This window comes from Hamadaea tsunoensis DSM 44101 (assembly GCF_000428945.1).
Taxonomy (GTDB): domain Bacteria; phylum Actinomycetota; class Actinomycetes; order Mycobacteriales; family Micromonosporaceae; genus Hamadaea; species Hamadaea tsunoensis.
The window spans coordinates 1-230686 of the sequence record NZ_AUAX01000014.1 but is presented as its reverse complement, the minus strand read 5'-3'; the positions used below and the strand labels follow the sequence as shown (position 1 = coordinate 230686).

The 230686-nt window shown below is 69.3% G+C and carries 197 protein-coding genes, 1 tRNA gene and 2 pseudogenes (1 of these 200 cut by a window edge); 103 read left to right on the top strand and 97 right to left on the bottom strand.

The genetic code is table 11. The annotated features are described in order from the left end of the window. Positions 1-673, bottom strand: partial view of a hypothetical protein gene (locus G401_RS53005; RefSeq protein WP_051366904.1) — the start only. 995 nt of this gene lie to the left of the window's left edge; the window shows 673 of its 1668 coding nt (coding positions 1-673); its start codon is at positions 671-673; its stop codon lies off the left edge, out of view. Positions 674-929: 256 nt separating this feature from the next. On the opposite strand from G401_RS53005, the gene G401_RS0120380 reads away from it, so the two are divergent. Next, positions 930-2429: a hypothetical protein gene (locus tag G401_RS0120380; RefSeq protein WP_157545971.1), complete on the top strand. Its 1500-nt coding sequence runs from the start codon at positions 930-932 to the stop codon at positions 2427-2429. A gap of 46 nt (positions 2430-2475) precedes the next feature. On the opposite strand, the gene G401_RS0120375 is transcribed toward G401_RS0120380, so the two are convergent. Beyond that, on the bottom strand, positions 2476-3972 hold the full coding sequence (locus tag G401_RS0120375; RefSeq protein ID WP_027343958.1) for an arabinofuranosidase catalytic domain-containing protein: 1497 nt from the start codon (positions 3970-3972) through the stop codon (positions 2476-2478). Positions 3973-4207: 235 nt separating this feature from the next. Here G401_RS0120375 and G401_RS0120370 point away from each other — a divergent pair, with 235 nt between their 5' ends. The 3 genes from G401_RS0120370 (at position 4208) to G401_RS0120360 (ending at position 6566) form a co-directional block, all read left to right on the top strand. After that, positions 4208-5170: an arabinan endo-1,5-alpha-L-arabinosidase gene (locus tag G401_RS0120370; protein WP_027343957.1), complete on the top strand. Its 963-nt coding sequence runs from the start codon at positions 4208-4210 to the stop codon at positions 5168-5170. A gap of 63 nt (positions 5171-5233) precedes the next feature. Further along, the gene (locus tag G401_RS0120365) at positions 5234-5749 is read left to right on the top strand and encodes a SigE family RNA polymerase sigma factor (protein WP_034592361.1); all 516 of its coding nucleotides are present in this window, start codon (positions 5234-5236) and stop codon (positions 5747-5749) included. Next, positions 5736-6566 carry a hypothetical protein gene (locus G401_RS0120360; RefSeq protein WP_027343955.1) on the top strand — a complete coding sequence of 277 codons (831 nt, stop codon included), beginning with the start codon at positions 5736-5738 and terminating at the stop codon, positions 6564-6566. The genes G401_RS0120365 and G401_RS0120360 overlap by 14 nt, the downstream gene beginning before the upstream one ends. A 51-nt stretch (positions 6567-6617) precedes the next feature. Here G401_RS0120360 and G401_RS47085 read toward each other — a convergent pair whose 3' ends face one another. Continuing rightward, positions 6618-6986, bottom strand: a complete 369-nt coding sequence (locus tag G401_RS47085) for an anti-sigma factor antagonist (protein WP_157545968.1) — start codon at positions 6984-6986, stop codon at positions 6618-6620. 416 nt (positions 6987-7402) lie between these two features. On the opposite strand from G401_RS47085, the gene G401_RS0120350 reads away from it, so the two are divergent. Further along, positions 7403-8131 (top strand): GAF and ANTAR domain-containing protein, encoded by a 729-nt coding sequence (locus G401_RS0120350; RefSeq protein WP_051366902.1) that lies wholly within the window; start codon positions 7403-7405, stop codon positions 8129-8131. Between the two features lie 15 nt (positions 8132-8146). Here G401_RS0120350 and G401_RS0120345 read toward each other — a convergent pair whose 3' ends face one another. Next, positions 8147-8380 carry a hypothetical protein gene (locus G401_RS0120345; RefSeq protein WP_157545965.1) on the bottom strand — a complete coding sequence of 78 codons (234 nt, stop codon included), beginning with the start codon at positions 8378-8380 and terminating at the stop codon, positions 8147-8149. Between the two features lie 622 nt (positions 8381-9002). Here G401_RS0120345 and G401_RS0120340 point away from each other — a divergent pair. The 3 genes from G401_RS0120340 (at position 9003) to G401_RS0120330 (ending at position 13079) form a co-directional block, all read left to right on the top strand. Continuing rightward, positions 9003-11039: a choice-of-anchor D domain-containing protein gene (locus G401_RS0120340; protein WP_211240787.1), complete on the top strand. Its 2037-nt coding sequence runs from the start codon at positions 9003-9005 to the stop codon at positions 11037-11039. 129 nt (positions 11040-11168) lie between these two features. Continuing rightward, entirely contained in the window at positions 11169-12596 is a 1428-nt protein-coding gene (locus tag G401_RS57140; RefSeq protein ID WP_064741807.1) for a LysR substrate-binding domain-containing protein, read from the top strand. Positions 12597-12644: 48 nt separating this feature from the next. Then, on the top strand, positions 12645-13079 hold the full coding sequence (locus tag G401_RS0120330; RefSeq protein ID WP_027343951.1) for a YdeI/OmpD-associated family protein: 435 nt from the start codon (positions 12645-12647) through the stop codon (positions 13077-13079). Between the two features lie 42 nt (positions 13080-13121). Here the strand turns inward: G401_RS0120330 and G401_RS0120325 are convergent, their stop codons facing one another. Next, on the bottom strand, positions 13122-14321 hold the full coding sequence (locus tag G401_RS0120325) for an MFS transporter (protein ID WP_027343950.1): 1200 nt from the start codon (positions 14319-14321) through the stop codon (positions 13122-13124). Between the two features lie 79 nt (positions 14322-14400). Between G401_RS0120325 and G401_RS0120320 the strand changes: the two genes are divergently transcribed. Beyond that, positions 14401-15312 (top strand): LysR family transcriptional regulator, encoded by a 912-nt coding sequence (locus tag G401_RS0120320; RefSeq protein ID WP_027343949.1) that lies wholly within the window; start codon positions 14401-14403, stop codon positions 15310-15312. 526 nt (positions 15313-15838) lie between these two features. Here the strand turns inward: G401_RS0120320 and G401_RS55990 are convergent. After that, positions 15839-17185 carry a helix-turn-helix domain-containing protein gene (locus G401_RS55990; RefSeq protein ID WP_157545962.1) on the bottom strand — a complete coding sequence of 449 codons (1347 nt, stop codon included), beginning with the start codon at positions 17183-17185 and terminating at the stop codon, positions 15839-15841. Between the two features lie 237 nt (positions 17186-17422). On the opposite strand from G401_RS55990, the gene G401_RS0120310 reads away from it, so the two are divergent. The 3 genes from G401_RS0120310 (at position 17423) to G401_RS54865 (ending at position 23284) form a co-directional block, all read left to right on the top strand. Further along, entirely contained in the window at positions 17423-18058 is a 636-nt protein-coding gene (locus G401_RS0120310) for an NYN domain-containing protein (protein WP_027343948.1), read from the top strand. 133 nt (positions 18059-18191) lie between these two features. Continuing rightward, a complete protein-coding gene (locus G401_RS0120305) occupies positions 18192-22001 on the top strand; it encodes a hypothetical protein (RefSeq protein WP_157545959.1) in 3810 nt (1269 codons plus the stop codon). 455 nt (positions 22002-22456) lie between these two features. Continuing rightward, a complete protein-coding gene (locus G401_RS54865) occupies positions 22457-23284 on the top strand; it encodes a DUF4238 domain-containing protein (RefSeq protein ID WP_084557410.1) in 828 nt (275 codons plus the stop codon). Positions 23285-23372: 88 nt separating this feature from the next. Here G401_RS54865 and G401_RS55985 read toward each other — a convergent pair whose 3' ends face one another. Both G401_RS55985 and G401_RS55980 read right to left on the bottom strand, forming a co-directional pair. Next, positions 23373-23726, bottom strand: coding sequence for a hypothetical protein (locus G401_RS55985; protein WP_157545956.1), 354 nt, complete (start codon positions 23724-23726; stop codon positions 23373-23375). Then, complete coding sequence (locus tag G401_RS55980; protein WP_157545952.1) at positions 23726-24025, bottom strand: hypothetical protein; 300 nt, start codon at positions 24023-24025, stop codon at positions 23726-23728. The genes G401_RS55985 and G401_RS55980 overlap by 1 nt, the downstream gene beginning before the upstream one ends. A 439-nt stretch (positions 24026-24464) precedes the next feature. On the opposite strand from G401_RS55980, the gene G401_RS0120290 reads away from it, so the two are divergent. The 4 genes from G401_RS0120290 to G401_RS53000 all read left to right on the top strand — a co-directional run bounded on the left by G401_RS0120290 (position 24465) and on the right by G401_RS53000 (position 28988). Next, the gene (locus tag G401_RS0120290) at positions 24465-25184 is read left to right on the top strand and encodes a hypothetical protein (RefSeq protein ID WP_027343945.1); all 720 of its coding nucleotides are present in this window, start codon (positions 24465-24467) and stop codon (positions 25182-25184) included. A 74-nt stretch (positions 25185-25258) separates the two neighbouring features. Then, positions 25259-26377: a tyrosine-type recombinase/integrase gene (locus G401_RS0120285; protein WP_027343944.1), complete on the top strand. Its 1119-nt coding sequence runs from the start codon at positions 25259-25261 to the stop codon at positions 26375-26377. Then, positions 26374-26700 carry a helix-turn-helix domain-containing protein gene (locus tag G401_RS0120280; protein ID WP_027343943.1) on the top strand — a complete coding sequence of 109 codons (327 nt, stop codon included), beginning with the start codon at positions 26374-26376 and terminating at the stop codon, positions 26698-26700. The genes G401_RS0120285 and G401_RS0120280 overlap by 4 nt, the downstream gene beginning before the upstream one ends. A 956-nt stretch (positions 26701-27656) precedes the next feature. Next, the gene (locus tag G401_RS53000; protein ID WP_144127971.1) at positions 27657-28988 is read left to right on the top strand and encodes a site-specific integrase; all 1332 of its coding nucleotides are present in this window, start codon (positions 27657-27659) and stop codon (positions 28986-28988) included. Between the two features lie 152 nt (positions 28989-29140). Here G401_RS53000 and G401_RS58505 read toward each other — a convergent pair whose 3' ends face one another. Continuing rightward, a complete protein-coding gene (locus G401_RS58505) occupies positions 29141-32602 on the bottom strand; it encodes a M28 family peptidase (protein ID WP_051366900.1) in 3462 nt (1153 codons plus the stop codon). A 226-nt stretch (positions 32603-32828) separates the two neighbouring features. Between G401_RS58505 and G401_RS47065 the strand changes: the two genes are divergently transcribed. From G401_RS47065 to G401_RS47060, 3 genes are all read left to right on the top strand, one after another. After that, on the top strand, positions 32829-35561 hold the full coding sequence (locus G401_RS47065; protein WP_051366899.1) for a LuxR family transcriptional regulator: 2733 nt from the start codon (positions 32829-32831) through the stop codon (positions 35559-35561). Between the two features lie 167 nt (positions 35562-35728). After that, complete coding sequence (locus G401_RS55975; protein ID WP_157545949.1) at positions 35729-36214, top strand: hypothetical protein; 486 nt, start codon at positions 35729-35731, stop codon at positions 36212-36214. Positions 36215-37146: 932 nt separating this feature from the next. Continuing rightward, positions 37147-38613, top strand: coding sequence for an ATP-dependent nuclease (locus G401_RS47060; RefSeq protein WP_169734219.1), 1467 nt, complete (start codon positions 37147-37149; stop codon positions 38611-38613). A gap of 127 nt (positions 38614-38740) precedes the next feature. Here G401_RS47060 and G401_RS0120245 read toward each other — a convergent pair whose 3' ends face one another. Then, positions 38741-40771: a hypothetical protein gene (locus G401_RS0120245; RefSeq protein ID WP_027343939.1), complete on the bottom strand. Its 2031-nt coding sequence runs from the start codon at positions 40769-40771 to the stop codon at positions 38741-38743. Positions 40772-42194: 1423 nt separating this feature from the next. On the opposite strand from G401_RS0120245, the gene G401_RS0120235 reads away from it, so the two are divergent. From G401_RS0120235 to G401_RS0120220, 4 genes are all read left to right on the top strand, one after another. After that, on the top strand, positions 42195-42914 hold the full coding sequence (locus tag G401_RS0120235) for an MmyB family transcriptional regulator (RefSeq protein ID WP_211240786.1): 720 nt from the start codon (positions 42195-42197) through the stop codon (positions 42912-42914). 216 nt (positions 42915-43130) lie between these two features. Further along, positions 43131-43400 carry a hypothetical protein gene (locus G401_RS0120230; RefSeq protein ID WP_027343937.1) on the top strand — a complete coding sequence of 90 codons (270 nt, stop codon included), beginning with the start codon at positions 43131-43133 and terminating at the stop codon, positions 43398-43400. A gap of 1058 nt (positions 43401-44458) precedes the next feature. Beyond that, complete coding sequence (mobF, locus tag G401_RS47055) at positions 44459-48643, top strand: MobF family relaxase (protein WP_051366897.1); 4185 nt, start codon at positions 44459-44461, stop codon at positions 48641-48643. 203 nt (positions 48644-48846) lie between these two features. Then, positions 48847-49785: a hypothetical protein gene (locus G401_RS0120220; RefSeq protein WP_027343936.1), complete on the top strand. Its 939-nt coding sequence runs from the start codon at positions 48847-48849 to the stop codon at positions 49783-49785. A gap of 134 nt (positions 49786-49919) precedes the next feature. On the opposite strand, the gene G401_RS0120215 is transcribed toward G401_RS0120220, so the two are convergent. After that, a complete protein-coding gene (locus tag G401_RS0120215; protein ID WP_157545946.1) occupies positions 49920-50264 on the bottom strand; it encodes a hypothetical protein in 345 nt (114 codons plus the stop codon). A gap of 49 nt (positions 50265-50313) precedes the next feature. Next, a complete protein-coding gene (locus G401_RS52995; RefSeq protein WP_157545943.1) occupies positions 50314-58245 on the bottom strand; it encodes a hypothetical protein in 7932 nt (2643 codons plus the stop codon). Here G401_RS52995 and G401_RS55970 point away from each other — a divergent pair. After that, positions 58183-59289 (top strand): hypothetical protein, encoded by a 1107-nt coding sequence (locus G401_RS55970; RefSeq protein WP_157545940.1) that lies wholly within the window; start codon positions 58183-58185, stop codon positions 59287-59289. The genes G401_RS52995 and G401_RS55970 overlap by 63 nt on opposite strands. Positions 59290-59345: 56 nt before the next feature. Here the strand turns inward: G401_RS55970 and G401_RS47045 are convergent, their stop codons facing one another. Next, positions 59346-59717, bottom strand: a complete 372-nt coding sequence (locus G401_RS47045) for a hypothetical protein (RefSeq protein WP_157545937.1) — start codon at positions 59715-59717, stop codon at positions 59346-59348. A gap of 261 nt (positions 59718-59978) precedes the next feature. Here G401_RS47045 and G401_RS0120200 point away from each other — a divergent pair, with 261 nt between their 5' ends. The 5 genes from G401_RS0120200 (at position 59979) to G401_RS0120165 (ending at position 68022) form a co-directional block, all read left to right on the top strand. Continuing rightward, on the top strand, positions 59979-61514 hold the full coding sequence (locus tag G401_RS0120200; protein ID WP_027343934.1) for a hypothetical protein: 1536 nt from the start codon (positions 59979-59981) through the stop codon (positions 61512-61514). 26 nt (positions 61515-61540) lie between these two features. Next, positions 61541-61768, top strand: coding sequence for a hypothetical protein (locus tag G401_RS0120195; protein ID WP_027343933.1), 228 nt, complete (start codon positions 61541-61543; stop codon positions 61766-61768). 6 nt (positions 61769-61774) lie between these two features. After that, a complete protein-coding gene (locus G401_RS0120185) occupies positions 61775-62800 on the top strand; it encodes a zeta toxin family protein (RefSeq protein WP_084557401.1) in 1026 nt (341 codons plus the stop codon). 484 nt (positions 62801-63284) lie between these two features. Further along, a complete protein-coding gene (locus G401_RS54855) occupies positions 63285-66479 on the top strand; it encodes a helix-turn-helix transcriptional regulator (RefSeq protein WP_084557399.1) in 3195 nt (1064 codons plus the stop codon). Between the two features lie 109 nt (positions 66480-66588). Then, complete coding sequence (locus G401_RS0120165; RefSeq protein WP_084557422.1) at positions 66589-68022, top strand: IS1380 family transposase; 1434 nt, start codon at positions 66589-66591, stop codon at positions 68020-68022. A 275-nt stretch (positions 68023-68297) separates the two neighbouring features. On the opposite strand, the gene G401_RS54850 is transcribed toward G401_RS0120165, so the two are convergent. The 8 genes from G401_RS54850 to G401_RS47025 are packed head-to-tail and all read right to left on the bottom strand — an operon-like array spanning position 68298 to position 76191. Further along, complete coding sequence (locus tag G401_RS54850; protein WP_084557397.1) at positions 68298-68747, bottom strand: DUF4913 domain-containing protein; 450 nt, start codon at positions 68745-68747, stop codon at positions 68298-68300. Next, a complete protein-coding gene (locus G401_RS47040; RefSeq protein ID WP_064741805.1) occupies positions 68744-70546 on the bottom strand; it encodes a type IV secretory system conjugative DNA transfer family protein in 1803 nt (600 codons plus the stop codon). Before G401_RS47040 ends, G401_RS54850 begins: the two co-directional genes overlap by 4 nt. Continuing rightward, on the bottom strand, positions 70543-72066 hold the full coding sequence (locus G401_RS0120155; protein WP_245601793.1) for an ATP/GTP-binding protein: 1524 nt from the start codon (positions 72064-72066) through the stop codon (positions 70543-70545). Before G401_RS0120155 ends, G401_RS47040 begins: the two co-directional genes overlap by 4 nt. 19 nt (positions 72067-72085) lie before the next feature. Further along, positions 72086-73543, bottom strand: coding sequence for an SCO6880 family protein (locus G401_RS0120150; RefSeq protein ID WP_027343926.1), 1458 nt, complete (start codon positions 73541-73543; stop codon positions 72086-72088). After that, a complete protein-coding gene (locus G401_RS47035) occupies positions 73540-74793 on the bottom strand; it encodes a hypothetical protein (protein WP_157545934.1) in 1254 nt (417 codons plus the stop codon). The genes G401_RS0120150 and G401_RS47035 overlap by 4 nt, the downstream gene beginning before the upstream one ends. Beyond that, on the bottom strand, positions 74730-75473 hold the full coding sequence (locus G401_RS47030; RefSeq protein WP_157545931.1) for a hypothetical protein: 744 nt from the start codon (positions 75471-75473) through the stop codon (positions 74730-74732). Before G401_RS47030 ends, G401_RS47035 begins: the two co-directional genes overlap by 64 nt. 8 nt (positions 75474-75481) lie before the next feature. Further along, positions 75482-75757, bottom strand: a complete 276-nt coding sequence (locus tag G401_RS0120135) for a hypothetical protein (protein ID WP_034592427.1) — start codon at positions 75755-75757, stop codon at positions 75482-75484. Positions 75758-75792: 35 nt separating this feature from the next. Next, positions 75793-76191: a hypothetical protein gene (locus tag G401_RS47025; protein ID WP_157545928.1), complete on the bottom strand. Its 399-nt coding sequence runs from the start codon at positions 76189-76191 to the stop codon at positions 75793-75795. Between the two features lie 279 nt (positions 76192-76470). Here G401_RS47025 and G401_RS52990 point away from each other — a divergent pair, with 279 nt between their 5' ends. Both G401_RS52990 and G401_RS0120120 read left to right on the top strand, forming a co-directional pair. Beyond that, entirely contained in the window at positions 76471-76962 is a 492-nt protein-coding gene (locus G401_RS52990) for a hypothetical protein (protein ID WP_051366892.1), read from the top strand. Beyond that, positions 76959-78119 carry a M23 family metallopeptidase gene (locus G401_RS0120120; protein WP_157545925.1) on the top strand — a complete coding sequence of 387 codons (1161 nt, stop codon included), beginning with the start codon at positions 76959-76961 and terminating at the stop codon, positions 78117-78119. The genes G401_RS52990 and G401_RS0120120 overlap by 4 nt, the downstream gene beginning before the upstream one ends. Before the next feature lie 201 nt (positions 78120-78320). On the opposite strand, the gene G401_RS58615 is transcribed toward G401_RS0120120, so the two are convergent. From G401_RS58615 to G401_RS0120010, 21 genes are all read right to left on the bottom strand, one after another. Then, positions 78321-78944: an RES family NAD+ phosphorylase gene (locus G401_RS58615; RefSeq protein ID WP_034592352.1), complete on the bottom strand. Its 624-nt coding sequence runs from the start codon at positions 78942-78944 to the stop codon at positions 78321-78323. Continuing rightward, complete coding sequence (locus G401_RS55965; protein WP_169734217.1) at positions 78938-79447, bottom strand: hypothetical protein; 510 nt, start codon at positions 79445-79447, stop codon at positions 78938-78940. The genes G401_RS58615 and G401_RS55965 overlap by 7 nt, the downstream gene beginning before the upstream one ends. Positions 79448-79816: 369 nt before the next feature. Continuing rightward, the gene (locus G401_RS0120105; protein ID WP_157545919.1) at positions 79817-80506 is read right to left on the bottom strand and encodes a hypothetical protein; all 690 of its coding nucleotides are present in this window, start codon (positions 80504-80506) and stop codon (positions 79817-79819) included. Between the two features lie 1333 nt (positions 80507-81839). Beyond that, positions 81840-82145: a hypothetical protein gene (locus G401_RS0120095; RefSeq protein ID WP_027343921.1), complete on the bottom strand. Its 306-nt coding sequence runs from the start codon at positions 82143-82145 to the stop codon at positions 81840-81842. 104 nt (positions 82146-82249) lie between these two features. Continuing rightward, positions 82250-83491 carry a methyltransferase, FxLD system gene (gene fxlM, locus G401_RS0120090; protein WP_027343920.1) on the bottom strand — a complete coding sequence of 414 codons (1242 nt, stop codon included), beginning with the start codon at positions 83489-83491 and terminating at the stop codon, positions 82250-82252. Between the two features lie 97 nt (positions 83492-83588). Further along, a complete protein-coding gene (locus tag G401_RS47010) occupies positions 83589-84488 on the bottom strand; it encodes an alpha/beta fold hydrolase (protein ID WP_034592351.1) in 900 nt (299 codons plus the stop codon). 299 nt (positions 84489-84787) lie between these two features. Then, the gene (locus G401_RS0120080; protein WP_027343919.1) at positions 84788-85741 is read right to left on the bottom strand and encodes a hypothetical protein; all 954 of its coding nucleotides are present in this window, start codon (positions 85739-85741) and stop codon (positions 84788-84790) included. 198 nt (positions 85742-85939) lie between these two features. Beyond that, the gene (locus G401_RS0120075) at positions 85940-87031 is read right to left on the bottom strand and encodes a hypothetical protein (RefSeq protein ID WP_027343918.1); all 1092 of its coding nucleotides are present in this window, start codon (positions 87029-87031) and stop codon (positions 85940-85942) included. Between the two features lie 36 nt (positions 87032-87067). Beyond that, positions 87068-87415: a hypothetical protein gene (locus G401_RS0120070; protein WP_027343917.1), complete on the bottom strand. Its 348-nt coding sequence runs from the start codon at positions 87413-87415 to the stop codon at positions 87068-87070. Continuing rightward, positions 87412-88263 carry a hypothetical protein gene (locus G401_RS0120065; protein WP_157545917.1) on the bottom strand — a complete coding sequence of 284 codons (852 nt, stop codon included), beginning with the start codon at positions 88261-88263 and terminating at the stop codon, positions 87412-87414. Before G401_RS0120065 ends, G401_RS0120070 begins: the two co-directional genes overlap by 4 nt. Beyond that, on the bottom strand, positions 88260-88937 hold the full coding sequence (locus G401_RS0120060; RefSeq protein ID WP_027343915.1) for a hypothetical protein: 678 nt from the start codon (positions 88935-88937) through the stop codon (positions 88260-88262). The genes G401_RS0120065 and G401_RS0120060 overlap by 4 nt, the downstream gene beginning before the upstream one ends. Further along, positions 88934-89098, bottom strand: a complete 165-nt coding sequence (locus G401_RS55960) for a hypothetical protein (RefSeq protein WP_157545914.1) — start codon at positions 89096-89098, stop codon at positions 88934-88936. The genes G401_RS0120060 and G401_RS55960 overlap by 4 nt, the downstream gene beginning before the upstream one ends. After that, on the bottom strand, positions 89098-89769 hold the full coding sequence (locus G401_RS47005; protein ID WP_051366890.1) for an ATP-binding cassette domain-containing protein: 672 nt from the start codon (positions 89767-89769) through the stop codon (positions 89098-89100). The genes G401_RS55960 and G401_RS47005 overlap by 1 nt, the downstream gene beginning before the upstream one ends. Then, entirely contained in the window at positions 89766-90467 is a 702-nt protein-coding gene (locus tag G401_RS47000; protein WP_051366889.1) for an ATP-binding cassette domain-containing protein, read from the bottom strand. The genes G401_RS47005 and G401_RS47000 overlap by 4 nt, the downstream gene beginning before the upstream one ends. Continuing rightward, positions 90464-91399 (bottom strand): branched-chain amino acid ABC transporter permease, encoded by a 936-nt coding sequence (locus tag G401_RS0120040; protein ID WP_084557395.1) that lies wholly within the window; start codon positions 91397-91399, stop codon positions 90464-90466. The genes G401_RS47000 and G401_RS0120040 overlap by 4 nt, the downstream gene beginning before the upstream one ends. Next, complete coding sequence (locus tag G401_RS0120035; protein WP_051366888.1) at positions 91396-92241, bottom strand: branched-chain amino acid ABC transporter permease; 846 nt, start codon at positions 92239-92241, stop codon at positions 91396-91398. The genes G401_RS0120040 and G401_RS0120035 overlap by 4 nt, the downstream gene beginning before the upstream one ends. 5 nt (positions 92242-92246) lie before the next feature. Beyond that, positions 92247-93029 carry a class I SAM-dependent methyltransferase gene (locus G401_RS46995; protein ID WP_051366887.1) on the bottom strand — a complete coding sequence of 261 codons (783 nt, stop codon included), beginning with the start codon at positions 93027-93029 and terminating at the stop codon, positions 92247-92249. Between the two features lie 135 nt (positions 93030-93164). Continuing rightward, positions 93165-94382, bottom strand: coding sequence for an ABC transporter substrate-binding protein (locus G401_RS0120025; RefSeq protein WP_027343912.1), 1218 nt, complete (start codon positions 94380-94382; stop codon positions 93165-93167). 25 nt (positions 94383-94407) lie between these two features. Then, positions 94408-95007: a GTP-binding protein gene (locus G401_RS0120020; protein ID WP_027343911.1), complete on the bottom strand. Its 600-nt coding sequence runs from the start codon at positions 95005-95007 to the stop codon at positions 94408-94410. Continuing rightward, the gene (locus tag G401_RS0120015) at positions 95000-95434 is read right to left on the bottom strand and encodes a roadblock/LC7 domain-containing protein (RefSeq protein ID WP_051366885.1); all 435 of its coding nucleotides are present in this window, start codon (positions 95432-95434) and stop codon (positions 95000-95002) included. Before G401_RS0120015 ends, G401_RS0120020 begins: the two co-directional genes overlap by 8 nt. Then, on the bottom strand, positions 95431-97740 hold the full coding sequence (locus tag G401_RS0120010) for a sensor histidine kinase (protein ID WP_169734216.1): 2310 nt from the start codon (positions 97738-97740) through the stop codon (positions 95431-95433). Before G401_RS0120010 ends, G401_RS0120015 begins: the two co-directional genes overlap by 4 nt. A gap of 411 nt (positions 97741-98151) precedes the next feature. Between G401_RS0120010 and G401_RS0120005 the strand changes: the two genes are divergently transcribed. Then, on the top strand, positions 98152-99480 hold the full coding sequence (locus G401_RS0120005) for a hypothetical protein (protein ID WP_034592346.1): 1329 nt from the start codon (positions 98152-98154) through the stop codon (positions 99478-99480). Between the two features lie 4 nt (positions 99481-99484). After that, on the top strand, positions 99485-100195 hold the full coding sequence (locus G401_RS0120000) for an SDR family NAD(P)-dependent oxidoreductase (protein WP_027343907.1): 711 nt from the start codon (positions 99485-99487) through the stop codon (positions 100193-100195). A gap of 166 nt (positions 100196-100361) precedes the next feature. Here G401_RS0120000 and G401_RS0119995 read toward each other — a convergent pair whose 3' ends face one another. From G401_RS0119995 to G401_RS0119955, 9 genes are all read right to left on the bottom strand, one after another. Further along, entirely contained in the window at positions 100362-101405 is a 1044-nt protein-coding gene (locus tag G401_RS0119995) for a phosphotransferase (RefSeq protein ID WP_051366884.1), read from the bottom strand. 2 nt (positions 101406-101407) lie between these two features. Further along, positions 101408-101905 (bottom strand): NUDIX hydrolase, encoded by a 498-nt coding sequence (locus G401_RS52985; RefSeq protein ID WP_245601798.1) that lies wholly within the window; start codon positions 101903-101905, stop codon positions 101408-101410. After that, complete coding sequence (locus G401_RS56795; protein ID WP_051366882.1) at positions 101898-103004, bottom strand: DegT/DnrJ/EryC1/StrS family aminotransferase; 1107 nt, start codon at positions 103002-103004, stop codon at positions 101898-101900. Before G401_RS56795 ends, G401_RS52985 begins: the two co-directional genes overlap by 8 nt. Further along, complete coding sequence (locus G401_RS0119980) at positions 103001-104059, bottom strand: Gfo/Idh/MocA family protein (RefSeq protein ID WP_027343905.1); 1059 nt, start codon at positions 104057-104059, stop codon at positions 103001-103003. The genes G401_RS56795 and G401_RS0119980 overlap by 4 nt, the downstream gene beginning before the upstream one ends. After that, positions 104050-105003: a phosphotransferase family protein gene (locus G401_RS0119975; RefSeq protein WP_027343904.1), complete on the bottom strand. Its 954-nt coding sequence runs from the start codon at positions 105001-105003 to the stop codon at positions 104050-104052. The genes G401_RS0119980 and G401_RS0119975 overlap by 10 nt, the downstream gene beginning before the upstream one ends. Next, on the bottom strand, positions 105000-105953 hold the full coding sequence (locus G401_RS0119970; protein ID WP_027343903.1) for a Gfo/Idh/MocA family protein: 954 nt from the start codon (positions 105951-105953) through the stop codon (positions 105000-105002). Before G401_RS0119970 ends, G401_RS0119975 begins: the two co-directional genes overlap by 4 nt. Further along, a complete protein-coding gene (locus tag G401_RS0119965; RefSeq protein ID WP_027343902.1) occupies positions 105950-106552 on the bottom strand; it encodes an AAA family ATPase in 603 nt (200 codons plus the stop codon). Before G401_RS0119965 ends, G401_RS0119970 begins: the two co-directional genes overlap by 4 nt. Beyond that, positions 106549-107943: a glycosyltransferase family protein gene (locus G401_RS56790; protein ID WP_027343901.1), complete on the bottom strand. Its 1395-nt coding sequence runs from the start codon at positions 107941-107943 to the stop codon at positions 106549-106551. Before G401_RS56790 ends, G401_RS0119965 begins: the two co-directional genes overlap by 4 nt. A 167-nt stretch (positions 107944-108110) precedes the next feature. After that, positions 108111-109016, bottom strand: a complete 906-nt coding sequence (locus G401_RS0119955) for a glycosyltransferase family 8 protein (protein ID WP_027343900.1) — start codon at positions 109014-109016, stop codon at positions 108111-108113. 179 nt (positions 109017-109195) lie between these two features. Between G401_RS0119955 and G401_RS0119950 the strand changes: the two genes are divergently transcribed. Next, the gene (locus G401_RS0119950; RefSeq protein ID WP_027343899.1) at positions 109196-110530 is read left to right on the top strand and encodes a hypothetical protein; all 1335 of its coding nucleotides are present in this window, start codon (positions 109196-109198) and stop codon (positions 110528-110530) included. Then, positions 110530-111072 carry an NUDIX domain-containing protein gene (locus G401_RS0119945; RefSeq protein WP_027343898.1) on the top strand — a complete coding sequence of 181 codons (543 nt, stop codon included), beginning with the start codon at positions 110530-110532 and terminating at the stop codon, positions 111070-111072. The genes G401_RS0119950 and G401_RS0119945 overlap by 1 nt, the downstream gene beginning before the upstream one ends. 177 nt (positions 111073-111249) lie before the next feature. Here G401_RS0119945 and asnB read toward each other — a convergent pair whose 3' ends face one another. After that, positions 111250-113070 carry an asparagine synthase (glutamine-hydrolyzing) gene (gene asnB / locus G401_RS0119940; RefSeq protein WP_027343897.1) on the bottom strand — a complete coding sequence of 607 codons (1821 nt, stop codon included), beginning with the start codon at positions 113068-113070 and terminating at the stop codon, positions 111250-111252. 375 nt (positions 113071-113445) lie between these two features. Continuing rightward, complete coding sequence (locus G401_RS0119935) at positions 113446-114387, bottom strand: helix-turn-helix domain-containing protein (RefSeq protein ID WP_084557389.1); 942 nt, start codon at positions 114385-114387, stop codon at positions 113446-113448. A gap of 155 nt (positions 114388-114542) precedes the next feature. Between G401_RS0119935 and G401_RS0119930 the strand changes: the two genes are divergently transcribed. The 4 genes from G401_RS0119930 (at position 114543) to G401_RS0119915 (ending at position 117558) form a co-directional block, all read left to right on the top strand. Then, positions 114543-114947: a helix-turn-helix domain-containing protein gene (locus G401_RS0119930; protein WP_027343895.1), complete on the top strand. Its 405-nt coding sequence runs from the start codon at positions 114543-114545 to the stop codon at positions 114945-114947. A gap of 31 nt (positions 114948-114978) precedes the next feature. Next, complete coding sequence (locus tag G401_RS52980) at positions 114979-115485, top strand: ImmA/IrrE family metallo-endopeptidase (RefSeq protein WP_051366881.1); 507 nt, start codon at positions 114979-114981, stop codon at positions 115483-115485. After that, a complete protein-coding gene (locus tag G401_RS0119920; protein ID WP_027343894.1) occupies positions 115473-116666 on the top strand; it encodes an MAB_1171c family putative transporter in 1194 nt (397 codons plus the stop codon). Before G401_RS52980 ends, G401_RS0119920 begins: the two co-directional genes overlap by 13 nt. A gap of 304 nt (positions 116667-116970) precedes the next feature. After that, positions 116971-117558 (top strand): hypothetical protein, encoded by a 588-nt coding sequence (locus G401_RS0119915; protein ID WP_157545901.1) that lies wholly within the window; start codon positions 116971-116973, stop codon positions 117556-117558. Between the two features lie 67 nt (positions 117559-117625). On the opposite strand, the gene G401_RS55955 is transcribed toward G401_RS0119915, so the two are convergent. After that, positions 117626-118189: a hypothetical protein gene (locus tag G401_RS55955; protein ID WP_157545898.1), complete on the bottom strand. Its 564-nt coding sequence runs from the start codon at positions 118187-118189 to the stop codon at positions 117626-117628. A gap of 413 nt (positions 118190-118602) precedes the next feature. Between G401_RS55955 and G401_RS52975 the strand changes: the two genes are divergently transcribed. After that, positions 118603-119607 (top strand): pyridoxal-dependent decarboxylase, encoded by a 1005-nt coding sequence (locus G401_RS52975; RefSeq protein WP_169734215.1) that lies wholly within the window; start codon positions 118603-118605, stop codon positions 119605-119607. A 98-nt stretch (positions 119608-119705) separates the two neighbouring features. Here G401_RS52975 and G401_RS46970 read toward each other — a convergent pair whose 3' ends face one another. Then, the gene (locus tag G401_RS46970; protein ID WP_034592343.1) at positions 119706-120167 is read right to left on the bottom strand and encodes a peptidoglycan-binding domain-containing protein; all 462 of its coding nucleotides are present in this window, start codon (positions 120165-120167) and stop codon (positions 119706-119708) included. A gap of 196 nt (positions 120168-120363) precedes the next feature. Next, entirely contained in the window at positions 120364-120531 is a 168-nt protein-coding gene (locus G401_RS55950) for a hypothetical protein (protein WP_157545895.1), read from the bottom strand. Positions 120532-120652: 121 nt separating this feature from the next. On the opposite strand from G401_RS55950, the gene G401_RS0119890 reads away from it, so the two are divergent. Both G401_RS0119890 and G401_RS0119885 read left to right on the top strand, forming a co-directional pair. Continuing rightward, positions 120653-121927: an ATP-grasp domain-containing protein gene (locus G401_RS0119890; protein ID WP_027343891.1), complete on the top strand. Its 1275-nt coding sequence runs from the start codon at positions 120653-120655 to the stop codon at positions 121925-121927. Then, positions 121861-122886 (top strand): annotated as a pseudogene (locus tag G401_RS0119885) (MFS transporter); the annotation flags it as partial. The gene G401_RS0119890 and the pseudogene G401_RS0119885, both read left to right, overlap by 67 nt. A 256-nt stretch (positions 122887-123142) precedes the next feature. Here the strand turns inward: G401_RS0119885 and G401_RS58610 are convergent. Then, entirely contained in the window at positions 123143-123457 is a 315-nt protein-coding gene (locus G401_RS58610) for a recombinase family protein (RefSeq protein WP_407636893.1), read from the bottom strand. A 157-nt stretch (positions 123458-123614) separates the two neighbouring features. On the opposite strand from G401_RS58610, the gene G401_RS46965 reads away from it, so the two are divergent. Next, positions 123615-124703 (top strand): hypothetical protein, encoded by a 1089-nt coding sequence (locus G401_RS46965; RefSeq protein WP_051366879.1) that lies wholly within the window; start codon positions 123615-123617, stop codon positions 124701-124703. 29 nt (positions 124704-124732) lie between these two features. Here the strand turns inward: G401_RS46965 and G401_RS0119875 are convergent, their stop codons facing one another. From G401_RS0119875 to G401_RS0119865, 3 genes are all read right to left on the bottom strand, one after another. Further along, a complete protein-coding gene (locus G401_RS0119875) occupies positions 124733-124927 on the bottom strand; it encodes a hypothetical protein (RefSeq protein WP_027343889.1) in 195 nt (64 codons plus the stop codon). A 109-nt stretch (positions 124928-125036) separates the two neighbouring features. After that, positions 125037-126299, bottom strand: coding sequence for an AAA family ATPase (locus tag G401_RS46960; RefSeq protein ID WP_051366878.1), 1263 nt, complete (start codon positions 126297-126299; stop codon positions 125037-125039). Then, positions 126296-127012 (bottom strand): helix-turn-helix domain-containing protein, encoded by a 717-nt coding sequence (locus tag G401_RS0119865; protein ID WP_157545892.1) that lies wholly within the window; start codon positions 127010-127012, stop codon positions 126296-126298. The genes G401_RS46960 and G401_RS0119865 overlap by 4 nt, the downstream gene beginning before the upstream one ends. 324 nt (positions 127013-127336) lie before the next feature. Between G401_RS0119865 and G401_RS58605 the strand changes: the two genes are divergently transcribed. From G401_RS58605 to G401_RS0119850, 3 genes are all read left to right on the top strand, one after another. Continuing rightward, a complete protein-coding gene (locus G401_RS58605) occupies positions 127337-127534 on the top strand; it encodes a helix-turn-helix domain-containing protein (RefSeq protein ID WP_027343887.1) in 198 nt (65 codons plus the stop codon). Further along, the gene (locus tag G401_RS58600) at positions 127504-127851 is read left to right on the top strand and encodes a helix-turn-helix domain-containing protein (RefSeq protein ID WP_157545889.1); all 348 of its coding nucleotides are present in this window, start codon (positions 127504-127506) and stop codon (positions 127849-127851) included. Before G401_RS58605 ends, G401_RS58600 begins: the two co-directional genes overlap by 31 nt. Positions 127852-127946: 95 nt before the next feature. Further along, the gene (locus tag G401_RS0119850; protein WP_027343886.1) at positions 127947-129197 is read left to right on the top strand and encodes a tyrosine-type recombinase/integrase; all 1251 of its coding nucleotides are present in this window, start codon (positions 127947-127949) and stop codon (positions 129195-129197) included. Between the two features lie 63 nt (positions 129198-129260). Here G401_RS0119850 and G401_RS0119845 read toward each other — a convergent pair. The 4 genes from G401_RS0119845 to G401_RS0119830 all read right to left on the bottom strand — a co-directional run bounded on the left by G401_RS0119845 (position 129261) and on the right by G401_RS0119830 (position 131634). Beyond that, positions 129261-129333 (bottom strand) — tRNA-Lys (locus G401_RS0119845). Positions 129334-129466: 133 nt separating this feature from the next. Then, positions 129467-130045, bottom strand: coding sequence for a dihydrofolate reductase family protein (locus G401_RS0119840; RefSeq protein WP_027343885.1), 579 nt, complete (start codon positions 130043-130045; stop codon positions 129467-129469). A gap of 70 nt (positions 130046-130115) precedes the next feature. After that, complete coding sequence (locus G401_RS0119835; protein ID WP_027343884.1) at positions 130116-130739, bottom strand: VOC family protein; 624 nt, start codon at positions 130737-130739, stop codon at positions 130116-130118. A gap of 85 nt (positions 130740-130824) precedes the next feature. Next, positions 130825-131634, bottom strand: a complete 810-nt coding sequence (locus tag G401_RS0119830) for a S1 family peptidase (protein ID WP_027343883.1) — start codon at positions 131632-131634, stop codon at positions 130825-130827. Positions 131635-132027: 393 nt separating this feature from the next. Between G401_RS0119830 and G401_RS52970 the strand changes: the two genes are divergently transcribed. After that, positions 132028-135732: a nidogen-like domain-containing protein gene (locus G401_RS52970; RefSeq protein WP_157545887.1), complete on the top strand. Its 3705-nt coding sequence runs from the start codon at positions 132028-132030 to the stop codon at positions 135730-135732. Positions 135733-135805: 73 nt separating this feature from the next. After that, the gene (locus G401_RS58355; RefSeq protein ID WP_051366876.1) at positions 135806-137221 is read left to right on the top strand and encodes a GGDEF domain-containing protein; all 1416 of its coding nucleotides are present in this window, start codon (positions 135806-135808) and stop codon (positions 137219-137221) included. A gap of 3 nt (positions 137222-137224) precedes the next feature. Here G401_RS58355 and G401_RS0119815 read toward each other — a convergent pair whose 3' ends face one another. Beyond that, positions 137225-137776: a TetR/AcrR family transcriptional regulator gene (locus G401_RS0119815; RefSeq protein WP_027343882.1), complete on the bottom strand. Its 552-nt coding sequence runs from the start codon at positions 137774-137776 to the stop codon at positions 137225-137227. Between the two features lie 47 nt (positions 137777-137823). Between G401_RS0119815 and G401_RS46945 the strand changes: the two genes are divergently transcribed. Further along, positions 137824-138375 carry a GNAT family N-acetyltransferase gene (locus G401_RS46945; protein ID WP_034592342.1) on the top strand — a complete coding sequence of 184 codons (552 nt, stop codon included), beginning with the start codon at positions 137824-137826 and terminating at the stop codon, positions 138373-138375. Here G401_RS46945 and G401_RS46940 read toward each other — a convergent pair. The 3 genes from G401_RS46940 to G401_RS46935 all read right to left on the bottom strand — a co-directional run bounded on the left by G401_RS46940 (position 138359) and on the right by G401_RS46935 (position 140320). Then, positions 138359-138775 (bottom strand): DUF6114 domain-containing protein, encoded by a 417-nt coding sequence (locus G401_RS46940; protein WP_084557384.1) that lies wholly within the window; start codon positions 138773-138775, stop codon positions 138359-138361. The genes G401_RS46945 and G401_RS46940 overlap by 17 nt on opposite strands. Further along, positions 138765-139403 (bottom strand): DUF6230 family protein, encoded by a 639-nt coding sequence (locus tag G401_RS0119800; RefSeq protein ID WP_027343881.1) that lies wholly within the window; start codon positions 139401-139403, stop codon positions 138765-138767. Before G401_RS0119800 ends, G401_RS46940 begins: the two co-directional genes overlap by 11 nt. A 173-nt stretch (positions 139404-139576) precedes the next feature. Continuing rightward, complete coding sequence (locus tag G401_RS46935; RefSeq protein WP_034592341.1) at positions 139577-140320, bottom strand: TetR/AcrR family transcriptional regulator; 744 nt, start codon at positions 140318-140320, stop codon at positions 139577-139579. A 247-nt stretch (positions 140321-140567) separates the two neighbouring features. Between G401_RS46935 and G401_RS0119790 the strand changes: the two genes are divergently transcribed. Further along, positions 140568-141479: a hypothetical protein gene (locus tag G401_RS0119790; protein WP_027343880.1), complete on the top strand. Its 912-nt coding sequence runs from the start codon at positions 140568-140570 to the stop codon at positions 141477-141479. Between the two features lie 123 nt (positions 141480-141602). Next, positions 141603-142283 (top strand): hypothetical protein, encoded by a 681-nt coding sequence (locus G401_RS0119785; RefSeq protein ID WP_027343879.1) that lies wholly within the window; start codon positions 141603-141605, stop codon positions 142281-142283. Between the two features lie 36 nt (positions 142284-142319). Here G401_RS0119785 and G401_RS46930 read toward each other — a convergent pair whose 3' ends face one another. Together G401_RS46930 and G401_RS0119775 are read right to left on the bottom strand one after the other, a co-directional pair. Further along, positions 142320-143873, bottom strand: a complete 1554-nt coding sequence (locus G401_RS46930) for a GTPase (RefSeq protein ID WP_034592339.1) — start codon at positions 143871-143873, stop codon at positions 142320-142322. Beyond that, positions 143870-145564, bottom strand: coding sequence for a GTPase (locus tag G401_RS0119775; RefSeq protein ID WP_027343878.1), 1695 nt, complete (start codon positions 145562-145564; stop codon positions 143870-143872). Before G401_RS0119775 ends, G401_RS46930 begins: the two co-directional genes overlap by 4 nt. Positions 145565-145925: 361 nt before the next feature. On the opposite strand from G401_RS0119775, the gene G401_RS0119770 reads away from it, so the two are divergent. Then, the gene (locus G401_RS0119770; protein ID WP_084557417.1) at positions 145926-147992 is read left to right on the top strand and encodes a M4 family metallopeptidase; all 2067 of its coding nucleotides are present in this window, start codon (positions 145926-145928) and stop codon (positions 147990-147992) included. An 866-nt stretch (positions 147993-148858) separates the two neighbouring features. On the opposite strand, the gene G401_RS0119765 is transcribed toward G401_RS0119770, so the two are convergent. The 4 genes from G401_RS0119765 to G401_RS0119750 are packed head-to-tail and all read right to left on the bottom strand — an operon-like array spanning position 148859 to position 151048. Beyond that, positions 148859-149452 carry an NAD(P)-dependent oxidoreductase gene (locus tag G401_RS0119765; RefSeq protein WP_027343876.1) on the bottom strand — a complete coding sequence of 198 codons (594 nt, stop codon included), beginning with the start codon at positions 149450-149452 and terminating at the stop codon, positions 148859-148861. Continuing rightward, positions 149449-150312 (bottom strand): alpha/beta fold hydrolase, encoded by an 864-nt coding sequence (locus G401_RS0119760; RefSeq protein ID WP_027343875.1) that lies wholly within the window; start codon positions 150310-150312, stop codon positions 149449-149451. The genes G401_RS0119765 and G401_RS0119760 overlap by 4 nt, the downstream gene beginning before the upstream one ends. Beyond that, positions 150309-150524, bottom strand: coding sequence for a hypothetical protein (locus G401_RS0119755; protein ID WP_027343874.1), 216 nt, complete (start codon positions 150522-150524; stop codon positions 150309-150311). The genes G401_RS0119760 and G401_RS0119755 overlap by 4 nt, the downstream gene beginning before the upstream one ends. Further along, entirely contained in the window at positions 150521-151048 is a 528-nt protein-coding gene (locus tag G401_RS0119750; protein WP_211240783.1) for a carboxymuconolactone decarboxylase family protein, read from the bottom strand. Before G401_RS0119750 ends, G401_RS0119755 begins: the two co-directional genes overlap by 4 nt. A gap of 125 nt (positions 151049-151173) precedes the next feature. On the opposite strand from G401_RS0119750, the gene G401_RS0119745 reads away from it, so the two are divergent. Further along, positions 151174-151710, top strand: coding sequence for a TetR/AcrR family transcriptional regulator (locus G401_RS0119745; protein ID WP_027343872.1), 537 nt, complete (start codon positions 151174-151176; stop codon positions 151708-151710). Positions 151711-151713: 3 nt separating this feature from the next. Here G401_RS0119745 and G401_RS0119740 read toward each other — a convergent pair whose 3' ends face one another. Beyond that, positions 151714-153744, bottom strand: a complete 2031-nt coding sequence (locus G401_RS0119740) for a phosphocholine-specific phospholipase C (protein ID WP_027343871.1) — start codon at positions 153742-153744, stop codon at positions 151714-151716. Positions 153745-154037: 293 nt separating this feature from the next. On the opposite strand from G401_RS0119740, the gene G401_RS54835 reads away from it, so the two are divergent. After that, positions 154038-155837 carry a galactose-binding domain-containing protein gene (locus G401_RS54835; RefSeq protein WP_084557383.1) on the top strand — a complete coding sequence of 600 codons (1800 nt, stop codon included), beginning with the start codon at positions 154038-154040 and terminating at the stop codon, positions 155835-155837. Positions 155838-156090: 253 nt separating this feature from the next. Then, complete coding sequence (locus G401_RS0119730; protein ID WP_027343870.1) at positions 156091-157407, top strand: C39 family peptidase; 1317 nt, start codon at positions 156091-156093, stop codon at positions 157405-157407. Positions 157408-157428: 21 nt separating this feature from the next. On the opposite strand, the gene G401_RS0119725 is transcribed toward G401_RS0119730, so the two are convergent. Next, the gene (locus G401_RS0119725) at positions 157429-158898 is read right to left on the bottom strand and encodes a carboxylesterase/lipase family protein (RefSeq protein WP_027343869.1); all 1470 of its coding nucleotides are present in this window, start codon (positions 158896-158898) and stop codon (positions 157429-157431) included. Between the two features lie 99 nt (positions 158899-158997). Further along, a complete protein-coding gene (locus tag G401_RS0119720; protein WP_051366874.1) occupies positions 158998-160899 on the bottom strand; it encodes a Calx-beta domain-containing protein in 1902 nt (633 codons plus the stop codon). A 297-nt stretch (positions 160900-161196) separates the two neighbouring features. Here G401_RS0119720 and G401_RS0119715 point away from each other — a divergent pair, with 297 nt between their 5' ends. After that, on the top strand, positions 161197-161592 hold the full coding sequence (locus G401_RS0119715) for an OsmC family protein (protein WP_034592396.1): 396 nt from the start codon (positions 161197-161199) through the stop codon (positions 161590-161592). Between the two features lie 82 nt (positions 161593-161674). Further along, positions 161675-162550: a DUF559 domain-containing protein gene (locus tag G401_RS46915; protein WP_051366873.1), complete on the top strand. Its 876-nt coding sequence runs from the start codon at positions 161675-161677 to the stop codon at positions 162548-162550. Positions 162551-162689: 139 nt separating this feature from the next. Here G401_RS46915 and G401_RS0119705 read toward each other — a convergent pair whose 3' ends face one another. From G401_RS0119705 to G401_RS0119680, 6 genes are all read right to left on the bottom strand, one after another. Beyond that, positions 162690-163547, bottom strand: a complete 858-nt coding sequence (locus G401_RS0119705; protein ID WP_034592335.1) for a siderophore-interacting protein — start codon at positions 163545-163547, stop codon at positions 162690-162692. Then, complete coding sequence (locus G401_RS0119700; RefSeq protein ID WP_157545885.1) at positions 163544-165607, bottom strand: iron ABC transporter permease; 2064 nt, start codon at positions 165605-165607, stop codon at positions 163544-163546. Before G401_RS0119700 ends, G401_RS0119705 begins: the two co-directional genes overlap by 4 nt. Continuing rightward, entirely contained in the window at positions 165604-166581 is a 978-nt protein-coding gene (locus tag G401_RS0119695; RefSeq protein ID WP_027343865.1) for an ABC transporter substrate-binding protein, read from the bottom strand. The genes G401_RS0119700 and G401_RS0119695 overlap by 4 nt, the downstream gene beginning before the upstream one ends. Beyond that, entirely contained in the window at positions 166581-167426 is an 846-nt protein-coding gene (locus G401_RS0119690) for an ABC transporter ATP-binding protein (RefSeq protein ID WP_027343864.1), read from the bottom strand. The genes G401_RS0119695 and G401_RS0119690 overlap by 1 nt, the downstream gene beginning before the upstream one ends. Before the next feature lie 138 nt (positions 167427-167564). Then, on the bottom strand, positions 167565-168059 hold the full coding sequence (locus G401_RS0119685) for a hypothetical protein (protein ID WP_027343863.1): 495 nt from the start codon (positions 168057-168059) through the stop codon (positions 167565-167567). 13 nt (positions 168060-168072) lie between these two features. Next, positions 168073-169773 carry a PHP domain-containing protein gene (locus tag G401_RS0119680; protein WP_027343862.1) on the bottom strand — a complete coding sequence of 567 codons (1701 nt, stop codon included), beginning with the start codon at positions 169771-169773 and terminating at the stop codon, positions 168073-168075. A 160-nt stretch (positions 169774-169933) separates the two neighbouring features. Between G401_RS0119680 and G401_RS0119675 the strand changes: the two genes are divergently transcribed. Both G401_RS0119675 and G401_RS0119670 read left to right on the top strand, forming a co-directional pair. Further along, a complete protein-coding gene (locus G401_RS0119675) occupies positions 169934-170509 on the top strand; it encodes a LemA family protein (RefSeq protein WP_027343861.1) in 576 nt (191 codons plus the stop codon). Then, complete coding sequence (locus tag G401_RS0119670) at positions 170509-172437, top strand: DUF2207 family protein (RefSeq protein ID WP_027343860.1); 1929 nt, start codon at positions 170509-170511, stop codon at positions 172435-172437. Before G401_RS0119675 ends, G401_RS0119670 begins: the two co-directional genes overlap by 1 nt. On the opposite strand, the gene G401_RS52960 is transcribed toward G401_RS0119670, so the two are convergent. Continuing rightward, positions 172340-173398, bottom strand: coding sequence for a methyltransferase domain-containing protein (locus G401_RS52960; RefSeq protein ID WP_051366872.1), 1059 nt, complete (start codon positions 173396-173398; stop codon positions 172340-172342). The two genes, G401_RS0119670 and G401_RS52960, sit on opposite strands and share 98 nt — an antisense overlap. Before the next feature lie 177 nt (positions 173399-173575). Then, positions 173576-173767 carry a 50S ribosomal protein L28 gene (rpmB, locus tag G401_RS0119660; RefSeq protein WP_027343859.1) on the bottom strand — a complete coding sequence of 64 codons (192 nt, stop codon included), beginning with the start codon at positions 173765-173767 and terminating at the stop codon, positions 173576-173578. Between the two features lie 244 nt (positions 173768-174011). Between rpmB and G401_RS0119655 the strand changes: the two genes are divergently transcribed. Together G401_RS0119655 and recG are read left to right on the top strand one after the other, a co-directional pair. After that, positions 174012-175580, top strand: coding sequence for a DAK2 domain-containing protein (locus tag G401_RS0119655; protein ID WP_027343858.1), 1569 nt, complete (start codon positions 174012-174014; stop codon positions 175578-175580). Further along, complete coding sequence (recG, locus tag G401_RS0119650) at positions 175577-177838, top strand: ATP-dependent DNA helicase RecG (RefSeq protein WP_027343857.1); 2262 nt, start codon at positions 175577-175579, stop codon at positions 177836-177838. The genes G401_RS0119655 and recG overlap by 4 nt, the downstream gene beginning before the upstream one ends. Before the next feature lie 869 nt (positions 177839-178707). Here recG and G401_RS46905 read toward each other — a convergent pair. Beyond that, the gene (locus G401_RS46905; RefSeq protein ID WP_157545883.1) at positions 178708-180312 is read right to left on the bottom strand and encodes a hypothetical protein; all 1605 of its coding nucleotides are present in this window, start codon (positions 180310-180312) and stop codon (positions 178708-178710) included. A 130-nt stretch (positions 180313-180442) separates the two neighbouring features. Between G401_RS46905 and rsmD the strand changes: the two are divergent. The 8 genes and pseudogenes from rsmD to mutM all read left to right on the top strand — a co-directional run. Continuing rightward, positions 180443-181003, top strand: a pseudogene (gene rsmD, locus G401_RS46900) (16S rRNA (guanine(966)-N(2))-methyltransferase RsmD); the annotation flags it as partial. Positions 181004-181095: 92 nt separating this feature from the next. After that, positions 181096-181575 carry a pantetheine-phosphate adenylyltransferase gene (coaD, locus tag G401_RS0119635; RefSeq protein ID WP_027343856.1) on the top strand — a complete coding sequence of 160 codons (480 nt, stop codon included), beginning with the start codon at positions 181096-181098 and terminating at the stop codon, positions 181573-181575. A gap of 180 nt (positions 181576-181755) precedes the next feature. Next, positions 181756-182253: an ATP synthase subunit B family protein gene (locus G401_RS0119630; RefSeq protein WP_027343855.1), complete on the top strand. Its 498-nt coding sequence runs from the start codon at positions 181756-181758 to the stop codon at positions 182251-182253. 88 nt (positions 182254-182341) lie between these two features. Next, on the top strand, positions 182342-182923 hold the full coding sequence (locus G401_RS0119625; protein ID WP_027343854.1) for a YceD family protein: 582 nt from the start codon (positions 182342-182344) through the stop codon (positions 182921-182923). A 5-nt stretch (positions 182924-182928) separates the two neighbouring features. Continuing rightward, a complete protein-coding gene (gene rpmF, locus G401_RS0119620; RefSeq protein WP_027343853.1) occupies positions 182929-183102 on the top strand; it encodes a 50S ribosomal protein L32 in 174 nt (57 codons plus the stop codon). Positions 183103-183165: 63 nt separating this feature from the next. After that, positions 183166-184095, top strand: a complete 930-nt coding sequence (locus G401_RS46895) for a hypothetical protein (RefSeq protein ID WP_051366870.1) — start codon at positions 183166-183168, stop codon at positions 184093-184095. Next, complete coding sequence (gene rnc / locus G401_RS0119610; protein WP_027343852.1) at positions 184092-184823, top strand: ribonuclease III; 732 nt, start codon at positions 184092-184094, stop codon at positions 184821-184823. Before G401_RS46895 ends, rnc begins: the two co-directional genes overlap by 4 nt. Before the next feature lie 10 nt (positions 184824-184833). Next, positions 184834-185685 (top strand): bifunctional DNA-formamidopyrimidine glycosylase/DNA-(apurinic or apyrimidinic site) lyase, encoded by an 852-nt coding sequence (gene mutM / locus G401_RS0119605; RefSeq protein WP_027343851.1) that lies wholly within the window; start codon positions 184834-184836, stop codon positions 185683-185685. Here mutM and G401_RS0119600 read toward each other — a convergent pair. The 3 genes from G401_RS0119600 to G401_RS54830 form a co-directional block, all read right to left on the bottom strand. Then, complete coding sequence (locus G401_RS0119600; RefSeq protein ID WP_027343850.1) at positions 185642-185878, bottom strand: hypothetical protein; 237 nt, start codon at positions 185876-185878, stop codon at positions 185642-185644. The two genes, mutM and G401_RS0119600, sit on opposite strands and share 44 nt — an antisense overlap. 5 nt (positions 185879-185883) lie before the next feature. Continuing rightward, positions 185884-186381 (bottom strand): spherulation-specific family 4 protein, encoded by a 498-nt coding sequence (locus G401_RS52955; protein WP_051366869.1) that lies wholly within the window; start codon positions 186379-186381, stop codon positions 185884-185886. Positions 186382-186485: 104 nt separating this feature from the next. Further along, on the bottom strand, positions 186486-187145 hold the full coding sequence (locus G401_RS54830) for a CAP domain-containing protein (RefSeq protein ID WP_084557382.1): 660 nt from the start codon (positions 187143-187145) through the stop codon (positions 186486-186488). A 310-nt stretch (positions 187146-187455) separates the two neighbouring features. Between G401_RS54830 and G401_RS0119585 the strand changes: the two genes are divergently transcribed. The 3 genes from G401_RS0119585 to G401_RS0119575 all read left to right on the top strand — a co-directional run bounded on the left by G401_RS0119585 (position 187456) and on the right by G401_RS0119575 (position 192166). Then, a complete protein-coding gene (locus G401_RS0119585; RefSeq protein WP_027343849.1) occupies positions 187456-187653 on the top strand; it encodes a hypothetical protein in 198 nt (65 codons plus the stop codon). 377 nt (positions 187654-188030) lie between these two features. Continuing rightward, positions 188031-191561 (top strand): chromosome segregation protein SMC, encoded by a 3531-nt coding sequence (gene smc, locus G401_RS0119580; protein WP_027343848.1) that lies wholly within the window; start codon positions 188031-188033, stop codon positions 191559-191561. Between the two features lie 2 nt (positions 191562-191563). Continuing rightward, on the top strand, positions 191564-192166 hold the full coding sequence (locus G401_RS0119575; protein WP_034592332.1) for an HAD-IA family hydrolase: 603 nt from the start codon (positions 191564-191566) through the stop codon (positions 192164-192166). 154 nt (positions 192167-192320) lie between these two features. Here the strand turns inward: G401_RS0119575 and G401_RS46880 are convergent, their stop codons facing one another. Further along, complete coding sequence (locus tag G401_RS46880) at positions 192321-192719, bottom strand: DUF5925 domain-containing protein (protein ID WP_027343846.1); 399 nt, start codon at positions 192717-192719, stop codon at positions 192321-192323. A gap of 148 nt (positions 192720-192867) precedes the next feature. On the opposite strand from G401_RS46880, the gene ftsY reads away from it, so the two are divergent. The 9 genes from ftsY (at position 192868) to G401_RS0119525 (ending at position 204136) form a co-directional block, all read left to right on the top strand. After that, positions 192868-194058, top strand: a complete 1191-nt coding sequence (gene ftsY / locus G401_RS0119565; protein ID WP_027343845.1) for a signal recognition particle-docking protein FtsY — start codon at positions 192868-192870, stop codon at positions 194056-194058. Further along, positions 194055-194846: a phosphotransferase gene (locus tag G401_RS0119560; RefSeq protein WP_027343844.1), complete on the top strand. Its 792-nt coding sequence runs from the start codon at positions 194055-194057 to the stop codon at positions 194844-194846. The genes ftsY and G401_RS0119560 overlap by 4 nt, the downstream gene beginning before the upstream one ends. A gap of 254 nt (positions 194847-195100) precedes the next feature. Continuing rightward, entirely contained in the window at positions 195101-196483 is a 1383-nt protein-coding gene (locus G401_RS0119555; protein ID WP_027343843.1) for an ammonium transporter, read from the top strand. A 24-nt stretch (positions 196484-196507) separates the two neighbouring features. Then, on the top strand, positions 196508-196846 hold the full coding sequence (locus G401_RS0119550) for a P-II family nitrogen regulator (RefSeq protein WP_064741803.1): 339 nt from the start codon (positions 196508-196510) through the stop codon (positions 196844-196846). A 10-nt stretch (positions 196847-196856) separates the two neighbouring features. Next, complete coding sequence (locus G401_RS46875) at positions 196857-199049, top strand: [protein-PII] uridylyltransferase (protein ID WP_051366868.1); 2193 nt, start codon at positions 196857-196859, stop codon at positions 199047-199049. A 240-nt stretch (positions 199050-199289) separates the two neighbouring features. Further along, the gene (ffh, locus tag G401_RS0119540; protein ID WP_027343841.1) at positions 199290-200816 is read left to right on the top strand and encodes a signal recognition particle protein; all 1527 of its coding nucleotides are present in this window, start codon (positions 199290-199292) and stop codon (positions 200814-200816) included. A gap of 52 nt (positions 200817-200868) precedes the next feature. Continuing rightward, entirely contained in the window at positions 200869-201948 is a 1080-nt protein-coding gene (locus tag G401_RS0119535; RefSeq protein ID WP_027343840.1) for an amidohydrolase family protein, read from the top strand. 87 nt (positions 201949-202035) lie between these two features. After that, positions 202036-203445 carry a proline--tRNA ligase gene (gene proS, locus G401_RS0119530; protein WP_027343839.1) on the top strand — a complete coding sequence of 470 codons (1410 nt, stop codon included), beginning with the start codon at positions 202036-202038 and terminating at the stop codon, positions 203443-203445. A gap of 7 nt (positions 203446-203452) precedes the next feature. Continuing rightward, positions 203453-204136 carry a DUF402 domain-containing protein gene (locus tag G401_RS0119525; protein WP_027343838.1) on the top strand — a complete coding sequence of 228 codons (684 nt, stop codon included), beginning with the start codon at positions 203453-203455 and terminating at the stop codon, positions 204134-204136. Here G401_RS0119525 and G401_RS52945 read toward each other — a convergent pair. Continuing rightward, positions 204063-205562 (bottom strand): hypothetical protein, encoded by a 1500-nt coding sequence (locus G401_RS52945; protein WP_051366867.1) that lies wholly within the window; start codon positions 205560-205562, stop codon positions 204063-204065. The two genes, G401_RS0119525 and G401_RS52945, sit on opposite strands and share 74 nt — an antisense overlap. Positions 205563-205873: 311 nt before the next feature. On the opposite strand from G401_RS52945, the gene rpsP reads away from it, so the two are divergent. The 8 genes from rpsP (at position 205874) to G401_RS0119480 (ending at position 211415) form a co-directional block, all read left to right on the top strand. After that, positions 205874-206335: a 30S ribosomal protein S16 gene (rpsP, locus tag G401_RS0119515; RefSeq protein WP_027343837.1), complete on the top strand. Its 462-nt coding sequence runs from the start codon at positions 205874-205876 to the stop codon at positions 206333-206335. A 2-nt stretch (positions 206336-206337) separates the two neighbouring features. Further along, on the top strand, positions 206338-206604 hold the full coding sequence (locus G401_RS0119510; RefSeq protein ID WP_027343836.1) for an RNA-binding protein: 267 nt from the start codon (positions 206338-206340) through the stop codon (positions 206602-206604). Positions 206605-206617: 13 nt separating this feature from the next. Continuing rightward, on the top strand, positions 206618-207145 hold the full coding sequence (rimM, locus tag G401_RS0119505; RefSeq protein WP_027343835.1) for a ribosome maturation factor RimM: 528 nt from the start codon (positions 206618-206620) through the stop codon (positions 207143-207145). Continuing rightward, positions 207142-207906 carry a tRNA (guanosine(37)-N1)-methyltransferase TrmD gene (gene trmD, locus G401_RS0119500; RefSeq protein WP_027343834.1) on the top strand — a complete coding sequence of 255 codons (765 nt, stop codon included), beginning with the start codon at positions 207142-207144 and terminating at the stop codon, positions 207904-207906. The genes rimM and trmD overlap by 4 nt, the downstream gene beginning before the upstream one ends. Positions 207907-208042: 136 nt before the next feature. Then, positions 208043-208399, top strand: a complete 357-nt coding sequence (gene rplS, locus G401_RS0119495) for a 50S ribosomal protein L19 (RefSeq protein ID WP_027343833.1) — start codon at positions 208043-208045, stop codon at positions 208397-208399. Positions 208400-208777: 378 nt separating this feature from the next. Next, complete coding sequence (lepB, locus tag G401_RS46865) at positions 208778-209635, top strand: signal peptidase I (RefSeq protein ID WP_051366919.1); 858 nt, start codon at positions 208778-208780, stop codon at positions 209633-209635. Then, positions 209632-210282 (top strand): signal peptidase I, encoded by a 651-nt coding sequence (gene lepB / locus G401_RS0119485; RefSeq protein ID WP_027343832.1) that lies wholly within the window; start codon positions 209632-209634, stop codon positions 210280-210282. The genes lepB (G401_RS46865) and lepB (G401_RS0119485) overlap by 4 nt, the downstream gene beginning before the upstream one ends. Then, positions 210279-211415, top strand: a complete 1137-nt coding sequence (locus tag G401_RS0119480; RefSeq protein ID WP_027343831.1) for an aminotransferase class V-fold PLP-dependent enzyme — start codon at positions 210279-210281, stop codon at positions 211413-211415. Before lepB (G401_RS0119485) ends, G401_RS0119480 begins: the two co-directional genes overlap by 4 nt. Here the strand turns inward: G401_RS0119480 and G401_RS54825 are convergent. Next, positions 211303-211884, bottom strand: coding sequence for a M23 family metallopeptidase (locus tag G401_RS54825; protein WP_245601790.1), 582 nt, complete (start codon positions 211882-211884; stop codon positions 211303-211305). The two genes, G401_RS0119480 and G401_RS54825, sit on opposite strands and share 113 nt — an antisense overlap. 131 nt (positions 211885-212015) lie before the next feature. Between G401_RS54825 and G401_RS0119475 the strand changes: the two genes are divergently transcribed. From G401_RS0119475 to G401_RS0119465, 3 genes are read left to right on the top strand one after another with little or no spacing between them, the layout of a single operon-like run. Then, entirely contained in the window at positions 212016-212501 is a 486-nt protein-coding gene (locus G401_RS0119475) for an NUDIX hydrolase (protein WP_245601789.1), read from the top strand. Further along, a complete protein-coding gene (locus G401_RS0119470) occupies positions 212495-213379 on the top strand; it encodes a ribonuclease HII (protein ID WP_027343829.1) in 885 nt (294 codons plus the stop codon). Before G401_RS0119475 ends, G401_RS0119470 begins: the two co-directional genes overlap by 7 nt. After that, positions 213376-213687: a DUF2469 domain-containing protein gene (locus tag G401_RS0119465; protein ID WP_027343828.1), complete on the top strand. Its 312-nt coding sequence runs from the start codon at positions 213376-213378 to the stop codon at positions 213685-213687. Before G401_RS0119470 ends, G401_RS0119465 begins: the two co-directional genes overlap by 4 nt. A 92-nt stretch (positions 213688-213779) precedes the next feature. Here the strand turns inward: G401_RS0119465 and G401_RS46860 are convergent, their stop codons facing one another. From G401_RS46860 to G401_RS0119450, 3 genes are all read right to left on the bottom strand, one after another. Then, entirely contained in the window at positions 213780-214913 is a 1134-nt protein-coding gene (locus tag G401_RS46860; RefSeq protein ID WP_034592328.1) for a DNA-processing protein DprA, read from the bottom strand. A gap of 76 nt (positions 214914-214989) precedes the next feature. Then, positions 214990-216495 (bottom strand): YifB family Mg chelatase-like AAA ATPase, encoded by a 1506-nt coding sequence (locus G401_RS0119455; protein ID WP_027343827.1) that lies wholly within the window; start codon positions 216493-216495, stop codon positions 214990-214992. Continuing rightward, the gene (locus G401_RS0119450; RefSeq protein WP_027343826.1) at positions 216496-216858 is read right to left on the bottom strand and encodes a YraN family protein; all 363 of its coding nucleotides are present in this window, start codon (positions 216856-216858) and stop codon (positions 216496-216498) included. A gap of 140 nt (positions 216859-216998) precedes the next feature. On the opposite strand from G401_RS0119450, the gene G401_RS0119445 reads away from it, so the two are divergent. From G401_RS0119445 to G401_RS0119410, 8 genes are all read left to right on the top strand, one after another. Continuing rightward, positions 216999-217679 carry a hypothetical protein gene (locus G401_RS0119445; RefSeq protein WP_027343825.1) on the top strand — a complete coding sequence of 227 codons (681 nt, stop codon included), beginning with the start codon at positions 216999-217001 and terminating at the stop codon, positions 217677-217679. 257 nt (positions 217680-217936) lie between these two features. Further along, positions 217937-218833, top strand: a complete 897-nt coding sequence (gene rpsB, locus G401_RS0119440) for a 30S ribosomal protein S2 (protein WP_027343824.1) — start codon at positions 217937-217939, stop codon at positions 218831-218833. A 78-nt stretch (positions 218834-218911) separates the two neighbouring features. Then, on the top strand, positions 218912-219736 hold the full coding sequence (gene tsf, locus G401_RS0119435; protein WP_027343823.1) for a translation elongation factor Ts: 825 nt from the start codon (positions 218912-218914) through the stop codon (positions 219734-219736). Positions 219737-219825: 89 nt separating this feature from the next. Further along, entirely contained in the window at positions 219826-220548 is a 723-nt protein-coding gene (gene pyrH / locus G401_RS0119430; RefSeq protein WP_027343822.1) for a UMP kinase, read from the top strand. 73 nt (positions 220549-220621) lie between these two features. After that, a complete protein-coding gene (gene frr, locus G401_RS0119425; protein WP_027343821.1) occupies positions 220622-221179 on the top strand; it encodes a ribosome recycling factor in 558 nt (185 codons plus the stop codon). Then, on the top strand, positions 221176-222261 hold the full coding sequence (locus G401_RS46855; RefSeq protein WP_051366866.1) for a phosphatidate cytidylyltransferase: 1086 nt from the start codon (positions 221176-221178) through the stop codon (positions 222259-222261). The genes frr and G401_RS46855 overlap by 4 nt, the downstream gene beginning before the upstream one ends. A 66-nt stretch (positions 222262-222327) precedes the next feature. Next, positions 222328-223488, top strand: coding sequence for a 23S rRNA (adenine(2503)-C(2))-methyltransferase RlmN (rlmN, locus tag G401_RS0119415; RefSeq protein ID WP_034592325.1), 1161 nt, complete (start codon positions 222328-222330; stop codon positions 223486-223488). Further along, a complete protein-coding gene (locus G401_RS0119410; RefSeq protein ID WP_027343819.1) occupies positions 223485-224750 on the top strand; it encodes a DivIVA domain-containing protein in 1266 nt (421 codons plus the stop codon). The genes rlmN and G401_RS0119410 overlap by 4 nt, the downstream gene beginning before the upstream one ends. A gap of 70 nt (positions 224751-224820) precedes the next feature. Here G401_RS0119410 and G401_RS0119405 read toward each other — a convergent pair whose 3' ends face one another. After that, on the bottom strand, positions 224821-225045 hold the full coding sequence (locus G401_RS0119405; protein ID WP_027343818.1) for a DUF2631 domain-containing protein: 225 nt from the start codon (positions 225043-225045) through the stop codon (positions 224821-224823). 116 nt (positions 225046-225161) lie between these two features. Here G401_RS0119405 and G401_RS0119400 point away from each other — a divergent pair, with 116 nt between their 5' ends. After that, positions 225162-226709 carry a Rieske 2Fe-2S domain-containing protein gene (locus tag G401_RS0119400; protein ID WP_027343817.1) on the top strand — a complete coding sequence of 516 codons (1548 nt, stop codon included), beginning with the start codon at positions 225162-225164 and terminating at the stop codon, positions 226707-226709. Positions 226710-226736: 27 nt separating this feature from the next. Here the strand turns inward: G401_RS0119400 and G401_RS0119395 are convergent, their stop codons facing one another. Continuing rightward, positions 226737-227429 (bottom strand): TetR/AcrR family transcriptional regulator, encoded by a 693-nt coding sequence (locus G401_RS0119395; protein ID WP_027343816.1) that lies wholly within the window; start codon positions 227427-227429, stop codon positions 226737-226739. A 182-nt stretch (positions 227430-227611) separates the two neighbouring features. On the opposite strand from G401_RS0119395, the gene G401_RS0119390 reads away from it, so the two are divergent. Beyond that, positions 227612-229732, top strand: coding sequence for an MMPL family transporter (locus G401_RS0119390; protein WP_027343815.1), 2121 nt, complete (start codon positions 227612-227614; stop codon positions 229730-229732). Positions 229733-229819: 87 nt separating this feature from the next. Next, the gene (locus tag G401_RS0119385) at positions 229820-230338 is read left to right on the top strand and encodes a GNAT family N-acetyltransferase (protein ID WP_034592319.1); all 519 of its coding nucleotides are present in this window, start codon (positions 229820-229822) and stop codon (positions 230336-230338) included. Positions 230339-230686 lie beyond the last annotated feature (348 nt).

Here is a 230686-nt window from a genome sequence, read left to right as displayed (position 1 = left end):
CCGTCGTCGCGTGCTCCACGTCGGACCCGTCCGGGCTGACCCCGCCCAGCCGCATACCGTCGCCCAGCACCGTGACGAGCATCGAGTTCAGCAGCACTCCACAGGCCGCCGCGGCAGCCGAGAAGAGGATCGGCGCCGTCAGCCGCTTCCCGCGTACCGCCAGAAGGAGCAGCACCGAGGCGTGGAGTGCGATCACCACCAGGCCGCGGACGTGGATCAGATAGGCCAGGCCCGCCGCGGCGCCCGCGAGGGCCGCGGCGGCCGCCGACCGGGGCCGGCCGAGCAGGGCGTGCAGCGCGAGCAGCCAGGCCAGGAAGACCGGCGCGAGCACCGCGTCGGTCAGCGCGAAGCCCGCGTAGAAGGCCACCGCGGGCATGCTCGCGGCGGCCGCGGCGCCCAGCAGCGCGAGCGGCTGGCGCCAGCCGAACATCCGCCTGCCCATCGAGTACGCGAGGAGAAAAGTGGTCGCGTTCACCACGGCGTTGAGCACCTGCACGGCGCGGTAGGCGATCGCGGGGTCGTTCGTGAACGCGTAGACCGGCGAGATCAACAGCGGGTACCCGACCCGGCGGAAGAGCTCGTTCTCGCTGGTGTCGCCGCCGACGCCGGTGCTGAGGGCCCGCGCCGTGAGCAGGTACGAGTCCTCGTCGGCGCGGATTGTGGGGGATGTCATATGCCGCACGCTCCACACCCGCCAGGCGACGTTCAGTGCATACCCGCCGAGGAGGAGAACCGGCCACCATGCGCGTAACGGGGGGTGCGGATGCCGTATCGCCCTGCGTACGACCACCGGTCGGTCGATCGTGCTGCTGTGTGCCATCGCTCCCCACGTTCCTCGCAGGATCCGGGTGAAAAGCTATCATTCTCCTCACCGACCGACTTTGCGGACAAGCGTCCGCGCTCGATCTTCGCCCGTACACGAATCGGACATGCCCTATGCTGCTGCGACGAGGCACCACGCCGAACCCGACCTCGGCGCTTCCGGCGACATCCACGTGTCGACCGTGCCCCGCCCCCGCAGCATCAGGAGTAGCAGCATGACCACGTCGCAGGCGCCGGCGATCCACGAGCCCCTGCCGCCGGATCCCCGCACCGCGCCCTCCCGCCACTGGCGGGGCCGACTCGCCGCCCTGGTCGACTGGCTGCTCGTCGCGTGCGCGGGCGCGGTCCTGTACTTCGGCCAGACGCACACCGTCTACGGCGACGCGGTGTGGCGGCGGATCTCCCTGGTCGACCTGCTCAAGAACCACACGCTCGACCGCCACCCGTACTCGCTGGTCGGCCCGATCTTCTCGGCCCCGCTGTGGGAGATCGACCCGAAGCTCATCGCGTACTACAACTGCATCGTGGCCGCCGTCGCCTTCACGTGCGCGTGGCTGCTGCTGCGGGGGCGTACCGAGCGGGTGGTCGCGCGGCACTTCATCCTGCTGTGCCTGGCCGCCAGCATGATCGCCCCGGCGCTCGGCAGCTACTACGGCGAGATGTTCACCGTCGCCGGCCAGGGTGTCGGCCTGCTGGCCGTGGTCCGGCGGGGCGACACGCGCCGGGACAAGCTGATCCGGGCCGCCGGCTGGGTCGCGGTGGTCCTCGGCACCGCCAACACGCCTGCCTCGCTGCCTGCCCTCGCGCTCGTCACGCTCGCCTGGGCCTGGCGCAACCGCCGCCTGCGCTACGGCTTCGCCGCGGCCGCCGCCGCCCTCATGATCTGGGGCGAGGCCTGGCTGCGCCGCGGCAGCCCGTTCGACAGCGGCTACGAGGTCTTCCACCTGCCCAACAACACCCCGATGCCGTACGTCGGCGTGGGCGGCTTCTCGTACCCGTTCTTCTTCGGGTTCATCTCGATCATCTTCAGCTTCGGCAAGGGCATCGTCTGGTTCATCCCCGGCCTCGTCCTGCCCGCCCGCCGCCGGCTCGCCCAGTTCGGCGCCGAACTGGGGGAGGCGTACCGGTTGTGGATGTTCCTGGTCGCCGGCCTCGTCGTGCTGTACTCCTCCTGGTGGGCCTGGCACGGCGCCTGGTTCTGGGGTCCCCGCTTCTTCCTCGCCGGCATCCTTCCGGCAGCCGCCGCCCTCGCCGCCTGCCTCGCCGACCGGGCCGCCCGGCCGCTGGTCAACCTGGCCACGCTCGGCGTACTCGCGCTCAGCTGCTGGGTGGGGGCCAACTCGCTGATGTGGGGCCACGACCTGCCCAAGCTCTGCCAGGACAACGAGTACCAGCTTGAGCACATGTGCCACTACACGCCCGAATACAGCTCGCTCTGGTGGCCGCTGGTGCACCACCTGCCGCTGCCGCGCCACGGCGTACTGATCGCCGGGTTCTATCTGGTCGTGTTCCTGCGGCTGGGAGTGCCGGTGGCCGGGCGCCTGCTGCGGCAGGCCCGGGAGTGGGCCGCGTCCGGGGCGATCGAGCTGCGCGCCTGGCGGATCTAGCGGAGAAAGGGCGGGCCCCATGGGACCCGCCCTTCGCGTCGCCGCCTCAGGAGGCGATGGACCAGAGCTGGCAGGTGTTGTTGAGCCACATCCACATCTGCACCTTGGTGCCGTTCGCGGTGCCGCAGTTCTGGTCGTCGAGGACCATGCCGCTGTTCTCGACGACGAGTTCGTAGCGGCCGTTGCCGGCGGGGATGACCGCCCACTGCTGGCAGTTGTTGCCGAGCGACTGCCACAGGTCGGTCGCCGTGCCGAGCGCCAGGCCGCAGTTGACGGCGTCGAGCACCTTGCCGGCGTTGACGTTCGTGAGCGTCCATTTGTTCGCGCCGACGCTGGTGAACTTCCACTGCTGGCACGTGTTGCCCAGCGCCTGCCAGACGTCGAGCGCGGTGCCGTTGGCCGTGCCGCAGTTGACCGCGTCGAGCACCTTGCCGCTGGCGAGGTTGGTCAGCCGGTACGTCGAGCCGCTCACCGGGAACGTCACGCTCTTGGCGTACCCGACCGAGACGACGTTCGACTGCACCGAGTTCTCGGTGGCGTCCGACGGGTACCCGCTGGTCATGACGCCCTCGAAGAACGAGCCGACCGAGCCGTTGCTGTTGTCGCCGCCGATGCCCAGGATGATCGCGCCCTGCTTGGTCATCGGAATGTAGCCCGACTGCGTCGGCAGCGAGCCGTTGTACCGGGTGGACAACCCGCCCGACTGCGCGTTGCCGTCCTTGATCGCGTACGTCGAGGTGCCGTTGTTCTTGGTCATGGCCGTGACGAAGGCGCTGTTGCGACCGGTGTTCGCGGTGTTCGAGCCGTTGCCGCCGGCGAACAGGCCGTTCTCCAGGTCGGCCATGACCTTCGGGTTGGACCCGCTGCACGGCGAGAACCAGCAGAGGGTGCCGAAGTAGATGGCGTCCATGTCACCGTTGCCGGTGTCGTTGTTGCTGGTCTCGGCGTTGCCGTAGTCGAAGCAGCACCGGTTGTTGACGTGCGTGCCCTCGGTCACCATGTACAGGCCCTCGGGGTGGCTGCCGGTGGCGACGCCGTTGGTCGCGTTGTTGCGGTAACCGTTGCCCGCCGAGATGTAGACGCCGTACACCTTGTGGCCGCCGGCCGTCACGGGCAGCGCCGCGGCGTTCGCACCCTGGTCACCGGTCGGGTTGGCGCCCCCGCCCGGCGCGATCGTGAGGTCGTTGTGGTGCGAGGTCTGGTCGTAGATCCGCACGATCGTGCAGTAGGTGCCGGAGCAGAACGAGTCTTGGGCGGCCGCGTTCGCGTACCCGCCGGCGCTCAGCACGCCGATGTTCGTCGTCGCACCGTCCGACCAGCGCCGCACCTGGTAGAGCGATCCGCTGTAGGCGCCGAACAGCGCGCGGGTCGTGCTGTGGGCGGCCACGCAGGGCGTACCGCCGCTCGCGTAGATGTCGCAGGGCAGGGTGCCGGCCGCGTTCGCCGTGCCCGCCCCCGCGATGAGCGTCGTGGCGGCGAGCGCCGCGGTGGCGCCGGCCGCGAGGACCGCGCGCCACGAGGAGCGCCAGCGCTGCAGACCCATGAGAGACCTTTCCCGTACGCAGTGGCAGCGGCCCGGGCGGCCGACGCCGAGAGATCATTTGTGTGAACGTTAACAACGATTCTCGGGAATGTTGCCGCGATGTCAAGAGCGAACGCCCACTTCACCCGATGGATCAGATCAATCATCTTGACGGATCTGTATGTTAGCGCTAACACTGTCCCGACCGGGCCGAGACCGGCGCCGGTGCCTGTTACGCCCAGACAGGGAGGCACTCATGAGGAAAACCGTCGCGCTCGCGGCCGTCCTGGTCGCGATCGCCGGCTCCACGGCTCTTCCGGCCCCGGCCGGTGCGGCGACCTATCCGAATCCGGGAACGGTGACCGGCAGTGTCGGCGTACACGACCCGGGCATCGTCAAGCGGACCGACGGGACGTACCTGATCCCCTACACCGGCAACAACATCGTGCTGAAGACGTCGAGCGATCGCACCGCGTTCCGCGACGCCGGCGCCGCCTTCCCGGGCGGGGCGCCGTGGACGACCGCGTACACCGGCGGCAGCGCGTCACTGTGGGCGCCGGACATCTCCTACCGGGGCGGGAAGTACCTGATGTACTACGCGGCCTCGACGTTCGGCTCCAACCACTCGGCGATCTTCCTCGCGACCAGCACCACCGGAAACCCCGGCACGTGGACCAACAACGGCCTGGTGATCGAGTCGAACACCGCGAACAACTACAACGCCATCGACCCGAACCTGTACGTCGACCCGTCCGGGCGCTGGTGGCTGACCTTCGGCTCGTTCTGGTCCGGCATCCAGCAGATCGAGCTGAGTCCGAGCACGGGCAAACCGCTGAACGGCACCATCCGGAACGTCGCCGGTCGCGGCGGCGGCCCGATCGAGGCCCCCTTCCTGTTCAAGCACGGCTCGTACTACTACCTCTACGTTTCGTTCGACTACTGCTGCCGAGGGGCCGCCAGCACGTACCGGATCATGGTCGGCCGCGCGACGAGCCCCAACGGGCCGTTCGTGGACAAGAACGGGACCCGGATGACCTCGGGCGGCGGATCGGAGATCCTCGCCGGGCACGGTGCCTACCACGGTCCGGGCGGGCAGTCCGTCTTCACCGACAGCGACGCCGACGTGCTGGTCTACCACTACTACAACGACCAGGGCGCGTCGCGGCTGGGCATCAACCTGCTCGGCTACGACTCGGCGGGCTGGCCGTACGTGTACTGAGCCCCTCCTTGGCGCCTCCCGGGCCCTGGCAACCCGGTACGCGCGGCCGGAGTTCTGATAGCCGTGAACGTCGATCCCAGTTTCGTCTCCTTCGTCGAGGAACGATCGACCGCGCTGCTGCGTACGGCCTATCTGCTCACGGGGGACCGGGGCCACGCCGAGGATCTCCTGCAGACGGCGTTGCTGCGGACCCTGCGGCACTGGCGGCGGGCGCGGGACGCACCTGAGTCCTACGTCCGCCAAGTGCTCGTGAACCTCTCCCGCGACCGGATCCGGACGCTGCTGCGCCGCCCGCGGGAGCTGCCGCTGCCGCCCGACCCGGACGCCCTGCGCTCGGCCGACCCGGCAGCCGACCGGTTCGGCGAGCGGCAGGAGATCGCCCAGGTCCTCCGCGTCCTGCCGATCCGCCAGCGCCAGGTCGTCGTGCTGCGGTTCTTCGAGGACCTCACCGTCGAGCAGACCGCGCGCCTGCTCGGCTGCTCGACCGGAACGGTCAAGTCCTACACCTCCCGGGGCCTCGCGCGGCTGCGGGAACTGCTCACCGACCTGAACACGGAGGCACACCATGCTCACCGATGAACAACTGGCCGAACACCTCGGCGCGCGGCTGAAGGCGGAGACGGCGGGCATCACCTCGTCACCCGACCTCGTGCGTACGCTGCACCGGGCCCAGGTACGCCACGTCTGGGCGGTACGCGCCGGCGTCGCGGTCCCGGCCGTCGCGGTGGCGGTGTCGCTGGTCGCCTCCGGGGTCGCCGACCGGCCGGGACAGATCACCGCCGGCCGACCGGCTGCCAGCGCGGCACCGTCCATGGTGGACGTCGCGTACGTCCAGGCGAACACGGTCAAGGCACTGGCGGCCGCGTCCGACAGCCTCGTACGCGCCAAGGGCTCCGCCGCCGCCGTCGGCCTCTTCGAGCTGACCATGGACCGGTCGACGGGCCGCTTCCGGTCCGACGGGTACCGCGACGGCCGCAAGGTGGCCTCCGGCGGGCTCACGGCCGACCTGCACACGATGCTCCTCGTGAACTACGAGAACCGGACCTGGTCGGCCACGCCGGTCACCATCACCCCGTCGGGCGGCATCCCGAAGAGCCCGTTCTCCGATCCGCAGGAGATCCGGGACGCGCTGACGAACGGGAAGGCGGTGCTCGTCGGCAACGAGAAGGTCGACGGGCGCGACACCGTCCACCTCCGCCTGTCCGGCCACCCGTCGGCGACGGGCCCCGGCGTGGACCTCTGGGTCGACGCCACCAGCTACCTGCCCGTACGCACGGCGTACGTCATGGCGAAGCCGGCGACCGGGATGGTGCTCGACTACACCTGGCTGGAGCGCACCGACGAGAACCTCGCCGCGCTGAACCTGACCGTGCCGGCCGGATTCCGCCGGGTCTGAACAGTCCGGGGCTCCGAAGAGAGAACCGAACAGCAGGGGAGGGTGTGCCGGTCACGCCCTCCCCTCGCCGAGCGCTTCGGCCACGGTCGCGCGTACGCCGAGCACCTCCGTCAGCCCCGTCACCGCCATCATGCGGACGATGACAGGCCGGGTGACGACCACGCGCAGGCCGGCACCCTGGTCGATGAGTGCGTCGCGGGTCTGGAGGAGCACCTGCAGACCGCAGGCTCCCATGAACGACAACGGGGTCAGATCGCAGACGAGCAGGCGTACGCCGCTGTCGGGCAGGACCAGGGCGGCCCGCATCGCGGCTTCGGTGCGGATGTCGACGGTGCCGGTCAGTTCGACGACGACGGCTGCGGGCGCCGGGGCGTACCGGCGGACGGTCAGGCCTGACGGCAGGCTGGCGGGTACGGTCATCGTGGCCTCCGCGACGGACAGCCGCACCGCGACGACGCCCGCCACCGCTCCACGGCGGAGCGACGGCGGCCGGCCTCGGCGGCAGGCGACTCAACTCGACAGGGCACACAGCTGACTTCGTAACCGTGAGCGTCCGCCACTGTAGTGAGTGGCCGCGCGGCGGCACAAGTCCGCCATTTCACCAACAGATGCCCGTTCGTCCGTTTGCCCGCGTCCTCCCCGGGTACGCCGTCGCCGCCGGGAGCGGTATCGGTGGCACCGGCCGGTCCGGGGTGTTCGGAAGGAAGCGCCCCGGCGGGTTGCCCGGCCACCGTTCCCGCTCCCGGCGCGTACCCCCGCCGGGTCGGTCGGCGGTGAGATGCAGGTAACGCCAGCCTCCGCGTGCGGGGATCGCGTACCCCTCGGACAATGGGCTGGTGACCGACGACGACATCCTGGGCCTCGCACAAGAGCTGGCGGAGATCACACGGCTGGTGGACGACGACGACTACGGCGCCACCCTCGACCGCTTCGTGGCCAGGGTCGCGCGCATCATCCCGGGCTGCGACGACGCCATCCTCGTCGTGCGGGCCAACGGCGCGATGGAGACGGTCGCGGGCAGCGACAAGGGGTTCGACCTCGTCGCCGCCGGCCCCGTCGTCGAGGCGGCCACCTTCGCCGAACCCCGGCGGCTGGACAACGTCGGCACCGACCAGCGCTGGCCGACCTTCAGCACCTACCTCGCCAACGCCGGGTACCAGAGCTGCCTCGCCCTCCCGCTGGCCACCGAGGGGCAGGAGACGGCGGTGCTCACGCTGCTGTCGCGTACGGCGGACCAGTTCGTCGACACGGCGTACGACGTGGTCCTGCTGCTCACCCTGCACGCGGGAGTCGCGTTCGACAACGCCTCGCTCTACCACGACAGCACTCAGATCATCGCGCAGCTACGCGAGGCTCTGCGTACCCGATCGCTGGTGGGCCAGGCGCAGGGCATGCTGATGCGGCAGTTCGACATCGACGACGAGCAGGCGTTCGCCGCCCTGCGGCGCTCGTCGCAGAACAGCAACACCAAGGTCCGCGAGCTTGCCGCCCTGCTCGTGGCCGCGCACCACGACGGTGAGTTCGAGGCCGCGATCGCCAAGCTCGCGCTCACCGCGGCCGGCTGAACCCGGGAGTACGCGTCAGCAGTTGACGACGACGATCGTGAAGTACGAGGTGTGCGTCCCGTAGTCGAACGGTTCGCCGCAGTACCCGTAGGAGTACCAGCCGACGGCGGTCGTCTTGGCGGCGGTCGAGTAGTAGGTGTAGGTCACGCTCTGGTGCTGCCCCACAGGCGGCCCGGCGTACGCGGCGGCGGGGGTGGCCACCGCGAGGGCGCCGAGGGCGAGGACCGTGTAAAGGGTGCGTCGCAACATGATCGGAGTGTACGCCATCCATAGTCGGTCATCAATCAATGAGGGTGGCTGCGGCCAACGTCTGCGACGGGTTCGTCTCAATGGCACGGTCGCCGTCCGCAGCAGTCTCTTCGGACAGTCTTCGCCGAACTCGCTTGTCGCAGGGCGCCCGCCTGGTTACGTTGCTGATCGCTTGTGAAGATCTTTTTCGCGCTCAGTTTCCATGGGGGTCACCTTGCGCGTGTTTCGTGTCGCTGTCGCAGCGACGCTCGCGGCCACTGCGCTCGCTGCGCCGGCCGTTGCCAACGCCGCCGCGCCGACCGCGCCCTACAATGCAGTCTGGATCGATTCCGGGGACCGGGCACCCGGGTCTTCCCTCACGCTGGGCCTTGTCTATGACCAGAACAACGAAGTCCGGGGCAGTCTCACCGGCGAACTGGTCACCGTCGACAGTTACCAGAACGCTGTCGACTATTCCGGTTGGGTGGGCGTGACAGTCTCCCCACCGACCGGTCAGAAATGGGTCGTAGGCGAAACCTACACGAATCCGCAGCGGCTCAGCGTCGGCTACGACGGCATCGGGTGCGACGCAGCGGGTTCCACCGTCAAAGCCACACAGGTCCTGCGGGATGAGAACGGAGCCTTGACCGGCATCGCGTTGGAAGTTCTCGCGCGGTGCAGTACGGATCCGGCCGAACCGCCGGTGAAGATCGGGGTCCGCTGGCACTCGACGCTGGACTATGCGGCGGTGAGCTGGGCCACCAACGGTGCCGACTTCGGCGACCAGCCCCAGAACAACACCGGCACTCCGACTACGCTCACATACACGGCTCACGGCAGCATCGCATCGGTCATGGGCGCCATGGCGGTCACCGGTGCGAGTCCGTCTTCCTTCCTGCTTTCCGACGACACGTGCTCGCAGGCGACGTTGACGTATGGCCAGTCCTGCTCGGTCAAGGTCACACCACATCCTGTGGGCATCGGCCTGCAGAAGGCGACGCTCACCATTCCGGACAACAGCGTCGCCGGACACCACACCATCTACCTGTCGCTGAACGGCGTCGACGATCGAGCGGTGGTCGTCACCCCCGACCAGCTCCGGTTCAACCTCAGCGAAGTCGGTCTGAACAGCGCCCCACAGCCGGTCACGGTGAAGGTCACCGGTCCCGCATCGGTCACCTTCGGGACGGCGTCCATCGATGGGACCGATGCGAACTCGTTCCTGATCGCCGCCGACACCTGCTCGGGCACCACGGCGAGCACCAACGGCACCTGCTCGCTGCAGGTGGTGGCGAACCCGAAGCGGACCGGACCAGTGGCCGCGACCCTGGTGGTGCCGGACAACAGCGTCGCGGGCTCGCACCTCGTCTACCTGACCGCCGAAGGCGTCATGGAACAGGGCGGCACCTACTTCCCCGTGCAGCCTCAACGGCTTCTGGACACCCGCTCCGGTCTGGGCGCCCCCAAGGCTCCCGTCAAGGCCGGCGGGGTGATCCATCTGCAGGTGAGCAACGGCAGCCCGTCGATCGGCGTATCCGCCGTGGTGCTGAACGTGACTGTCACCGGTCCCACGACCAGCGGGTTCGTCACCGTCTACCCCACGGGCAAACCGCGGCCGACCACGTCGTCGCTCAACTTCCCGAAGGGCTGGACCGGCGCGAACTCCGTCACGGTCGCTGTGGGTACGGGCGGCAAGATCGACCTGTACAACAACAGCGGCTCCACGCACCTCATCGTCGACATCGTCGGATCCTACGCAGCCAACGCCAACGGCAACGAGATCCGCGTGGGCGGCGAATACCAGCCCTTCCAACCCAAACGCCTGATCGACACCCGGCAGGGCGGATCCGGCAAGCTACCCGCCGGCTACGCGGCCCACATCCCGGTCAACTTCGGCGCCGATGTCAATCCCCACGTCAGGGCGTACGCCGTCAACGTGACGGTCGTCAACCCCGCCAAGGCCGGTTTCCTCACCACCTGGGACGGCATCAACGATCTGCCCAAGGCTTCCACGCTGAACTACGCGACCAACGCCACGGTGTCGAATTTCGCGATCGTCCCGACCCACCCCTGCTCGGTATGCACCGGCAGCGGCCACAACCTACCGTCGATCGGGGTCTACACCTCCAGCACCACACATGTCATCGTGGACATCTTCGGCTTCTACGACGACAGCACCCTCGGCGACGGCCTGCGCTTCAAACCGATGACCCCGGTCCGCATCGCCGACAGCCGAATCGGGCAGGGCACCCCGCACGCCCTCACGAGCGGCGCCACCGCCACCATCACCACTCCGGGCAGCATCGCGGACAGCCAGACGTACGCCCTCGCGCTCAACGTCACCGCGATCACCCCGACGAAGAACACCTACCTGGCGGTGTGGCCGGACGGGATCGCCGAGTTCGGCAAACCCGGCGTCAGCAACGTCAACGCCAACGCAGGCACCGTCGTGCCCAACGCCGTCGCAACGCTGATCGGGCCCGGCGCCGCCTTCAACGTCTACAACCAGACCGGCACCACCGACATCTGCGTGGACGTCGTAGGCAGCTTCTACTACTACCCATATGCGAAGCCCTACCCAGACCCCTTCCAGAGGGACCAGAGCACCAACAGCTTCGTACCGGCGAGCCATGTGCCGACCCTCGAACAGCCCGGTCCAGTCATCGGCCCCGCCGCGTAAGCAGGGCCACCCGGATGGCCGTGTTCCCTTGGGGGCGCGGCCATTTCAATGAGCATCCTTTCAAGCCGGCAACTTCCGGGAGTACGCGTCAACCAAGGCTCTTACCAGCGGACAAGGTGTGGGCATCAGATGGAATTGCGAGAGATCGAGATCTTCCTGACGCTCGCCGAAGAACTCCACTTCGGACGGACCGCCGAGCGGCTGCACCTGACCCAGTCACGGGTCAGTCAGTCGATCAAGAAGCAGGAGCGCAGGCTGGGAGCTCCGCTGTTCGATCGCAACAACCGGATGGTGCGGCTGACCGATCTCGGCGTACAGCTCCGGTCGGACCTGGTGCCCGGGTACCGGCAGATCCAGGACGCCGTCGCCAGAGCATCGGCGACGGGGCGAGGGCTCGCCGGGGTGCTGCGCGTGGGTGTGCAGGCAGCCTGGTCCGGGGATCTCGTCCTGGCGGCGGCGACGGCGTTCGCCGCCGCGAACCCGGACTGCGACGTCCAGATCCGCGAAGTGCCGCTCAGCGATCCGTTCGGCGGTCTGCACTCCGGTCAGCTCGACCTCCAGCTCACCGTCCGCCCGGCCGAGGAGGCGGGCCTGACCGCCGGGCCGATCGTCTTCTCGCTGCCCCGGGTGCTCGTCATCGCCGCCGGCCATCCTTTCGCCCAACGATCGGCGATCAGCATGGAAGACCTGGCCGACGTACGCATGCTGACCGTCGCCGGAACGCCGGACTACTGGATCGATCATCACCTTCCGGCGCGTACGCCCGGGGGACGTCCCATTCTGCGCGGCTCCGCGGTGTCGGAGTGGGAGACGGCCTGGTCGCAGGTCGCCTCCGGGAAAGGCGGTTTCATCGCCGGAAACTGGGCGGCCGGCGACCGCTACCACTACAGCCGGTCGGGCCTGGCCTTCGTGCCGATCATCGATGCGGCCCCTGTGGAATGGGGGCTTCTGTGGCGTACCGATGCCGAGACGGTCATGCTGACGTCGTTCGTCCGAGCCGTTCTCGCGCAGCGCGAGGCGCTGCTCTCCGATGATGAGCCGCACTCATCGCATCATTCCGAAGGCGTCGTTGTTCGGCGTCCGGACTCCTTGAAGACTGAGATCGACAGGCGCTCAGCCGGATCTTCCACCAAGGAGAAAAAGATGAAAGCGAACGTGAGCTCGATCCTTCTTGGTGTCGGGGACATGGAGCGGACCAAGCAGTCCTACACCGAGGGTCTGAGCTGGACGATCGAACGCGACTTCGGACTGTCGGTGTTCTTCGCCCTGGACGGCGGTCCGCTGGTCGGCTTCTACGGCCGTGAGGGCCTGGCCGCCGAGATGGGCACCAGTCCCGAGGGCAGCGGCTTCAGCGGACTCGCCCTCACCTACGTCGTGCGTACTGAGGAACGGGTCGACGAGATCCTCGCGGAGGCCGAGAAGGCCGGAGCGACGATCCTGAAGCCCGCCGCGGCAACACCGTGGGGCGGATACGGCGGCACGTTCGCCGATCCGGACGGCTACATCTGGAGCATCGGCTACAGTGCCCAGGCCGAGGGCCAGCCGTACGCGGAATGACCGATCTATCCTGATGACCTGAGCCTCAAAACCGGTTAGGGGTACACCGTGAAGTTTCGCGCCCTCGTCGAGCCGCCCGAGCCCATGCACGGGCTGGAAGTCCCGGTGGCGGTGGTGGAGTCGCTCGGCGGGGGCGCGCGACCGCCGGTGATCATCACGGTCAACGGGCACTCCTGGAAGAGCCGGGTCGCCATCTTGCGAGGCCGGCATCTACTCGGCCTCAGCAACCACAACCGGCAGGCCGCCGGCGTCGCGATCGGCGAGGAAGTCGAGGTCGAGCTGGAACTCGACACGGAGCCGCGGGTCGTCGTCGAGCCCGAGGACTTCGCCCAGGCACTCGACGGCGACCCGGTCGCCCGCGCCGCGTACGACGGTCTCGCCTACAGCCACAAGCGCGAGCATGTGCGCGCCATCGAAAGCGCGAAGCAGCCGGAGACTCGCCGGCGGCGCATCGAGAAGGCCATCGCCACCCTGCGGGGCTGACCCGGGGAAGGCTCCGGCGGCGACCCACCGAGGGAACAGGGATCAGGTCTGCGGGGCGATGGCGCGCCGTGGCCGGGTGGCCAGCGTGACCAGGAGCGAAGCCGAGGTCAGCACCGTGCCGAACCAGAACGCCGCGCGTACGCCGGCCGAGGAGTGATCGGCGACCAGCCCGCCGAGCAGGGCGCCCATGGCGATGGAAGTGTTGTACGCCATGGTGTTCAGCGACATGGCGGCCTCGAACGTGCCGGGCGCGGCGGCGAGCGTCAGGTTGATCTGGCACAGGTTGATGGCGCCGTAGGAGAGTCCCCAGAGGACGACCGCGGCGATCAGGCCGGCGGGCCGGTCGCCGATGACGAGCATCACGAGGAGGGCTGTGACGAGCCCGGCGCAGGCGACGGTGAAGCTGGCCCGCAGGTTCCGGGTCACGGTGTGGCCGGCGATGAAGTTCCCCGCCGCGCCGCCCAGGCCGTAGATGATCAGAAGAGCGGTGACGAAGCCCGGCGTCGCGGAGGTGGTCGTCTCCGCGAACGGCCGGATGAACGTGTACGCGCCGAAGTGGCCCAGCACGAACAGCATGACGATCAGCATCACCTGACGCAGCCGGGCGTTGTGGCGGGGCAGTCCGAAGACCTCGCGTACCGGGACCGCGTTCGCCGAGGGCAGGGACGGGACGAGTGCGACGACCGAGAGCAGGGCCAGCGCGCCGAGGCCGCTCCAGAGCAGGAACGTGGACCGCCAGTCGGTGAGGCTTTCCAGGAGCGTACCCAGCGGGATGCCCACGACCGTGCCGATCGAGATGCCGGACAGGGTGACGGCTGCCGCTCGGCTTGCGCGGTGCTCGGGTACGAGGCGCATCGCCATGCCCACGCCGATGGCCCAGAACACGCCGTTGGCGAAGCCCATGACCAGCCGGGTCGTCAGCAGCAGCGGGAAGGTGGGCGCAATAGAGGTGATCAGGTTGCCCAGCACCAGTACAGCGAGCAGCGCGATCAGCAGCGTTCTCCGGTTGATCCGGCGTGTCCAGGCGACGATGAACGGTACGCCGAGCCCGGCGGACACGCCGTACAGCGTCACCGTCAGGCCGGCGATGCCGACGGAGACGTCCAGGCTGTTGCTCAGCGGTGTGAGGAGACCCACGGGCATGAGTTCGGTGGTGATGAAGACGAACAGGCTGGCCGTGATGGCGGCGACGCCGAGCCAGCCGCGGGCCGGCGACGATGGGCGTACGGGGTGGATCGACATGTTCGTAGTCTTGCCGCGCCATGATCCATGAGTCCAACACATGTTTGTCACCCCATCCATCGTGAAGCAAGATGGATCTATGGAGCTTCAGCAGCTGCGCTACGTCGTCGCGGTCGCCGAGACGAGCAGTTTCACCCGGGCCGCGGAACAGTGCCGGGTGGTGCAGTCCGCGCTCAGCCACCAGATCGCCCGCCTGGAGCGCGAGCTGGGCGGCAAGCTGTTCGAGCGGACGAGCCGCCGGGTCCGCCTCACCCCCGCCGGTGACGCGTTCCTGCCGGCCGCCCGCCAATGCCTGGAAGCAGCCGACCGTGCGGCCGCGGAGGTCGCCGCCGCCGTCGGCGTGGTCCGCGGCAGACTGGTCATCGGCCTGATCCCGACCATCGCCGCGGTCGACGTCCCGGCCGCCCTGCGCGAGTTCCGCCGCCGGCACCCGTCGGTACACGTACGTCTGCGGGTGGACGCCAGCGAGCGACTCGTCGACCAGGTACGCGAAGGCATCCTCGACGTGGCTTTCCTGGGGCTGCCCGCCACGGTCGAACCGGTCGGTGTCCAGGCCCGCAGACTCGCCGGCGACCGCCTCGTGGCCGTCCTCGGCCCCGAACACCCGCTCGCCCGCGCAGCAGTGCTCGACCTGCGCCGGCTGTCCGGCGAGCCCTTCGTCGACTTCACCGCCGGGACCGCCGGGCGAGCCCAGTCCGATCAGGCGTTCGCCGCCGCGGGAGTCACCCGCGACGTCGCCTTCGAGGTGACCACCCCCGACCTCATGGCCCAGCTGGTCGAGCAGGGCCTCGGCGTGGCACTACTGCCCTCGGCGTACGCGCCCCGGCTCGCTGGGGTGGTGACGGTCGAGGTCAGCGACGCTCCCATGCGCGTCGAGTACGTCGTCTCCCGCCTCCTCAGCCGTACGCCGGCCGCGTCGGCCTTCCTCGATCTGCTGGGATCGGACCGGCCCGCTGAAGATCTGGCGCGGCCCGCCACCGCCGCAAGCTGAAACCAGCTGATTCCGGTGAGCCCGCTGAGGTGCATCGCCGACCACAATGCATCAAAGCCGCCCACCCGTCTTTCGACGAATGAGCGGCTCCGATTTGGTGCGCCGCCAGGGACTTGAACCCCTAATCCCTTGTGCCCCTTGGAAATTGGGCAGTTGCGCACCAAATAGGACCCTGACCTGGGCTTTCATTCTTGGTCAACCTTGGTCGTTCTTGACCGGCTGTGAAGCTCATTCTTAACGGCTGCCTTAACGGATGATCTTGTGGCTGTCGCGTTAAGGATGAACTCCGCGACGCGACTTGTCCTACTTCGCCCGGTAGTCGCGACCCCTTACAGGTTGTCCGCTTGGCCGCGTGGCTTGGAAGCGGGCTACGGCGTGGAGGCGGCCTCTCGACGCTCGCTAGATCCGCGAAGCCGATCTTGAAATGATCCCGAATAGGTCCATCGTTGCAAGCACGACATCGACCGATGATCGATTGGGCCGTCGACGTGATAACACGCTGGAAGCGATGCGGTCCACGGTAGAGCTACTCGATGCGTTCCGGCTTATCGAGACCGGCTAGCCGGCGGGCGACTTGGGCGAACGGAGATGGCCGGGGTCCGACGCCTAGGCGGTGTTGCGTCGCTGCGAGGCGTGCTGCCAGTTTCGCGAATCGGAGCGGAACGGGCGGTTGGCCATCGCGCTCTTCGGAGAGGTTAAGTTCGTCGATGTACCGCAGGTCTGGCGGCAGTTGCGGCGGGAGGATGTTGCGGATGAGCATGATCCGCCGGGTCTGGAAGAGCTCGCTCTGCGCTCGGGCGAGGGCGTGGTCCGCTCGGTCGATCTGCTCGTGGGAGTGTTGCCTGACGGCCTCTGTCATATGGACCTCGCGGTCGGCCTCGGCGAGCGCATAGGCAGCCTGTTTGGCGGCTTCCCTGTCACCGCTTTCTGTGGCGGTCGCCAAGTGCGCGCGGATTTCCTCGCGTCGGTGGAGTCGATCGAAGTGCGCATGCTCGTAGGTGGCTTCAGACTCGCGCGCAAGGTAGGACTGCTGCCGGGCGGCGAGTAGGCGTCCGAGTGCTTGCTCATGGACGACAAGGGAGGCGAATACGGCTTTGCCGTACTCCGGTTCGTCGGAGAGGGGCGAGGCCGAGATCGTCCGCTCTATCTGATCTTGAAGGTCGGCTATCAGCCGGGGCAGCAGATTTACCGCTAGTAGCAGTTCGTCGCCGGTCTCGTTGGCTTCGTCCTCGGCGCCAGCCTCTTGAGCCTCGTGCAGACGCGCGATGTTCTCCACGAGCCGGCCGATGTGCTGGCTGATCGCGTCAGCGACCTGGACTGCGGGCTGGCTGCGGCGCCTCGCCTCGGCCGGTGGGAGGGATGCTTGGAAGAAGTCGTGCTCGGCGCCGTGCGTGCCAACGGGGGCGCCGGGAAGTACGGCTTCGAAGGTCTCCTGTGCCAGGGCCCATTTCCAGGCTTGTGCGGCGGTGGTGTGGACCTCGGGTGTCAGGGCGATGTGATCGTTTAGCTGTTCTACGGGCAGGAGCAGGCGGTTGGGCGTCACTCGGAGAGCTAGCGCGAGGGCGACGAGGTCGTCCGCTGACACGGCCCGGTCATCTTTTTCGATCTTGGTGATGCCGCTTGGGAGAATGCGGTGCCCGAGCTTTTCCAGACGCTCGGACAGGCCACGGACTCCGAGGCCCTGCTGCCGGCGCAGGGCGGCGACGTTTGCGGCGACGAGACTCCGAGGTGTTTCCATAACGGAAACGCTAGCATCCGCTTGACGAACACTACAACCCTCGCTCATGATGGAGAACACGCGGTACCGGAAGCCGAACATGGTGATCGGATTTCGGAAACGGCTCAGCACGCTTGGGTGGAAGATCCTGGTCAAGCGGTCAGCGGAGCGGCGGAGGATGGTTCGGAAGGTCGCTCTCCGCAGCGGCGCGGACCGGCAAGCACAAAAAACGGCCCCTTGCGGGGCCGTCCTCGGCGTATCTCTCGCCGTTGTCTACCGGGGACAGTACACGCTCCCGGCCGGGAACACCACTGAAAGCGCTGCATACGCGACCCGAGCCATCCGCCACGCGCGACTCGGAGCACCGATCGAAGGGGTGAGTTCGAGTTGGCCATGGTGACCGCATACATCGACGGCTTCAACCTGTACTACGGCATGAAGTCGGCGTACCGGCGCAAGTACATGTGGCTCGACGTCGTCGAGCTGGTGCGTCAGCTGCGCCCCCACGACCAGGTGCAGGTCGTGCGCTACTTCACGGCCATCGTCAAGGAAGAGCCAGCCGCCGCCGCGAACCAGACGACCTACCTCGACGCCCTCCGGACTCACAACGGCGCGCTGGTCGACGTGCGCGTAGGCCGCTTCAGGAACAAGACCATCGGCCGGTGCAAGGTCTGCCGCAAGGACTTCCTGTGCACCTGCCCCACGACGTACCAGACCTACGAGGAAAAGGAGACCGACGTCGCCCTCGGCGTGGCCATGGTCGAGGACGCCGCTCTCGGCGTCGGCGACGTCTCCCTGCTGATCAGCGCCGACTCCGACATGCTCCCGGCCGTCCGATCCCTCCAACGCATCGCACCCAACCGCCCGGTGTATGTGGCCTTGCCGCCGTCCAACCAGCCCCGGTTTCGATCCATCCAAGGCGCCGGCGTGTTCTACATCCGGGAATCCGCACTGAGTAAGGCGCAGCTGCCACCCGCGATCAATGACGCCACTGGCCGCAAGTACGCCCGCCCCGTCAAGTGGAGCTGAAGGCACAGCTCCGCTTGTAGCGCAGACACGGTCGGGCCACATCGTCCGTACGCTCGTGTCAGGCGCGACATCGGGATCCTCCCCGGAGGAAACCGCTCGGGATAGGCGCACGAGTTAGGTGATGATGGACGCCATGGCTGATGGCGACGCTGACGGTCCCGGCGAGTCTGCTCTTGCTGGGGATGCTGCTGGCTGGGCTGCAATCGATAGGGCGCTGCGAAGGTTCACGGCAGATTCGATTATCCCGCTGCTGGGTGCCGCGATCGACGCGCCATGGACACGGCCGTGGCAGCGGCACCTCACGCTGCTGTGGTTCCGGGCGGTCAGCATGCCGCCCACCGGTAGCCGGCCGGCTACATACCCAGATCTTGCCGAGCTTGTAGATGCAGCCGTCGAGGTCATAGGTCATGCTGTGGAGCCGTCCGGAGCAACGAATGATCCACGGCAGTCAGTCGGGTTCAGTATCGCCGGCGGCCGCTGGCGGCTGCACCCCGGCGACAACCTCTATCCACTTATGACGTTGCGGCGACTCGACACGACGGCCCGAGCCGTCGACAGCACCCTGTTGCGGGCCGTCGGGTTCACTCTGACCGACGTGATCGAAGTAGTTCTGGCCCACGGCGACGACATCGTCTGTAGGCTGGCCGCAGCTTGGGTCGCTACGTCCGACGAAAAGGCGGCCGACTCTCTCAACATACCGGTGGTGTCGACGGCCGAGGTGGAAGCCGTTGCGCAATCCATGGCTGCGCACCGAGACGAACAGCAGCTGACGAACCGGTGCAGCCGACCTGAGCGCGCGGCCTTGGCATTGGCTTGGCTCACCTGCGATGTCGGCATGGCGTCGTTCAACGACACGCCGGGCCTACCGTTGCTGGGAGCGGTCCTCCGGCTGCGCTCGGCCGGAACGGTGTTCCCCGTCCCGGCCAGCTTGACAATCGACGCCTTGAACGCGGCGGCAGACATTCTGCTACGTCACCCTGAGATCGGCGACGCCGATGCTGACCGGCTGCGGGCTCTGACATATGGGCACGCCGTCGCGATTTTCTCCAAGCAGGCTGTGGACCGGTCGGCACCACCAGAGCTTGACCTCAGCGGCACACCGACCGTTTTTGGACTGCGAACGGTGATCGCGGTAGCGAGCGCCTTGAATTCGGCCGACTTCACTGATGCGATCCAGGAGGCTACCGACCAACTCGACCTGCCAACGCAGGACGAGCCACGCACCCGGTACCTGCTCGGCCAAGATCTGAGCCCTTCGGTTGCGGCCGAGGCCGCGGACGCCGGCAACCGGGTCAACGTGGTGCTGTACGGCGGCCCGTTGGTCATCAACCTCCATCACGTGCGTGATGTCATTCGTCTTCATATCGAAGAATTCGTCGAGCTCGTCGACGCCGCCGCTGGTGACTTGGCCGCTGTTGAATGTTTCCTGCAGGACCTCGGCGAACACCCCGGTCATGGTCTTGTCGTCTTCCAGGACATCCTCGACGCGTGGACAGCGTGGCGGGACTGGGGACGCATCGGGCTCCCGGCCGATCCCGACAGCGGACGGCTGGACGAGAAGCAACCCGCCGAGGAAACGGCCCTATATATCGCGGAAGCCGACTACGACCCAACCTGGGTGCAGGCGGCCGAGTGGGAACCGTTCGATGCAGTCCTCGCCGCAGCGGGCCTACCCGAGCACCGCGACTGGCCGGCCGCGCGCCTCGACACCGACAGCGTCGCCAACCTGCTCACCACGCCGAACGGGACCATTGCCCTAGTCAACACCGACCCGGCCCTGGTCATCCTCATCGACGGCTCCGACGCAGCGCCGCTGCGCCTGGACATCGACACCGTCATGGGACTCGCCGACGCCGTCCGCTACTGCATCACTCGCCATGAGACGATCGCCGCGCATTTCCGTCTCGCAGACGCGCCCGTGACGATCGCGCTGGGCCTTACGCCGGATCTGCCACCCGATCCGGACCGCGGACACGGCGTGCGGGTGGGGTGTGCACCAGAGCAAGCTCTACTGCAGATCGTCATCGGTCCCGACGTTCTCGGACTCCTCATCACAGATCCGGTGAGCGCCCACGACGTGCTGGGCATCGCTCTTCACGAACTCGTTCGCAGGATCCGGGCGGGTCGAGAGGACCGACCTGGAACACCAGCCGCGGTGTTCCGTGAGGCATGGCGTGAGGTCGGCCCGCTCATGACGCTGCACACAGTCAGCGACGGCCGGCCGAAGGTGGCCGAGATCGACACCCTGCCGCGGACGCCAGCGATTCGGTGGCGCGCCATGCGCGCTGTCGCCGATCAGCTGCGGCCTCGTGTCATTCCTGGCACCTACTTCGACGCCAAGGCACACGCTATGTGCCGAAACGAAATCCTGCCGACGATCGAGGCCGTCCTGCAGGACCGGATTGCCGGGTGCGGCTCCTCCCTGGTACGCATGGTGGCGGCCCGACTCAACGCTGCGCAAGCCACCTACCAGCGCCGGGCTCATCAGATCGTGCACGCGCTATCCGGGCCGTGGGCGCCGAACTGGCACGACGCCTTCCGCGACGATGACCTTCCTACGAACGTATTGGCCTTGCAGGTCCTGTTGGAGGCGGTGATCGCCGAGCCGCCGACAGGCACCCGCACCCCCGATGCACTCGAGCTTGGGGAACTTGCTGCGCTCGCCGAGCTATTCATCCTCGCCGCCGCGACCGACGACGGTTTCAGACGGGGCCTTCACCGCCTCCGAGTCGACGTCGACAGCCACGGCGCCTACTTCATTCAGCCAGACATCGCGGACAACGAACGCGAACGACCTGGCGATGCCGCGGCCGATGAAGAGGACGCGCCGATCGACATTGACCTCCCGAAATATCATCGCGCTCAGCGTGATCATCTCATCACGCTCGCCGCCCAAGAGCCGTGGTCCGTGCAGAATCTGGGCCAGCAGGCTAGTCCCGAAGGAGCTTTCCTTCCCCGCCGCGACCAGCAGCGCGAACCTAGCTCGTTTCAGCCATTGCACACATTCGCCGAACCATCCCTCCTGCAGGTCGACACGTTGCTGGCCAGCACCGTGGGCACAGGTCTCGACGGCATCGCCGCCGTACTCGGCACCGCCGTCGACTGGCCGACCGACGACGATGGCGTAGCAATGGTGGAGGTAGACGATCTGCTCCGGGAGACCACTGCGTGGTCGGACGTTCCACGCACCCAAATCGAGGCGGCGCTGCGTCTACTTCAGATCGACACCGAAGAGCTGCGAAGCTACGGCGCCCGACGGTTCCTCGACGTTGAACGCCGAACGCACCGGCTGGCCACCCGGCCGCTCGTGGCCGTCGACGGCCAAATTCTGCTCATGCCGTGGCTAATATACGCAGCCCAACAGCTCCACAACAGCTATCTCGTCACAGCCCGGCTGCCCCAACCAGCACTGCCGCCCGTCGTCGTCAACGCCATGGTCGAACACCGCCAAGACCGCAACCGAGAACTCGAGCGCACCGTACGCGACATCGTCGCAGCCGCCCGCCTCCCACACCGCTTCCAATTCTCACAGCATGAACAGCACGCCGAAGGCATCCCGAACCCGGTCGGCGAGATCGACATACTCATCGCCGATCCCAACACCTCACGACTGTGGGTCTGCGAGGTCAAGGACCTCGCAACCCCCTACAGCGTCGCCACCATGCGAGACCACATCCGCAAGTTCACCCACGGACGCAAGCGATTCATCCCCAAACTGCTCGACAAAGTCGAGCAAATCCAGCAGCACCCGGAAGCAGCCGCCCGCGCATGTGGCGTGACCGACGGCCGATCATGGCGCGCACTTCCGCTGATCATCACCCGAGACATCGAGCCAACCGCCTACACCAAGGATCCGAAAGTCCCGTTCACGATCCCCGGCCTGCTCGCCGACGTACTCGACAACCCTCTCGACCCGGACAGCGGCCCAGCGCGAGCACAGTGACACCCTTGCTCTGCCAGCCAGGCCCTTGGGGGATCCCAAGGTCGGAAGATGGGTGACCGTGAGCAGGACGGTCGGCGTGATCGCCGGGTAGATCTCGTACGCATCGGCAGCGGGGTCGGCATGAACGAAGGATCACTTTGATCATCCACGGCGACTACTGAAGAGCCGCCGGCGACCAGCACCGGGTCAGCCGAGGTGGTCAGCAGAAAGCTCACAACTCGCAGCTGAGATTGAGCGTATTCACCGTCCGGGTCATGACCCTCATGATCGACTTTGTATCGGACGGCTTAACCGCCGACGGAGTCACCTCGGTGAATCGGACAAGAATCCTCGGCAGCCTAGACCTGACAACCGTAGACTGACCCCTCGCCGTCCGACCACTCGGTGTCCTGCCCCGCCCCGGGGCCGCAGCCCGAGCGAGAATCGTTGCCCTAGCCCCCGGAGACCCCTGCACCATGACCGGAACCCGGCAACACTTCCAGCCCGCCACTGTCATCGGCGGCTTCGGGACGGCCGCAGGCCCCAGTGGCAGCCGACGTGACGCGCTCGTTATCTGGCGACGACGCGAGTGGGCGGAACCGCGCCCCACAACTGCGAAGAACATCGGGTATCACAACGGCATGTACCGCCTGACAGACCCGCCGACCGGTATGCACCGCGACCACGTCGATCAGGCATGGGCGCCTCTGGAGGAAGTCGTGCCTGCGGCGATTGAGAAAGCGGACACCCGGCTAGATGATGCTCACGCCCACGCCGTACTCGCCGACTACGTGGCCATGATCGGCGTTCGGCACCCTGAATTCGGTGACGCTGTCAACCGTTGGCGCACCGAACTCGACATGCCTCTTGTGACTGGCGACCAGGTACACCTCGAACGCCTCGACGTGCTCGGCCGAGCCCGCCACCAGGTTCGCGGCTTCCGCTGGCGCTTCGTTCACAGCCCACAAGACGCGCACCGCTTCGTCCTCAATGACAGGGGCTGGATCTACTTCGGCGAACAAGACCGGCCGGGACGCGCCTTGCACGTTCCCCTCAACGGCCGGCTCGCCATGATTGGCTGGCTCGACCGCGGACAGACTGGAACCATCGACCACCGAACTCTTCGGCCATCATGGGTACGGTGGATGAACGCCGCCACCTGGCACGACGCGGCTCAATATGTCGTCGCGCATCCTGACGACGCCCGGCTGCTTCGCAAGCTGCCAGCCCTCGACGATGCGTCACGACGGCTGCACACCGCGAGCCCGTTCCGGGGGCACGACCACAGCCTCCTCGGTGGCTGATCTTCGTCTTCCCAGACAGGTCGTTCCAGTTTCGTCGGTGACAGTGTGTAGGGCAGCAGCTAGATGTGATGGCGAGGCTTGCCCTTGATCATTCAGAGACCGATTCTGTCGTGGGGCCGCTCGGGTCATCGGCACGCCCACCGTACCGCCGATGGGCGGCCTGAGCTGACACGCCGAGATCGTCACCTATCTCGCGCCAGGTGAGCTTCGAGATGGGTAATCCCATCACACTGTCAAGTAGTTCCTCAGCCTCGCTCGGGTAGCGACTTCGCCTTTGAACCTCCGCCGCGATGCACGACTCGACGGCTGCGCGCAGGTCCGCCAGCGCCCGCAATGTCGTATCACGGCGCTCTCGGGCCGCCCGCTCGGCGAGCCGCTGAACGGCCACCCGTAACGTCGTTCCCTCGACGATCCGGTATGGGTCTGGAAGATGGCGCGCCATCAACAAATGTTGACACGATGTACATCAATGGACCCAATAGCGCAGGTCAGAAGCCGTTCGACAATGCCCCGACATCCAATAGCGTCCTGTGCCGTGACCGCATCCACAAAGGCAACGCCGTCGCGGCCGGTAAGCCCGCGCGCACTCCTGAGCGTCCGCACCTTGCTCATCCTCACGACAGCGGCGCTGATCGCCGTCGCCGTCGGCACCCTCACGGCCTTGGCCGGACAGCCGTGGGCCACCGCGGTCCTCGCCGGCCTCACTGCCGGAGGCGCAAGTATCGTGACGCTGAACAGCATCGTTGGACGCTAACTTCTATGAGGACCAAGACCTACGCCACCGAGACGTACCTGTGGGCGCCCCTGGCCCGGTGGGGCCGAGCGCCAAGCCCGTCGCAAGCGACTGATCCACGATTACGGTACGCAACCGGGGGCGCGACACAGGTCGCGTGCGTGACGGAGGCGTTCTACCAGTTCAACGCCACATCGGACATGATCATTTCGGTGAGGGTCGATACTCGTACGCAGATTGTCGGCACACGGAGTTATTCTGAGCGGCGTTAGAAACAGAAGGACCCCGGGACGCGCCGCGTACGGGCGACGAACGCCGGGGCCACTCCTTGATGTGGTGTCAGGACCATACCCCGCTGAGCACACCTGGACGGCCGATCGCCGCGAAGCTGTGATCTTCGCCGTCCTGTCGGCCGGGCCTGGGCCTCTCTCGCCCGAGGAGGGCGCATTGAAGCTGCTCAAGGCACATGTCCGTGACTATCGCTCGGTCAACGACTCCACGGAGTGGGAGGTCGAGGCGGACAAGACGATCGCCGTCGGCGCGAACGAGGCGGGTAAGACCGCGTTGCTCAAGGCACTGCAGACGGTCAACCTGCCCGACGGAACCGACTGCGAGCTTGACCCGCTGCGCGACTATCCCCGCGCCCGGTACACCGAGATCACTACGGGCGCTGTCGATCCCAGCGATGTGAAGGTCGCTGTTGCCACCTTCACGCTGGAGCCGGACGATCTGGCCGTATTGCAGGCCATCGACCCAGTGGTGTTCGCCAATGCCAAGACGTGGCAGGTGACGAGGTACCTCGATCAGCAGCGAAAGTGGTGGCTTCCCGGCGTGGCTGGCTGGCGTACTTTCGCCGACATCGAGAAGGGCATCACCCGGCTCAAGGCGCACCTGTCGAAGCAGGAGGGCGGGGAACCGGTCGTCGCCGCCTTGAACCCGCTGATCACGGGAGTGGCCGGAGCCCGGCGCCTGACCGGCACCTTCGCCGCCAAGCTCGACGCTTGGCTGGAGACGGCGCTGCCGGTCATGGACGAGGACGACGAGAAGGCAGAGCAGCAGTTTGACCGCATCCGTCACGCCGTGCGCTGGGAGGGTATACGAGCGGAGTTGCTTCCGATGCAACTGCTTCGCATGGCGGGTGACGACTGGGATCAGCCGCTCGAGTGACCATGGCGCGCCGCTAGCCTGGCTCGAATGGGTCATACCGTCACTAACGACGCAATGTTGTGTTTAATGCAACCATGAAGGAGCTGGCCGCCTCGACCGTCGCCCCCAATCTGTTGCCGTCATCGGGAGTTGTCTTTCTCGATCCGGCGCCGGCGGTGCTGGAGGCCATGCTGGAGGGCTGGTCACGGCAGCAGCGGGTGCGGTTTTTGAAGGCGGAGACCATCCGGCGACGCGTGGACCTGGTGAGGCGGCTGTCGCGTTTTGCCAATCAGTACCCGTGGGAGTGGAGCGCAGCAGAGGTCGAGGCGTTCGTCGATCACCTGCGGGGTGGCCCGAAGCCAATCGTGTACTCGACGGCCAGGGCGTACCTCAACGGCATCCAGTTGTTCTTGGAATACGTCACCGATCCGCGCTACGAGTGGCAGCAGCTGTGCGAGGAGCGGTTCGGGCGTGCTCCGCGGCAGGTTCTGGGCGAGTGGAACACCATCGCGCACGTCTCAGAGTACGAGGGCCGGCCGGGTCGGCGCCCGCTGACCTATGACGAGGTCCAGGCGTTGTTCGATGCCGCAGATGGGCGGGTCGAGGTGATCAGGTCCCGGGGCCGCAAAGGTGGCCTGGCTGCGCAGCGGGACTCGGCGATGCTCAAGACGGTGTATGCGTTCGGTCTTCGGCGCCGCGAGGCGTGGGGTCTGGATCTGGCCGATCTTCGTCGCAATCCGCGGGTGCCGGACTTCGGCCAGTTCGGCGCTGCGCTGGTGCGCTGGGGCAAGTCGTCGCGGGGCAGTCCGCCCAAGCGCCGCACGGTGTTGCTGGTGCCGGAGATGGACTGGATCGTCGCGGTGCTGCAGCAGTGGCTGGACGAGGTGCGGCCCAGGTTCCAGCCTGCCGGCCACGCCGCGTTGTGGGTCAACGAGCGCCATGAGCGGGTGTCGTGGCGCAGCCTCAACGACGCGTTCGTCGCCGCCCGGGAGGCGGCCGGCCTGGACCCGGCACTGGACCTGCACTGCCTGCGGCACTCCTACGTCACGCACTTGATCGAGTTCGGGTATCCCGAGCGGTTCGTGCAGGAGCAGGCCGGCCACGCCTACGCCTCCACCACCGCGTTGTACACCGGGGTGTCCGACGAGTACCGCAACCGGCTGTTGACCCGTGCTCTGCAGACACGCGGACCGAATCTGTGGGAGGCGTTGTGACCAGCGGACTTGCCATCGCATGGCATCTGCGGCTGCGGATGGCGGAGAAGGGCATGTACGCCACGACGGAGCTGGTGCCGCTGCTGGCCGAGCGCGGCGTTGACTTGTCCCGTGAGCAGGTTTTCCGGCTGGTGACCCAGCCTCCGCAGCGGCTCAGCATGGACACCCTGGCGGCGTTGTGCGACATCCTCGGCTGCACGCCCAACGACCTGATCGAAGTGCAGCCGGTGCAGGCTGCGGTGCGTAAGGCGGTGGACGAGGTCGACCGGTCCGGTCCGCCGCCAGTGCGGCGGACCGCCATTCGTCGACCGGCAGCCGAATGACCAAGGAGGCACTCGTTGGCGCGATGCGCCAGCGGGTGCTCGACCGGCTCAGTGCCTGCCTGCCCGGCCTGGCCCAGGTTGACGCCGTCCGGCTGGTCGCGGCGGCCAACGCGGACAAGCGCCGCGGTCTACGAGAGCTCGACGCGTTTCTGCAGCGCGGGCTCGACGTCCTGGTGTCGGCATCGTCGGACACGCCACCGGGCGCGTTTCGGCTTCTGGTGCTGCTGGAGGGCGAGGGCCATCCAGTACGGGTGCCGGTGTGCGCCGAGTGCGGCCTGCGGCGGACGCATCTGCCTGGGCGCGGCGGTCGTGGTCGCGTGTGCCAGAGCTGCGCGGCCAAGGCACGGGCCCGCCCGTGCGCGCGGTGCGGGCAGACCCGACCCGTAGCCGTGATCGAGCCGGAAGGTCCGCTGTGCCATCCATGCCGTGACCGGGATCCGCGTCGGCACGAGCCGTGTTCGCGATGCGGTCGAGCCCGGCGGGTCAACGGTCGACTTCCGGATGGGTCGCCGCTGTGCAGCACGTGCCATGGCAAGCCGGTCCACATCTGTGCTGAGTGTGGGCGGGTCGATAAGGTCGCACGTCGCGGGCCGGACGGGCCGTTGTGCCCGCCCTGCTACGAGCGCGGCGGGCGGCAGCCGCGCCGTTGCGGCCGCTGCGGCCGGACGGGGCGGATTTCCGTGCGCGGTCGCGACGGCGGCCCGGACCTGTGCCGGCGCTGCAACCGGCAACCCGTGGTGGAGTGTGCTGGTTGCAAGCGGCTTCGACCCTGTGCCTTCGTGGCCACGGCGCGGCCGCTATGCGTGTCGTGCCGGCCGAGACGAGCCACGCCATGTGCCCGGTGCGGCACAAGCTGCCAGCCCGCCGCCCGTTGGCCCATAGGTGGGGTCTGCCGCCACTGTTACCGCCACGCCCGCGCCAACCCGTCGCCTTGCCCTTCCTGCGGCAAAGTACGCGTGCTCGTCGCGGCCGACTTCCGAGGCCGCGACGTGTGCGGGCCGTGCGCCGGTACCACGATCGACTACACATGCCGTACCTGCGGGCAAGCCGAGGAACGATACCGGCACGGCGAATGCGTCCGGTGCGTCGCGCGATCAAAGCTGGAAGACCAGTTCCGCAGGCCCGACGGATCTGTTCCGGCGGAGCTCACGCCGCTGCTGGCGGCGCTTGCCGCAGCGCATCGGCCGCGTTCGGTGCTGGCATGGGTCGAGCGTGGTGACGGCAGTGCGGCACTGCTACGTGACCTCGTGCGATCCGGTTGCGCTATCACGCATGAGGCCCTCGATGCCGCAACGCGGCAGCAAGCCGCTGCCGCACTACGTGAGATGCTCGTCCACGCCGGTGTCCTGCCCCGCCGCGACGAGCAACTCGAGCGGCTGGCTCCCTGGCTGAGCCGGACGCTGGCCACCGCACCCGCGCATCACCGGCAGGTGTTGCGCGCCTACGGCAACTGGTCGGTACTGAGGCGTGCCAGGCTGCGCGCGGACAGGACCCGGTTCACCGCCGCCAGCGCCCGCAACGCCCGCCTCAAAGTCTCCACAGCTCTGACGTTCCTGCGTTGGCTCGACACGACCGACCTCACCCTCGAGCGGGCTCGCCAGGCACACGTCGACACATGGATAGAGGACGGCGGCCTCAATCGGCGGCTTCTCGGCGACTTCCTCACATGGGCCAGCCGGAGAGGACTGGCCCAGAAGCTGTCCGTCGCCGCGATCACCCCGTCTGGGCCCGACCTGTCCATGACCGAAGACCAGAGGTGGGCGCTGCTCGACCGCCTCCTGCACGACACGACGATCTCCGTCGACGTCCGGACGGCCGCGTCGCTGCTGCTGATCTACGGCTTGCCGGTCACGTTCATCGCGACCCTGACCACCGACAATGTCACCACCAGCGGCGGCAAGCACTTCCTGCAGGTCAAGGAACATCGTACGCAGCTGCCGCCCGCCGTCGCCGCCCTGATCACGCAAGCCGCGTCCGCAGCGCGCACCTCGTCGCTGGTCGGGCGCGCTGTGCCCGGCACCCCGTGGCTGTTTCCCGGTCGCCTGGCGGGTCGGCCCATCTCGGCAGCCGCCCTGTGCCAAAGACTCCGCCAGCACGGAATCCGAATTCGCCGTGCGCGCAACTCCGCACTGATCAGCTTGGCTGAGGACCTGCCCGCGCCGGTATTGAGCAAGATCCTCGGGATCAGCATCACGGCTGCGATCAGATGGACGCGCTACGCCAGGCGGGACTGGCTCCCCTTCGTCGGCGAACGCGCTGCGTCGGCCGCGAGCCGGTCACAGCGATGACCACCTCCCACACAACCGGCTCGAGCCGTGGTGTGTTGACCGCTGACGACCCGCACCGGGCCGCACGGGCGTCTGCTGCAGGCCGAGGACCAGTGACCAGAGGAACGGGACAGGCGGCAGGGCGGGGCGAGCGCCCCACCCTGCCGTTGAACTTAGCCGACCTGCAGGGTCACGTCGTCCAGCACGAAGCTGGTCTGCAGGTAGGCGTCCTCGGTGCCGGTGAAGGTCAGCGTGACCGTCTGGCCGGCGTACGCGCCGAGGTTGATGGTGCGCTGGGTGTAGCCCGCCGCCGCGTTCACGTTGGACAGCGTCGCCACCGTGGAGCCGTTGGCCTTGATCGTGAACACGTCGTAGGCCAGCGCCTCGTACTCGTCGGTGTCGATGTGCAGCCAGTAGGTCAGCACCGCGCTGGTGCAGCCCGACGGGATGGTGACGGTCTGGCTGATGGCGTCGGTCGCCGCGTAGCCGTAGCCGCTGAGCCACGCGAACCGGGTGCCGCTGCGCGGCACCTGCCCGATAGAGGTGCCGATCGCGCCGGTGGAGCCGGTCCACGGCGAGGTGCCGCTCTCGAACCCACCGTTGAGGATCAGCTGGGCCGCGGTGCAGCCGCCCGGCCCGCCGGGCACGGTCAGCGTGTACGTGGTGCTGTGCGTCGCCGAACCCGAACCGGTGACGGTGATGGTGTAGGTGCCGCCGGCCACCGACGCCCCGACCGTGATGGTGGCGGTCGACGAGCTGCCGGAGGTCACCGACGACGGGCTGAACGAGACCGTCACGCCCGTGGGGGCGCCGCTGGCGGTCAGGTTCACCGTCTGGGCGCTGCCCGAGGTGGTGGCGGTGCCGACGGTGGTCGTGGTGCTGGACCCCGCGTTCACGGTGCCCGAGGCGGGGCTGGCCGAGATCGAGAAGTCGTCGGTCGGGGTGGACGTGCCGACGGCCCGGTTCCACAGCGTGTAGGCGATGCCGTCGGCGGCCCGGTCCAGGCCGGTGGCGTTGATGTTGCTGGTGGTGTCGCAGGACGAGTGGTAGCAGGAGTCGTACGCCTGACCGGCGGTGCCGCCCCACTTCGACGCCTGGGCCGAGGTCTTGGTCGCGCTGGCGCCCATCGCGTAGCCGGAGGTCGGGATGCCCGCGTTCTGGAACGAGTAGTCGTCGGAGCGGCCCTGGCCCTCGACGTTCTCCTCCGGCTGGAGGCTGAGGGTGTCCCAGTACGCCTTCATCGGCTGCGACGCGGCCGACGTGATGTTGTTGATGAAGTAGCCACCGTTCTTCGACGCGATCATGTCGAAGTTGTAGTAGGCCTTGATCGCGGTCCGCTGGGTGCTGGTGAGGGAGTTGACGTAGAACTTCGAGCCGAGCAGGCCCTGCTCCTCGTCGGTCCACCAGCCGAAGCGGACCTTGTTCAGCATGGTCGGGTTCTGCGCGGCCAGCGCGAGAGCGACCTCGAGCAGCGCCGCCGAGCCGGAGCCGTTGTCGTTGATGCCGGGACCGGCCGAGACGCTGTCCAGGTGCGCGCCGAACATGTAGACATTGGCGGCGTTGCCGCCGGGCCACTCGGCGATCAGGTTCGGGCCGGCACCGCTGGTACAGCCGGAGGTGCAGGGCTGCTCGGTGACGGTGAAGCCGGCGGTCTGCAGCTTGCCCTTGACGTAGGCCACCGACTGCAGGTAGCCCTGGCCGGTCGAGCGGCGGTTGCCGCCGTTGTTGGTGGCGATGGTGTTGAGCTGGGTCAGGTGCGCCTGCACGTTGGACACGCTGATGTCCGGGGCGGTGCCGCCGGGGGTGCCGCCGTTGACCGTCAGCGTGTACTGGGCCGTGTGGGTGACCGACCCGGTGCCGGTCACGGTGATGGTGTACGTGCCCGCGGCCGCGCCGGACGTGGTCGCCACCGTCATCGTGGAGCTGCCGCCCGAGGTGACCGACGACGGGCTGAACGATACGGTGACCCCGGACGGGGCGCCGGAGGAGGTCAGCGACACGGTCTGCGCGCTGCCGGAGACGGTGGCGGTGTTGACCGTCGCGGTCACCGAGGAGCCCGCGTTGACGCCGCCCGAGGTGGGGCTGATCGACATCGAGAAGTCGGTGCTGGTCGCGGTGCAGGTCGGGTCGCCGGTCTGGGCCGGGACCGTGACCGCGTTCCACGCGTCCTTGGTCCGGTTGAACAGGACGCACGAGGAGTCCAGGTTCTTCGCGGCGGTCAGGGTCGCGGTGCGGTACTTCTTGTAGGTCATGCCGGAGGTCTTGAGCAGCATGCCGCCGTAGAAGACCTTGCCGGCGGACTGGATGCCGACGCCGGTGACCGACGACGGGCCGCCCGAGCAGATCGGGCTGTTGGGCTTGCCGCCGCCGGGCGAGCTGCCCTCGGCGAGCAGGTAGAACCAGTGGTTGAGCGGGCCCGCGGCCGCGTGCACCTCGGTGTTCGGGATCGACGAGGAGTAGCAGTTCGGGTCGCCGTTGACCAGCGACGGGTTGTACATGTTGCGGATCGGGCCGTTGCCGACGAGGTCGATCTCCTCGCCGACGAGGTAGTCCGGGTCGTCGTAGGCGCTGGACTGGTTGGCGTAGGCCTCGGTCAGCGCGCCGAAGATGTCGCCGGTGCCCTCGCCGAGTCCGGACTCGGAGCTGGTGCCGCCGGGGGTGTTCTGGTCGAGGCCGTGGCCGAACTCGTGGCCGACCACGTCCATCGACGAGATCCAGTTGCCGGCGGTGCTCTTACCGATCGTGATCGTGGAGCCGTCCCAGTAGGCGTTCTGCTCGTTCAGGCCCACCTTGATCGGCCAGCTGCCGCCGTTGCCGTTGTGGCCGTTGCGGCCCAGCCAGCCCGACAGCATGTCCCATTCCTTCTGCGCCGAGTACAGGGCGTCGACGCAGCCGGTTTCGGTGTTGGTGCCCACTCCGTTGCCCCAGCTGTCGTCCGGGCCGGAGAAGACGGTGTTGGTGCTGTAGTCCTGGCAGTTCAGGCCGGAGCGGGTGGTGTCGCGCAGGTAGTAGGTGCTGCCCGACTGCGACGTGGTGATCGACAGCGGACTGGGCCCGTTCCACTTGCCGGTGCCGGAGCCCGCCGCGGCGTCCTCCTGCTTGGCCAGCACCTGGCCGGTGCGCGCGTCCACGAAGACGTGCAGGTGGCTGGGCGCCGAGGCGGTGCGTCCGGCGACGACGACCTCCCATGCGAGGCGGGCGGTGCTGTCCTTGACGTGCACCACCAGGGTGCGCGACTCGACCCGGTCGACCTTCGCGAGCAGGCTCTTGGCGGTCTGCTCGGCACGGTCGACGGCGACGGTCGGCACCACCGACACGTTGATCTTCGTCTTGGTGGCGGCGGAGATCGCCCGGATCGCACCCTTGCCGTCGGCGAGCACGGCGGCGTCGCCGCCGACCACCGGCAGGCCCCGGTAGGTGCGTGTGTAGGCGATGGAGAACAGCCCGTCGACCCACGGGATCACCATGCGCCGGTCGTACTGCTCGAAGGGGCCTTTGGCCAGCGCGTCGTGACCGCCGTCGGCGGCCCGGTCGGCCGCGGAGATCGCCAGCGACAACGGGCTCTGCGCCACCGCGGGCGCAGGCGGCGGGGTGGCCGCGGTCGACGGGGCGGCCACCCCGGTCACGGCGCCCATTGCAAACAGAACCACGGCAGCGGCCGCCGCAGCATTATTTCGATACATCGCAATCCTTCCGCCGGGCTGGGGTTAAGGGGGTGGCCGCAGGACCCGGGTTAGCGGGGTGTCCGGCAGCCGGTGACAGCTCGGCTTTGGCGACGACCTTAGGCAAGGCGGAGGCTGGCCGAAATCAGGGCAACCCCTTGTCCTGGCGCACAATGCACCTCGGGTGCATCATGATCCGATGGCAGACTTCCCGACGGTGACGAGTGCGTTCCAGGAGCCGCCTGGCAACCTGCTGCCAGTGATACCGGCCGAGGTGTACCGCACCCGACGGGTCGTGCTGTTCGGGCCACCCGGGATCGGCAAGACCACCGCAGCCGGTGTCCTCGGGCAGCAACTGAAGCTGCCCGTCGTGCGTCTGGCCCCAGGCCCGCAAGACAGCCGGATCCCCCACGCCGCACTGCTCGAACTCGCGCTCGCCCTGCAGCCCCAGCCTGGCGCCCAGAAGCTGGCGGCAGGGCTCGACGACGCCGCAGAGCCCGGCTCGGTCGATCACACGAAGACCGCCCTGCGGCTGCGCCGGCTGACCGCCGCACTGCTGCGCGACACACCGCCCCTGACGCTGCTGGTGGACAACGCCCAGTGGCTGGACCCGGCCAGCGCGGCCATCTTGCGCTGGGCCCTGCGCATGGCCCCGAACCTTCCCGTCATCGCGGCCGAACGCACGTGGCATCCCGGGGCCGCAGGCCACTGGTGCGGGGAGGACCCATGCACCGTGCGCATCCCCGCGATGACGGCCGAGCAGATCGCGGCCCTGCTGTCGCCGTACCGGCTGTCCGCCAACCAGGTCACCCAGGCCCACACCCGCAGCGGCGGAAACCCGGCCCTGGCCCTGGCACTGGCCGGGGCCCACGACCGTACCGCGAACATGTCGGCCACTCGGGGTCCCGAAGGCGACCCGTTGCTCCCCTCGGCGGCCCGAAGACTGGTGGGCGAATGGCTGGGAACCGTGTCGGCCGACGTCCAGCACCTGTTGACATTCGCCGCGCTCGACGATCAGCCCGACCTCGTACTGCTGAGCCGCCTCGCCGGTCCGGCCGCCGAGAGCCTCCTGGCCGAGGCCGAGGCAGCCGGACTGATCGACATCGGGCAGCCCGACGGGAAGATCCGGTTCACCGCCGCCGCGATCGGCGCAGAACTCGCGGCCCGGCCGCCAGCGGCCGCACGCAGGCTCCTGCACACCCGCCTGGCCGAAGCCAGCCACGACAGCGTCCGCCGGGACCGTCACACCACGCTGGCAGCCGACACCACCGACCCGCAGTCGGCCTACCACGCCGCCCGCGCCGCCGCCCGCGCCAGGCTGCGCGGACAACACGCACTAGCGGCCGAACTGTCGCTGCTCGCCGCCGAACGCACCCCGCACGCCGACACCGATCTGCTCACCGAACGGGCGCTGACCGCCGTCCGCGACGCCGCGCACTGCGGCGACCTGCTCCGCGGCCAGATCGCGGTCCGCCTCGTCCTGCACCACGACAGCAGCCCCGCCCAACGCGTCAACGCCCTCATCACCCTGATCGACTCAGGCGGACAGCACCTGCACAGCGCCGGCGAACTGTTCGCCGACGCACTCCACGAGGCGGCCGACCAGCCGGACCTGACCGCGCAGATCCTCATCCGCCAGGCGATCTGGGCCAACGTCAACGAAGGCAACCCCGGCCGGGCATGCGCCCTGGCCGCCCAGGCCGCCAGCCTGGCCCGGACCGCCGGCGACACCGCCACCACCGCCATGGCCCTCACCATGCAGGCCCGCGTCCAACGCATCCTCGGCCACCCCGAAGCCGAGACAACGCTCCGCCACGCCCTGTCCCTGCCACGCAGCACACACATCCCCGTCAACGCCACACCCGAACAGCTCAGTGCCCGCCACGCCCTCTTCGACGACCACCTGGACGAAGCCCGCAACGCCCTGCTGCCACTGCTTGTCGAAGCGGAGCGGTCGGGAGACGCCGAGGGCACCGTCGACATCCTGCGCAGCCTCGCCGAAGTCGAGATCCGCGCCGGACGATGCGCACGTGCCCTGAACTACGCCGACCGAGCCCAGTCGCTGACAGGCGGGGCTGGCCTGGACCCCGGACCGGCGTGCTACACCTCCGCACTCGTCGAAGGCATCGCCTCGCACACCGACTCCGCCCTCGCGCACGCACGCCGCGGGGCCGACACCGCCCGCCGGGAGGACAACAAGGTCTTCCTCTCCCGGAACCTCTTCGCCCTCGGACACCTTCTGCTGGTCACCGGCCATCCGAAAGAAGCCCTGCAAGCGCTGGAGGAGGTCCGGACACTTGAGACCCGGCAGCAGGTCCGCGACCCATCCGTCCTGCCCTGGCACGCCGACCTCGCCGAAGCCCTCATCTGCCTCGGCCACCTCGACCAAGCCCGAGACCTGCTGACCGAAACCCGGCGCACCGCTACCGACCTGGGGAGAAGCTCCGTCCTGCCCGCGCTCGAACGCTCCCAGGCACTCCTGGACGCCACCCTGGGCGACTATAACGCAGCCGCCCAGCGCCTCACCGACGCAGCCGACCACCTCCACCACCTGCCCATCGAACGCGGCCGGACCCTGCTGGCACTCAGCCACACCGAACGACGCGGGCGCCGCCGCGCCAGCGCCCGCACCGCCGCGCAGAGCGCCGCCGAGCTTTTCAACACCCACCAGGCACACCCCTGGAACGAAGCCGCCATCCGAACCCTCCACCGGCTGGACCCCGCCCGCACGCACCGCGACACGCTCCCGCGCCTCACCACCGCCGAACAGCGCTGCGCGGAGCTCGCCGCCAGCGGAGCGAGCAACCGCGACATCGCCACAGCCCTCACCATCAGCGTCAAAACAGTCGAAGCGAACCTCACCCGCGTCTACCGGAAACTCGGCCTCCACTCGCGCATCCAACTCGCACACGCTGTCATCCCCGGCACATAAATAACGACCTATCGCAACGGCTCCCAGAGGAACCCGCGTCCGATCCGGGACACGCACACCCCGCCACGTTCACCGCGGCGCTGGTCGGCACCGCGGCGGCAGCCCGGCAGGGCAACCGCGCGACGCCGCGTGCAGGCCGACACTGTGCGCAAGGGCGGCCGCCACCGGTGCTGGACAGTGGTCGTCGACGGCCCGGCTGCCGGGATGGACTGGTCGACGCTGCGCGACATGGTGTCGACGCCACGCAAGCGGCGTGGGCCGAGTTCGGCAGCCTCGTCGAGGGCCGGCTCACCCCCGCCCAGCAGCACCCCGACCATGCGATGGTCCTGACGGCGGGCCTGGCCGGGATGCACGACCTGGAACGGCCTACGGCATCGACGCCGACGACCTGGGCGACAGTTCCAGCATCGGCGCCGAGCCGAAAATCCGCGCGCCATCCGGAAACCGTGCAGCTGCTCGGCGAAGACGTGTGGATCGCGGTCGCCTTGCCCGGCCAGGCGCAGGGTTGCCCCACCGAGGGCGTCGACGTCATCGCCCAGTGGATGTCGGCGGCCGACGACACCGCGACCCGGACTGGGTACGCGAAGCCATCGCGTCCAACATCGGCAACGGTTTACCACCACCCGGGCGACGACCTCGAGGCGCTGCACTGATCGGCGGAACCGCCGCCCGCCCGCCCGCCCCGATGGACCGAAACCTAGACCGGCTCGGCCACCGGGTGCGCCACCGGCGCGCCGAGCCGACCGCTCGGGTGCCTCCAATGCAGGTAGCCAGGGCAAAGGCTATCGCGCCACCGCCGGGCGCGCCCGTCCGGCAGGCGTGCCGCGACAGTTACGGCCGCGGCGGCGGCGTGCTTCCGTGGAAGCACCCGATCGGAGTGCCAGCTCCGCCGACAGCCAGGAGCCCGGCAACTGGGTGGGCCCGGACATGACCACCCTGTCCGCTCTCGCACCGGCAGCGACCTTGGCTCCGTGGTGATGATCGTCCCGCTCGCGGCGATGTCAGCGCCTCCAGGCTGCTCAACCATACTGACCCGGCCGCATTCTCGGATGCATACACGTTGGCCGCTGCCCGACAGAGGCGTTCAGGACGGCAGCGTGTTGGCTCTTGAACAAAGCTTCGCCTTCCTCGCCCGAGACCGACACAAGTTCGACACGATATGCAACCGGGTGAAGTCGTCCTCGGACGAGGACCGACCGCTGCTCGTCGGCGGACGCCACGGCCTGCGCTCTGGCGACGGCAAGCCTTACCCGCCGGCCACCGCAACCGCAATTCCCAGCATCCGGAGACGCCCGGTGCTCACGGGTTTTATCGTCGGCAGCGCGGGTCTCGCAGACGCCAGCACGGTCCGCTCATGTGGATGGCGAAAGGGCGCGTTGTGTCCAGTCTTCAGGAGGTCATAGCGGCGCTGATCCCGGGCCGCCGTAGCAGGGCACTCCTCACGATCTCGCGACCGGGCATCAAGCAGGTGAGCCTTACGCCGGAGGTCGGGACGGGACCTGGAATACCAGCGGCAGATATCCCATCTAGTGAACGCCGCGCTGAGCCTCTGCGCCAGCCTGTTCGCGCCGGTGCCGTAGGCGGCGTGAGTGAGCCAGGCGAGGGCGACCTGTGCGCGCAGGCCGAGGGAATACCGCAGATTCCGAATATATACGCTCCGCCAGCTACGCATGCGAAGGCGTGGACGGCGCTGATCGAGCGCACGCCGGTCTTCGTCTACTTCTCGCAGATCTTCTCGGTCCGGCCGCGGATCCATCTGGCTAACCTGGCCCAGCGGCAGGCGACGAACGAGTTGGACCAGGAGTACGACTTCGGCAACCTGTGCCTTCTTGACCTGCTCGGCTTCAGCGCGAAAGAACTGTCCGACCTCGCGGCGCTGCCGGCGCCGGTCTTGCCGCCCAACCAGCATGACCAAAACGCGATGGCGGCGTACCGGACCCAGGTCGATCAGTGGCAGGCCCAGCTCGACGACCGGCACTACCGGCTCAACGCGGCCAGCGTCGCACTGACCAAGATGGTGCGGGAGGTGTGGAACGACGACCAGGTCACCCTCAACTTCGTTGCCGATGGCCAGTACCTCAAGGTCGTCGTGCAGGACGACCTCGGCGTCGAGGTGGAACTCGACCAGCGCAGCGACGGCTTCCGCTGGCTGGTCAGCTTCTTCGTCGTGTTCCGGGCGCAGGCCAAGGGCAAGCTCAATAATGCGATCCTGCTGCTGGACGAGCCGGGCTTGAGCCTGCACGCGCTCAAGCAGCAGCAGTTCCGCAAGACGGTCTCCATGCTCGCGAAGGACAACCAGATCATCTACACCACGCACTCGCCGTTCATGGTTGGCACCGACGAGTTGCACCTGGTGCGGGTGGTGGAGATGAAGGATCGTCAGACCGGTACCAAGGTCCACTCCACTCTGGTCGTCGACGACCCCCGGTCGATATACCCGCTGCAGGCCGCGCTTGGCTACGAACTCGCCCAGAGTCTGTTCGGGCAGAAGCGCAATCTGGTGTGTGAGGGCCTGACCGACATGTGGCTGCTCGAAGGCGTCGCCGGCGCGATGCGCGAGGCAGGCGTCACGACAATGCGCGACGACATCGCGGTCACCCCCGCCCAATCCGCGAGCAAGGTGGTCTATTACTGCGCGCTGCTGCGGGGGCAAAGGCTCAAAGTGGCGGCCCTGCTGGATTCCGACGCCGCCGGCGATCAGGCGGCGACGCAGGATGAGCTGGTCCGCCTGGTCAGGAGCAAGGAGATCCTGCGCACGAAGGACCACTACTCGGGCCCGGTCACCCGGACCGAAATCGAGGACCTACTGAGAGAAACCCTCGTCGGCATCGCAAAGACCGACCTCGGCTGGGACGTCACCGCGACGGCCGCAGCCCAGTCCGGACGGCCGATCGTGGACATCTTCACCGCCGAGATCACTGGCTTCTCCAAGTACAAGCTAGCCAAGGCGTTCCTCCGCTGGCTCGGCACACACGGTTGGTCGGACCTGACGACCACGGAGCAGACCGCCTGGGCATCGCTTACCTCGGCTGTGAACAAAGCCGTCGCGTAGCCCGACCGGGACTTGGTCCCCGGGCCTGGCGCTTCGTCAGGCCCGGGATAGAGCAACACTCCGACATTGGGCTAGGAACCCTTGAACAGCCCGAGGGCACACGCCCATACTGTCGGAGTGCGCAGCATCAGGTCTCGTCAGGCGGGTCGCAGACTCGCCCGTCCGGGGTCAGACCGACGGTGAGGATGAGCTGCCGTTCGGTGTCGTTCAGGCCAGTGATCTGCCAGCCATTGAGCGCCCTTAGAGCGAAGCCTTCGCCGCTAGCTGCCAAGCGCAGGAGTTCGGTGATATCGCCTTCCTCGCATAACAGCTCAACGTAGTGGCGGGCGCCACGGTTGCTAAACGTCGCCAACTCTCGCAGGCTTCGGCGATCGCCGCGTCGCTCGTAAAGTCTCGCTAGGCGGCGGCGTATATACGAATCGTTGGAGCGTACAGCCAATGCCCGCAACTCTTCGAGATCGTCCGCTTCAAGTAGGCGGTCCGCCCGGCCGCGGTCCGTGTTAGTGAGGCTGAGCCTCAGCGGCCGCGGGATAGACGGCTCGGCGTCCGAGGCCACCATGTCAACCGTCGTCGGTTGGGAAAGCGCCGCCTCAGTAGATGTGGCAGTGGTGAGCGGTGTCGGAGCCGCTTCGCGTGGTTCGGGAGCCGTGGAGCGTGGGGGTACCGACGATCGCGCGGGAGCCATCGACGCTGCCCGCTGCTCGATTGCCGCCGCCTCGCGCAGCAACAGTCGGTGCTGGGCCGTTGCTGCGAGCCGGAGGGCATGTTCGCGGCCTAAGTCCGCCGCGGCGAGCGCGGCCCAGGCTGCGGCGGGAAGCAGCTCGTGCCACCGCTCGCGGCGCGCATAGTCAAGCAGCGGATCGAACAGTCGGTAGCCGTCGTCGGGAGTTGTGGGAGGGGTCAAGGCCCGCAAGGCATCCTCTAGAGGCGTCGTCGCCTCGTCGAGCGCTCGCTGGTACCAGTCCCGGTCGTCCGGTGGGCGCGAGAGGTAGGGCGGTGTGCACTGTTCGAGCAGCGCGCCTGTCAGCGGCGGTCCGCCGGGTATACCGACACCCACACCGGCGAGGTCGATCACGGCATTGAGCAAAGCCGTGGTCTCACGGAAGCGGGGTGTGCGCCACAGACCGAGCGCCCACTTAGCGCCGGCGAGGACCTGGGGCGGGCTGTAGCCAGGCTGGGCCAATGCCGACATTAGCAGCGCATCCGGGCCGGCGAGCGTGCGAGCCAAGTCTTCCTCGCGGGCGGTCCAGCGTTCGGCGACGTGTACTGGTACGCCGGCGAGCTTCGCCAAGTCGCGCAGCGGGCGGCCCGGGCCGTCGAGCTCAGGCTGGCGCCACATGGTGGCGACCACGATGCGTTGGCCGGTCGCGGGCGCGTTAAGCGCAGCAATCGCTGCCGCCACGACGCCAGGAACGTCGTCAGACAGGTGGGCATTGTCGAGCCACAGAATGCAGTCGCCGACGGGGCTGTCACCCGCCGCAAGGCGCTCGCGCTGCCGATGATCGCGCACGTCAACCAGGAACCAGCCACTGAACGCCGCCGAGACCGCCTGCCAGGCCGAACGGGACTTGCCAGTGCAGGAGCGGCCGACTACCAAGACCACGCCGGAACCGCGGCGGCGGACCGCGTCCAGCGCCTCCGCGAGTTCCCGATCGTGGTCACGCGGGACGTAGGCCGGCACGGTCCGTGCCTGGGACCTTGCCTCAAGCCAAAGCGCCAGCGGGGACGTCGACGATGGCAGGTACGCGGCCGGATGCACGCCCATCTCTAGCGGTCCCAGCTCTCGCACCAAGGGCCAGGTCGACACGGTTGTGAGCAGGCGGGTGGGAGTCCGCCCCCGGGCCGGCGCGCCGGATCGCTTCGCCGTCCGGCTGGCCTCGGCGAGACTGCGCCAGTCCTGGAAGCGCGGTGGCTGGTACCCGGATTGGCGCTTCGCGATCGCCTGCAGGTACGCGACTAGGAACCTAACCACGTTGTCGTCGTCGGGGATCGCGCGACCGCCCAGCCAATCGCTGACCGACTGCGGCTTCAGACGAAGGGGGCGTGGCTGCTTGGCCGCCTGCCGGATCAACTCCGCCTGCGATGGGTGACCAGCGGCGTCATAAAGCCGCACAAGCTCCGCCTCGAATTGACCGGCGACGTTATCCGCACCGCTCACCGCTTCCTCCTTGCCGTACGGGTCCGGACCGGAGACCGGACCGGACCCGAATTTACCCACTTCTACCTCGGCGAACGTTCACCGTAACCGGCGGAGAACTCGTCGTGAACCTCCCCGCGGAGGACAAAGGAGCCACCAGCCGGCCGGCTCGGTTCCTGTCTCTTCGACCAACCGGAGCACGCAATGTCCAGCAACAGCGCAGACAAAACCCCGAGCACCCGCATGCAGGTCGTACTAGCCATCGTTCGCGGCATCGCCACCGGCATCACGCGGGCCGTCGCCGGCTGGATTCTCGGCGAACGATGATCCACAATGCGGCTAACGCCGCCGGCAAGTCCTACGACCTCCGACGCCTCCTCCGACGCGCACCATCTTGATCAACTACTGACCACCGCACACAGGAGCCAACCGCGTACCACCCCGTAACGACCCACGCAGGGTGGCGGCCGACCTCGAGTCGGTCAGAGGGTTGACCCCTCCGCCATGAATCGGTCCGGCTCCGCATCGAGCGCCGATCGGAAGGGCTAGGGCAGGTAGAGACCCATCGGAGACCGTCGCTGTGCGCTAGTCGCGCTGCCTGGACTCGCCGAGTCCAGGTGGTGAGGCTGGCGATGCCATCGGGGAAACCCAGCCGGACGAGAGCGGCATCAAGCCACCTGGGCTCGTCGGCACACAGCTGCCCGACCATGGCGTACTGGTCGGGCACGACCCGGGATGCGCGAAAGGTGGGGCGTCAGGTTCGCTGCCTGGCGCCCCACATGCGTATCGAGCGGACTTCCGGTCCGTGCGTTCCGGATTCTTCTGCGAATCCTGCGGCGGAGTCGCCGATGAGACGCCTCCAGCCACCACGGTGCTGCTCGCGAGCCTCCATGACACTGCTGTCATAGAGGCGAAGTTGTATGGCCACACCTCTTAGCTGTGACCTGGCTCAGCCAGCACTCGGCTGAGAGCGAGCAGGTTGCGCATGGAAGTCGCCCCCGGGGGGCTGGGCGGGACCGCCGGATCAACTCGATGTTCTTCGCCTGTGCGGGCGTTGTAGGTCCACTTCATAGGATCACCCTTCTGCCGCAGGCCGTCGGCGCCGCATATGCCCTTGATCATGGGAGGGGTAGTGGCATAGCGTGGTCGTCCTTCGCTCGCGGCCCGGGGGCGGCCGTTGTATGCCAGTGATCGGCCTTTGCCGTCGTGGCGCACGTGGGCAATGTGTTGGGGCAGCATCGGTTGGTCGATTGGCGTCCGACCGTGCATTCGGGGGTTGGTAGTGGACAGCAACGGCAGGAAGCAGAGATCACGATTCGACGACTTTCCATCCAGAGCAGTGAGTGCCTTGCTGCTGAGTGCTCGCCGTAAGACGACCGTGGCGGACTTCCCGGGGCTCCCCTCGTCCCACGGCCGGCGGAATGCGTGCCTGAGCCAGGAAGACGTGGCCGCTCTGGTAGGCGTGACACCGACGTGGTATGGCGGCCTTGAACGCGGCAATCTGTCGCGGGTCTACACCGACACGGTCCTCGACCGCGTCTCGACTGTGCTCCGGCTCAGCGACAACGAGCGCATGACGCTATTTCTGCTGGTCAAGCACCGCGCGACAAGCTCACGTTTGCGCCCCGGCGTGCTTGCCGGGGATCTGGAGCGTGCGTATGTCGGCTCTGACGTGTTGGTCGCGACGTTGGCGGCGTTCCCTTGGGCTGCGGTCATTACGGATCCCTACTGGCAGGTGGTGGCATCAAACCCGGCGTTCCAGCGGTGGTTTGCCTCCGCTGCTCGGTTCGACAACCTGATGCTGCTGATGCTGACGGACCCGAAGACCCGTGAACAGCTCGTGGAGTGGGAGGACGTGCACGCTCCGGCGCTCGTGGCCCAGCTGCGAGCCGCCCTCATTGAGCGTCCGGCCGACCGCGTCCTCCAGCAACTCGTCGAACAGGTTGTCGAGTCGAGCAGCTTCCTGCACGAGCTGTGGGACGCAGCGACGCGCTGCGAGTTCGTGGAAGACGGCGACCGGCGGCAGATCTGGATTCCCGGTGCGCCTGCGGCGACGACGGTGCAGGTTGTGGTCATGCGCTCGGCGGGGGCGCCGGCGTTGGTCGTTCGGGAGTATGTTCCGGTCGCGGGCTTCATACCCGATTCCGTCGCGTACGACGTGTGACGGTCGTTCCCGACAGCGTCCCGGTGTCACCTGCCAGCCGATGACGCCGGGGACCGGCTGGCAGGTGCATCCTGGTCTCGCGGATGACGCAGCCCTGGTTGACGATCAGTCGTTGAACTCTGCCTTCGCGGCGGCCCGAAGCCGTTGGGCGGTCCGCGGTGACACGGCAACACCGAGTCGGTTGGCCAGTAGAGCGGCGATCTCAGCGGCGGTGAGGTGGCCGGCGCCGGCGCCGTGGTCGGCGAGAACGGCATCGAGATCGGCGACGGTCGGGCGTACGCCGGGCGGCCGACCGGCGCCGCGCCGGGGGCGGTCGGGGAATTCCCAGGCGACCGCGCAATCGTGATCGGGATGGAGGTGCCAACCCGCGGCATCTATCGAGACAACGACAACTGCCGCTGCTGCCACGAATTCGCCCACGACAACCACGCCGACCTCTGCGCGTTCGCCGACCACCTCGACGACAACAGCGACCTCGATGAGTGACCGACACCGGCGGCCGCACCCACGGCCCCGCAGGACGACCTGAAATCACCGACCGACAGTGGAGCCCGCGACCGATCGGTCGCGGGCTCCACTGCGCCTTAACGCTCACCGGGAAAGCGCCCGGTGCCGCCAGCACCGTGCATCCCCACCCAAGTCTCCGCGACTACTCGATCAGCGGACACCTGCCATTCGCTGCACCACGCGATTTCGCACTCCCGTCGCTCGATCCCAGTTCGCCGACGGACGCGTGCACGCATCGCCGGCCGACGCGCCAACCTTGCGACTCGGCGGTGCACAACCTCGGCGCCAGTCTCCCGGCCGACCGAGGCGATAAGTGTCGGCAGATGCAGCCCGTCGACGCGTGCACGCACTCACCCTTTGCGAGCACGCACGACCTCATACGCCACATCGTCGGCGCCGACCCGTGCGCGCACTCAGCGCCACGCGTGCGCACACACGGTTCGGCACCGCCGGCCGCCGCATACACTCCGCATCTCCCGTGCGTGCACATTCGTCGACGCCGTCGGTCTGCGCACCCACGACCCGTCGCCCCACGCGTGCACGCGCAGTACTTACCCGTGCACGCACGACTACGTGACAACGCCACCGGAATCTTGCGCGCAAGATCGCTCACAGCCTCGCGCGTATCGGCATCCAGCCTCAGCTTCGCGGCAAGGCGGTGCCAGCCAGCGCCGCACCTCGACGACCCCGCCCGCGGCTCCAGTCCCGCCAGGCCCGCCGGTCGGCCGCACTACCTCCACCTATGTACGCCAGGCTCACCCGGCCAACGCTTCGCCGCCGGCCGGGTGAACAGCGCGGTAGACACCCCACATCCCTTCCACCAGCTCCGACCTCACCACGCCATCACTCACCCCCCCCCCCCCCCGCCTGCCGTTCCTCCTCCATCACCCACCCCCTTACATCCATGACCATCACCCTCAACCTGCCTCACGCCTAGGCATTCAAATGATGATGGCGGTTTTACGTGTGTACACTTACCTCGTTAACGTATGTACGTAAACCCCGAAGGCGCTGCTACCTGCGAGGAGGTGGCACAGATGCTCTCGATCGCGACCGGCTACAACCCGCGCTACCTCACCGGCGAGGTCGCCAACGGCGGCGAGAACTACTACACCCGCGAGGTCGGCCGCGGCGAGCCACCCGGCATCTGGCAAGGTCGCGGGACCGCACCCCTGGGCCTGATCGGACCGGTCGACGAGCAGGACATGGAAGGCGTCTACGTCCACTTCGTCGACCCGCGCGACCCCGCCTTCCGCGACGGCCGGCGCGGCTGGCGGCATGCCGCACGGCTGGGCCGACCGCCACGCAAGTACGCGACGGCCGAGGAACTGTTGGCTGAGGCGCTGGCCCGTGAGCCCGACGCAGAACCCGAGCGCGTCGAGGAGCTGAAGCGCGCATCCGAGCGGCGTGCACGCACGCCGGTGGCGTTCCTTGATCTCACGTTCGGCGTACCGAAGTCGTTTTCGATCTTGCACACTGCGCTACGTGCACAAGAGGTTCGTACACAAGAGGACCGTGCACATGCCGACGGCCGTGCACGCACTCCCGGCGACTGGACACGCAAGATCGAACTCTTGGAGCGTGCAATCTGGGCGGGCAACACCGCCGCGCTCGAATACCTGCAAGATCACGCCGGCTTCTCGCGTGCGGGATACCACGGTGCACGCACACCGACCGGCGGCTCGGTCGGGCGGTGGATCGACGCGCACGCGTGGGTCGTCGCGTCGTTCCTGCAACACACGAGCCGTGCAGAAGACATGCACCTGCACATCCACAACGCCGTCCTCAACCGCGTCGAGTGCGCAGACGGACGCTGGCGCACGCTCGACTCACGGGCCATCCATCGCATGCGCGGCGCCGCCGGTGCGATCGCCGAACGGGTGATGACCGAGCAAGCCATCAAAACCCTCGGCGTGCAGGTCCGCTGGTCCGAAGATGGCCACACCCTGGAGCTGGTCGGTGTGTCCGTACCGGCGCGGCGGCTGTTTTCCCGCCGCCGTCGCGACGTCACCACCGCGGTCAAAGATCTCGTTGCCCGGTTCGAGCAACGCCGGAGCCGGCCACCCAACGCTCTCGAACTATCGCAGCTTGCCCGCGAGGCGTCGAAGGCAACCCGAGCACCGAAGAAGCGCCACAAGGAAAGCCTGACCGACCGCCTGGACCGATGGGAGCGCCAACTGCGCTCGACTGTCGACGAGAGCCTGGCCCAGATCGCCGCCGAAGTGCCTGATCGGGTCGACGAGCTGCAACCCGACGCTTTTTCTCCGGCGGAGGTGATCGCCCAAGCGGTCGAGCAGGTGCAGGCCACCAAGGCGAGCTGGACCCGCTTCGACCTCATCCGCGCCCTAAACAGCCACCTACCCGCCTGCCTCGGTGGGCTCGGCGCGGTCCAAGTCGTCCGGCTGCTCGACGAACTCGCCGACAGAGCACTCAACCCCGACATGCCCGCGACCGACGATGTGGTCCTTCGGCTCAATGCCCCGGACCTGATCGAGGTACCCACCGAACTGCGCCTGAACGACGGCCGATCGGTGTTCGAGGCACCCGCCGAGACCGTGTACGCCACCCGCGGCCACATCGCCGCCGAGGAGAGCCTGGTACGGGCCGTCGCCCGACGGGCTGGCGCTCTCACGATCGCCCCGGCCGACGTCGACGCCGCGCTGGCCCGCCTTGCCGAGCAGGGCACCGAACTCGGCGCCGACCAGGCCACCGTCATCCGCGGCCTGCTCACCGCCACCGAACCGGTCGTCACCGTGGTCGGCCCGGCCGGGACCGGCAAGAGCTTCGTCATGGGCATGACCGCCCAGCTGTGGCAACACCACACAAGCCGGTCGGTGATCGGCCTGGCCACCGGGCAGCGCGCCGCCGCTGTGCTCGCCGAGGAAGGCTTCACCCGAACCGACAACGTCGACCGGTGGCTGCAACGCCAAGCCCGCCTCGACGCGGGCTCCACCAACAGCCCCGATCTGGCGGCCCGCCTACAGCCCGGCGACCTCGTCGTGCTCGACGAAGCCAGCATGTCGTCCACGAGCCAAGTCGCCGCCATCGTCGCCCGCTGCGCGCACGCCGGTGCTCGGCTCATCGTGGTCGGTGACGAACGCCAACTCGGCGCCGTCGGCGCCGGCGGCGCGTTCCGCCTCATGACCAACCACGGCCGAACCTTCACCCTCGACGAGGTACGCCGATTCGCCGCGCCGTGGGAACGGGCTGCATCACTACGCCTGCGCGACGCCGACCCGAACGTGCTGTCCGTCTACGAGCGCCACGGCCGCATCGTCGACGGTGGCAGCGCCGAGAACGCTGGCCGTCTCGCCGCCCGCGCGTGGCTCGCTGACACCCTCGGCGGCTACCAGTCGCTGCTCGTCGTCGGCACCGGCGAACAAGCCGCCGAGCTGTCCGCGCGGCTGCGCACCCAACTGGTCGATCTGGGCCGGGTCAGCGCCGACGGAGTCGAACTGCATCACCGTGACGCCGAAGACACCGTCGCTGGCGTCGGTGACATCATCCAGACCCGCCGCAATGACTGGCGCATCACCGATTCCTACGGCCGCGCCGTCATCAACCGCGACATGTGGCAGGTCACCAGCCTCCTCGACGACGGCGGGCTGCGCGTACGCCGGATCACCGGCCACCACAACGGCCAACGCGAACTCGGACCCGAACTCGATCTCCCCGCTGCCTACGTCGCCCACCACGTCACCCTCGGCTACGCGGTCACCGTGCACTCCGCCCAGGGCAGCACCGTGGACACCTGCTACCCCATCATCACCAGCCGCACCGACACCAACGCCTTCTACGTCGCCATGACCCGCGGCCGGGTGCGATCCGTCGCACACGTCGCCACGGACACGCTCACCGAACTCGCGCCGACCGGTCCAGAGCCCACCGACGCCGCACGCCGCAAGGACATGCGGCCGTCCGCCGGACAGATCCTTGCCGCCGTCGTGCAACGCGACCAGCCCGACCTCGCCGCAGTCGACCTGCGGGAACAACTCGCCGAAGCAGCCGGCTCGCTGCCCGTCCTCGGGTCACGTTGGGCCGAAGCCAACGCGCTGGCCGTGGAAGCCCGCTACTGGGCGATCGTCGACGACCTCACCGCCGACTCACACCTCGATCCCCGGCTCGCCACGCAACTGCTGGCCGATGAAGCGGTCACCTCATTGTGGCGGCTGGTACGCGGCGCCGAACTGGCCGGCCACGACCCGCGCCGCCTCCTCGACGACGCCGCCACCGAACGCGAACTGTGGACCGCCGAATCCGTGGCCAAGGTGCTCCACCACCGCATCACGGCCCGGCACGGCGACCGGCTACTCCCGACCGGCGACACCTGGACGGCGCGAACCCCTACCGCCCGCGACCCGATCAGCCAGTACGCCGTCGCAGTCGCCGCCGCGATGGACGCCCGTTGCACCCTGCTCGGCGGCGAAGCCGCAGCCCGACCCCCGACATGGTCCACACGACTCGGCCCCATCCCCGACAACGAACACGGCCGCCGGGAGTGGATCCGCCGCGCCGGTGTCATCGCCGGATTCCGCGAGCAGTACCAGATCACCGATGACACCGACCCGATCGGCGGCTGCCCCAAGCCCGGACTACCCGAAGCACGCGCGGCATGGTTCGCCGCCTGGCGCGCTCTCGGCGAACCGAACGACCTGGCAGCCGAAACGACAATGACCGTGCCGGCGCTGGTCGCCGCTGTCGAGACCTACACCCGCCAGCAAGAGTGGGCGCCCGCGTGGGTCGCCGATGGCCTTCGCGACCAGTCCGGCCTGGCCCGATGGCACGAACAAGAAGCTCACCTCAAACGAGCCGAAGCCGCGATCAACGGTGAGGAGCATCAGCGGCGGCAGTTGTACGCCCAGGCAGACGAGCACCTGCGTACCGCCAACCAACTCTTCGCAACCACTCGCGACCTGACGCTGATCGACGAGGCCCGCGCCGCCTGGCACGCCCATACTGACCACCATCGGCAGGCCGCGAAACGCGCAGTCATCGAACTGCGACGACGGGGACTGGATACAAACGGTCAGCGCGCAGCTTCCTCCAGCGCTTCGACGGCTTCTGCTCGGCCGACTCCCGACGGTCGCGCTGCGATTGCGTACCCCACCGACCTTGGCGCCGCGCTGGCGAAAGCACGGGTAGCCGACCGCCGCGTCGCCCGTGAAACCGCGAATGGCCACGGCGTCGAACACACACAGACGAGCTATGAAGGCACCTCGTGAGAACTCCACCTCACTGCAGCGACAGTCGGCTCGGCGAGCCCAATGGCATGCGAGCACGTCCGATGCCGAACCACCCCAGGAGGGAGAGGGAACCACAAGTTCAGCGATTCCTGGGCGTCGAAGGAGCCGGATGGAGAGCGGCGGGCCAGGGAGGCCGTACCTCCGAGAACCGGAGATCATCCAGGTCAGACACAATGAACATCATGACCGACGAGGTTCTGACTCCGACTGAGCTGGCCATCTTGGAATCCATGCATGACGCCCGAGGCGCGGTTGTGTTCAGCGACTTGCCGCTCGTGCGGGCTCTGGACGACCACGAGCGAGAGCGCATTGGCAATCTGTTCTCGCCGTTGGTGACCGAGATTGGTCAGCGGTCTGGCGACGGCATTCTGGGGCTCGCAAAGATCAATTCTCGTGGGCAAAACTATGTCAACAAGGCTCGCCAGGAACGCGACAGTCCAATCGCGCGGGCGACCGCATGCCGGGCGGCGTTGCTGGCATGGGTACCCAGCGCAGAGCATGATGGCGGCGTCGAGCACGTGAGTGCCTTTCTCGGCCATTCCTCCGCACATTTGCACGGTTTGGCGTTCACCATGGCGGAGATCAATGAGGCGGCCGACTACCTGGCCGAAGAGCGCCTGGTGATCGCGCAGCGAGGACTGGCCGGCATGAGTCTGCGGCTACATCACCTGGGTCGGCGGGTGTTGGAGAACTGGAATGGTGACATCGTCGCCTGGCAGCGCCATGGGCAGCGCGACGGCGGAGGCGGTGACACCTACCGGTTCGACTTCGGCCCGGGAGCAACGATCGGTGCGGTGATCGGGCGGGATAACTCGGGAACGGTCAACGCAACGGTGGGTATCAGCCACGGGCTCAACGGGCAGGAAATCGCTGCTTGGCTGGCGTCCGTTCACGCGATCCTGCCGACCGTTGGTATCGAGTCCGACCGGCTAGCTCGGATCGAGCAGGCTGTATCGGAGTTGCACGGCGAGCTCGACGCGCCCGCGCCACGAGAGGGGATTCTTCGGCGGCTCGGTCAGACTGTGCTTGACGAGCTGGCAAAGGGCGCTGCATCGCTGGCGTTGCCGCATCTCGCGCCGATCGTCGCCGGGTTGATCGAGGCAGGCAAGCAGCTGTTCTAGGGTCGCTGATCGACGATATGCGGCTGATTCATTTCCCGCGTCGGTACGCGATTGCCGGCATTGCGGGGTCGGGCTTCACCTGGGACACGTGGGCTGTGTCGCCGCCCGGACCAACTGCCTAAACTGTAAACCGCCTAGCGATCGATCGAGATCGGTGGTTCATCGTCCAGACCACGTAGCCACATCAAGGCATTCTGCACGCCGGCGGCGAAACGCTGATCGACCGGCGGGTCGCCGACCGGGCCGTAGATCGCGTCGTCTGCCAGGCGGTCCTCTCGACGCAGCGCCTCAACCGTCGCTGGTCCATCGGCCCGACTGACCGGCCCGTATGGAAGCCGGCCCAACACCCAGGCGTACGCGGCGATAGCGCCTTTGACGAACTGAGGGTTGTCCGACCGCGGAAGCCACGCCACAGCGGAGGCAGCTGCCTGCTCGATCACGTCCGGCGAAATCACGACGGCTTTGCGCAGGTCCACCACTTCTCCAGTCTAAGGTGCCGGGGCGACATCTGGCCTTGCGGCATCGGGCTCAGCCGAGCTGTCGCGCATCGTCGTGCTCAAGATCAGGCCGGCCGGGAGAAGGCGACGCGCTTCGCTGGTGCGGCAGGTTCAACGCCGTACCGACCGACTGCGGGTACGCCACCGCGGCTGGCGAACTTGATCCAGCCGGTGCAAGGCCGTGGGCTTCGTTGAGGACCGCCCGCAGCTGCTGACGAATATCGCTCGTGATGCCATTCATCGGGTCGGCAGCTAGGGCTTCGGCGACCTGGGCGAAGTCGATTCCCGCGGCTGCGAGGGCCGCCAGGCCCCGGCGGGCGGCTGCTTCGTCGTCAAGTCCCACCTCCGGCGTGGTGAGACACCACCCGGTAGCGGCCTCTCGCAGTTCCCAGTACGGGATGCTCATCTTCGAGGTTTGCCGAGCGAAGAACCGGCCGTCGTCGCTGATGATGAGGTCCTGCCGGGCGAGGCTTCGCAGCTGCTCAGGTTGCGGCAGGAGAGGTGGGTAGTGTTCGGCCGCGTCTGCTCTGCGCCGCAGCGCGGCCTTCACCTGCAGCGTCGTCTTCAGCCGCGTCTGCGCGTCGTTCGCCGGCGTCGGCGGGGAGGCGGTTACCGTCGCGGCGGCCTCGGCCTGCTCGTCGATTGCGGTAACGGCAGGTTCGATCGCAGGCGGGTCCGGTCGGTGGCTGCGATGGTCTTCCACGTGCGTCGGGCGGCCCGCCTTCTCGATGGCAGCGAGTAGGCGCACCAGGCCGGCTCGTTTTGTTTCTGGCCGTAGGTGACGTTGGAAGCCCCACGCACCCTTCGACGGGAACCACGTCAGGTGGCTGCGTCGCAGGATCGCGCGCAAGGCCAGGTCGTCTTTCTCGGCACTGTGCACCCAGACCTGCGCGTCGTCGATGACGAGGCGAAGTTGTCCCTGCCGGCTCGGAGATGTCGCGGGTGCTGGATCGAGCGTCGCGGCGAGGCGCCGGGCGTTAAGGACGTACGGGGCAGGGCCGGTGGCGCTGCGGTTGAGGTCATCTCCCGCGGCGACGTGTGCCAGGTCGGCGAGGATCGCGACGCGGTGCCGCTCGTGCAGACCAGCGAAGGCGTCCGCGGTCAGGCCCGAGTATCTGCGGATGCGTTCGCCAGGGTCGTTGCCGAACGCCAGACCCGACGCGGTCACAGCCAGGACCTGCGCTTGCTGGACGTACGGCGGATCGGAGAATCCTTCCAGCGCGTGTTGGGCGGCCGACCGCTGTGCTGGGGTTCCGGTGTCACCGATCCGGTCCAGCTCGCGTCGGGCCGCGGCCTTGTCGTCGTCGCTGAGCCGCTGATAGCGCTGGCCGAGTCGGGCGTACGCCCACAGCTTGTCGTCGTCGCTCGCGCCGGGGGCGCGTACCTTGTCCAGCACCTCGGCGACGACGGTGGCGTCGTAGTCGCCGACCGACGCACGCTGCTCCGCTGCGGGCGCGGGCGGCGCCGCATTCGTTGGGCCCGCCGATGGCACAGCCGTTGCCGCCGCCGGGACGGCGGCTACATTTTCAGAGTTAACCGCCCGCAGGACTTCAGCCTGCACCGCGATCACCTGGGAGCGCAGACCATCCTCGATCGCATATGGCGGGGTGGCGAACATTCGTGCGGCGGCCGTGAAGTCCACCGACGATCCGGCGAGCACCTGCAGGGCCCGCTCCGCGGCTTGGGGCGAGCCGATGTGCAGCCTGGGGTTGGACACCGCAACGCCGGTCGTCGCCTCGTACAGTTTCCAGCGGTCCGGTTCGGCCGGCACGGGCGTGGCGAAGAACCGGCCGTCGTCGCTGACGAGCATCCGGCTGGTGTCTCCCACGAGTGCCCGTGCCTGCTCGACATCGAGAAGGCGGGATCCTTCCGGCCGGGGTTGTGCGGCTGCGGCGAGAAGTTCCCGGCGGATGCGCTGTGCGTGGGTCAGCTGGGCGCTCGATGTGGTGGCCCTCGCCGCGGCCCGCGCCGCGGCAAGCCCGTCGTCGAGCGTGGCCAGATCCGTGGGAACTTTCCCCTCGGCGGGCGGTTTGCTCGCGATCGGCGCTGCCGTTGCACCGACCGGCCCGTCCACTGCTGCGGCCGCAGGATTCGTCGGGTCGGGTGGCGGCGTGGCGGCCTGGCGGGCCATCTCTTCCAGAATCCGGTTGAGTTCTTCCCGGGCGGTGCGCAGGTCGTCGGCGTAGCGGAACGGTTGAGCGTGTTGAATCCGTGCGGCAGCCGCCTCCTGTAGCTGCCGGTCGATCAGCGCGAGGGTTCGGCCGTGATCGCGGTCGAGCGCCGCGAGCCGGTTCTCCAGCCGTTGCACGAGTCCGACCGCCCCTGCGGCCGACAGGTCGGACAGCTGGAGGATCACGCTCGCTGCGACGAATCCTCGGGGGCTGCTGGCGATCGCCGTGGCGTCTGGAACGTCGGGGAAATCGAGGACGGCGTTAGGCCCCTTCACGTCGCGGCCCATCACCGCAGTGATCGTGAACCCGCCCAGCCGCGCTACCACACGCGGCTGCCCGGCGTACGGCAGGCTGATCAACAGGTCTGCCAGCGCCCGGCCGGCTTCGGCCCGCTGAGTAATATGGCGCTCGCCCACCGACATCGCGAACGTGTCACCGCCGGTGGGCGTGCGCGCCGCCTGAACCGGCTCCAGTAGGCGCAGAGCTTCGCGGGCACGCTCGACGGTGGTGTCGGCGTCGACGATGCGACGGTCGAGGCTGCGCTGACCGTTGTGGTGCGCCCGCTCCAGCCGTTGCAGCCGATGCACCTCTGCCTCGACGCGAGCCTTGTCCAGCAACAGCGGGTTGCCAGTGGCGATGGCGAGGATTTCGTTGTAGGACAGGCTGGTTTCGCCGATGTCTTCGATCTCGCGGACGTCGAGCCGCCCGCGCATCAGCTGGCTGATGAACCGCTGCTTGCGGGCGACGGTCTGCCACATGTAGGCGTCGTACGAGCCCTCGGTGACGTAGCGGAAGATGCGGACCTCGGGGTTGAGGTTGCCTTGGCGCAGGATGCGTCCGTCGCGCTGTTGCACTTCGGCGGGCTTCCACGGGCAGTCCAGGTGGTGCAACGCGATCGCGCGCGCCTGGACGTTGGTCCCGACGCCCATCTTCTCGGTCGAACCGATCAGGACCGCGACCCGCCCGTCGCGGCACGCTGAGAACAACTCCGCCTTGGCCACGTCGGTCTTCGCCTCGTGGATGAACCGGATCTGTTCGCGCGGCATGCCCCGCTCGACGAGGAGCCGGCGTAGTTCGTCGTATGCGGAAAACGCCCCACCGGGCGTACCGAGATCGCTGAAGACGATCTGGAACGCGCCACGTCGTGGATGGTCGCCGCCACCCGGCGCCGGATACACGTTGTCGCGGTTCTCCAGCCAGATCGCGGCAATGTTGTCGGCCGCCTTGTCGATCTTCTGCGGCTCCATCGGGGTGAAGTCCGGGTAGACCATGCGGATGTCCAGCGCGGCCTTCCGGCCGTCGCTGGAGATCTTGAGCATGTTGTCTTCCTCGGGTTCGACGGCCCGGTCCCGGACGGCCTTGGCCCGATCCGCCAAGCTGTCCATGTGGGCTACCTGCGCCGGGATCGACGGCACCGGGACGATCTCGACCTGGCGCTCGCCGTCACCGGACCGCGGTGCGAGCAGCGGCACTGGCAGATTGAGGTCTTCCGCGGTCTTGACGTCGGCCGCCATCCAGAACATACGCAACAGTTCCGGGGTGTTCTTGAACTTCGCGAACCGCGACGTCTGCCGGAACCCAGTGCCTTCGGGCGAGACCTCGATCGAGGTGATGACCTCGCCGAAAGTTGCCGCCCACGCGTCAAACCCGTCGATGCCCGCATCGGTGAGAAGGTGCGGCAGCAGGTAGCGCTGTAGGACGTAGCTTTCGGTCACACTGTTGGCGATCGGTGTCGCGGTCGCGAACGTGACCACCCGCCTGCCGTGGGTGGCACGAAGCCATTCGACTTTCATGTGCAGGTCGGAGGCGCGCTGACTGCCGTCGATGGCGGCGCCGGGGATGTTGGAGATCGTGCGCAGGTTCTTGTACCCGTGGGCTTCGTCGGCCATCACGTAATCGATGCCGAGCTGCTCGAAAATCAGACCGTCGTCTTTGACCGCGTCGAGCTTCTTGGTCAGCCGTTCCTCGGCTTGCAGACGCATCCGCTCGGCCTTCTTCACGAACGACCGGTTGGCGTCCTTTTCGGCCTTCAGCCGCTCCAGCATCTCGTCGAGGGACTTGAGTTCGGCGCTCATGTACTCGGCCTGATAGTCGCGGCTCATCGGGATCCGCTCGAACGCCGAACGGGACATGACAACCGCGTCCCAGTCGCCGGTCGCCGCCCGGGCCACGAACAGACGGCGCCGCTGTGCGGTGGACAGGTCCTCGCGGCCGACGAGGAGGATCTTGGCCTGCGGGTACGCCTGGAGCCATTCCCGCCCGAATTGGTCGATCATGTGGTTCGGGATGACGACCACCGGCTTGGTGACCAGCCCGAGTCGGCGCAGCTCCATCGCCCCGACGACCATTTCCAGCGTTTTGCCCGCGCCGACCTCATGCGCGAGCAGCACGGCCGGCTCGTGGATGATCCGGGCGACCGCGGCGAGCTGGTGCGGGCGCAGGGTGTAACTCAACGCCAGGCCGGGCAGGGTCAGCTGCGGGTTGTCGTAGTTGCGCAAGACGAGGTTGTTGAACGCGTCGTTGTAGATGCGCTGCAGCACGGCGGCCCGCTCGGGGTCTTCCCAGACCCATTCGCCGAACCGCTCGTTGATCAGCGTTGCTTTCTCCCGCGCGGCGGCGGTCGCTTCGATGTTGACCACGTACTTGGGCGCGTCGTGGGTGCCGATGTTGTCCTTGACGACGACGGGCCGCTGTTCGAGCAGCGCTGTTGCGATCTTGATCGCGGGGATGCGGTCGGTTCCCCAGACCTCGCGGGACTTGACCCCGCCGCGCAGGCCGCCTTCTACCAGCCAGGTGGTGCCGATCGGGTTGCGGACCTGCACGCTGTCGTCGTCGATCAGCTCGCGTAGGAACTGCTGGACGTAGGTGTCGGCGATCCAGACCGCGCCGAGCGCGGCGTGGATGTCGGCCGGCTGGAGTTCGTCGGGGATGACGCCTTCCAGGGCGGCGACGTTGACGTCCAGCTGCGGGTCGTCTTCGGCGGCGGTGCGGGCGGCGGCGAGTTTCACCCGGACGTTGCCCGACAGGTACTCGGCGGCGGGAACCAGCCGGCCTTGTTCGGGATCGTGGTACACCAACTCGCCAAGTTGGGCACGTGCGTCGTCGGTGTCGACGCCGAGCAGGTCGGCGATCGCGTCGAGGTCGACGCGGGCGTGGCGGTCCATGACGATGGCGAGGGCGTCTTCGGGGCTGTCGGCGCCCAGCCGGGGCGTACGCGCGACGATGACCCGCTGCGTGAACAGGTCCACCTTGGTCGCGGTCTGCGACTCGGCGTCGAAGTTTTCGAGGGCGTAGACGGCGGCGCTGTAGGTGTCTTCGCGGAAGCGGCCCTGCGGCGGGCGTACGCGGGCGGTCTTGTCCTCGCCGGTCTGCGGGTCGACGCGGCCGGTGCGCCGGGTGGTGAACCGGTTGATCGGCCCGTACCGGGTGACGTAGGCGTCGTAACGCCGGTTGAGCTGCTGACGCAGCTGGTCGATTTCGTCGGTGTCGTCGAGGGTGGCGGCCTCGGCGTTGAGCAGCGTCATGGTGGTGTCGCGCAGACCGAGGAGCGCACGCAGTTCGGCGGCCTGGCTGTCGGGCACCTCGTGGGCGAGGGTGACGCCGTTGGTGACGACGGTGAAGGCGCCGTCCGCGGTGGCTTCGATGAACCCTTCTGCGCGTCCGGCGGACCGGCCGACCAGCGCCACCGGCGCGGCGGCGGGCTCGACGTCCGAAGGAGCGAACACGAGTCCTTTGGCCTGGGCTTCGATGACGATGTCCGCCAACGCGGTACGCAGGGGCGCCACGAGGTCGTCGCCGACGGGGCCGCGGACGGACAGCTCCCCGGTCCGGTAGAGGGTGGAACCGTCGGTGACCAGCTCGCCGAGGACGCGGTGGGGGTGGGCCAGGAAGTATTCGTTGACCCGCACGGTGTGCTCGCCGATCGTGAGCGCTTCGGTCCGCTCCCAGGCGAGGGGGTCGGGTTCGCGGTCGGCTTCGCGGCGACGAAACAGCAGCACGTCGGTCAGCGCCTCGGTACCGGCGGCTTCGGAGTGGGCCTGCGACGGTAGCCGGACAGCGCCGACGAGGTCGGCCATCTGTGCCAGCTCCCGGCGTACTGCCGGACCGGCGGCGTCCATGGTGTACGCCGAGACGACCATGGCCATCAGCCCGCCTGGCCGGGTCAGATCGAGGGCTTTGAGCATGAAGTGGTTGTGGATGCTGTGTCCGTGCGGGTTGTGCCGCGGGTCGTGCAGGACGATCTTGCCGAACGGGACGTTGCCGATGGTGAGGTCGAAGGTTCCGCGCGGCGCACGGGTGTCGGCGAAGGATTCGTTGAGGATCTGCGCGTTCGGGTAGAGCAGCTGGGAGATCCGGGCGGTCTGCGGTTCCAGCTCGACACCGGTCATCTGTGCGCCGGGCGGGGCGAAGCCGATGTAGTTGCCGGAGCCGGAGCCCGGTTCGAGGACTTGGCCGCCGGTGAACCCGAGTGCGGTGACGGCGGCCCAGACCTCCCCGACGATGCGAGCGTCGGTGTAGTGCGCGTTGAGGGTGTTGCGGGCGGCGGCCGCGCGTTCGTCGTCGGTCAGCAGCTCGGCGAGTTCGTCGCGGGCCCACGCCCACTGTTGGCTGTCGGGGTCGAACACCTGCGGGATGGAGCCCCAGCCGGCCCAGCGGGCCAGCACGCGCTGCTCGTCCGGCGTCGCCGCACGTGCGGTGCTGTCAATCTCGGCCATCAGCCGCAGCGCTGCGATGTTCGCCCGGACCCGTTGCAACGGCGTGGCCGGGGCGAGGTCGCGTTGCGTCGCGGGCTGGAACACCATCGGCAGCGGTGCGGTGCCCGGATCGGTTCGCCGGGCGTCGGCTTCGGCGACGGCGGCCTGGGCTTGTTCGTCCCAGGTCCGCCCGCCGAACCGGAACTGCGGAGCGAGCTGCTTTCCACGCGCCAGGTTCGTCAGGGCGCCGTCGAGGTCGCCGGCCCGCAAGCGCTGAAATGCGCCTACTGCGAGCCCTTCCACGGCCCGAAGGTCAGCGGTCAGCGGATCGTCGGGTTCGACCTCGGGTACGAAGCCGTCACCGTCGGCCGGCCCGTAGACCGCCATCGGCCCATGAATGCTGTCGCGCTGGTATTGGAGCACGTACGCGGCCCCCATGACCTCCGACAAGGCGACCGTGTCCAGCACGCCGCCGTAAATGACCAGCGCGGTCGGGTCGGAGCGGACATGAGGGGGCCCGTCGCCGAGGGGCTGCACCATCGCGGTGATGCGGCGCCGTTCGGCCGGATGGATCTCGCGCGTGAGATGGAACGGGTTGGCCGCCCGGGTCTTGTTGGCGAAGCGCTTGGGCGTGGCGCGTCTGGCCCGCGCGGCGGCGAGCATTTCGGCGTGCACCGCGGCCACCGATGGCAGGAGCACCGTCGGTGAGTCGTCGGCCGACGCGGCTGTGGCCTGCCTCGAATCGACATCCCGATCCGGGCCGGTGGCCCCGATGTGCGAGTTCGGCGAATCCCGGTCGGACGGAGCCCTACCTGATCCGGTGGCGTCCGCGTCGGAGCGCGGGGCGCCGTTCTGGACGTCGACCAGCGCCTGCACCTCTGCCTCAGCAACGCTCATGCCTGTGCTGCGCAGCTCGGCGACCCGCCGGGTGAACGCCTGTACTCCATCCGGGCCGAGCAAAGCCGCCCGGCGTGTGGAGATGCGTTGCTCCACCTGCGTGTCCCAGGCAGTGATGTCGTCGAACGTGACCGCATCGTGGTCGAGCAGCTGGGCGAAGACTTTCTCGCGGGTCGTCCGTCCATACAGCAGGTCGTCCACGGCTGTGTCGATGTCGAGCGTCGGGGGCGGTGCCGGTCGGTAGAACGCGACCTGCGCGCTGAACAGTCGCTGGTCCATGTGCCAGCCCTGCCGGGCGCGCAGTTCCGCGCCTTCGGTGACGGCCGCGTGCAGCTCGGCGACCCGTTCATCGGTGATGCCGGGACCGATCCGGTTCCACAACTGCTGCCAGGTGATCAGCCCCGATCGGGTCACCTCGGGGTGCAAACGGTCGCCGTCGACCTGATGGTGGATGCCCGCCTCGTCGGCCAGCGCCCAGGCGAAGTCGCGGGCGTTGCACGCCTCGATCAGTTGCGCCCGCAGCTGCGGGTCGGTGGCGGGGTTGCGGTTGGCGTCGACGAGGATGAGCAGCGCGTCCAGCTCGAATGCGGTCCGCATCGTCATGTCCGCCTGCGCCGGGTCGACCCGGCGGGCCGGGCGGCGGCGCGCAGCAGACGGCCGGGAAACCGACGCATCCCCAGCAGCCGCCACATCCAGCAGGAGCTGCGTACCGGCATCCGCTGGAGATATCGGCTCGCCCCGTACGGCCGCGCCGTCGGACACCTCCGCCGCGAGAGCGCCCTCCTGGGGCGTCGGCTGCCGTTGGAGGGCTCCCCACGACTCCGACCACAGTGTCCCGGCGTCGGTCAGCCCGGTCAGTTCTGTCCGGCCGAGGTACCCGTGGACGGTGCCTGCGAATGGCTCTTGCCCGTGCCGGGCGTACCCGGGACGCAGCATGATCCGATCGCCGGCCTGATAGGGGCTGCGCTCGGGCACGCGGCTGCCGATACGACCGTCGGTGAACCCGCTCATCGCGTCGTTGAACGCCCGCACGTCCGCGGCCCGGTCGTCCATCCCGGCCTCGCGCAACTGCTCGGCCCGTTCTGTGAAACCCGGCAGCCGGCGGGGTCCCAACAACTGCCGCCGCCGCTGGTCGACCTGCGCGTCGAGATCGCCCTGCCAGGCATCTACCTCATCGGCGTCGCTGCTGGCAACGCTGGTCAGAGCCCGCAATGCCTCCGCCGGGTCGAGGCGCCCGTACGCTAGATCGTCCAGTACCGCCCGCTCGTCGACGACTTCCCCGCCGACCGGTGCGGCAGTGTCTACTCCAGACGGCCGCTGTCGCGTTCGGCTTGCCACCACGGGTCCGAGGGATCCTCGACCAGCGGCGTCCAGCTCTGCTCCTGAGCCGGCTGGGAGCTGTCGCTCTCGTCGGTCTCCTCCGTCAGGTACACCCGCTGCGCCAGCACGATCTCCTCCGCCCGCGACGTCGACGTCCGCTGGTTGCCGAGATTCGCCAGGAACGTCCCACTCGACGGCTCCTGCGCCGCCAGTTCCGCCGCTAGGTCCGCGATTTCGGTCGAGACCTGCGCTCCCAGCTCCGTGAAGAACCTCTGCGGGTCCTCGATCTGGGAGAACCGGTTCGGGAACTCCTCGCGCCAATGCTTCATCGCCAACGCCCCGTAGCGGTTCATCAAGACCCTCCCCGTCTGTCCACGTTGTCTCTGCACCCCAGAGCGACAGCTGTTCAAAATCCCTGTTCCTCGGCGCAGCACGTCGCCTTGCCATCTCCGGCACCCCCGTGACGAGATAGTCAATCTCCCAGTGTGCCAGGCATTCCGCGAAGCCGCGCCCCAATATATACCGGTACATTCAAGATTATCACAGTACATCCTTCTTGCGGCGTGCGTTGTGGCGGGGCACGCTGGATGCAGACCACCACGGGGGGAACGGGGATGGCTGACGGCACGGACGAATTCGTACGCGCGATGACGCGCCTGGTGGCCGAGCTGATCCGCGAGGCCAGCCGAGTCGCGATCGAACTGGCCGAACGGCGGGCCGAACGCCTGCGCCTGGCCGCACAACACAACGAGCGGGTAGCGCGTGCCGAACGTGTCCGGCTGGCCGCACACCGAGCCGCTGATGCCGCGATCTGGCGACGCACCGCCGACCCGGTCTGGTGGCGCAAGGCCACGCCCGAACAGCTCGCCCGAGCGTGGCGGGCCACCACCACGTGGTATCAGGTCGACCCCGAAGCGGCCGGCGCCCGCCGGGCGATGGCCGACCGCCTACGTGCCCGGGACGTGCACGTCGACACCGACGTCGCCGCAAACCCCGGCGATGCCCGCTGGCTGCAAGCGGCACTCGATCTGGCCATGGCCGAGCGTGACGAGCAAGCCGCCCTCGCCGCCGATCAGGACAGCGACATCGCCGTGCTCGTCGACGAGTTGATGTGGGATCTCGACGAGCTACCCCGCCCCGCGACCGCCGCGGACCCAGCAGAAGACCCGCCCGCCGCCGCCCCCGTGGTCGAGGCGCTGACTGCCGACGAAGTCCTGTGGGCCCTCGACGAGCTGACCGCCGACGAACTGGCCCGACGGCGCGCCACCAGTGCACCGGCGACGTCGGAAGCGACGCACCCGTCGGACATCGTCGAGGGGGAAGTCGTTGCGGCCGAAGATCTTGCCGATCCTGTCGCCCTTGGGCCGGCCGACCCGGCGGCACATCCGGCCGACGTCCAGGTCGCCCTAACCGACGACCCCGTCGCCGAAGCGGCATCATCCGAAGCAGAAACAACCCCTCTCGGCGTGGCGAATCCCGCCACGTCAGATCAGGCGACGGCGGGTCCAGTCGCGGTCGATGCGCCCGGCCCGTCGGCCGCCCCGAGCACCGATGAAGGCCCATGGCCGCCGACCGCAGCAACCGACGGTCGACCAGCCCCAGCAGGACCCGCGCCGCTCGACGCCAGTTCCGCCAGCGCAGACGTGGCAAGGATGGAGGAGGTCCTACGCAGCGCCTGGCCGGCTGACCGCGCCAACCGCGTACTCCACGACCCGTCCTGGCCCGCCCTCGCCAGCACCATGCACGGACTGGACCGCACCGGCAAAGACGTGTCCAAACTGCTACAGGATCTGCCGATCGACACCACCGACGCCAAACTACCGGCGATACTCACCGCCTGGGCGCTGCGGGCAGCAGCCCGCGGTCCGGTAAGCCTGGGCCGGGCGGTACACGAACGAGAACACCACCTGCAGCGCACCGAAGCGGCGCGGCAGGCCGCCGAACGCCGCGCCGCAGCCCGCGAACGTGACCCCGGCGACGTCGCCGTACACCCGGCCGCCGCGAGCGACGGTTCCGTGGCAAGACTGCTCGCCGCAGCGTTCCCGACCACCACCAAAGACGCGCTCAACCGGCCGACAGCCGCGTCCGGCCCATCCGAACCCGCCCACGACCACGCCAGCGCGCGAGAACCTGTCGCCGCCGAACGCTGACCGACTGCCTTCCGAGGAGGAGCACCGTGTCCCGACACGATTACGCGACCGTTCAAGACATCGTCCGCACCGCAATCGCCGGATACACCGCCGTGTCCGACGACGACACACAAACCAACGAGGCCCGCCAGCAGGCGCGCACCGACCGCGACACGGCAGCGGCCACCCTGCAACGAATGCGGACCGCCACCGACACGACGGTCGGCGAGATCGGCCACCAGTACGCCGCGATCGTGGCGGCGCAGAACCGGTGATCAGGCATGTCCTACGAACTTGGCGAGGAAGAACTCAACCAGCGCTTCGCCAATGACATCCTGACCGGTCTTCTCTCCGGCGAGCCACAACCACAGCAGCACCCGCGCATGCTCATCGTCGCCGGCCAACCGGGAGCCGGCAAGAGCTACGCGGAACGCGCGCTCGTCCGCGATCTGGACATCGGCGCTGCGATCAACGTCGACGCCGACGACCTTCGGCCCTACCACCCGGCCTACCGCGCCCTCGCAGTCGCCGACGATCGGACCGCCGACCGGATCACCCACCCAGCCGCGGCCGCATGGGCCGAGCGCGCACTGCGATACGCCATCCGCCAACGGTTCAACATCGTCTACTCCACGCCCATGGGCGACCCCGAGCGGGTGCAATGGCTCGCCGACCTGGTCCACGACACCGGCTACCGGATCGACATCGCCTTCGTCGCCGTTGACAGCGCCCGCAGCAAGCTCGCCATCCTGCACCGCTACCAACGCAGCCGCGACAGCGTCGGAGCCGGCCGGATCGTGCCCTTCGAGTACCACGACCGCCAGTACGTCGGCCTCCTCGACACCGCGACCCTCATCGAAGGCGAGCGCAGCATCGACAGCGTCAGCGTTTACAGCCGCGACGGAATCCCGTTGTACCGCAGGAGTCTCGGCGAGAGCACCCCGGCATTCGCGTCGACCGCCTCTGACGCCATCATCACCGAGCGCATGCGGCCCTGGTCCAGAATCGAGACCGCTACCTTTCGCAGCGTCGCCGGATGGCTCGGCCGAACCGGCAGGCCCAGATCGCTCCCGCCACACCTGATGCCCGAGCACCAGTGCAGCCCACTCGCTGCCGACCTGCGACCGTTGCTAGCCGAGGTAGTCGCCGACGGCCTGGCGCACCTGCGGCGCGCTCCGAGCGACGCCAACCCAGTGCGGGTGGCGTACCCGCCGTCGGCCCACCCGGCGCGGGTTCGGCCGGCGGCAGTCTGGCCCGAAACTGAGATCGGCCCTGGCCGTGCCTCGCATGTGCTTGCGGAAACATGACTGCCACCTTGAGCACGCGCGCTCGCCCGCCTTGCGAAATGGGAGGCTTGCCAGGTGATCCACGACGGAGAAGACAATGGGCACCGTGGATGCTGGTCGAAGGCAAGGGCCTTCGACCAGCAGTTTGCTTCGCTACAGCAACTTGCGTCCAAGAAGCGCCCCGACGACGAGCGCTACTGACCAGCCAACCGCTCTAATCCTTTCGGCCGTCCACCAGCTCGATCGCTCCTGATCGTTTTTGTGCGCAGGCGGAGGGCCTTGGGGATCTTCCATGGGCGGTTCGCCTTCATTAGTCTTCATGGTGCAGGTACTCCTCACAGGTCGAATGGGTGGAGATGCTCTGCAGTTGGCCGCCTGGGGGTGCCACCCTGGGCGGCCTTACCTAACACGTGGAAGCTGGCCAGCTCACTAGATGCTCCGTGAGCGAAGTATGCTCTAACTAGTTCGTCCGAACAAGACACTAGATGAACCTCGTAGCCTGCGGATGCTAGACTGCTCCGTTATGGAGCAAGAGCCGCGAGACTCGACCGGCGACGATAGTCCTACCCTCAGCGCGCTGGTCGCGGGCCGCGTCCGGGATTTTCGTCACCGCGCAGGCCTGTCGGCTCGCCAACTCGCGGACCTGTGCGCAGAAGCAGGATCGACCTCCCTGACCCGAAGCACTCTCGCGAAGATCGAGTCGGGCGTGCGCGTGTCTCTGACAATCGACGAAGTTGGCACATTGGCTGAGGTCTTCAACATTTCTGTTGCGGACCTGGTTGCGCAGCAACCTCTAGGGAACACATATCGGCCGCCATCCCCTGACCGATTCCAGGATCGGTTCCATCGAGTTGAGGCAGGCGCGACGCTGGTGGCGCGTGCCGCTCAGCGCCATCGGGTCGCCTCACTGCTCACCGAAGCCCAGGGCGACCAGCCAGCGGTCGTCGTCATCGAGGGAGACCCAGGCGTCGGAAAGACTCATCTCATGGAGTGGCTTGCCAGTAGGGCAAGGCATCAAAGGGCGCTTGTCGTCCAGGGCAGCTGCTTTGAACTCAGCGGCATGCTTGCGTCGCCGTATGGCGCACTGTCCGAGGGCCTCCGGGTGTTCGAGCGGCTGCACGGCGAAGCGAATAGGGATGTCCTGGCCTCCCGCCCCTGGAACACGCTCACATCGTTGACTTCCAGTGGCTCTGATCCCGTGCCGACGTCGCATTCCCAGCAACGGATTTTCGGATCGGTGCTGCAAATGGCCGACGCAATTGGCAGAGGGCATTCGATGCTGCTGCTGATCTTCGAAGATCTACAATGGGCCGATTCATCCACACTCGATCTGGTGCGCTATGTCGCGAAAGCGAAATCCAATGAGCGGCTGCTCCTCGTCTGTACGCACCGGCCGGTCCCGCAGCGCCACCCGCTACGTATCATGCTTAGCGACCTGGACTTCCAGCGGCGAGTTGAGTACATGACGCTGCCGCCGTTCAGTCTGGCCGAACTCGATGAGTTCGTGACATCACGTACGGGCCGACAGCTACCGGAGAAGCGGTTGCGGCGGTACTACGAACTGACCGATGGCAACCCATACTATGCCAGTCAACTAGTTGCCACTGACAGTCTAGGAAGTCACGAAGTCGAGGTACCACCGTCGCTGCGGGAGCTCATGCTGACCAGACTGAACCGGCTCAGTGACGCCGGTCGTATGGTTGTTCGCATCGCCGCCGTGGCCGGGCGTCACACCGACGACAACCTCCTCACAGCGGTTAGCGATCTCAGCGAAAGTCTGCTCGATAGCGCCATCGCAGAGTGCATCGACCAGCAAATCCTCGTCCGCGACCCCAATGACAGGTACGCCTTCAAGCACTCGTTGCTGCGGGAAACCGCATATAACGAGATTCGGCGTACCATACGCACGTCCATCCATGCCCGGGTCGCCGAGGCAATGACAGAGGCGCGTGCCTCTCAGACTCAGCTGACGCCTGCGCTCGCGTACCACTGGTTCGAGGCTGGCCGATTGCCCGAAGCCTTGATAGCAGCGTTCCGCGCGGCCACGATGACAGTCCGATTGAACGCGTTCCGAGAGGCCACTGCTCAGTATCACCGAGTGCTGGGCCTATGGGGGGACGTGCCAGCCGCAGCTGAGCTAACCGGAACGTCGTTGGATCATGTTTTGCGCCTAGCTTCAGATGCCGCCCGATCGTCAGGCGACATAGCGCAAGCCCTGCAATGGGTTCGGCGCGCTATCTCTATTGTGGATTATGATGTCGCTCCCGTACTGGCCGCAGCGCTTCAAGAGCGGCTAGGGAGTTACCTGTGGGAAGCCGGGCAACAGGCCGATGCCGCAGAGGCATACCTGGCAGCAGATGGCCTGCTCGAAGGTCAAGATGCCAGTGCGTTGGCATCACGGGTGCAGTCAGGACTGGCGGCCGTCGCGATTCGCCAGGGACGGTACGCAGAGGGTGCCAACCATGCCCGCCGAGCAGCGGAGTTGGCCCGGAGCGGTAGCGTGATAGCAAGTGCGGAGGAAGGCCGCGCCTTGAGTAGTCTCGGTCTGGCGCTGATCTTCACTGGCAGGATCGACGAAGCGCGTCATGCGTTGCACGCGGCGATCGGCATCGCCAAGGAGTCTGACCAGTTTGAGGATCTTTTTCGTGCCTACGCAGCCCTCGGTGTCTGCCTGGAGCAAGGCGGACGGCTTGAAGAGGCCGTAACAGCGATGACCGAGGGCCTCGAGTACGCGAAGGAGCACAATCTGCTGAACACTCCGCAGACCGATGCCTTGGCGGACAACGCGGCAGCGGCGCTGCTGCTTCTCGGGCGATACGCGGAGGGCGCGTCCTATCTGGATTCAATGCTGCGCCGCCGTTCGGTAGCCGAGAGCATGTACGCCCTGCTGACCCGTGCTGAGATCCACGTTGCGCAAGGTCAGTTTGCCGATGCTGAGCGAATCTTGGCGGAGATCCGCCGGGAGCCAAACGTCGATCCCCGGTTCATCGGACCTCTCTACGGCTGCCTGGCTGACGCGGCGGCATGGTCAGGCGATCTCGATCGAGCAGCTGCCGTGGCGGAGGAGGGCATGCAAGCGCTCCGCGATACCGCGAACCCGCGTGTCGTTGTCCAGCTAGCAGCGGTGGGATTGCGCATCGCGGCCGATCGCCGTGACGTCGGCCTGGCGGCAGCACTACTCGAATGGGCAGCACCGGCCGGAACGGAACCTCAAGGAACCGAGATCGGCTGGCTGATTCGGCAAACTCAAGCCGAACACGATCGAACGACTCACAGCGACTCTCCGGAAGCCTGGGCTGCGATCGCGAATGGCTGGGCAACGCTGGGACAACCGTTCCGGGCAGCGTACGCCCGCCTCCGGGAGGCCGACGTAGCGCTCCGCTCCGGCGATCGCGGCCGAGCCGTGTCCGCCGCACGCCAGGCTGGCGATGAAGCTCAGCGAATCCAAGCAGCGCCGCTTTTTGACGCAGCGCGTGAGTTTCTAGACCGGCTCCCGGCGAATAGCTCGTACGGTCTAACGCGGGCGCAACTGACGATTCTGGCCGAGCTGGCGACGGGAGCGACCTACAGTGCAATCGCTTCGCGTCTGCACGTGTCGCCCAACACAGTGGGCGTCCACGTTCAGAACATCTTGAGAAAGATGGGTGTGTCCAGCCGGCATGAAGCGGTCGCGACTGCCCTCAGGGACGGAGTTCTCTAGGCTCCGTTAGCCTCAGCGATTCGCTAAGGGCTGCCCGTATCGTGGTCCAGGAACGCGAAAGTGCCTTCTGATCTGGAAAGATTTGGCTTGTCTAAGGCCCAAACCATCCATCTCAGAAAGCACTCGCAGGGTGAAGACTACCTCAACGCGTCCGAAGATCGCTGTCACGGCTGACGGGCGGGGCGTGGTCGGCCACGCCGGCGCGCGGCTGCTGGCCGACCTGGCCGACGCCACCGGTCTGTCCGGCGGGTTCGGCGATGCGCTGAAACCGTTGCGGAAGCGCGAGCGCGGCCATGATCCGGGCCGGATCGCGGTCGATCTGGCGGTGATGCTCGCCGACGGCGGCGAAACGATCACCGACCTGGCCGTGCTACGCGATCAGCCGGAGTTGTTCGGCGCGGTCGCCTCCGATCCGACCGCGTGGCGGCTGCTGTCCGCTATGGACAGCGCGGCGCTGGGCCGGTTGCGCCAAGCCCGGGCAGCCGCGCGGGAACTGGCCTGGGCACAGGCGTTCCAGACCCGCGGCGGAATGCCGGCCTCCACCGCGGCCGGGCGGCCGATCCCCGGCATCGTGCTGGACATCGACGCGACGATCGTGATCTGCCACTCCGACAAGCAAGGCGCCAGCCCGACCTGGAAGACGACCTTCGGCTACCACCCGCTGCTGTGCTTCCTGGACGCCACCGGCGAGGCCCTGGCCGGGCTGCTGCGCGAGGGCCGCGCGGGGTCGAACACCACCGCCGACCACATCGCGGTGCTCGACATGGCCCTGGCCCAGCTGCCCGACCCGCTGCGGCACGGCACCGACATCCTCATCCGCAGCGACTCGGCGGGGGCCAGCCACGGCTTCCTCGCGTATATCCGATCCTTGCGCGGACAGGGCGTCAACGCCCGGTTCTCGGTCGGGGTCGCGGTCACCGAACCGGTCCGCGACGCCATCATCGCCTGCGACGAGCGCGGCTGGGTCGACGCGCTGGGCGCCGACGGCGAACTGCGCGACAGCGCGCAGGTCTGCGAGATCACCACCTTGCTGCCGACCGGCTACCGCGATAACTACCCGCGGGGCACACGGTTCATCGTCCGCCGCGAACGACCGCACCCCGGCGCGCAGCTGACCCTGTTCGACCTCGACGCCGGCTGGCGGCATCAAGCGACCGCGACCGACACCCCGATCGGGCACGGCAGCATGCAGTTCCTCGAGGTCTGCCACCGCGCACACGCCAGGGTCGAAGACCGCATCCGCCCCGGCAAGGACTCAGGCTTCGGCCGGTTCCCGTCGCGCGAGTTCGCGATCAACGCCGCGTGGCTGGAACTCGCGTTGTGCGGCATCGACCTGCTCGCCTGGACCCGCCACCTGCTCTGCGACGGCTATCTGACCCGCGCTGAGCCGAAGAAGCTGCGCTACCGGCTGCTGCACGTACCCGCCCGGATCACCCGCACCGCCCGAAAGATCCGGCTACGCCTCCCCGCCACCTGGCCCTGGGCCGCCGACCTCGCCGCCGCCTTCGCCCGCCTGGCCGCCCTCCCACAACCAGCCACCTGACCAGCAGCAATCGTCGCTGACCACCCACGCAGGAACCTTCGGAGACCACGGCCCCGGCCCGACGCCGGCCCTCGCCATGCCCGCAACCACATAACAGCGACACGCCTCGATGCTGACACCTCGCCGAGCCAAGATCACCGGCTAAGCGAACGAGGGAGGTTAGTCGACGCCGTCAGCATGACAAGGCCGCCTTACAGATCACGAGAACCCCGTGTCCGCAGCATTCTGGTTGCTGGATGACGCGCCCCGAGGCCCTGCAATCCCGCATACGGACCTCACCCTTCAGGTAGCTGGCCGAGGATGTCATCTGGCAGTGCGACCGCCGGCAGGTGAGCGGGTGGGTAATGGCGGGCAGGTGAGCACTGTACGAACGGGCCGTGTTCGCCGGTCAGGGATCGCAAGTGCGGGTCGAGGTGGTCGCGCCACCAGCCGCTCATGTTCTCCTCGATCCGGGCTCGTTCCCATTCGCGCCACAGGGCGTAGATGCGTTGCAGCCCTTCAGGATGTGCCCACCATTGTGCGCACCAATAGATCCCGCCCCGTGATCCTTCAGCTACCCGTCGCTCGACGGTGGGTAGTAGCCAGTCGGCGGCCCAGCTGGCGAGGTTGGCATAGGCTGGTTCGATGGTGCCGTCCGCGGGGATCTCCCGCGGATCGGACGGTGCCTGTTGGCCCTGCTGAGACAGCTCGTCGAGCAAGGCATCGAGGGCATCGCGGTCGGTCATGGCCTTGTCTCCAGCAGGGTGTCCTCGGGCAGCAAAGCCGGGTCGTAGCTGTGCTCGCCGGGGTCGGGATCCCAGTGGGCCAGCGACTCGCGCACCTGGTCGGCGTACGGGCCGGCTTGCCATGGCTGCGTGCGGACTAGCACGGCCGGGGCGCCGGACGGGATGAGGATCATGCGTCCGACCGGCAGCGCCATCAGGTCATCGACTTCCAGCAGCGGAAGTCGCTGCGGTTGCCGGTTGACGGTCCGGTCCCAGCTGCGGCTCTGCGTACTGACGCTCTTGACCATCTGCCAATCGTGCCCGATCAGCCGCGACAGGTCTTCCAGGAACTTGATGTCGACCACGCCGCCGCCATAGGTGCGCACGTTGGCCGCGTCCCACATCTTCTTCATGTCACCAGCGCCCCAGACCATCTCGCCTTGCGCGTACGACTGAAGGATCACGATGGCCGGCAGCCCGAGCGATCCGTAGAAGCTGAACAGGTCCGGCAGCCGTTTGATCCGCACGATGTTGGCCGCTTCGTCGGCCACGGTGAGCATCGGCGGGTCGAGGCGGCGGCCCGGTGACCGGCGCGCGGCTGCTTCGCCGGCGCGCTGGACCGCGTCGACGAACGCGGCGATCAACGGGGCCGGGGAGCCGGGCCCGCCGCGGGAGAGCAGGTAGAGCGAGTCGGTGGAGACAACGAACGCGTCGACGAGGAACTCGTCCATGTTGCCGTGACCAGGGGTGATCCAGTCGGTGACCGACGGTTCGGTCAGGACGCTCAGGGATGCTTCGGCGATGGCGTACACCGACCCCCGGGTGCGGTCGGGCATGGCCAGAACCCCGTACATCGACTCGGCGGGCAAAGCGTAGCCGTGGGCTTTGAGGATATCGCCGGGCTCGGTCTCACGCTGGTTCGTGGTCCACAGGTAGACGTCGATCAGCGTCCGGGCGGTGATGGCGGCGGCGAGGATGAGGGCAGCGATGAAGTCCTGGGCCTTGGTGTCAAAGAACGGATCGCGCGGCGACATGGTCCCGTTGGACTGTTCGGAGAACGAGAAGTGTTCGGCCAGCAGCCTCGCTGCGGTGATGGTCGTGATGCCGCGCAGCGGATTCCAGTAGAACGTGGGCGAACCAGGCTCGTTGACCTCGCGCTTCATCAGGTACATGGGGTCGAAGACCCAGCATCGGCCGCGTCGGGCGCGTACGTCATGGGTGGTGTCGACGATGTCGCCCTTGACGCTGGTGATCACCACTGGCCCGGGGGCGGCGACGATCGCCGGGATGGCTCGGGAGGTGGTCTTTCCGGTGCGAGGTCCCCAGATGTCGATGGCCATGTCTTCCCACGTCTGCCGCAGCGCGATCGCGCCGTAGACGGTCGTGCCGATCGGTACGCCGTGCTCGTCCGGGTCGCTGGTGGCGGGCATGCGGGGGCGTAGCCGCTGGGCGGACTTGGCGACATGTGCCGGGGAGAGTTTGGCGAGGTCTCGCGGTTTGGCCATGCGCCGGGCGGCCCAGTCGACGCGGCTGCGTACCTCGCGTCCACGCCGGCGCAGTAGCCACCCGAGGCCGGCGAGTACGCCTAGGACCGCCGCCTCGCCGGCCGCGTACGCCGTGGCGCCGGCGGTCCAGGTGATGCGGCCCCGCACCAGAGCGAGCAAGACGCTGACCGGTCCGCCGCCGGGATAGTCGGGTGGCTGGGCGAGCGCCAGCGGCACCCACACGAGAAACGCTGGGGCGAGGATGGCAGCGGCGAGGATGCCGAGGACGATGCTCGGTTCGTCGCCGCTGGTGCCTCGCGGGCGGCGCCCACTCATCGCGGCATTCCTTTATGGAGGTTCCAGCGGGCGTTGGTGTTTCCCCAGCGGAGTTCGGCGCTGGTTGGTTCGAGGTGGACCGGGATGCCTGGCCGGCTGCCGACCTTGATCAGGAAGTTGCCTTGGCCGGCCGGTGGGGCGTCGTTGGCGGCGAATGACGGCGGGGCGGTCCAGCTGAGGACTTCGCGGCGTTCGGCGTCGGACAGGTTGCGTACGCGGTGTACGGCGTCGAGTTCGGCTTCCGAGCAGGGGCCGATCATCAGCACGGCGGACCGGTCGGCGAAGCCGCGGGCCTTGGCCCGGTCCTCGGGCGTGGGCAGGGCGGCGGCGTCGTCGAGGCTGTGGGTGATCATCGCGACGCCCGTACCGCGCTGGCGGTTAAGGCGGGTCAGACCGTCGGCCCGGTCGACCAGACCATGCCCGACACGCAGAGCCCGCCACATCTCATCCATGACGGCCATGAAGGTGCGCGCTGGCGCGAGCCCGAGGTCGGCGAGCAGGTGTGCGGCGTCGACCTGGGCAAAGCCGTAGGACCAGGTGGACAGCAGGCTGGCCGCCGTGCGCAGCTCATCGTTTTCGTCGATGCCGGAGATGTCGATGCACACCGCCGGGGTGTCCAGGTCGATGGGTGTGGTGGTCTGGCCTTCGAAGGTGTCGCTCATCGGGCCGTGCAGCAGCGCGAGCAGGGTGCGTTGCAACGGTGCGGTGTCGTCGCGGAACCGGTTAGCGTCTGCGTCGGTGTCGGCGGTGAACAGCGTCACGGCTCGCACCGCGGCCGGAGCCTGTTGGATGATTCGCAGGATGTCCGACAGCACTGGCTGAGTCTCGTCTTCGCGTTCGGACAGCAGCCGGATCGCGGCGGTCAGGACGGTGGTCTCGTCGGAGGTGACGGGGCCGCGGCGGACCAAGTGCATGAGCGCGCCGACCAGGTTGGTACGCCGGGCCACGACCCCGGCGCGGACTTGGGCGCCGGTCTTGGCGTCGACGCGCGACAGCACGTTGCGCCACGGGCCAGCGTCGAGGGGGTTGATCCGGTCCAGGCCCGATCCGATCCGCAGCACCTGTCCGCCCAGGGCGCGGACGAGGTCGGCGTAGTCGGGTTTGAGGTCGCCGAGGATCAGCGGGGTGACGCCTTGGGCGGTCAAGCCGAGGACCATCCGACGTACGGCGGAACTCTTGCCCATGGCCGGCTCGCCGAGGATGTACACCGACGGGCTGTTGATCAGGTTCGTTCGGGTGAACCAGGAGATCGGGTCGAAGCAGACTGTATTGCCGGTGTACAGGTGGCGTCCCATCGGTACGCCGACCATCGGCGTCGAGCTGCCGACCCCGAATGGCCACAGCCCGCACACCTGCACCGTCGTCCCACGATACTCGATCGGTTCTTCCACATAGGACATGCGACCGCCGGTCGGGCCGGCGAAGCCTCGCGGGCCTGCCGGTCGTTGCCCGCGCGGCATGGTGTCGGCCTCGTTGGTCTGCTCGGCGGCCGACGGGTACGCCGTCGTCTTTGCGCGCATGGTTCCTCCTCGGCAGGGGTCAGATCCGCAGGCTGGCGTGGTGGGGCAGGACGACGCCGGTGGGCAGGTTGGCGGCAAACGCGGCGGCCTGCGAGCCGTACATAGTCCGCAGCGTGACCCTCGCTTCGCCGGCGCGGGCGAAGGTCATCGACTCGGCGTCGTCGAGGTCGGCCGGGTTGCGGACGGTCGCGGTCACCAGCACGGTGAAGCGGGTGATTCCGGCCCCGGTCGCTTCTTCGCGGGCGGCTTGCTCGGCGGCTTGGACGTCGATGTTGTCGCGGGCGGTCGCTTGGCGCTTCTTCGCGGCGGTGAACATCGCGTCGCGGCGGTCGCGTTCGACGAGTGCGGCGGCGGCGCCGGGCGAGTACGGCCGGTAGATGATCGACACGCGTTTGCGCAGCAGGGTCGGGTCCGGGTCGGCCAGTCGGGCGAACGCGTTGGCGTAGACGGTTCCGCGCGGCGCTTCGGCCATGCCCCAGGTACGCGAGGTGCCCGAGTCGTGCCGGTAGGCGTCCCACGTCTCGTGGGCGGCGACCGGGCCGGCGTTGTCCCAAGTTGGCGCGCCGGGTGCAGCGGCGTGGGAGGCGGTAGCCGGGTCGTAGGCGGCGGCGACCGTGAGCGCGAGGTCGTCGCCGCTCATCGGGTTGACCGCCGACGCCCCGGCGCCGAGGAGGGACTGCACGAGGCTCGGCAGTCGGGTGGCGATCTCGGTGCAGACGGCGTCGTCGGTCCAGGTTCCGCGGGCAGGCGGCTTGAACGTGAGGACGACCCAGGTGTCGACGTGCGCCGCCCCGACCGGATAGGAGGCGACGATGTCGGCGAGAACCTGCCGGGCGGCGGCCGGCGCGTGCTCGACGGTGGTGCGGGCGACTTCGCCGGCCAAGGCAACCCCTGGGTCCGGGGTGGTCTCGACGGTGACCTGCGCCTGGACGAGCATCGGTTCGCGGGCCAGCGCGGACAGGAACTGCGCCATGCGGGCCACGCGCTGGTCGACGACGGGCTGGTCGACGAGGTCCAGGCCGTCGGTCTGGCAGCGCAGGGCCACACTGTAGTGACGGCTCTGCGGGATCACGACCACGCCGAGCGGCGTACGCAGACCTGTCTCGACCTCCCACAGCACCGATCGGGCCAGGATGCCGGGCAGCCGGTGGGCCTGGCTGACCGGCGAGGCGAGCCCGGTGACGTACAGGTGGCTACGTCGGCGCCGGCCTGCGAGCCACAACAGCCGGGCCGCCAACAGCTGCGCCCCAGTGCGGCCATGAAAGCGCACCGCGAGCGGCGTCAGTGTCAATCCACCGACTACGACGATGGCCAGGGCCACCCATTTCGAGAGGATCAGAGACCCGGCCCCGCAGACCATGACCGCGAACGCGATCGCCGTCGCGGCCGGGCCGAAGCCGAACAATCCCGGCCGCAGACCGCGACGCCAGTTGCCGTACGTGCGGGGCTGGGGTTGCGTCGGGCTGGTGGCGCTCACGAGCGTCCCCCGGTGGCTCCCGTCGCTCCGACCGCGGCAGCGCTCTCGACGGCCTCGCGGGGCTTGTCCACCGTCTGCTTCGCCTTCTCGGCACCGACTGCGGCGATACCCGCGACCGGGCCGCCCGCCGCCGCGGCGGTCGCCGCCGTGGCGCCGCTGGCCGGGGTCGGGCCCGGCGCGCCCCCACCGCTCCCTCCACCGTCGGACCCTCCGCGCATGCGGCCCAAGGCTCCGCCGACCGCGACCGCGCCGGTCGCCATCGACGTGCCGACGGCCAAGCCCTGCATCGCACCCGAGCCGGCGCCTTGGGACAGCCGCTCGACGGCCGGGGTCAGCAGGCGCATCAACGCCGGCAGGGCGACCAGGGCGATGATGAAGGTCATCAGGCCGGCGAACATGTCGTTCAAGGTGCGGCCATCGCCGATCAGCCAGAAGCCCGTCGCGTAGATCGTCGCCGCAGCCGGTTTGTACAAGATAAACGCGACGAGCCAAGTGGTGGCCTTGTCGCGGGCCTGCGCGCCGCGTTCGGTCATCCCGCCAGCGGCGGTTGCGGGCAGCGCACCGGTCAGCAGTACCAGGCCCACCGATCGGCCGAACGCGAGCAGGATCTGCATGATCATCGTGACCGCGGTGATGCCGCCGACGACGATCACTCCGACCGAACTCAAGCTCGGAGACGCCACGGCGCCCGGCCCGCCGATCATGGTGAGGGCGCCGATGCGCTCCTCGAAGCCGCCCTGCGTCGACTGGTCGATGATCCAACTGCTGTAGATGTCGCCGATCTGCGTCAGCAGCAGTACGAGTGGTACGCCCATGAACGCCACCACGACGAGGTGGATAAGTCCCCGGCCGACGTCGGCGGCCTCCCGGCCGTTGCGGTTGACCGCAATCCGCCCGGCGGCGACCAGCAGCGACCCGACCGCGAGCGCGGCCGTCAGCCACCACGTCGAGGCACGCAAGTGCGCGACCGCGCCGCTGTAGTCGCCCGACAGGGCCGCGTCTAGGTCGGTGGCTACGGTCGGCGAGGGAATGTGAAGCCATCCGGCCACGACGATCTTCACCAGGCTCGCGACGAACGTACCGATCTGGTCGGCGACCGTCGCGAGGGCTTGATCGGCGGCACTGCCGAGAACCTGGCCGGGCAGGTCTGTGATGCACGATGGGTCGGTCAGCGGGTTGCAGCCCATCAGCCCGCCCCCCACGGGATCACGCCGGCCAGGTTGCTCAGGACGCTGGTCGCCGACGGCCACTGGCCACCGGCGGGGGCCATCAGCCGCCAGTCGCCCGACTGCCACACGGCGGTGAGGGTCGTCTGGGCGTAGCTGCCCTGCGGAGTACGGCGAACCACTGCGATGACCGCCGTGTCAGGCGTGTAGGAAAGGTAGCGGAATCCGGCGACCTGGCTCAGCTCCCCGGCGGCGGCAGGCTGCTGACCGGCTGCCGCTGCGTCGCGCAGAATACCGAGCAGCAAGTCTCGGTCGGCGGAGGCGACGAATTGATCGCGCAGCGCGGCCTCCCACGACGGCCGTCCGGCCGAAAACCCAGCCCGGGTGCTGATCTGCACGGCCGCGACCAGTGCACCCACCGGCGTACGCGCGTACCCGCTCGCCGAGGTTTCGGTGACTCGCTGCGGCCCGTCGGAGGAGGAGACCGGCACTGCGACCTGACCGATCAGGCGCCAGGTCAGGCCGTTGGGAGCGCTCGTCGGCAAAGCCACGACCGGTTCGCTCGACGGCGCCGGCTGCGCTGACTCATCCTGCGCCGATACGACGGTGGACGACGTTGCCGGGGACGGGGCGCTCGCGGACGGCGTATCGCCGGACCGGACGACGAGGAGAATGGCGACGGCGGCGAAGACCGCCACCACCGCGGTGGCTACTACCAACAGCCGCACACGCGAACGCCGGGTCGTGCTGTCCGATGCGGACATCGTGCCTCCTAGATCAGAGCTGTGACGATCGCTGTCGCCGAGCTGATGAGCAGACATGCGAACAGCACCCGGCCCAGCGACGCAAGCTCGATCTCGTCGCCCCGCCGATGCGCGATGGCCATCTTCCCGGCGATGTACAGCACCCCGCCGACGCAGCAGGCCGTCGCACCCGCCGCGACCCACTTCAGGATCAGCAGGACCCGCTCACCGATGACTCCGGGTGGCATCTGTCCGCCACCGGGGTCGGGGACCGTTCCCGGGCCGGGCGTCGGATCACCAACCATTGTGGACAGCATGTGCAGTATGCCCCCGCCGACGGTCATGACGCCGCCCCGTTCAAAAGTCCGCTAAGGCTGTCTCGTAGTGCGATCACGTCGGGGCTCGGCCCGGCGGTACGCACGTCGTCAGCCGCCACGTAGGCGTCCTGCCAACCGATCCACCAGTGATTGGGCACCCAACCCGACATCAGCAGCAGCCGAGCCGTCACTGGGTCGGGAACGGGCTTGGGGCTTGCCGCGACCACGACCAGGCCCACCAGGTCCACGTGCCGCAGCGCCGGTGCCGTCCGCCACTGCTCGATCGCGGTGGCACACGCCGCTGATCCGGTCCCGGTCGCCCGACACACCACGACCACCGGCACATGCTGCGAGCCGTCATCGGCCGGCCACACAGCTCCTGCGTCGTGGCCAATGCCGGTCAGGCTCACCAGCGCGGACACGCCGGCCCCGCCGTGTACGCCAAGCCACCGAAGCGATCGCAGCGGGCCACCGATCGGTGATGCCGCAGGCGACGTCGCGATCCCGAGCGTGCTGGATGTCAGGCGGCGCGTACGCCGCAGAGTAGTTGATCTCTGCATGATCCCCCCGAAGAACCCCACGACACCCGGTTGGCCACCCACGACCCTAGCAACTTTAACGTATGTACGTACACTATCTTTACGTACAGACAATAAGATCGGCGGCCTTCAAGGTCTCCCACAGCCGAACTTGGAGGAGCGATGAAGGCCCTCACCAGTGCGCACATTCTGCTGAGCGTCTTGCTTCTCACCGCCGCGTGCTCCACGCCAGACCAGCCAGCTCCGACTCCGCAGCCCGACTCTTCGGCCAACCGCACTGCCGCTACATCCGCAGCCCCCGACGTCGGCATCGACGACGAAGGCCTGGCCAATGCCCCGCCAGTTGCGGATGCCGACATCGTCGCGGCAGGGTTCGCCGATGCGTGGGTCCGACCGACCACCGATCCGACGACCTGGTGGACCGGAGTTCAGCCGTGGTGCGAAGACGGACTGGCCGCGAGCCTGCGCGGTACCGACCCTGAAGGCGTCCCGGCGTCTCGCGTGATCGGCTCGCCCCAGCAGTCAAGCGGCACACCGGAGACCGGCCTGCACTTCGAGGTCCCCACCGACACCGGCACCCTCAGCCTCACCGTCGCCGCCATCGGCGGACGATGGCTCGTGTCCGACGTCGACTTCGCCCCGAGCGCCGCATGAACCGTCATGTCGGACTCATCATGACCGTCACGGCCGGAGCGATCCTTCTCCTGCTGTGCTCGATCGGCTTTGTACTGCCGATGCTCGGCTCGCCCGCACTGGCCGCCTGCGGCTCAGCTCCACAACCTGCTGCGCCCGGCGCACCGGACAAACGATGGAGTCCTCTCCAGCAGCAGCGAGCCGCCACCATTATCGGCGCCGGGCAGCGCACACACGTTCCGCCGCGCGGCTGGGTCATCGCGATCGCGACCGCCATGCAAGAAAGCAGCTTGCGCAACCTCGCCAACACCGGCGTACCTGCGTCCATGGCGTACCCGCACGATGGCGCGGGGCACGACCATGACTCCCTCGGACTGTTCCAGCAACGCCCTAATCCGCCCGCTGGAAAGGGATCCTGGGGCACTGTCGCGGAGCTCATGAACCCCGACATCGCCACCGAGAAGTTCTACAACGCCCTCGCCAAAATCCAAGGCTGGCAACAGATGCGACTCACCGACGCCGCCCAGGCCGTACAACACTCGGCATACCCGCAGGCGTACCAGAAATGGGAGCAACCGGCGGAAGCGCTCGTCGCTGCCCTCGCTGGCGTCACCAGCGTCGAGCAGATCGCCGGCGGCGCCCCGCCCGCCCCCTGCGGCACCGACACCATACCGGCAGTCGCTGTCGGACCCCAGGGATGGACACAGCCGGTCCACGCCGCGATCGTCAGCCCGTACGGACAACGCGCGGGCCGACTCCATGCCGGAGACGACCTCGGCGCCGCCCGCAACACCCCCATCCACGTCGCCGCCGCCGGAACCGTCATCAAAGTCCGATGCGACTCCGGCATTGGAACCTGCGACCGCGACGGCGGCACCAACGTCAGCGGATGCGGCTGGTACGTCGAAGTCCGCCACACCCTGCACTTGTGGTACCAGGGCCACATGATCACCGACGTCATCACTCGGTACTGCCATATGGGAAGACGGCCTTCCGTAACCGTTGGGCAAACCGTCGCCGCGGGCACAGTCCTCGGTTTCGTCGGCAGCTCGGGCCATTCCAGCGGACCCCACCTCCATTTCGAGGTCCACCTGACCAACGGTGAGCCCGCCGACAATGTCAACTCGACTGACCCAGCGCCATGGATGGCGGCGGTAGGCGCGCCCTTGGGTCGTTAGATCTGTAGGTTCTCATCGGAGATGGCGCCTTCTCGCGGACATGGCGCCCGGGTTGGCGCTTGCGCCATTTCATGAGAAGAATCCTGTCGATTCTGATTGAAGTGGCGGCGATCGATGGTTCGCGCGGCGGATCCCGAACCTCAACTACTTACCGCTTCCCAAACTGATGGCCATCGCTGACGCAGGCCGTGTACCTCTTGGCTATAGGAGTTCGTACCCGATTTGCTGCGCGGCACTGGCCACGAGGTGCAGTATCGCTTGGTGAGTCAATGGCAGCGAGTAGGTGGGCTCGTCTGGGAAGCTATCAGCGGCGTGGGTGAACAGGACCAAGCACGTCTCGTTCGTCATTGCGGACTGCGTGTAGAGACCGTCGAGGTCAGGCCATGCCGTATGTATTGCAGCAGCCCACTTCTGGCAGAAGTCTTTACGACCACTGGTGATCACGGCTGAGCTTCCATTGGCGATAGGCCACTTACCAGTTAGATCGAGGAGTATCAGTCGTCGGGTTGAATGCCACATTGTGAGAAACGGGTGGTCACGCGCCGGGTTGATCTTCCTGGTGTTTTGAAAGACTTCTGCGATCGGCGTCACGATGTCGCCTGCCGCGTAGGCGACACCACGATCCTGTTCTCGTGGAGGGGGAACGTGGGGATCGAACCGGACGCCTCGGACCGGCCCATAGTATCTAAGATCATTCCAACTGACCGGATGCTTACCCTGGGTTCTATGGATGCGCCAGAGCGGCGACGTCTCCACTAGCGTCAGCAGGTGACCAGGATCGCGAGTCAGTTGTCCTGGCGGCGGAGGGAGTCCGAGCTTCACCATTCGTCGACCTCGCGAGCCAAGGCGGCCACGATCGCCGGGTCCTTGCCTAATGCCAGCCACCTACGGGGGGAAATTCGCTTACCTCCCAGCCGCAGAGCATCCTGACGAGTCTTCATGAACCCCTCCACTTCAAGGGGGTGAAGATCCGCCGATAGCGCTCCGACTACGAGTGGCAACCCTGGCAGCGGTCGCTCGTGCTCGAACTGCCACCTCGGCAGAAAGAGCAGTTGGCCGACTTCAAATCCATAAAGCCGGCCACTCTCCACCATGTCAACTATTGCCTGGTCACGTTTCCTAAGCATCCTCGCAACCTGGATGGAGAAATCGGCACTTGACATCATCTTTGCTGCCCTGGCTGCGCGCGTTTCTCGCGAGAGACTGTCAGGATTCGCGACGGCGCTGACCCCAGCAAGTTTCTCAAGGGCATCCGGAACCACGTCCGTCGTCCTGTCGGTGACTTCGGCTGGATAGGTAGGCATCGCATGCCTGAGAGCATCGATCACGAGCTCCACTGGACTACCGGCAGACCGATGTGCAACGGCCATGATCTGATCATCCCCCCGGGGGTCAGCTGGGATGCCCTATTCAGAATCTTTAAGATCAAGACACCGAGGCACGCACCGGTCATCTGGCTCACAATCCTGCACGTGCAGGATTAGGGAAACGTCATTTCCGTGAGAAATCCGGCCGCCATCTCAGTGAGAAGCCGCAATGGACCTCCCAGGTCAACGATTTAAAGCCGCCATCTTCCCCGAGTACCTACATCTCTGTAGATATCGGTCGGTCTTTAGGTTTCTCAAGATCGTGTCGGGATGAAACTTCAATAAAATGCGCTCGGACGCGAGCGACGTTGCGGACCTGGCCGGTCAGGGTCAGCTGAGCGCGGCGGTGACGGTTTTCAGCGCCGGTCGGTCGAACCCGCCCTGGAGGGTTCGGAATCGCAGCGCCTCCAGAAATGTGGTGCCGGTAGGCTGACGCCGAATCTTGCCGTCGAGTCCTCGGTTTGCGGTCTCGAGCCGTTCGATCACACCGTATTGGGCCAACTGCTGGTGGCTTTCGTACACGTCCCGGTTGAGGCTGTACCACGCTTTGCGGGTCGGCTCATTGACGAACACCCCACTCTTCGACCGCTCGGGGTACCTGGTCTCCATCTCGCGGAGCATCAGATATGTCGCGATCTCCGCTGCCGACAGCACGTGTACCCAGCCTTGAAGGAAGAAGCTAGCCGGCACCTGTAACGTTTCGGCGACGCCGGCCTTTGAGGCTGGGGGTCGGAAGTCTTGCCCCATAACCCCGTCGGAGGCGGGGATCTCATAGCGATTGAAACTCCACCCGTGCGCAATCCCCGACTCATCGAGCAGTTGGAATTTCTCGAATCGGCCGGCCACTCCCGCCCGACCACGCAGGTGGACGAGATCATTTTTGGCGAGCAGGGTCAGGGCTCGGGTCAACTGACGCATCATCCCGGACCCGCGATCCACGGTGGTCGTCGTCGCTGGCAGAAAATCGACCCAGCCCATCTGTCGGGCATCGCTTCGAAGTGGTCGCACATTGTTGATCACGGCGCCTCGCCTGCGCCGAGACTGTGCATCAAACAACGCGACCAGGTAGAGCTGCAGAGCCCACCCCTTCTGAGTGAGAAGGCCCGCTATTGGCGATGGCCTCCGCTCGTCGTGCGTACCTATCGCGCCAGGTCGGCTGAGGACTAGGCAGCGTCGTATCGCGTACTGGGTGCGCAACCGCTCGTTCTCGTCGTACACCCGCTGAAGTGCCTCGCTGGCGGTCGCGTACCTGTCGGCGTACCGCCGAAGGGCATCTGCCCGCCGTTGATGACGCTCCGTGTCGCGTGCACCCATGCCGCCGTCCTCCGTGCCGCCGCTCAGAAACTCGTGACCGATCTGCCCGCACAAGAAGTTCTCCGGGGGAGAGGCGAGGTGGGCAACGAACGGAGGTCCGCGAACCACGAGGCCAGATGCCACATGCATGATCTTGCCGTGCGGGCTGATCGGTCAGCAACCATCCTGACCGGGACGTCGGTGAGTTGCAAGAGTTTGGTTCATCGCCGGGCGCCGGGCCGGGCGGCACCATGAAAGGCGGCACGGATGACCACCTCCTCTGCGCTCATCTTCCTCTGGACCGCTGTTGTACTACTCGGAGCGACGTTCCTAGGTTCGGCGGCGGCATTGCTGTCCTGGCTCGACCACAGACTGGTGCCCCGAGCGCTTCTGGTTGGCGGCTCGGCCGCCGGTGGGACGATTGCCATCGCTGTCGCCGCAGCGGCGCTGTACAGGTGACCCAAGGTCTACACCGGGAGAGCCGGATTCGTTTCGCTGCATGACTACGGGCGTGGCGCCGGAACTCGCCGCCTCCTCCACCGGGCTGTCGCCTCCAGGGCGGAGCATGGATGGCGTGGCGCACATCAGATAGAGCCGAGCCCGCAGGACGTAGAATCTCCGCGGGCACCAGGAGGCCAGCCATGTTCCGGAAGATTCTGCAGGCGCTCAACGGCACCGAGCCTGATCGGGTTAGCACCAAGGCTCGGACGTCCTACGGATGGCGCTGCTCGTGTGGCGCCCATTCTCGCAGCGGCTGGGGCATACCCTCGGACGCGGAGTATGCCGCCCAACGGCACCGGTGGCATATGGGCGTTGGGCACCCGACGCCAGAGATCTACTCGATCGAAGAGGAGGTCCCCGCGGACTGGCCCGGCTGATTTGCCCCTGTGGTGTGCTCAGCTATCAGTTCGAGCGGTCTTGGTCCTCGCACCTTTTCGCCTGGTCCAATTTGCGCGAAATTGCCGAGCTGCTCCCGCGCCAACGACGGGACCAAATGCTCCGGCGGTCAGCTTCACCACACACGCTGAGGCGCACGATGTGACGGCTCTGTCCTTGAGCCTCAGCCGATCAAGGAATCGATGTCGGGTTCCCAGCCCACGGGGGATGCTGTGCCAGCGGGCTCGTAGCCAGTGGCACGTTGGATTCTCCATCGGCCAAACTGCCGCCCGTAGGCGTACGCTGTCTCGGCCGCATGGCGGGCGGCTGCCTCATCCTCGTACGTCTTCTCGATGCTGCGGCGCTGTTCCTGGTCCACAACGTCGACTTTCCACGCGCCGACGCCGCTCTGGCGAATCTCCACCCGCAGAATCGCCCGACTTTGGGCGTGACACTCGCCGATCTCGCGCAGCTGGTTACCGAAGGCCATGAAGTCAGACTATAGAACACGCGTTCGACGGCGCCCGCCGCCTCCAGGTCGGCTGAGCCGAGTCAGCGGACCCGAGCACGCCGAGTGCGCGACTGTAACCAGCCTTAGTCCGTGCTGGTGGGCCAGTGGATCAGGAGCGCGCCGTGGTGTTGAGCAAGGGCGGTGGTGTGCGGTTGGAGCTGCGGTCGGTTCGGTTTCGCGATGAAGGTGTAGGTAGGCGGGCGTGTCGGGCCGGCCGTGCGGTTCCATTGTTGAATGTGGCTGATCATTTCCTCGGCGGCCACTACGCCGTGCGTCCCGTACCCGGTGGCGCCCCATTCGCAGCCGCTGCCGTCGTCGAGTCTGCGGATGACGAACACGGCCAGGCTGTCGTCGCGGGCGTTGCCTTTGGGGAAGAAGAACTGGCCGGGCGTACGCAGGGGGCTGTCGTCGGGCACGGTGACGGTGCAGGCGCCGGGCATGTAGCAGGAGAACCACAAGTAGAGGTCGGACCAGTCGGTGCTGTTGCCGATCGTCTCGCCGGACCACAGCTGTACGGGCGGCCCAGATAGCAGGTTGTCGGGCAGGTTGAGCCCGGCGGGTGCCGGGCCGGCGAATCGTAGGGTTGCCGCTGCTGCCTGCGTGCCGGGGACGGAGACGATGGTCGGGGCGTGCTCGCCGTCTCCCTGCATGGGCACGAACCCGCACACCTCCGCGCTCAGGCTCTCCAGGCGGTTGCCGTCGCGGCGGAACGCGATCGAGCGGGTGGTGCCGCCCATATCGAGCGGGACGACGAGGATCCCGTGCGGGGCGAGCTGCTCCATCCACGCGGGCGGCACGCTGTGGGTTCCGACGGTCACCACGATGGCGTCGAACAGCTCGTGCTCGCCGGGGATGCGCCGGTTGCCGTCGGCTTGCACGACTCGGATCCGCCCGTATCCGGTGGCGTCCAGGCGGCGGGAGGTGCAGTCGGTGATGTCGCGGTCGATGTCGACGGTCACGACCCGCCCGGTGGGGCCGACGACTTCGGCGATCAGGGCCGCGTTGTAGCCGCCGCTGCCGATCTCCAGCACGCGCATCCCTGGTCGGATGTCCGCTTGTTCGATCATGCGGCCTTGCAGCCACGGCGCGGACACTGACGAGGTCGCCGCTCCGGCCTCGTTGCGTTTGGTGACGGGCGATTGGTCGGCGTCGTAGGCGGTCGCCAGGTCTACGCCGTCGAGCATGAACAGGTGTCGGGGTACGGTCCGGAACGCGGCGGCCACGGTGTCGCGGGTGACGTGCCCGGCGGCGAGGAGTTGCTCGGCCAGCTGCCGGCGAAGGGTTTTCGGGTCCAGGTCGGTCGGGACGTCGGCGGCCGTGCTCATGAGCGCTCCTCATTCTGGACGGAACAGCTGCGATTGGATCGGTGCCGGAGCGGTCCGGGTCCGGGCATCGAGTGGTGCCATCGTCGGTCGTGACCGTTTACTGCATACCGTTGAACTCGGGTCGGTGTTGTGGGGTGACGGTGGCCAGCCACGCTAAGAGGGCCGCAGCGATGTCGTCGGGCGTTTCCATGTGTGCGATGTGCCCGGCGGCAACCTCGCGGTAGGTGCCGTGTCGCAAGAGGTTCGAGGCGGCTCGCGCGGCCGCGACGGGGACGAGGCGATCAGCGGTTCCGTGCATGAGCAGGACGGGCTGCGGCAGGTCGGCCACGCGTCGGGTGTGGGTGTGACGCTGGGCCAGGGTACGCACGATCGAGCGGGCGGCGCACAAGTAGTCGCGGGCTCGGCGGAAACCTTCCTGGGTGACGAGTTCTTCGTCGGCGATGGTTGCTTGCCGCATGGTTGCGCTGACGCGGGTCGGGTCGGCGCAGCAGCGCCGTAGCGTTTGCTCGACGCGCTGGTGGGCGGGAACGGTCGCCAGACGCCGTGCGAGGATGAGTTCGCCGAGGCCGGGTATGCCGCTGACGAGCGCGGACCGGCCAACGTCGCGATGTACTCGTGGCGGTCCGGTCAGCGGCCATGGTGGTGCGATCAGTGCGAGCGCGGGGACGAGGTCGGGTTCGGTCGCGGCCAGCAGGATCGAGATCAGCGCACCCATCGAGGTGCCGACGAGGATCGCCGGTTCGCCCACGACGGTCTTCAGGAACCGGCCGACCAGGTTCGCGTTCGCGGTGACGGTGGTGCGGCGCCCGGCGGACGGCGACCGGCCGAATCCGGGCAGGTCGAGTGCCGTACCGCGGACATGCGCTCGCATCCGCAGCGCGAGGTCGTTCCAGTTGCTCAGCGAGCCGCCGAGCCCGTGGAGGTAGACCACTCGCGGCGCGTCGGGGGGGCCGCTGTGTTCTACGTAGGAGATCGGGCCGTCGATTTCGACGATCATGCGGGGTCTCCGGTCTGGTCTGGGTGTGGCGGTCGGTAGCGCTGGAGGTGCTGAAGCTCGGCAGCGTGGGGGGTGAGCTTCGCGACGGGGCGAGTGGCCGGCGGCGTCTGCTTCGGTGTCGGTCGCCGGACGGCGGTGGCGTACCGGTGCGGGTACGCCACCGCGCGGCGAGTCCGGCTATTGCGGCGAAGGCGCTCAGCGCGCCGACGTGCGGTCTCGGCATCAGTCACTGCCGGTCGGCGGCGTGTCCTGCGACGCTGGCCCCGTCGTCGAGGTCACGCGACGGACGGGTGTCCGGATCAGGTTCGCGGGGCCGGTGCGGTGGACGGGTGGATGGTGGATGCCGGTGTGGGCTGAGCGGGGCCCGGTCCGCGGATGGCGGTCCACTCCGCGGGAAAGAACAGTGTGTACTCCCAGAGTCGGCCCTTGAACCGTTCCCGGACGGCGTTGATCAGCCCGGTGGCCGGGTCGACGAGGATGGTGACGTCGCTGTCGGTGAACGTCGTGGTGAAGGCGATGCTGTCGCGGTGCAGGGGGTCGGTGTCGCTGTGGTGGGTGGAGGTCGTGTCGGGCAGCTGGGCGAGGGCCAGCAGGATCGCCGCGCGCAACTTCGGCGGAACGAGCTGGTGGTGGTAGATGTCGATCAGGTCCCGGATTTGTCGTTGGGTGTCGGCGGTTTGGCTGTTGCGGGCGGTGTTTAGGTACCAGTTCAGTTGGGCGACGGGGTCGCCGCTGTCGGCCAGGATGATGTCGGGCTGGTCGTGGATGTCGGGGTCTTGGATGGCGTCGAGAACGCGGACGTTGGCGGCCCCGCTGGCGAAGTCGAGGTTGGCGGTCATCGGGTCGAAGCCCTTGGCGGCCAAGTCTTGGTGGCGGTCTACCGCGTACTTGGCGATGCCGTCGGGCTGGCGCCAGGTTCGTTCATCGACGGCGTAGACCATCTTTTCTTTGGGTCCCCAGATGATGTGCCGCAGGTATTCGTAGGTGCCGGTCCGCGGCGCGGCGGGAAGCGCGGCGGTGTCGCGGGCGAGCGTCGTCAGCATCGTTCCGCCGGTGGACGGCTGCGGGTTGCCCATGCTCGCGGAAGCGCTGGGTGAGGTTGCGATGGCGGCCGGGTGCCGCGCGACCGGGAGGATGAAGACGATCGCGGCGACGGCGAGCAGAACAACGGCCGCGACGATGGCCACGATGGCGCGGCGAGACAGCTTGGGCGCGGCGGGGCGCGGCGGCGTAGGGGCTGTACTGGTGGACATGGAGTCCTTCCTCGGTGGTGTGTGGATGGGTGTCCGACGGCGGTGCCGGGATACTGCCTGGCCTTGCGGGCACGGCAGGTCGGACGCTGGCGGCTGCGCAACGCACGATGGCGGCTATACATGGCGGCGGCGAGCGCGCGTCGGCCTCGGTCGGCGGTGCACGACTGCGGGGTGGTGCCGCTCGTTGACGGGTCGCGGTCATTGCGTGGGCTGGCCGGTGGATCGGCGGCGGAGCCGGCGCGCTGGACGATCGGGCACCGCCGACGGCGGGACCGCAGCGGGTGGTGGTTGTTGTTCGATGCGGGCAAGGACATGCAGTTCGAGTTGGCGGAAGGCGCTGCGCGGGGTGAGGCTGCCGCGCGATCGGGTCAGGGTGGCAGAGATGACGTCGTGGCCGTCGTCGTCGAGGGCCGGGATCAGCTGCGGGTTGGTGGTGGGGCCGATCAGGTGCCGGTCGGCGGGTACGCCGACGCGGATGATGACCAGTCCGATCGGCGGGGCCGGTATGGGTTGGTCGCGGCGGCTGGGCCGTGGTGGGCCGGGCGCGAAGTCGGCGATCACGAGTCCAGTTGGCGCGTACAGGGCTCGGGCGAGGTGGGCCGGGTAGGCGATGAGGTCGTTGTGGTTGTCGGCGGCGGTGGGGCCGAGCCAGGCCAGCACGGCGCAGGCGTGGCGGCCGGCGTCGCTGCGACGGCGGATGCGTACACCTTCGGCGGCGGCGTAGATCTTGGCGAACACATCGGCAGCGGAGGACGGCCGGGGTTGAAACGACGACAGCACGACGTGCCCGGCCTCGCGCGCGGCGGCGAGGGGTGCGCAGTGCTCGTGGAGGTGGTGCAGGTAGGCGGGTAGGGCGGGGTGGATGCGGGCGGGGTCGGTGGTCGGTGGCATGACCAGGCGGACGCGATGTTGATGGTGTTGCTGCATTTGGTGCCACCACCAGGTGTCGTGCCGGGTCGGCAGTCCCTGAGCGACGTCGAGACCGGCCCGGCAGATCGCCGCGTAGGGGCAGACGCGGCGGCAGGACGGGCAGCTGTCGTCGCCGGTGTGGCGTTCCAGCAGGCGCACTGCGGCCTGCCACATCGCGGGGTCGATGCACCCGCGGGGCACGACCACGCGGGCCGGCGGGCGGCGCGATCCGACGGTGCCGAGGGCAACGGGTCGCGCATCCACGGCGGCGCGGGCGGTGGTGGGCATGGGTTGCTTCTCCGAAGTTGAGACCTGGTCGGTGCTGGTGCCGATGGCGAGGAACGGGAGCGCACTGGGGTTGGTCGGGCTCTGCTTGTCCATCGGGCACGGTGGCCGGCAAAGCGGGGTTGAGAGGTGTTACGGGTCGGTAGCTGCGGCGATCAGATACGTGGCGACGCCGAGGGCGAACGTGAGGGCCTGCCAGCGCGCGCGTATGCGGGAGACGGCCGGGTCGCGGGTGGCCAGGACACCGAGGGCATATCCGACGCTCACCGTGTGGGCGGCGGCCGGGACGACGCCGACCAGCAGGACGCGCCAGCGTAGGGCGTACAGCGGATCGTCGGCGGTCTGCCAGGCGATGATCGCCATTGGCATCGCACCGGTGAACAGCCACAGCAGGAGGCAGCGCGCGGCGATGGATTGCCGCATCTCGTGCCAGCGCCACGCATTCGCGGTGGCGGTGGCGGTGGCGGTGGGATCTCTCATAGCGACGCCTCGTAGAGCAGATATAGGCGGCGTTGGGCGGCTTCGAGCTGCCCACGAAGTCGTTGCTCCCGTTGTGGGTCAATGCCTCCGCGGCACAACTGCCGGCAGGCGGCAAGGACGAGGCTCGCGGCGTAGGTGACCGACAGGTTGGCGCGTTCGGACCGTTCGATGAGTTCCTTGGCCAGCCACGGATGCGTGTCGGCGAAGCGCAGATGCAGTTCCGCCCAGTCGTAGCCGGCCAGCCGCCAGCCGGCGTCGAACGGTCCGAACAGCGCGCTGAGCGCGGTTGGGTTGAACTGGCATCGGTCGAGCGGGCCGTCGCCGAGTTCGAGCCGTCGCCGAGGTTTGACGCCGACAACCGCGTGGATCGCGGCGGCGGTACTTTGGCGCAGCAGGCCGCACTGGTGGTACCTCGACAGCGTGCTGGCGATCGGCGGTTCGGGCAGCGGTTGGTCGTGCGGTGGCGGCGGGGTCCAGGTGTGCAGCCAGTTCAGCCGGTCGAGCAGATCGACCAACGCCGCCTCGGAGACGCTGTCCGATGGGGTCGGCTGGCTGAACGCGGCGGCGACCGTGACGTACTCGTCGAGGTATATCGCAGTCGGCAGCGGTAGCGGGCAGTCCCCGCCGGCAGCCGCGTGGTACAGCGTTTGCTCGATGTTATGGCTGGCGACGGCGTCCGGTCGAAGGAGCAGCCGGACCGTGACCACGACCCGCTGCTGCTGATACGTGCCGTAGTACGCGCGTCGGCCGGGCAGGTAGCAGGTCACATGGCGCCGTTGTAGCTCTACGCCCAGGTCGCGCAGGGCGTTGGCAGCTGGGGCTGGGAACACCTTCGGGTACGCGCTCATCGCCGGTCTCCGCTCGTCGCCGGTTGCGTGATGTCGGCCAGGGCCGCGGCCCGGCGGGCGGCGTGGTGCTGGGCGCGGCGCTGGTGGCGGGCGTATTGCGCGGGCCAGGTCACCACGGCCGCCCAGCAGTCGCGGACGAGCCGCCAGTGCCGCAGGCGAAGGTGGCTGCCGGTGATCTCCATCGCGACGTACAGGTGGACCCTCCAGGACAGGAACTCGTAGTCGGCGGCGGCGGCTCGCACGCGCAGCTGGGCCATGTCGATCCCCGGCGGCACGTCTGTCCACATCAGATCGTTCGACGCTGTCGCCCGGCTGCCGGTGGGTGGATCCGTGATCGGCTGGACGGTGACCGATCGTGGTGGGTCCGACGAGACGCGGCCGGTCGGGTCCGGCTGCACTGTCGGCCTGGCGTGTCGGGGAAACGGCCAGAACACCGGCCCGAACGCCCACGTGATGCTGCGCAGGTCGCCGCGGCAGTGCAGCAGCTGGTGGACGGCGACGCGCAGGTGCCGGGTCCAGCGGATCGGCCGGAAGTCCCCGGCGGCAGCGCGGGTCCGAAGAGCATCCATGTCGAACGGCGGCAACTCACCGAGGTCCTCGGCCGGATCGGGGTCCCAGTCGGCCGTACAGCACGCGAGGACCCGTCGCTGGCGGGCCCGGCCGGGGCGGTTCATCGGGGCGCCCAGTCGATGCTGGCCGGATGCGGCGGCGTGTCGGGCGGGTGACCGGTCGCCACGTGCATCCAGCCGTGCACGGCGTCCCAGGTAGCCAGCCGGCCGCAGGTGCGGCAGTCGGCGAGCGTGCCGATCGGCGGGGTGACGAGTTCCAGGGGCATCAGCGCATCTCCAGGGTCTGCGGATGGACGGTCGTGTGCTGGCAGGCGGGTGTGAGGTGGCCGCGGTCGAGGTGCCAGGTCGTATTGGCGGGCCAGAAGCGGGCATGGTCGGCGATCAGGACCGCGGCTCCCCGTTCGGCCAGGATGGTGATGATGTCGACGAGCGCTGCGGTGACCGGCGGGGCGAGTCCTTCGGCGGGTTCGTCGAGGAGCAGGACCGCGGGCGGCATCGCGATGGCGCGGGCGATGGCGAGCATCTGTTGCTGGCCGCCGGACAGCTGGCTGGGACGCGAGCGCTGCTTGTCGCGCAGCGCGGGCAGCAGGTCGAGGATCTGCGCTTGGACGGTGGCCGGGGCGCCGGTGAGGGCAAGATGCTCGGCGACGGTCAGTGACCCGAACAGCCGTTTGCCTTGCGGGACAACAGCAATCTGCGCCTGTGCCCGCGCGTAGGCGGACTGGCGGGTGATGTCACGGCCGTGCAGCAGGATGCGGCCGCCGGTGACGGGCAGGTGTCCGGCCACGGTGGAGATCAGGGTGGTCTTGCCGGCTCCGTTGCGGCCGGTCAGCAGGCCGATCTGCCCACGGTGCAGGGTCATGGTGATGTCGTGCAGGACCTGGTGGCGGTCGTGGCCGCCGGTGACCCGCTCCAGCTGGACAACAGGTCGGGTCATCGCAGCACCTGCGTATTGTCGGCGGTCGGTCCGAGGCGGACGGCGGCCGTCGTGGTGCGGTCGGCGACCACCGTGTCGTGTTCGACCAGCACATAGGCGATGCGGGGCGGCAGATCGCGCAGCAGCCCGGTGATGATGACGGTCTCATCCGGTGATAGCCCGGCGGTCGGTTCGTCGAGCAGGAGCAGCACGGGCTCGATCGCCAGGGCCATCGCCAGGTCGAGTTGGCGGCGGTGGCCGTAGGACAGCAGCCCGGCGGGCACGTCCGCCAAGCCGGTCAGGCCGACCCACGCGGCGATCTCGTAGGCGTTCGCATCCAGTTCGCGGGCCATGGCCGCGGTCATGGGCAGGGCCTTGAGGCCCTGGTGGCGGTGCTGGCGCACGCCGAGCAGGATGTTGGCGCGTACGCTGAGCCGGGCGGCGGCCTGCGGTGTTTGGAAGACCCGCGCGATGCCGAACGCCGCGCGCCGGTGCGGCGGCCAGGTGGTGATGTCGTTGCCGGCGAACATGATGCGGCCCGACGCGGGTGTGAGGGTCCCGTCGATGAGGCTGAGCAGTGTCGTCTTGCCGGAGCCGTTCGCGCCGCGCAGCGCGAGCCGCTGGCCGTATTCGAGCGGCAGGCTGAGATTGTCGACGGTCACCAGGTTGTCGTAGCGGTGGGTTACTCGGTCGACGTGCAGGAGGAGGTTGCCGGTCATACCGTGGCCTCCCGTGGGGCGCGCAGGCGACGGGCGAGCGGGGCGTAGGCGAGGGCGAGGAGCAGTACGCCCAGCCACAGCGGCCCGAATCCGGCCGGCGGCAGGTAGCTGGTGGCGACGTCGCGGGCCAGGACGAGTACGCCGGTGGCGGCGATGGTGGCGATCAGGCCGCGCTGGTCGGCGATCGTCGCCGCGGCCAGGGCGACGGCCGCGGTGGACAGGCCGAGATCGGCGGGGGCGATGTAGCCGGTGGCGTGCATCCACAGCACCCCGGCCGTCGCGGCGGTCGCGCCGGAGATCACGTGGGCGGTCCACAGCACCCGCCCGACGGGGTAGCCGATCGACCGCATCCGCTGCTCGGCGTCGCCGATCCCGATCAGCACGATCGCCAGCGGAGAGCGGGCGTGCGCGGCCAGCAGAAGCCCAGCGGCGATCACGATCGCGGCGATCCACAGGTACGTCGGCCCGATTCCTTGCAGGCGGCCGGTTCCCGGCCACAAGACGGGCGGGCCGGCGCTGATGCCGTCGCTGCCACCGGTCACCGTCCGGGAGCTGACGGCGATGGTCGCGGCGAGCAGCCCTACGGTGAGGCTGGCCAGCACGTAACCGAGGCCCCGTAGTCGGGCCAGCCCGACCGCGGCCACGCCGGCGGCGGCCGCCCCCGTGGCGGCGCCGGCGGCCAGGTGCACCGGCCCGAGGTGCATCCCGGCGTGGTCGAGGACGGCGGTGACGTACGCGCCGGCGCCGAAGTAGGCGCCGTGTCCCAGCGACGCCAGATGAGGGCGGGCCGACAGTTGGTGCACGGCGACCGACAACAGCCCGAGGGCCAGGATCCGGGCGGCGACCGTGGTGGCGTACGCGTCGGCCACGAACGGCACCGCTAGCACCGCCACAATGAGCGCGGCCGGACGCGCAAGGTTGCGGCGCCTCATGCCAGGCTCCGTCCGAGCCCGGCCGGGCGCACCACGAGGGCTACCAGTACCAGTACGAGGAGCAGGAATGGGGCGAGGGTGGGCAGGACGACCACGCCGATCGCCGACACCGTTCCCGCCGCCAGCGATGCGGCCAAAGCGCCACGTAGGTCGCCGGGGCCGCCGAGGACCACGATGATCAGGCTCCACACCAGCAGTTGTTCATCCACGCCAGGGCCGGCCGGGAGGATCGGCGCGGCCAGCACTCCGGCCAGTACCGCCAACGTCGTCCCGGCCGCAAACACTCCTGTGTGGACGAATGACGGCCGGATGCCGGTGGAGGCAGCCATTTGCGCGTCGTCGGCGACCGCCCGGACCACGATCCCGGCGCGGGTAAGGGTCATTACCCACCACAGGCCGGCGGCGATCACAGCGGCGACGGCGATGAATCCCAGGCGGTAGGCCGGATATCGGTGGCCGGCCAGGTTGATAACGGCGGCCAGCGGCGGTGGTGGCTTGGCCGGCAACCAGGTTCCGCCGGTGGCCGCCGCGATCAGCTGGCCGCCGATCAGGCTGAGCCCGAGGGTGGCCAGAGCTTGAGCGAGGTGCCCGTACGCACGCAGCGGCCAGGTCACTGCCGCGCACAGCCCGCCAATAGCGATGCCGGTGGGGATCGCCGCACCGCACGCGAGCACGAACCCGCTGGGCGTGTCGGCGTGCAGTAGCCAGGCCAGATAGCCGCCGGCCAGGTAGACGCTGCCGTGGGCGAGGCTGAGTATCCGCAACGAGCCCAGGATGAGAGTCAGCCCGGACGCGATCACGAAGTACAGCAGCCCGATGGCGGCGGCGTCAGCGATCCCCACAATGCTCACGCCGGACGCCGCCCGACCGTGCAGGTCATCAGGTACGACATCGCGCAGAACCGCGGATCGTCCATCATCATCCGGAACGCGTACAGGTCGTTGGCGCTCAACCCGCAGCCGTGCAGCCGGTCGGCGAGCTGGATGGTGTTGATCGCACCGAGCCGCGCCCACGGACTGCCGCCGACGAAGCTCTCGGCGTGCGCGGTCACGGTCACGCCGGTGAAGCCCTGGCGAACCAGGACGCGGGCGGCGGTGCTTCCCCAGTCCAGCCGGGCCCCGGCATCGTCCAGGACGCAGTTGATGCCGTCGACGACCTTGGCGAACAGGTCCACCTGGTCGTTATCCCCACACACCACCGCGCGCGGGACGGTGCAGTCGAACTCGTGCAGCACCAGCACGCCCCCTGGCCGCAGCGCCCCCAGCAGGCGACGCACGACCTCTTCACGCTGGCGCAGATGCATGAGTACCAGACGCGCGTGGACTACGTCGTAGAAGTCGGCGGGAAGCTCCCCGGTGACGATGTCGTGGTGCAATGCGGTGATGGCCCGGTGGCTCGGGATGTAGCGGGTGTCGATGTCGGTGGCCGACACGATGCCTGTGGTGCCGAGCTGGTCGGCGATCCACCTCGCGATCGTGCCCGTCCCGGCACCGACCTCCAGGACCTGCCAACCGGGCACGATCCCGATGGTGGACAGGGATCGGCGGGTGAACGGGTCGAAGCCTTCGGTGAGGGCGGCGAGTTGGTCGGGGACGGCCTTCGTACCTGTGAACGCGTAGCCGGCGGTCATTGGTGATCGGTGCCTTTCGTGGTCTGTGCGGAAGGTGGGGTGGGCGGGGCGGCGCCGGTCGGGTACGCCGGCTCAACGGCGCTCGCGGCGCCGGACCCGCCCACCCCAGGGGAGGTGCCGTAAGGTCCTTTGTGGTCAGCCGCCCAGGGTGCCGAGTTCCTGGACGAGCATGTTGTTGAGGACCGGTCCGTCCATCCGCACTTCGCGCAGGTACCAGGTCTGTACCGGGGTGTGGGTCTTGAGCGAGAACTGCCACACGCCGCGCGGGGAGTCGATCTGGCCGACGGCGCCGATCGCGTCGTTGATCGACGCCGCGGTGACCTCCCCGCGGGCCGCGGCCGCGATGGCCTTGTCCAGCACCGCGGCCGCGTCGAACGACGCCATCGAGAACGTCGTCGGCAGGCTGCCGTATTTGGACTGGTAGTCGGCGACGAACTTGCTGTTGGCTGGGTTGGACAGGTCCGGGGAGTAGTTGAGGCTGTTGCGGATGCCCTTCGCGGCGTCGCCCTGGGCGGCGAGGACTGATCCCTCGGTGAGGAAGCCGGCTGCGTACAAGGGAATCTTCGGCCCGATGAACTGCGCGTACTGCTTGACGAAGTCGATCGCGGATCCGCCGGCGTAGAAGGTGTAGACCGCTGCGGCGTCCGAGTCCCGGATCGCGGTCAGGTACGGCTGGAAGTTCGTCGTGCTGGGGAACGGCGTCCAGGCGATCTTCCCGTCGGGGTTGGCCACCTTTCCGCCGGCGGCGAGGAACGCCTTCTGAAAACCGCCGCATTCGTCGTAGCCGCCTTGGTAGTCCGGGCAGACGATCCACACCGGACCCCCGGCGTGGGCGGCGACGTAGGCACCCATCGCCTCGCCGGGCTCGGTGGAGATGTAGCTGGTGTGCCACACCCAGTTCAGGTCCGGGATCTGTCCCTTCTCGGTACCGACGGCCGGGCGGGCGTTCGAGCCGAGCAGCGGCACCTTGTACTGGTCGAGCAGCGGTTTGACCGCCGAGATGGAGTTTCCGGCGACGATGCCGGTCAACGCGACCACGTGATCGGCGGTGATCAGCTTCTGCGCGGCGGTGCGGGCCGGTTCGCCGCCGGCCTGCTCGTCTTCCACGATGAGGTTGACCGGTCGGCCGCCGAGCTTGCCGCCGTGCTGATCCAGGTAGAGCTGGAAGCCGTGCATCATATCGTCGCCGACCGCTTTGTAGACGCCGGTCCGGGCGGCCACCATGCCGATCGGCAACGCGGCCGCGGCAGAGTCGGGATGGTCATCGAGTGCGGAGCCGCTACACCCGGCAGTTGCCACGAGCGTTGCGGCCGCGACGGTGGTCAGCATGCGCCGCAGGGAAGGGGAGGTCATGAAGGGGTTCCTTTGATCGCAGGGGTTACACGGCGACGGGCAGAGCCCGCCGATCAGGGGCGGCGACACCGCGTCGGCGGAGCAGGTGCTGCACCAGTTCGATCAGGGTGGTCTTGACTCCGTCGCGGCTGCGCGCGTCGCAGAACAGCACCGGCACGTGCGCGTCGACCGTCAGCGCGTCGCGGATATCAGCGGCCGGATACTCCCTCGCGCCGTCGAAGCGGTTGACCACGACGACGTACGGCACGCGGGTGTGGTCGAAGTAGTCGATCGCCGCGAAGCAGTCGCCCAGGCGCCGGACGTCGGCGAGGACGACCGCGCCGATGGCACCGCGGGCGAGGTTGTCCCACATGAACCAGAACCGCTCCTGGCCCGGCGTCGCGAACAGGTACAGGTGAATGTCATCGGCCAGGTCGACGCGGCCGAAGTCCATCGCGACCGTTGTGGATCGCTTGTCGGGCACGAACGACAGGTCGTCGACACCGGCGCTCGCCTCGGTCATGGGGGCTTCGGTGGTCACCGCCGGAATATCGGATACCGCATTGACGAAGGTGGTTTTCCCGGCGCCGAACCCGCCGGCGACGAGGACCTTCAACGACGTCGCGGCCGGTGGTGCGCTACGCATTCCGGCGACCGACCCTCAACGCGGTCGCGCCGAACCTTTCGGCCAGGGACATCAGCTCGAAGCTGATCTGGCCTAGGTCCGGATTGTCGCTCGTGGTCGCGGCCAGATGGGTTCCGTCGGGGACCGGCATGACGATCAGGTAGCCGGCGTGGAACTCCAGGACCATCGACGCCAGGCCACCGCCGTTGAGCATCGGGTCGGCGCTGGTGCCCAGCGAGATCAGCCCGGACACGACCGCGGCGAGCGTGTCGGCCATGTCGCGAGGCACGTCGCTGCTGGCCGCTTGGAGCAGCCCGTCGCCGGTCACCGACAACATGTGTTCGATCCCCGGCACTGCTGCGACCACGTCGTCGAGCAGCTTGAGTACCAGGCCGGTGTCGACGGCCGATCCCGGCTCGTCCGTGAGCTGTTCGCTGAGCGCGGTCATGGTCGTTCTCCTCGCGAAGGTTCGGTGAATGGACGGGCGACCCGGCGTGCACGGCCGGTTCGGAAGACTCGCTGCATAGCCGCCAGGGACGCGGCCCGGACCTGGTGATCGCGCGGCGCGGCAACGACAACCCGCCGCGCTGGTTCGAGTGCGGCGGGCGACCTGGGGCGTACCGGCAGCCCGGACACGGTCGTCGCCGGGTCGGCCGCCTCGACCGGCGGCACGCGCGGCGGCCACTGGCGGCCGAGGTCAGTGCGATCCAGCGGACGGGGAACTACCCCGCGCCGGGCGCCGACCAGGTCAGTGCGGACGACCGGATCCGCAGAAGCCGGCGGTGCGGGCAGTAGCAGTGCGGCAGGCAGGTGCATCGATGCCGCCGTGCCGCCCATGTCCTCGGCTTGCAGCCGCACGTCCAGCTGGTGCTGTGCGGCTATGAGTGCGACGACCTGAAGTCCCATCCGGCGCAAGCCGGGGACCTGCCGGTCGGTGTCGGGTACGCCAGCCAGCTGCTGATTGGCCTTCGGTAGTTCGTCTGGCTTCATGCCCACGCCGCGGTCTGTGACCCGCACGATCGCCGTACCGTCGATAACGGCCGCTTCCACGTGCACCGGCGCATTCGAGAACTTCAAGCCGTTGTCGATCAGCTCCGAGAGGGCCTGGACGACGGCATCGACTGCCTCATCACGGACCAGGATGTCGGTGCGGCAGGTGACGGTGACGCGTTGGAAGTCCTCGACGTGCGAGACAGCGGCCTGGATGACGTCGTTGAGAGATTCGGGTCGGCCGTGCGTGCCGGTGGGAACTCCCCCTAGAAGCAGGAGGTTGGAGTTCAGCCGGGAGATCAGCGCCGCCCGCATGTCGATGTGGAACAGGCGGCCGAGTCGTTCCGGGTCGGTCTCCTTCGCCTCGGCCGCGTCCAGACCCTTGGTCACCTGGTGCAACAACCGCTGCACCCGCCGTCCAATGTCGACAACAGCGCCGCTGACCGCCCGACGGGCAACGACCTGGCTCACCGCAAGTCCCAGCGCGGTCAGCTGCACCTCGTTGAACGCCCGAGTGACATCGGTGACCTCGTCAGCGCCTGTCTCCTCCAGTAGCGGTGCGACCAACTTGGCAGCGCTGACAGAGTCGTACTGTTCGAGGTCCGAGCGGCCCGACAGGTCCTGGACCGCCTTCTGCAGGCCGGATCCAGCCATCAGCACGGCCTGCCGGTGCAAGGTCGTGAACCGGTGGATCGTACGGCGGGCTACGAAGGACGCAAGCCAAATCGTCAGCGTCAGCGCCAGCAACGTCACCAGACCTGTCGTCACTGCGCTGGCCGTACGCTCACGACCCCACGCCGCGAGGTCGACAACCACCGCAGCGTCGGCCGCAGCCATCACCCGCCGTAGCCGCTCCTGCCGACCGTTCTGGGCCGACATCCAATCAGCGAGGGGAACCACCAGCCGATCCCCGACGGCAGTGCGGCTCACCGCACCATCCAGGCGCTGCGCGGTCAACACGTCATCGCCGGTCAGCGACTGGTCCAGCAGCACCCGCCAGGCCGGCGGCGCTCCCGTGGTCCAGCCCTGCAACGACTCCGACCAGCCCGCCCGTTCCGACGCGATCTGCGCTGCCGCAGCCGGGGTCACCGCACTGAGCCTGCTCGCCCGAAGGACGCTGACCTGCAACTGCCCCGCAGACTCCGCCGCTTGCGACAGAGCCACCGCCGCACGAACCCGAACCGCAAGCTCGGCCGGCGCCCCGGCCACGATCAGCGTCTGCCGCACATCAAGCAACGCCGCAATCAACAGCTGATACCGCAAGACCACCACCGACAAGGCGGTACGCCTGCCATTCCTCGCCTCTTCACGAAGATGGACCAGACCGTCCAGCTGAACCTCAACCCGCCGCAGCGCCGCCTCGCCATCCCCGCCGCCATCGCTAACGGCGTGACGCGCCGACCGCCACGACGCCGAAGCGGCATCCACAGCGTTCGCCACACCAGCGAAATCACCGAATCCGCCCATCACCGTCACCGCCGCCTGGGCCCGCTCATCGGACAGCCGAGACGCCAACTCACCAGACGCCGCAGACAAGCGAGCGAGAGCTACCAGCCGGCGTGCCGCCACCGCCTCACCCGCGTTCCCTGCGATAAGCAAGCCGGAGATGACGAGCAGCATGACCACCGGAAGGACCAAGATCGCCAACATCTTCCGACGCAGTCGATGATCCTCCGGGCGCCACCAACGGCGCCGATCCAGTGCGTGAGCCCGCCGTCGATGCGAGGCTGCGGCCTCCGCCGACTTCATCAGACCAGCGGACATGAACTGCCTCCCCCGAAATCGCTCATATCTGACTGGCAGTGATCCAGCCAGAACCGAATCAGGATGCAGACGTGCGCACGTCCATTGCGGACACACTGCATCGAACCGGCACGCAAACTGGACAGTGACCATCGGGTCCCACTGACGCAGTCGTCCAAGCGGCCCATTCAAGCGCCCTTTGCTTCACCAGCTCAGTTGGCGCATTGAAGCGCCTTCGCGCCTGGAAAACAACGATCGCCTGCTCCGAAACCAGGAAAGCGCACACCTATCGGAGGGATCCAGATCAGCTCCGTAGTCTCACTGTTGTCTCATCGAAATTGATGTTGAAACAGTGGACCTTGAGGGACGCCAGCGGGTCTAGAATGCGGTATCTGCATTGGAGGGCCTGTCATGGCGCAACGGAGATCACCTGTGCCGAGCGACCGGCTTGTGCATCCCCTGAGCTACGTTCGATACGAACGGAACTGGACGCTGCAAGATCTCGTCGACGTGATCGCGCAGCGGGTCGGCAACATGGCCGCGCACCGTGAGAAGGCGTGGCGCTGGGAAAACTGGGGTGTCACGCCTGATGCAGATGCACAACTCGCACTCGCGGCGGAGCTGGGGGTTGACCCCAAGCTCGTGGCAAGTCTTGGATGGCCGGGCTGGTTGCCCATCGGGGAGGGCGCTAACGTCCAGGCTCCCTGGTCGTTGGACGGCGCCGTCGGCCTACTCGACTCGACGGCCGGGACCGCGCTAGTGGACCGTCGCGCGTTCATGGTCCTCGGCACCGGTGTCGCCTCGATACTGGCCGACCAATGGAAGACCATCGAGGCACCTCAGCTCACCTCCGTCCTACGGGGCGGCCGCATCGATGAGACATTGGTTGCCTGCTTCGAGCAGCGGCTACCTGCCTTGCGCCAAATGGACTTCAGTCTCGGTGGCGGCAGCGTTCGCGGACTCGTCGATGCCGAACTACGCCTGGTAACCGATCTTCTAGCCAGCGGCTCCTACACCGAGAGTCTCGGAAGGCGGCTACTTCAAGTCGCCGCCGAACTTGGTCGCATCGCTGGCTGGGCCAGCTTCGATGTCGGCTTCCACAGCGCCGCCGAACGCTACTGGGTGGCGGCTCTGCACGCCGCCCACACGGCGAACGACCGCGGACTGGGCGCGAACATTCTTAAATGCATGAGCTTGCAACGCGTCGACGCCAATCTCACGGGAGAAGCACTCGCGTTGGCCCGCGCCGCCCGGGACGGCGCCAGGGACGCTCCCGCCCGAGTTCGAGCGATGCTGACCGTTCGGCAGGCCCGCACCCACGCCGTCCGTGGCGAAGCTGTGGAATGCGAACGACTTCTTGCCGAAGCCGAGACCGCCATGGTCAAAGCGGATCGGCAGCCAGCCCCGGCCTGGGCCAACTATTTTGATCAGGCCGAGTACTGTGCACAGGTCGCCGCATGCTATCTGCTGCTACGCCGTTGGCGCCTGGCCAATCGATGGCTCGGCGAGACGCTCATGCTCCAGCCCGCGGATCGCAGCCGAGACCGCGCGACTTACTACATCTGGCAAGCCGATGCCGTACTCAACCTCGGCGACGTCGAGCATGCGTGCGCGTTGGTTCAAAACGCTGTGCCGGACGTCGCCAGCGCACGGTCGATTCGCAACCGGCAGCGCCTGGACGACACGCACCGCCGGTTGAAGAAGACTCGGCATTCCTCGACCGCCGCACTGGACGACCAAGTCCGCGCTCTGATCAGATAGCTACATGACCAAAACGCCACGGCGGGTAGCTGTCGTCACCGGGGCCAACCGCGGACTCGGCAAGGCGATCGCACACGACCTGGCCGCGGCAGGTCTGCACGTCGTGGTCACCAGCCGGACCGAACAGGCTGCGCAGAGCGCCGCTGAGGAGTTTCAGCGCGAGGGCCTGGCTGCCTCCGCGCATCAGCTGGACATCACTGACCCGGCCAGCGTCGCGCGTACGATGGCCGATGTCGGCTTCACGTACGGCAGACTCGATGTGCTAGTGAACAATGCCGCAGTCGCCATCGATCGTGGCCAGCTCGCTGCGGCTGCCGATATGGAGAAGGTCTGCGCCACGCTAAATACCAATCTGATGGGCGCCTGGCGTTGCTGCACCGCTGCCATTCCGGAGATGAAACGCAACGACTATGGCCGGATTGTCAATGTCACGACTCATATGAGCACATCAGCCAACCTCGGTGTCGGAAGCGTCGCTTACCGGACATCGAAGGCAGCGCTCAACGCATTGACCCGCATTCTGGCGACGGAACTGCAAGCTGACAACATCTTGGTCAATGCAGCGTCGCCAGGCAAAGTCGACACGCGCTTGGCGTATGGCAAAGCCGACCGCCAGCCATCAGAAGCCACGGACACGTTTGTGTGGCTTGCAACGCTGCCCGACAACGGCCCCAGCGGTCAATTGTTCTTCGACGGCAAGCTGCTCGAATGGTAACCAGTCGTTAGGCGACAATCCGGTCGGCGGCGAGCGGATTAGTGGAGCGCCGAGATGGTTTGACCGCGAGCCAGATCTTGTCCTTATGACCGACGGCAGGCTGACTATCAGGAGGTAGTCCGGAGGGATGCCCAATGTAGGATCGGCGCCCTACCAATAATTCACGCTATGCGCTTCCGTTGCTAGTAAACAGTGTCTCTAGTTGTCGTTGGTGTTCCGTCCACCAGGTCAGTGTGTGTTCGCCGGTGAAGAAGAGGTCGTCGCAGCTGGTGTCGTTGCGGTTGTAGTGCAGGTCGAGGTGCCAGAAGTCGGTCAGGCGTTTCCACCAGAGACGGTGGAGGCTGTCGGCGAGTTCGTGGTCGGCGATTTCGATGACGGTCCTGTATCCGGTGGCGAAGGCGGCGACGCGTTCGAGGTCGATGTCGTCGTGTGTGGCGAATTGGATGGTGGCGGTGCGGGCGGCTTCCTCGGCGAAGGAGCGGACGCGGATGCGGTCCCAGTCGATGATGCCGGCGATCTGCCCGTCGCTCCAGAGAATGTTGCGGTGTTGCAGGTCGCCGTGGGTCCAGCCGTAGGGACCGAGGTTCGCCTGGCCTGCGGGTTGATCGGCCGTGTGGCGTTTGATGAGGGCTATGCGTCGGGTGAGGCTGTCGATGATGGCCTGGTCGAACGCGGTGCCGCTGTTCGTGGCGGCAGTGATGTAGTGGTGGGCGCGGGCGACTGCTTGTTCGGGGCTGGCGTTCTTGGTCGTGGGGGCGTGGGTTGGCGGATGCAGCCCGAGGCCGGGATCGAGTTGGTTGAGCGCGATCTGGGTTTGTCCGACCACTCGGCCGAGCTGGTGAGCTTGGTCGACGGTGAGTTGGGTGCCTTCGGGGTGAGTGCCGTCGATCCAGGTCATGAGGCAGTAGCCGTGGCCGCCGGTCTCCACGACGTGGTCGCCGGTGGCGTCCGTGAGTGGTTGGCTGGTGGGTAGGCCGGACTTGTGGAGGGCGGCGAGGACGTTCAGGTTGCGGCGGGCTTCGGGTAGCGGGACGTCGAGAAGCTGTTTGAGGGCGTACCGGGTGCCGTCGGGCGTTGTGAGGCGCCAGTTGTGGTTCATCAGCCCGGCGTCGAGATAGGACACGTGAAGTCCGCTGCCGACGTCGACGCGGTAGGCGTTGGTGAGGTGTTCGAGCGTGGCGGCGTCGAGGGCGTACGGGATGGAGGGCACCTTCAGGCTCCTGCGGCCGTCATAGCGCCGGCCGCGAGGCCGATAGCGTCGATGTCGGTGAGAATGCGCTGTGCCGCGGTCCGGGTTTCGGGGAACATGTCGAGGTTGTCGAGGTCGTTGACGGCGTACCACGCGAACGGCAGTTCGGGTTCGGCTGTCTGGGTGGGGTCGGCGACCGCGAGGTAGAGGTGGTCGACGTGGATGTGGGGTTCGGGGAGCCGGGTCTCGGGTGGTACGTGTTGTTCGGCGATTCCGGCGGGTAGCGGCACGGTTCCGAGGACGTCGTCCCATCGGCGTGGTTCGGTCGTGACGAGGCGGGCGTTCAGGCCAGTTTCTTCTTGGACTTCGCGGAGGGCGGCTTCGGCGGGGTTCTCGTCGGGTTCGACGTGGCCGCCAGGGAGCATCCATCGGTGCAGGCGTGGGTGGTGGATGAGGCCGATGTGCCAGTCGCCGTGGTGGTTGCTGAGGAGGAAGACGCTGGCGGTGGCGTGTTTACGCATCCGGGTCACCGGTCAATGCTGCCGTGATGTGGTCGAGTTCGTGGGGACCGACACCCTCGTGACACGGAATGGTGATGAGCGACCGGGTCAGCGTTTCGGCGTTCGCGCAGGGCGCTGCGGGTGCGTACTGGGCGAAGGCTGGCAGGTGGTAGAGGGCCTGGTATTGGTATCGGGTGGGGTCGCTGGTGATCCCGGCAGCGGCGAGCCGGTGCGCGTACGGGGCGGCCGGGCCGTGGGTGGTGAACACGGCGGCGTACCCGTTGGGCTTGCCACCGACGGCAGGAAGCGGGTGCAAGCCGTTGAGACCGTACAGGCGGTCGACGACGGTCTGCAGGGTGTGGCGGCGGTGGTCGAGGCGTTGGGTCAGCCGGCCGAGCTGGGTGCGGCCGAGCGCGGCGGCGATGGCCGGGAGTTTGTAGTTGAGGCCGAACGCGGTGCCGAAGCCGTGGCCGGGTTGTTTGCCGAGGTTGCGTAGCTGACGCAGGCGCTGGTCGAGGTCCGGGTTCTCGGTGAGGCAAAAGCCGCCTTCGCCGGTGGCGATGAGTTTGCGGTGGTGGGTGGAGAACGTGCCGATGGTGGCCCGGGTGCCGGCGTACTGTCCGTCGATGAGGGTGCCGTGGGCTTGGGAGGCGTCTTCGATGAGCGGGATACCCCGCGTGTGGCAGGCGGCGGCAAGGTCTGGTCGGTCGGCGGGGTAGCCCCACATCGGCACACAGATCACGGCTCGCGTGCGCGGGGTGAGTTTGCGTTCGACATCGGTCAGGGACAGGGCGAACGTGTCGGGGCCGGCGGTGTCGGCGAAGACCGGGGTGGCGCCGACGGCGAGGATCGGCAGGGCGGTCATGGCCGGGCCGGTGGCCGCGACGATGACCTCGTCGCCGCGGCCGACATCGAGGGCGAGCAGGGCCAGGTGCAGCGCCGCGGTGCCCGACGAGCAGGCGATGGCGTGCGATCCGCCGAACCAGGTCGCCAGCTCGGTTTCGTAGTCCGCGACGATGTCGGCGGTGCCGGACAGGTCGCCGGCGTCGAGGACTTCGAGGACGGCCTGTCGGTCGGTGGCATCCAGGTACAGGTGCGCGGTGTCGATCGGGGCGCTCACGGCTGGACTCCGGTGGGGGTGATCTGGTCGAGGACCCGGTAAGTGGGCAGCAGGTCGGCGAGGTCGGGGGTGAATCGGGTAGCGGTCCGCACGGCGGTGCAGAACGCGGCGAGTTCGGCGGCGAACCCGGTGCGCTGGTAGCCGGTGTCCAGGGGGCTGGGCCGCCAGTGGGAGGCGGTGCCTCTCAGCGCGGGTACGCCAGCCTCGGCGTGCTCGGAGTTGGGGCGGGTGATGGTGAGGTCGGCGAGGTTGTGCAGGCTCGCCGAGGTGGCGCTGGTGGTGGTCAGGTCGATGCGGTGCTCGAACCGGGGGGCGAGGTTGGAGCAGTGCAGCGTGCTGACGGAGCCATTGGTGTGGTGCAGCTGGACGGTCAGCCAGATCTTGTCGCCATCGCGGTGTCCAGTCGCGTGGACGTCGCGCAGCGGCGTGCCGACGAGGGTGAGCATGAGGTCGATCGGGTGAATGGCCTGGGCGAGCAGGAAACTCGTCCACAGCGGCAGTCCCCACAAGCCGGTGGTGGGCTTGGCGGCCACGTGCCGGACGGCGAGAGCGAGCGCGTCGGGTCGTTCGGCATCGAGGACCGTCTGAAGGTGACGGATCGGCGTGGCCCAGCGGAAGTTCATCCCGACGCCGGTCGTGATGCAGGCTTGGTCAGCGGCGGCGGCCAGAGCGGCGAGCGCGGCAGTGGTGACGGCAGGGGGTTTCTCCACGAACACCGGGATGCCGGCGTTGATCGCGGTGGCGGCGATCTGTTCGTGCGCTTGGGGTGGGCAGGCGGCCACGATGCAGTCGACCAGTCCGTTGTCCAGCACACCGGCGAGGGTGGCCGGGCCCGCGGGGACGCCGAGCCGCGCGGCGAGGGCGTCACGGCGGCGGGTGTCGGGGTCGACGATCGCGGTGATCCGGGCGCCGGGGATGTGCAGGAGGGCGGGTGCGAGGTGGCTGGCGGTCTGTTCGCCGGCGCCGACGATACCGACGCGGATGGGATCGGCGCCGGACGCGAGGAGGTGAGGTATGACGGCGGTCCGGGACCGGCCGTCGGTGGTCACGAGCATGGGTGGCCTTCCTTGAGGGGTGCGGTGATGCGGGGCACGAGGTGCAGGTTGCCGGAGTGGAGGTCGTCGAGGTCGGCGCGCAGTTGCGCGGTCCGCAGATCGGCAGCTGGCTGCTCGTGTTCGGCGAGGTGGCGGGCGAGGGTGGCCATGCTGATCCGGATGCGGTACAGCACCAGACGTAGGAGGTGGGCCGCGGTGGGTGGCTCGGCGAAGTAGCCGTCCAGCAGTGGTCGGATGTGGGCGGCGGGTTCGTTGAGCGACCAGCCGGCGAGGTCGGCGAGGGGGTCGCCGCCGCGGGCGCTTTCCAGGTCGACGAACCCGGTCACACGGAGCTCGCCGGGACGATGTGGTGTGTCGACGATGATGTGGCTGGCGGTGAGGTCGCCGTGCAGCAGCCGGGCCGGTTCGCCAGCCAGCAGCGGGAGATGTTCTCGGATCGCGCGTAGGGCGGCGGCGTGTAGCTGGTGCTGCTCGCGGTTGGCGGTGGTGCCGAGGTCGGGCAGGCGCATCAGCCACTGCTCGGCGGTCGCATGGCGGCCTGTCCCGGTGGCGTCGAGCTGACCGAAGCCGGTGACGGTAACGGTGTGCAGGCGGCGTAGCAGCGCGCCGACCTGCTCGACGGTGGCGGGGTTGAGCAGGTGGTTGGCCAGGGCGGTGCCGGGGCAGCGGGTTTCGATGAGCAGCTGGTCGCTGTAGCCGATCACACGCGGGCCCGGTACGCCGGCGACGGCGAGTCGGGTGGCCGCCCATGCGGCGGTGCTGTAGCGGACCTGGCTGGTGCGTGGCGTCTTGACCAGAAGGTCGATGCCGTCGCAGCGGGTGGCGTAGACGTGGTTGTCGTGACCGCGGTCGAACAGCGCCAGCGGTGCATGCGGGCCGTGAAACCCGGCGGCGGCCAGAATCGCCGTCACCGTGGTGCGCCGGTCGCTGGATGGATCGCTCATGAGGCGACCTGCGGGATGCAGTGGATGGTCGTGGTGCGGCCGTGCCGGGCGGCTGAGACCAGTGCCGCGTCAAGGATCGCGCTCGACCGCAGGGCAATCGTCGGTCGGACGGGCGGTCGACCGGCGCGCACGGCTCCGACGGCGTCGATCATGGTCGTGATGCACGTCTGATACGCAGGCACTGCGCCCACAGCAGCCGGTTCGACCTCCCACTGCCCGGACGCTGCGTCTGCGGTGACGTGCCAGCGGCCCAAGGCACCAGCACGAGTGCTGACTGTGGTGTAGCTGCCGCGGTAGGCCAGGACGGAACCGTCAGCGAAGGCGACGGTCACGGTGGCCAGGCTGCAATGATCGGCGAGGAACGGCAGCCCGATCTCGGTCGCCGTGACCGTCAAAGGTGCGGCTGTGATGAGGCTCTGGACCTGGTCGAAGGCGTGCACGGCCAGGTCGGTCAGGACAGGCCGGTCGGTATCGGCCCGGAATCCTGGCGTGGTCAGCGTGACCGAGACGTCGGCGCTGACGGTGTACGGTCCCCGGTCGCGCAGCGGCTGGGCGAAGGCGGCGAATCGCGGGTCGAGGGCCCGGTTGTGCATGACCGCGAGGACCAGGTTGCGTTCCTGCGCCAGGCGGGCCAGGTCGAGCGCGTCGGCCAGGTGCAGCGTGAGTGGCTTCTCGGTCAGCACATGCAGGCCCGCTTCGAGTGCCTGGCTGATGATCTGCGGATGCCGGTCGGGCGGCGTCAAGTTCACCACCACGTCGGCCGACGTCACACCCAGCGCTTGCCGCAGATCAGCCACAGCGGCGGCCGCGGGGAACCGCTGACGCACCAAATGCTCGGCGCGCTGCTGGTCGGGATCGGCGACCGCGACCACATTGGCACGGCCGTCGGCCTGGAGCGCTCGTGCCCACCGATCGGCGATCGCCCCGCAACCGACGATGACGGTATTCATCGAACGCTCGCCGTCAAATGGTCGGCGACGATCTGAAGAGCGTGGTCGGCGACGGTCGTGGTCGTGTCGTCGCCGCTGGTGTCTAGGACGACAACGCGGCTGGCCAGAGGATGCGTGAAGTAGGCGTTGAAGTCACGGGTGAAGTCCGGGGCGTAGAACAAGGTGGGCATCCCGACGCGCCGAGCTGCCCGGCGTTCGCGGTCCTCGTCGCCGGCCGTCAGCAGCAGCGTCAACTCGGGCACCACGATCTGCTGGGACAGGGCGAGCTGGCGGGCGTGGTCGTCGCAGTCGTAGCCGTGCCGGCGGCCCACGGCGTGGGCGTGCGCGAGAAGCGTGTCGACGGTCCGATCCAGAATCACCACCGGCGATGCGGTGTTCTGGACGAGGCGGTAGCGGTGCTGCTCCAGCTGCAGCAGCACCGTCAACGCGGCCATTTGGGCTGCTGCGGTGGTGGAGTCCGGTGGCGGCAGCAGGGTTTTGTCCGGGGCGATGTGGTAATAGCAGGCCACGACAGCGGCGTCCAGGCGTTGGGCAATTTCGCGGGCGAGGGTGGTCTTGCCGACGCAGCTGACGCCTTCCAGCCCGATGGTGACGGTCATGATTCCTCCCGAGGAGAGCTGCGGTGATAGGTCTTGGGCGACAGGTCCAGCCCGGCTGTGATGCGCCCACGCAAATGGCGGGTCACGGCGGACCCGACGGCGGTCGCTGGGCCGAGACCGCGGACCAGGTACGCGGCGAAGACCTCGACCGCCTGTTGCGCCTGGCTCGCCGGTCCTGGCGTCAAGGGCTCGGCCGCGGCCGACATGCGGACCGGCGTTACGCAGCCCAGCCATAGCGCTGCCGCGCCCAGCAGCCGTACCAACGGTCGACTCGATGGGCGTAGGACCGCGACGGCGCAGATGGCCGTCGCGGGTCCGGCCGCCAGCCACGCGGCAGCCCGGTAACCGGCGGTCGCCAGAGCAGCCGCGTGCTCGGCGCGATCTCCGACACCGTTGCGGTAGGCAGCCTTCGCGCAGGCCGGATAGTCCAGATAGGACGACCACCAGCGACGTAGAGTCGTCACCAGCTCGGCGGCGTGTTCGGGTGCCGGGGCGTCGAGCAAGACGGGCAGCACATCGACGGGAATGCCGCGGAGCGTGAGGGCGTAGCCGAACGGCAGGTCGTCCAACGTCGTGTACTCCGGCATCCCCTCCAGGTCCCGGAACAGATCCAGGCGGACGAGCAGGCCGTGACCCACCGTCTGCACCAGCCCGCGACGCGCGGCGTCCACCGCGCTAAGGCCCGTCGCGTGCGCGCCGGCGTACGCAAACCGTCGAAACGACGGGATCTCACGCCGAAGCGTCCACAGTGTCTGAACGGTGGCCGAGCCGCGACAGATCGACCGCTCCCAACCACGTCGCGCGCTACCGGCCGTGTGAAACCGGGCTGACTGCTGCACGACCAGCGGCAACCGACCGGTCGTTTGCTTCCGGTGCAGCAGGTGTTCGATGGTGCACCGCAGCATCGCCACGTCGGGGCGGGAGTCCACGTCGTAGACCACGACGTACGCCAGTCCGGGATCCTTCTCGGAGAGGCCGGCGACGGCGTGGTTGATCTGGGCGGCCTTGCGACCGGATCCTGGGTAGCGCACGTGCCGGACGACGCCGGCCGGGGGGCGGGCGGCCAGCACAGTGTCGAGCACGTCCCCGGTGAGCCGACGGCCGCCGAGCACGGTTCTGGCGTCGGCCTCCGTAAGTGGCTGTAGCCTGGCGAGGTTGCTCAGCTGGTCGACGTCGTCCGGGGTGAGCTGCGGGAAACGACGGGCGGTCACCGCCGCGGCAGTGAGCCCGGTGAGTCGGCCGATCAGCAGCTGTCGCTCGTGTTCCTCGCGGGCGGTGCTGACGAAGGTCACGGTACAGCCGGGGATCTGCTGGGCAAGGTCGGCAAACCAGCGCACGGCACCGGCGACGTGCTGCTGTTCCCAGAGCACGGGAATCACCAGATGCAGCACCGGCGCTGAAGCGCTCGACGGGCCATCGGCTGGGAGGCTGCGACGAGAGGCGTCCAGAAAGGCGAGGCTCTGGCGTAGACGCCACGCTCCGACCGCGTGCCGAGCAGCGGCGCCGGCCACCGTCCACAGCCACGGGTCGGCCCATCCAGGCCGTCGGCGAGCCGCGGTCATAGCGCAGCCCCGGTGCACGCGTCGCTCAAGACGTCCGGTGGCAGGAACTGTTCGTAGAGGGTACGCAGCGCACCGGCAGGGAAGGCCGGATGCCAGGGTTTGACCGGGCCGGTGAAATGCAGAATGGCGGCGGTCTCTTCGTCGGCCAGGAGCCCGGCGAGAGGCATGTGCGGCTCGGCGGTGGTGTGGAAGAAGCCCGGCATCCGCGCGAGGGCTGACATGGCGACGGTGTTCCACCGCCGGTCCAGCCGCAGCCACCGATCGTCCGCGGCGACGTTGAGGGCATCCTGATCCCACAGCAGCACCTGGTCGGGGAAGTCGGCCAGAAACCGGCCGGCCCGCTCGAACACCTGCTCCCCCGCGCAGGTTTCCAGATCTGCGAGCAAGACGCCGGAGTTGAAATACGCCCGACCGCGGGGCACCCCGATGCGGTCACAGCCCGGCAGGGCCAGGCCGGTCCCGACGATCGGATTCTGGGCATCCTGCACGGCGGCGAGCGGCATCCCGGTCAACGGCATCCGCAGCAATGGCGTCAGGTCACGCAACACCAGGACATCGGCGTCCAGATACAGCACCCGCCGCTCCGAGACGGCGAGCTCGGGCAGCGCGAACCGCAGGTAGGCCGCGGCCGACACCCAGCCCGACACCGGCCCAGTCACGACCGCCGGCTCGACCTCGTGCCACCGCAACGCGAGGTTCGCGTCCGCAGCGCAGGCGTCGATCAGTGAGCGGCTCTGCGGTGTCAGCCTGCGATGCAGGATGATCATCCTCGGCTGCTCGGCGGTCTCGGCGTGCGCCGCGCCGATCGAGGTGATCAAGGCGCACAGCGGTCGGGCGTATGCGTCGTCGATGCCGCAGACGATCGGTGCCAGCGGAAGGTTCTGCGAACACGTGTCCACCATGAGTCCACCCCGGCATACTCGGCATGCCCCGACCGGTTTGATCGGGGTTGCTCTATGGCATCGCATCGGGGTCGGAGTAGGCAGGGTGTGAACCGGGCGGGCCGTGGCGCCGGATTCACACAGGGTGTGAATGGGCCGCGACACTTCGCCATCGGCCTGGGGTTTCGTACGCTTCAGAGATGGCTGACGCCAACCTTCTGCTGGAGGCGATGCTGGACCGCGCCGGCATCTCCCACGCCGGGCTGGCCCGCCACCTCAACACCAGCTCCAGCGACCTGCGGCTGCACTACGATCACGCGTCCGTCGCCCGGTGGATCCGCGACGGCGCCATCCCTCGCCCACCGGTACCCGACCTGATCTGCCAGATCCTCGGTGCCCGGCTCGGCCAGTACGTCACCCTCGCCGACATCGGCATGACCCGCACAGGCGCTGATCCGCCCGCCACCATGAGCGGCACCATCGACCGCGCCACCGCCGTCTGGCGCGGCGACCAGCACGCCCGACCGGCCGGCAAGCTCCTAGTCGGAACACAGGCCGCGGCCCCGGTGTGGGAGTGGGCCAATCCCCCCGACGACCACGATGTCGCTCGGCTCGGCGAACGCCGCGTCGACCCCGCCGACATCACCGTTCTGCGCCAGGCCCGCCACCACTACCAGCAGATGTACCGGCGGGTCGGCGGCGCTCCCGTCCGTCCTCGGATCGTCGCGTTGCTGAACCGGCGGGCCGCTCCGCTCCTGCGGGCGGCCTACGACGACAGTCTCGGCCGTCAGCTGTTTCGAGCCGTCGGCGGCCTGGCCGCCCTGGCCGGCGTCTGCGCCTACGACGCCGACGAACAGCCGTACGCGCAAGCCCACCTGCACACCGCCCTGCGGCTGGCCAAAGCGTCCGGCGACCGGCAGTTCGGCGCCTACATCGTCGCCCTGCTCGCCAATCAGGCCCTCTACCTGGACGACCGCCGCCTCGTCGTCCAGTACACCGACAGCGCTCTGCGTACCGCCGGACCCGGCCTACGGCCGGCTCTCACTCTCGACCTGCATGCCCTCGCCGGGAAGGCATACGCGCGCATGGGCGACGCCAGCTTGAGCCTGCCGCACCTGCGCACCACCGAATCAACCGCGGCGCGCCTCGACCGGCCTCACGAACACGACGAAGCCTCCTACGTCCTGCCCGGCCTGGCCGAAACCCAGCTCGCCGAAGCCCTGCGCCGCCTCGGTGACCTCCCGGCAGCCCTCACCTACGCGGAGGAATCGGTCCACACGGCGAACGCCACTCACCTGCGCGGCCAGGTCCATCGCTTCGCCGGCCTTGCCCTCATCCTGGCCGCCAAGGGCGACCTCGACCGCAGCATCCACATCGGCCACGGCATGCTCGACCGGGCCGAGGGTATGGACTCCGGACGCATCCACGACCGCGTCACCACCGTCGCCACCCAACTACGCCCGCACGCCACCGATCCCACCGTCGCCGCATTCCTCGAACGCGCTGACCTCTACCTCGGAATGAAAGGCATCTGATGCGCTGGACCGTCCACAGCGTCCGTGACCTCTACCAAGACCAGTGGGTCCACGTGCAAAGCGCCGACGTCGAACTGCCCGACGGCCGCCACCTCGACCACCGCCTCATCAAAACCGCGGCGCCCGGCGCCGGTCTGGTCATCGTCCACGACCAACGGGTCCTGCTGCTGTGGCGCCACCGGTTCATCACCGACACCTGGGGCTGGGAGATCCCCCAAGGCAGCATCCGCCCCGACGAGGACCCCGCTGACGCCGCCGCCCGAGAAGCCGAGGAGGAAACCGGCTGGCGCGCCCACCGCCCAATACGGCCGCTGCTGTACAGCCAACCCTCCCCGGGGCTCATGACCTCCCAGCACCACATTTTTCGCGCCGACGGAGCCACACAGGTCGGACCGCCCAAAGACGCATTCGAGAGCGACAAAATCGAATGGATACCGCTCGCCGACATTCGCGGTTTGATCGACAAACGCGACATCGTCGCCGGTACGACTCTGGCCGCCCTGCTGTACATCCTTGCTGCATCTTCGCAACCCGCTGACTAGTCTCGAAGCCGAGGACCGCGCGCGCACCTTCGGCCTCCAACGCGATCATGGCGCTGGAGGCGTTCCGCCGACGGCGCGCGAAGACTCTCCATGACGCTTGCCGACCTGGCGCACTCACCACACTCCGCGCCACATCGACCCCTTGGTTCAGCCGCAGCGTCTGCGCCGCGACCCATTTCATCGGATGGTGATCTTGGCTTGCCGCAGCCAAGTCTCGACCTCCAACATGTATGCGATGTGCTGGGTTGGCGTCCAGTCGCTGAGGTCTTCGGCGTGCTTATCCAGCACGCCCATGACGCTAATGCGATCAAACAGCCTGAAGACTGGAGCGTCTGGTTCGGCGAGAAGGTCACGAGCCCGCTCCCACAGCGCGCGCTGGTAGCTGAGCGTGAGGCTGGCCGGGTAGCCGGACTTCCGCCGCTGAGCTATCTCTCGGGGGAGAAATGTCGCGGCCGCGCGACGCAGCAGACCCTTCTCGACTCCGTCGACGCCCTTCATGACGGGCGGAACGTTCCACGCGTACTCAAACAGCTGCGTAGACAGGAACGGGACGCGCACTTCAACACCATGAGCCATCGCCATCCGATCGGCTCGCCGCAGCAGGAACGGCAGGTAATAGGTGTTGGTCAGCCAGGCGACCTCGCGTATCCGGCGGGCCGACCCCGTCTCGCCGACCAGGCGGGGCACCTCGGCGAGAGCGGCGTGGTAGCGGTCGTTGGAATAGCCGAGCGGGTCCGCTTGGTCTATTACGTCCTGCCGTAGCAGGGGTGTGACGGGCCGGTAGGTCTGGTGCCAGGGCCAGTCGTCCGTGGCGTAGTCAGCCCGGTCGTTGTACCAGCGGTAGCCGTGCCATGCCTCGTCTGCGCCCTCGCCGGACAGGACCACGGGTGCATAGACGCTGACGTCCCGGAACAGCAGGTCCAAGCTGATGTTGATTGTCGACAGCGACGGCAGGTCCATCGCGGTCAGCGCGGCGTCTTGTGCGGCGAGCAGTGCGTCGGTGGTGATGCTGGTGGTGTGGTGCACGCTCTTGATGTGGTCGGCTACGAGGAGCGCGTGCGGGTGGTCGCGGTCGACGTGAAATGCGGAGCCGGAGTAGGAGGTGCCGTCGGCCGCGTGGTCGACATCGAAAGTGTGTAGGTCCCGGCCGTCGTCGCGCAGGTACGCCGTGGCGATGGCGGCGGTGGTAGCGGAGTCGAGGCCGCCGGAGTTCAGGGCGGCGACGGGGCGGTCGGCGACCAGCTGGGCCCGGACGGCGTCGACGAGCAGAGCGCGGATCATGCGTACGGTGGTCTCCAGGTCGTCGCGGTGGGGGCGGCTGGTCAGGGTCCAGTACGTGTGCTCGGTGAGCCGACCGTCGCGGAACTGCGCTACGGTCGCGGGCCGGACTTCGGCGATCCCGCGAAGAATGGCGCCGCCGGGGCTGATCATGGGTACCTGGGCGAGTTCGGCGACGCCTTGCTCGTCGAGTTCGGCAGGTACGCCGGCAGCCAGAATGGCCTTGATTTCGGAGCCGAAGATGAGGCCGGTGCCCGTTCGGGCGTAGTAGAGCGGTTTGACACCCAGGTGGTCGCGAGCCAGGACGAGTGACCGATCTCGTTCGTCCCACACGGCGACGGCGAAGATGCCGTCCATGTGCGCGAAGCAGTCTGTGCCCCATTGCACGTAGGAGTGCAGGACCACCTCGGTGTCGCTGCGGCTGGTGAACAGATGGCCGAGGCTTTGCAGCTGCTGGCGCAGTCGCTCGAAGTTGTAGATCTCGCCGTTGAAACAGACGACGATGTGACCTTGTCCGGGCAGGTGCAGGCGCATCGGTTGTGCGCCGCCGGGCGCGTCGATGATTTGCAGGCGGCTGTGCCCCAGGGCGGCAGTTGCGCCCGACCAGGTCGCTGCGGCGTCCGGTCCTCGGTGGGCAAGGGTTGCCGTCATCGTCTCGGCAAGACGCTGAAGCTCCTCCTGCGTGTGTCCGATGTCGACGATGCCCGCGATTCCGCACATGGTCAGCCCCCGCTGTGATGTGGTGCGCTCGGCACAAGCGGTTCGCGATTGCGCCCGCGCACCCCCGGAAGCGTAGGCAGGTAGATCACTTTTATGTATGTACGTTAAGACAATCGGCCGGCAGAACTGCCTGAATGGACGAGGTGGCCAACGTACTCCGCTTCGCGGTGAGCAGCGGGCAACCAGGGAAGCGTCGCCCATTGCTCACCGTATGCCTCAAGCGCTCCGACGTGGTCGGAGCGCTTGAGATATACGGGCAGCCCGCGGGCTTTCGCCCTACCGGGGCGGGCTGCCCGTTCCCCCGTGTGGTCGGAGCGTGCGCTACGGGGCACGCTCCGACCATGCCGCCATCATGCCCCGCCGACCGCTTTAACGTCAATACGTAAAGCGCGTTAACGTATTGACGATGACATGGAGGTCGTCGCCTGGGCGGGCTGACCCCTTGCGGCCACGTGGTCGCAGCTGGGTGGCGCGCAGGTCCGGGTTGCGATTTGGGGTCCAGGACAGCACCTCGATCGCGATCGGCGCGTCGGAGCCTGGTCGCAGGATTTCTCGCACATCGCCGTCTTCGTGCAGCCAGACGCGGGGATCGTTCTTCCAGATGCGCCGGGCCGCCGAACTGTTGTTCAGGATCTCAGCGAGCAGGTCAGCGATGGCCTGGTTGCCGGGCATGACGGCGTACTGGGCTCGTAGTTGGGCGAGCATCACGGGCGTGTGCACGGTTTCCCAGTTGATCAGCTGTTGGTTGCTCGTCGGGTCGAGGAAGACCCAGCGCATCCAGTTGGGTTCGGTGCGCAGGTGCGGGAACCACAGCAGCGCGATTTCGTTGTATGCCAGCGTGTTCCAGGCCGCGTCGCACAGGTAGGTCGGCCACATCTGCTCGTGCAGCATTTCCAGCACCGCGTGGCTGATCTTCGGCTCGGCGTACGGGCGGGGCGCTGGCTCCTGGTCGATCGCGAGGTGGTAGAGCACGCGTCGTTCCCCGGTGCTCAGCCCGAGGCAGTCGGCCACGGCGTCGAGGATGTCTGGCGAGTAGCGGCCGCGCTCGCCGCGCTCCAGGGCTCCGTAGTAGCCGGCCGACACTCCGACGCGCGCGGCGACCCATTCCTGGCTCGGGTGTGCGAGATGGCCGCGACCGTGGCGGCGCCGGTCGAACCGGATACGCCTTCGCCAGGCGACCATGAGGCGATTCAGTTCGGCTCCGCGATCGAGGTTCGCCGCGAGAGTTTCTCCCGTGGGTGTGGTGTCGACCTGCGGATTCGGACTGTCGGGTGTGGATGATGGACGCGGCGCGCCTCGTGAGCGGCGGTAGATCATGCGGCATCCCCTGTCACAGGGTGGGTGCTGACCGGCAGGAAGGGCTTGATCTCTTCAAGTCAGCAAGCATAGAGTGACGGCCCAAACATCTGTCAACCCACAACGACAAACTGTCCGTCCTGTGTCCAGCTGTAGACAGGATTGGGGTCCTTACCTTGAAAGCCCGCGAAGCGGACGACCGCGCGTGTTCGGCCACCATCGGCGAGCGGTTGCGGCACTTGATCGATACCCAGCGGCAACCGAACGGCAAGCGATACACGACGCGGCAGATCGGCCAGGCGGCCGGCTGTTCACACGGGCACATCGCCGATCTGCTTGCGGGCACCGTGGCCGGCCCGCGGGTGGATACGCTAGTGAAAATTGCCACGTTCTTCGGACGAGACCCGGCGTATCTGATTCCCGGTTCGTTAGCGGGATTCGTCCCGGCGTCTGAAGAGGTCGCCCAGATCGGCTTCCGGGCGTCGCGACTCGACCGCGAAAGCCTGCTGGGCGTGAGGAGCCTGATAGACGGGATCCTGTCCGGACAGATCGAGCCTGACGGGCCCGGACCGAGCACCTGAAACGCGTACGCACTCACGGGGGAGAACGGCAATGGCGGAGCGAACGGTACTGCAGAGACGCTGTGACTCGCTGGCGGCCTCGCTGTGTCCTCCGGTGCCGTGGTCGCTGGACGGATTCGTCAACCACGTCCGCGACCTTCGCGACCGCCGCATCCTGCTCTACGCTCAGCCGCTTCCCGCCGGTGTCAGCTCGTTCTGGTTCCGTGCTGGCCCGGCCGACCATATCGTGTACGCCAGGGACGCGCAGTCTCCCCACCACCGCGATCACCTTGTGATGCACGAGATCGCCCACATGCTCCTTGGGCACGCGGGCATCCCGCTGGGGTTGCTGAACTCGCCAGAAGCCGTACGCAGCCTTCACCGTGGCACGGTCGAGAACGAGGCGGAAGTTCTCGCCAGGGCGATCGCCGCCCGCTGGCGCCCGCCTCGTCCGCAGCCGCACGTGGACGCGGACGTCGGTCGGGTGATGCGGACGTACGACTACAGCTGGGAGGTCCCGCCCTACGCATGGAGAGGGCAGACCATATGCCAGCGGTGATCGGAGCGGTCGCGCTGGGCTGGACGCTGCTGGTCTTCGTCGTCGACCTCGTACGCAGTCCGGCCGGGCGTGATCCCGCCCGGCTCGGCAAACTCGGCATCGCAGGGTTCTCGACGGGCGCCTGCGTCGTGCTAACCCCTGGCTTCGGCTATCCGGCAGTCGACGCGCTGCTGGGTGTTGAGCGTGCCGCCGGCCTCGTGGGCGATAGCTTCGGTCTGGCCGCTGCCGGATGCGCGCAGATCATGGTTGTTCATTGGGTAATGGCGCCTGACCGCGCGGCCCACAGCGCTCGCCTTCGAGCCGCCGCCTGCGTCGCGTGTGTTGCGGTCATGGTGGCCGCCTTCATCTGTTTCCCGGCCAACGAGAGTTTGCCACCCAGGTCCGGCGTGGCCAGTCCGCCCTACATGGCGATCTTCTTCGCGTACGTCTGCTGGACCGGGCTCGACGTCATGCGCTACGCGACCCGCTACGCGCGCAAGATCCCGCGCAGGCACATCCGCTGGACTCTGTGGTCGTTCGCCGCCGCCGGGCTCGGCGGCATGGCGTACGCCCTCACCGGGCTGATCATCACCGCCGCCGACCAGATGGGTCAGCAGCAGGCCCACGACAACCTCGTACCCATCTACCTGATCGGCCTGGCGATCGGGCTGACCGGGCTCTGCACGAGTCTGTCCATCCCGATCGTCGGAGCCAGCGCCCACCGCGGCTATCGGGCCTACCAGTGCCTGCGCCTGCATCCGTACTGGCAAATCCTCACTGGCCCATACCGAGCCGTCGACCTCGGGCGGCATATATCGGCGCCCGAGTTCCTCGCATGTGTCCTTGCCCGCCACCATCAGGTCCTCGCTCGGCGCACCTTGGAGATACGCGACGTCTACTACGAGTTGCGTGACTGGATGGACGCCGACGTCGCAGCGAAGGCCGCCGAGTTCGCCGAACATCAGCATCTGACTGGCATCGAGCGCGACGCTGCTATCGAGGCCGCTGTGGTAGCCGGTGCCTTGATGGCACGAACACGCGACCTGCCGCACAGCGGATCAGCGACACTCCAGCCCGGCAGCGAATCCATGGCCCAGGAGGTCGCGTGGCTGCTACGCGTGGCCGCGGCATTCGACGGCCCCGTCGTCCAGCGCACCCTGCTGTGGTTAGAAAAGAGCACCGCTGGACCCGCACCACGATGACCCCTCACACCCTGCCGATCGAGGGTGCGCCTTAGCTTCCCGAGCTGGCCGGGCATTCGCTTCGCAGCACTGCCGTGGAATCCGCCGTCGATCTCGGCAAGCCCTCATCGTCGACGCCGCCACGGCACGAGGACACAACAGACAGTCACAGCCGTTCAAATGGTGTCGAATCCGGCAATCCGCCACTCGTGCAAGTTGCAATCTATACTGCCAGTTCCTGGTGAAGCGCTCGCGGCGCTGGCATGCTGAACGATGCCGGTCTTCATTGACCATCACGAGGGGGCGTTGCCCGGTGGTATACCGGATGAAGCGGATGCCGAACGACAGTTGGGCGATCCCGCATATCACATTGGAGCGGCGGGGACCGGGTCTAGACCACTTTCCGCCGCCGACCGACGACCAGAACTGCCCGAGCCACGACCTGAACCGCGGTGCGCCTTTGTGGACGGTCGCGGCCTCGGCCGCGCCGATGGCCTCGACCGCGATCGCTCCGCCACTCCTGACAGTGTCCACCTGGCCCGACAGCGACGAACCGCTCGTTGTGGCCTGCGTACGTCCCGAGCAGTTGGCCGCCCTGTCGCCTGGATTCACCCGGTGGACCGGTGACTACTTGGAAGCCCGCTGGCATCGCCGTGGGCTTATCGAACGCACTGCCGGCGGAGCGTCGCTGTTCGTGGCGGGCATTCTCATCGCGAGCGGAGCGATTCGTCGGCCACCACGGAGCTGGACTCGCGCCGACAGTTGCACCGTCGGGCTCTACAGCCTGGCCGATCACCATGGCGGGCTGCTTTCCGACGAGTTCGTCGACCTGTTGGCGGAGGGGCGCGCCCTCGTGGCCGAAATGGCCGTGGTCGACCTGGGCTGCCGGCAAGGCAGCAACCAGCATCCGTAGGTTGCGGGGCCGACGACCACGGGGGGCTGCCGTCGCAGAGCGATGGCAGCCCGCCGTGGTGCATTGCTTAGGCTTCGCCGCCGAACAGTTTGTCGAGCATGTATTGCGCCCGCTCCGGCCCGACCGTCTCGCGTAGATAGGCCAGGTACTCCGCTCGCCGGACCGACGGATCGCGTGGAGGCTCCTTGAGGACCTTCCAGATCGCCAGTTCGATCTCGGAGGTCAGGTACATGTCCTCAAGCTCGGCGAGAGCGTTGAGCAGTTCCACCATCGGACGCGGCAGGCGCACCGTGACCGGCAATTTCTTGACGTCATATCGCGACAGCTCGGTCGGCATGAGTTCAGGATCTTTCAGCGCCTTGGCCAGGGTCGGCGGTAGCCCAGCCGCTCGCAATGCCTCGGCGTCGGCGTCGGCGTACTGCTCGGTGAGTTCTGCGCGCCGCTTTCGGCGCAGGACGCGCAACGCCTCTTCTTCGGTTACCGGAGTAGTGCGCCCCGGCTCATAGACCAGCGGCGCATTCTCGGCGGAGGTTCGCCTTCCCTTCGCGGGAGGCGCCGGCGTTTCCTCGGCCGTCCGATACCTCGGCGAGCGGCGGTTGACCCGCCCATCCGCTTTCTGACCACTGGCCATGATGTAGCTCCCCGTAGCTGCGTATTGACGTAAACCGGCTTAACGTCTGTACGGCCATCGTAGGACACACCCCCGAAGCGTTCAAGACGGAGCGACCATCGCTTGATATCGATCTTGCCTGGTGGCGACGGCCGTGATCGATTCGATACATCCCTCGGCGCAAGGGTTGCCCGAAGGGTTCCCGAAACTCCAGCGTACCCACCCGCAGGTGTTAACGTATGTACGTTAACCTCAACGGGGAGTGATGCTCGGTGGCACTAAGATCTCAACAACTTGGCGTCGGCGTCGCCAACCTGGCCGACGCCCTTGACCGGCGCCAGATCTTCGACGAACTCGACGGAATGATGCGAGCGGCTGACGCCGCGGTCGCCAACGACCTCGGATCGGGGTTCAGCTCGGATGTGCACCACGGGTTGATCGCCGACCTGCTGACGCGCTACCGGATCGCCAGCCATGCAGCCGAGGACCTGAGCAGGCTCGAAGGCGGTCTCCTGGACCTGTTCGCTGGCCTGTTCCACGCCCCCGAAGGCGCGTGGTCGGGCCAGCTCGCCGTCGGCGCCGGCGCGGCGACGATGCAGGCCATGCGCTTGGCCCGCGACGCCATGCCCGGCTGCATCGTGTTGGCGTCGCAAGCCGCATTCGAGGCGGTCGTCGACGCGGCGGACGCTCTCGGGATGCCCTTGGACACCGTCGCCGCCGATCGCGGAGGCGAGATGGACTACGCCAGCCTTACGGCGAAGCTCGCCCAGCATCGCCACCGTCAACCGCTCATCATCGCGACCGCCGGTACGCCGGCGACGGAGGCGATCGACGATGTCGGCCGCATCGTGGCGGCATGCGAGCAACTCGGGATCCAGGATCGCCGCATTCACGTCGACTCGCCCACGGCCGGCGTCGCCCTCGCGATCGCCCCGCCCTACGCCCGTCCCAGCATGGACTTCTCAGACGGCGCCGACAGCATCACCATCGGGACCGACGCCTTCCTGTCGACGCTGCTGCCCAGCGCCGTCCTGCTCGTGAACAGACGCGACGGTGTCCCGATGCGTCGCGCGGATGCCGCCGGGAACGGGCATGTGGCGCTGCTGCTGTGGTCCGCGATCGCCCGTCACGGAGTCGCCGGGCTGCGCCTGCGCGCGCAGCGAGCCCGGCGAGTCGCCGAGTACGCCCATCAGCAGCTGGCCTTGGCTGGCTGGGACGCGTGGCGCCACGACCACGCGCTCACAGTGTCGCTGCGGACGCCGCCTGCCGCCGTGGCCGAGCGGTGGCTGCTCCCGGCTGGCCGGGACGGGTGGACGCGATTGATCGCCACGCCCTCGGTGACGGTCGCCCGTGTCGACGCGTTCGTCGCCGACTTGGTCAGAGCGACCGAAGGTACGCACCCCGTGCCTCGGCGCGCCGCAGTAGCGGTCGGCTTCTGAGGTCACGGGCGGCCGGCCGCACGGCGCCGCAGTGTGGTGAGGTGAGACGACAATGCGGGCCCGGGTTGGACAACCCGGGCCCGCCGATGTGACGCGAGTCAGCGCCAGCCAAGGGTGCTGGCCAGGGTGCACGTCCAGTACCAGCCGTACGGGGTGAGCATGTGCCCCCGGTGCCACGTGGCGGCTGCCGTCTGCGGAGCGTAGACGCCGTCGGCGAGCAGCTTGTGGTACCTCTGTGCCTTGATGAGGGCGCTCTTGGTCGCCGGCCCGAACTGACCGTCAACGGTCAGCTTCACGCCGAGGTTCACGCCGCTGCTCGACCCGTAACACAAGTTGAGCCCGCGCTGCAGCTCCTTCACGTCGTCGCCGCTGTCGCCGGACGACATGAGGCACTTGAAGGTGGCGTCGTTCCAGTTGCTGGCCGGCCAGTATCCGGCCATGTAGAGGTCGACCTGCGGCGGATCGCGCAGATCTGACCACTGACCGAAGTTGTTGCACCGCGGCGTGGCCGCGTACGCCGGAGAGCCGAAGACCAGCGCCCCCGCAGCGACCAGAAGCATCAGTGCCGCTACTGCTGCGGCGATCGAACGGGCTCGCCTGGCGGTCGCTGGCGGCCGGTGCCCGCCACGGTAGTGAGCCGGGCGCACCAGCGTGGTCCGATCTGCCGTCCCGACGGTGGTCGAAATCCCATCCGGCCCGCGAGTCGCTTCCTGATCAATGACATTCACTGCATCCCCCGTGTTCATTTGGGCTGGTTCAGTCACATCCGGGCGCGGACGCCAGCAGCCCGGCCGCCGTCGCGGCCCGAGTCGCCGACATGCGCCGCCGGTACGTCCGTTGCCGGACCGCGACGGTCCGATCCGGTGCGGTGTCCGCGAACGCCGGCTCCGTGCTGGACATCTGGGCCGGCCGACGGTGCTGCATCGGCATTCCGCCTCCTTGGCACGCAACCAGCTTTATGTATGTACGCTAACACGGTTAACGTACATACGTGAAGAAGCGTTGGCAAGGCCCGCGGGCCGGCCACCAATCAACGGGGGAAAACGTGACCACGCTGGTGCTGTCCAACCACACCGCGGTCGTCGAAGACGCACTGCTCAAGACCGGAACGCCGGTCATCGCCTGCCTGACCAAGCCAGCCGCCCGAGCGCGGCTGACCGTCCCCGCCGGATACGAAGTCCTCACCGTGTCGCACTGGGGTGCCTACGACGAGCTGGCGGCCCTCGCGCAGCAACTGCGGGGTCAGGTCGACGTCGTCGCCACCCTGTGGGAGGGGTCGCTGCTCGCGGCGGGATTCCTGCGCGAGCTGATGGACGTGCCCGGCCAGAGCATGCAGGAGGCCATCGGGTTCACCGACAAGGCGATCATGAAGCGCCGGGTGTCGGCGGCCGGGATACCCACCGCGCAGCACCGGGTGATCCGTACGGTCGAAGAGATCCACACCGCCGCCTCCGAACTCGGCGGCTACCCGGTGGTCGTGAAACCGCTGTTGGGCTTCGGTTCCACCAACACTCACGTCGTGCGGTCGTTCGGCGAGCTGCAGGCGATGGGCGAGCGAGTGTTCCGCCACCGGGTCGAAGCGACCGAAATGTTCCGCGCAGAGCCGGCGTTCAAGCCCGTCGCCGAACAGGGACTCATCCTGGTCGAGGAGTACGTCGACATCGCGGTCGAGTACCACTGCGAGGGTTTCTGGGCCGACGGTCGCCCGATCTACCAGATCCCGGGCCAGTACAACGTCCCGGCGCTACGGGGCATGGGCGGCACCCTCGGCTCGGTCCTGCTTGACCCGGACACCGGCGCGGGCGCGACGGTCGCCCGGATCGCCGAGGCCGCCGCGCAGGCGTTGGGCATTGTGGACGGCTGGACGCACGCCGAGGTCTACCGCGATACCGCCGGTCGGTGGTGGTTCGGCGAGATCGCTGCGCGCCCCGGCGGCGGCGGAATCCAGCCCACTCTGCTGCACGCGTACGGCATCGACGTGCCCGCCATGATCGGCCGATACGCCGCCGGGCAGCCCACCGTCGTCAGCATCGACCGTCGGCCAGGCGTGTTCGGCTGGGGCGGCCCGTTCGTCCCGCCGGGCCGGGTCACGCAAATCGCCCGCCGCGAGTCGCTGCTGCGTTACCCCGGAGTCCTCGATGCCACGGTCGTTTCGTCGGTAGGCAGCGAAGGCGGGCTGACCGGCAGCAGCCTGTGGGGCGGGCTGGGCGGCTACACATTCCTGCACGGCGACACCCCCGCCCAGCTGTTCGCGTGGATGGACGAACTGCCCGAGCGGTACGCCATCCAGGTCGCGGCGCCGCAGGGGGTCGCAGCGTGACCGGCACGTCGAACCCCGCCGCAGCGGATCCGGTTGCCGGCGACGTACGCGACACGTGGTGGGGCCGCCGGTTCGGCGGCCTCCCATCGCGGTTCTGGCTGCTGTTCGCCGGGATCGGCACGGCCCGTCTTGGGTTCGTCGCGGTGCCGTTCCTGTCCTACTGGCTGGTCGTCGACCGGGGGCTTACCCCCGGCGACGCCGGCCTGGTGATGACCGCGTTCGGCGCCGGATGGGCGTTGTCGATGCCGCTCGGCGGCTGGCTGGCCGATCAGCTCGGCCGACGCGCCGTCATCGTAGCCAGCGCTCTCGGATCTGCCGGGGCGTACCTTGGCATCGCCGCCATCCACCCGCTGACCTGGCTGCTGGCCGTAGCGCTCCTCGTCGGCGCGACCTTTGATCTGTACCGACCGGCGCTGCAGGCAGCCATGACCGACGCCGTCCCCGTCCAGTCGCGAACCCGCGCGCTGGGCCTGCTCTACCTCAGCATGAACGCCAGCCGCATGGTTGCCTGCGCCGCCGGTGGATTGGTCGCCAACGCCGGAGACTTCGCGATCCTTTTCGCCGCCAACGCCGCCGTCAACGTGGTCTTCGCGGCCGTCCTATGGCGAGCCGTCCCGGTCAACGTGCCGCCTCAGCCCACCGGCGGCCGCGGCGCGCTGCGCACCGCGATCGCAGACCGCAGGCTGCTGGCCTTCACCGCTGCCACGCTGGCCTTCTACACAATCCACACCCAGTCGATGGTGGCCCTGCCAGTGGCGCTGGCGCACGCCGGCGCGACCCCGCTCGGCTACGGTCTTTTGCTGGCGCTGGATCCGCTGATCGTCGTCGTCTGCCAGATCAGCGCTCAGGCCATTCTCAACCGGGCTCCCGCGCTCGTCACCTGCGCCGTCGGCGTGGCCGCGGTCGGCGCGGGCCTCGCCCTGGCCGGCCTGGTCTCCGGCCTGGCCTGGATCGCCAGCACGTGGCCGATCTGGGTGATCGGCGAGATGGCCTTCCTGACCGCCGCACCCGGGGTGGTCGCCGCCCTGGCCCCCGACCACGCCCGCGGCGCCTACTTCGGGCTCTGGGGAGCAAGCCAGGGCGTCGCCGCCGTACTCGCGCCGCTCATCGCCGCAGCCGCGGCGACGGTGGGACGTACCGATCTGGTCTGGCTCGGCGGTGCCGTGACGGGGCTGTGCACTGCCGCCGCCCTGCTGAGAATGCGGAGGCGGCTACCTACCGAGCACCCGGTGCCTGGCCTGGAGCTGGACACTGCGGCGAATCCGGCTCGCTTTGCAGGCGGCGAAGCACATATTGGACGGTCGACTTCGTCCACGGCCGCCCCGACGCAGAAGGCACATTCTCGTCGTTGAGCTGCTCGGCGATCTGGCTCAACGACTTGCCCTCGGACCGCAACACCGCCACACGGTCCGCCGCCACCGGGACCGGTGTGGCGGGCCGACCGAGCCGGGCACCACGCTCACGCGCGGCCTCGATCCCCGCGGCGATCGCCGCTCGGGCCTCCGCTGAACGCCGACCGCCTCGTGCCATGCACACACCGTAACCGACGCGGCCACCTCGCGAGCAATCGTGACACATTTTAGGATACCTTTTAGGATACCTTTTAGAATACGATCGCTGATGTTCCCCCGGACGCGACTCGCTACGGCGATTGACGGTCCGACACTCCGCAGAGAGGTAGCCCGCCATGCTTGACACACCGGCCGAGGTCCCTCGCCCCGCCGGGGCATCCACGGTCGAGCGGGCGGCGTACATCTTCTACGTCGTCGCCGCTCTCGGATCGTCGATCGGCCAGGTGTGGGTCGGGGTCGAAGTGCCGCCGTGGCCGCCAACGCTGCCGCTGTGGGTCCGCGCCCTCCTGGTGCTGCCGTTCGCCCTCGTGATCGAACTCGGCGGAGCGGTCGCCAGCGGTTTCGCCGACACACGGCGGCGCCTCGGCGAGACCGCCTACGGCTGGCGAGTGCTGTCGGCCGCCTCAGTCGCGCTGGCCGTCGGCATCAATGTGGTCGGACACGCGGGCTCGCCCTACCTCGCGGTCGTCTTCGGTGGCCTCGGCGTCTTCGCGTACACCGTGTGGCTCCTGCATTCGGCCGCCCGGCGACGCGACGCACTGCGCGCCACCGGAAAGCTGCGCACCACTGCTCCGGCCTACGGACTCGTGCAATGGGTGACGCAGCCGGGCCTGACCCGCCGCGCCCGCCTCCTGGCCATCGAACACGGATACGGGCTCGTCCAGTCTCTGACCGCCGCCCGAACGCAGATCGCGACCGCCCAACGCAGGGCGGCCCTCGCCGCCAGCATCAAGGCCGAGATCAAGTCACAGCACCAGGACCCCGTCCTTGCAGCGCTGGCCGTGACCACCGCACCCGTCGACGAAGTCGCCGACGCACTGATGCAGATGATCGACGCCGAAGGTTGGGCCAACGCTCTCTATCGCAAGATCGACCCGCCCACGCCGCCCTTGCCGATCGTTCATTCCGAAGAAGCAACCGATCCCGATCCAGACGACTACGACGTGGCCGATGACGAAGACGAGGAAACGACCGGGTCGGCGAAGGAACGCATGTCGGGTCCGAACGCCGTGCTCAATACCACCGCCGAAGACATGTGGATCGAGGCCGCCGAGTCCGGCATCGAGCTGACCAACAGCAAATTGCTCGCGCTGTTCAACGAACGCTATCCGGCAACTCGTCGGAGCCTGCGCTGGGCGGCCCTTCGCTGTCGTGACGCCCGCGAACGCCTACGCCAGAAGCAGATGGCCGACACCAGCGCCTGAGCGGTCAGGTCTGCCACGGGCCCGCACCTTCACCGCCATAACCTCGCCTCGCCCTTGTATTCCAGGTCCGCTGTCTCGGTCACCCGGTTGGTGACCAGCGACTGGAGCGCCGCGTACGGCATGTCGGGGTTGATCGGTGCGCCGAAGACGTTTTCGAGGCGGCGGGAGCGAAACGAAGTCACGCCACCTATGGTGATCCGGCTGCGAGCGGCGGTCACGCTCATTTGCAGCTTATGGCCAGGATCCGGACGTTAGGACTGCTCCCCCGGCACCATCGGCGCGAGTCGGCATGGTTGGGGACAAACCGGCCGAACGCGCCGGCACCGGGGAGGCTCACCGCAGGCTTCCAATCGCCTGCTCGATCTCCAACTGATCATCGCTCATACCGACCCACGGCATATCCAGACCGGCGCGGACCGCAGCCGGCCACTGCCGAACATCGCGAGCTTTCCACTGCACGACTTCCGCCACCCGCCGCTTCGGATCCGTCTTGGGCACTGGACGTAGCCCCAGTCCGAAGTCGGGCCATCGTCGCCACAGACTCGCGCCGAAAGGACGAACGGGACGCGGTCCCCGTCCATCGCCGTGCGGACTGTGTGCCTCCATCATCACCGCACAGCCGAACCGCCGCCGGATGTAGTCGATCACCTTCGTGATCCGCCGAGCCACCTGTTCGTCGTTCGGATCGTCGTTGTGCAGCTTGTAGATCGGGCCCACCACGAGCAAGTCGGGTTGCACCCGGCGCACCTGTCGCGTCAGCCACGCGGCGTCCGTCGGCGCCGTCAGATCCAGGCCATCGGGCCGGCACTCGATCCAAAGATTGTCCTGTGCCCAGCCACGCTCGCGGGCGGCGGCGACCAGGGGCCGGAATCGCCGCTGGTTCAACGGCACCGGGTTCTCGCAGTCGATCACCAACACCGCCCGTGCCGCAATCGCCGACCAATCGAACGGATGCACACCCGACGCCACGCTTACAGCGATCTGGCGGACCAGTGTGCTCTTGCCGAAGCTCTCCGGCGCGGTCAACAGCATCCGCTCGCCCCGTTCGAGCAGACCCGGGACCAGCCAGTCGTACTCCACCTCCGCCTGCAGGAAGTCGACAATTGGCGTCGGCCCCTGATCGTCAGCGTCGGAGGTCACCTCTAACCGGTCGAGTTCAAACCGGGCCGCCTCGACAGCCGACTCGGCCGAGCGGTCCCGCGCCTCCGCCGCCAGCTGGCCCACCCGCGTCGCGAACGAGAGCAATCGGCGACGCAGCGCCATCTGCCGTACGCGCTCCGCGTAATACCCCGCGGTGGCGGCGGTCGGTACAGCGTTGATCAGCCTGTGTAGCAGCGCTCCATCGGCCACATGCAGCAGCCCCAGATCGGCCAACCGCCCCAACACCGCCGGCAGCGAGGTCGGCCGCCCAGCGTGGTACTCATCGAGCAACAGCCGAAACAGCCGCGCATGCCGGCCGTCATAAAGATCCTCCGTGGCAAGCCGCCCCGTCACCAGCTCGATAGCCTCGGGCTGCAACAGCATCGAGCCGAGGACGACCCGCTCCGCGGCCAGATCGCAGGGCTGCTCCCAACCATCATCGGACGCAGAGGTCATTGCACCTCCCACGGATTGTCACGGGCCGTGGGACGTTTCATGCGGGCGATCTGTACGCGCAGTGTTTCGCCGCTGATCGGCCTGCCGCCGTCGACGATCTCCAGTAGGGCCAGCTCGACCCGTGTAGGTGGCTCGCCGGCCTTCAACGCCTTCTCCGCGAGCTTCATCACCGCCGGAAAGTTGATCAACTTGTCGCGCTCGTATACCGCTGCAGCGATGCGCTTCGCATCGCCGGGCTCGCCAGAGCCCGCCCTGTTGGTTCCTTTGGTTGTGGTCCCTCTGGTTCTGGTTACTGCGGTGCCATTCGTGACACCTACGGGGGTGCCAGAACTGTCACCAGCCTCGGTGACATCCATGTCACCGCCAGTGGTGCCAGAACTGTCACCGGGTGGTGCCATCACCAAGAGCGTGTAGAGATTGCTCGTCCGGCGACCGCCGACCACGCGTGGCGTGACTGAGATTGCACCGACTTCCACCAGCTCGCCGCAGGCCCGGATCAGCGACCGCTTGGACTTGCCCAGGCGTTCACCGATCGCGCGATAGCCAACGAATGTGGTCTTGCTCCGGCGGTCTGCATACAGGGCCAGCATCGCGTAGAAGCGGATCGCTGCGTCGGAAACCTTAGAGTCCAGCAGAGCCTCCGGCACCAGTGCAAACACCCCGTAGGCGCTCCGCACTTCGACCGGCAAGTCCTCTGGGTCTTGCTCGATCACGTTGCCCCCGTCCGTAACGTGCGCCTTGTAAGGACGCAGGTCACAAGCCGAACCCATGCGGCACAGTGCGTTCAACGCTGGACCCCGCAACGACAGGTGATGCAGCATATTGACGCACAGTCATTCCGCTTTTTATGTCTGTACGTTAACATGCTTCATGTAGGTACGTTAAGACGGCGAGATGCGACGAGCGCCGCCCTTGGGCGTCGGGACATCTCGCAGCACGGGGGATGAGATGAAGGCAGCGAACCAAGGCGAGGCATCAGGCCGCTCGGTCGCCTACCGAAGTGGTCAACACCGTCAGGACCGCGCGAGGCGACAGCCATGAGCCGAAGGTCGCTACCTCTCGCCAAGATGCTGACTATCGACCAACTGGCCGAACTCCTCCAGGTACCGGCGGACACCATCTATTACTGGCGAACACAGGGTGAGGGACCCCGTGGGCACCGGATCGGCCGGCACGTGCGATTCCACGAGGATGACGTGCGTGAATGGATCGCCAGGCAGGCGGACAAGTCATGATCCACCGTCCGAGCGGGCGCGGCGGGACCAACCCTGACCAGCCTCATTCTGACCCCCGACCCGAGACTGCCGATCTGGCATGGCAGCTGGTTGGACGGCGAGTACAGGTAAGGCGCGCGCGCCTGGGTCGACAGCAGAGCCAGGTGGCTGGCATCTCGCGCGCGACTCTGTCGCGCCTCGAAATGGGCAGGCCTGTATCCATCAGCACGCTAGCGCGAGTGGAGGGAGAGCTTGGGTTCCAGGAGCACGAACTCGTCAGTGAGGTCTTCGGAGACCTGGCGTATGCCACGGGCGCCCCCTCGGCGCAGTCCGCTTAGGCCCCGGGGCCCGGAGTTGAGCTAGTCAGCAGAGCACCACCGGCGCATCCTGGCCCCACATCGCTTGTCTCACAAGGAAAGGAGTCACATCAAGGATGGCAGTAATCGACCTCTGGTACCTCAAAGCCCGCGGGCCCGACAAGAAGCGGACGAGGTCCAAGACCTACGGTCGCGGTCGCCGGTACCGCGTGGACTACGAGGACGCAGCGGGGAATGGTCGCAGCAGGACCTTCGACCACATCAACGAGGCCAAGGACTTCGATGCCAGCTGTCGCACTGGCGCAGCGCCTGAGGTGAAGACCGACCGCGCAACGGAGGAGACGACCTTCCCGGCGTACGCCGAGACGTGGCGCTCGGCACACAGCTTTCACTGGGAGCTGGAGACCCAGAAGCGGATACCCAGCAACATCCGGTACCACCTCGCGCCGGCGTTTCCAGGGCACGCAAAGCGGATCAGGCAGACCGACGTCGTGCGGTGGTTGTCGGATCGTCTGACGGACGCGGCGGCGCCGACACCGCCGTCGTCGATGAAGCTGTACTACGAGCTGTTCAACACCATCATGAAGGCAGCCCTCCGCGATGGCGTGATCGACGCCAATCCTTGCGATGGCATCCGGCTGGCCACGATCTTCAAGGCGGTCAGCAGCCGCCCGCGCTGGGTTCCTGACGAGGGCCAGATCGTGGACCTGTACGACGCCATCCCTCCGTGGTATCGCGTTGCCCACACCCTCGGTGCTAAGCACGCGCTGCGCATCGGCGAGGCCCTGGCGATCGAAGACTCGCCCCGATGCCTCGACTTCGCCAACGGCAAGCTGCACGTCGTGCAGCAGCTGGGCTACAGCAACGCCAGGTTCGGGGGCTTCTTCTTGAAGGAGCCAAAAGCCGGATCGTCCGGCACGATCGACTTCGACTCCGACGGCATGATCGAAGTTCAAGACCACATCAACACGTACGGGTCAACACCGGTAGAAGTGGTCGACGCCATCGATCCGAGCAACATCCACCGCCGAGTCGCGAAGCTGATCATCGTGGATCGGCAGGGCCGCCCATTTCACGACACACGATGGTCGGAATATTGGATCCCCTGGCGCAAGGCGGCCGGCTGGCCGGCCGACGGCGGAACGTTTCATGCGCTGCGGCACTTCTGTGCCACGATCCTTCTCGGCTTGGGCGTCGACCCCCAGCATGTGCAGGCAATGTTGCGCCACGCCAGCCTGCAAACCACGTTGGCGATCTACTCGCACTGGCTTCCCAGTAACGACCGGCCCAAGGACGCCATCAGCCAGGTACTGAAAAGGGCTCGCGAGCGGAAGGCATTCTCCGCTGCGAGCCCCGTTCGAGGCTGATCCTTAACCAGGGCTTAACGGATGATCTTCATCCGAGGAATGCCCAGGTCAGAGACCTAAAAGTGCGCCGCCAGGGACTTGAACCCCGAACCCGCGGATTAAGAGTCCGCTGCTCTGCCAATTGAGCTAGCGGCGCTCGTTGGCAACGGGAGAAACCTTAGCATGACCCCCGGCCTGACCTCCAAATCGATAAACGCCGCGCTCCGGGGATGTGGCGCAGGGGGCGGGCGAACCCGCCCCCTGCACGGCTGAACCCGGACACCCCGGCCTCAGGCGGACGGGATCGTCTCGTAGGTGACCAGGACGAGCCCTTCGCCGAGCCGGCGCGTGTCGGTCAGGCGCAGGCCCTTCTTGTCGGCGGTCGGGCCGAACATCCGGTTTCCCTCGCCGAGGACGACTGGGAACACGACCAGCCGGATCTCGTCGACCAGGTCGTTGTCGAGGAGCGTGTACGCCAGCCGGTAGCTCGCGTACACGAGGATGTCGCCGTCGATCTGTTCCTTGAGTTTGGCGACGGCGGTGACGGCGTCGCCGGTCAGGACCGTGGCGCCGGTCCAGGCGGCGTCGTCGAGGCTGGTGGAGACGACGTACTTGGGCATGGTGTTGAGGCGGTCGGCCCAGACGTCGGAGCGGTCGTTCCAGCGTTGCGCGAACCAGGCGTCGCTGCGGCGGCCGACGAGCAGGGCGGCCGCCTGCAGCGCCTCGTCCGTCTCGTGGCGGGCCCATTCGGCGAGGTCGGCCCCGCCGGACTGATGGAACCAGCCGCCGTGCCGGAAATCTTCCTTGCCGTCCGGATCCTGCACCACACCGTCGAGCGACATGTTGGTGCTGATGACGATTCTGCCCATGGTGGCCCCCATCTCGGTGTTGTCTGCGTCGGCGGTACAGACACCGGTGCGGGGCGGAACTGGGCGGTGCTCAGCGGGCGGCGACGGGGGCGGGCGCCCAGGCGAAGCCGGCGGGGTCGGTGAGCGTACCGAGGTCGCCGTTGATGCGCAGGCGGTGCGAGCCTGAGCCGTCGACCGGTACGCCGGCGTCCTTGGCCAGACCTTTACGGCCGTAGAGGACGAACTTCACCGGACCGTCGCCCGCGAACTCGACGTACTTGCCGAAGCTCTTGCCCACGGTGAAGCCCCGGTCGACGTAGAAGCGCTTGGTCGCGCCCACGTCCGCGACGCCGATCAGCAGGACGAACTGGTCGACCTCGCGGGTCGCCGGGCCGGTGTCCTTCTTCGCCGACGTCGCGACCTTCCAGATCGCGCCGTCCGGCGCCTGGACGACGCCGCCCCAGCCCCACAGAGACTTTGTCACCGGCTTCAGCTGCGTCGCCCCGGCGGCCAGGGCCGATTCGATGAAGCCGCGTACGGTGGCGGGCTGCGAGACGACCAGGGACAGGGTGTACGCGCGGAAGCCGGCCGTCGGTTCGGCGGACTCGCGTACGCGCAGCCGGTCGCCGAGGGCCCCGTCGAAGGCGTCGGCGTAGAAACGTTCGGCGGCCGCCGCGTCGGCCGCTTCCAGGGTCACGGAGGCAATCGATGTCATGCCGATGACGGTACTGACGGGGCCGTGAGCAGCGCTTCTCGATTCCTGACCGGTTCGGCGGGCCGGCGGGCGGAGGGTCCGGTCGTCAGGGCAGGGTCACGCCGTAGGCGCTCAGGATCTCCCCGATCGGCTGGTAGTACGTCGTCCCGCCGGTGGTGCAGTCGCCGGTGCCGCCCGACAGTACGCCCAGGATCCGACCCGTGGCCGGATCGTAGAGCGGGCCGCCGCTGTCGCCCGGTTCGGCGCAGATGTTGGTCCGGATGAGACCTGTCACGACCCCCTCCGCGTACGCGACGGTGGCGTTCAGGGCGGTCACGATGCCGCAGCGGACGCCGGTGGTGACCCCGCTGCGGCAGACGGTCATCCCGACGTACGCGAGGGCGACACCCTTGATCGGCAGCAGGCCCGGATAGGTGTCGACCGCGCTCGGGTGGGCCACCGTGCCGGTGTAGCGCACGATGCCGTAGTCGTTGACCGGAAAGCTCGTGCCGGTACGCGTACCGAGGACGGTGCGGTGGGCCGCGTCGGCGTAGAAGGTGGTCCCGGTGCCGGTGCAGTGGCCGGAGGTCACGAAGTAGTAGGTCGTTCCGGCGTGGACGTTCGCGCCGAGCGAGCAGCGGCCGGTCGCGTACACGCCGTCTCCTCCCGCGATGAGGATGCGCAGGCGGCCGGGGTCGTGCCGGACGGCGTACGCCGATCGCAGGACGGCCTGCGCCGACGCGGGCACGGTGCTGTCGACGGTCACCTCGGTACGCCCGGTGGCCGGGTCGAGGATCCAGGCGACACCGGGTGTCGCGAGGACGGCGCGGGGGTCCGCGGCGTGGGCGGGCGGTCCGGTCAGGACGGTGACCGCGAGGGCCGCCGCGGCGGCGACGGCGGACAGGGTGCGGCGCATCTCGAATCCTCCCTCGGCATCGATACATAGATTCTTATGAGAATAATTCCGGTGCGGCCGGTCCGGGTCGGGAATCCGACGACGCCCACTCGGGGTGCTGCGACCGCATGATCTCCGCTGCCGCCGGAGCCGGGACCGTCGCGACCTCCGGTCAGGTGTGCCTGGCCGACCGGTCGTCACCGTTGCGGGGCGCCGACGGCCGGTGAGCGGCGCAACCAGCCCCGGGAGTCCACACCGGACGCGTACGCCGGCCGCCAGGCTGACCGAACATCCAGGCCGGTACGCGTACCAGCGGCGGGGGCCGGGCTCTTCGGACCGTTGAGGCCGGACCGCCGCCGATCCAAGAATCGGGCACGCGCGATTCGCCCCGGCCCCTGGGAGAGGTGTGCCTTGATGAGGTTCCGCCCGCGTCGCACCGTCATGACGTCGTTCGTGACGGTCGCCGCCGTTCTGGTATCGCTCGCCTCCGCCTCGATGGTGCAGGCCAACGGCCCCGTCCGCCCGCCGCGCCCGCCCCGGCCGTCGCCCTCGCCGGGTACCGCTCCGCCGTGCGCGCCCTCGTCGCACGGGGCGATCTCGATCAAGATCTCCAGTCCAGGCGCCGGTGCGAGCGTCGATCTGACGCGTACGCCGGTGTTCCCGGTGACCGGCGTGGTGCACGGGGACCGGCAGGGCATCGTCGGATCGGTCCAGCTGTACGCGGACGGAGCGTTCGTCGGCACGGCCCCGGTCTCGCATCCGGCCGGTTATCTCGACCGGGCCTGGCGGCTGTCGACGTCCGCACCGCCCGGCCGGCACACGATCATCGCGTGCGCGCGTACCGCCCGGGGGACGGTGGCCTCCGCCAGCGTCACGATCCAGGTCGCGCAGCCGTCCCCGACGGCCACGATCGTCGCCCCCGACGTGAAGCAGCTGTCCACCGCGGACCTGAGCGGCGTGACCGGCGTACAGGACGGCTCGCTGACCTTCACGAACAAGCCGGCGGTGACCGTCGGACAGGTGATCACCGCGGGGGTGACGCCGACGACGCCGGTGGGCTTCATGCGGCGGGTGACCGGCGTGCAGGCGGTCGGCGGCGGCTGGCGGGTGACGACGACGCAGGCGCGGCTGGACGAGGTCTACTGGCAGGTGGACGTGGTCAAGGACGCGGAGCCGCTGGAGCCCCGGACCACCACGACCACCGGCGTACGCAAGACGGCGAGGACGCCCGCGCCGGCCGGATCCGGCCGGCGGACCGACACCGCGCCGGGCTCGGCGGCGGCGCGGTCCGGACCGGCGAGGCTGACCGCGGGCGGCTCGGTCACCGATTCGCTGAAGTTCACGCACACGTTCTACGAGGGCACCGGGGTCTGGTCGGCGAAGCTCGACGTCAGCACGACCATCAAGGCGACCCTCACGGTACGCATCAAGATCACACCGCACTGGGAGTGGGGCAGCCTGCCGACGATCACGGTCGACCAGTTCCTGTTCCGGATCGACGGCTCGCTGGTGGTGGCCCTCAACGGCACGCTCACCGGTAAGGCCGAGTTCACCAAGAACTACCCGAACGCGTTCGGGCCGGTCTACATGCGACCCGTGGTGCTGGACCTGGCGCCGCCGATCATCATCGTCCCGGTGGGGCACGTCGACGTGAAGGCGAAGGCCTCGCTCAAGGACGAGTTCAAGGCCGGCGTCTCGGTCACGGGCACGTTCAGCGCGGGCTTCATCTACCGGACCGGCGCCGGCTACGAGAACATCAGCAGCAGCTCGCTGGCGCCGGCGGTGACGACGCCGCTCAACGGTGGCAGCAAGTCGACCGGGACCCTGTCGGTCGCCGCCGAGCCGGTCTTCGGCACGCTCGTCGACTTCCTGTTCGGGCCGGTCGTGTCGGCCGAGGGCGAGCTGGAGGCCAGCGCGGAGATCCCGTGCCCGGGCAAGACGTCCCTGTCGGCCTCGGCGGGGCTCAAGTCGGGCGGTGAGATCAACCTCTTCAAGACCAATCTGAAGTACGAGGTCGACCTGGCCAAGTTCACCTTCCCGCTCTACGAGGGGCCGTTCTTCGTCTGCGACCTCGCCGTCGACTCGACCAGCCTGCCCGACGGCCAGGTCGGCACGGCGTACGAGGGGGAGGTCAAGGCCAGCGGCGGGCACAACGATCCGGACGACGTCGACGAGGAGATCCACTACACCTGGATCGCGACCGGTCTGCCGCCCGGCCTGAGCATCTCGGCCGAGGGCAAGATCACCGGTAAGCCGACCGCCAACGGCGACTACCAGCCCGAGTTCTCGGTGGCCGACGAGGTCGGCGAGACCAAGAGCAAGGTGATCCCGATGAAGATCACCGACGGGCTGCGGATCACCACGGCGTCGTTGCCGGACGGCACGGCCGAGGTCGGCTACGGCACGACCCTCGCCGCGGTCAACGGCGACGGCCCGCTCGCCTGGCTCGTCACCGACGGCTCGCTGCCGGCCGGTCTGACCCTGGGCGCCGACGGCACCATCTCGGGTACGCCGTCCGCCGAAGGGGACGCGACCATCACGGTGCAGGTGGCGGACACCCATGACCACCACGCCACGGCGACGCTGCACCTGCACGTGGGCCCAAAGCTGCCCGACCCGCCGACCGGCAACCCGGCTGATCCGCCCGCGGCACCGGCCTGCCCGAGCACCTGCGGCACCTCGTGGGGCGACCCGCACCTGATCACGTTCGACGGCCTGCACTACGACTTCCAGCAGGTCGGCGAGTTCGTCGCGGTCAAGTCCACCGTGGACGACCTCCAGATCCAGGTACGCCAGGCGCCGCTGGCCGGTTCCCGGGCGGTGGCGGCCAACGTGGCGGTCGCGTACAAGGTCAACGGGCATCGGGTGGGCGTCTACCTCGGCGACACCGGCCCGCGGATCCTGATCGACGGCTCGCCCGTGACCGTCACCGGTACGCCGCTCGCCCTCCCCGGCGGCGGCAGCATCGTCCTGTCGGCGCCCGGCGTACCGACGCTGACGTGGCCGGACGGCACGTTCGTCACGATGGACACGGCCGGCGGGCAGCTGATCGGGCTGCAGCTGAGCCTCGCCGAGAGCCGCCGCGGCCACGTCGTCGGCCTCTTCGGGGACGCCAACGGCGCGAACGCGAACGACCTGGCCACGCGGGACGGGACGATTCTCGCGCCGGGCTCGGGAACGACCGTGCTGTACGGGCCCTTCTCGCAGAGCTGGCGGCTGAGCCAGGCGGAGTCCCTGTTCGACTACGGGGCCGGCCAGGACACCACGACCTTCACGGACCTGGCGTTCCCATACGGCTACATCAACGTCGCCGACGTGCCGGCCGCGAACCGGCAGGCGGCCATCGCGGCCTGCCAGGCGGCCGGCATCCAGCCCGGGCCGCTGTTCGACTCGTGCGTGCTGGACGTGATCATCACCGGCGACGTGAACCTGGCGACGGCCGCCGCCCTCGCCCAGAAGACGGTCACCGGGGGCACCGCGCCCGGCCTGACGTGCGACGCGACCGAGGTCGCGCCGACCGACGACGGGTCGAGCCCGGAGGTGTCGCTCCCGTTCGCGATCGACTTCCACGGGCGGAACTTCACCTCGGTCTGGGTCAACAACAACGGCAACCTGAGCTTCACGGGGCCGCTGAGCGAGTACACGCCGGGTGATCTGTCGACCTATCCGGTCGCGATGGTGGCGGGCTGGTGGGCCGACGTCGACACCCAGGGGACGGGCTCGCAGCCGGCCCGGTACGGCACCGGCACGGTCGGCGGGCGTACGGCGTTCTGCGCGGTCTACCACGACGTCGGCTACTACAACGCGCACGCGGACAAGCTCAACTCGTTCGAGATCTACCTCGTGGACCGCGGCGACGTCGCGCCGGGCGCCTTCGACATCCTGCTGAAGTACACGAAGCTCCAATGGGAGTCCGGGGACTTCAGCGGCGGCGTCGGCGGCCTCGGCGGGACGTCGGCCACGGTCGGCTACACCAACGGCACGGGTGCGGCCGGCGGCTACCTGGAACTGGCGGGGTCACGCGTACCGGGGTCATTCCTGGACGGCGCCCCGGGCAGCCTGGCCGCCGGCTCGCACGGCAGCACCGAGCCGGGCGTGTACATCTACCAGATTCGATAACACCAAGACCTGGGGTCTGTTCCGGTACGCCGTGCCTCAGCCGGAATCCCGGAACAGACCCTAGGGTTGATGCATGCCTCCTGCGGAGGTCGGACGCCGTCCGGCGCGCGTACGCACAGCCGCCGCCGTGGCGCTCGCGGCTGCCCTCGCGGTCATCGTCGCGTACCCGTTCCTGCCGCCGCGGTCGCAGGAGATCGTGTATGTCGCATTCTCCTGGGTGGTGATCCTGCCGGTGGTGTTCGGCCTCCGGCGATGCCCGTCCGGACTGCGGATGCAGTGGCGGGCGATCCTGCTCGTCGTCGTCTTCTCGGCGGTGTCGAACACCGTACGCTTCACCGGCCGGGCCGACCAGGGCTGGCTGCGCGTGACGCTGTCGGTCATGGACGTCGTCGCGAGCGTCGCCCTGCTGGCCGGTTCCCTCGGCCTCGTCCTGCGGCGCGGCCGCAACGACTACGGCGGTCTGATCGACGCCGGCCTCGTCGCGTTCGCCTTCGGCGGCGTGCTGTGGAGCGTACTGCTGCTGCCCCGCCTGCGGAGCCGGGGCGCCGACCTGCTCACCGAGGCGACCGTCGGCACCGTCGTGCTCCTGCTGAGCGGTACTCTCGGCGGGCTCGTGCGGCTCATCGAGACCGACAGGGAGGGCATCCGCGCCCTGCGCTGGCTGCTCCTGGCGCTGGGTCTGAACCTCGCCGGTTTCGTCGTCCTCGGTGCCTGGGCCGGCGACGGCGGGCGTACCGCCGGGTCGATGATCTTCCTGGGCGCGCTCACCTCGCTCTGCGTGGTCGCCTTCGACCCCACGATGACCATGCTCGCCCGGCCCGGCCCCGCGCCGCAGGAGCGCCTCGGCCCGACCCGGCTGGCCTTCCTCGGGATCGCCGTGGCGATCGTCCCGCTCGTCGCCGGCGGCCGCGCGCTCTTCGCGATGCCGATCGACGGCATCCTGCTCATCCTGGTCGGCGCCATCATGGTCCCGCTGGTCATGATCCGCGTCGGCCTGCTCGCCGCCGGCCGCGACCGCTCCGAGGCCGCGCTGCGCCATCTGGCCAGCCACGACCCGCTCACCTCCGCGCTCAACCGGCGGGCCTTCACCGATCAGCTCGAACAGGAGCTCGCGTACGCGCGGGACTTCGTGCTCTTCTTCTGCGACCTGGACGGGTTCAAGCAGGTCAACGACCGCTACGGGCACGCGGCGGGGGACCATCTGCTGGTCGAGGTCGCCGGGCGCCTGCGCGAGGCGGTACGCGACGAGGACCTGGTCTGCCGGTTCGGCGGCGACGAGTTCCTCGTCCTGATCCGGGGGACCACCGACGCCGGCGGGATCCGGGAGCGCATCCGGACCGCGCTCGCGGCGCCCTTCGACGGCGGTCTGCGCCTCGGTGTCAGCATCGGCTCGGTGGTCAGCGAGGGTGCCCGGGAACGCCGCGGCGTCGACGAGATCATCAAGGCCGCCGACGAGGCGATGTACGACCGCAAGGCCCGCCCGGCGTGAGGGTCAGAGCCGCAGCAGCGCCAGCAGGTGCTCGCTGACGTCGTCGATCGGCTGGGCGCTGCGCTCGGTACGCGACAACAGCAGCGCCCCCTCGATGGCGGCGATCACGAACGTGGCGAGCGACCGGGCCTGGTCCGGCGTACGGCCCTCCCGCTCCAGCGCCCGGGTGAGGACGCGCAGCCATCCGCTCAGCGATTCGGCGACCACCCGGTGCAGGGGGCTGCCGGCGTCGGCCAGGTCGAGGGCCACTCCGGCGACCGGGCAGCCGGCCACGAATCCGGTCTTCTCCATCGCCCGCCGGCTCGCGGCGAGGAACGCGGCGACCGCCTCCGCCACGTTCTCGGAGCGGCCGAGTTCCTCGCGGGTGCGCTGCGCGTACCACCGGAGGGCCTCGGCGGCGAGTTCCTCCTTGCCGCCGGGGAAGTGGTGGTAGATCGAGCCGCGGGGCGCGCCGCTGCGGGCGAGGACGTCCTGGAACGAGGTGCCCTCGTAGCCGCGCTCTTGGAAGAGCCGGGCGGCCGACTTGATCATGCTGGTACGCGTGTCTTCTGGCATGGCTGACCCCTTGACTATGACGGTCATCATAGCGCACGATCGGCATTATGACGCTCGGCATAGGAACGGGGGACGCCGCGATCAGGGCGGCGGTTCCGGGCGACCTCGACGAGATCGCGGCGATGCATGAGCGGTGCTCTCCGCAGAGCCTGCGCCTGCGTTATCTCGCCGGAACCCGGGCACCGGCGAGGTATCTGCTCGCCCGGCTGCTCGACCCCGCGCTCGCGGTCACGTTCGTCGCCGTCCAACGAGGCCCCGATCGGGGCGCCGATCGAGGAGCGGGCCCGGGAGACGTGATCGCCGCGGGGAATCTCGCCCGGGACGGCGACGCGCTGGAGGCGGCCCTGCTCGTCGAGGACGCGTACCAGCGGCGGGGGATCGGGACCGCGTTGTTCGCGCGGCTGCTCGGTTCGGCCCGGGAACAGGGCCACGACACCGTCGTGCTGCACACGTCGGCGGAGAACCTCGCGATCCAGCGGATGATCCGGCGGCTGGCCGCCGCCGGGGCGGGCCCGGCGGCGTACCCGGTGCACAGCGACGGTTCCGTGCTGACCTATCTGCTGCCGGTGGCGGTGGCCGCCGTCATGCCGGCGGGCTGACCGGTCGCGGCCGCCACGCGAACGCCACCACGGCGCCGATCAGGGTCAGCAGCATGCCCAGGAAGAAGCCGCCCAGGTTGGACGTCAGCCAGCTGGCCAGGCCGAGGATGGCGGCCACGACGGACAGGAACACCCGCTGGGACGGCGTGAAGATGAGCAGGAACCCGCAGGCCACGACGATGATCGGCACGAGGTAGCCGACCGCGCCCTGCAGTCCGACGTGCAGCACGACCGGCAGGGGGGCCCACACCGTCAGCAGGATCTCGACCCCGCCGATGATCATCACCAGGGCGCCCCAGAACGGCCGCGTACGCCGCCAGTGGCGGAACTTCTTCGGGGAACGGTGCGACCCCACCGGGAGGATCCCGGTGGGGTCGGCCGCGGGAGCGTCAGCAGCCATCGGGATCGAAGCTCATCTTCAGGTGCGCGAGCTTGAACGTGGCGGCCGTCGTGGCGTAGTTGTTCTGCCGCAGGTGGGTGATGGTCACGGTGCGGGCCTGCTGGCCGAAGACGCCGATGTTCCCCGTCACCCCCGGTACGCGGGTCAGCGTGCTCGCGTCCTGGCCGATGTCGATGTCGTTGAAGGACGCGTCGCCGGAGAGCAGGTCCGAGTCGACCACGAGGTTCGTGGCGGTGACCGGGGTGCCGTTGTCGCCGGCGGTCAGCTTCAGGTTGGTCCCGCCGAGGTTGATGCTCTGGCACAGGTTGGTCAGCGAGGCGCTCTTGATCGCCGAGACGATCAGCACCAGCTGCCCGCCGGTGTCACCCGCGTTGGGGCTGTCGGGCGCCATCGTGTCGAGCGTCGCGAACTGCTCGAAGCCGTTGCCGTCCAGCCGGTCGGCGGTGACCGTGAAGGCCATGCCGGAGACGGAGAAGTTGGCGGCCAGCACGCCCTGGGCGGTCAGCACGACCAGCACCGCGGCGGCTGAACCGGTGACGGCGAACCCGGCGAGCAGGCGGCGCCAGGAGACGCGGCCCTCGCCCGCGGTCTGCGCGGATCCCGCGGTTTCGGCGGATTCCGATGTCATCGAGACTCCTTGGCTGCCCGGATGGGTTCCGGGCGGGTCAGGCGTTGTCTTCGGCGAGGAGGATCACTGCGGATGACGAACCGGGCCGGGGGCAACTATGAATGATCATGTCTGTCGATGTCCGAGCGCGTGGGCCGAAGTTACCGCCGGGTACGCATCGGGTCAAGACCCTGTTACGCATCGGTAACAGCGCAGGGTGCCGCGGTCGCGGGGCTGGCCGGGGCGGATGCGAGCTCGGTGGCGGCGGCGGCGCGGCCCAAGAATGGCACAAGGGTGAAGTACGCCAGCGTCGGCAGCTGGTCGCGCAGCTTGCCGACCTCGCCGGCGGCGACCGCACGGTAGATGGTCGAGTAGATCCCGCCGACGATCGACGTGATCAGGACGTCGGGCAGCTCGTCGCGGTGCGGCGCCTCCACGAAGAACCGGGCGAACCGGCTGAGCATCAGGTCGCGTTCCAGCCGGGCGGCCGGGCCGACGGCCTCCACCTCGACGATGGCCATCGTGGCGAAGGACGGGACGCTGGCCAGCACCGACAGCAGCACGTCGAGTCCACCGCGGACACCCGTACGCCAGTCCGGCGCGGCGGCGTACGCGGCCGACATGACCTCCCACACGACACCGACCCCGTGCCGGTAGGTGGCCAGGAACGCGTCCTCCTTGCCCTCGAAGAGCGCGTAGAACGCCGGCCGGGTGACCCCGGCGGCCGAGCAGATGTCGCCGACGCGGGCGTTCGCGTACCCCTTCTCGGCGACGGTGTGCACGAGCGCGTCGAACAGCCGGTCGCGCTGGGTCGCGGCCACCACCTCGGGCGGTACGCGACTGGGTCCCCGTTTGATGGCCCGGGCCGGATCACGCCCGGTACGGGCGCCCGGTAACGGCGGCAGAGCTGCGGCAGTCGGCAGAGCTGTGGCAGTCATTGTGACATCGAGCTCCCTTATATCGACGTTCATATTGACGTTACGACACTCGCGGTTTTATAACATCAACAGGTTTTTAATTCGGGGTCGCCGTGATGCCCCTATCGATCATCGGCGATCCGGGCCGGGTGGCGGAAGTACCCCGGCCGACCGATACGAGAGCGCGTACGCCCGGCTCAGCTGCGGACTGGCCGGGCGCTCCCCGACCACGGACGGGCGCATGCCCGCCTGGATCCCAGGAGTCCCCATGCTCTCAAACACGATGCGCAGGCTCGCCCTCGTCTGCGCGGTCGCCTTGTCCGCTCTGGCCGGGGCGGTGGTGCCCACGGCGGCCGCCGCCGCGCCCGGCGGTCCCTACACCGGTATGGGCAACTGCCCGCTGACCAGCAGTGCCATGAAGAACGCGAGCAACCTCCAGGTCGGCTGCGTGTACGCGAAGACCGGCGGCGGCGCGTTCACCATCGGCACGACCACGGTGCCGCTGACCGCCCCGATCGTCCTGCAGTTCGGCGTCTACTGGCCGGCGAGCGCGCCGACCGTGGACTTCCCGGACGGCAGCAGCGCCAACGTCTACTCGGTCGTACCCGCCCCGTTCGGGCGTACGCTGACGACGACGCCGTTGCAGGTGCCGATCCCGGGGATCGGGAACATCATCCCGGGTGTCACGAGCGTCTTCGCGCAGGTGGAGCTGGCCGGGTCGATCACGCGGTTCGTACCGCTGGCGACCGGCGAGGACTACCCGGTCTTCGTGCTGCCGATCAAGCTCCGGCTGATCAACGCCCTCCTCGGGCTGACCTGCTACCTCGGCTCGGACAGCAACCCGCTGATCCTCCGGCCGACCACCGGCACCACGCACCCGCCGGCGCCCAACACCCCGATCACCGGCGACCCCGGCGTCATCGACGTCGCCGCCGACCCGCACGGGTACCAGGCGGTCATCGCCTCGTTCAGCAATGCGTCCCTTGTGGACAACGCGTTCGGCGCGCCCGGCGCCACCGGCTGCGGCCTGCTCGGCTCGCTCAACGGCCTGGTCAATCTCGCCTTCGGACTCTCGCAGGCGGGCGCCGGCCACAACACCGCGATCCTCTCCGGCACCAGCACGTCGCTCGCGATCGACCCGAGCATCTCCGACCTGACCGCCGCCCTCGCGGCCAGCTGATCACTTCTCCGGGCACGGCCACGACCTCGTCGCGTACGCGACCGGGTGGCCGGGCCGTGCCCGGAAACAGACCTGGCCGCCGCCCACGCGGTCAGTGGATTGCCCAGTAGTAGGAGGAAAACCATGCACCGGTACGCGAAAGTCGTGCTCGCTGCGGCGGTCGCCGGCCTGACCGTCCTGGCCGGTACGCCCGCGCACGCCAGCGGCGGCAGCGTCAACGCCGTCGACGTCCTGACGGTCAACGCCCTCGCCGGCCCGAACGTCGCGGTGAACGACGTGCTGCAGGCGAGCCTGAAGGCGGGTACCAAGGTCACCTTCATGTCGACGCCGGGTGGCACGACCGGCGTCACCTGCACGGTCTCGACGTTCAGCGCCAAGGTCCTGACCAACCCCGGCGCGGGCGGCACGGCCACCGAGAGCCTGACCGTCCAGACCTTCTCCACCTGCACGGCCAACGTTCCGGGCGTGACCTGCGTGTCGTCCGTGACGGTGGACAACCTGCCCTACGGCGCCACGGTGAACGGAACCACCAAGGCGGTCACGATCACGGGCACCACGGCCAAGCCGATCCAGACCACCGTGAAGCTGTGCACCCTCCTCGGCACGATCACGTGTGTGTACCAGGCCGACTTGAACACGGTGACCGGGACGGCGTCCAACACGGACAATTCCATCACCTTCACCAACCAGAAGTTCAACAAGACCATGGGCCCGTCGACCTGCTTCCCGAACGGGTACTTCTCGGCGGTCTACGCGCCGGTCCTGGACACCACCCAGGCGAACGGCAAGGTGTTCACCCAGTAGCCGTGCCGGCCGGGCGCCCGTACTCCGGGCGCCCGGTCATCGGGCCCGGCGCGCCGCGTCCCGCGCCGCCGTCGCATCGGACAGCACCGCGCGTACGGGGGAGAGGACGTGGGAATCCGCGACCTGAGCGACCGACGCGCGCAGCCGTGACCCGGCCCTGCGGGCCGCGCGGCGGGCGGCGAACCGGGTGACCGGCCGGGCGATCAGGGCGATGAGCAGCGCGGCGAGCGCGCCGCCCACGAGCAGGGCGGTGGGTAGCGGCACGCGCCCGACCGCGGGCATCGGAGGTTCCGGCAGCGCCAGTGCGAAAAGCACATAGCGTACGCCGAGCCACAGCAGACCGGCCGCCACGCAGCTGGTCGTGATCCATTGCAGCAGCCCGAACAGCCCCCACCACCACGGCCGCCGCCGCAGCCCGAGGTCGGTACGCGCGACCGCCTGGTCCAGCGCGTCGGGCAGGTCCGCCGACCGGGAGCGGGCGGCGGTGAGAACGGCCGCCGACCAGTGCGCGGGCAGGCCGGCGGCGGAGTCGGTGAGGGCGCGCAGGGCGAGCGCCGTGCCGGCCTGGGCGGCGGGCGAGGCCGGCGAGATCGACGTCGCCTCGGCCGAACCGTCCACATGCAACCGTCCCAGCGGGTCGGGCCGCAGCCGCCGGACCCAGCGCAGCGGCGGCCAGCCGGCGACCTTCCTGGCCCGGTGCACGTACGCGTCATCGACCGCCTTCGTCACCATCGGCACCCCGGCCGACGTGGCCAGCGCGTCGACCAGCCGTCCCGTGTCGACGGTCGCCGGAACCGACTGCGGCGTCACGGTTTCCAGCGTGGCGAGCACGCCGTCGAGATCCGCGCCCAGCCGGGCGAGCACGGCCTCCCGTCGCCGCACGGCCGCTTCGAGGGCGGTGGTCAGCGCCGAGGTCCCCGGCGGCCCCACGGCCGACGTCGTCACCACCGGTACGCCGCCCAGCCCCTCGCCGGCCAGCAGCGTACGCAGGTCGGTCAGGCACTCGGCCAGGTCGTCGGCGGACAGGAGGTCGACCTGGTTCAACGCGACCACGGTCACCTCGCCGTGCCGGTGGAACTGCCCGATGTACTGGCGGTGCACCACCTTGTCGGCGTACTTCTGGGGATGCAGGACCCAGACGATCAGGTCCACCACGGCGAGCAGCCGGTCGACCTCCACGCGGTGGGCGGCCTCGACCGAGTCGAAGTCGGGCAGGTCCAGCAGGACGAGACCGTCGAGGCCCGGATCGCTTCTGGTGAACCGTTTCCCGACCCCGAGCCAGTCGAGCAGGGCATCCGCGTCCTCCTGACCGAAGACGCACGCGTACGCGGACCCGGTCGTCGGACGGCGTACGCCGGTGGGGGACAGGTCGACCCCGGCGAGCCGGTTGAACAGCGTCGACTTGCCGCTCCCGGTCGCCCCCGCGAGCGCGACGACGGTGTGCGTACGCGACAGCGCCAGGCGGGTGCCCGACCGGTCGAGAAGCGCCCGAGCCTCCACAAGGGACCCCGGTGGCAGGTGCGGCCCGGCCGCGGACACGAAGTCCCGCAGCGCCGACATCCGTTCGGGCAGCGTGTCCGCGCGACTCATGCGAGCCCTCCGGCCGACCTTGCCGCGCGTACGCCCCCGGCCGCGGCGCGCAGGCGTTCCCCGGCCGCGGCGTCGACCCCGGCGGCGTCGAGCACCGCGCGGAACCGGCCGGCCTCGTCGTCCAGCACGGCCGCCGTGCGCTCCAGCAGATCGCGGCGCGCGGTGTCGGCGAGCCGGCGTACGGCCTGGTCGCCGAAGATGGCTTCGAGCACCTTCTGCGCCGCGACGGTCGTCCCCGCGCCGACCGCGATCTCCGCGCCGGTCGGGATGAACGCCGTCGCCGCGAACACCGTGATCATCACGACCAGGCCGAGGCCGTTCACCGCGTACGCGCTGGCCTTCGCGAGGGCCAGGCGGTTGCCCGACTCCTCCCGGACCAGGTCGAGGACGCCGCGCTGCCAGTCGCGTACCAGCCGCTCCAGGCGCTCGCCGAGATCGGTCGACGCCCGCGCCAGCTCCGGGTGCGCGGCGAGCAACGGCACCGCCGCGGGATGCGCCTTCCAGGATCCGGCCGTACGCTCCGCGGCGTCCTCGGCGACGCCCAGCAGGAAGGTGGCCAATCCGTTCTGCAGCGCCGTCCGCAGTTGGTCCGCCGGCTTCGGCTTGCCCGTGAACGCGCCGACGACCCGGTCGCGCAGGCGGCCGACGCCGCGTTGCAGGCCGCGCATCAGCTCGCCGGTGCCGACCAGTTCCTGCCACCGGGCCAGGACCTCGCCGTGGAAGAGCGCCCCGTCGCGTACGCCGTGCTGGACCTCGTTCTGGGCCTCGGCGTAGCCGGAGTCGACCGCGGCCCGCAGCGCGTCGCGGGCCTGGACCTGCTCGTCGGCGTCGACGGCGAGCCGGTGGACGGTCGGGTCGAGCGCGGCGAGCGCGCCGTCCACGGTCTGGCGGACGACGGCGGCCCGCGCGGCCGCGTCCCGGGCCAGCTCCGACAGCCACGTACGCAGTTCGCCGACGGCGGCGGCGGGCAGCAGCTTCTCGGTGTCGAGCCCGGTCTCGGGGACCACGAACAGCCGCGTGCCGCCGAGGCCCTGGGCGTCCAGCATCTCGGTGAGATGGGAGAGCACCTCGTCGTCGGCGCCCGGCGGCATCCGGTCGACGACGACGGCCAGCGCGGTGCCGCGGCTGCGCGCGTCGTGCAGCAGCTCCCACGGGACGGCGTCGGCGTAGCGCGTGGCGGTGGTGACGAACAGCCAGAGGTCGGCCGCGGCGAGCAGGCGTTCGGCGAGGACCCGGTTGGCCTCCACGACCGAGTCGATGTCCGGCGCGTCCAGCAGGGCCAGCCCCGGCACGACCGCCGTCGACTCCACGACCTTCAGCCCCGACCCGCCGTCGTCGTGCGTACGCCCGAGCTCCGGCAGCAGGTGCGCCTGCGTGAACCAGGCCGCGTCGTCGGGGTGGCAGACGAGGACCGGTGCGCGGGTCGTCGGCCGGCGCGCGCCGGCGGCGCTGACCGGACTCCCCACGAGGCTGTTGACGAGGGTGGACTTGCCGGCGCCGGTCGAGCCGCCGACCACGACGAGCAGCGGCGCGTCCAGCCGGGCGAGCCGCGGCAGCAGGTAGTCGTCGAGTTGGGCCCGGGTGGCGTCGGCGAGCCGGCCGGCCGCCTGTGCCCCGGGCAGGCGCAGCGGGAACCGCGCCCCGCCGAGCGTGTCGCGCAGGACGGTCAGCGCCTCGCCGAGCCCGGTCATGGGGACAGCATGCCCCATCCGCGCACGGCTTACACCGGAACCGGCGTACGTGTCGGAAGGTGTAACAAGGTCGACATGTGTGGATGGGACGATCCCCTGGTGGACTTTATCGACACCACTATGGGTGTCGATGAATGTGCCAAGGTGGCGGGGGCGCCCGTGGTGCCACGCAGGACATCGACATCGTTGAAGAATTCACTCCTTGACGGCCTCCTGATTGGTTGATATGAATTCGCCAATTGTTGGTGATCGGTGGAACCGGCGTTGAACTTCTGGTGATGACAGGGTCGGCCGAACGGCCGGTCCCGTCGGAGTTCTGCGCTCCCACCCCCGACCCTCCAGGAAGAGGGACAAGGTGAAGATGTCGCAACGCCTCGCCATAAGCGCGGCGGTCACAGTGGGAGGACTGGTGGTGGCGGGCACAACCGCACTCGCCGTCCAGCCTTCCGCACCGGCCTCGGTCAACCCCGGGGTAGCAGCTCCGCAGCTCGCCGCGCAGTCGGCGTCCTCGCTCGTCGCGGGCCGTCCGTCCTACCTGCACGCCGGCTCGAACGACGCCTTCGTGCAGAAGCAGGTCCTGTCCTCGGCCGGCCTGCAGTACGTGCCGTTCGAGCGGACCTTCAAGGGCCTGCCCGTCAAGGGCGGTGACTTCGTCATCGTGACGAACTCGTCCGGCCAGGTCATCGCGAACTCGGTCGCCCAGGACAAGGCCATCCCCGACGGTCTGGCCACCACGCCCACGAAGACGCAGGCGAGCGCGGAGAAGACCGCGAAGAGCCTGCTGTCGAAGCCGACCGTGGAGAGCACCCAGCTCGTCGTGTACGCGCTGGGCGACACCCCGCGGCTCGCGTGGGAGACCTACGTGCACGGCACCGGAGCGGAGGGCTACAGCCGGCTCAGCGTCGTCACCGACGCGGCGACCGGTTCCCTGCTCGACAAGCGTGAGCACGTCACCCACGGCACCGGCACCGGCTGGATCAACGGCTCGGTGACGATCAACACCACGCTGTCGGGCAGCACGTACTCCATGAAGGACCCGAGCATCACGAGCCTCGCCTGCCAGGACGCGGCCACCAACACGACGTTCAGCGGCTCGGACGACGTCTGGGGCAACGGCGTCGGCACCAGCCGGGAGACCGGCTGCGTCGACGCTCTCTACGTCGCGCAGAAAGAGGTCGCGATGCTGAGCACCTGGCTCGGCCGTAGCGGCATGAACGGCTCCGGTGGTTCGTGGCCGATGCGCGTGGGTCTGAACGACCAGAACGCGTACTACGACGGCACCCAGGTCCAGATCGGCAAGAACACCGCCGGCCAGTGGATCGCCTCGGCCGACGTCGTCGGTCACGAGATGGGTCACGGCGTCGACGACACCACGCCCGGTGCGATCTCCAACGGCAACACCCAGGAGTTCGTCGCCGACACCTTCGGCGCGATGACCGAGTGGTTCGCCAACAACCCGAACGACCCGCCGGACTACCAGGTCGGCGAGGAGATCAACCTCGTGGGCAGCGGCCCGATCCGCTACATGTACAACCCGTCGCTCGCCGGTGACGACAACTGCTACTCCAGCAGCATCCCGAGCGAGGAGGTGCACGCGGCGGCCGGTCCCGGCAACCACTGGTTCTACCTGCTCGCCGAGGGCACCAACCCGACCGACGGCCAGCCCACCAGCTCGACCTGCAACGGCAGCAGCGGTCTCGTCGGCGTCGGCATCCAGAACGCCGCGAAGATCATGTACAACGCCATGCTGATGAAGACGTCCTCGAGCTCGTACCTCAAGTACCGCACCTGGACGCTGACGTCGGCCAAGAACCTGGACGCGACCTGCGGTCTGTTCAACAAGACCAAGGCCGCCTGGGACGCGGTCAGCGTACCGGCGCAGTCGGGCGACCCGACCTGCACCGGCGGCGGCAGCCCGTCGCCGTCCGCCAGCACGCCGACCAGCCCGTCGCCGACGCCCTCCAGCGGCGGCACCTGCTCCGGCCAGAAGATCCTCAACGGCGGCTTCGAGTCCGGCACCGCCAGCTGGACCCAGACCGCGGGTGTCATCGGCCAGAACGGCACCAGCGAGCCGGCCCACGGCGGCACCTACGACGCGTGGATGAACGGGTACGGGACGACCCACACGGACTCGGTACAGCAGTCGGTGACAGTGCCGGCGAACTGCACCGCGACCGTGACGTACTACCTGCACATCGACACGGCGGAGACGACCACCACCACCCAGTACGACAAGCTCACCGTCACGCTGGGCGGCACCACGCTGGCCACGTACTCGAACCTGAACAAGGGCACCGGGTACACGCTCCAGACGAAGGTCGCCAGCACCGGTGCGGGCGGCGCGCTCGTCCTGAAGTTCAACGGCACGGAAGACTCCTCGCTGCAGACCTCGTTCGTCGTCGACGACGTGGCCGTCACGCTCAGCTGAGTTCTTCAACCCCCAGGGGCCGCCGCGATCCTCGTCGCGGCGGCCCCGCCCTATTACAGATCAAATTCAAGATCTCTTAAATTCTTTGTCCCGGGTTCGTCGATCTCGCTTCCGCTCCTCGCGCGGGAGACCGTTCCGCCCCTATCGCTGCGCTCCGGGGACTCCACTGCCAGCCTTCTGGGGCGAAGCATCATCCACCGTCGCCCGGTCACCGTTTCACCCTTCACCCCGGCCTTTGCCGCGACTGTCCGATATGGGCGCCAGGCGGGGTTCGGTGGGATGATCGTTTACGGCTTTGATGTGAAAATGGCGACCCGACGCATGATCGTTTACGGTTCTGGAGCGCGTTGACCGGGTTCTGCTGCACCTGGCACGTAATTGATCATGCAGATCGGGCCGGATTTACACCTCAGCCGTAAACGATCGAGAAATCAGCACGCCGCGTCCGCCAGGCGGAAGATCGTTCCCGCATCACGCGCAATGGCTGGTGGCGGGACGGCATGAGCGTGATCCACAGCGACTGAGATGTCAAAACCCGCCCTATCCCCTCGATCCACAGCGGTCCGGATGTAGGAAACGGCCTCTGCCTACATCTCAGCCGCATTGGATCGAGGGGATGGGTCCGGAAACTACATCCCAGCCGCGAACGATCATCGACCAGCCGACCCGCTCGGCCGCCATATCGGACAGTCGCGACAAAGTCCGGACGGGGGTTGGGGGTAAACGGTGACCGGGCGACGGTGGACGATGCATCGCCCCACCAGCCTGGCAGTGGAGGCCCCCAGGGCCGGAACGGTCTCCCGCGCGAGGAGCGGAGGCGAGATCGACGAAACCGGGACAAAATGATCCTAAAAGGATCTTGAGGGTCAGTACGCGACGGTGACCCGCTCGCGGGCGAAATTCCCGGATTCGAGGGCGTCCACGATGGCGGACGCGTAGTCGCCGACCGACACCCGGCTCTCTCCATCCGCACCGAGCAGTGGGGTGTCACGGGCCTCGACGCGGTAGGTCCCCGTCTTCTCGCCCGGCACCAGGTACATCGGCGGCGGGCTGACGTAGGTCCACCGGACCGGGGTCTCGGCCGCGCGCAGCAGGTCCAGCGCGGCGGTCTGATCCCGCGCCGTCTCCAGGTACGCGGCCGGGAAGTTCGGCCCGTCGACGAACCGCTGCCCGTCCGGGCCGGTGAGGCTGCCGCCCCCGCCGACGAAGAGCAGGCGGTCGACGCCGGCCTCCGGCAGTGCGGACAGCAGAGCCTCGGCCGCGCGGGGGACGAGGTGATCCGCTCCCTTGAGCGCGGCCACCACCGCGTCGTGCCCGGCGACCGCGTCGCGTAGGGAGGCGGGATCGGCGGCGTTCACGTCCTTGCTGCCGAGCGCGGTGACGTCGTGTCCGCGGGCGGACGCCTCGGCCGCGACGGCCCCGCCCAGGTTGCCGGTGGCACCGATGACTGCGATCTTCATGACTGGTCCTTCTTCTCGCCGGCGACCCGCGCCAGGAACTTGTCGATCAGGGGAGCGATCTCGGGGAGGTACTCCTCCAGCGCGAAATGCCCGGTGGGGAACAGGTGCAGCTCGGCGTCCGGCACGTCGCGCAGGTACGCCCGCGCGCCCGGCTCCAGGAAGAAGCCGTCACCGGTGCCCCACAGGATCAGCGTCGGCGGCCGGTTCTCGCGCAGCCACGCCTGCCACGCCGGATAGAGGTCCACATTGGAGCCATAGTCGAGCGCGAGGTCGATCTGCGCGTCCACGCGGCCCGGCTGGTCCAGGTAGTGCTGGTCGAGCGTCCAGCCGTCGGGGGCGATCAGGTCCGGATCGGAGACGCCGCCCTCGTACTGGCCACGGGTGACGGGCAGGGTCATGATCCCGGTCACGCCCGCCCGCTCCGTGGTGGCCACGAGTCCCTGGGCCAGCTCCGACAACCCCTCCGCGTACGCGTTGGCGTTCTGCACGATCAGCCCGTCGATCCACTCGGGGTGGCGCTGCGCCAGCCGCATCCCGACGGGGCCGCCGAAGTCGAAGGCGTAGAGCGTGAAGTTCGTGAGCCCGAGGTGCTGGACGAACCTCTCGACGACGTCGGTCAGCGACTCGAAGCTGTACGCGAACCCGTCCGGCGCCTCGGTCAGCCCGAAGCCGGGGTAGTCCGGCGCGACGACGTGGTACCGGTCGCCCAGCGCGTCGATCAGCCGCCGGTACTGCGCCGAGGAGCTCGGGAAGCCGTGCAGCAGCAGGAGTGTCGGCGCGTCCCGGGGGCCGGCCTCGCGGTAGAAGACGCGTACACCGTCCACATCGGAGTAACGGTGGTACACCTTGGGGATGTTCACTCTTGCTCTCCCAGCGTGTGGCAGGTGATCAGGCTCAGCGCCGGCGCCGACACCACCTGCGTGTCGTCCCGCCCGGCCACCCGGATGTTGACGAAACCGCCCTCCAGTGCGAACTGCACGTCGGCCAGGTTCTGCACCAGCTCGCCGTCCGCGTTGAAGATCGCGTACCCGGCCGTCAGCGCGATCGAGCCGCGCCGCCACTCGCGCTTCATGCCGCCACCTCCGTCAGTGCCGGCGCCGCCGGGAAGTCCAGCTCCGGCCGGGCCACATGGTTGAAGTAGTTCGACAGCGTGTTCAGCGCCACGTGCGCCACGACCTCCGCGGTCTCCGCGTCGGTCACCCCCGCGGCGCGCGTCCCGGCGAGGAAGTCGTCGCTCACCTTTCCCTTGGTACGCATGACTTCGCGGGCCAGGTTCAGCACGGCGGCCGTGTGCGGGTCGGTGTCGGCGGCGTGCCGGGTACGCATCAGGTCCTCGTCGGTGAGGTGGAGCTTCTGCCCCCGGAACGTGTGCGCCGCGACACAGTAGTCACAGCCGTTCTCCTGTGCGACCAGCAGTGCGAGCTGCTCCCGGACCTTCAGCCGCAGTACGCCGTGCGCCAGCTTGTCGCGCATCGCGAGATATCCGTCGAGCGCGGCCGGGCCGTTGGCCATGGTGGCGTAGAGATTGGGCACACGGCCGAGTTGCTTGCGGACCTCGGCCAGACGGCCGTCGGTGTCCTCGGTCAGTGCTGTCATGCGTGGCATGAGATCCCCCCTCGGAGGGCGGCCGTACCGCCCTTCCAAACGGTACCGATCGGTGCCGTCTTGCAAAACGGTACTGACTGGTTCCGTTTCTGTCAAGATCGCGTTATGCTGCGGATATGGCTACCCGAGCCCGTGAACGCCTCCTCGACGCCGCGGAGGATCTCTTCTACGCCGAAGGGATCCGGGCGGTCGGCCTCGAACGCATCCTGACCGTGTCCGGAGTCGGGCGCGCGTCCTTCTACCGCCACTTTGCCAGCAAGGAAGACCTGGTCGTCGCGGTTCTCGAACGCCGTGACCGGACCTGGCGGGCCAGCCTCGCGGCCGGTGTCGCGGCGGCCGGCGGCGACCCGCTCGACGTCTTCGACGTGCTCGCCGAACGCTTCGACAAGGCGGACTTCCGCGGCTGCGCGTTCATCAACTCGATGATCGAATCGGCCGACCCGGCCAGCGCGATCCACGCGGTGGCGGCGGCGCACAAGACGGCGCTGACGGCGTACATCGGGGAACTGCTCTCGGCGCGGGGGCTGTCGCCCGATCTGGCGCCGCAGTTCGTGATGCTGATGGACGGGGCGACGGTGACCGCGCTGCGGGACCGCACCACCGCTCCCGCCCACCAGGCGAAGCAGATGGCGGAACTGCTGCTGACGAGATGAGGATCAGCCGGAGACGCTCGGGGAGCCGGTTTCGATGTGGCCGGTGAACCGGCGCGACCAGGACGCGTCCGCCGAGCAGGTGACCGTGAAGTCGTACCAGCCGTTCGTGTACGCGACCGCGTTGAAGTAGTCCGCGACCGTGCCGCCGGCCGGGACGGCGTACGTCCAGGGGCCGTCGGAGCGGTAGTTGTTCGACGTCACCGTGAACGTCGCGGCCGCTGATCCGGTGTTCGCCATCGTCAGCCAGAGCGCCGTCTTGCCGGTGTTGGGCGCGGTCGCGGACGAGCTGCGGACCTCGGTGTTCTTGCCGCCGGTCGAGGCGTCCCCGGTGAACCGGCGCAGGAACCGGTTCGGGCCGATGATCGTCAGGTCGTACTTGCCGCTGCCGTAGCCGCTGCCGACGTTGAAGAAGTCGCTCGTGCTGCCACCCGGGCTCACCGTGTACTGCCACGGGCCGCCGGTCCGGTACGCGTTGGCGTACGCGGCGAAGTGCGTTCCGGCCGTGCCGAGGTTGTCCATGCGGAGCCAGACGAGGATCTTGCCGGCCGACCCGAACTCGAGATGGTCGACGTACGCGTTCGGCTGGTACGGCAGGGCGCGGGCGGGACGCGTACCGGATTCCTGGGCGGGCAGGGCGTTGGTGGCCGGCTTGGGGTTCGGCAGCGGGTCGCAGTGGGACTTGCCGATGATCGACGGCGCGGCCGGCAGGGCGGGCAGGCCGTAGACCGGGCTCGTGAAGTCGAACGCGGTGGTCAGGTCGCCGCAGACCGCGCGCCGCCAGGCGCTGATGTTCGGGCAGGTCGCCGGGGTGCCGAGGGCGGCCGTCCAGCGTTCCAGGAAGCGGATCACCGAGGTGTGGTCGAACACCTGCGAGTTGACCCAGCCGCCCCGCGACCAGGGCGACACGACCAGCATCGGTACGCGGAACCCCAGCCCGATCGGCTTGCCCGAGACGAACTCGTCGGCCGTGCCGGACGCGGGTACGGGCGGCGGGACGTGGTCGAAGAAGCCGTCGTTCTCGTCGTAGGTGAGCAGGAAGACGGTCGAGTCGAGCACGGCCGGATTCGCGGCCAGCGCGGCCAGTACGCGGCTGACGAAGTTCGCGCCGTCGCCGGGCGGGGCGTCGGGGTGCTCGGAGAACGCCTGGTTGGTGACGATCCAGGAGACCCGCGGGAGCGTACCGGCGACGACGTCGGAGCGCAGGGCGGCGATGATGTCGCCGTCGGTGCTGCCGGTGACGGCGGGCACCGAGGCCATCCCGCGGTCGTGCAGCGGCGTACCGGCGGGGGCGTCGACGAACTGCGTGAAATAGGCCAGCCCGTTGTCGCCGTAGTTGTCGTTCGCGTTCTGGTAGACCTTCCAGCTGACTCCCGCGTTCTGCAGCGACTCGGCGTAGGTCTGGTAGGTCAGGCCGGACTCGTCGCCGCCGTCGTTCGCGGGGCCGCCGTGCGTACCGGCCGGGTCGATCGAACCCGACCAGAGATACGTCCTGTTAGGACCCGTCGCGCTCAGGATCGAGCAGTGGTACGCGTCGCAGACCGTGTACGCGTCGGCCAGCCCGTAGTAGAACGGGTTGTCGGTGCGGTTCATGAAGCCGAGCGTGCGTACGTTGAGCTTGGCGAGGACCCAGTTGTCCATCTTGCCGTTGTTCCACGCGGAGTGCTGGCTCGACCAGCCGTGGTCGAGGGAGCCGTCGCACTGCGCGAGGACCTCCGGCGTCTGACCGGCCGCGCTCGGCGTGAGCGACATCTGCCACGGGTACTGGCGGGCGCCCACGTTCGGCTGGTTGAACACCGGATAGCCGCCGGACAGCTGGATGGCGGAGCGGTCGGCGAACCCGCGGACGCCGCGCAGCGTACCGAAGTAGTGGTCGAAGGAACGGTTCTCCTGCATGAGGATGACGACGTGCTGGACGTCGGCGATCGTGCCGGTGAGGGCGGCCTGCGCCGCGCCGGGCAACCCGGCCGGGACGGCGACGGCGGCGGCGCTCGCGGCGGCCGCGCCGAGGACCTGGCGGCGGGAGATGGGGGACATCGGACCTCCGTGGGTACAGAGTGGACACCCAGCGTGCGGGTTCGGTGACAGCCGATCGGCTCCTCCCTACGGCTACTCTGCGACCGGCCGAACGGATGATGAACCTCAGACCAGCAACCGGTGCCGGACCGGTCCCGGAAAATTCCGGCAAGCCATTGACCGATGTCGTCGCGGCGCATAGCCTCCCGAGAGAGCGCTCTCTCGCCCCACAGATGTGCACCGCCCTGTCGGCCACCGTCCCGCCCGGACCGCCCTGTCCGCCCGGCCGACTTGCCATCTACCGAGGGAGGACCATGTCCATCTCCACCGTGTACGAGAGCGCCGGCCGCCGAAGGCTGCGCCGCCTGCGCTCCGGATTCTTCGCGATCGCCCTGACGGCCGCGTCGGCCGGAGCGGCCACGCTCGCCGTGGTCGCCGCCCAGCCGTCGGCCAATGCCGCGATCCCCGCCCCGCCGCCCGGTTTCACGCTGACCTGGAGCGACGACTTCTCCGGCGCGGCCAACACCGGTCTGGACACCGGCACCTGGAAGTACGACACCGGGCCGGGCAGCAGCTTCGGCACCGGCGAGATCGAGACCATGACCAACAGCACCGCCAACGTGTTCACCGACGGCAACGGCCACCTCGTCCTGCGGGCGCTGCACTCGGGAACCGACCCGAACTCCGGTTGGACGTCGGGCCGCGTCGAGACCCAGGCGGCCACCTTCGGCGCCCCGGCCGGCGGGGTCGTGCGGATGGAGTCGTCGATCCAGCAGCCCAACGTCACCACCGCCAACGGCGCCGGGTACTGGCCGGCCTTCTGGATGCTCGGCTCGACACTGCGTACGGGAACGACGTGGCCGACCTCCGGGGAGATCGACATCCTGGAGGACATCAACGGCCGCAGCTCGGTCTTCGGCACGCTGCACTGCGGCGTCAACCCCGGCGGCCCCTGCAACGAGTCGACCGGCCGGGGCAGCGGCGAGCGCGCCTGCGCCGGCTGCCAGACCGGCTACCACACCTACGCGGTCGAGATCGACCGGTCGGTGTCGCCGGAACAGATCCGCTGGTATCTCGACGGGAACAACTACTTCACCCTCAACTCCACCGTCGTGGACGCCACCACCTGGGCCAACGCGGTCGACCACCCGTTCTTCATCATCTACGACCTCGCGATGGGCGGCGGCTTCCCGGCCGCCTTCGGCGGCGGGCCGTTCGCCGGCACCGTCTCGGGTGGACAGATGAACATCGACTACGTGGCGGTCTACAACAAGGGCCCGGGCAGCTCCTCGCCCTCGCCGACACCCACCGGCGGCACCGGCGGGACGAACATCGCCCAGGGCAAGCCCACCACCGCGTCCTCGGCCGAGAACGCCACCCTCGCCGCCGCCAACGCCACCGACGGCAACACGGGTACGCGCTGGTCGTCCGCGTTCAGCGACCCGCAGTGGATCCAGGTGGACCTCGGCCAGTCGTACGACATCAGTCACGTGACGCTGAACTGGGAGGCGGCGTACGCGAAGGCGTACCAGATCCAGACGTCGGCCGACGGAACCACCTGGACCAACATCTACTCGACCACCACGGGCGACGGCGGGACCGACGATCTGGCCCTGACCGGAACCGGCCGCTACATCCGCGTGAACGGTACGCAGAGAGCCACGGCGTACGGCTATTCGCTGTGGGAGTTCGGCGTGCAGGGTGTGCCGGGCGGCGGTACCGGCGGCGGAACCCTGCTCTCGCAAGGGCATCCGACCACCGCGTCGTCCACCGAGAACGCCACGTTCCCGGCGTCGGCGGCCACCGACGGCAACACCGGTACGCGCTGGTCCTCCGCCTTCAGTGATCCGCAATGGGTTCAGGTGGATCTTGGCGCGTCCCACTCGGTCAGCAAGGTCGTCCTGAACTGGGAGCCCGCGTACGCCAAGGCCTTCCAGATCCAGACGTCGGCTGACGGGACGAACTGGACGAACGTCTACTCGATCACGACGGGTGCGGGCGGGGTGCAGACCCTGAACGTCACCGGCACCGGCCGCTACGTGCGCATGTACGGCACGCAGCGGGCCACGGCCTACGGCTACTCCCTCTGGGAGTTCCAGGTCTACGGCTCATAACGCGTTCCCTCACAGGTGAGGCCGATGATCCCGTTTGGATCAGGGAGATCACCCGAATCATGGCCCAAGATTCGGGTGATCTCCCTGATCCAAACGGGATCTTGGGGCAACGGGGCGGGCGGCCAAATGGGTGCAAGGGGCGCGGAGGCCGTCAATGGGAAGGATTTTCGTTCGTGCTACCTCTAGCGAAAAGGCTTTGCGGGGCTGATAGTGACGCATGGAGGTTTTCCGCCCTTCGCGTGGGAGGACACGAATGGCCATACGTCACATCCTCGCGCTGGTCAGCGCGGGCACGCTGGCCCTGGGGGTCGCCGCGACCCCCGCGGCGGCCCATCCCGCGGTCCAGCACGACGAACAGATCGAATACAACCGCACCAGCACGTACGCCGACTGGGCCAAGGGCTCGTCGCAGGGCGTGTTCAACATCCCGGGGCTGCGTACCGGGGTGACGATGGGGTTGCCGGCCGGGCAGACGCAGTACACCGACCCGCACAACGGAACCACTGCCAGCTGGGACTACTCGACCTGGACCTCGCCGGTGCACCACATCGGCTTCGGGGCCAGCGAGGTGGTCTCGTCGTGGAACGCCGACACCCCCGCCGGCACCTGGCTCAAGGTCGAGCTGTACGGCACGTACAGCAACGGCGCCCACACCCCCTGGTACACCATGGGCATCTGGGCCAAGGGCGACGGCGACATCATCCGGACCAGCGTGGACGACCAGGGTGATCCCTACTCGACCATCTGGACCGACACGTTCGCGATCGACGACCCGTCGGCCGGTGTCCTGCTGACCGACTACCAGCTGCGCCTCACGCTCTACAAGAAGCCGGGGCAGCTCGCCCGGCCGCGCGTATGGGAGCTGGGCGCCTTCGCCTCGAACGTGCCCGACCGGTTCACGGTGACCCCGAGCGCCGGGCACATCGCCTGGGGCACCGAGCTGGCCGTGCCGGCGTACTCGCAGAACATCCACTCCGGCGAGTACCCCGAGTACGACGGCGGCGGCGAGGCCTGGTGCTCGCCGACGTCCACGCAGATGGTCGTCAGCTACTACGGGTACCACCCCGACACGTCGTGGGTGGATCCGTCCTACGCCGACCCGCAGGTCGACGCGGCCGCCCGCGGCACGTACGACTCCCAGTACCCGGGCACGGGCAACTGGCCGTTCAACACCGCGTACGCGGCCTCGTACCTGGGGCTCGACGCGATCGTGACGCAGATGCACTCGCTCGACGAGGTCGAGGTGTTCATCAAGCACGGCATCCCGGTCGTCGTCTCGCTGTCGTTCCTGGCCAGCGAGCTCGACGGGTCGAACTACTCGACCTCCGGGCACCTGTTCGTCATCGTGGGCTTCACCAGCACCGGTGACGTGATCGTCAACGACCCGGCGTCCTCTTCGGACAGTGTGGTCCGCAACATCTACAAGCGCAGCCAGCTGGAGACCGTCTGGCTGCGTACCAAGCGGGTGCGGGCGAGCGGCACCATCGGCAGCGGTTCCGGCGGCGTCGCGTACCTGATCAAGCCGTGGTACAAGCCGTGGCCCACGGTCCCCGGCTCGAACAACTGGTGAGCTGACCCCTGGGCCCGCGGATCAGCGGGCCCAGGCCAGTCTCTCCTCGCCGCGCACGTCCCACTCCACGCGCGGCTCCGGCAGTCCGAAAACCATGATCGGGTACGCGTCGTCGTGCGCGGGCCAGCCCGGATCGCCGGTACGCGCGAAGCGTACCCATGAGCTGTGCATGGCATCGGCGATCAGCTGGGGCGCATCGGATCCCGAGAGTTCGGCGGCGGCCGCGAGGTTGTCGAAGACGTAGCCGATCTCGGCGGCGTGGCACGCGCCGAGCCCGCGGGCCGACGAGGGCACCGCGAACTCGTAGAAGTAGGTGGTCGCGCCGGTGACGAGCCGGGCCGTGGCCACGGCGAGCGCCGGGAAGCGGAAGAAGACGTCGGTCAGCACGGCGCTGAGCAGGTCGCCCGGGGTGGCGCCGGGCCGGTTGGCGCGGTAGAGGCGCAGGATCTCCTCGCCGGCCCCGAGCCGCCCGGCGAGATGGTTCAGCGCCTCGTCGTTGACGAAGGACGCGATGCCGGTCGGCACCAGGAACAGCCGGTACTCCTCGGCGGTCGTCCCCGTCAGCAGCGGTACGCCCGCCCCGACCCCGTCCGCGATGGCGAGCATCGGATGCAGGGGCAGGCTGTCGCCGTCCACGACGGGGATGAAGGCCATGTTGGCGGCCGCGATGCTGGCGCCGTAGCGGGCTGGATCGGCGCCCGCCGACACCTCCGCGCTGATCTGCCGCTGCGCGTCGATCAGGGTCTCGCTGTCCACAGCGGCGAGTTCCGCCGCGGTGACCGGGCCGCCGAGCAGCTCGCCGAGCACTCCGAGCACGAGCCGGGCGTCGGCCGGCGTGGCGGCCGCCTGCACCGAGCCGCTCTGCGTGATCGCCCGATGGAACAGGCCCGCGGCGGCCGGCATCGTCAGCAGCGTCGTCACGCTCATCGCCCCGGCCGACTCGCCGAAGACCGTGACCTGGTCGGGGTCGCCGCCGAAGGCCGCGACGTTGTCGCGTACCCAGGCGAGGGCGGCGATCTGGTCGAGCAGGCCGCGGTTGGCGGGCGCGTCCGGCAGCAGCGCGAATCCCTCGACTCCGAGCCGGTAGTTCATCGAGACGAGCACCACGCCGTCCCGCGCGAAGGCCGACCCGTCGTACGCGGGGACGGCAGCGCTGCCGTTGACGAAGGCTCCGCCGTGGATCCACACCATGACGGGCCGGCTCTCGCCGGGTTCGGCCGCGGTCCACACGTTGACCGTCAGCCAGTCGTCGCCGGGGATCACCGGATCCGGCAGGATCTCGTCGAGCGGGGCCCGATAGGGCGGTTTCGGCGCCGTCGGGCCGAACGCCGTCGCATCGCGTACGCCGTCCCAGGCGGTGGGCGGCTGCGGAGCGGCGAACCTGAGCGGGCCGACGGGGGCGGCCGCGTACGGGATGCCGAGGAAGGCGGCGACACCGTCCTCGACCCGGCCGCGGAGCCGGCCCTGGGCAACGGTCACGATCTCCTGCATCGGCGCAGTGTGCTACCGGTCGGTAGGAGACGTCAATGGGCGGGGGCGGCCCCCTCCGGCCGCCCCCGCCTCTTTCTCCTCCCCAGCGGGTCAGTTCAACTAGGCGACGCAGGGGTTGCCGGTCGGGTGCACCGTGGTGCCGTGCACGTCGGCCTTGGCCTCACCGAGGACCACGTCGGTCAGCAGGGTGTCGAGCGCGACCGCCTGCTGGACGACGCTCGTGCCGGTCGTCGTGGTGCCGTTGATCTTCAGTGTGCCGACGACCAGCGGGATGGTCAGCGGAGCGGTCCCGACGGTCACCGCCACTCCATTGATCTTCAGGTACGCGATCGACGAGGCCCCCGCGTACGCCGGAGCCAGGCCGCCGGGACCGGCGACGCAGCTGGCGGTGGCCGACGAGTTGATCTCGCCGATCTCGATGGTGACCAGGCTGCCCACGGTGATCTTGGTGCTCTGGATGTGGGCGGTGGAGACCGCCTTGTCACCCGCGGCCGGCAGGACGTTCTGGTTGTCCGGCGTGAGGTCGGTCGAGGCGGTCAGGACGCCGGTCTGCACGTTGACCAGACCCGAGGTCAGGTTGGCCGAGAGGACCGTGTCGCTGTCGTCCGCGCAGGGCGAGTCGGCCGGGTTGGCCGTGCCCAGCTTGATGCCGGCCAGGTTCAGCGCGGTGGCCGAGCAGGAGAAGGTGCCGTTGCGGTCCTGGTCGACGATCGTCCCGACGCCCAGCGGGTCGGTGAGAGCGGCGTTGACCGCACCGGACAGCGTGACGTTGAACGTCTCGTTGTTCTCGTCGATCGTGTCGTCGACGATCGGCACCGTGATCTGCTTGCTCGTCTGCCCGGCGGCGAACGCGATCGAACCGCTGGTGGCGGTGTAGTCGGCCGGAGCGGTCGCGGAGCCGTTGGAGGTGGCGTAGTTCGCCGTCACCACGAACGGGGCCGGGTTCGACAGCTGCACCGTGAACGACGCGGTGCCGGCGTTCTCGTTCACCGTCACGTCGTTGATGGTCAGGCCGGGCACGATCACCGTCAGCTGCTGGATGTAGCCGCGGCTCGTGCCGTCGATCAGGAAGTCCGCCGTGCAGTGGTAGGTGCCGGCCGGCGTACCGGGGGCGACCTTGGCGGTCTCGGCGAACACCGCGTCGTCACCGCTGGTCACGACCTGCTTCGGCGGGTTGTAGGACAGGGTCAGCGGGGCGTCGCACGACACGACGGTCGGCGTCACCGTGACCTTGATCGCCTGGATGCCGGCCAGGATGGCGTCCGACACCTCGTCCGGCGGCACGTTGTTCAGCAGCACGCCGCCGGTCGCGTTGGTGAGCGCGGTCGCCTGGCCGTCCGCGTCGAGCGCGCCGACGTTGACCGCGACGACGCGTACCGAGGCCGCCTGGAGAGCGGCGATCGTGTCCGCGAGCGAGTGGCCGTTGCTCGGGTCGTGCGAGGTCGCGTCACCGAAGATCACGACGATCCGCGTACCGTCGGCCCGGAACGTCACCGCGCCGGTGGCCAGCTGGTACAGCGCGTTGAGGCCCGCCTCGGGCAGGTCGCAACCGCCCCCGGCGGACCAGAGGTTGATCCCGGCCTGCACCGCCGACTGATCGGCGGTGATGCCCTGGTCGACCTTGAACGGCACGGCGTCGCAGTTGAAATCCTTGTACTCGGCGACGCCGAACTGGGCCTGCGGCTGTGCCGCGCTGATCGACGACAGCACCGAGGCCGCGTTGGTCCGGACGTTCCCGATGGCCGCGCCCATGCTGCCCGTGGTGTCGGCGAGGAACACCACGTCCGGCTTGGGCGGCACGGTGGGCGTGTGGACGGTCTTGGTGATCACCGTCGTGCCGCCCGGGGGCAGCGTGACCGTCACCGAGGAAGGGTCGACTCCGGGGTCCGTGGCGGAGGCCGCCGTGGCCGGGAGCAACCCGAGTCCGGAGGCGAACGTGGCCAGCGCGACGAGGGCGAACCCGCCGCGCCGACCGGCTGTACGCCGTCGGTCGAGGAACATGTTGGGCTCCTTTCGGGCAGCCGCCATCGGCATCACCACTGGGTGGGAATGCTTCCGGTGGAGACGCGGCCGCCGACGAGGTTGGGTGTCCCCTGAGTCAAATCAATGAATGCATGGCCATCAACTCTTGACTATCCGATGTGGCCATGCATCGCGATCTTCGTACGCTCGGCCCGTCCACACGCGTCGGCCGAACGGCGGATCCCATCCGGGCGCCGGAAACCGGACGACAAGACATGAACTGAGGGATCCGCGGCATTCACGGGCCGGTGTCGCCTGTCTGACACAATGGCGATCATGGCCAAGGTTCTCGTGGAACGCACCGACGACGGATACGTTGCGACCAACGACCGGGGCGCGTCGGTCGCCCTCGGCAACGCCGGGGATCCGGGCAGCTTCACCCCGGTCGAACTACTGCTGGCGGCGCTCGGCGGCTGCGAGATCGTCACGATCGAGCCGCTGACCGCCCAACGCCACCACCGCCTGGTACGCCTCGCGGCCACGGTCGAGGCGGAGAAGGTGGCGCCGACCAAGCTCGGCACGATCACCGTGACGTACGACATCGAGCTGCCGCCCGGTGACGACGAGGCGCTGGAGGTCTTCCGGGCCGTGGCGGGGCGGGTCCACGAACGGCACTGCACGGTGGGCCGGGCGCTCCGCGAGGAGACGGAGTCGGTACAGGTCCTCCCGTAGCCCTTCCACAACCGGCCGCCGTCCACATCTTGATCTGCGCGCGGGTCGCTTACCGCGGGTCGCCGAGGGCAGGCTGCCGACCATGCATCCCGCCCTCGCAGCCGTCCTTCGGGACGGCCCGTTCTCGGTCGCGGAGTTGCCGCCGGACGTGCCGCGGTGGCTGATCTCCAACGCGCGGCGAGCCGGCTGGATCCTCCAGGTCTTGCCGGGCGTCTACGTGCCCGCGCATGCGCCGGTCGATCTTCATCGCGCGGCGATCGTCTATACGCGAGACCAGGGTGCGTTGAGTCACACGACCGCACTCGGCGTGTGGGGGCTCAGGGAAGCGGCACCGGGCGAGCCGATCCACGTCGTGGTCCACCGAGGCGTCCGGCTGCGTTCGACGAACCGGCTCGTGCTCCATACCCGGCATGTGTGGCCGCCGACGCAGGTCCGTGCGGGTCTCCCCGTGACCGCCGTCGCCGAATCGCTTGTGGACAGTTGGCCGGCCATGGCGCCCGTGGAGCGGCCCGGGCCGTTCTTCGCGGCGATCACCGGGCGCCTGACCACAGCGGATCGGCTGGCGGAGGCCGTGAGCCGCTCGCCGCATCTCGCCGGCCGGGCTGCGCTCGTAGATCTCGTCGGCAGGCTCGCGGCGGGTTGCCACAGTCCGTTGGAGATCTTCGGCGCGGACGTGGTCTTTGCCGGCCTGTCCGGTGCCCGCCGCCAGGTCCCCGTCATCGCGGGTGGGCGCCGCTACTACCTGGACCTCTATCTGAGCGGTGAGCGGATCGACATCGAACTCGACGGTGCGTCCTGGCACTCCTCAGCGGCGCAGCGGGAGAACGACATGCGCCGCGATGCCGCCCTGGCGGCGCAGGGCATCCTCGTCGTCCGGTTCAGTTACCGCCGTCTCGTCAACGAACCGCGTCGAGTTCGAGCGGAGGTCGAGGAGATCATCACCGCTCGCCGATCGTGATCAAGTACCCGAGAGCTGCAAAATCCGGCCGTTTTTAGCAGCTCTCGGGTACTTGATCACGCGTTGGAGATCGACTTTGACGTCTGGAGGGAACTTGATCAAGCACAACTTGATCAAGTGCAAATGCAAAGGTGGGTGGTCAGTTTTCGGCGAGGCCTTGGCGCCAGTAGCCCATGAAGGCGACCGCCGACTTCGGCAACCCCACCTCGCCGACCAGGCGCCGGCGCAGATCGCGGACGACGCTGGATTCGCCGGCGATCCAGGCGTAGACCGGGGCGGTGGCGGCGGCGGAGGGGACCTCCCAGAGCGGCTCGTCGTCGTCCGGTTCGACCGTGTCGGGCGTGGCGTGGGGGAGCAGGCGCAGCGCGGCCGCCACGACCGCGTCTACAAAGGAGGACGGGCGGGGGAGCCAGGTCACGGTGAAGCCGGCCGGGGCGTCCAGGCGAAGGGCGTCGTCTGCCGACGGGACTTCCAGGAAGGCTTCGCCGATCGAGGAGGGCGGGAGGCGCTCCAGGATCGAGGCGATGGCCGGCACGGCCGTTTCGTCCCCGGCCAGCAGGATCGGCGTACGCGGGGCGGGCAGGCGGAACTCGACGCCACCCGGGTCGCCGTCGAAGTCCGCATTGGGGGCCAGGAGCAGCAGTTCGTCACCGGCGCAGGCCGACAGTGCCCAGGCGGAGGCCGGCCCGGTGTCCCCGTGGACGGCGAAGTCGATGTCGACCTCGGCGGCCGATGGGCGTACCGAGCGGAGGGTGTAGGTCCGGATCACGTTGCGCTGGGCGGGATCCAGCGCGCGCCAGTCCGCGTACCAGGAAGGGGTCTGGTTGATCGTGAAGCCGCCGCCGGGCAGCGGGAGGATCACCTTGACCCGCTGGTCGTAGCCGTTGTCGGCGCAGCGGTGCAGGTCGGGGCCGGTCAGCGTGACCCGGGTGAAGCCTGGGCTGAGCCGGCGCACCTCGCGCACGGTGGTGGTGAAGAAGCGGAACGGCGCGTTCATGCGCGGGACCTCCACAGGAGCCAGACGAAGTACGGGGTGCCGACGAGGGCGGTGACCAGGCCGGCGGGGATCTGGGCGGGGGCGATCACGGTCCGCCCGAGGGTGTCGGCGAGGCTGACGAGCAGGGCGCCGAGGACGACGGCGACCGGCAGGACGCGGGTGTGCTTCGCGCCGACGAGCGCGCGGGCGGCGTGCGGGGCGACCAGGCCGACGAAGCCGATGACGCCGACGGCGCCGACCGCGGTCGAGATGAGCAGCGCCGAGCCGGCGAGGGCCAGCAGCCGTACGCGTTCCAGCCGCACCCCCAGGACGCGGGGTGTGTCGTCGTCGAGGCGGAGCAGGTCGAGATCCCGGCGGACCAGCCAGACGAGCGGGGTGAGGAGCGCCAGCGCGACGGCGACCGGGATGATCTGCGCTGCGGTACGCCCGTACGTCGAGCCGGACAGCCAGGTCAGCGCCTTGCCGGTGTTCCACGGATCGGTCGCCACGATGATCATGTCGATGACGGCCGTGGCGCCCGCCGAGACGCCGACGCCGACCAGCACGAGGCGTTCCGAGCCGATCCCGCGCTTCCACGCGAGGAAGTAGACGAGGGCGAAGGTGACCAGGGCGGCGCCGCCGGCCACTGTGGACATCAGCCAGACGCCCGCCAGCGGGGCCAGCGTGAGCAGGCCGACCGCGCCGACGCCCGCGCCCGCGGTGACGCCGAGGATGCCGGGTTCGGCGAGGGGGTTGCGGCAGACGGCCTGGATGACCGTGCCGGCCACGGCGAGCGCGGCTCCCGACAGGACGGCCGCGAGGACGCGGGGATACCGCTGGTCGAGGACGAACGTCAGTGCCGGGCCGGTACGCCCGCCGAGCCAGTTCGCCAGATCGCCGGTCAGTACCCAGGTGTCCCCGGCGAGCATGCCCAGCAGGATCGCGCCGACGAGGAGGGCGGACACGACGGTCAGGACGATCGCGGCTTCGCGACGCGTACGCGGGCGGCCGGACGGCGTACCGCGGGAGGGGCGTCCTTCACGGTGGCGGCGGGCCAGCCCCACGAGGACGGCCGCGCCGACGATCGTCGTGACGACGCCGGTCGGCACCTCGACACCCGCCTGGCCGCCGAGCAACGCCCGCAGCAGCACGTCGGCGCCGAGGACCATGAGCACCCCGGCCAGCCCCGACAACGGCAGCAGTACGCGATGGCGCAGCGCCCGGGGCAGCGCGAGGCGTACGATCAGCGGCCCGCAGAGGCCGACGAAGCCGATCGGCCCGGCCAGCGTCACGGAGGCCGCCGCGAGCAGGACGGCCAGGCCGGTCACGAGCAGGCGGGTACGGCGTACGGGGACGCCGAGAGTCAGGGCGGTGTCGTCGCCCAGGGTCAGGATGTCCAGCCGCCGTCCGAAGAGGACGATCGCGGCGGCCGCGACCGCGACGACCGGGCCGAGCTGCGTGACGCCGGACAGGTCGGCCTGGACGAGAGTGCCGTTGCCCCAGGCGAACAGGCCCATGGTCGCCTGTTCGCGCAGGATCAGCAGCAGCGTCGTGAGCGAGTTGAGAGCCAGCGCCGTCGCCGAGCCGGCCAGGATGAGCCGGGTGGGCCCGCTCGCCCCGCCCGCCAGCAGGGTGACGAGGCCGGCCGCGGCGAGCCCGCCGAGGAAGGCGAGACCGCCCGCGGGCAGGACCGGCAGCGATACGCCGAACGCGGCCGCCGCCACCACGGCGAAGTACGCCCCGGCGTTGACCGCCAGCGTGTCGGGCGATGCCAAAGGGTTGCGCGCCAACGATTGCAGAGCGGCCCCGGCGACTCCGAGGGCGACGCCGACCACCAGGCCGGCCAGCAGCCGGGGCAGCCGGGAAGCCACGAGGACGGCCTGGACACCGTCCGCTTCGTGCCCGGTGATCATCTTGACCAGGTCGAGCGCGCCGACACTGGAGGTGCCCTGGGTCAGGTGGACCGCCGCGAGCACGACCAGCAGGACGAGCCCGACCGCGTACGCGGCGCCGACCCGGGCGCGGTACGGGGGCGCCGTCACCGGCGCCCCCGCCCGTTCCGCCGTCCGTTCGATGATCACTTGCCGAAGACCGCGACGAGGGCGTCGGCGTACTGGAGGCAGGAGGCCGGGCCGCCGAAGGTCCAGATGCCGTCGGGCTGCTTGTGGAGCTGGTTGCGCGTCACGAACGGCAGCGAGTTCCAGACGGCGTTCTTGTTCAGGCCGTCGGCGAACACGTCGTCGCCGTCGGAGGCGTTGTAGAAGAACCGCACGTCCGCGTCCGACTTGAGCGGCGTCAGCCCCTCGACGTCCGTGACGCCCAGGCCCCAGGCCGCGTCGACCTCGCCGTGCCACACGTTCTTCAGGCCGAGCGCGATGCCGACCTGCGACACCAGCGAGCCCTGGCCGAACATCCGGATGCCGATCGAGCTGCCCTCGCGCCAGCCGTCCGCGATCGCGAAACTCCTGCCCGCGTTGCCCTTGGCCGCGATGGCCGCCTTCGCATCGGCGATCTTCTTGTCGAAGTCCGCCAGCACCTCGGCCGCCTTGTCCGTCCTGCCGACCGCGGTCGCGATCAGCTGGAAGTCCGACCGCATCCGGGCCAGGTTGTCGGTCGCGTCGCTGCCCTTGGCCACGATGACCGGCACGTACTTCTCCAGCTGCCCGACGAGCGCCGAGTCGCGCTCGGCCTCCATGACGACCAGGTCCGGTTGCAGCGCCACGATCGAGTCCACGCTGGGCTCGGTGCGCGTACCGACGTCCTTGACGTCCGCGCCGAGCTTCGCCGCCGTGTCCCAGGTGGAGTAGCCCTTCACGTCCGCCACGCCCACCGGCTGCACGCCGAGCGTCACCAGCATCTCGACCTCGCCCCACTCCAGCCCGACGACCCGCAGCGCGGGCGCCTTCAGCTGCACGGCCTTGCCGCGCGAGTCGGTCACCGTCACCGGGCCGCCCGTCGGGCTCGCGGTGCTCGCCGCGGGCTTCTCCGTGGTCCCGCAAGCGCCGAGCGCGAGCAGGCCCGCGATCGCGAGGATCGCCGTGGTACGCCGTGCCATCAGTTGCCTTCCCATCGGGGGGTACGCCGGACGCGCTCCGCGTGCCGGCCGACCGGCCAGGTGTGCACCTGGCCGGTGAAGGGGTCGATAGTGGTGGTGATACGCAGCCCGTAGACCTCGGTCAGCAGTTCCTCGGTCAGCACCTCGGCGGGCGTGCCGTGCGCGCGTACGCGGCCGGAATCCAGCAGCACCACGGTGTCGGCGATGTGGGCGGCCTGGTCGAGGTCGTGCAGGACGACCCCGACCGCGACACCGTGGTCGTCGGCCAGTTCCCGGGTGAGGTCCAGGATCTCGACCTGGTAGCGCAGATCGAGATAGGTGGTGGGCTCGTCCAGCAGCAGGACGCCGGTGTCCTGGGCCAGGCACGTGGCGAGCCAGACCCGTTGCAGCTCACCGCCGGACAGCTCGTCGACGCACCGCTCGGCCAGCCCGGCCGTGCCGGTCACCGCCATGGCGTGTGCGACGGCCCGCGTACCGTCCACATCGGAATCACGCCAGCGGCCCCGGTACGGATGCCGCCCGTACGCGACCACATCGCGAACGCGTACGCCGGTGGGGACGGGTCGGCTCTGGGCCAGCAGGGTCACCCGCCGGGCGAACTCCGTCGAGCTGAGCGTCAAGGCCGGGGATCCGTCGGCGAACCGGACGTCACCCGCCGACGGCTTGTGCAGCCGGGCGAGCGTACGCAGCAGCGTGGACTTGCCACTGCCGTTGGGGCCGACGAGTGCGGTCACCTGGGCCGGCGCCAGCTCGATCGAGGCGTCCACGACCACGGGGGTGCCGTGATAGCCGAGGTGCAGACCCGAACCGAGCAGTCCGGCCGCCGCAGGGGTACTGGGCGACATGCCTGCGAGATTAGGTTAGGCTACCCTGGCTATGTCAAGCGGGTGCGGCGCATCTGACCTGGGAAATTCCCGGTTGCCGCCCCGCTCTTCGCCGTCCCCGGGAAACGGCGAAGCCGGCGGGATGAAGAAGTCGAGAGATCAGTGGAAGGCGCAGCAGGGGGTCGGGTTGGGCACCTCGAACGGCATCAGCCGTCCCCCGGGGGCGGGCATCGCCACCAGGACCAGCCGCCCGTCCTCCCACTGTGGACGGACGAAGTCCCGCGTCTCCAGCAACGTCTCGGGAGAAGGCGTGGGCGAACTGCCGCCGATCACCCGGACCGCCTCGATGGCGCTGAGGGACAGCAGCTCACCCACCGGGAGGGTGCCGATGAGCGAGGACATCCCGGGATAGAGCACCGCCCGCCCGCCACGGCCGGACGCGTGCAGCTCCGCCACCCGGGCGGCGACGGCATCGTCGAGAGACGGGAGGGCGACGGGGAAGGAGACGCTGAGCGCCACCCGGGCGCCCTCGCCGTGGATGAGATGAGTGCAGGCGAAGACGTCCCCGGAGGGGCCGAGCCCGGCCGCGGTCTCCCGCAGCCAGTGCTCGGCCTCCGTGACGTTCGCGTGTCCCAGATCGAGACCCGTGATCATCGAATGGTCCCGGTCAGCGGCCCAGCGGGAGAACCCAGATCGGGTTCGAGTAGAACCAGAGGTCCTTCCACGGGTCGGCGTCGCCGAGGACGTCCATCGCCGGTCCGGCCGGGTCGACCGCCGCGCCGTTGATGCCGACCGCCGAGCGGTTCCCGTCGGTTCCGCGCACGCGGATGTAGAACGGGTTGATCACGTCCGGGAACGTGTACGTGAGGGTGACGACGCCGGTCGACCCGGAGACGTCGAACTGCTTCACGACCTTCGTACGCGGCGTGGCGAACACGTCCTTGTCGGCCACCGGGCCGGTGACGTCGCCGGCGATCAGGTCGACGCGGGCCAGCTTGGGCAGGAACTGCGCCCAGTTGGGGCCGGCGGCCGGCTTGACCTTGACGGTGACCGTGACGTCGCGGCCCTTGCGGACGGCGTACGTGCCGCCGAGGGTCGCGGAGCCGACGCGGACGTCCAGGCCGTCGAGCAGGCCGCCGTGGTCGACCCAGACCCTGCCCGCGCGCAGCCCGTCCATGACGGCGGCGTACGAGCGGCTGGTCGCGCCGACGTGCGTCTTCGAGTAGTAGCCCGGCCAGAAGTCGCCGTTGGTCAGGATCGTGGGGCCGGCGTACACCGGGTCGTTGTAGCGACCCTGGGCGTTGAAGTCGCCGCCGCCGTTGATCGAGGTGTCGCCGTAGATCGTGTGCGAGTCCGAGTTGGCGGTGATCCACCACGGCTTGCCCTCGGCCAGGAGGCTGTCCCACAGGCCGCCGACGGTGGCGGTCATCCAGTCGAAGCCGCCCCAGGTCCGGTAGCTCTCCAGCGGGTAGGCGGCGAACGACGAGGACGACGGCGAGTTGTCGTAGAAGCCGCGGCCGGAGCCCGCCCCCTTGCCCGCCGGGATGCCCGCGGCCTGGTGGCCGGGGGCGCCCTCGAAGCCGAGCGCGATCTCCGGCTGGGCGTCGCGCCAGTTGCGGATCTCGTGCGGCGAGTCCAGACCCTTGCGGGCCGGGTGGTTGGCGAAGAACACGGCGTCCTGTACGCGCCGGGCCTTCACCGCGTCGGCCAGGAAGTTCAGGCCGGCGATGGCGACCGCCTCGTTGGCGGCGGTCTGGCCGGTGGTGCTGGTGACCACGCCGTCGAAGGCGTTCTCGAACTCCTTGAGGACCGCGACCTCGTTCTTGCCGGGGTGGACGAAGACCGTGCCGTGCTCGGCGGCCGGGATGTTCCACTCCAGGCCCTGGAAGACCAGGGTGTCCTTGACCGCCTTGCGGGCGGCCACGATGTCGGGGTTGACGATGTCGACACCGATCTTGGCGTGCGCGACGCTGCCGTGGTCGGTGATGACCATCCAGTCCAGGCCGTAGATGTTCGCGTGCCGCACGTGGTCGATCACGCGGTACTGGCCGTCGCTGCTGTGCTGGGTGTGGATGTGGTGGTCGCCGGCGAGCCAGGCGAGGTCGCCGTTGTGGCCCTCGTGGGCGTTGAACTCGGCCGCGCTCTCGTCGGAGTCGCGCCCGTCGTGCGCGAACGCCGGGGTGCCGAGCAGGCCGCCGACGGCCGCACCCGCCCCGAGCAGGCCCGCGCCCCGCAGGAAGGTACGCCGGCTGGTGTCCGAGGAGGACAGTTCGCCGTCCGGGATGCTGAGGTCGAGCGCGGCCGGCAGGTCCCCGCCCGAGATCAAGTGGTCGTGATCGTGATGGTGGTGAGGGTGTCCATGTCCCATGAACAGGCAATCTCTCCAACCGGGCGCAACGGGAAGTGACTACTACGCAAAGCGGTGACGAACACTTCACCGGAAACACCTGTCGTTCATCGGCAGTTTGCTTGCGTGCCGGACCCACCATGGTGCGCAATATGAACCCCCACCCCGGAAGGCCACCCTCGTGTCGATCTCGCCCGGCCTCATCGCCCTCGTCGTCGTGGGCGTCCTCGTCGTTCTCCTGCTCGTCTGGTTCACGGCGACGTTCAACAAGCTCGTCCGCCAGCGCAACCAGGTCCGTGCCGCCTGGGCGCAGACCGACGTGCAGCTGAAGCGGCGCTACGACCTCATCCCCAACCTCGTCGAGACCGTCAAGGGGTACGCGCGGCACGAAGCGTCCACTCTGGAGGCCGTGACCGCGGCGCGTACGAACGCGATCGCGGCTCAGTCCCGGGACGTGGCCGGGCGCGCGGAAGCGGAGAACACGCTGACCGCGTCGCTCGGCCGGCTGATCGCGCTGGGGGAGGCGTACCCGGATCTGAAGGCGAACCAGAACTTCGCGCAGTTGCAGCGGGAGCTGGCCGCCACCGAGGACAAGGTGGCCTACGCGCGGCAGTTCTACAACAGCGCCGTGCAGACGATCAACAACACCGTCCAGACGCTGCCGAGCAACTTCGTCGCCGGGGTGACCGGGTTCAAGGCCGAGCAGTACTTCGAGGCGGCCGGCGGCGAGCGGGGCCCCGTCCAGGTCCGGTTCTAGTGATCAACCGGCATCTGCTCGACGCGGGGATCGCGGCCTCGGCGTTCTTCGCCTGGTACCTCATGTACGGGGTGGCCCGCGCGGTCACCCGGCCCACCGCGCCCCGGGCCGCTCCGGCGACCCAGGATCTGGGCGAGGAGCCGCCCGCGGTGGTGAGCCTGCTCGTCAACCGCTGGGAGCTGACCGAGGACGCCGCCGAGTCGACCCTCGTCGACCTGGCCGCCCGCGGCTACCTGGAGTTCCGCCAGCCCGCCGACGACCCGATGCACACCACGATCCACCTGCGTGCGGACGCCCCGTCCGAGTCCTTGCTGCCGTTCGAGCAGCAGGTGCTGGACCGCGTACGCGCGCTGGCGGTCGGCGGGGTGGTCCCGGTGACCGCTCTGACGTTCCGGGACGCGGGCGAGGCCGCCACGTGGAACCGCCGGCTGCGGGTCGCGGTCGTCGCCGAGGCCCGCAAGCGGGGCCTGTCCCGCAAGCGGTTCGGCCCGGCCGTGGTGTCGCTGCTGTCGTTCGCGGGATTCGGCGTGGCCGCCAGCGTCTTCTGGGCGATCGTCCACTACCTCGTGCTGCATCCGGACAACAGCGGTGAACACAGCACCGCCGGATCGATCATGGGTGCGGCCCTGCCGTGCCTGGGTGTGTGGGCCACGCTGTCCACCGTCGCCGGTCGCTATCCCGGTGAGAAGGGCACCCCGCTCGGGCGGGAGGTCGCGGCGCGCTGGCTCGGCGTACGGGCCTGGTTGAAGGGGGACGACGGGTTCGCCGCGCTGCCGCCGGCCGCGGTCGCCGTCTGGGACCGCTACCTCTCCTACGGCACCGCCCTCGGCACCACCCGGATCACCAGCGCCGTCCTGGATCTGGGCCTCGGCAATCGCAGGCTGGTCTGGTCCTCCTTCGGCGGCGACTGGCACCGGGTCAAGATCCGCTACCCGCGCTTCTGGCCGCGCTACGGCCAGCGCGGCTGGCGGATCACCAAGCGCGGCGTCGTCCTGCTCGCGCTCGGCGTCGTCTTCATCCGGTACGCGACGAAGCCCCGTTCCGTCCTCACCGAACCCCTGCACCTGAAGCCGGCCGCGCTGAAGTGGTTCGACCTCGGCGAGCACGTTCTCGTGGCGTTCGGCTGGTTCCTGGTCGTGCTCTGCGCGTACAAGTTGATCAGGAACTTCATTGACCTGCTCACGCCGCGGGAGCTGACCGGTCAGCTCCTGTGGGTCGAGGACTGGCCCAAGACGACCTTGGGCAGCGCCGTGACCGACCGGTCCTACCTGGCGCTGGACCACGGCCAGGACCGGACGACGGCGTTCGCGCGACCGAACGGTCTGGCCGGCCGCCCCGGCGACACGGTCCGGATCAAGGTACGCCGCTGGACCCGCCGCGTGATCGAGCTGACCGTGGTGGAACGGGGCGTCTCGGGCGACACGGGCAGCGGGCCGTCCACCTTCGAGGAACTCGACAAGCCGGCGGTCGTGCCCGCCCAGCGGACGCCGATCCTCGAACCGCTGACCACCGCGGACGTGGCGGCCTTCCTCGGCACCGACGTACGCGCGACCGCCCTGCCCCAGTTCGGCTCGTTCGGCTCGGTGACCTACGACGGTCCGGACGGCAAGACGCTGATGCTGTTGCAGCACGCGGGCGGGGGAGCGTTCATGCGGACGGCCTGGCGCGCGAACCAGCGCGGCAACCCCGTCCCGGGCCTGGACGCCTTCATGAAGGGTCCCCGGGCCGCGCTGAAGGTCGGCGACATGATCGTGATCGTGACGCTGATGGGCCGGGCGACCGGCCAGGCGCACGCGCTGCCGCAACTGCTCGCGACGGCGGCGACCAGGCTCAGCGGCGCGTCCCCGGGTTCGGCCCCGGGCTCGTCCGGTCCGTTCCCTGCTTCGCCCGGTTCGCTGCCGAGCTCGGGCGGTTCGTCCGGTTCGTGAGGACGAAGGCGCTGGGGTGCGCGCCGCCGGAGGCCAGCACGACCTCCTTGACCGGCCGCAACCCCGGCACCCGGTGCGCCCATGTACGCAGCAGCCGCTTGTCCTCCGTGAGCAGGACCGCCCGCGCCTTCGGGGCGAGGATCCGGTCCAGCTCGCGGAGGAACGCGGGGTAGAGCTGCTCGTTGCCCCGGTGCGAGCCGACCCGCTTGCCGAAGGGCAGATTGGCCACCACGCGGTCGATCGAGCCGTCCGCGAACGGCAGGCGCGCCGCGTCCGCCTGGAACAGCGCGTACCGGCCGTTCTTGCGGGCCGCGGCCAACGCCCGCCGGTCCCGGTCGCCACCCAGGACGGCACCGGCCTCGGTCATCGCGCGTACGTAGACGAGATTGGTTCCCGCGCCGCAGAAGGGATCCAGCACGGTCTGGCCGGGCTCGACCTTGAGCAGCCGGGTCAGCACCGCAGCGAGCACCGGCGTGGTCGAGGCGGGCAGCCGTTCCAGCCGGCCGAACCGGCGGGTCGTGTGCAGCGCGCCGATCTCGGCGACCAGCTCGTCGCCGCGCCGCTCGACGTTGACCTCCCAGTCCCGGGGGTCGTTGCGCCAGCCGCGCCCGTCTTCGAGCTCCTTGATCAGCTCGAAGCGCTCCGGCCCGATGTCGCCGACGCGGAAGGTGGTCTCGCCCAGGACGGCCAGGATCTCGCTGTCCGGCCGCAGGGGGACCGCCGCGCTGGAGAAGTACCGGTCCTCGGCCAGCTCGGCCAAGGGGCCGGCCCACGAGATCCGGACGGCGTCCGGGTGGCGCTTGACGATCGTCACACCCCGTCGCCGGCTGAGCGAGTCGGCGAGGTAGTCGACCGCCCCGGGCAGCGTACGCAGAACGAGCTCGTCCGCCACGGGTACGCCGAACCACGCCGGCTGTTGCGCGTCCGGCTGTTGCGCGTCCGGCAGTGTCGTGCCCGTCATGATCCCGCTTGGATCACGGTTACCACCCGAATCATGGGCCAAGATTACGTGGATATGCCTGATCTCACCGGGATCACAGCCGCGTACGCGGAGACCACGGCCGGCGTACGCGGACACGCCGAAAGGCCGCCCGCGATGGCGGACGGCCTTTCGGGAAGCCTTCGCAGCGCGGCTGAACTAGCCGCGCACGACCTTGCCGGCCTTGATGCACGAGGTGCACGCGTTGACCTTACGGGTGTTGCCGCCACCGGCCGGGGTGCGCACCGTCTGGATGTTGGGGTTCCAACGACGGTTGGTCCGCCGGTGCGAGTGGGACACGTTGTGGCCGAAGCCCGGCCCCTTGCCACAGACGTCGCACACGCTTGCCACGGGATACTCCTGGATAAGTCTGGTCGTCCGGGCCAGCCGGAAGATGTCTCGATCGCCCTGGCCCAGGTCGTGGCCTCGGCCGGATGATGTCACGACCCGCCTCTCAGCGGGCAACCTGGCCAGGGTACCTGACCACACGGGGCGGAGGCCAATCGGACTCCGTATCACGCGTAGGAGCAGCTTAGCCGGACGCGCGTACCGGCACGTCGTGCTGGTGTCGGACGTCACGACTACCCTGGACGGCGTGCTGGAGGTACTGGACGCGGCGGCGGTGCGGCGCTTCGCGGAGCGCGCGGTGGCGGCCCTGGGCCGACACCGGGAGGAGATCGACCAGCTCAACGTCTATCCGGTGCCGGATGGAGACACGGGCACCAACATGCATCTGACGCTGGTCGCGGCCCGCGACGAGCTGGCGGCGCACCCGCCGGGCGCACTGGGCGACGCCGTCGGGCAGCTGGCCCGGGGCGCGCTGATGGGCGCCCGCGGCAACTCGGGCGTGATCCTCGCCCAGATCCTGCGCGGCCTCGCCGACCTGATCGGGGACGGCTCGCCGGGCGGAGTGGCGGCCGGCCTCGCCGAGGGGGCGAAGGCCGCCCGGGCGGCGGTCGCCCACCCGGTCGAGGGCACGATCCTGAGCGTCGCCGACGCCGCCGCCCTGGCGGCCCGGGACGCCGCGCTGGCGGCCCGCCCGCTGGCCGAGGTCGTGGTGGCCGCCCTGGACCAGGCCGTCGCCGCCCTCGCGCTCACCCCCGAGCAGCTGCCCGTGCTCGCGACCGCCGGCGTGGTCGACGCGGGCGGCCGCGGCCTGGTCGTGGTCCTCGGCGCGCTGTGCGGCGAGGTCACGGGCGAGGAGTTCGACCTGCCCGAGGTGACTCCCGGGGAGGAGCTGGCCGCCACGCCGGCCCCGGTGACCAGCGCGTACGGCTATGAGGTCCAGTACCTGCTCGACGCCGAGGAGGCCGCCGTCGAGCGGCTGCGCACCACCCTCGACGGGCTCGGCGAGTCGCTGGTCGTCGTCGGCGGCCCCGCCACCTGGCGGGTGCACGTCCACGTCGCCGACGTCGGCGCCGCCATCGAGGCGGGCGTCCACGCCGGCCGGCCCTACCAGATCGGCGTCACCGACCTGACGCAGCAGGTGGCGGGGCGTACGTGCCTCGATCCCGACGCGCGCGGCGTGGTCGTGGTCTGCGCCGGCGACGGGCTCGACGAGATCTTCCAGGCCGAGGGCGCCGTCACCGTCGGCGCCAACCCGTCCACCGCCGAGCTCCTGGCCGCCGTCCGCCGGGCCGCGGCCGGCCGCGTCGTGATCCTGCCCAACGACTCCAACACCCACGCGGTCGCCACGGCCGCCGCGGGGGAGGCGTACCACGAGGGGATCAAGGTCCGGGTCGTGCCGACGCGCTCCTCGGTCCAGGCCATGGCCGCCCTCGCCGTACGCGACGCGGCCCGCCGCTTCGAGGACGACGTGATCGCGATGGCGGAGGCCGCCGGCAAATGCCGGTACGCGGAGGTCACCATCGCCGGCCGCCACGCGCTCACGGTCGCCGGGGAGTGCCGTCCGGGCGACGCGATCGCGCTCGTCGAGGGCGAGGTGCACCTGATCGGCCAGGATCTGCGCGCCCTGTGCCGGGACCTCGTCGACCGCCTTCTCGGCGGGGGCGGCGAGCTGGTGACCCTGGTCCTCGGGGCGGACGCGCCGGACGGCCTGGCCGGCGAGCTGACCGCGCATCTGGCCGCCGCCTGGCCCTTCGCCGACGTGCAGTGCTTCGACGGCGGCCAGCCGCACTACCCGCTGATCGTGGGGGTCGAATGACGACGACGGCACCGGGCCTGGACACGCCCCTGGAGAAGCTGGTCGGGGCGAAGACGGCCAAGGCCCTGTCCCTACACCTGGATCTGGAGACCGCCGGGGACCTGCTGCACCACTTCCCCCGGCGCTACGACCAGCGCGGCGAGCACACCGCCATCCGGTCGTTGTCGATCGGCGAGGAGGTGACGATCCTCGGCCAGATCCTGTCCACCTCCGTACGCCGCATGCGCGACCGCCGGGGCAACATCCTCGAGGTCATGGTCGGCGACGACGACGGCGGCCGGATCAAGCTGACGTTCTTCAACCAGGGCTGGCGCGAGCGCGATCTCAAGCCCGGGCAGTGGGGCCTGTTCGCGGGCAAGGTCGGCGAGTTCCGCCATGAACGCCAGCTGGCCCACCCGGAGTACGTGCTGCTCGGCGCGGGCGGCCCGGAGCGCGCGGGCGGCTTCGACGACGCGGGCGGCTCCGAAGGCGTGTCCGAGATCGGGCTGATCCCCGCACCTGACGCCGCCGCCGAGGTCGAGGAGTTCGCCGGTGCCCTGATCCCGATCTACCCGGCCGCCAAGGCCCTGCCGACCTGGGTCATCGCCCGGTGCGTCCGCGTCGTGCTCGACACCGTCGCGATCACCGAGGATCCGATGCCGTCCCCGATCCGGGCCGAGCGCCACCTGATGGATCTGGCGACCGCCCTGCGGGAGATCCACCGGCCCTCTTCGCTTGAGGCCCGCAACTCCGCCCGCAAGCGGCTGGCCTGGGACGAGGCGTTCGCCGTGCAGCTGACCCTGGCCCAGCGCCGGATGCGGGCCGCGCAGTCGCCCGCCAAGCCGCGTCCCCAGCGTCCCGGCGGCGTACGCGAGAAGTTCGACGCGCAGCTGCCGTTCACGCTGACGGCCGGGCAGATCGAGGTCGGCGAGGAGCTGGCGGCCGACCTGGCCGGCGCCCATCCGATGCACCGGCTGCTGCAGGGCGAGGTCGGCGCGGGCAAGACGATGGTGGCCCTGCGGGCGATGCTGCAGGTGGTCGACGCGGGCGGCCAGGCCGTCCTGCTGGCGCCGACCGAGGTCCTGGCCGCACAGCACCACCGCTCGATGCTGAAGATGCTCGGACCGCTAGGCCGGGCCGGCGAGCTGGACGGCGACCCCGACGGCACGGCGGTGGCCCTGCTCACGGGCTCCCTGCCGGCGGCGGAGAAACGCCGGGCGCTGGCCGAGATCGCGGCCGGCCGCGCCGGTCTCGTCATCGGTACGCACGCCCTGCTCTACGACGGCATCGACTTCGCCGATCTCGGTCTCGTCGTCGTCGACGAGCAGCACCGGTTCGGCGTCGAGCAGCGCGACGCCCTGCGGGCCAAGGCCGACCAGCCGCCGCACCTGCTCGTCATGACCGCGACGCCGATTCCGCGTACGGTCGCGATGACGGTCTTCGGCGATCTCGAAGTGTCCACACTGGCGCAGTTGCCGGGCGGCCGGTCGCCGATCGCCTCGCACGTCGTCCCGGCCGCCGAGAAGCCCGCCTTCCTCGACCGGGCCTGGCGGCGGATGGTCGAGGAGATCGGCAAGGGGCACCAGGCGTACATCGTGTGCCCGCGGATCGGCGACACCGCCGCCGAGGAGGACGCCCCGCCCGCCGAGGACGACGGGGACCGCCGCCCGCCGCTGGCCGTCACCGAGGTCGCCCCGCTGCTCGCCGAGGGGCCGCTCAAGGGGTTGCGGATCGGCGTACTGCACGGCCGGCTGCCGGCCGACGAGAAGGACGCCGTCATGCGCCGCTTCGCCGCCGCCGACCTGGACGTCCTCATCGCCACCACGGTCATCGAGGTCGGCGTCGACGTACCCAACGCGACCATGATGGTCATCCTCGACGCCGACCGGTTCGGCGTCTCGCAGCTCCACCAGCTGCGCGGCCGCGTCGGCCGGGGCTCGGCGCCGGGGCTGTGCCTGCTCGTCACCGAGGCGATCGAGGCCAGCCCGGCCCGCGAACGCCTCGACGCGGTGGCGTCCACAACGGACGGTTTCCGGCTGGCCGAGATCGACCTGGAGCAGCGCCGCGAGGGCGACGTCCTGGGCTCGGCCCAGTCCGGCCGCCGGTCGCACCTCAAGCTGCTGTCCCTCCTGCGCGACGGCGACATGATCAACGAGGCGCGGGCAGCCGCCGAACGGCTGCTGGTGGACGATCCCGAACTGTCGGGAGAGCCGCTGCTCGCGGCGGCCATCGCGAACCTGGTCACCGACGCCCGCGCCGAATACCTCGACAAAGGGTAAGTTCAAGATCATTTTATGAGTATTTTGTCCCGGTTTCGTCGATCTCACCTCCGCTCCTCCCGCGGGAGACCGTTCCGCCCCTATCGCTGCGCTCCGGGGACTGCACTGCCAGGTGGGTGGGGCGACGCATCATCCACCGTCGCCCGGTCACCGTTTACCCCTTCACCCCGGCCTTTGTCGCGACTGTCCGATATGGCGGCTGAGTGGGTCGGCTGGTCGGTGATCGTTTGCGGCTGGGATGTAGTTTCCGTGCCCATCCTCTCGATCCATTGCGGCTGAGATGTAGGCAGAGGCCGTTTTCCTACATCCGGACCGCTGTGGATCGAGGGGATGGGGTGCGTTTTGACGTCTCGGCCGCTGTGGATCACGTCCACACTGTCCCGCGGTCGACCGTTGCCCGTGATGCGGGAACGATCTTCCGCCAGATGGACGCGGCGGGCTGATTTCTTGATCGTTTACGGCTGGGGTGTAAATCCGGCCCGATTTGCATGATCGATTACGTGTCAGGTGTAGCAGAACCTGGTCAGCGCGTTCCAGAACCGTAAATGATCATGCGCCGAGTGGCCGTTTCGACACCGCAGCCGTAAACGATCATCCCACCGACCCCGGCCTGGTGCCCATATCGGACAGTCGGGACAAAGTCCGGTGGGGGCTGGGGTGAGACGGGGACCGGGCGACGGTGGATGATGCTTCGCCTCAGAAAGCTGGCAGTGGAGGCCCCGGAGCGCAGCGATAGGGGCGGAACGGTCTCCCGCGGGAGGAGCGGAGGTGAGATCGACGAACCCGGGACATGATCTTGAAATTGAACGGCGATCCCGCGAGCGAGCCGGGATCGCCGTTCAAGTTCAAGAGGTTCGATGGAGGATGGATCAGGATTCGGTGAGGCGGCGACGGCGGGTGAAGACGAACAGTGCCGCACCCGCTGCGAGCAGGAGCGCGCCCGCGCCGGCGAAGGCACCTACCTGCACGCCGGTCACCGGCAGGCCGGGGCTGCCGCTGTGGCTGGGCGACGGGACGTGGCTGGCCGGGGTGGACGGCTGCGGGGAAGGTGACTCGCAGTCGGCCGGGCGGTTGTAGACCACGGTGACCGTCTTGCGGAAGTCGGTGAACGTGACCGTCGCCTCGGTCTCGGTGCTGGCGGCGAAGGTGACGGTCTCGGACTTGCCGGGTGCGACCGAGAAGTTCTTGGTCTGTGCCCCGTACGCGATCGCGACGTCCGTCGTGAGGTTGCCCTCCGGGTTGGACACCGTGATCTTCAGGGAGTCGCAGGTGGACTCGGCCTGAACGGTGGGGGCGCTGCAGTGGCCGGGCTGCCACATGCCCTGCGCCACGACCTTGTTGTCCATGGTGACCGTGATGGTGCCCGCCTTGTCGGCCGGGACGAGGACGTCCGCCGACTTGCCGGGGGAGACCGTCACGGTCTGCTTGAACGAGGAGTCGGCGCCGGCGGTCACCACGAACGGTGCGTCGTAGTGGGCCTCAAGCGCGTTGGACAGGTGGACGGTGACCTCGCCGCTACAGGCCGAGACCATCGTCGCGGCGGGCGCGGCGCAGGTCGTCGTGCCGCCGTTGTACCAGGCGGCCGGGCCCTTCGAGCGGCTGCCGGGGGCGCCGCCCGAGCCGAGCTTCCGGTTGTCGTAGCGCGGGCCGTTGGCGACCATCGGGTTGATGAGGTCCTTGCCCCACACCAGGTCGACCTGCGTGTAGCAGCCGGTCAGGTTCACCTTCAGGGCCACCGAGGAGTGCGTGTGGTCGATGGTCCCGACCTGGTGGTCGAAGGCGTACTGGGGCCAGGTGGCCTTGGCGGAGGGCGCGTAGTACGAGACCAGCAGGAAGTCCTGCGAGTCGCCGTCGCACAGCGGCAGGTCGCCCGCCACCGCGACGGTCGCCGTGCCGGCGGGGCCGTCGAAGGTGTGCGTGTAGTGGGCGTTAGCCGCCGAGACGCAGGCGCCCGGGTTCGTGCAGGTGCCCTGGATGTGGCGGACGTATCCGGTGAACTCGTGCGAGTTCTGGCCGCCGAAGTGCTCCGCGTGGTGGTTGCCCTGGGCGTCGGCCCAGCTGACCGTGATCTTCAGCGCTGCCGAGGTGGCGTCGCCGGGCAGCGTGGCGGTGGCCGTGAGCGTACCGCTGTGGCCGCCGCTCTTCTTCGGGATGACCGCGCCCGCGAGCGGGACGGCCGGGTCGCCGGTCACGACGGCGGTGGCGGAACCGGCGTCCACCGACTCGATCGTCGCGTCGGTGTCGCCGGAGTTGGCCAGCGTCCAGGTGACCGTCCGCTTGCTCGCGTCGGCCGCGCACGAGGTGGCGCCCGAGATGGAGATGGACTTGTCGCCGCCGCCACCGCCCTGCAGCGGTCCGGCGGCCTGGGCCGGCGCGCCGGCGAGTGTGGTGGTGGCGATCAGGGCGACGGCCGCGCCCGCCGCCAGGGTCAGAGCGCGCAATGAAGCGCGGCGAATGGGGATGAGGGTGGTCATGCGCTCTCCGGGGGGTAAGGCACTGCATATACACAGGTGCCGGAGAAACCGGACAATGAACGCGGCTCACCTTACCCATATCGGCTTGCGCCGTCACGCCCTACTTTGTGACATCGCGTAGGTTCAGAGCGTGACCAGAATCGTCGCCGGAGTCTTCGGGGGCAGGCGTCTCGCCGCCCCTGCCGGACAGCTCACCCGGCCCACCTCCGATCGCGTACGCGAGGCCCTGTTCTCGTCGCTCGCCAGCGCGTACGGGGGGCACCTGCGGAAGCTCCGCGTCCTCGACCTGTACGCCGGATCAGGTGCCCTGGGCCTCGAAGCGCTCTCCCGCGGCGCCGAGTACGCGGTGTTCGTCGAGTCGGATCCCAAGGCGGCCCGCGTCATCAAGGAGAACATCGCGACGCTGGGGGTCGCGGGGCAGGCCGAGATCCTGCGGGCCCGGGCGGCGACCGTGGTGAGCCAGCCGCCCGCGGGGGGTCCGTTCGACATCGTCCTCGCCGACCCGCCCTACTCCGTGCCGGAGGACGAGCTGGCCGCGGTCCTCGGCGGACTCGCGGCCCAGGGCTGGTACGCGCCCGACGCCACGGTGATCGTCGAGCGGTCCCGCCGGGCCCCCGAACCGCCCTGGGTGCGACCGGTCACCGGCGAACGGGAGCGCCGCTACGGCGAGACGACCCTTTGGTACGGTCGCGCTGCTTCGGGCGGCGCCGACGGGGTGTCGGAGCAGCCTGGTGAGCCGGCCGGCGACCAGCAGGCCGAACAGCGGACAGAGGGAATGGCGCAATGAGGCGTGCGGTCTGTCCCGGATCCTTCGATCCGGTCACCAACGGTCACCTGGACATCATCGTGCGCTCGGCGCGGCTGTTCGACGAGGTGATCGTCGGCGTGCTGATCAATTCCGCGAAGGAAGGCCTGTTCACCGTCGAGGAGCGGATCAGCATGCTCCGCGAGGCGACCACCGGTGTGGACAATGTACGCATCGAGTCGTTCCACGGCCTGCTGGTCGACTTCTGCCGGGCGCAGGGCGCGCAGGTGCTGGTGAAGGGCCTGCGGGCGGTCAGCGACTTCGACTACGAGCTGCAGATGGCGCAGATGAACGTCGGACTGTCCGGCGTGGAGACACTTTTCATGCCGACCAATCCGCTCTACTCGTTCATCGCCTCCAGCCTCGTGAAGCAGGTGGCCCGCCTCGGCGGCGACGTGTCGCAGTACGTGCCGAAGGTCGTCGAAGAGCGGCTCGAAGCCAAGCTCCGCAGCCGATAGCGGCGTACGCCCTGCTCATGGCCCCGGCCCGGGATCCCTATCACAGGGACCTGGCAAAGGTGGCCCGTCCGATCGTGCGACACGCGGCGGGACGTCCGGTCGGCCCATCGGTGGCGCGAACGACGCATGATGGATCAGCTACGACCGCAACACAGCGACAGCAACAAGCGAGGAGTTCCGGTGGATCCGCTCGACCGCATCGACGAGATCATCGCCATGGTGGAGGGCGCACGCAACGTGCCCATGTCGCGGAACTGCATGCTGGACCGGGGCGAGATGATCGGCGTACTCGACGAGCTGCGGGCCGAGCTGCCCGGGGAACTGCGCCGGGCCGGCGCGCTGCTGGACGAGCGCGACAAGATCCTGGAGTCCGGCCAGCGTGAGGCGGATCGCATCATCGCCGACGGTGAGCGGGAACACGCCCGGCTCGTCTCGATGAACGAGATCACGGTCTCGGCCGAGCACGAGGCCAACCGGATCGTCGGGGAGGCCCGCTCGGAGGCCCAGCGCCTGCGCGAGGAAGTCGACGACTACGTAGACACCGCGCTGGCGAACTTCGAGCAGTTCCTCACCCGGGCGCTGGCGTCGATCGAGCGCGGTCGCGACAAGATGCACGCGCTGCGCGAGATCGGATCCTTCGTCCCCGGCGAGGACGAACGTCCGCTTCCGACCTTCTGACCGGGGGCGCGGGCAGGGGACCGGTTGGACGCGGGTGCCCGTGTCCAGGTAACCTTCTACGTCGGCCGCACTGGGTCGGAGTCTAACTATGCGTGATCATCAGCCGAAGCACCTGGATGTCCGGGCGCCGCTCGTCCTCGATACGAGGGACCTGCCGCGCCGCCCGGGGGTTCAGCGCGCCCTCAGCCGGGTGGTCCCCGCACCGAAGGACCTCGGCGTGGAGATGATCGGCGTGCCCGAGGGCTCCGATCTCCACCTCGATCTGAGGATGGAGTCGGTCTCCGAAGGCGTACTCGTCTCCGGCACCGTCAGCGGTGACCTGGAAGGCGAGTGCGGCCGGTGCCTGCGCCCGATCGAGGACGAGCTGACCGTGCGGATCCAGGAGCTCTACGCGTACCCGGATTCGGCCACGGAGGAGACGACCGACGAGGACGAAGTCGGCCGGCTCCAGGACGACCTGCTCGACCTGGAACCCGCGCTACGGGACGCGGTGGTGCTCGCACTGCCGGTCAACCCGCTCTGCCGGGAGGACTGCCCGGGACTGTGTCCCGACTGCGGGACGCCCTGGGACGAACTGCCCGAGGGTCACTCCCACGAGCAGACCGACCCGCGCTGGGCCGCCCTGCAGGGCTTGATCAACAAAACTGAGACCGTCAGCACTGAGGAGTAAGTACCGTGGCCGTCCCGAAGCGGAAGATGTCGCGCAGCAACACCCGTTCGCGCCGGGCGCAGTGGAAGGTGTCCGCTGTCGCGACCGTCGCGTGCCCGCAGTGCAAGTCGCCGAAGCTCCCGCACGGCGCGTGCACCGTCTGCGGCACCTACAACGGCCGTCAGGTCATCGCGGTCTAACGGCTCGCGGTGACGCCTGAGGTCACCCGGGAAGACTTGGACGGCGCCGGCCGGTCTGCCTCCGTGCAGCCGACCGGCGCCGTGTCGTCGAGGCTTCGGAAGATCGCCGTTGACCTCCTCGGCGGGGACCATGCTCCCGCCGTCGTGGTGGACGGCGCTCTTTCCGCCCTCACCGTCGATCCCGAGGTTCGACTGCTCCTGGTCGGCCCGCCCGAGGCGGCCGGCGATGCTCTGCGCCACCTGCCCGGCGACCTGCGCGACCGGGTCGAGGTCCGCGCGGCGCGTACCGGGGTGGCGATGGGGGATCCGCCGAACAGGGCGGCCTCCGCGGCCACGAGCATCCGCATCGCCGCCCGCGCGCACGCGTCCGGTGAGGTCGACGCGGTCGTATCGGCCGGCTCCTCCGGGGCCACCGTCACGGCGGCCGCCCTCGAACTCGGTCGGCACGCCGGCGTACGCGCACCGGCGCTGGCCGCGTGGCTGCCGACCATCCGGCACGACCGGCGCTGCCTCCTGCTCGACGTCGGCGGATCGATCGAGTCCAGTGTGGCGACACTGCTGTCGCACGCCGCGCTCGGCGTCGCGTACCGCGATTCCTGGCGGACCCGGAGCCATCCACAGTCGACGGTCGGGCTGCTGTCCATCGGGCGGGAACCCGGCAAGGGCGACCGCGTACGCCGGGCCGCCGAGAAGGCTCTCGCCGAGTCGGACCTTGCGTTCACCGGTCTGGTCGAAGGACACGATGTGCTGCTCGGCGACCGGGCCGAGATCGTGGTGACCGACGGCTTCACCGGTAATGTGCTGCTCAAAGGCATCGAGGGTGCCCTGCGCATGACGGGCGCCGCGGTCGCCGCCCCGGCCCGGGCGGCCGCACTACTGGGCGTACGCGGAAATGTGGTCGTGTGCCATGGCGCCGCGACCGCCGATGACCTGGCCTCGGGCGTGGCTCTCGCGGCACGCCTCGCGAGGCGGGAGACGGAGGAACATCCGTGAAGAAGCAGCGACCACCGCTGGCGGACCTGGAGCGTGCGTGCGGGATCGACCTGGACCCGCAGCTGCTGGAGCTCGCCCTGACCCATCGTTCGTACGCGTACGAGAACGGCGGCCTGCCCACCAACGAGCGCCTGGAGTTCCTGGGCGACGCCGTGCTGGGCCTGGTCGTCACCGACGCGCTGTACCGCGACCACCCCGACCTGGCCGAAGGGCGCCTGGCGAAGCTGCGGGCGAGTGTGGTCAACTCGCGGGCCCTGGCCAGCGTCGCGCGGACGCTCGGCCCGCACGGGCTCGGCGCCCACCTGCTGCTCGGCAAGGGCGAGGAGGGCACGGGCGGCCGGGACAAGGACTCGATCCTGGCCGACGCCCTCGAAGCGGTGCTCGGCGCGATCTACATCCAGTACGGGATCGAGGCCGTCACCGGGGTCATCCTCAAGCTCTTCGACACCCTCATGAGCGAGTCGGCCCGGCGCGGCGTCGGCCTCGACTGGAAGACGAGCCTGCAGGAGCTGACGGCGCTGCACGGCTGGGGTGTCCCCGACTACGAGATCGCCGAGGAGGGTCCGGACCACGCCAAGTCGTTCACGGCCTGGGCCCTCGTGAGCGGTGAGCGGTTCGGCGGGTCGCGGGGGCGTACCAAGAAGGAAGCGGAACAAAGATCCGCCGAGGAGGCGTTCCTCATCCTGTCCAACCGGGCGGCCGACGAGGTCCATCCGGAAGCCAGCTGAGAGGTGGGCCATGCCTGAACTGCCCGAGGTCGAGACGGTACGCGCGGGCGTGGAACGGCACGTCGCCGGGCGTACGGTGGCGGCGGTCGAGGTGCTGCACCCGCGGGCGGTCCGGCGGCACGTGGCCGGGGCCGCCGACTTCTCGGCCGGGCTGGCGGGCGCCAAGATCCTCGGTGCCCGCCGCCGGGGCAAGTACCTCTGGCTGCCGCTGGACACCGGGGACGCGGTCGTCGGCCACCTCGGCATGTCCGGCCAGCTGCTCATCCAGCCCATCGGTACGCCCGACGGCCCCCACCTGCGTATCCGCTTCGGTTTCGAGGACGGCGGGTCGGAGCTGCGGTTCGTGGACCAGCGTACGTTCGGCGGGCTCGCGATCTCGCGGGGCGGCGCGGAGCTGCCCGAGGAGATCGCCCACATCGCCCTCGACCCGTTCGACGAGTCCTACCGGCAGAGCCTCGTCGCGGCGGCCATGATCAGGAAGCGTACCGAGGTCAAGCGGGCGCTGCTGGACCAGACGCTGATCAGCGGTGTCGGCAACATCTACGCCGACGAGGCGCTCTGGCGGGCCCGGCTGCACTGGGCGCGTCCCACCGAGAAGCTCACCCCGGCCAAGGCTGCCGAGCTGCTCGGCCATTGCCAGGACGTCATGCGCGAGGCTCTCGTTCAGGGCGGCACCAGCTTCGACGCCCTCTACGTCGACGTCAACGGCGACGCCGGGTACTTCGACCGGTCGCTCAACGCGTACGGACGGGAAGGCGAGCCCTGCCCGCGCTGCGGCACCGCCATCCGGCGCGAGGCGTTCATGAACCGCAGCTCGTTCACCTGCCCGCGCTGCCAGCCCCGACCACGACGAGCCGCTTGACCCGGCACTCGTCGCCCGCACCCCAGCACATCGGCGTACGCCCGGCCTGCCGCTCGTGTTCGACCAGGCCGGGATCGGCGCCGTGCGGTTCGAAGTAGACGCGGTCGTGCGCGCCGGGCGGCGTACCCTCGTGCGCGACGATGATCAGCACCGCCGCGGCGGTGATCCAGGGCAGCTTGTGCCGGAGGCTCACCGGCGCTAGACCGACACGAGCGTGGGCACGAGGCAGCCGGCCGTCGTGGCGACCCCCCAGGCGGCGCCCCGCCCGCGCATGAGATCGAGGCAGGCGTCGGTCCGGTCGGCCGGGACCCCGTGGATCACATGACCGTCACCAGGGCGTACGCCGTCGGGCGTACCTTCCTGGTAGTCGATCCAGTCACCCTCGAATGTGCACACCGTGGCGCCGAGTCCCCGGTAGAGACTGTCGGTCGGGCGGCCCGGGTTGATCAGTACCGTGTCGAAACCGAGGCGGCGGGCGGCGCGTACGGCCATGGCCACCGGTCCGATCGAGAACGGGCTGGTCGGCACCTGGTCGAAGAACACCCCGCCGACGGCCTGGGCGGACCAGTCCGCCAGTTCGGCGCGGACGACCTCGACGGGCCGGGACCCGAATCCGAGATCGATATAACCCAGCGGTACGCCCGCGGCGACCGGCCCGGCAACAGGGTGCGCATAGATCGTCAGCAGTCTGGCCACATCGGGCTCAACGAGCCGTCACGGGTTGGCGCGACTGTCGCCCACCCGACACCAACCTTGACGAACCCGGCTGTTACCGACCTTACCCGTGAAACCGGTACGGATCAGATGAAGCCGAAATCCTGCGTCCAGTACGGCGTGTTCTTGGAGTTGTACGCCAGTCCCACCCCGACCGCCTTGTAGGAGCAGTTGAGGATGTTCTTGCGGTGCCCTTCGCTGTTCATCCAGCCGTCGACCACCGCCTGCGCGTCCGCGTACCCGTAGGCGATGTTCTCCGCCGAGGCGCCGCCGTGCGGGTAGCCGGCCGCCTCGATGCGCTGGACGAAGGTGCCGCCGTCCGGCGAGGTGTGGCTGAAGAAGTTCTCCTTGGCCATGCGGGTGCTGTACGCGCGCGCCGCCTTCTGCAGCCGGGCGTCGTTGCGCAGCTTGCCGCAGCCGGCCTTGCCCCGCTCGACGTTGATCAGGTCGATGACCTTGTTCTCGGCGAGGGTGGTCTTGTCCGGGGCGGCCGGGGCCTTGCTGGCGGCGGTGGAGGGCGCCTTGCTGGGGGCCTTGCTCGCGGCGGCGCTCCCCGAGACGGCCGGGACCGCGGAGCCGGCGGGCGCGGGGGTGGCGCCGGACGCGAGCGGAGCGGCGCTCCCGGCGCTCGCCGACGCCTCCGGTACGCCGGCCGCGGCCTCGTCCAGCGGGCCGGTCTTCGGTGCGAAGGTCGCGAAGAGTGCGTAGATCGTCACGACCAGACAGGCCGCCAGGGCCAGCGCCATCGGAAGGCGCAACCCGGATCGGGCACGGTGGTGTCGCCTGGTCGAGGAGGGCACCCGGAGAAGTTATCCGGACATCGAGGATGGGGCAACCCAGAGGCCGTGCCGGATATCACCTGGTCGACAGTGGTACACACCACGGACGTGCGGTTGGTCCGCGTGGCTTGACTCCGACTGCCTATCAGCGGACTATGGAATGCGACGCCAATCGCGCCCAAACCCGTGTCCACCCACATGCGCCGTGGGCCGGAAGCCGCGAGACAAACGGGCGCGTGTCTACCGGCATACCGGTGGCGCAGAACAAGGAGATGAAATGGCGAAGGCCCTCTTTGGCCACGTCACGATGGCGCCGGACCGGCGTCTTCTCGACGAGGTCACGAAGTTGCGTGCCCGGGTGAGCTCGTTGGAGCTGGAGAACGCCAGCCTACGGGTGGAGAACGATCGGCTCGCGGCCGCCGCGGCCGAGGGGAGCGACGAGTTCTTCCGGCTGGCCGAACCGGTTATGGCCTGACTGTAGAGCCTCGGGACCGACGAAAAGTACCCTGATAGCGCGCCTGCCACCCGCGTGGCGGCGCGCTGTTGCATGTCCACCCCTCTTGTCACCCGCCGCCCCCGCCACCCCCTCACTTCCAAGATCCGGTTTGGATCACGGTTTCGCACGTAATCTTGGGCCAAGATTCGGGTGATTTCCCTGATCCAAACGTGATCTATCGGGCGGCCCAGCGTGATCTATCGGGCGTATGCCAAAGAGCCTGGCCAGGGCGTGTGTAGAACCGGACACGCGGGGGTAGACGCGTCGCCGACGACTACCGAACCGAGGCGGTACGCTGCCAGACGGCACCTACCCAGCAAGGACCTACGGACACCCCTGAGCACCCCCGGAGAAGCGTGCACCTCAAGAGCCTGACCGCGAAGGGATTCAAATCCTTCGCGTCGACGACGACCCTGAAGCTGGAGCCCGGGATCACCTGCGTGGTCGGCCCGAACGGCTCCGGCAAGTCCAACGTGGTCGACGCCATCTCGTGGGTGCTCGGTGAGCAGGGCGCCAAGGCGCTGCGCGGCGGGAAGATGGAAGACGTCATCTTCGCCGGTACGGCCGGCCGGGCCCCGCTGGGACGGGCCGAGGTCACCCTGACGATCGACAACACCGACGGCGCGCTGCCGATCGAGTACACGGAAGTGTCGATCACCCGGCGGATGTTCCGGTCGGGCGAGAGCGAGTACGAGATCAACGGCGACCGCTGCCGGTTGATCGACATCCAGGAACTGCTCTCCGACTCCGGTATCGGCCGCGAGATGCACGTGATCGTCGGGCAGGGCCAGCTCGACGCGGTCCTGCACGCCAAGCCCGAGGACCGCCGCCACTTCATCGAGGAGGCGGCCGGCGTACTGAAGCACCGCAAGCGCAAAGAGAAGGCGCTGCGCAAGCTCGACGCGATGGCGGCCAACCTCAACCGGATCAACGACCTGACCACCGAGCTGCGCCGCCAGCTGAAGCCGCTGGGCCGGCAGGCCGAGGTCGCGCGCCGGGCGGCCGGGATCCAGTCCGATCTGCGCGACGCCCGCCTGCGGCTGCTCGCCGACGACCTGCACACGCTGCGTACGACGCTGGAACGGGAGATCGCCGACGAGGCCGCCCTGCGCGACCGCCGCAAGACGATCGAGTTCGAGTACGGCGGCATCGGCCGGCAGCTGCAGACCCTCGAAGCGGCGCACGCCGCCGACGCGCCCGCCCTGCAGGAGGCCCAGGACACCTGGTACCAGTTCTCCACATTGCAGGAACGGTTCCGTTCGACGGCCCAGCTGGCCGCCGAGCGCCTGCGGCACCTGAGCGCGCCCGCCGAGGAGGAACGCCCCGGCCGGGACCCGGAGATGCTGGCCGAGGAGGCCGAACGCGTACGCGACGAGGAGATCGCCCTCCGCGAGGCGCTGGAGATCGACAAGGACCGCCTGTCCGAGGCCGTCTCCGCCCGGCAGGCGCTCGAGCACGAACTGGCCGCCGCCGAGCGGGCCCTCGTCGCGGCCGTGAAGGCGATCGCCGACCGCCGTGAAGGGCTGGCCAAACTGGCCGGGCAGGTCGCGAGCGCGCGTACGCGGGCCACGACCTCGGCCGAGGAGATCGCCCGCCTCGCCGGCGCGTACGCCGATGCCGCCGACCGGGCGAGCCGCGCCCAGGCCGAACTGGACGAGGGCAACGCCGAATCCACCGAGGCCGACCGGGACAACGCGGCGCTGGACGAGGCGCTCGACGCCGCCACGCGTACGCTGAATGAAGCGAACGACCTGCTCAAGTCGCATTCGGACGCCGAGCGGGCCACGGAGAAGGACGTCACGAGCTGGCGGGCGCGGGCCGAGGCGCTGTCGCTCGGGTTGAAGCGCAAGGACGGCGCGGGCGCGCTGCTGGCCAAGGCGTCGGAGGTGCCGGGCCTCCTGGGCAGCGTGGCCTCGCTGCTGACGGTGGAGCCGGGCGCGCAGGTCGCGCTGGCCGCGGCGCTGGGCGGGCTGGCCGACGCGGTCGTGGTCGCCGGGGTCGACGAGGCCGCCGAGGCCATGCGGATGCTCAAGATCGCCGACGCCGGCCGGGCGTCGATGTTGGTGGCCGGCCGGGGCGCGAACCACCGCCCCGCGATCGACCTGCCGTCCGGCGCGCGCTGGGCGAGCGACCTCGTACGCTGCGGCGACGAACTCCGCGCGGCCGTCGACCGGGCGCTCGCGGACACGGTCGTCGTGGAGAGCCTGAAGACGGCGACCGAGCTGGTGGCGGCCCATCCGCAGCTGCGCGTGGTGACCTACGAGGGCGATCTGCTCGGCGCGTACGCGGCCGCGGGCGGGTCGGCCAAGGCGCCCAGCTACATCGAGACCCAGGCGGCGGTCGACGAGGCCAACGCCCACCGGGCCGCCGGCGAGACCGAGCTGGCCCGGCTGAAGACCGAGATCACCACCGCCCGCGAGTTGGTCGCCGAGCGCAAGCGCGCGGTCGACGCGGCCGCCGCCGCGAAGCGTGCCGCCGAGGGCGAGCGCAACGCCGTCGCCCGCCATCTCGCCGAGCTCGGCGCCGCCGCCCGATCGGCCAAGGCCGAGGCCGAGCGGCTCGCCGTCTCCCGCGACAAGGCCGCCGCCAGCCGTGAGGAGGACCTCGGCCGGCTCGCCGAGCTGGAGGAGCGGCTCGAACTCGCCGAGGACACCCCGCTCGACGAGGACCCCAGCACCGCCGAACGCGACCGGCTCGCCGCGCTCGTGCCCCAGTCCCGCCAGAACGAGATGGAGGTGCGGCTCGCCGTGCGTACCTCCGAGGAGCGGGTGTCGTCCATCTCGGGCCGCGCGGATTCCCTGCTGCGCCAGGCCCAGGCCGAGCGCGCGGCCCGCGAGCGCGCCGCCGCGCGCCGGGCCGCGAGGGAGCGAGGCGCGGGCATCGCGAAGGCCGTCGAGGCTGGCGCCCGGATCGCTCTGGAGCAATTGGGTGTACGCCTGACGGCCTCCGCCGAGCACCGTGACCGGCTCGCCGCCGCCCGGACCGCCCGCGAGGCCGAACTCGCCGAGGTACGCGCGTCCGCGAAGCGCCTCGGCGCCGACCTGGAGCGGCTGACCAGCGAGGTGCACCGGGACGAGGTCGCCCGGGCGGAGCAGCGGCTGCGCATCGAGCAGCTGGAGCTGAAGGCGGCCGAGGAGTACTCGATCGACGTCGACACGCTGCTCGGCGAGTACGGCCCGCACGTGCTGATCCCGCTGGCGGACGACCCCGAGGGCGATCCGATCCCGTTCGACCGGGCGATCCAGGAGAAGCGCGCCGCCAAGGCCGAGCGCGACCTCCAGCTGCTCGGCAAGGTCAACCCGCTGGCGCTGGAGGAGTTCGCGGCGCTGGAGGAGCGCTACAAGTTCCTGTCCGACCAGCTCGAAGACCTCAAGGCGACCCGCAAGGACCTGCTGACCGTCGTCAAGGACGTCGACGACCGGATCCTGCAGGTCTTCTCCGACGCGTTCCACGACACCGCCCGCGAGTTCGAAGAGGTCTTCAAGGTCCTCTTCCCCGGCGGCGAGGGCCGGCTCATCCTGACCGACCCCGACGACATGCTGACCACGGGCGTCGAGGTCGAGGCGCGCCCGCCGGGCAAGAAGATCAAGCGGCTGTCGCTGCTGTCGGGCGGCGAGCGCTCGCTGACCGCGGTCGCGATGCTGTGCGCGATCTTCCGCGCCCGCCCCAGCCCGTTCTACATCATGGACGAGGTGGAGGCGGCGCTCGACGACGTCAACCTCGGCCGCCTCATCACCCTCTTCGAGCAGCTCCGCGAGAAGAGCCAGCTGATCATCATCACGCACCAGAAGCGCACGATGGAGGTCGCCGACGCCCTGTACGGCGTGACCATGCGCCAGGGCGTGACCGAGGTGATCAGCCAGCGGCTGTCCCGCGAGGACGATTGACGGTGGCGACCCGCGAGAACGCGCGCGCCCTGCTGATCGATTTCGACGGCGTGCTGCGGCACTACGACCCGGCCGCCCGCGTGGCCGTCGAGGCGCGCTACGACCTCGAACACGACAGCCTGCTCGACGCCGGGCTGTCCGGGCCGATCCTCACGCCCGCGATCACCGGCGCCTGGACGCGGCAGCAGTGGCTGGACGCGATCGGCGCGGCGACCGGCGCGCCGCCCGAGGCGATGAAGGAATGGGACGCCTACCGCGGCTACATCGACCCGGCGGCGCTCGCCTTCGTCCGCGAGGTACGCGCGGCCGGCGTACCGGTGGCGTTGTGCACGAACGCGACCGACGATCTGGAGGCCGACCTCGCCGTCCACGGGATCGCCGAGGACTTCGACGCGGTCGTCAACTCCTCGGCCGTCGGCGCGGCCAAGCCGTCGCCCGAGTTCTACCAGGCCGCCTGTGTCGCCGTGCGTACGGTGCCGCGGTTCTGCCTGCTGGTCGACGACTCGAACCGCAACATCGAGGGGGCGCGCCGGGTGGGGATCGCCGCGTTCCGCTGGTCCGGGGCGTCGGACATCCCCTACCTCAAGGCCGCGCTCGGTCTATAGCCCATTCCTTATATATAGGAGTGGCTATAGGTAGTTGTCGACGGGGACGTCCGCCGGTGCCGGGCGGCCCGTGCAGGAGCAGCAGGCGTCCGCGTTGATCTTCCGGGCCGACCGGCGCGCCGGGGAGCGCTTGCGCGAGCCGCCAGAAGTGCTGTCAGTCCTGCGGGCCCGCGTACGCGAAGCCGATGTGCACGATCTCCGGCTCGACCGGCTCCGGCTCCTGCACGTCCTTGGTGGCCTCGTCGAGCACCGTCCGGGCCAGCTCGGCGGTGACGGCCGTCACGGTGACCGCGACCGAGCCGCCCTGCCAGCGTACGGCGCGCAGGGTCCAGCCCTCGCCGACGGCCAGATGGGAACTGCCCCCACCGTCCTTGGCGGCGTGGGTCACCGTGGCTCCCTCGGGGAGCAGCAGCGCGTCCTTCCGCACCCGCTCCAGGCGGGCGGTACGCGCGAAGGGCTGGGCGCCCCGCGTGAACTCGCCGAGCGCCAGGGCATCGATGACGTCGGACGGGGTGTCCGAGTCGTCGATGAGGAAGCTGTAAGGGAACGACACCCGGACAATGATCCGGGTCCGGGTATTGATAGATCAACGGAATTACCTGGTGGACGGCCTCGGGGCGGGATCGTACCGGGGTTGACCGGGATACCTGGTCGATGGGACCGACCAGCGCATGGGGCGCGCTGTCTGAGAGGATGGCCGGATGGACAGCCTCGTCATCGCCCTGGTGGTGCTGATCGTTCTGATCGGCGCCGCGCTCGTCACCGTCGCCGTACGCCGGCGCCGGCCGGAGTTGCCCCCGCCACGCCCCTCGGCGCCGGAGGTGACGCGACCGACCGCGCCCGAGCAGGAAACGCCGGTCGACGTGGTGACGACGGAGCCGGTGGCGCAGGCCCCGCCCGCGGCACCCGAGGCACCACCGGCACCCGCGGCGCCACCGGTCGAGGTCCCCGAGCCCACCGCCGGCCGCCTCGTACGCCTGCGCTCCCGCCTCGCCCGCAGCCAGAACGCGTTCGGCCGGGGCCTGCTCGCGGTGCTGTCCCGGGACCGGCTGGACGACGAGGCCTGGGAGGAGATCGAGGAGAGCCTCATCACCGCCGACGTCGGCGTGGAGGCCACCGGCCAGCTCGTCACCAAGCTGCGCGACCGGACCCGCGTGCTGGGTACGCGTAGCGTCGCCGACGTGCGCAAGCTGCTCGCCGAGGAGCTGGTGGCGGCGCTCGATCCGCAGCTCGACCGGTCGATCGCGGCCACGCCCAAGGACGGGCGCCCGGCGGTGATCCTGGTCGTCGGGGTCAACGGCGCCGGCAAGACCACGACCTGCGGCAAGATCGGCCGGGTGCTGGTCGCCGACGGCCACAGCGTCGTCTTCGGTGCGGCCGACACGTTCCGGGCGGCCGCGGCCGACCAGCTGACCACGTGGGCGAACCGCGTCGGTGCCACCGTCGTGCGCGGTCCCGAGGGCGGTGACCCCGCCGCGGTCGCGTTCGACGCCGTCAAGCAGGGCACCGATCAGGGCGTCGACACGGTCGTCATCGACACCGCCGGCCGCCTGCAGAACAAGATCGGCCTGATGGACGAGCTGGGCAAGGTCAAGCGGGTCGCGGAGCGTCAGGGCCCGATCGGCGAGACCCTGCTCATCCTCGACGCGACCACCGGTCAGAACGGCCTGGAGCAGGCCCGTGTCTTCACCGAAGCGGTGGACGTGTCGGGTGTCGTGCTCACGAAGCTGGACGGAACGGCGAAGGGCGGTATCGTCATCGCTGTGCAGCGGAAGCTCGGTATCCCGGTGAAACTCGTCGGGCTCGGTGAGGGCCCGGACGATCTGGCCCCGTTCGAGCCGGCCGCCTTCGTGAACGCCCTGCTGGGGTCCGACCACGCGGACACCGTGTGACCGTGGACTATGAGATCCCGCTGCGCGGAGGCAATGTCTCGACCGTCGTGCGGGTGGGTGACACGGTACGCCGCAACGTGGGCCCGTGGACTCCGGCCGTGCACGCCCTCCTGCGCCACCTCGAACACGCCGGGTTCACCGGTTCGCCGCGCGCGCTCGGCATGGACACGCAGGGCCGCGAGGTCCTGTCCTATCTGGCCGGCGAGTGCGGCGAATATCCGCTGAAGCCGTACTGGGTCACGGACGAGGCGCTCGTCACCGTCGCCACGATGCTGCGCATGTTCCACGACGCGCAGGCCGGCTTCCGGCCGCCGCCCGGCTCGGTGTGGCGCTCCTTCGGACCGCCGCCGCCCGACGCGGACGTGATCTGCCACCACGACGCCGCCCCGCACAACGTCATCTGGCGTCCGGACGGCACGCTTGCGATGATCGACTTCGACCTGGCCTCGCCGGGCGCCCGCATCTACGACGTCGCGTACGCGGCCTGGACATGGGTGCCGCTGTTCAGCGACCGGGACTCGGTCACCCTCGGCTGGCACCGGCCCGACCGGCCCCGGCGGCTGCGCCTGTTCGCGGACGCGTACGGGCTGATCCCGCGGGACCGCCACCGGCTGGTGCGGACCATCCGGAAGCGGATCGTCGACCACGTCGAGGGCATCCGCCGGATGGCGGCCGCCGGCGACCCGGCGTTCGTCCGCATCGTCAACAAGGGTCATCTGCGCCGCCCGATGCGCGATCTGCGGCTGCTGGATTACGAGCGTTACACGCTCGAACACGCGCTGCGTTGAGCGTCCCCCCGTCCGGGTGCCGAGTGGGCCCGGATGGGGGCTCCTGTCGCATTTCCGCCGTTTTCCCGGGGCGTTCGCCTCGCCCTGTGCGGACTTCTTCACATGTTGGAAACACTCTGTCACGCGCCGGAAACCGCGCAACGTGAATGCGCGAAACACGGGACCGGAATGCTGCCGCAACAACCGGCGCAGCGGCGATGCGGCCTTGAGCCGGTCAGGGAGGAACCTCGTCTGACTTTTGGGAGGGCAGCGTGCTGCACCTGCTCGGGGACGCGCCGACGATCGACACCGGCAACACCGCCTGGCTGCTCGCCTCGTCCGCGCTCGTTTTGCTCATGACGCCGGGTCTCGCCTTCTTCTACGGCGGGCTCAACCGGTCGAAGAGCGTGCTCAACATGATGATGATGTCGTTCTCGTGCATCGGCATCATCTCGGTGCTGTGGCTGCTCTACGGCTTCAGCCTCGCCTTCGGGAGCAACAGCCACGAGGGCATCCAGAACTTCCTCGGCAGCATCTCGACGTACATGGGCAACAAGGTCTTCGTGAACGAGACCTGGCTGACCACGGGCATCCCGACGTACGTCGTGCTCGCCTTCCAGATGATGTTCGCGATCATCACCGTCGCCCTGATCAGCGGTTCGATCTCGGACCGCGCGAAGTTCGGCGGCTGGGTCGTGTTCGCCATCGGCTGGTTCACCGTCGTCTACGTGCCGGTCGCGCACATGGTCTGGGGCGGCGGCCTCATCGGCGCCAAGATCGGCGCGCTCGACTTCGCCGGTGGTACCGCGGTGCACATCAACGCCGGTGCGGCGGCGCTCGCCCTCGCCCTGGTGCTGGGCAAGCGGGTCGGCTGGCCGAAGGACAACTTCAAGCCGCACAACGTGCCGTTCGTGGCGCTGGGTGCCGGCCTGCTGTGGTTCGGCTGGTTCGGGTTCAACGCCGGTTCGGAGCTCACCGCCGACGGCGTGACCGCGGTCGCCTTCGTCAACACCCAGGTCGCCACGGCCGCCGCGCTGCTCGGCTGGCTCCTCGTCGAGTGGATCAAGGGCAAGCCCACGCTGGTCGGCGCGTCCTCCGGCGCGGTCGCCGGCCTGGTCGCGATCACCCCGGCGTGTGCGTACATCGCGCCGTGGGCGGCGACGCTGCTCGGCCTGGTCGCCGGTGCGGTCTGCGCCCTGGCGGTCAGCCTCAAGTTCAAGATCGGCTTCGACGACTCGCTCGACGTCGTCGGCGTCCACTTCGTCGGTGGATGGATCGGCTCCCTGTGGATCGGTCTGTTCGCGACGGCGTCGGTCGGCGGCGCGTACGTGGCCCACGGTGACGGCCTGTTCGTCGGAGGCGGTGCCGACCAGCTGTGGCGTCAGGCCCTCGGCAGCGGCATCGTGACCGTATGGTCGTTCGTGGTGGCCTTCGCCCTCGGCTGGATCATCGACAAGACGATCGGTTTCCGGGCCTCGGTCGAGACCGAGGTCGAGGGCATCGACATCGCGGAGCACGCGGAGACGGCGTACGACTTCGCCCCCACGGGCGGGTCGGGCGGCGCGTTCGCCCTGGCGGGTCTCGGCGCGGCGACCCCGAAGGCGGCGCCCGCGGACGAGGACGAGTCGGCCCCGGAGACCTCGAAGGTCGCCGGTTAAAGTCCAACGATGGAGGGATTGAGCATGAAGCTGGTCACCGCCGTCATCAAGCCTTACCAACTCGATGCCGTGAAGGCTGCGCTGCAGACTCTCGGCGTGGCGGGCATGACGGTCAGCGAGGTCCAGGGTTACGGCCGCCAGAAGGGACACACCGAGGTGTACCGGGGAGCCGAGTACACGGTGGAGTTCCTGCCGAAGATCCGGGTCGAGGTGCTCACCGACGAGCTCGACGTCGAGAAGGTCGTGGACAACATCGTCGCCGCCGCGCGTACCGGCAAGATCGGTGACGGCAAGGTGTGGGTGACCGAGGTATCGGACGTCGTGCGGGTCCGCACCGGCGAGCACGGCCTCGACGCCCTGTGACGATCCGCGCATGAACATCGCGGACATCGGCGCCGCCGCACGCGAGCAGCGTGCGGCGGCGTTCGACGTATGGCTGGCCCGGCTCGCCGCCGACGCGCACCTGCCGGCGGGGGCGGCGCTGGTGGCCGTCGGCGGGCTCGGCCGGCGGGAGTGCGCCCCGGGCGGCGACCTCGATCTCGTCCTCGTCCACTCCGGACTGGCCGGGATCGACGACGTGGCGGCCGCCATCTGGTACCCGATCTGGGACAGCCGCACCGGCCTCGACCACTCGGTACGCACCGTCGCCGAATCCCTCGACGCGGCGGTCGACGATGCCAAGGTGGCGCTCGGCCTGCTCGACGCGCGGCACGTCGCCGGCGACGCGCAGGTGTCGGCCAAACTGATCCGCTCGGCGGCCGACGTGTGGCGGCGTACGGCGGCCCAGCAGCTGAGCCGGTTGCGGGAGCTGACCCAGACCCGGCACGCCCTGCACGGTGCCCTGACCCAACTGCTCGAAGGCGACCTCAAGGAGTCCGCCGGCGGCCTGCGGGACGTCGCGGTCCTGCGGGGCATCGGCCGGGCCGGGATCGCCGACGCCACGCCGCCGCGCGTACGTGCCGCGCAACTGCGCCTGCTCGACGTCCGGGACGCGCTGCACCTGGCCGCCGGGCGGAAACTCGACCGGCTCGTCGCCCACGAACGGCAGGCGGTCGCGGAGGCGCTCGGCCTGGCCGACGGGGACGCGTTGCTGCGCCGGGTCGCCAACGACGCGGCGACGATCGAGTGGACGCTCGACGACGCGTGGCGCTCGGTGCACCGCTGGCGCGCCCATCTGCGCCGGGGCGGCGTACCCCTCCGGCCGAAGCGCATGCCGCTCGCGGCCGACGTGGTCGAGGACGACGGCGAGGTGGTGCTCGCCCGCTCGGCGGTCACCCCGCGGCCCGACCCCAGCCTCTCTGTACGCGTCGCCGCCGCGGCCGCCGCCGCCAAGCTGCCCATCGCCCGGTCCACTCTGGAGTGGCTGAGCCGGCACGTCCCGCCGTTGCCCGACCCGTGGCCGGCCGCGGCGCGTACGGCCTTCGTGAGCCTGCTCGGCACCGGGCCCGCGCTCGTTCCCACGTGGACGGCGTGCGACCGGTTCGGGCTGATCACGCAGTGGCTGCCCGAGTGGGCGCGGCTGCGGGGAGCACCGCAGCACAACGCCGTCCACCAGTTCACGCTGGACCGGCACCTGGTGTCGGCGGCCGCCGAGGCGGGCGGCTACACGCGTGAGGTGGCCCGGCCGGACCTGCTGCTGATCAGCGCGCTCGTGCACGACATCGGCAAGGGGCTGCCGGGCGATCACAGCGAGGTGGGCGCCCCGCTGGCCGCCGCGGTGGCACGCCGGATCGGCCTGCCGCCCGCCGACGTCGACGTGATCGAGCGGGCCGTACGCCGCCACCTCCTGATCCCTGACGTGGCGACCCGCCGCGACCTGGGCGACCCGGAGACGGTGGCGGCGGTGGCCGAGGCGGTGGGCGACTCCACCACGCTGGAGGTCCTGCACATGCTGGCCCGGGCGGACGCGTCGGCCACCGGCCCGGCGGCCTGGTCGAGCTGGAAGTCCCGGCTCATCGACCAGCTCGCCACCGCGGTGAGCGCGGTCCTGCAGGGCGCGCCGCCGCCCCCGCCGCTGCCGCCGGATCCGGCTCTCGTCACGGCCGAACTGCCGGTCGTGCAGGTCGCGCCGGACTGGGTGGCGGTCGCGGCGGCCGACCGGGCGGGCCTGCTGGCCACGGTCGCCGGCTGCCTGACCGGTCACCAGCTCGAGGTCGTGGCGGTCAACTCGATCACGGTCGAGGACCGGGCGATCCTGCAGTGCGCCGTCCAGCCCCGGTTCGGCGCCGAGGTGTCCCGGGACTCGCTCGCGGCCGACCTGCGGCGAGCGGCCCTCGGGCAGCTCGTGCTGTCGCCGCGGCTCGGGCGGACGGGACTGCGTACCAAGCCGGGGGCGGTCCGGCCGTCGCCGCGACTGCTGTGGCCCGCCGAGGACCTTCTCGAGGTACGCGCGACCGACGCGCCGGCGCTGCTCTACCGGATCACGTCGGCGCTCGCCGAGACAGGTGTGAACATACGGGCTGCGCGGGTATCGACCCTCGGTGCGGACGTCGTGGACGCGTTCTACCTCATCGGCCCGGTCGACCGGCCGGCCGTCGAGAAGGCCGTCCTCGCCGCCCTGGGCTGACCCGATGATTCCTCGGGCTACTGGGGCACCCCGGCCCCAAGATCCCGTTTGGATCAGGGAAACCACCCGAATCATGGACCAAGATTCGGGTGAAAAACCTGATCCAAGCCGGATCTTGGGGGCGGGGTGCCCGCGGGCGGACGCTCATGATCATCGGCGGCGGGCCGGGAGCGGCTACGCTGTCCAGGGGCGGCCGATGCCGTCCTCCTCCGATTGAAACCGACAAAACGGGATGAAGCTGTGTTTGACACCCTGAGCGACCGCCTCTCCGGGATCTTCACGAAGCTGCGCGGGAAGGGCCGGCTCAGCGACGCCGACATCGACGCGACCGCCCGGGAGATCCGGCTGGCGCTGCTCGAAGCGGACGTGGCGCTGCCGGTCGTCCGCAGCTTCGTCGCCGCCCTCAAGGAGCGGGCGCGCGGCTCCGAGGTGTCGCAGGCGCTGAACCCCGCCCAGCAGATCATCAAGATCGTCCACGAGGAGCTGATCGCCGTCCTCGGTGGCGAGGCGCGCCGGCTGCGGTTCGCCAAGACCTCGCCGACGGTGATCATGCTCGCCGGCCTCCAGGGCGCCGGCAAGACCACGCTGGCCGGCAAGCTGGCCAAGTGGCTCAAGGGCCAGGGGCACCAGCCGCTGCTCGTCGCGGCCGACCTGCAGCGCCCGAACGCGGTCACCCAGCTGCAGGTGCTCGGCCAGCGCGCCGGGGTCGAGGTGTTCGCGCCGCAGCCCGGCAGTGGCGTCGGCAACCCGGTCCAGGTGTCCCGTGACTCGATCGAGTACGCGCGCCGCCACCTGAACGACATTGTCATCGTCGACACGGCCGGCCGGCTGGGTGTCGACGCGGAGATGATGCAGCAGGCGTCCGACATCCGCGACGCGGTGCAGCCGGACGAGGTCCTCTTCGTCATCGACGCCATGGTCGGCCAGGACGCGGTCGCGACCGCCGAGGCGTTCCGGGACGGTGTCGGCATCACCGGTGTCGTTCTGTCCAAGCTGGACGGTGACGCCCGCGGTGGTGCGGCGCTGAGCGTACGCCACGTGACCGGCGAGGCGATCCTGTTCGCGTCCACCGGCGAGAAGCTGGAGGACTTCGACGTCTTCCACCCCGACCGGATGGCCAGCCGGATCCTCGGCATGGGCGACGTGCTGACCCTGATCGAGCAGGCCGAGGCGGCCTTCGACGCCGATCAGAAGGAGAAGATGACCTCGAAGCTGCTCGGTGGCGAGCAGTTCACCCTCGAGGACTTCCTGGAGCAGCTCACCGCGATCCGGCGGATGGGCCCGATCGCCAACATGCTCAAGATGATGCCCGGCATGAACCAGATGAAGGGCCAGCTCGACGAGCTCGACGACAAGCACTTCGACCGGGTCACCGCGATCATCCGGTCGATGACGCCGGGGGAGCGGACCAACCCGAAGATCATCAACGGCTCGCGCCGGGCGCGTATCGCCAACGGTTCCGGTGTCACCGTCATGGACGTCAACCAGCTGCTCAACCGCTTCACCGAAGCGCAGAAGATGATGAAGCAGATGGGCGGCATGATGGGCCTGCCCGGCGGCCGTCGCAAGGCGACCAAGAGCCCGAAGAACAAGCGCAAGGGCACCAAGAGCGGCGGTGGCGGCCCGCGCGGCGCGTTCCCGGGCATGGGCGGCATGCCGCAGCTGCCGCCGGGCTTCGACCCGGCCCAGCTCGCCGGCGGCGGCGACGACGGCTTCAAGGCGCCCAAGCTCGACTTCAACAAGCTCATGAAGCGCGACGACAAGTAGCTTCCCCCACGGGGTCGGCGAGGAGTCCCCGCCGACGGGATAGCCTGCACGCATGGCGCTGCACGTACGCGGAGTCGTCCTGCCCGACGACGAGGTCCGGGACCTGTGGCTGGACGGCGACCGCGTGTCGCTGGAGCCGATTGCGGGCGCGGAGACGGTCAGCGACGGCGGTTTCGTCCTGCCCGGCCTGATCGACGCGCACTGCCATCTCGGCATCGCCCCCGGCGGTCGGCCCGTCACCAGTCTCGATCAGGCCCGCGAGCTGGCCCTGATCGACCGGGCGGCAGGCGTGCTGGCGATCCGGGACGCGGGGTCGCCGTTCGCGTACCCGGAGCTGGACGACGACGTCGACCTGCCGCGGCTGCGGCGCGCGGGCCGGCACGTCGCGCCGCCCCGCCGGTACCTGCCGGAGATCGGCGTCGAAGTCCCCGCGGACCAGGTCGCGGCCGAGGTCACCCGGCAGGCCGCGGCCGGCACCGGGTGGGTCAAGCTCGTCGGCGACTGGATCGACCGGGACCAGGGCGATCTCGCGCCGGCCTGGGACGACGGCACCCTCACGGCGGCGGTCGCGGCAGCGCACGCCGCCGGGGCACGGATCACCGCGCACTGCTTCGAGGAGCACAGCGTCGCCACGCTGGTGCGGGCCGGCATCGACTGCGTTGAGCACGGCACGGGCCTCACCCCGGATGTCATCGAGGAGATGGCCCGGCGCGGCACGGCCCTCGTCCCCACGATGATCAACATCGAGACCTTCGGCACCATCGCCGCCCGGGCCCAGGAGAAATTCCCCCGGTACGCCAAGCACATGCTCGCTCTGCGGGACGGCTTCGGGTCGGTGGTGGCCGCCGCGTACGAGGCCGGGGTTCCCGTCTACGTCGGGTCGGACGCGGGCGGCGGCATCGCGCACGGGCTGGCGGCCGCCGAGATGGAGCTCCTGCATGCCGCCGGTATCCCCGCCGATCAGGTCCTGGCGGCGGGATCGTGGGCCGGGCGGGCCTGGCTCGGCCTGCCGGGTCTCGTCGAAGGCGGTCTCGCCGACCTCACCGTGTACGCGGCCGACCCCCGCCGTGACCTCCGCGTCCTTCGTGATCCGCAGCTGATCGTCCTGCGCGGCCGCGTCATCGCACCCTGAAGCCCGTCCGGGATCTTGGGCGGCCTGCGGGAGAGGGCCGGGTTGCGGTGCACAGCATGATCATCGCTGTCGGTAGGATGGTTGCCCATGGCGCGTGTGCTGACTCCCCGGGCGGAAGACTTCCCCCGCTGGTACCAAGACGTGATCGCAAAGGCCGAGCTCGCCGACAACGGCCCGGTGCGGGGCACGATGGTGATCCGGCCGACCGCGTACTCGATCTGGGAGCGGATGCAGGCCGACATGGACGCCCGGATCAAGGCGACCGGCGCCGAGAACGCGTACTTCCCGCTCTTCATCCCCGAGAGCTACCTCAAGCGCGAGGCGCAGCACGTCGAGGGCTTCTCGCCGGAGCTGGCCGTCGTCACCCACGGCGGCGGCAAGCAGCTGGCCGAGCCCGTCGTCGTCCGGCCCACCAGCGAGACGGTCATCGGCGAGTTCATGGCCAAGTGGATCGACTCCTACCGGGACCTGCCGCTGCTGCTCAACCAGTGGGCCAACGTCGTGCGCTGGGAGATGCGCCCGCGCGTGTTCCTGCGTACCACCGAGTTCCTGTGGCAGGAGGGGCACACCGCGCACGCGACCGAGGCGGACGCCCGCGCGTACACCCTGCGGATCCACCACGAGGTCTACGAGCGGCACATGCGTGATCTGCTCGCCATCCCGGTCGTGCCGGGCCGCAAGACCGACCGCGAGCGGTTCGCCGGCGCCACGAGCACCTACACGCTCGAGGGCATGATGGGCGACGGCAAGGCGCTGCAGATGGGCACCTCGCACGAGCTCGGCCAGAACTTCGCCAAGGCGTTCGACATCCAGTTCTCCGGGGCCTCCGGGCAGCGCGAGTACGCGTGGACGACCTCCTGGGGCTCGTCGACCCGGATGCTCGGCGGCCTCATCATGGCCCACGGCGACGACAACGGGCTGCGGCTGCCGCCGGCGCTCGCCCCGACGCAGGCGCTCGTGATGGTGGTCAAGGAGTCCGACGGTTCGGTCACCACGGCCGCCCGGGCGCTGGCCGACGATCTCGCCGCCGCGGGCGTACGCGTGCGCCTCGACGACCGGGTGGACACGCCGTTCGGGCGCCGGGCGGTGGACGCGGAGCTGAAGGGCATCCCGCTGCGGATCGAGGTCGGCCCGCGGGATCTCGCCGAGGGCTCGGTGACGCTGGCCCGCCGGATCGACGGCAGCAAGTCGCCGCTGAAGCTGGCCGCGGTCGTGGGCGAGGTGACCTCGGCGCTGGAGGCGGACCAGAAGGCGCTGTACGAGGAGGCGCTGGCCCGCCGCGAGGCCAACACCCACGACGTGTCCACTCTGGACGAGGCGATGCAGGTCGCGCAGACCGGCTGGGCACGCCTGCCCTGGGACAAGGTCGGCGTGGACGGCGAGGCCAAGGCGAACGAGAGCGCGATCACGGTCCGCTGCCTCGTCCGGCCGGACGGTTCCGCGCCGGGCGCGCAGGACGAGCCCGGCCTGACCGCCATCCTCGGCCGCTCCTACTGAGCGCGGTATGACGACGTCTCCGGCGCGCGGTGCGACCACGCGGTTCGAGCCCGGCCGGGTGATCCTGCACCGGCACTTCCACGGCACCACGCACCTCGGCCTGCTCAAGACCGCGACCGTGGTCGCCGACGACGAGCGCGGCCTGCTGCTGTGGGTGCCGCGGGGCGCGCCGATGCTCGACCGCAAGGCGGTCGACGGGCGGGGCCTGCGGGCCATGCCGTTCACGGAGTGGCTCGGCATCGAGACCAAGCTGTGGGAGGTCGTCTGGAACGGCCCGGCCGTGCTCATGCTGCTGCCGCCGGACGCCGACCACTCGGTGTGGTTCTTCCGCACCGAGGAGGGCGTCTTCCGCGGCTGGTACGTGAACCTCGAAGAGGCCGGGGTCCGCTGGGACGACGGTGACGTGGCCGGGGTCGACATCGTGGACCAGGACCTCGACATCTGGGTCGAGCCCGACCGCACCTGGGTGTGGAAGGACGAGGAGGAGTTCGTCGAGCGGCTCGCCTACGGGCCCGACTACTGGGTCGCCGACGGGGACGCCGTACGCGCCGAGGGCGAACGCGTCGTCAAGCAGATCGAGGCGGGCGCGTTCCCCTTCGACGGCCAGCTGCTCGACGTCAGCCTGGATCCTCTGTGGACCGGCCCGGCCGGCGTACCGGCGGGGTGGGATCGGCCCCGCGCACGGGCCTGATCCAGCGCGGGCGCAGCCAGCCGGCCGGGGCCGACGCCGGCAGGCCGTAGGCGCCCGCGACGACCCCGCCGACGAGTCCCGTCAGTCCTGACAGGACGGCCGCCAGGTACGCCGATCCCAGCGTGTCGGGGAACCCCGCGCTCCAGCCGACGAACGGCGCGGCGACGAGCAGGCCGCCGGCCAGCGCCGCGCCCAGCACCGACAGGGCCCGGGAGCGGGGGAGCGCGCCGTCGGCCAGCGACGTGAGCAGCAGCATCGGCAGGCCGAGGACGACGATCGTGGCGCCGAACAGCAGCGCCGCCGGTGCGAGCAGCGGGCTGCCCGCGAAGCCGCACCACACCGCGAGCAGACCGGTGCCGGCGAGCATCTGCCAGCCGCGCGTGTGCCCGGGTACGTCGCCCTCGGTCGCGTACTGCACGCCGGCCAGGAGCACCAGCCAGGCCGCGAGCGCCGCCAGCGCCAGCTCTGCGGCGATGCCGTGGCCGGGGGCGCTCAGCGGCGCCGGGTCACGCCCGCCGAACCGCGCCGTCGGCGGGAAGCCCACCCGGTGGAACGGGCCGTCGCCGATCGCCACCGCGAAGCCGTCCCGGCCGTCGGCCGCCACGACGACCCGGCCCGCGCCGACCCCCATCACCGCCACGTCGGCCGTGACGACCTGATCGGGCGAGGTCGCGTACGCGCGGGCGAGGAAGTCCCGCCGGCCGTCGGTGACGTGCCAGATCGTGCGCCACTCCCCGCCGCCGAGCGACTCCTGCACGCCGAGTCCGGCGTCCGGGCGGTAGCGGCGGCCCGGCTCGGCGGCCGACTCCACCGCCCGGTGGACCGACCAGTCCTGGCTCAGCCACACCCGGCTCAGCTCCTCCTCCGGCACCTCCCGCCAGTGCACGCCGTCCGCGGTCGCCACCGTGGTCACCGGACCGATCTGCCCGACGATCTCGCCGCCGACCACGCCCACCTGCGTCGCCTCCGGCACGTCGGCCCGCGCGCTCGCGAGCAGGCCCAGCACGGCCACCGGCAGCACCAGCGCCACCCGCAGGTCCGGGCCGCGGTTCGCCCGCCTCCCCAGCGAGTACGCGTAGACCAGTGCCGGCAGTGCGAGGAGATCCGTGGGATCGGCCACGATCACGGCCGGGCCGGCGAACGCGGACCACACGGCGGCCACCGTGCCCGCGGCGTACCCGCTGATCTTGACGATCGTGAAGAGAGTGCCCACGACGAGCACGGACGGGCCGGCGGCGAGCCGGAACACGGCGGCGAGCAGGGCGGGCGCGACGATCAGGCCGGCCACGTCGCTGAGCTTGCCGGTGACCGGGCCCGGGAAGCGGGCCTTGAGCACGTGGTCGTTGAGGATCAGCAGGCCGAGGGCGAGCAGGGTCGCCGGATGGGCCGCCCAGGCCCGCCCGGGTCTGCGCCACCCCAGGGCCATGGCGGGGACTTTGCCACCCTTGCGTCACGAAAAGGGTGCGGAGACCATAACTCATGCATTTCACCGGGGGAGAGATCGTTCCTGCCCGTCCCCGCCGATGACGTGATCGCTTGCTGAACGTGACTCCGGTCATGACGGGCGGGCCGTTCGGCCGTCGGCGTCCGCGTCTGGCAGAATGGACGACTGGTATTCGATGCGCGCACGGCGGCCCTCTAACTTCCGACGCCCATCGTGTCCGCGAACGCTCGCTAGCTCGCAACCCCACGTGGGCACGGCGGGCGCTCAACCTATCGCAACAGGAGCGAACACACGTGGCCGTCAAGATCCGGCTTCTGCGGATGGGCAAGATCCGCAACCCGCAGTACCGCATCGTCGTCGCCGACTCGCGTACCAAGCGCGACGGCAAGGCGATCGAGTTCATCGGTCTGTACCACCCGAAGGAGGAGCCCTCGCGTATCGAGGTCAAGTCCGAGCGGGTGCAGTACTGGCTCTCCGTCGGCGCGCAGCCGAGCGAGCCGGTCATCGCCATTCTCAGCAAGACCGGCGACTGGCAGAAGTTCAAGGGTCTGCCGGCCCCGACCGAGCCGCTGAAGGTGGCCCCGCCGAAGGTCGACCGCAAGGCCCTATACGAGGCCGAGGCGCAGGCCGCCGTCGGTGTCGAGGCGCCGAAGAAGGCCGAGCCGAAGAAGGCCGACAAGAAGGCCGAGCCTAAGGCGGAGCCCAAGGCCGAGGCGCCCGCCGAGCCGGTCGAGACGCCGGCCGAGGGGTCCTGACCTTGCGCAGCGCCCCGTCGGGCGGCCGGACGGACAGTGCGCTCCGGCCCGCCCTCGAGCACCTCGTCAAGGGGATCGTGGAGCACTCGGACGACGTCCGGGTGCGTCTCGTCGACGCGCGCCGCGGCGCCCGTCTCGAGGTCCGCGTGCACCCCGACGACCTGGGCACCGTCATCGGCCGCGGCGGGCGTACCGCCCGTGCGCTGCGTCAGGTGATCGGCTCCATCGGTGGCAAGGGCCTGCGGGTCGACATCGTCGACGCGTACTGAGGTCTGAACGATGCTGCTGGTCGTGGGCAAGATTCTGCGTCCGCACGGCATCCGCGGCGAACTCGTCGTGGAGGTGCGGACGGATGAGCCGCAGGACCGTCTTCGGGTGGGGTCGGCGATCGCCGTCGGCCCCACCGAGGACAAGCTCGGCAGCCCGGTCGGCGACCGGCTCACCATCGAGTCGATCCGCTGGCACCAGGGCCGTCCCCTGATCTTCTTCGCCGAGGTCCCGGACCGCGACGCCGCCGAGCTGGTACGCGGGCTCTACCTGTGGGTGGACGCGTCGACCATCGCGGCGCCCGAGGACCCCGACGAGTTCAACGACCACCAGCTGGTCGGCCTGACGGTCGTCACGGTGGCGGGTGAGCAGGTCGGCTCGGTGACGAAGATCGACCACGGTCCGGGCAACGAGTTCCTCGTGGTACGCAAGGACTCCGGCGGTTCCGCGCTGATCCCGTTCGTCTCGGCGATCGTGCCCGAGGTCGACGTCGCCGGGGGCCGGATCGTCATCGATCCGCCCGAAGGACTGCTGGACCTGTGAGAGCGGACGTCGTCTCGATCTTTCCGGAGTACCTGACGCCGCTGCGGCTGTCGCTGCTCGGCAAGGCGGAGACCGACGGCCGGCTCGACCTGGCCGTGCACGATCTGCGTACGTGGACGCACGACGTGCACCGGACGGTCGACGACAGCCCCTACGGCGGCGGCGCCGGCATGGTGATGCGCCCGGAGCCCTGGGGCGAGGCGCTCGACGCGCTGCTGACCCCGGCCACCCGGATGATCGTCCCGGCGCCGACGGGACAGCCGTTCACCCAGGCACTCGCCCATGAACTGGCCGCGGAGGAGCACCTGCTGTTCGCCTGCGGCCGCTACGAGGGCATCGATCAGCGCGTGCTGGACCACGCCGCGGCCCGCGTACGCGTGACCGAGGTCTCCCTGGGCGACTACGTGCTGTTCGGCGGCGAGGTCGCCGTCCTCGTGATCATGGAAGCCGTCGTGCGGCTGCTGCCCGGCGTACTCGGGAATGCCTCTTCGCTGGACGACGAGTCGCACGCGCACGGATTGCTGGAAGCGCCCATGTACACGAAGCCGGCGGACTGGCGCGGGCTCGGGGTGCCGGAGGTCCTGCGCTCGGGCGACCACGGGAAGATCGCCCGCTGGCGGCGGGACCAGGCGCTGCTGCGGACCGCGGAGCGGCGGCCCGACCTGCTGGCCGCGCTCGACCCGGCGGATCTGGACAAGAAAGACGTCACGACCCTCACAGGGGCCGGATTTCCGGTGCCCAGACCCGTTGTGGAATCATAGGGGGGTTGCCGTCCGCCCGCTCCGCGTTCCCGCGGGGCGCGAGCGACGAGGACCCTGCCCCGGACGTCGAGGCCGGAGGGTCAGAAATATCCGCACGCGCGTCGGTGACCGGCGCGCGCGACACTGAGGAACAGCGATGAACACGCTGGACGTGCTGGACGCCGCATCCGTCCGTACCGACGTACCGATCTTCCGCGCCGGCGACACCCTGAAGGTGTTCGCCCGGGTCGTCGAAGGCAACCGCTCCCGTGTCCAGGTCTTCCAGGGCGTCGTCATCCGCCGCCAGGGCAGCGGGCTGCGCGAGACCTTCACGGTCCGCAAGGAGAGCTACGGCGTCGGTGTGGAGCGTACGTACCCGATCAACAGCCCCGCGATCGACCGCGTCGAGGTCGTGACCCGTGGTGATGTGCGCCGGGCCAAGCTCTACTACCTCCGTGACCTCCGCGGCAAGAAGGCGAAGATCAAGGAGCTGCGCGAGCAGAAGGCCGCCTGAGGCCTCCGCTCCCGCGACGAACCGAACATCCGACAAGACCTCACCCGTTCGGGTGGGGTCTTGTCGCGTACCGGGGAGGGCGCCTGGGTCGCGGATCGTGACCTCGGCCGAAGTTGACAGCCGGGAAACAATCGCCTCTCCCCAAACGGTCGGACAACCTCTAGAGTGCCTCCGGTGACCGACCGCACGTACGACCAATGGTCCGAGCCGGGCCGTGACAACCAGCTCGGATCGCGCTGGGACGACACTGGGAACAACGCCCGGTGGGGCGAGCCGGACGACGTGCGCAGCGATGATCCACGCTGGGGCGACGACCGGGCCACGCGCTGGGACACCCCCCGCGTTCCGGAGCCCGTGCGGTCCTCGTCGCAATCGGTCGTGCCGACGCGTACGCCGCCCCCGCCGTTCAATCCCAAGGGCCGCAAGAAGCGCCGCAAACTGCCGCTGTGGCAGGAGATCCCGCTGCTGGTCGTGATCGCGTTCGGGATCGCGTTCCTCGTGCGCAGCTTCCTGTTCCAGGCGTTCTACATCCCGTCGGGTTCGATGGAGGAGACGCTGACCCTCGGCGACCGCGTGCTCGTCAACCGGGTCGTGTACGACTTCGGCGAGCCCCACCGCGGCGACGTCGTGGTCTTCAAGGGCCCGCCGAACTGGGCGCCCGAGTTCCAGCCGGACCCCGACGCCAGCTTCTTCAGCAAGGTCGGCGGCGGCCTGAGCGACCTCGTGGGCTTCGGCAAGCCGGGCGAGAAGGACTTCATCAAGCGGGTCATCGGCCTGCCCGGGGACCGCGTCTCGTGCTGCGACGTCAAGGGCCGGATCTTCGTCAACGGCGTGCCCATCGACGAGCCCTACGTCACCAAGAACGCCAACAAGGACAGCCCCAAGACGCCCGGCCAGTGCGGCCCGCGCCAGTTCGACGAGGTCGTCGTCGAACCCGGCACGCTGTTCGTCATGGGGGACAACCGGTTCATCTCCCAGGACTCCCGCTGCCGTGGCACGGTGCCGATCGACAACGTGATCGGCCGGGCCGGAACCATCGTGTGGCCGGTCAGCCGGTGGGGGAGCCTGTCGCAGCCGGACCCGTTCAAGGACGTCCCGCTGCCCTCGGCGGCGTCGATGGGCGTACTGCCCCCGCGCCGGGGCACGGAACCGTTGTCGGCGGTCGTTTTGCCGATCGCGGTACCGGTGTGGCTCGCCCGCAGGAACACAGCTTGGTCGCGTAGGCTTCGCGCGTGATTGACGAGCAGACCAAGTCGAAGAAGAGCGGTAGCAGCGGATCGTTCTGGCGTGAACTGCCCATTCTCCTGATCGTGGCTCTCGTGGTCGCGTTCCTGGTACGGGCGTTCGTCGTGCAGACGTTCTTCATCCCGTCGCAGTCGATGGAGCACACGCTCAACATCGACGACCGGGTGCTCGTCAACAAGCTCGTCTACGACTTCCGCGACCCGCACCGCGGCGAGGTGATCGTGTTCGTGTCGCCGGAGTCCTGGCGCTCGGACCCGACCGAGAAGGACTTCATCAAGCGCGTCATCGGCCAGCCGGGTGACCACATCACCTGCTGCGACGCCCAAGGACGCATCCAGGTGAACGGACACCCGCTCGACGAGCCCTACATCCTGCCCAACAGCGACCACACCGGGCAGCCCGCCGCGCCCCAGCCGTTCGACATCGTCGTCCCGGCCGGCCGCCTGTGGGTGATGGGGGACAACCGCTACTCGTCGGGCGACTCGCTGCAGAACTGGCGCGCCCACAACGACATCCAGCAGGCCACGATCGACGAGAAGGACGTGGTCGGCCGGGCCTTCGTGCTCTTCTGGCCGTTCAGCCGGATGACCTGGCTGTCCGTGCCCGACACGTACGAAGGCGTACCCTCACCGTCATGATCTTCCCCGGCGGCCGCGAGCTCTTCGGATTCGACCCGGCCGTCAGCTACCTGAACCACGGCTCGTTCGGCGCGGTGCCCCTCCCGGTGCGGGAGGCGCACCGCGCTCTGCTGGACGAGGTCGACGCCAACCCGATGGCCTGGGCCCGCCGGCTGCCGGACCGCGTCGCCGCCGCCCGCGAGCGGCTCGCCCGGTTCCTGGGCGCCGATCCGGCCGCCTGCGCCCTGATCGCCAACGCCACCACCGCCACCGCGCTGGTCCTGCACTCCCTGCGCGTACGCCCCGGCGACGAGATCGTCACGACCGACCACGCGTACAACGCGGTGATGACGGCGCTGGAACGGTTCGCGGGGCGTACCGGTGCGGTGGTGCGGGTGGTACCGATCGGGTTGACGGCCGGCGATGACGAGATCGTCGAGGCTCTCGCCGCGGCCGTCCGCCCCCGCACCCGGCTCGCGATCGTCGACCACGTCGCGTCGGCCAGCGCGAAGCTGTTCCCGATCGAGCGGATCTCGGCCGTGCTGCGGGCGGCCGGCATACCGCTGCTGGTCGACGCCGCCCACACGCCGGGAATGTTCGACGCCGAGGTGGACCGGGTCGGCGCGGACTTCTGGGTCGGCAACTTTCACAAGTGGGGGCTCGCACCCCGGGCGACCGCCCTGATGGCCGTCGCGCCCCAGTGGCGGGAGTCGATCGAGCCGCTCGTCGTCTCGCACTCCGACCCGCTCGGCTGGCCCCAGTCGATCGAGCACCAGGGCACCCGTGATCTCACCGCCTGGCTGGCCGCACCGGCGGCCCTGGATCTCCTGGAGTCCCTCGGCCTCGACCGGGTACGCGCGTACAGCGTCCAGATCGCGGCGTACACGCAACGGGTCGTCGCCGAGGCGATCGGGGCGCCCGTGATCGAAACGGGCGCGGGAGTGCCGATGCGGGTGATCCCGCTGCCCGCCGGGGTCGCGCCTGACCAGACCGCCGTGGATCGGCTCCGGGCCCGGATCGGCGAGGAACTCGGCGTCGAGATCAACCTGAACCTGTGGCGTGACACGGCTCTGCTGCGGGTGTCGGGGCAGATCTACGTCCGCTCCGAGGACGGGGATCGGCTCGCGGCAGGGCTGCCCCGGCTGCTGGGCTGAGGGCTGCTGGGCTGAGGACTGCCGGGCTGAGCGGCTTCAGGCGAATCTTCTGTCGGATCAACGACAGTGGGTCGAGGTAGATCCCGCCCCGCCGCGCGCCCCAGTGCAGCCCCGCGGCGTGCCCGCCGGCCGTGAGGAATCCGATCACCTGACCGGCGTCGACCCGGTCGCCTCGGCGTACCAGCGGGGTCACGGGTTCGTAGGTGGTGCGGATCCCGTCGGGGTGATCGATGCTGACGACGCCGAGGCCGGCCACCGTCCCGGCGAACGCCACCGTTCCGGCCGCCGCGGCGCGTACGCCGTCGCCGGGCCGGCCCGCGAGGTCGACGCCGCGATGCCCGGGCAGCCACGGCTCCGGGGGCGGCTCGAAGAACCGCACCACGGGACCGGGAAGCGGCAGCGTGTAGGCGATGGCCGGTACGGGTGCCCCGGCGAGCACCGAGGCGATGAAGGCGAGAAGGAAAGCCACCCGGCGATCGTCGGCCCGGCAGCCGGACCGGCGGAAGGTCGCGATCATCGAAACTGTGGACGGCCCCCGTTTGTGGACGACGCGGACGGCGGGAGATGTCACTGTCGGGTACGCCGTCTAGGCTGGCCGGTGTGCAGGAGTTGACCGAGGCGGTGGCGGCGCGTCAGCCGACGCCCCGCCGCGCCGGCCGGGTGCTCCTGGTCGACGCGCAGGAGCGCGTGCTGCTGTTCCAGGGCTTCGACCCGGCGGTGCCGGAGGTCCGCTTCTGGTTCACCCCCGGCGGCGGCCTGGAACCGGGTGAGTCGCCCGCCGAAGGGGCCGCCCGGGAACTCGCCGAGGAGACCGGCCTGCGGATCGATCCGGCCGACCTCGGGGCGCCCGTGCACTCGGACGTGACCGAGTTCTCCTTCAGCGGCACCGTCTTCCGCCAGGAACAGGATTTCTACCTCCTCCGGGTCGCCTCGTGGACGGTCGACACGGCCGGATTCGACGAGGTGGAGCGGCGTACGGTCCAGGAACACCGGTGGTGGAGCGGCGCGGACCTGGCCTCGGCCGAGGACGCGTACTACCCGCCCGCGCTGATCGACATCCTGCGGAAGGCGCTGGCGCCATGCTGATGCCGCCGAAGACGGTGACCCGGCGCGAAGGCGGGATCTACGCGCTGGAGCGCTCGCTGCGCCGGCGCGGCTTCACCCGGGTGGCGGGCGCCGACGAGGCGGGGCGCGGCGCGTGCGCGGGACCGCTCGTGGCGGCGGCTGCGATGCTGCCCGACGGCAAGTCCGGCGAGATTCCCGGGCTCGCCGACTCCAAGCTGCTGACGCCGCTCGCCCGGGACCGGATCTACGACGAGGTCGTCAAGCGCGCCTCGGCCTGGTCCGTGATCATCATTCCCGCGGCCGACGTGGACCGCCTCGGCCTGCAGTTCTGCAACCTCTCGGCGCTGCGCCGGTCCCTGGCCACCCTGACCCTGCGCCCGGATTACGTCCTCACCGACGGCTTTCCGGTGGACGGGGCCGGCGTACCCGGGCTGGCGGTCTGGAAGGGCGACCGGGTGGCGGCGTGTGTCGCCGCGGCGAGCGTCCTGGCGAAGGTGACGCGGGACCGGATCATGGTCGAAATGGCGGAGAAGTTCCCGGAGTACGGCTTCGAGGTGCACAAGGGGTACACGACGCCGGAGCACGCGGCGGCGCTGCGCGAGCACGGACCCTGCCCGGAGCACCGCTTCTCGTACGCCAACGTCTCCTCGGCGGAGGCGGCCGGACGGGCGCTCGATGGGCGGGTCGAGCCCGCTCGCGGTACGGTGGCAAGCGCCGGCGCTCCGCGTGCTCGCGCGGGCGGACCGGTGGATGCGGACGCGGCCTCCCCCGAGGTCGTGACCGTGGCCGCGGCCTCCCCGCGTGTCCGCGCGGACGGGAACGTCGGCGTGGCGTCCGGGGACCCGGCCGCCCGGCGGCGCCGTGTGGGGGAAGATGTGGGCATGGAGGGCGTGCGATGAGCGCTGAGGATCTCGAAAAGTACGAGACCGAGATGGAGCTTCAGCTCTACAAGGAGTACCGCGACATCGTCCGCCAGTTCTCGTATGTGGTCGAGACCGAGCGGCGGTTCTACCTGGCCAACCAGGTCGATCTTCACGTGCGCAACTCGGACGGCGAGGTCTACTTCGAGGTCGAGATGCACGACGCGTGGGTCTGGGACATGTACCGCCCGGCCCGGTTCGTGAAGAACGTGCGGGTGATGACCTTCAAGGACGTGAACGTCGAAGAGCTGGAGAAGCCGGACCTGTCGCTGCCGAGCGACATCTGATCGGCGGGCGAGGCCGGGCGGAGCCGCCCGGCCTCATCCCATCCGGAGACGCCGTCCCTGAGCCGCGGGCCGCGCATCGGCTGCGGGAGGCTTCAGGCCGGCAGCCGGTAGCCCTCGTCCGCTTCTTCGAGCAGGCCGCGCGTGACCAGCGACGGCAGCTTCGCCAGGGCCTCCCGGAGCGGGACGCCCGCCGTCGCGGCGATGTCCGCGGCCCGTGCCGCCCGCCGCCGGGGCACCGCGTCCATCAGCCGCGCGTCGGTGTCGTCGAGGAAATCCGACGGCCGCTGCGGTCCGAGCACCGGCGGCGCGAGATCCACGCCGATCCGGCCGACCTCCTCCACCACGTGCTCCACCGTCGCGACCGCCTGGACCAGGGGATTGCGCAACTCGTCGTGGCAGCCGACCGAGGTCGCCGACGTGACCGGCCCAGGCACGGCCATCGCCGCCCGGCCCAGCCGCAGCGCCCGGTGCAGCGTCTGCCGTGAGCCGCTGCGGGCGGCCGCCTCCACCATCACCGTCCCGAGCGTCAGCGCGGCGATGACCCGGTTGCGGATCAGGAACCGGTAGCGCAGCGGCTCGCTGCCCGGCGGCCACTCGCTCACCACCAGGCCCTCCTCGGCGATCGACTCGACCAGGCCCGCGTGGGCGAGCGGGTACACCCGGTCGAGGCCGCAGGCCAGCACCGCCACGGTCGGGCCGCCCGCCTGCAGAGCGCCCCGGTGCGCGGCGGCGTCGATGCCGAACGCGGCCCCCGAGACCACCGCGTACCCCCGCTTCGCCAGCCCGTACGCGAGTTCGCCCGCGACATGCGTCCCGTACGCGCTCGCCGCCCGGGCGCCGACGACCGCCACGGATCGGGCGGTGAGACCGGCGAGCGGGCGCCAGCCGCGTACCCAGAGGCACAACGGCGGGAACACGTCCCGGTCCACCGCCGGCGGGCCGGGCCGGGAGATCCGGGCGAGGTCGCCGAGCCGGTCGGGCCACTCGTCGTCACCCGGGACGATCATGCGGCAGCCGAGCCGGTCGGCCTCGGACTCCCGGCGTTCCGCGAGGGCCGCCGGCGCCTCCTCGTCGAGCCGCTCCCGGATCACACCGGTACGCCGCCGCAGCCGGTCGAGCGCCTCGACAGGCCCGTACGCGGCCACGGCCCGGTGGACGTCCGCTCGGCCTGGTTCGGTCACGCAGGCGAGCACGATCCGGGCCCGCCGCTCGTCGTCGGTGGTCATGTTCGCTCCTCGGCTTCGGTGGTGTCCGGACGGTCGCGGGTGCTGTCCGGACGGTGGCGGTGATGGACGGTGCTGTTCAGTGGGCGGCCAGGCGCAGGCCGAGGGCGGTGGTGACGTCCTCGCGGCCGGGCACGGGCGCGCCCCGCAGGTCGGCGATCGTCCAGGCGACCCGCAGCACGCGGACGACACCGCGGGCGGAGAGCTGCCCCGTGTCGATGCGGTGCCGCACGTCGGCCGTCGCCGCGTCCGGCAGCGCCAGGGCGGACCGGTCGGCCTCCGCGTTGAGCCGCCATCCCCGCGTACGCCACCGTTCGGCGGCCGCGGCGCGAGCCTGGGCGACCCGGGCGGCCATGGTCGCGGAGTCCTCCGGCGCCGCCGCCGATTCCGCCCCGAGCAGGCTCGCCGCGGTCACCGCCTCCAGCCGCAGATGCAGGTCGATCCGGTCGAGCAGCGGCCCGGACAGGCGGCCGAGATATCGCCGGCGCTCCAGCGGCGTGCACTCGCACCGGGTATCGCCGCCCGGCTTCGCGCAGCGGCACGGATTCGCCGCCGTCACCAGCTGTACGCGCGCCGGCAGCGTGACGATCTCGCGGGTCCGGCCGAGGCGTACGACGCCTTCTTCGAGGGGCTGCCGCAGGGTCTCCAGGACGGCCTTGGGGAACTCGGCGACCTCGTCGAGGAACAGCACTCCGCGATGGGCGAACGACAGCGCGCCCGGCCGGACGAGTCCGCTGCCCCCGCCGATCAGCGCCGCCGGGCTGCTCGTGTGGTGGGGCGCCATGAACGGCGGGCGGCGTACGAGGCCGTCGCCGGGCAGCTTGCCGGCGATCGAGAGGATGGACGTGACCTCGATCGCGTCGGTGTCGTCGAGCGCCGGCAGGATCGTCGGCAGCCGCGCGGCCAGCATGGTCTTGCCGGCCCCGGGCGGCCCGATCATCGACAGGTGATGGCCGCCCGCCGCCGCGATCTCCAGGACGAACTTGGCGTACTCCTGGCCGGCGACGTCGGCCATGTCCACTGTGGCCGGATCCGGCCCCGGCCGCCGTGCCGCGGGTACGCCGAGCGCCGCCCCGTCGCGGACGAACCGGATGACGTCGTTGAGCGAGTCCGCCGTGCGTACGCCCGCCCCCGGGACGAGGGCCGCCTCGCCGCCGTTGACGGTGGGCACGATCGCCCGCAGGTGTCCGGCGCGGACCCCGGCGGCCACCATCGGCAGCACGCCCCGGACCGGCCGGAGCCGGCCGTCGAGGCCCAGCTCTCCGATGAGGACGGTGCCGTCCAGCGGGGCGAGCGGCAGCCGGCCGGTGCCACCGAGCAGCGCGATCGCGATGGCCAGGTCGTAGCTGGACCCCTGCTTGCGTACCGGTGCGGGCAGCAGGTTGATCGTGACCCGCCGGGCCGGCCACTCCTCGCCCGCGTTGACGACCGCCGCGCGTACGCGGTCGCGGGACTCGTGCAGGGCGGCGTCGGGCAGGCCGGAGACGACGAACTGGGGCAGGCCGAACGCGATGTCGGCCTCGACCTCGACCACCTGGCCGGCCGTGCCGGTCAGGCCGGCGCTCAGCACCCGGGCGTAGCTCACCTAGAACACGCCCCGAGCATGGTCGATCCCGGGCCCGTTGCCGGGGCGCGGGGTGACGCTGATCACGTCGAACCGGATCTCGGCCGCCTCGTCGCGGGCGTGCGCGGCCAGCCAGAGCATCGCCAGCCGGCGCAGGCGGGCCGCCTTGCGACCGGCGACGGCATCGAGCCCGGTCCCGAACGTGCTCCCACGCCGGGTCTTGACCTCGCAGAACACCACGGTGCCGCCGTCGGCCGCGACCAGGTCGATCTCGCCCTCGCGGCAGCGCCAGTTCCGGTCGATGATCGACAACCCCCGACCGGCCAGGTACGCCTCGGCGACGTGCTCGCCCCAGGCGCCCAGTGCGCGCCGAACTCTCGTCATGGCAGGCAGCCTGGCCCGCGCCGGCGATCGCGGCCAGCGGTCCGATGATCGGGATGTGGATGCCGAGAGTTTGTGGAAAACCGGCGTGCGGTCACCCCCGGGGTGGCGGATCGGGGCGAAACGGCTTACGGTTCCCGTCCGTGGATACAGAGCGCGGATACCCCGACGGACGCTGGTACCCCGACGACCGTGGCGCGGCCGAGCCCGACCGGCGTGATCGCCGCGGCGGCTTCGACGACCGGTCCTCCCGATCCCAGCGCGGCGGCTACGCCGACAACGGCACGGTCTACGGCGCGGAGCCGGGCGGCTACGGCGGCCCCGAGCAGCGCTACGGCGGCTACGGCGAGGCCGGCTACGGCGAGACCGGCTACGCCGACAACACCTACGGGCGTACCGAGCCGGCGCCGGCTTTCGAGCCGCCGCGCAGCGCGGTCCCGATCGATCCGCGTACGCCGCCGCCGCCGAGCGGGTTCACCTCGCACTCCGCCGATCCGGGCCCGGCCGAGCAGCCGTCCCGGTCGCAGCGCGGCGGTGAGGTCTACCGCAGCCGCAAGCCGTTGCACGCGGCCGCGCTCGGCATCGGGCTCGGCATCCTCGAACTCGTGATGCTGCTGGTGCTCCTGCGCGGCATCGTCGGGCTGGACGCGCACCGGGTGCTGGCCGGCGGCCTCACCGTGATCGCCCTGCCCCTCCTGGGCATCGGCATGTACGCGTTGATCACCGGCGCCGGCCACGGCGGGCCAAAGGCCTTCCTGCGGCCGCCGCTGGCGTACCTGCCGGTGGCCCTGGTCCTCCTGATCGCGGCGGGGGCCGCGGCCTGACCCCGCGTTCCGGACCGCCGGGCGGACGCCTGATGCCGCTGCAAGAGCGGGTCGGGCAGGGGCGTACACTGGTCAACCGGTGACCGCCACGCGCGGTCAACTTCGCGCGCCCATCTCCTGATCACGCGACTTTGTGCGATCGGACACGCGCGGCCCTCCCCTGGTCCCGTTCGCGGGCCACCCGAGGCCGTGGTGGGGCGCCAGGGCGCGGGCCAGCCGGTCCGTGCGACAACCAGGGACAGGCAAGGAGCCATCACATGGCCGTCGTCACCATGCGCCAGCTGCTGGAGAGCGGTGTTCACTTCGGGCACCAGACCCGGCGCTGGAACCCGAAGATGAAGCGATTCATCTTCACCGAGCGCAACGGCATCTACATCATCGACCTCCGGCAGACGCTCGACTACATCGAGAAGGCGTACGAGTTCGTGCGCACGACGGTCGCCGAGGGCGGTTCGGTGCTGTTCGTCGGCACCAAGAAGCAGGCTCAGGAGGCCGTCTCCGAGCAGGCGAGCCGGGTGGGCATGCCTTACGTCAACCACCGCTGGCTGGGCGGCATGCTGACCAACTTCCAGACGGTCTACAAGCGGCTGCAGCGGATGAAGGAACTCGAGGCGATCGACCAGATCGGCCAGGAGAAGGGTTACACCAAGAAGGAGACCCTTCAGCTGCAGCGCGAGAAGGAGAAGTTGACCAAGACCCTCGGCGGTCTGCGCGACATGCAGAAGCTCCCGGCGGCGATCTGGGTGATCGACACCAAGAAGGAGCACATCGCGGTCGACGAGGCGCGCAAGCTGGGCATCCCGGTCATCGCCGTGCTCGACACGAACTGCGACCCGGACGAGGTCGACTTCCCGATCCCGGGCAACGACGACGCGATCCGCTCGGCCGAGCTGCTGACGCGGGTCGTCGCGGCGGCCGTGGCCGACGGGCTCATCGCCCGGTCGGGCAAGGCGACCCGCGGTGGCGCCGACACCAAGCCCCAGCCGGGCACGGTCGCCGGCGACGAGCCGCTGGCCGAGTGGGAGCGCGAGCTGCTGCAGGGTGGTGCCGCCAAGGCGGCCGAGGCCGCTGAGCCCGCCGCCGAGGCTGCGGCCGAGGCCCCGCTCACCGAGGCGGTCGCCACCGACGCGGAGATCACCCCCGCTGCCGAGTGACCTCGGCGTCTTGCGAGCCCCGCGGGCGGGCGACCGCCTGCGGGGGATCTCTCTCACAGAACTAGGGAAGAGTCAGACATGTCTTACACCGCTGCAGATGTCAAGCGCCTGCGTGAGCTCACCGGCGCCGGCATGATGGACTGCAAGAAGGCCCTGGAAGAGGCCGAGGGTGACTTCGACAAGGCCGTCGAGATCCTGCGCGTCAAGGGCGCCAAGGATGTCGGCAAGCGGGCCGGCCGGACCACGGCCAACGGCCTGGTCGCCCACAGCGGCAACGCCCTGCTGGAGCTGAACTGCGAGACCGACTTCGTGGCGAAGAACGCGGACTTCATCGCGCTCGCCCAGAAGCTGGTCGAGCACATCGCCGCGATCAAGCCGGCCGACGTCGACGCCCTGCTCGCCTCGCAGCTCGACGGCAAGAACGTCGCCGACGTCCTCCAGGACGCCTCGGCGACGATCGGCGAGAAGCTGGTCGTGAACCGCTTCGCGATCCTCGACGGCGACATCGCGGTCTACATGCACCGCAAGAGCTCGGACCTGCCGCCCCAGGTCGGCGTGGCCGTGCAGTACGCGGGCAAGGGCGACGAGGCCGGCCTCGACGACGCCCGCTCGGTGGCGATGCAGATCGCCGCGATGCGGCCGAAGTACGTGACCCGCGAGGAGGTCCCGGCCGAGGTCGTCGAGTCCGAGCGGCGTATCGCCGAGCAGACCGCGATCGAGGAGGGCAAGCCCCAGGCGGCTCTCCCGAAGATCATCGAGGGCCGGGTGAACTCCTTCTTCAAGGACTTCGTCCTGCTCGAGCAGGCGTCGGTCACCGACCAGAAGAAGAGCGTCGCCCAGGTGCTGAAGGAAGCCGGCATCGAGGTCACCGCGTTCACGCGCTTCGAGGTCGGCCAGGCCTGAACGGCGTGAGAAGCGGGGAGGTCGTTGGTGAGAGCCACGGCCTCCCCGTGGCATATGGTCTTCTGGCGAACACGAAGGGGTGGGAGTAAGTGACCGAGCAGACCACACGGGCCCGGCGGGTCGTTCTCAAGCTGTCCGGCGAGGTGTTCGGCGGCGGCGCGATCGGCGTCGACCCCGATGTCGTGTCCGGCATCGCGCACCAGATCGCCACCGTCGTACGCCGTGGCGTCCAGGTCGCGGTCGTCGTCGGCGGCGGCAACTTCTTCCGTGGCGCCGAACTCCAGAAGCGCGGGATGGACCGGGCCCGGGCCGACTACATGGGCATGCTCGGCACCGTCATGAACTGCCTCGCCCTGCAGGACTTCCTGGAGAAGGAGGGCATCGAGACACGCGTACAGACCGCGATCTCGATGGCACAGGTCGCCGAGCAGTACATCCCGCTGCGGGCCATCCGCCACCTGGAGAAGGGCCGCGTCGTGATCTTCGGCGCCGGGGCCGGCATGCCGTACTTCTCCACCGACACCGTCTCGGCCCAGCGGGCGCTGGAGATCCACGCCGACATCGTGCTGATGAGCAAGAACGGCGTCGACGGCGTGTACACGGCGGATCCGCGTACCGACCCGGACGCGGTCAAGCTCGACTCGCTCACCTTCGACGAGGCCCTGCGCCAGGGGCTGCGCGTGGCCGACCAGGCCGCCTTCTCGCTCTGCGCCGACAACGGCCTGCCGATGCTGGTCTTCGCGGCCGAGGGCGACGACAACATCGTCCGCGCGGTCGGCGGGGAGAAGATCGGCACGCTCATCACGGCGTAACGGCCACCCCGGCAGACCCCGGGCGCACGTGACAGACTTTTGAGTACCACTGCATAAGGAGGCGACGAAGCCCGTGATCGACGATGCGCTCCTCGAGGCCGAGGAGAAGATGGACCGGGCGGTCGAGCACGCCAAGGAGGAACTCGCGGCGATCCGTACGGGTCGCGCCAACGCGTCCATGTTCTCCAAGATCGTGATCGACTACTACGGCACACCCACGCCGTTGCCCCAGATGGCGTCGGTCGCCGTGCCCGAGCCCCGGATGGTCATCATCAAGCCCTACGACGCGTCGCAGCTCGGCGCGATGGAGCGGGCCATCCGCGACTCCGACCTCGGGGTCAACCCCAGCAGCGAAGGAACCCAGCTGCGCATCCTCGTCCCCCCGATGACCGAGGAGCGCCGCCGCGACATGATCAAGGTCGCCCGCACCAAGGGCGAGGAGGCCAAGGTCGCCGTCCGCAACGTACGCCGGCGGGGCAAGGAGGAGCTCGACCGCATCGTCAAGGACGGCGAGGCGGGCGAGGACGAGGGCCGCCGCGCGGAGAAGGAGCTCGACGAGCTCACCCACCGCTACACGGCCGCCGTCGACGAGCTGCTCAAGCACAAGGAAGCCGAGCTGCTCGAGGTATGAGGCGGTCGGAATCGGACGAGCCGTCCCCCGGCTGGGGCGCGGGCTCCAGCGCGTACTCGCGCCTCCGGGGACTCAGTGACGACTCGGAGGCCGGCGGCTTCTTCGACCGCACCGACGATCGCGACGAACGCCCGGAGCCGCCCGCCGAACCGGCGGCGGCCCGGGGGGTGCCGAGCATGCCCCCGGCCCGGGACGACGTGCCGACGGGGGAGTACGCGCAACCGCCGATCGAACCTGAGCGCGCCGAAACGCGTACAGGCAGAAGGAGAAAGCGGGAAGCGGGCCGCAACGTGCCCGTGTCGATCGCGGTGGGCGTGCTGCTCGCCGCGACGGTGCTGGGCGTGCTGTTCTTCGCCAAGCCCTTCTTCGTGCTGGTCCTGCTCGCGGCGGCCGGCGTGGGGATCTGGGAGCTGGTGCGGGCGATCCGCAACAGCGGCGCGAACCCCCCGCTGATCCCGCTGCTGGCGGGCGGCGCGGTGATGCTGGGGCTGTCCTGGTTCCGCGGCGTCGAGGCGCTGAGCCTCGGCCTGCTGATCTCGGTGCTCGCCGTGTTCGTCTGGCGGCTGGCCGACGGGCCGGCGGGCTACCAGAAGGACATGGGCGCCTCGGCGCTGATCCTGCTGTACGTGCCGTTCCTGCTCTCGTTCGCGTCGCCGCTGGCCACGCCGGACGACGGGCAGTGGCGGATCCTGTGCGCGCTGGCCGCCGTGGTGCTCTCCGACACCGGCGGATTCGTGGCGGGCGTGCTGTTCGGCAAGCATCCGATGGCCCCGACGATCAGCCCGAAGAAGAGCTGGGAGGGGTTCGCGGGCTCGCTCGTGGGCGCCGGGCTCATCAGCGCGATCCTGCTGGCCACACAGCTGCACGTGAAGCCGTGGTGGGGCGCGCTGTTCGGCATCGCCGTCGCGGTCGCGTGCGTGCTCGGCGACCTGGCCGAGTCGCTCCTCAAGCGCGACCTCGGGATCAAGGACATGAGCAACCTGCTGCCCGGTCACGGCGGCCTCATGGATCGCCTCGACTCGATCCTGTTCGCGCTGCCCACGGCGTACCTGCTGCTGAGCCTCCTGGCTCCCGTCAAGTAGACGGCAGCGTGACGGGCGCCACCGTCGCTCCGGGGTCGGCCGGGCGCGTGGGAGACTGGTACCGCCATGACTGAACTGCCGCTGCTCTCCGTCGACCGCGCACCGATCGTTCTCGGCCGGGGCTCGGGCGAGCCGGCCGCCGCCGCGCGTCACCGCGCCAAGCTGCCGCCCCGCCACCTCGCCGACCTCGACCTCGCCGCGCGGCGTACCGCCGTCGCCGGGCTGGGGGAGAAGGAGTTCCGCGCCACGCAGCTGTCCACGCACTATTTCGCGCGCTTCGAGCGCGATCCGGCCGGCATGACCGACATTCCGGTCGCGGCCCGTGACAAGCTCGCCGCCGATCTGCTTCCCCACCTCCTCACCGCCGTACGCGAGCTCGCCTGCGACGACGGCGCGACCCGCAAGGCGTTGTGGCGGCTACACGACGGTTCGTTGGTCGAGAGCGTGCTGATGGGGTACCCAGACCGCGTGACCGTCTGCGTCTCCAGTCAGGCCGGCTGCGGCATGGCCTGCCCGTTCTGCGCCACCGGCCAGGCCGGGCTGACCCGTAATCTCTCGACCGCCGAAATCGTGGACCAGGTCGTCTACCTGGCCGGGCTGGCCGCGGCCGGCGGCGTACCGGGCAGCCCGAACCGGCTCAGCCACGTCGTCTTCATGGGGATGGGCGAGCCGCTGGCCAACTATCCCCGTGTCATCGAGGCGGTCCGCCGCCTCACCGCCCCGGCGCCCGAAGGGCTCGGCCTGTCGCAGCGGCACATCACCGTGTCGACTGTCGGACTCGTTCCGGCCATGCGGAAGTTGGCGGAGGAGGATCTGTCCGTCACTCTTGCGCTCTCGCTGCACGCACCCGATGATGAGCTGCGCGACGAACTGGTACCCGTGAACCAGCGCTGGAAGGTAGCCGAGGTGCTCGATGCCGCATGGGCGTACGCGCACCGCACGGGACGGCGCGTCTCCATCGAGTACGCGATGATCAGGGACGTCAACGACCACCCGTGGCGGGCCGACCTTCTGGGGCGCCTGCTGGCGGGCAAGCTCGCCCACGTCAACCTGATCCCTCTCAATCCCACACCCGGCAGCAAATGGGACGCCAGTCCCAAGCCTGTGGAACGAGAGTTCGTGCGAAGGCTGCGAGCGGCGGGCGTCCCGACTACTGTGCGTGATACACGGGGGCGGGAAATAGACGGAGCGTGTGGACAGTTGGCGGCTAGCGAGGAGCAGGCATGAGCGGATCGGGCGGCCAGCGTTTCCGGCGGCGAGCCGTACGCCGTGGCTACAAGGTCGATGAGGTGGACATCTTCCTCGACCGCGTCGAGGGGACGCTGAACGGCGTGCCGGGGGCGCACGTCACCTCGCAGGAGGTTCACGACGTCGTCTTCCGCGTCCGTTTCGGCGGTTACGACGAGTGGCAGGTGGACCTGCACCTCGACCGGGTCGAGCGGCAGCTCGCCGAGCTGGAGGAGCGGGCCAAGCAGCCCGGCCGCGGCGAGGCGCTGCGCGCGACGGAGCGTCCGGCGGGCCCGCCGGCACCGCCGTCGACGCCCCTGCCGACGCGGCCCGTGCCCCAGCCGCAGCGGTTCGAGCCCGAGCCCGCGTTCGGCGGCGCCGGCGGCTTCGAGGGCATCCGGCGCGATCCCGGTGCGACCCTGGGCACCCCCGGCGGCCTCGGCGCCCCCGTGGGCATGTCCGGCGGCCCCGGTGGGCTCGGCAACCCGCCCAACGGCTCGATCGGCGGCCCCGGCGACCGTCCCGGCTTCGGCGACCGTCCCGGCCTGGACCGCCAGGGTGGGCCGGACCGGCCCGGCCTGGACCGGCCCGACGGCATGCCCCAGCGGCCCCTGAACGGCTCGCCCGTCGGCGGCCCCGGCTCCGGTGGTCCTGGCGGCCCCGGCGGATTCGACGGCCCGCCCGGGTTCGACCCCAGCCGGCACGGCAAGACCGACATGACCACCGAGATCCGCATGCCGACGGACGACACGGGCCGGTTCAGCACCATGCCGCCGCCCGCCCCGCCGACCTTCGACCGGCCCCCGGCGTACGGGCAGCCGTCGTTCCCGCCGCGCAGTGACAGCTACGGCCCCGGCCCGGAGTTCGACCGGCCGTCCGCCGGCACCTACGGCTCGCCGTCGGCGGGTTCCCCGGCGCAGTCGCCGTTCGGCGGTCCGGCGCCCTCGACCCTCGGCGGTTCGCCGCTGGCTCCGCCCGGTGGTGGAATGAACCCGCCGGCCGGTGGCGGCGGTGCCGAGGCGCAGCGGGTCGACCAGATGCGGCGTACGTTCCAGCTGCGCCGGTTCGGCAGCGGCTACGACCCCTCGCAGGTCGACCGGCTGTTCGACGGGGTGCTCTCGTCGCTGGCCGGGCACAATTCGGCCCCGCTCGGCGAGACGGAGCTCGACCCGGCCCAGTTCAGCCTGGTGCCCGGCGGCTACTACGAGGCCGAGGTCGACGCCGCCCTCCGTGAGGTACGCGACATCGTCCGCCGCCGCTGATCCGCCCGACGTGAAAGGCGCCGCCGACCCCGGCCGGGGATGGCGGCGCCTTCGTCGTGCAGCGCTGGTGTCAGGTGCTGCGCAGGCCGTTGCGGCGCAGCACCGCGTCGCTGATGAGGATGATCGCGATCGTCGCCGCGATGCCGATCAGCCAGAGGTCCTCGACGTGTCCCTCGTGGTTGCCGATCGTCATGAGCAGCAGCGCGAAGATCGTCAGGGTCCCGGCGATCCGGGCCGCCTTGATCGGCGTCGGCTTGTGCTGATCGGGGGAGGTCACGGGTTCGTTTCCGGCCACGATGGCGTCCTTCCTGGCGTTACTGTCCCGCTCAGTCTGGCATGCGTACGCCGTCCGGTAGCCTCGGGGCGAGGGTTTCGGGCCGAGGGGCTTCTAGTAAGGGGCAAGACGTGCGCATCACGGGTACGGGCCATGCGAGCATGCGGATCGACACCGAGGCGGGCAGCATCCTCTGTGATCCGTGGGTGAATCCGGCGTACTTCGCTTCTTGGTTCCCTTTCCCGGACAATTCCCAGCTCGACTGGGAGACGCTCGGCGACTGCGACTACCTCTACGTCTCGCATCTGCACCGCGACCACTTCGACGCCGCGCACCTGAAGCGGTACGTGTCGAAGCGGGCGACCGTGCTGCTGCCGGAGTACCCGACCAGCCAGCTCGAGGACGAACTGCGCGACCTCGGCTTCACGAAGTTCTACAAGACCGTCTCGGACGAGGTGCACGAGCTCGACGGCGGCCTGAAGATCATGATCCAGGCGCTGACCTCGCCCACCGACGGTCCCATCGGCGACTCCTCGCTCTGGGTCGAGCACGACGGCGTACGCGTGCTGAACCAGAACGACGCTCGGCCCACGGATCTGCAGCGCTTCGCGGAGCTGGGCCACGTGCACGCGCACATGCTCCAGTTCTCGGGCGCCATCTGGTACCCGATGGTCTACGAGCTGCCGCAGTCGGCCAAGACCGCGTTCGGCAAGCAGAAGCGCGACCGGCAGTTCGACCGCACGTGGCGCTACATCGACGACCTGAACGCGTCGTGGGTCTTCCCGATCGCCGGGCCGCCGTGCTTCCTCGACGACGAGCTGTGGCAGTTCAACGACATCTTCGGCGACGAGGGAAACATCTTCCCCGACCAGTCCGTGTTCCTCTCCGAGTACGCGAAGGTCGGCGGCACGAACGGCATCGTCCTGCTGCCCGGCTCGGTGACCGAGCTGACCACGGAGTCGGCGAAGACCGAGCACCCGACCGACGTGGACGAGTACTTCGCGAACAAGGAGACGCACCTCAAGGCGTACAAGGAGCGGCAGGAGGCGACCATCGCCCGGGAGAAGGCGTCGTGGTCGCACCCGGAGATCGATGTGCTCGCCGGCATGAAGGCGCGCATCGAGCCGCTGCTCGACGAGTCCGTACGCCTCGCGCAGGGGGTCGGCGGCCCGGTCCGGTTCGACCTGACCAGCCCCGAGGGCGACGTGGTCGAGTCGATCGTCGTGGACTTCCCCGGCAAGGAGGTACGCGTCGCCGCCGACGAGAAGGTGCGCTACCGCTTCCGGACCGAACGGCGGCTGATCGAGCACCTGCTGCACATCGACGAAGGCGACTGGGTGAACTCCCTGTTCCTGTCCTGCCGGTTCTCGGCGGCGCGGATCGGGCAGTACAACGAGTTCGTCTACGCCTTCTTCAAGTGCCTCTCCGAGGAGCGCCTGCAGTACGCCGAGGGCTGGTACGAGTCGCGCCGCCCCGACGCCGAGGACATCGTCCTGGGCGGCTGGAAGTTCCAGCGGCGCTGCCCGCACCTGAACGCGGACCTGACCCGGTTCGGCATCGTCGACGGCAACACGCTGACCTGCCAGCTGCACGGCTGGCGGTTCGACCTCGCCAGCGGCCGGTGCCTGACCAGCGTCGGGCACGAGATCCGCTCCGAGAAGGCGCCCGAGCGACCGGCCGAATAGCGCTCCAACGGCCGGCCGAACAGCAGGTCAGGCGGTCAGCTGGCGGAGCATGTCCTCGAGGTTCTCGCGGAACAGCGGCTCGGCGTCCGACGCCGCCCACCGCAGGTGCCCGAAGATCTCCGTGGTGATCGCGCCGGACAGCCGCGCCCAGCCGTTGACGAAGTAGACGATCCCCTCGGGCGGCAGCTTGTCCGTCAGCAGCTCGACGACGACCCCGTCCAGCGACTCCAGCACGCCCGGCAGCAGGGCCGGCGGTGGCGTACGCCGACCGGCCCACGCCTCCGCGAATGGACCCAGGAAGGCGAGCGTGAAGTCGACCGCCGCCTCCATCTTCTCCACGGCGGGACCCTCCTGCGGGGTGTCCCCGGTCAGCAGCACCGGTGCACCGCAGATCAACGCGTACTCCTGCGGGTGGCTCAGAGCCCACTCCCGGTACGCGAGGCACATCGCCCGCAGCCGCGAGACGCAGTCGGTCTGGGCGTCGCGTGCGGCGACCACCGAACGGGTCATGCTCCGGTAGCGGTCGGCGCAGAGGTCCTCGGTGAGCGATTCGAGACTGTCGTAGTAGCGATAGAGCGCGGCGGCCGTGAGACCCATGTCACGGGCGATCGCGCGGAGCGAGATCGCGCTCGGGCCGCCCGTGCTGAGCTGCGCGAGGGCGGCGGCACGGATCTCGTTCATCGTCGCCTCGCGAAGCCGTTCCCGGCGGTTCGTCGCCACGTTTCTCCATCCCTCTTGACACCGGGCAAACGCCGTAGGCAAAGTAAACGGCGTTGGCAAAGTGAACGGCGTCATCACAATAAACAGCGTTGGCACAATAAACAGCGTTGGCAAAACAAACAGTGTTAGCTCAGCTTACAGGCGTGCACAGCTTATCGCGAGATCTCCGAGGGGGAGGAATCATGTGGGGGAAGGCCGTGTACCGGCTGCGCTGGCCGGTGCTCATCGCGGCGGTCGGCGTGCTGCTGGTGAGTGGTCTGTGGGGGACCGGGGTGTTCGGCAAGCTCACCGGCACCGGTTTCGAGAACCGCAGCAGCGACTCGTACGTCGCCACGCAGAAGATCCGTGACATCTTCGGCGACCAGGCGATCGACCTGGTCGTCCTGTACACCGCGCCGGACGGGATCACGGCGCACCAGGCCGACATCCAGGCCACGGTGCAGAACGTGAAGGGCCGCGCCGACGTGACCGACGTCCTCTGGGACCCGGCCAGGATGACCTCCACCGACGGCAAGTCGACCTACGTCGGCGTACGCCTGCGCGGCGACACCCAGGACGCCAAGCGCGAGCTCTACGACGGCGTACGCCCGGCGCTGGACGCACCCGGCGTGACGACCGAGGTCGGCGGTGCGATCGCGTTCCTCAAGGCGGTCAACACGCAGACGACCAAGGACATCACGTTCGCCGAGACCGTCTCGATGCCGATCCTGCTGCTCCTGCTCATCCTGATCTTCCGCGGCCTGGTCGCCGCGGTCACTCCGCTGGTCGTCGGCGTCATCGCCACGCTCGGCGCGTTCACGGCGGTTCGCCTGATCACGTTGGCCACCGACGTCTCGGTCTTCGCCATCAACATCATCACGATTCTCGGCCTGGGCATGGCGATCGACTACGCCCTGTTCATCGTCAGCCGCTTCCGGGAAGAACTCGCCGCGGGGCACGACACTCCGGAAGCGTTGCGGCGCACGCTGAGCACGGCTGGGCGTACGGTGCTCGTCTCCGGGCTCACGATCGTGCTCGCGCTCTCTTCGCTGCTGGTCTTCCCACAGATCTTCCTCAAGTCGATGGGCTTCGGGGGCATGGCCGCCGTCGCCGTCGCCATGATCGCGTCGCTCACCGTCCTGCCCGCCTTCCTCGCCGTCCTCGGCCCGCGCATCAACGCCGGCCGCCTCGGTTTCCTCGGCCGCGGCCGGGAGAGCGGCGCGTGGGCGCGTCTCGCCACGAGCGTCATGAAGAAGCCCGTCTGGTACGCCCTCGGCGTCATCGTGGTGCTCGTGGTCATCGCGCTGCCGGTGCTGAAGATCAGCTTCGGCGGGTTCGACGAGCGGCTCCTGCCGCCGGACTCCACGGTGCGGACGGTCAACGACCGCCTCGACTCCGGGTTCACCGGCGCGGGTACCACCTATCCGATCCAGGTTCTCGTGACCGGTTCCGGCGACCTTCAGTCCTACGTGGACTCGGTCGGGCATGTGCCGGGCGCGACCGGTGCGGCCGTCTCGGCGCAGCAGGGCACGGACACGCTGATCAGCGTGACGTACAAGGGTGAGCCGTCCTCGCCGGAGGCGCGCGACGTCGTCCGGGAGATCCGCGCCCTGCCCGACCCGGCGGGCGCCACCGTCCAGGTCACCGGCCGCTCCGCCACGGACCTGGATCTCCTCGACAGCCTCGGCGACCGCCTGCCGTACGCCGCCCTGATCATGGGGCTCGCGACGTTCCTGCTGCTGTTCCTCGCCTTCGGCTCGATCATCCTGCCGATCAAGGCGGTCCTGATGAACCTGATCTCGCTGGGCGCCAGCTTCGGCGTGGTCGTCTGGGGCTTCCAGCAGGGCCACCTCGCCGGGCTGATGAACTTCACCGCGACCGGCTTCCTCGACCCGACCAACCTCATCCTCGTCCTCGTCATCCTGTTCGGCCTGGCGACGGACTACGAGGTCTTCCTGCTGTCCCGCGTACGCGAGGAATGGGACGCGACGGGTGACAACACGACGGCGGTGGCCCGGGGCGTCCAGCACACGGGCCGGATCATCACGGCGGCCGCGCTGCTGCTGGTCATCGTGGTGGCCGGGTTCGCGACCGGCGAGATGATGTTCATCAAGATGATGGGCGTCGGCATGATCGTCGCCATCGTGGTCGACGCGACCCTGGTCCGGATGGTCCTCGTCCCGGCGACGATGCGGCTGCTCGGCCGCTGGAACTGGTGGGCGCCCGGACCGCTCGGCGCGATCTACCGCCGCTTCGGCATCAAACACGACTCCACCGCCGCCGACCCGGCTCCCGCCGACGCCCGGGACCCGGTCCACGCCTGAGTACCCGCGCCCGACCCTGCCGGTGCCCCTTGACGGGCGCCGGCAGGGTTTTCCGTACGGGCGACGGCCGCGCACCCTGAACGCGTGATGTTCGAGACCGAACGACTGATCGTCCGTCCGTGGGAGTCCGCCGACGCCGCCCGCGCCTTCGACATCTACTCGAAGGAGGCGGTGACGAAATGGATCGGCATGGACAAGCCCCTGGACGACCCCGCGCAGGGCGAGAAGATGATCGCCCGCTGGGCCGACCTCGCCGCGAAGCACGACCACCGCTACGGCTGCTGGGCCGCACAGATCAAGGAGACCGGCGTCATCGCCGGCACGATCCTGCTGGTCCCGCTGCCTGATCCGGCCGACGGTCGGTTCCCGGGCGCCATCGAGGTCGGCTGGCATTTCCACCCCGACTCCTGGCACCGCGGCTACGCCACCGAAGCCGCCCGCGGCGCCCTCCAACTCGCCGACTCCTACGGCCTCACCGAGATCTTCGCGATCGCCTGGCCCGGCAACGATCCGTCGCTCGCCGTCATGCGCCGGCTGGGCATGTCCTACCTGGGCCGCACCGACCGCTGGTACGACCGCGAAGCAGAGTGCTACGTCTTGCGATAACTTCAAGATCACATTCATGTCCCGGGTTCGTCGATCTCACCTCCGCTCCTCCCGCGGGAGACCGTTCCGCCCCTATCGCTGCGCTCCGGGGACTCCACTGCCAGGTTTCCGGGGCGAAGCATCCTTCACCGCGGTCCGGTCGCCGCTTCACCCTTCACCCCCGAGCCTTTGTCGCGACTGTCCGACTTGTGCCCCGAGATGGTCGGCGATTGCCCGGCGTGCACCCGAGATGCTCGACGATCTTGCGCGAATGCCCCGAATTTCGTCCGGTGTACCCGGAATGCCCGAACATTCGCGCAAGATCGTCGACCGCAGGGAAGATCGGGGCCCTGGCCGGTCTGGGCTTTG

Excerpts from the sequence above, each read along its gene's own strand:
- G401_RS0120380 (WP_157545971.1), top strand. The coding sequence starts at position 930 with ATGCCCTATGCTGCTGCGACGAGGCACCACGCCGAACCCGACCTCGGC.
- G401_RS0120375 (WP_027343958.1), bottom strand. The coding sequence starts at position 3,972 with ATGGGTCTGCAGCGCTGGCGCTCCTCGTGGCGCGCGGTCCTCGCGGCC.
- G401_RS0120370 (WP_027343957.1), top strand. The coding sequence starts at position 4,208 with ATGAGGAAAACCGTCGCGCTCGCGGCCGTCCTGGTCGCGATCGCCGGC.
- G401_RS0120360 (WP_027343955.1), top strand. The coding sequence starts at position 5,736 with ATGCTCACCGATGAACAACTGGCCGAACACCTCGGCGCGCGGCTGAAG.
- G401_RS47085 (WP_157545968.1), bottom strand. The coding sequence starts at position 6,986 with ATGACCGTACCCGCCAGCCTGCCGTCAGGCCTGACCGTCCGCCGGTAC.
- G401_RS0120345 (WP_157545965.1), bottom strand. The coding sequence starts at position 8,380 with ATGTTGCGACGCACCCTTTACACGGTCCTCGCCCTCGGCGCCCTCGCG.
- G401_RS57140 (WP_064741807.1), top strand. The coding sequence starts at position 11,169 with ATGGAATTGCGAGAGATCGAGATCTTCCTGACGCTCGCCGAAGAACTC.
- G401_RS0120325 (WP_027343950.1), bottom strand. The coding sequence starts at position 14,321 with ATGTCGATCCACCCCGTACGCCCATCGTCGCCGGCCCGCGGCTGGCTC.
- G401_RS0120320 (WP_027343949.1), top strand. The coding sequence starts at position 14,401 with ATGGAGCTTCAGCAGCTGCGCTACGTCGTCGCGGTCGCCGAGACGAGC.
- G401_RS0120310 (WP_027343948.1), top strand. The coding sequence starts at position 17,423 with ATGGTGACCGCATACATCGACGGCTTCAACCTGTACTACGGCATGAAG.
- G401_RS0120305 (WP_157545959.1), top strand. The coding sequence starts at position 18,192 with ATGGCTGATGGCGACGCTGACGGTCCCGGCGAGTCTGCTCTTGCTGGG.
- G401_RS54865 (WP_084557410.1), top strand. The coding sequence starts at position 22,457 with ATGACCGGAACCCGGCAACACTTCCAGCCCGCCACTGTCATCGGCGGC.
- G401_RS55985 (WP_157545956.1), bottom strand. The coding sequence starts at position 23,726 with ATGGCGCGCCATCTTCCAGACCCATACCGGATCGTCGAGGGAACGACG.
- G401_RS55980 (WP_157545952.1), bottom strand. The coding sequence starts at position 24,025 with ATGCTGTTCAGCGTCACGATACTTGCGCCTCCGGCAGTGAGGCCGGCG.
- G401_RS0120285 (WP_027343944.1), top strand. The coding sequence starts at position 25,259 with ATGAAGGAGCTGGCCGCCTCGACCGTCGCCCCCAATCTGTTGCCGTCA.
- G401_RS58505 (WP_051366900.1), bottom strand. The coding sequence starts at position 32,602 with ATGGGCGCCGTGACCGGGGTGGCCGCCCCGTCGACCGCGGCCACCCCG.
- G401_RS47065 (WP_051366899.1), top strand. The coding sequence starts at position 32,829 with ATGGCAGACTTCCCGACGGTGACGAGTGCGTTCCAGGAGCCGCCTGGC.
- mobF (WP_051366897.1), top strand. The coding sequence starts at position 44,459 with ATGCTCTCGATCGCGACCGGCTACAACCCGCGCTACCTCACCGGCGAG.
- G401_RS0120220 (WP_027343936.1), top strand. The coding sequence starts at position 48,847 with ATGACCGACGAGGTTCTGACTCCGACTGAGCTGGCCATCTTGGAATCC.
- G401_RS47045 (WP_157545937.1), bottom strand. The coding sequence starts at position 59,717 with ATGAACCGCTACGGGGCGTTGGCGATGAAGCATTGGCGCGAGGAGTTC.
- G401_RS0120200 (WP_027343934.1), top strand. The coding sequence starts at position 59,979 with ATGGCTGACGGCACGGACGAATTCGTACGCGCGATGACGCGCCTGGTG.
- G401_RS0120185 (WP_084557401.1), top strand. The coding sequence starts at position 61,775 with ATGTCCTACGAACTTGGCGAGGAAGAACTCAACCAGCGCTTCGCCAAT.
- G401_RS54855 (WP_084557399.1), top strand. The coding sequence starts at position 63,285 with ATGCTAGACTGCTCCGTTATGGAGCAAGAGCCGCGAGACTCGACCGGC.
- G401_RS54850 (WP_084557397.1), bottom strand. The coding sequence starts at position 68,747 with ATGACCGACCGCGATGCCCTCGATGCCTTGCTCGACGAGCTGTCTCAG.
- G401_RS47040 (WP_064741805.1), bottom strand. The coding sequence starts at position 70,546 with ATGAGTGGGCGCCGCCCGCGAGGCACCAGCGGCGACGAACCGAGCATC.
- G401_RS0120155 (WP_245601793.1), bottom strand. The coding sequence starts at position 72,066 with ATGCGCGCAAAGACGACGGCGTACCCGTCGGCCGCCGAGCAGACCAAC.
- G401_RS47030 (WP_157545931.1), bottom strand. The coding sequence starts at position 75,473 with ATGTCCGCATCGGACAGCACGACCCGGCGTTCGCGTGTGCGGCTGTTG.
- G401_RS0120135 (WP_034592427.1), bottom strand. The coding sequence starts at position 75,757 with ATGGTTGGTGATCCGACGCCCGGCCCGGGAACGGTCCCCGACCCCGGT.
- G401_RS52990 (WP_051366892.1), top strand. The coding sequence starts at position 76,471 with ATGAAGGCCCTCACCAGTGCGCACATTCTGCTGAGCGTCTTGCTTCTC.
- G401_RS0120120 (WP_157545925.1), top strand. The coding sequence starts at position 76,959 with ATGAACCGTCATGTCGGACTCATCATGACCGTCACGGCCGGAGCGATC.
- G401_RS58615 (WP_034592352.1), bottom strand. The coding sequence starts at position 78,944 with ATGGTGAAGCTCGGACTCCCTCCGCCGCCAGGACAACTGACTCGCGAT.
- G401_RS0120095 (WP_027343921.1), bottom strand. The coding sequence starts at position 82,145 with ATGGCCTTCGGTAACCAGCTGCGCGAGATCGGCGAGTGTCACGCCCAA.
- fxlM (WP_027343920.1), bottom strand. The coding sequence starts at position 83,491 with ATGAGCACGGCCGCCGACGTCCCGACCGACCTGGACCCGAAAACCCTT.
- G401_RS47010 (WP_034592351.1), bottom strand. The coding sequence starts at position 84,488 with ATGATCGTCGAAATCGACGGCCCGATCTCCTACGTAGAACACAGCGGC.
- G401_RS0120080 (WP_027343919.1), bottom strand. The coding sequence starts at position 85,741 with ATGTCCACCAGTACAGCCCCTACGCCGCCGCGCCCCGCCGCGCCCAAG.
- G401_RS0120075 (WP_027343918.1), bottom strand. The coding sequence starts at position 87,031 with ATGGACAAGCAGAGCCCGACCAACCCCAGTGCGCTCCCGTTCCTCGCC.
- G401_RS0120070 (WP_027343917.1), bottom strand. The coding sequence starts at position 87,415 with ATGAGAGATCCCACCGCCACCGCCACCGCCACCGCGAATGCGTGGCGC.
- G401_RS0120065 (WP_157545917.1), bottom strand. The coding sequence starts at position 88,263 with ATGAGCGCGTACCCGAAGGTGTTCCCAGCCCCAGCTGCCAACGCCCTG.
- G401_RS0120060 (WP_027343915.1), bottom strand. The coding sequence starts at position 88,937 with ATGAACCGCCCCGGCCGGGCCCGCCAGCGACGGGTCCTCGCGTGCTGT.
- G401_RS55960 (WP_157545914.1), bottom strand. The coding sequence starts at position 89,098 with ATGCCCCTGGAACTCGTCACCCCGCCGATCGGCACGCTCGCCGACTGC.
- G401_RS47005 (WP_051366890.1), bottom strand. The coding sequence starts at position 89,769 with ATGACCCGACCTGTTGTCCAGCTGGAGCGGGTCACCGGCGGCCACGAC.
- G401_RS47000 (WP_051366889.1), bottom strand. The coding sequence starts at position 90,467 with ATGACCGGCAACCTCCTCCTGCACGTCGACCGAGTAACCCACCGCTAC.
- G401_RS0120040 (WP_084557395.1), bottom strand. The coding sequence starts at position 91,399 with ATGAGGCGCCGCAACCTTGCGCGTCCGGCCGCGCTCATTGTGGCGGTG.
- G401_RS46995 (WP_051366887.1), bottom strand. The coding sequence starts at position 93,029 with ATGACCGCCGGCTACGCGTTCACAGGTACGAAGGCCGTCCCCGACCAA.
- G401_RS0120025 (WP_027343912.1), bottom strand. The coding sequence starts at position 94,382 with ATGACCTCCCCTTCCCTGCGGCGCATGCTGACCACCGTCGCGGCCGCA.
- G401_RS0120020 (WP_027343911.1), bottom strand. The coding sequence starts at position 95,007 with ATGCGTAGCGCACCACCGGCCGCGACGTCGTTGAAGGTCCTCGTCGCC.
- G401_RS0120015 (WP_051366885.1), bottom strand. The coding sequence starts at position 95,434 with ATGACCGCGCTCAGCGAACAGCTCACGGACGAGCCGGGATCGGCCGTC.
- G401_RS0120010 (WP_169734216.1), bottom strand. The coding sequence starts at position 97,740 with ATGTCCGCTGGTCTGATGAAGTCGGCGGAGGCCGCAGCCTCGCATCGA.
- G401_RS0120000 (WP_027343907.1), top strand. The coding sequence starts at position 99,485 with ATGACCAAAACGCCACGGCGGGTAGCTGTCGTCACCGGGGCCAACCGC.
- G401_RS52985 (WP_245601798.1), bottom strand. The coding sequence starts at position 101,905 with ATGCGTAAACACGCCACCGCCAGCGTCTTCCTCCTCAGCAACCACCAC.
- G401_RS0119980 (WP_027343905.1), bottom strand. The coding sequence starts at position 104,059 with ATGCTCGTGACCACCGACGGCCGGTCCCGGACCGCCGTCATACCTCAC.
- G401_RS0119975 (WP_027343904.1), bottom strand. The coding sequence starts at position 105,003 with ATGAGCGATCCATCCAGCGACCGGCGCACCACGGTGACGGCGATTCTG.
- G401_RS0119970 (WP_027343903.1), bottom strand. The coding sequence starts at position 105,953 with ATGAATACCGTCATCGTCGGTTGCGGGGCGATCGCCGATCGGTGGGCA.
- G401_RS0119965 (WP_027343902.1), bottom strand. The coding sequence starts at position 106,552 with ATGACCGTCACCATCGGGCTGGAAGGCGTCAGCTGCGTCGGCAAGACC.
- G401_RS0119955 (WP_027343900.1), bottom strand. The coding sequence starts at position 109,016 with ATGGTGGACACGTGTTCGCAGAACCTTCCGCTGGCACCGATCGTCTGC.
- G401_RS0119950 (WP_027343899.1), top strand. The coding sequence starts at position 109,196 with ATGGCTGACGCCAACCTTCTGCTGGAGGCGATGCTGGACCGCGCCGGC.
- G401_RS0119945 (WP_027343898.1), top strand. The coding sequence starts at position 110,530 with ATGCGCTGGACCGTCCACAGCGTCCGTGACCTCTACCAAGACCAGTGG.
- asnB (WP_027343897.1), bottom strand. The coding sequence starts at position 113,070 with ATGTGCGGAATCGCGGGCATCGTCGACATCGGACACACGCAGGAGGAG.
- G401_RS0119935 (WP_084557389.1), bottom strand. The coding sequence starts at position 114,387 with ATGATCTACCGCCGCTCACGAGGCGCGCCGCGTCCATCATCCACACCC.
- G401_RS52980 (WP_051366881.1), top strand. The coding sequence starts at position 114,979 with ATGGCGGAGCGAACGGTACTGCAGAGACGCTGTGACTCGCTGGCGGCC.
- G401_RS0119920 (WP_027343894.1), top strand. The coding sequence starts at position 115,473 with ATGCCAGCGGTGATCGGAGCGGTCGCGCTGGGCTGGACGCTGCTGGTC.
- G401_RS0119915 (WP_157545901.1), top strand. The coding sequence starts at position 116,971 with ATGAAGCGGATGCCGAACGACAGTTGGGCGATCCCGCATATCACATTG.
- G401_RS55955 (WP_157545898.1), bottom strand. The coding sequence starts at position 118,189 with ATGGCCAGTGGTCAGAAAGCGGATGGGCGGGTCAACCGCCGCTCGCCG.
- G401_RS46970 (WP_034592343.1), bottom strand. The coding sequence starts at position 120,167 with ATGCTTCTGGTCGCTGCGGGGGCGCTGGTCTTCGGCTCTCCGGCGTAC.
- G401_RS55950 (WP_157545895.1), bottom strand. The coding sequence starts at position 120,531 with ATGCAGCACCGTCGGCCGGCCCAGATGTCCAGCACGGAGCCGGCGTTC.
- G401_RS58610 (WP_407636893.1), bottom strand. The coding sequence starts at position 123,457 with ATGGCACGAGGCGGTCGGCGTTCAGCGGAGGCCCGAGCGGCGATCGCC.
- G401_RS46965 (WP_051366879.1), top strand. The coding sequence starts at position 123,615 with ATGCTTGACACACCGGCCGAGGTCCCTCGCCCCGCCGGGGCATCCACG.
- G401_RS0119875 (WP_027343889.1), bottom strand. The coding sequence starts at position 124,927 with ATGAGCGTGACCGCCGCTCGCAGCCGGATCACCATAGGTGGCGTGACT.
- G401_RS46960 (WP_051366878.1), bottom strand. The coding sequence starts at position 126,299 with ATGACCTCTGCGTCCGATGATGGTTGGGAGCAGCCCTGCGATCTGGCC.
- G401_RS58605 (WP_027343887.1), top strand. The coding sequence starts at position 127,337 with ATGAGCCGAAGGTCGCTACCTCTCGCCAAGATGCTGACTATCGACCAA.
- G401_RS58600 (WP_157545889.1), top strand. The coding sequence starts at position 127,504 with ATGGATCGCCAGGCAGGCGGACAAGTCATGATCCACCGTCCGAGCGGG.
- G401_RS0119850 (WP_027343886.1), top strand. The coding sequence starts at position 127,947 with ATGGCAGTAATCGACCTCTGGTACCTCAAAGCCCGCGGGCCCGACAAG.
- G401_RS0119840 (WP_027343885.1), bottom strand. The coding sequence starts at position 130,045 with ATGGGCAGAATCGTCATCAGCACCAACATGTCGCTCGACGGTGTGGTG.
- G401_RS0119835 (WP_027343884.1), bottom strand. The coding sequence starts at position 130,739 with ATGACATCGATTGCCTCCGTGACCCTGGAAGCGGCCGACGCGGCGGCC.
- G401_RS0119830 (WP_027343883.1), bottom strand. The coding sequence starts at position 131,634 with ATGCGCCGCACCCTGTCCGCCGTCGCCGCCGCGGCGGCCCTCGCGGTC.
- G401_RS52970 (WP_157545887.1), top strand. The coding sequence starts at position 132,028 with ATGAGGTTCCGCCCGCGTCGCACCGTCATGACGTCGTTCGTGACGGTC.
- G401_RS58355 (WP_051366876.1), top strand. The coding sequence starts at position 135,806 with ATGCCTCCTGCGGAGGTCGGACGCCGTCCGGCGCGCGTACGCACAGCC.
- G401_RS0119815 (WP_027343882.1), bottom strand. The coding sequence starts at position 137,776 with ATGCCAGAAGACACGCGTACCAGCATGATCAAGTCGGCCGCCCGGCTC.
- G401_RS46945 (WP_034592342.1), top strand. The coding sequence starts at position 137,824 with ATGACGCTCGGCATAGGAACGGGGGACGCCGCGATCAGGGCGGCGGTT.
- G401_RS46940 (WP_084557384.1), bottom strand. The coding sequence starts at position 138,775 with ATGGCTGCTGACGCTCCCGCGGCCGACCCCACCGGGATCCTCCCGGTG.
- G401_RS0119800 (WP_027343881.1), bottom strand. The coding sequence starts at position 139,403 with ATGACATCGGAATCCGCCGAAACCGCGGGATCCGCGCAGACCGCGGGC.
- G401_RS46935 (WP_034592341.1), bottom strand. The coding sequence starts at position 140,320 with ATGACTGCCACAGCTCTGCCGACTGCCGCAGCTCTGCCGCCGTTACCG.
- G401_RS0119790 (WP_027343880.1), top strand. The coding sequence starts at position 140,568 with ATGCTCTCAAACACGATGCGCAGGCTCGCCCTCGTCTGCGCGGTCGCC.
- G401_RS0119785 (WP_027343879.1), top strand. The coding sequence starts at position 141,603 with ATGCACCGGTACGCGAAAGTCGTGCTCGCTGCGGCGGTCGCCGGCCTG.
- G401_RS46930 (WP_034592339.1), bottom strand. The coding sequence starts at position 143,873 with ATGAGTCGCGCGGACACGCTGCCCGAACGGATGTCGGCGCTGCGGGAC.
- G401_RS0119775 (WP_027343878.1), bottom strand. The coding sequence starts at position 145,564 with ATGACCGGGCTCGGCGAGGCGCTGACCGTCCTGCGCGACACGCTCGGC.
- G401_RS0119770 (WP_084557417.1), top strand. The coding sequence starts at position 145,926 with ATGTCGCAACGCCTCGCCATAAGCGCGGCGGTCACAGTGGGAGGACTG.
- G401_RS0119765 (WP_027343876.1), bottom strand. The coding sequence starts at position 149,452 with ATGAAGATCGCAGTCATCGGTGCCACCGGCAACCTGGGCGGGGCCGTC.
- G401_RS0119755 (WP_027343874.1), bottom strand. The coding sequence starts at position 150,524 with ATGAAGCGCGAGTGGCGGCGCGGCTCGATCGCGCTGACGGCCGGGTAC.
- G401_RS0119750 (WP_211240783.1), bottom strand. The coding sequence starts at position 151,048 with ATGACAGCACTGACCGAGGACACCGACGGCCGTCTGGCCGAGGTCCGC.
- G401_RS0119745 (WP_027343872.1), top strand. The coding sequence starts at position 151,174 with ATGGCTACCCGAGCCCGTGAACGCCTCCTCGACGCCGCGGAGGATCTC.
- G401_RS0119740 (WP_027343871.1), bottom strand. The coding sequence starts at position 153,744 with ATGTCCCCCATCTCCCGCCGCCAGGTCCTCGGCGCGGCCGCCGCGAGC.
- G401_RS54835 (WP_084557383.1), top strand. The coding sequence starts at position 154,038 with ATGTCCATCTCCACCGTGTACGAGAGCGCCGGCCGCCGAAGGCTGCGC.
- G401_RS0119730 (WP_027343870.1), top strand. The coding sequence starts at position 156,091 with ATGGCCATACGTCACATCCTCGCGCTGGTCAGCGCGGGCACGCTGGCC.
- G401_RS0119725 (WP_027343869.1), bottom strand. The coding sequence starts at position 158,898 with ATGCAGGAGATCGTGACCGTTGCCCAGGGCCGGCTCCGCGGCCGGGTC.
- G401_RS0119720 (WP_051366874.1), bottom strand. The coding sequence starts at position 160,899 with ATGTTCCTCGACCGACGGCGTACAGCCGGTCGGCGCGGCGGGTTCGCC.
- G401_RS0119715 (WP_034592396.1), top strand. The coding sequence starts at position 161,197 with ATGGCCAAGGTTCTCGTGGAACGCACCGACGACGGATACGTTGCGACC.
- G401_RS46915 (WP_051366873.1), top strand. The coding sequence starts at position 161,675 with ATGCATCCCGCCCTCGCAGCCGTCCTTCGGGACGGCCCGTTCTCGGTC.
- G401_RS0119705 (WP_034592335.1), bottom strand. The coding sequence starts at position 163,547 with ATGAACGCGCCGTTCCGCTTCTTCACCACCACCGTGCGCGAGGTGCGC.
- G401_RS0119695 (WP_027343865.1), bottom strand. The coding sequence starts at position 166,581 with ATGGCACGGCGTACCACGGCGATCCTCGCGATCGCGGGCCTGCTCGCG.
- G401_RS0119690 (WP_027343864.1), bottom strand. The coding sequence starts at position 167,426 with ATGTCGCCCAGTACCCCTGCGGCGGCCGGACTGCTCGGTTCGGGTCTG.
- G401_RS0119685 (WP_027343863.1), bottom strand. The coding sequence starts at position 168,059 with ATGATCACGGGTCTCGATCTGGGACACGCGAACGTCACGGAGGCCGAG.
- G401_RS0119680 (WP_027343862.1), bottom strand. The coding sequence starts at position 169,773 with ATGGGACATGGACACCCTCACCACCATCACGATCACGACCACTTGATC.
- G401_RS52960 (WP_051366872.1), bottom strand. The coding sequence starts at position 173,398 with ATGACGGGCACGACACTGCCGGACGCGCAACAGCCGGACGCGCAACAG.
- recG (WP_027343857.1), top strand. The coding sequence starts at position 175,577 with ATGACGACGACGGCACCGGGCCTGGACACGCCCCTGGAGAAGCTGGTC.
- G401_RS46905 (WP_157545883.1), bottom strand. The coding sequence starts at position 180,312 with ATGACCACCCTCATCCCCATTCGCCGCGCTTCATTGCGCGCTCTGACC.
- coaD (WP_027343856.1), top strand. The coding sequence starts at position 181,096 with ATGAGGCGTGCGGTCTGTCCCGGATCCTTCGATCCGGTCACCAACGGT.
- G401_RS0119625 (WP_027343854.1), top strand. The coding sequence starts at position 182,342 with ATGCGTGATCATCAGCCGAAGCACCTGGATGTCCGGGCGCCGCTCGTC.
- mutM (WP_027343851.1), top strand. The coding sequence starts at position 184,834 with ATGCCTGAACTGCCCGAGGTCGAGACGGTACGCGCGGGCGTGGAACGG.
- G401_RS54830 (WP_084557382.1), bottom strand. The coding sequence starts at position 187,145 with ATGGCGCTGGCCCTGGCGGCCTGTCTGGTCGTGACGATCTACGCACTC.
- G401_RS0119585 (WP_027343849.1), top strand. The coding sequence starts at position 187,456 with ATGGCGAAGGCCCTCTTTGGCCACGTCACGATGGCGCCGGACCGGCGT.
- ftsY (WP_027343845.1), top strand. The coding sequence starts at position 192,868 with ATGGACAGCCTCGTCATCGCCCTGGTGGTGCTGATCGTTCTGATCGGC.
- G401_RS0119550 (WP_064741803.1), top strand. The coding sequence starts at position 196,508 with ATGAAGCTGGTCACCGCCGTCATCAAGCCTTACCAACTCGATGCCGTG.
- G401_RS46875 (WP_051366868.1), top strand. The coding sequence starts at position 196,857 with ATGAACATCGCGGACATCGGCGCCGCCGCACGCGAGCAGCGTGCGGCG.
- G401_RS0119535 (WP_027343840.1), top strand. The coding sequence starts at position 200,869 with ATGGCGCTGCACGTACGCGGAGTCGTCCTGCCCGACGACGAGGTCCGG.
- proS (WP_027343839.1), top strand. The coding sequence starts at position 202,036 with ATGGCGCGTGTGCTGACTCCCCGGGCGGAAGACTTCCCCCGCTGGTAC.
- G401_RS0119525 (WP_027343838.1), top strand. The coding sequence starts at position 203,453 with ATGACGACGTCTCCGGCGCGCGGTGCGACCACGCGGTTCGAGCCCGGC.
- G401_RS52945 (WP_051366867.1), bottom strand. The coding sequence starts at position 205,562 with ATGGCCCTGGGGTGGCGCAGACCCGGGCGGGCCTGGGCGGCCCATCCG.
- rplS (WP_027343833.1), top strand. The coding sequence starts at position 208,043 with ATGAACACGCTGGACGTGCTGGACGCCGCATCCGTCCGTACCGACGTA.
- G401_RS0119480 (WP_027343831.1), top strand. The coding sequence starts at position 210,279 with ATGATCTTCCCCGGCGGCCGCGAGCTCTTCGGATTCGACCCGGCCGTC.
- G401_RS0119470 (WP_027343829.1), top strand. The coding sequence starts at position 212,495 with ATGCTGATGCCGCCGAAGACGGTGACCCGGCGCGAAGGCGGGATCTAC.
- G401_RS0119465 (WP_027343828.1), top strand. The coding sequence starts at position 213,376 with ATGAGCGCTGAGGATCTCGAAAAGTACGAGACCGAGATGGAGCTTCAG.
- G401_RS46860 (WP_034592328.1), bottom strand. The coding sequence starts at position 214,913 with ATGACCACCGACGACGAGCGGCGGGCCCGGATCGTGCTCGCCTGCGTG.
- G401_RS0119450 (WP_027343826.1), bottom strand. The coding sequence starts at position 216,858 with ATGACGAGAGTTCGGCGCGCACTGGGCGCCTGGGGCGAGCACGTCGCC.
- rpsB (WP_027343824.1), top strand. The coding sequence starts at position 217,937 with ATGGCCGTCGTCACCATGCGCCAGCTGCTGGAGAGCGGTGTTCACTTC.
- tsf (WP_027343823.1), top strand. The coding sequence starts at position 218,912 with ATGTCTTACACCGCTGCAGATGTCAAGCGCCTGCGTGAGCTCACCGGC.
- G401_RS46855 (WP_051366866.1), top strand. The coding sequence starts at position 221,176 with ATGAGGCGGTCGGAATCGGACGAGCCGTCCCCCGGCTGGGGCGCGGGC.
- rlmN (WP_034592325.1), top strand. The coding sequence starts at position 222,328 with ATGACTGAACTGCCGCTGCTCTCCGTCGACCGCGCACCGATCGTTCTC.
- G401_RS0119410 (WP_027343819.1), top strand. The coding sequence starts at position 223,485 with ATGAGCGGATCGGGCGGCCAGCGTTTCCGGCGGCGAGCCGTACGCCGT.
- G401_RS0119390 (WP_027343815.1), top strand. The coding sequence starts at position 227,612 with ATGTGGGGGAAGGCCGTGTACCGGCTGCGCTGGCCGGTGCTCATCGCG.
- G401_RS0119385 (WP_034592319.1), top strand. The coding sequence starts at position 229,820 with ATGTTCGAGACCGAACGACTGATCGTCCGTCCGTGGGAGTCCGCCGAC.